This window comes from Nonomuraea fastidiosa (assembly GCF_042751225.1).
Taxonomy (GTDB): domain Bacteria; phylum Actinomycetota; class Actinomycetes; order Streptosporangiales; family Streptosporangiaceae; genus Nonomuraea; species Nonomuraea fastidiosa.
In genome coordinates this window covers 3,533,112-3,753,327 of the sequence record NZ_CP170570.1, presented here as the reverse complement: position 1 = coordinate 3,753,327, position 220,216 = coordinate 3,533,112, and the positions used below count along the sequence as shown (strand labels likewise).

General features: G+C 70.9%; 231 protein-coding genes, 4 tRNA genes, 3 pseudogenes and 1 riboswitch (2 of these 239 only partly in view). Of the genes and pseudogenes, 108 read left to right on the top strand and 130 right to left on the bottom strand.

Translation table 11 applies throughout. The features are described from left to right. A protein-coding gene (locus tag ACFMQL_RS17395; RefSeq protein WP_378786084.1) for an acyl-CoA dehydrogenase family protein crosses the window boundary here: on the top strand, window positions 1-893 show its 3' portion. 253 nt of this gene lie to the left of the window's left edge; the window shows 893 of its 1,146 coding nt (coding positions 254-1,146); the start codon falls outside the window, past its left edge; the stop codon is at window positions 891-893. Window positions 894-937: 44 nt separating this feature from the next. Continuing rightward, window positions 938-1,099 carry a hypothetical protein gene (locus tag ACFMQL_RS17390; protein ID WP_364068758.1) on the top strand — a complete coding sequence of 54 codons (162 nt, stop codon included), beginning with the start codon at window positions 938-940 and terminating at the stop codon, window positions 1,097-1,099. Here ACFMQL_RS17390 and ACFMQL_RS17385 read toward each other — a convergent pair. Both ACFMQL_RS17385 and ACFMQL_RS17380 read right to left on the bottom strand, forming a co-directional pair. Continuing rightward, on the bottom strand, window positions 1,096-1,884 hold the full coding sequence (locus tag ACFMQL_RS17385) for an alpha/beta fold hydrolase (RefSeq protein WP_378786083.1): 789 nt from the start codon (window positions 1,882-1,884) through the stop codon (window positions 1,096-1,098). The two genes, ACFMQL_RS17390 and ACFMQL_RS17385, sit on opposite strands and share 4 nt — an antisense overlap. A 16-nt stretch (window positions 1,885-1,900) precedes the next feature. After that, window positions 1,901-4,120 (bottom strand): SpoIIE family protein phosphatase, encoded by a 2,220-nt coding sequence (locus tag ACFMQL_RS17380; protein ID WP_378786082.1) that lies wholly within the window; start codon window positions 4,118-4,120, stop codon window positions 1,901-1,903. Between the two features lie 256 nt (window positions 4,121-4,376). Here ACFMQL_RS17380 and ACFMQL_RS17375 point away from each other — a divergent pair, with 256 nt between their 5' ends. Beyond that, a complete protein-coding gene (locus tag ACFMQL_RS17375) occupies window positions 4,377-5,513 on the top strand; it encodes an IS701 family transposase (RefSeq protein WP_364070935.1) in 1,137 nt (378 codons plus the stop codon). A gap of 240 nt (window positions 5,514-5,753) precedes the next feature. On the opposite strand, the gene ACFMQL_RS17370 is transcribed toward ACFMQL_RS17375, so the two are convergent. The 3 genes from ACFMQL_RS17370 to pdxH form a co-directional block, all read right to left on the bottom strand. Then, a complete protein-coding gene (locus ACFMQL_RS17370) occupies window positions 5,754-6,458 on the bottom strand; it encodes a metal-dependent transcriptional regulator (protein ID WP_364068764.1) in 705 nt (234 codons plus the stop codon). A 184-nt stretch (window positions 6,459-6,642) separates the two neighbouring features. Beyond that, entirely contained in the window at window positions 6,643-7,878 is a 1,236-nt protein-coding gene (locus ACFMQL_RS17365) for an MFS transporter (protein ID WP_364063210.1), read from the bottom strand. A gap of 10 nt (window positions 7,879-7,888) precedes the next feature. Continuing rightward, window positions 7,889-8,566, bottom strand: a complete 678-nt coding sequence (gene pdxH / locus ACFMQL_RS17360) for a pyridoxamine 5'-phosphate oxidase (RefSeq protein ID WP_364063207.1) — start codon at window positions 8,564-8,566, stop codon at window positions 7,889-7,891. Window positions 8,567-8,826: 260 nt separating this feature from the next. On the opposite strand from pdxH, the gene ACFMQL_RS17355 reads away from it, so the two are divergent. The 3 genes from ACFMQL_RS17355 to ACFMQL_RS17345 all read left to right on the top strand — a co-directional run bounded on the left by ACFMQL_RS17355 (window position 8,827) and on the right by ACFMQL_RS17345 (window position 11,916). After that, window positions 8,827-9,933 carry a citrate synthase 2 gene (locus tag ACFMQL_RS17355; RefSeq protein WP_364063204.1) on the top strand — a complete coding sequence of 369 codons (1,107 nt, stop codon included), beginning with the start codon at window positions 8,827-8,829 and terminating at the stop codon, window positions 9,931-9,933. Window positions 9,934-10,122: 189 nt separating this feature from the next. Beyond that, complete coding sequence (serC, locus tag ACFMQL_RS17350; RefSeq protein ID WP_364063201.1) at window positions 10,123-11,232, top strand: phosphoserine transaminase; 1,110 nt, start codon at window positions 10,123-10,125, stop codon at window positions 11,230-11,232. Window positions 11,233-11,334: 102 nt separating this feature from the next. Next, entirely contained in the window at window positions 11,335-11,916 is a 582-nt protein-coding gene (locus tag ACFMQL_RS17345) for a TIGR00645 family protein (protein WP_364063198.1), read from the top strand. On the opposite strand, the gene ACFMQL_RS17340 is transcribed toward ACFMQL_RS17345, so the two are convergent. From ACFMQL_RS17340 to ACFMQL_RS17305, 8 genes are all read right to left on the bottom strand, one after another. Then, the gene (locus ACFMQL_RS17340) at window positions 11,913-12,557 is read right to left on the bottom strand and encodes a rhomboid family intramembrane serine protease (RefSeq protein WP_364063195.1); all 645 of its coding nucleotides are present in this window, start codon (window positions 12,555-12,557) and stop codon (window positions 11,913-11,915) included. The two genes, ACFMQL_RS17345 and ACFMQL_RS17340, sit on opposite strands and share 4 nt — an antisense overlap. A 131-nt stretch (window positions 12,558-12,688) precedes the next feature. Further along, entirely contained in the window at window positions 12,689-13,453 is a 765-nt protein-coding gene (locus tag ACFMQL_RS17335) for a crotonase/enoyl-CoA hydratase family protein (RefSeq protein WP_364063192.1), read from the bottom strand. 6 nt (window positions 13,454-13,459) lie between these two features. Continuing rightward, window positions 13,460-14,233 (bottom strand): SDR family NAD(P)-dependent oxidoreductase, encoded by a 774-nt coding sequence (locus ACFMQL_RS17330; protein ID WP_364063189.1) that lies wholly within the window; start codon window positions 14,231-14,233, stop codon window positions 13,460-13,462. Between the two features lie 47 nt (window positions 14,234-14,280). After that, window positions 14,281-14,619: an STAS domain-containing protein gene (locus ACFMQL_RS17325; protein WP_043624827.1), complete on the bottom strand. Its 339-nt coding sequence runs from the start codon at window positions 14,617-14,619 to the stop codon at window positions 14,281-14,283. 292 nt (window positions 14,620-14,911) lie between these two features. Next, the gene (locus tag ACFMQL_RS17320) at window positions 14,912-15,649 is read right to left on the bottom strand and encodes an energy-coupling factor ABC transporter ATP-binding protein (RefSeq protein ID WP_378790171.1); all 738 of its coding nucleotides are present in this window, start codon (window positions 15,647-15,649) and stop codon (window positions 14,912-14,914) included. After that, a complete protein-coding gene (gene cbiQ, locus ACFMQL_RS17315) occupies window positions 15,643-16,398 on the bottom strand; it encodes a cobalt ECF transporter T component CbiQ (RefSeq protein WP_364063182.1) in 756 nt (251 codons plus the stop codon). The genes ACFMQL_RS17320 and cbiQ overlap by 7 nt, the downstream gene beginning before the upstream one ends. Window positions 16,399-16,402: 4 nt before the next feature. Continuing rightward, on the bottom strand, window positions 16,403-17,428 hold the full coding sequence (locus ACFMQL_RS17310; RefSeq protein WP_364063179.1) for an energy-coupling factor ABC transporter permease: 1,026 nt from the start codon (window positions 17,426-17,428) through the stop codon (window positions 16,403-16,405). 76 nt (window positions 17,429-17,504) lie between these two features. Continuing rightward, window positions 17,505-19,352, bottom strand: coding sequence for a glycosyltransferase family 2 protein (locus tag ACFMQL_RS17305; protein ID WP_364063176.1), 1,848 nt, complete (start codon window positions 19,350-19,352; stop codon window positions 17,505-17,507). Between the two features lie 291 nt (window positions 19,353-19,643). Here ACFMQL_RS17305 and ACFMQL_RS17300 point away from each other — a divergent pair, with 291 nt between their 5' ends. Together ACFMQL_RS17300 and ACFMQL_RS17295 are read left to right on the top strand one after the other, a co-directional pair. Beyond that, window positions 19,644-20,003: a hypothetical protein gene (locus tag ACFMQL_RS17300; protein WP_364063173.1), complete on the top strand. Its 360-nt coding sequence runs from the start codon at window positions 19,644-19,646 to the stop codon at window positions 20,001-20,003. A 312-nt stretch (window positions 20,004-20,315) separates the two neighbouring features. Further along, window positions 20,316-21,260 (top strand): D-2-hydroxyacid dehydrogenase family protein, encoded by a 945-nt coding sequence (locus ACFMQL_RS17295; protein WP_364063170.1) that lies wholly within the window; start codon window positions 20,316-20,318, stop codon window positions 21,258-21,260. Here ACFMQL_RS17295 and ACFMQL_RS17290 read toward each other — a convergent pair. Together ACFMQL_RS17290 and ACFMQL_RS17285 are read right to left on the bottom strand one after the other, a co-directional pair. Continuing rightward, window positions 21,253-21,771 carry a GNAT family N-acetyltransferase gene (locus tag ACFMQL_RS17290; protein ID WP_364063167.1) on the bottom strand — a complete coding sequence of 173 codons (519 nt, stop codon included), beginning with the start codon at window positions 21,769-21,771 and terminating at the stop codon, window positions 21,253-21,255. The genes ACFMQL_RS17295 and ACFMQL_RS17290 overlap by 8 nt on opposite strands. 1 nt (window position 21,772) lies before the next feature. Next, window positions 21,773-22,309 carry a CGNR zinc finger domain-containing protein gene (locus ACFMQL_RS17285; protein WP_378786081.1) on the bottom strand — a complete coding sequence of 179 codons (537 nt, stop codon included), beginning with the start codon at window positions 22,307-22,309 and terminating at the stop codon, window positions 21,773-21,775. Between the two features lie 102 nt (window positions 22,310-22,411). Here ACFMQL_RS17285 and ACFMQL_RS17280 point away from each other — a divergent pair, with 102 nt between their 5' ends. Further along, complete coding sequence (locus ACFMQL_RS17280; RefSeq protein ID WP_378786080.1) at window positions 22,412-23,167, top strand: class I SAM-dependent methyltransferase; 756 nt, start codon at window positions 22,412-22,414, stop codon at window positions 23,165-23,167. Window positions 23,168-23,262: 95 nt separating this feature from the next. Here ACFMQL_RS17280 and ACFMQL_RS17275 read toward each other — a convergent pair whose 3' ends face one another. Further along, on the bottom strand, window positions 23,263-24,183 hold the full coding sequence (locus ACFMQL_RS17275) for a class I SAM-dependent methyltransferase (RefSeq protein ID WP_364063158.1): 921 nt from the start codon (window positions 24,181-24,183) through the stop codon (window positions 23,263-23,265). A gap of 52 nt (window positions 24,184-24,235) precedes the next feature. Continuing rightward, the gene (locus tag ACFMQL_RS17270; RefSeq protein WP_378786079.1) at window positions 24,236-25,753 is read right to left on the bottom strand and encodes an OmpA family protein; all 1,518 of its coding nucleotides are present in this window, start codon (window positions 25,751-25,753) and stop codon (window positions 24,236-24,238) included. Window positions 25,754-25,878: 125 nt separating this feature from the next. Between ACFMQL_RS17270 and ACFMQL_RS17265 the strand changes: the two genes are divergently transcribed. Beyond that, window positions 25,879-26,703: a phosphotransferase family protein gene (locus tag ACFMQL_RS17265; RefSeq protein ID WP_378786078.1), complete on the top strand. Its 825-nt coding sequence runs from the start codon at window positions 25,879-25,881 to the stop codon at window positions 26,701-26,703. A 548-nt stretch (window positions 26,704-27,251) separates the two neighbouring features. After that, window positions 27,252-27,806, top strand: coding sequence for a histidine phosphatase family protein (locus tag ACFMQL_RS17260; protein ID WP_378786077.1), 555 nt, complete (start codon window positions 27,252-27,254; stop codon window positions 27,804-27,806). A gap of 244 nt (window positions 27,807-28,050) precedes the next feature. On the opposite strand, the gene ACFMQL_RS17255 is transcribed toward ACFMQL_RS17260, so the two are convergent. Further along, window positions 28,051-28,578, bottom strand: coding sequence for a nitroreductase/quinone reductase family protein (locus ACFMQL_RS17255; protein ID WP_364063146.1), 528 nt, complete (start codon window positions 28,576-28,578; stop codon window positions 28,051-28,053). 91 nt (window positions 28,579-28,669) lie between these two features. On the opposite strand from ACFMQL_RS17255, the gene ACFMQL_RS17250 reads away from it, so the two are divergent. Together ACFMQL_RS17250 and ACFMQL_RS17245 are read left to right on the top strand one after the other, a co-directional pair. Continuing rightward, entirely contained in the window at window positions 28,670-29,353 is a 684-nt protein-coding gene (locus tag ACFMQL_RS17250; RefSeq protein ID WP_364063143.1) for a helix-turn-helix domain-containing protein, read from the top strand. A gap of 158 nt (window positions 29,354-29,511) precedes the next feature. After that, entirely contained in the window at window positions 29,512-29,769 is a 258-nt protein-coding gene (locus ACFMQL_RS17245; protein WP_378786076.1) for a hypothetical protein, read from the top strand. Window positions 29,770-29,813: 44 nt separating this feature from the next. On the opposite strand, the gene ACFMQL_RS17240 is transcribed toward ACFMQL_RS17245, so the two are convergent. Beyond that, window positions 29,814-30,626: an SDR family NAD(P)-dependent oxidoreductase gene (locus tag ACFMQL_RS17240; RefSeq protein ID WP_378786075.1), complete on the bottom strand. Its 813-nt coding sequence runs from the start codon at window positions 30,624-30,626 to the stop codon at window positions 29,814-29,816. A gap of 130 nt (window positions 30,627-30,756) precedes the next feature. Between ACFMQL_RS17240 and ACFMQL_RS17235 the strand changes: the two genes are divergently transcribed. Further along, window positions 30,757-31,350: a TetR/AcrR family transcriptional regulator gene (locus ACFMQL_RS17235; RefSeq protein WP_364063137.1), complete on the top strand. Its 594-nt coding sequence runs from the start codon at window positions 30,757-30,759 to the stop codon at window positions 31,348-31,350. 186 nt (window positions 31,351-31,536) lie between these two features. Here the strand turns inward: ACFMQL_RS17235 and ACFMQL_RS17230 are convergent, their stop codons facing one another. The 8 genes from ACFMQL_RS17230 to ACFMQL_RS17195 all read right to left on the bottom strand — a co-directional run bounded on the left by ACFMQL_RS17230 (window position 31,537) and on the right by ACFMQL_RS17195 (window position 38,411). Further along, window positions 31,537-32,511, bottom strand: a complete 975-nt coding sequence (locus ACFMQL_RS17230) for a CU044_5270 family protein (RefSeq protein WP_378786074.1) — start codon at window positions 32,509-32,511, stop codon at window positions 31,537-31,539. After that, window positions 32,504-33,085, bottom strand: a complete 582-nt coding sequence (locus tag ACFMQL_RS17225; RefSeq protein ID WP_364063131.1) for an RNA polymerase sigma factor — start codon at window positions 33,083-33,085, stop codon at window positions 32,504-32,506. Before ACFMQL_RS17225 ends, ACFMQL_RS17230 begins: the two co-directional genes overlap by 8 nt. Window positions 33,086-33,171: 86 nt before the next feature. Further along, on the bottom strand, window positions 33,172-34,194 hold the full coding sequence (locus tag ACFMQL_RS17220) for a serine hydrolase domain-containing protein (RefSeq protein WP_364063128.1): 1,023 nt from the start codon (window positions 34,192-34,194) through the stop codon (window positions 33,172-33,174). Window positions 34,195-34,275: 81 nt separating this feature from the next. Continuing rightward, the gene (locus ACFMQL_RS17215) at window positions 34,276-35,820 is read right to left on the bottom strand and encodes a sensor histidine kinase (protein WP_378786073.1); all 1,545 of its coding nucleotides are present in this window, start codon (window positions 35,818-35,820) and stop codon (window positions 34,276-34,278) included. A 47-nt stretch (window positions 35,821-35,867) separates the two neighbouring features. Beyond that, entirely contained in the window at window positions 35,868-36,545 is a 678-nt protein-coding gene (locus tag ACFMQL_RS17210; protein WP_364063122.1) for a response regulator transcription factor, read from the bottom strand. Window positions 36,546-36,778: 233 nt separating this feature from the next. Next, entirely contained in the window at window positions 36,779-36,982 is a 204-nt protein-coding gene (locus tag ACFMQL_RS17205; RefSeq protein WP_378786072.1) for a hypothetical protein, read from the bottom strand. Window positions 36,983-37,501: 519 nt separating this feature from the next. Beyond that, on the bottom strand, window positions 37,502-37,978 hold the full coding sequence (locus ACFMQL_RS17200) for an NUDIX domain-containing protein (RefSeq protein ID WP_364063117.1): 477 nt from the start codon (window positions 37,976-37,978) through the stop codon (window positions 37,502-37,504). Window positions 37,979-38,207: 229 nt separating this feature from the next. Next, window positions 38,208-38,411, bottom strand: coding sequence for a hypothetical protein (locus tag ACFMQL_RS17195; RefSeq protein ID WP_364063114.1), 204 nt, complete (start codon window positions 38,409-38,411; stop codon window positions 38,208-38,210). A gap of 19 nt (window positions 38,412-38,430) precedes the next feature. Here ACFMQL_RS17195 and ACFMQL_RS17190 point away from each other — a divergent pair, with 19 nt between their 5' ends. From ACFMQL_RS17190 to ACFMQL_RS17175, 4 genes and pseudogenes are all read left to right on the top strand, one after another. Next, a complete protein-coding gene (locus tag ACFMQL_RS17190; protein WP_364063111.1) occupies window positions 38,431-38,700 on the top strand; it encodes a hypothetical protein in 270 nt (89 codons plus the stop codon). Between the two features lie 133 nt (window positions 38,701-38,833). Beyond that, window positions 38,834-39,211 (top strand): hypothetical protein, encoded by a 378-nt coding sequence (locus ACFMQL_RS17185; RefSeq protein ID WP_364063108.1) that lies wholly within the window; start codon window positions 38,834-38,836, stop codon window positions 39,209-39,211. A gap of 503 nt (window positions 39,212-39,714) precedes the next feature. After that, window positions 39,715-39,858 (top strand): integrase, encoded by a 144-nt coding sequence (locus ACFMQL_RS17180; RefSeq protein ID WP_364063105.1) that lies wholly within the window; start codon window positions 39,715-39,717, stop codon window positions 39,856-39,858. A 272-nt stretch (window positions 39,859-40,130) separates the two neighbouring features. Continuing rightward, window positions 40,131-40,394, top strand: a pseudogene (locus ACFMQL_RS17175) (tyrosine-type recombinase/integrase); the annotation flags it as partial. 61 nt (window positions 40,395-40,455) lie between these two features. On the opposite strand, the gene ACFMQL_RS17170 reads toward ACFMQL_RS17175, so the two are convergent. The 4 genes from ACFMQL_RS17170 to ACFMQL_RS17155 all read right to left on the bottom strand — a co-directional run bounded on the left by ACFMQL_RS17170 (window position 40,456) and on the right by ACFMQL_RS17155 (window position 43,487). Next, window positions 40,456-40,528: transfer RNA gene (locus ACFMQL_RS17170), tRNA-Thr, on the bottom strand. A 20-nt stretch (window positions 40,529-40,548) separates the two neighbouring features. After that, the gene (gene rlmB, locus ACFMQL_RS17165; RefSeq protein ID WP_364063102.1) at window positions 40,549-41,514 is read right to left on the bottom strand and encodes a 23S rRNA (guanosine(2251)-2'-O)-methyltransferase RlmB; all 966 of its coding nucleotides are present in this window, start codon (window positions 41,512-41,514) and stop codon (window positions 40,549-40,551) included. Window positions 41,515-41,665: 151 nt separating this feature from the next. Next, window positions 41,666-43,057, bottom strand: coding sequence for a cysteine--tRNA ligase (gene cysS, locus ACFMQL_RS17160; protein WP_364063099.1), 1,392 nt, complete (start codon window positions 43,055-43,057; stop codon window positions 41,666-41,668). A gap of 43 nt (window positions 43,058-43,100) precedes the next feature. Continuing rightward, complete coding sequence (locus ACFMQL_RS17155) at window positions 43,101-43,487, bottom strand: PPOX class F420-dependent oxidoreductase (protein WP_378786071.1); 387 nt, start codon at window positions 43,485-43,487, stop codon at window positions 43,101-43,103. A gap of 54 nt (window positions 43,488-43,541) precedes the next feature. On the opposite strand from ACFMQL_RS17155, the gene ACFMQL_RS17150 reads away from it, so the two are divergent. After that, a complete protein-coding gene (locus ACFMQL_RS17150; protein WP_378786070.1) occupies window positions 43,542-44,963 on the top strand; it encodes a hypothetical protein in 1,422 nt (473 codons plus the stop codon). Between the two features lie 144 nt (window positions 44,964-45,107). On the opposite strand, the gene ACFMQL_RS17145 is transcribed toward ACFMQL_RS17150, so the two are convergent. The 4 genes from ACFMQL_RS17145 to ACFMQL_RS17130 all read right to left on the bottom strand — a co-directional run bounded on the left by ACFMQL_RS17145 (window position 45,108) and on the right by ACFMQL_RS17130 (window position 47,217). After that, window positions 45,108-45,383 (bottom strand): GlsB/YeaQ/YmgE family stress response membrane protein, encoded by a 276-nt coding sequence (locus ACFMQL_RS17145; protein WP_364063093.1) that lies wholly within the window; start codon window positions 45,381-45,383, stop codon window positions 45,108-45,110. 97 nt (window positions 45,384-45,480) lie between these two features. Further along, a complete protein-coding gene (locus tag ACFMQL_RS17140) occupies window positions 45,481-45,768 on the bottom strand; it encodes a GlsB/YeaQ/YmgE family stress response membrane protein (RefSeq protein WP_364063090.1) in 288 nt (95 codons plus the stop codon). A 475-nt stretch (window positions 45,769-46,243) separates the two neighbouring features. Further along, window positions 46,244-46,717 carry a 2-C-methyl-D-erythritol 2,4-cyclodiphosphate synthase gene (gene ispF, locus ACFMQL_RS17135; protein WP_378786069.1) on the bottom strand — a complete coding sequence of 158 codons (474 nt, stop codon included), beginning with the start codon at window positions 46,715-46,717 and terminating at the stop codon, window positions 46,244-46,246. A 17-nt stretch (window positions 46,718-46,734) separates the two neighbouring features. After that, a complete protein-coding gene (locus ACFMQL_RS17130; RefSeq protein ID WP_020544658.1) occupies window positions 46,735-47,217 on the bottom strand; it encodes a CarD family transcriptional regulator in 483 nt (160 codons plus the stop codon). Between the two features lie 251 nt (window positions 47,218-47,468). Between ACFMQL_RS17130 and ACFMQL_RS17125 the strand changes: the two genes are divergently transcribed. Further along, complete coding sequence (locus tag ACFMQL_RS17125) at window positions 47,469-48,056, top strand: copper chaperone PCu(A)C (RefSeq protein ID WP_364063084.1); 588 nt, start codon at window positions 47,469-47,471, stop codon at window positions 48,054-48,056. 105 nt (window positions 48,057-48,161) lie between these two features. On the opposite strand, the gene ACFMQL_RS17120 is transcribed toward ACFMQL_RS17125, so the two are convergent. Next, window positions 48,162-48,854 carry a response regulator transcription factor gene (locus ACFMQL_RS17120; protein ID WP_364063081.1) on the bottom strand — a complete coding sequence of 231 codons (693 nt, stop codon included), beginning with the start codon at window positions 48,852-48,854 and terminating at the stop codon, window positions 48,162-48,164. A gap of 64 nt (window positions 48,855-48,918) precedes the next feature. Beyond that, window positions 48,919-50,088: a sensor histidine kinase gene (locus ACFMQL_RS17115; protein WP_378790170.1), complete on the bottom strand. Its 1,170-nt coding sequence runs from the start codon at window positions 50,086-50,088 to the stop codon at window positions 48,919-48,921. A gap of 133 nt (window positions 50,089-50,221) precedes the next feature. Here ACFMQL_RS17115 and phoU point away from each other — a divergent pair, with 133 nt between their 5' ends. Next, entirely contained in the window at window positions 50,222-50,866 is a 645-nt protein-coding gene (gene phoU / locus ACFMQL_RS17110; RefSeq protein ID WP_364063075.1) for a phosphate signaling complex protein PhoU, read from the top strand. 63 nt (window positions 50,867-50,929) lie between these two features. Here the strand turns inward: phoU and ACFMQL_RS17105 are convergent, their stop codons facing one another. The 3 genes from ACFMQL_RS17105 to mshA are packed head-to-tail and all read right to left on the bottom strand — an operon-like array spanning window position 50,930 to window position 53,471. Then, window positions 50,930-51,673: a phosphoglyceromutase gene (locus ACFMQL_RS17105; RefSeq protein WP_378786068.1), complete on the bottom strand. Its 744-nt coding sequence runs from the start codon at window positions 51,671-51,673 to the stop codon at window positions 50,930-50,932. 10 nt (window positions 51,674-51,683) lie between these two features. Then, a complete protein-coding gene (locus ACFMQL_RS17100) occupies window positions 51,684-52,181 on the bottom strand; it encodes a YbjN domain-containing protein (RefSeq protein WP_364063069.1) in 498 nt (165 codons plus the stop codon). 48 nt (window positions 52,182-52,229) lie between these two features. After that, entirely contained in the window at window positions 52,230-53,471 is a 1,242-nt protein-coding gene (mshA, locus tag ACFMQL_RS17095) for a D-inositol-3-phosphate glycosyltransferase (protein WP_378790169.1), read from the bottom strand. A 153-nt stretch (window positions 53,472-53,624) separates the two neighbouring features. On the opposite strand from mshA, the gene ACFMQL_RS17090 reads away from it, so the two are divergent. Next, a complete protein-coding gene (locus ACFMQL_RS17090; RefSeq protein WP_364063063.1) occupies window positions 53,625-54,368 on the top strand; it encodes an SDR family NAD(P)-dependent oxidoreductase in 744 nt (247 codons plus the stop codon). Next, window positions 54,361-55,161 (top strand): class I SAM-dependent methyltransferase, encoded by an 801-nt coding sequence (locus tag ACFMQL_RS17085; protein ID WP_378786067.1) that lies wholly within the window; start codon window positions 54,361-54,363, stop codon window positions 55,159-55,161. Before ACFMQL_RS17090 ends, ACFMQL_RS17085 begins: the two co-directional genes overlap by 8 nt. 36 nt (window positions 55,162-55,197) lie before the next feature. On the opposite strand, the gene ACFMQL_RS17080 is transcribed toward ACFMQL_RS17085, so the two are convergent. From ACFMQL_RS17080 to ACFMQL_RS17070, 3 genes are read right to left on the bottom strand one after another with little or no spacing between them, the layout of a single operon-like run. After that, window positions 55,198-55,701, bottom strand: a complete 504-nt coding sequence (locus ACFMQL_RS17080) for an O-acetyl-ADP-ribose deacetylase (protein WP_378786066.1) — start codon at window positions 55,699-55,701, stop codon at window positions 55,198-55,200. Window positions 55,702-55,749: 48 nt separating this feature from the next. Continuing rightward, window positions 55,750-56,763, bottom strand: coding sequence for a methyltransferase (locus ACFMQL_RS17075; RefSeq protein WP_378786065.1), 1,014 nt, complete (start codon window positions 56,761-56,763; stop codon window positions 55,750-55,752). Continuing rightward, window positions 56,756-57,406: a hypothetical protein gene (locus ACFMQL_RS17070; protein ID WP_364063051.1), complete on the bottom strand. Its 651-nt coding sequence runs from the start codon at window positions 57,404-57,406 to the stop codon at window positions 56,756-56,758. The genes ACFMQL_RS17075 and ACFMQL_RS17070 overlap by 8 nt, the downstream gene beginning before the upstream one ends. A 107-nt stretch (window positions 57,407-57,513) precedes the next feature. On the opposite strand from ACFMQL_RS17070, the gene ACFMQL_RS17065 reads away from it, so the two are divergent. The 5 genes from ACFMQL_RS17065 (at window position 57,514) to ACFMQL_RS17045 (ending at window position 60,256) form a co-directional block, all read left to right on the top strand. After that, entirely contained in the window at window positions 57,514-57,870 is a 357-nt protein-coding gene (locus tag ACFMQL_RS17065; RefSeq protein ID WP_364063048.1) for a BlaI/MecI/CopY family transcriptional regulator, read from the top strand. After that, window positions 57,867-58,772 (top strand): M56 family metallopeptidase, encoded by a 906-nt coding sequence (locus tag ACFMQL_RS17060; protein ID WP_378786064.1) that lies wholly within the window; start codon window positions 57,867-57,869, stop codon window positions 58,770-58,772. The genes ACFMQL_RS17065 and ACFMQL_RS17060 overlap by 4 nt, the downstream gene beginning before the upstream one ends. Before the next feature lie 60 nt (window positions 58,773-58,832). After that, window positions 58,833-59,324, top strand: a complete 492-nt coding sequence (locus ACFMQL_RS17055; protein WP_378786063.1) for a helix-turn-helix domain-containing protein — start codon at window positions 58,833-58,835, stop codon at window positions 59,322-59,324. A 3-nt stretch (window positions 59,325-59,327) separates the two neighbouring features. After that, a complete protein-coding gene (locus ACFMQL_RS17050; RefSeq protein ID WP_364063039.1) occupies window positions 59,328-59,765 on the top strand; it encodes a hypothetical protein in 438 nt (145 codons plus the stop codon). A gap of 125 nt (window positions 59,766-59,890) precedes the next feature. Beyond that, window positions 59,891-60,256 (top strand): DUF2516 family protein, encoded by a 366-nt coding sequence (locus ACFMQL_RS17045; RefSeq protein ID WP_364063036.1) that lies wholly within the window; start codon window positions 59,891-59,893, stop codon window positions 60,254-60,256. Here ACFMQL_RS17045 and ACFMQL_RS17040 read toward each other — a convergent pair. Beyond that, complete coding sequence (locus tag ACFMQL_RS17040) at window positions 60,241-60,906, bottom strand: SGNH/GDSL hydrolase family protein (protein ID WP_364063033.1); 666 nt, start codon at window positions 60,904-60,906, stop codon at window positions 60,241-60,243. The genes ACFMQL_RS17045 and ACFMQL_RS17040 overlap by 16 nt on opposite strands. A gap of 28 nt (window positions 60,907-60,934) precedes the next feature. On the opposite strand from ACFMQL_RS17040, the gene ACFMQL_RS17035 reads away from it, so the two are divergent. Continuing rightward, window positions 60,935-61,669, top strand: a complete 735-nt coding sequence (locus ACFMQL_RS17035; protein WP_364063030.1) for an alanyl-tRNA editing protein — start codon at window positions 60,935-60,937, stop codon at window positions 61,667-61,669. 4 nt (window positions 61,670-61,673) lie between these two features. Here the strand turns inward: ACFMQL_RS17035 and ACFMQL_RS17030 are convergent, their stop codons facing one another. Next, complete coding sequence (locus ACFMQL_RS17030; protein WP_378786062.1) at window positions 61,674-62,603, bottom strand: TetR/AcrR family transcriptional regulator C-terminal domain-containing protein; 930 nt, start codon at window positions 62,601-62,603, stop codon at window positions 61,674-61,676. A 107-nt stretch (window positions 62,604-62,710) separates the two neighbouring features. Between ACFMQL_RS17030 and ACFMQL_RS17025 the strand changes: the two genes are divergently transcribed. From ACFMQL_RS17025 to ACFMQL_RS17010, 4 genes are read left to right on the top strand one after another with little or no spacing between them, the layout of a single operon-like run. After that, complete coding sequence (locus ACFMQL_RS17025) at window positions 62,711-63,787, top strand: FAD-dependent monooxygenase (RefSeq protein WP_378786061.1); 1,077 nt, start codon at window positions 62,711-62,713, stop codon at window positions 63,785-63,787. 44 nt (window positions 63,788-63,831) lie between these two features. Continuing rightward, a complete protein-coding gene (locus ACFMQL_RS17020; protein ID WP_364063021.1) occupies window positions 63,832-64,227 on the top strand; it encodes a CU044_2847 family protein in 396 nt (131 codons plus the stop codon). Window positions 64,228-64,229: 2 nt separating this feature from the next. Further along, on the top strand, window positions 64,230-66,239 hold the full coding sequence (locus tag ACFMQL_RS17015; protein WP_378786060.1) for a tetratricopeptide repeat protein: 2,010 nt from the start codon (window positions 64,230-64,232) through the stop codon (window positions 66,237-66,239). Between the two features lie 38 nt (window positions 66,240-66,277). Next, window positions 66,278-67,885: a DUF2207 domain-containing protein gene (locus ACFMQL_RS17010; protein WP_378786059.1), complete on the top strand. Its 1,608-nt coding sequence runs from the start codon at window positions 66,278-66,280 to the stop codon at window positions 67,883-67,885. Here the strand turns inward: ACFMQL_RS17010 and ACFMQL_RS17005 are convergent. Continuing rightward, complete coding sequence (locus tag ACFMQL_RS17005; protein ID WP_378786058.1) at window positions 67,882-68,790, bottom strand: asparaginase; 909 nt, start codon at window positions 68,788-68,790, stop codon at window positions 67,882-67,884. The two genes, ACFMQL_RS17010 and ACFMQL_RS17005, sit on opposite strands and share 4 nt — an antisense overlap. Before the next feature lie 62 nt (window positions 68,791-68,852). Here ACFMQL_RS17005 and dtd point away from each other — a divergent pair, with 62 nt between their 5' ends. Continuing rightward, window positions 68,853-69,278 carry a D-aminoacyl-tRNA deacylase gene (gene dtd, locus ACFMQL_RS17000; protein ID WP_364063009.1) on the top strand — a complete coding sequence of 142 codons (426 nt, stop codon included), beginning with the start codon at window positions 68,853-68,855 and terminating at the stop codon, window positions 69,276-69,278. A gap of 22 nt (window positions 69,279-69,300) precedes the next feature. On the opposite strand, the gene ACFMQL_RS16995 is transcribed toward dtd, so the two are convergent. From ACFMQL_RS16995 to ACFMQL_RS16980, 4 genes are all read right to left on the bottom strand, one after another. Further along, a complete protein-coding gene (locus ACFMQL_RS16995) occupies window positions 69,301-70,239 on the bottom strand; it encodes a YgfZ/GcvT domain-containing protein (RefSeq protein ID WP_378786057.1) in 939 nt (312 codons plus the stop codon). A 126-nt stretch (window positions 70,240-70,365) separates the two neighbouring features. After that, window positions 70,366-70,779, bottom strand: coding sequence for a Fur family transcriptional regulator (locus ACFMQL_RS16990; protein ID WP_364063003.1), 414 nt, complete (start codon window positions 70,777-70,779; stop codon window positions 70,366-70,368). Between the two features lie 351 nt (window positions 70,780-71,130). Beyond that, entirely contained in the window at window positions 71,131-71,427 is a 297-nt protein-coding gene (locus tag ACFMQL_RS16985; protein WP_364063000.1) for a DUF2470 domain-containing protein, read from the bottom strand. A 1-nt stretch (window position 71,428) separates the two neighbouring features. After that, window positions 71,429-71,917 (bottom strand): FABP family protein, encoded by a 489-nt coding sequence (locus ACFMQL_RS16980; protein ID WP_364062997.1) that lies wholly within the window; start codon window positions 71,915-71,917, stop codon window positions 71,429-71,431. A 50-nt stretch (window positions 71,918-71,967) separates the two neighbouring features. On the opposite strand from ACFMQL_RS16980, the gene ACFMQL_RS16975 reads away from it, so the two are divergent. Then, on the top strand, window positions 71,968-72,330 hold the full coding sequence (locus tag ACFMQL_RS16975; RefSeq protein WP_364062994.1) for a DsrE family protein: 363 nt from the start codon (window positions 71,968-71,970) through the stop codon (window positions 72,328-72,330). 19 nt (window positions 72,331-72,349) lie between these two features. Here the strand turns inward: ACFMQL_RS16975 and ACFMQL_RS16970 are convergent, their stop codons facing one another. The 4 genes from ACFMQL_RS16970 to ACFMQL_RS16955 all read right to left on the bottom strand — a co-directional run bounded on the left by ACFMQL_RS16970 (window position 72,350) and on the right by ACFMQL_RS16955 (window position 78,293). After that, window positions 72,350-73,141 (bottom strand): metalloregulator ArsR/SmtB family transcription factor, encoded by a 792-nt coding sequence (locus ACFMQL_RS16970; protein ID WP_364062991.1) that lies wholly within the window; start codon window positions 73,139-73,141, stop codon window positions 72,350-72,352. 313 nt (window positions 73,142-73,454) lie between these two features. Further along, complete coding sequence (locus ACFMQL_RS16965; protein WP_364062988.1) at window positions 73,455-74,174, bottom strand: glutamine amidotransferase; 720 nt, start codon at window positions 74,172-74,174, stop codon at window positions 73,455-73,457. Further along, window positions 74,164-75,393 carry a MurT ligase domain-containing protein gene (locus ACFMQL_RS16960; protein WP_364062985.1) on the bottom strand — a complete coding sequence of 410 codons (1,230 nt, stop codon included), beginning with the start codon at window positions 75,391-75,393 and terminating at the stop codon, window positions 74,164-74,166. Before ACFMQL_RS16960 ends, ACFMQL_RS16965 begins: the two co-directional genes overlap by 11 nt. Before the next feature lie 176 nt (window positions 75,394-75,569). Then, window positions 75,570-78,293: an ATP-binding protein gene (locus tag ACFMQL_RS16955; RefSeq protein WP_364062982.1), complete on the bottom strand. Its 2,724-nt coding sequence runs from the start codon at window positions 78,291-78,293 to the stop codon at window positions 75,570-75,572. 60 nt (window positions 78,294-78,353) lie between these two features. Here ACFMQL_RS16955 and ACFMQL_RS16950 point away from each other — a divergent pair, with 60 nt between their 5' ends. After that, window positions 78,354-78,548, top strand: coding sequence for a hypothetical protein (locus ACFMQL_RS16950; RefSeq protein WP_364062979.1), 195 nt, complete (start codon window positions 78,354-78,356; stop codon window positions 78,546-78,548). Window positions 78,549-78,660: 112 nt separating this feature from the next. Here ACFMQL_RS16950 and ACFMQL_RS16945 read toward each other — a convergent pair whose 3' ends face one another. Continuing rightward, the gene (locus ACFMQL_RS16945; protein WP_364062976.1) at window positions 78,661-80,607 is read right to left on the bottom strand and encodes a hypothetical protein; all 1,947 of its coding nucleotides are present in this window, start codon (window positions 80,605-80,607) and stop codon (window positions 78,661-78,663) included. 170 nt (window positions 80,608-80,777) lie between these two features. Here ACFMQL_RS16945 and ACFMQL_RS16940 point away from each other — a divergent pair, with 170 nt between their 5' ends. Beyond that, window positions 80,778-81,443, top strand: a complete 666-nt coding sequence (locus tag ACFMQL_RS16940; RefSeq protein ID WP_364062973.1) for a hypothetical protein — start codon at window positions 80,778-80,780, stop codon at window positions 81,441-81,443. Then, window positions 81,440-82,090 (top strand): hypothetical protein, encoded by a 651-nt coding sequence (locus tag ACFMQL_RS16935; RefSeq protein WP_364062970.1) that lies wholly within the window; start codon window positions 81,440-81,442, stop codon window positions 82,088-82,090. Before ACFMQL_RS16940 ends, ACFMQL_RS16935 begins: the two co-directional genes overlap by 4 nt. A gap of 2,152 nt (window positions 82,091-84,242) precedes the next feature. Here the strand turns inward: ACFMQL_RS16935 and ACFMQL_RS16930 are convergent. Continuing rightward, the gene (locus ACFMQL_RS16930) at window positions 84,243-85,160 is read right to left on the bottom strand and encodes a hypothetical protein (RefSeq protein ID WP_378786056.1); all 918 of its coding nucleotides are present in this window, start codon (window positions 85,158-85,160) and stop codon (window positions 84,243-84,245) included. Between the two features lie 195 nt (window positions 85,161-85,355). Between ACFMQL_RS16930 and ACFMQL_RS16925 the strand changes: the two genes are divergently transcribed. Further along, complete coding sequence (locus tag ACFMQL_RS16925) at window positions 85,356-85,901, top strand: hypothetical protein (RefSeq protein WP_364062964.1); 546 nt, start codon at window positions 85,356-85,358, stop codon at window positions 85,899-85,901. 95 nt (window positions 85,902-85,996) lie between these two features. On the opposite strand, the gene ACFMQL_RS16920 is transcribed toward ACFMQL_RS16925, so the two are convergent. The 10 genes from ACFMQL_RS16920 to ACFMQL_RS16875 all read right to left on the bottom strand — a co-directional run bounded on the left by ACFMQL_RS16920 (window position 85,997) and on the right by ACFMQL_RS16875 (window position 92,202). After that, window positions 85,997-87,298, bottom strand: coding sequence for a hypothetical protein (locus ACFMQL_RS16920; RefSeq protein WP_378786055.1), 1,302 nt, complete (start codon window positions 87,296-87,298; stop codon window positions 85,997-85,999). Between the two features lie 162 nt (window positions 87,299-87,460). After that, window positions 87,461-87,760, bottom strand: a complete 300-nt coding sequence (locus tag ACFMQL_RS16915) for a DUF1416 domain-containing protein (protein WP_364062958.1) — start codon at window positions 87,758-87,760, stop codon at window positions 87,461-87,463. Next, window positions 87,760-88,599 carry a sulfurtransferase gene (locus ACFMQL_RS16910; RefSeq protein WP_364062955.1) on the bottom strand — a complete coding sequence of 280 codons (840 nt, stop codon included), beginning with the start codon at window positions 88,597-88,599 and terminating at the stop codon, window positions 87,760-87,762. Before ACFMQL_RS16910 ends, ACFMQL_RS16915 begins: the two co-directional genes overlap by 1 nt. Next, window positions 88,596-89,012, bottom strand: coding sequence for a DUF4395 family protein (locus ACFMQL_RS16905; protein ID WP_378786054.1), 417 nt, complete (start codon window positions 89,010-89,012; stop codon window positions 88,596-88,598). The genes ACFMQL_RS16910 and ACFMQL_RS16905 overlap by 4 nt, the downstream gene beginning before the upstream one ends. Before the next feature lie 60 nt (window positions 89,013-89,072). Beyond that, window positions 89,073-89,156 carry a putative leader peptide gene (locus ACFMQL_RS16900; protein WP_350668905.1) on the bottom strand — a complete coding sequence of 28 codons (84 nt, stop codon included), beginning with the start codon at window positions 89,154-89,156 and terminating at the stop codon, window positions 89,073-89,075. 72 nt (window positions 89,157-89,228) lie between these two features. Further along, window positions 89,229-89,606 (bottom strand): thioredoxin family protein, encoded by a 378-nt coding sequence (locus tag ACFMQL_RS16895; RefSeq protein WP_378790168.1) that lies wholly within the window; start codon window positions 89,604-89,606, stop codon window positions 89,229-89,231. Between the two features lie 127 nt (window positions 89,607-89,733). After that, window positions 89,734-90,651, bottom strand: coding sequence for a zf-HC2 domain-containing protein (locus tag ACFMQL_RS16890; protein ID WP_364063265.1), 918 nt, complete (start codon window positions 90,649-90,651; stop codon window positions 89,734-89,736). Continuing rightward, window positions 90,651-91,163 (bottom strand): sigma-70 family RNA polymerase sigma factor, encoded by a 513-nt coding sequence (locus ACFMQL_RS16885; protein ID WP_364062949.1) that lies wholly within the window; start codon window positions 91,161-91,163, stop codon window positions 90,651-90,653. The genes ACFMQL_RS16890 and ACFMQL_RS16885 overlap by 1 nt, the downstream gene beginning before the upstream one ends. A gap of 37 nt (window positions 91,164-91,200) precedes the next feature. Continuing rightward, window positions 91,201-91,866 carry a DUF2993 domain-containing protein gene (locus ACFMQL_RS16880; RefSeq protein WP_364062946.1) on the bottom strand — a complete coding sequence of 222 codons (666 nt, stop codon included), beginning with the start codon at window positions 91,864-91,866 and terminating at the stop codon, window positions 91,201-91,203. A gap of 84 nt (window positions 91,867-91,950) precedes the next feature. Next, window positions 91,951-92,202 carry a MoaD/ThiS family protein gene (locus ACFMQL_RS16875; protein ID WP_364062943.1) on the bottom strand — a complete coding sequence of 84 codons (252 nt, stop codon included), beginning with the start codon at window positions 92,200-92,202 and terminating at the stop codon, window positions 91,951-91,953. A gap of 175 nt (window positions 92,203-92,377) precedes the next feature. Here ACFMQL_RS16875 and ACFMQL_RS16870 point away from each other — a divergent pair, with 175 nt between their 5' ends. The 3 genes from ACFMQL_RS16870 (at window position 92,378) to ACFMQL_RS16860 (ending at window position 97,349) form a co-directional block, all read left to right on the top strand. Beyond that, window positions 92,378-93,085, top strand: coding sequence for a response regulator transcription factor (locus ACFMQL_RS16870; protein WP_364062940.1), 708 nt, complete (start codon window positions 92,378-92,380; stop codon window positions 93,083-93,085). A 122-nt stretch (window positions 93,086-93,207) separates the two neighbouring features. Further along, window positions 93,208-96,660, top strand: a complete 3,453-nt coding sequence (locus tag ACFMQL_RS16865) for a tetratricopeptide repeat protein (protein WP_378786053.1) — start codon at window positions 93,208-93,210, stop codon at window positions 96,658-96,660. Window positions 96,661-96,980: 320 nt separating this feature from the next. Further along, window positions 96,981-97,349, top strand: a complete 369-nt coding sequence (locus ACFMQL_RS16860) for a hypothetical protein (protein ID WP_364062931.1) — start codon at window positions 96,981-96,983, stop codon at window positions 97,347-97,349. A gap of 1 nt (window position 97,350) precedes the next feature. Here the strand turns inward: ACFMQL_RS16860 and ACFMQL_RS16855 are convergent, their stop codons facing one another. Next, the gene (locus tag ACFMQL_RS16855; protein WP_364062928.1) at window positions 97,351-98,016 is read right to left on the bottom strand and encodes a hypothetical protein; all 666 of its coding nucleotides are present in this window, start codon (window positions 98,014-98,016) and stop codon (window positions 97,351-97,353) included. 108 nt (window positions 98,017-98,124) lie between these two features. Here ACFMQL_RS16855 and ACFMQL_RS16850 point away from each other — a divergent pair, with 108 nt between their 5' ends. The 7 genes from ACFMQL_RS16850 (at window position 98,125) to ACFMQL_RS16820 (ending at window position 106,131) form a co-directional block, all read left to right on the top strand. Beyond that, window positions 98,125-98,736: a dienelactone hydrolase family protein gene (locus tag ACFMQL_RS16850; RefSeq protein ID WP_364062925.1), complete on the top strand. Its 612-nt coding sequence runs from the start codon at window positions 98,125-98,127 to the stop codon at window positions 98,734-98,736. A gap of 120 nt (window positions 98,737-98,856) precedes the next feature. Next, window positions 98,857-99,498: an ATP-binding cassette domain-containing protein gene (locus ACFMQL_RS16845; RefSeq protein ID WP_364062922.1), complete on the top strand. Its 642-nt coding sequence runs from the start codon at window positions 98,857-98,859 to the stop codon at window positions 99,496-99,498. Then, the gene (locus ACFMQL_RS16840; protein ID WP_364062919.1) at window positions 99,482-100,714 is read left to right on the top strand and encodes a hypothetical protein; all 1,233 of its coding nucleotides are present in this window, start codon (window positions 99,482-99,484) and stop codon (window positions 100,712-100,714) included. The genes ACFMQL_RS16845 and ACFMQL_RS16840 overlap by 17 nt, the downstream gene beginning before the upstream one ends. Window positions 100,715-100,781: 67 nt before the next feature. Beyond that, complete coding sequence (locus ACFMQL_RS16835; protein ID WP_364062916.1) at window positions 100,782-102,503, top strand: ABC transporter permease subunit; 1,722 nt, start codon at window positions 100,782-100,784, stop codon at window positions 102,501-102,503. Continuing rightward, window positions 102,500-104,974, top strand: a complete 2,475-nt coding sequence (locus tag ACFMQL_RS16830) for an NB-ARC domain-containing protein (protein WP_364062913.1) — start codon at window positions 102,500-102,502, stop codon at window positions 104,972-104,974. Before ACFMQL_RS16835 ends, ACFMQL_RS16830 begins: the two co-directional genes overlap by 4 nt. Window positions 104,975-105,192: 218 nt before the next feature. Continuing rightward, window positions 105,193-105,744, top strand: coding sequence for a TetR/AcrR family transcriptional regulator (locus ACFMQL_RS16825; RefSeq protein ID WP_378786052.1), 552 nt, complete (start codon window positions 105,193-105,195; stop codon window positions 105,742-105,744). 3 nt (window positions 105,745-105,747) lie between these two features. Then, entirely contained in the window at window positions 105,748-106,131 is a 384-nt protein-coding gene (locus ACFMQL_RS16820) for a DUF5360 family protein (RefSeq protein ID WP_364063262.1), read from the top strand. Here ACFMQL_RS16820 and ACFMQL_RS16815 read toward each other — a convergent pair. Then, window positions 106,115-106,813 carry a zf-HC2 domain-containing protein gene (locus ACFMQL_RS16815; protein ID WP_364062907.1) on the bottom strand — a complete coding sequence of 233 codons (699 nt, stop codon included), beginning with the start codon at window positions 106,811-106,813 and terminating at the stop codon, window positions 106,115-106,117. The genes ACFMQL_RS16820 and ACFMQL_RS16815 overlap by 17 nt on opposite strands. Before the next feature lie 34 nt (window positions 106,814-106,847). Next, window positions 106,848-107,345 carry a sigma-70 family RNA polymerase sigma factor gene (locus tag ACFMQL_RS16810; RefSeq protein ID WP_378790167.1) on the bottom strand — a complete coding sequence of 166 codons (498 nt, stop codon included), beginning with the start codon at window positions 107,343-107,345 and terminating at the stop codon, window positions 106,848-106,850. A gap of 461 nt (window positions 107,346-107,806) precedes the next feature. On the opposite strand from ACFMQL_RS16810, the gene ACFMQL_RS16805 reads away from it, so the two are divergent. From ACFMQL_RS16805 to ACFMQL_RS16790, 4 genes are all read left to right on the top strand, one after another. Further along, entirely contained in the window at window positions 107,807-108,214 is a 408-nt protein-coding gene (locus ACFMQL_RS16805) for an FHA domain-containing protein (RefSeq protein WP_378786051.1), read from the top strand. 288 nt (window positions 108,215-108,502) lie between these two features. Further along, complete coding sequence (locus ACFMQL_RS16800; protein ID WP_378786050.1) at window positions 108,503-108,751, top strand: hypothetical protein; 249 nt, start codon at window positions 108,503-108,505, stop codon at window positions 108,749-108,751. After that, window positions 108,742-108,882 carry a hypothetical protein gene (locus ACFMQL_RS16795; RefSeq protein ID WP_378786049.1) on the top strand — a complete coding sequence of 47 codons (141 nt, stop codon included), beginning with the start codon at window positions 108,742-108,744 and terminating at the stop codon, window positions 108,880-108,882. The genes ACFMQL_RS16800 and ACFMQL_RS16795 overlap by 10 nt, the downstream gene beginning before the upstream one ends. Window positions 108,883-108,948: 66 nt before the next feature. Further along, window positions 108,949-109,752 (top strand): hypothetical protein, encoded by an 804-nt coding sequence (locus tag ACFMQL_RS16790; RefSeq protein WP_378786048.1) that lies wholly within the window; start codon window positions 108,949-108,951, stop codon window positions 109,750-109,752. On the opposite strand, the gene ACFMQL_RS16785 is transcribed toward ACFMQL_RS16790, so the two are convergent. Together ACFMQL_RS16785 and ACFMQL_RS16780 are read right to left on the bottom strand one after the other, a co-directional pair. After that, the gene (locus ACFMQL_RS16785) at window positions 109,724-110,005 is read right to left on the bottom strand and encodes a hypothetical protein (RefSeq protein WP_378786047.1); all 282 of its coding nucleotides are present in this window, start codon (window positions 110,003-110,005) and stop codon (window positions 109,724-109,726) included. The two genes, ACFMQL_RS16790 and ACFMQL_RS16785, sit on opposite strands and share 29 nt — an antisense overlap. 153 nt (window positions 110,006-110,158) lie before the next feature. Continuing rightward, window positions 110,159-110,749 carry a hypothetical protein gene (locus ACFMQL_RS16780; RefSeq protein WP_364062889.1) on the bottom strand — a complete coding sequence of 197 codons (591 nt, stop codon included), beginning with the start codon at window positions 110,747-110,749 and terminating at the stop codon, window positions 110,159-110,161. A 186-nt stretch (window positions 110,750-110,935) separates the two neighbouring features. On the opposite strand from ACFMQL_RS16780, the gene ACFMQL_RS16775 reads away from it, so the two are divergent. Next, complete coding sequence (locus tag ACFMQL_RS16775) at window positions 110,936-111,541, top strand: hypothetical protein (protein WP_364062887.1); 606 nt, start codon at window positions 110,936-110,938, stop codon at window positions 111,539-111,541. Between the two features lie 68 nt (window positions 111,542-111,609). Here the strand turns inward: ACFMQL_RS16775 and ACFMQL_RS16770 are convergent, their stop codons facing one another. Continuing rightward, entirely contained in the window at window positions 111,610-112,551 is a 942-nt protein-coding gene (locus ACFMQL_RS16770; RefSeq protein WP_378786046.1) for a DNA polymerase domain-containing protein, read from the bottom strand. A 57-nt stretch (window positions 112,552-112,608) separates the two neighbouring features. Further along, a riboswitch (TPP riboswitch) is annotated at window positions 112,609-112,704 on the top strand. Here ACFMQL_RS16770 and thiD point away from each other — a divergent pair. After that, a complete protein-coding gene (thiD, locus tag ACFMQL_RS16765) occupies window positions 112,692-113,501 on the top strand; it encodes a bifunctional hydroxymethylpyrimidine kinase/phosphomethylpyrimidine kinase (protein ID WP_364062881.1) in 810 nt (269 codons plus the stop codon). (Overlaps the previous riboswitch by 13 nt.) A 37-nt stretch (window positions 113,502-113,538) precedes the next feature. After that, window positions 113,539-114,213 (top strand): thiaminase II, encoded by a 675-nt coding sequence (gene tenA / locus ACFMQL_RS16760; RefSeq protein ID WP_364062878.1) that lies wholly within the window; start codon window positions 113,539-113,541, stop codon window positions 114,211-114,213. 3 nt (window positions 114,214-114,216) lie between these two features. Here the strand turns inward: tenA and ACFMQL_RS16755 are convergent, their stop codons facing one another. Together ACFMQL_RS16755 and ACFMQL_RS16750 are read right to left on the bottom strand one after the other, a co-directional pair. Then, a complete protein-coding gene (locus ACFMQL_RS16755) occupies window positions 114,217-116,331 on the bottom strand; it encodes a carbon starvation CstA family protein (protein ID WP_364062875.1) in 2,115 nt (704 codons plus the stop codon). After that, entirely contained in the window at window positions 116,328-116,690 is a 363-nt protein-coding gene (locus ACFMQL_RS16750) for a hypothetical protein (RefSeq protein ID WP_364062872.1), read from the bottom strand. Before ACFMQL_RS16750 ends, ACFMQL_RS16755 begins: the two co-directional genes overlap by 4 nt. Window positions 116,691-116,928: 238 nt before the next feature. On the opposite strand from ACFMQL_RS16750, the gene ACFMQL_RS16745 reads away from it, so the two are divergent. Further along, window positions 116,929-118,947, top strand: coding sequence for a GxGYxYP domain-containing protein (locus ACFMQL_RS16745; protein ID WP_378786045.1), 2,019 nt, complete (start codon window positions 116,929-116,931; stop codon window positions 118,945-118,947). Window positions 118,948-119,041: 94 nt separating this feature from the next. Beyond that, a complete protein-coding gene (locus tag ACFMQL_RS16740; RefSeq protein ID WP_364062866.1) occupies window positions 119,042-119,773 on the top strand; it encodes a Clp protease N-terminal domain-containing protein in 732 nt (243 codons plus the stop codon). Between the two features lie 9 nt (window positions 119,774-119,782). Here the strand turns inward: ACFMQL_RS16740 and ACFMQL_RS16735 are convergent, their stop codons facing one another. Then, a complete protein-coding gene (locus ACFMQL_RS16735; RefSeq protein ID WP_378786044.1) occupies window positions 119,783-120,472 on the bottom strand; it encodes a hypothetical protein in 690 nt (229 codons plus the stop codon). Between the two features lie 148 nt (window positions 120,473-120,620). Between ACFMQL_RS16735 and ACFMQL_RS16730 the strand changes: the two genes are divergently transcribed. Together ACFMQL_RS16730 and ACFMQL_RS16725 are read left to right on the top strand one after the other, a co-directional pair. Then, a complete protein-coding gene (locus tag ACFMQL_RS16730) occupies window positions 120,621-121,088 on the top strand; it encodes a Clp protease N-terminal domain-containing protein (protein WP_364062860.1) in 468 nt (155 codons plus the stop codon). Between the two features lie 29 nt (window positions 121,089-121,117). Continuing rightward, on the top strand, window positions 121,118-121,723 hold the full coding sequence (locus ACFMQL_RS16725) for a hypothetical protein (RefSeq protein WP_364062857.1): 606 nt from the start codon (window positions 121,118-121,120) through the stop codon (window positions 121,721-121,723). Window positions 121,724-121,789: 66 nt separating this feature from the next. Here ACFMQL_RS16725 and ACFMQL_RS16720 read toward each other — a convergent pair whose 3' ends face one another. Continuing rightward, window positions 121,790-122,380: a WHG domain-containing protein gene (locus tag ACFMQL_RS16720; RefSeq protein ID WP_364062854.1), complete on the bottom strand. Its 591-nt coding sequence runs from the start codon at window positions 122,378-122,380 to the stop codon at window positions 121,790-121,792. Between the two features lie 76 nt (window positions 122,381-122,456). Here ACFMQL_RS16720 and ACFMQL_RS16715 point away from each other — a divergent pair, with 76 nt between their 5' ends. Beyond that, window positions 122,457-122,963, top strand: a complete 507-nt coding sequence (locus tag ACFMQL_RS16715) for an FBP domain-containing protein (RefSeq protein ID WP_364062851.1) — start codon at window positions 122,457-122,459, stop codon at window positions 122,961-122,963. Window positions 122,964-123,274: 311 nt separating this feature from the next. Here the strand turns inward: ACFMQL_RS16715 and ACFMQL_RS16710 are convergent, their stop codons facing one another. Next, window positions 123,275-124,078, bottom strand: coding sequence for an inositol monophosphatase (locus ACFMQL_RS16710; protein WP_364062848.1), 804 nt, complete (start codon window positions 124,076-124,078; stop codon window positions 123,275-123,277). Window positions 124,079-124,237: 159 nt separating this feature from the next. On the opposite strand from ACFMQL_RS16710, the gene ACFMQL_RS16705 reads away from it, so the two are divergent. After that, on the top strand, window positions 124,238-125,605 hold the full coding sequence (locus tag ACFMQL_RS16705; protein ID WP_364062845.1) for an MFS transporter: 1,368 nt from the start codon (window positions 124,238-124,240) through the stop codon (window positions 125,603-125,605). Here the strand turns inward: ACFMQL_RS16705 and ACFMQL_RS16700 are convergent. Then, window positions 125,574-125,702 carry a hypothetical protein gene (locus tag ACFMQL_RS16700; protein ID WP_364062842.1) on the bottom strand — a complete coding sequence of 43 codons (129 nt, stop codon included), beginning with the start codon at window positions 125,700-125,702 and terminating at the stop codon, window positions 125,574-125,576. The genes ACFMQL_RS16705 and ACFMQL_RS16700 overlap by 32 nt on opposite strands. A gap of 85 nt (window positions 125,703-125,787) precedes the next feature. Here ACFMQL_RS16700 and ACFMQL_RS16695 point away from each other — a divergent pair, with 85 nt between their 5' ends. Both ACFMQL_RS16695 and ACFMQL_RS16690 read left to right on the top strand, forming a co-directional pair. Next, window positions 125,788-126,045, top strand: coding sequence for a hypothetical protein (locus ACFMQL_RS16695; RefSeq protein WP_378786043.1), 258 nt, complete (start codon window positions 125,788-125,790; stop codon window positions 126,043-126,045). Between the two features lie 178 nt (window positions 126,046-126,223). Further along, the gene (locus ACFMQL_RS16690; RefSeq protein ID WP_378786042.1) at window positions 126,224-126,742 is read left to right on the top strand and encodes a GNAT family N-acetyltransferase; all 519 of its coding nucleotides are present in this window, start codon (window positions 126,224-126,226) and stop codon (window positions 126,740-126,742) included. Window positions 126,743-126,951: 209 nt separating this feature from the next. Here ACFMQL_RS16690 and ACFMQL_RS16685 read toward each other — a convergent pair whose 3' ends face one another. Beyond that, window positions 126,952-127,332 (bottom strand): VOC family protein, encoded by a 381-nt coding sequence (locus ACFMQL_RS16685; RefSeq protein WP_364062833.1) that lies wholly within the window; start codon window positions 127,330-127,332, stop codon window positions 126,952-126,954. 1,106 nt (window positions 127,333-128,438) lie between these two features. Between ACFMQL_RS16685 and ACFMQL_RS16680 the strand changes: the two genes are divergently transcribed. Continuing rightward, a complete protein-coding gene (locus ACFMQL_RS16680; protein ID WP_364062830.1) occupies window positions 128,439-128,648 on the top strand; it encodes a hypothetical protein in 210 nt (69 codons plus the stop codon). Between the two features lie 106 nt (window positions 128,649-128,754). Here the strand turns inward: ACFMQL_RS16680 and ACFMQL_RS16675 are convergent. Further along, a tRNA-Gly gene (locus ACFMQL_RS16675) sits at window positions 128,755-128,825 on the bottom strand. A 98-nt stretch (window positions 128,826-128,923) separates the two neighbouring features. Here ACFMQL_RS16675 and dcd point away from each other — a divergent pair. From dcd to ACFMQL_RS16660, 3 genes are all read left to right on the top strand, one after another. Continuing rightward, a complete protein-coding gene (gene dcd / locus ACFMQL_RS16670; RefSeq protein WP_364062827.1) occupies window positions 128,924-129,499 on the top strand; it encodes a dCTP deaminase in 576 nt (191 codons plus the stop codon). A 251-nt stretch (window positions 129,500-129,750) separates the two neighbouring features. Further along, the gene (locus ACFMQL_RS16665; RefSeq protein ID WP_043625094.1) at window positions 129,751-130,368 is read left to right on the top strand and encodes a DUF47 domain-containing protein; all 618 of its coding nucleotides are present in this window, start codon (window positions 129,751-129,753) and stop codon (window positions 130,366-130,368) included. An 8-nt stretch (window positions 130,369-130,376) separates the two neighbouring features. After that, the gene (locus ACFMQL_RS16660) at window positions 130,377-131,384 is read left to right on the top strand and encodes an inorganic phosphate transporter (RefSeq protein ID WP_364062824.1); all 1,008 of its coding nucleotides are present in this window, start codon (window positions 130,377-130,379) and stop codon (window positions 131,382-131,384) included. Between the two features lie 22 nt (window positions 131,385-131,406). On the opposite strand, the gene mshD is transcribed toward ACFMQL_RS16660, so the two are convergent. Beyond that, window positions 131,407-132,300, bottom strand: coding sequence for a mycothiol synthase (gene mshD / locus ACFMQL_RS16655; protein ID WP_378786041.1), 894 nt, complete (start codon window positions 132,298-132,300; stop codon window positions 131,407-131,409). Between the two features lie 108 nt (window positions 132,301-132,408). Here mshD and ACFMQL_RS16650 point away from each other — a divergent pair, with 108 nt between their 5' ends. Further along, window positions 132,409-134,196, top strand: a complete 1,788-nt coding sequence (locus tag ACFMQL_RS16650; RefSeq protein WP_364062818.1) for a bifunctional metallophosphatase/5'-nucleotidase — start codon at window positions 132,409-132,411, stop codon at window positions 134,194-134,196. Between the two features lie 49 nt (window positions 134,197-134,245). Here the strand turns inward: ACFMQL_RS16650 and ACFMQL_RS16645 are convergent, their stop codons facing one another. Further along, a complete protein-coding gene (locus ACFMQL_RS16645) occupies window positions 134,246-135,343 on the bottom strand; it encodes a sensor histidine kinase (protein ID WP_378786040.1) in 1,098 nt (365 codons plus the stop codon). Window positions 135,344-135,458: 115 nt separating this feature from the next. Continuing rightward, window positions 135,459-136,790, bottom strand: a complete 1,332-nt coding sequence (locus ACFMQL_RS16640) for an MFS transporter (protein WP_378786039.1) — start codon at window positions 136,788-136,790, stop codon at window positions 135,459-135,461. A 169-nt stretch (window positions 136,791-136,959) separates the two neighbouring features. On the opposite strand from ACFMQL_RS16640, the gene ACFMQL_RS16635 reads away from it, so the two are divergent. Both ACFMQL_RS16635 and ACFMQL_RS16630 read left to right on the top strand, forming a co-directional pair. Continuing rightward, window positions 136,960-138,375: a purine-cytosine permease family protein gene (locus tag ACFMQL_RS16635; RefSeq protein WP_378786038.1), complete on the top strand. Its 1,416-nt coding sequence runs from the start codon at window positions 136,960-136,962 to the stop codon at window positions 138,373-138,375. A gap of 21 nt (window positions 138,376-138,396) precedes the next feature. After that, window positions 138,397-138,882: a hypothetical protein gene (locus ACFMQL_RS16630; protein WP_378786037.1), complete on the top strand. Its 486-nt coding sequence runs from the start codon at window positions 138,397-138,399 to the stop codon at window positions 138,880-138,882. A gap of 109 nt (window positions 138,883-138,991) precedes the next feature. Here ACFMQL_RS16630 and ACFMQL_RS16625 read toward each other — a convergent pair whose 3' ends face one another. Then, on the bottom strand, window positions 138,992-140,794 hold the full coding sequence (locus ACFMQL_RS16625; RefSeq protein ID WP_378786036.1) for an alkyl/aryl-sulfatase: 1,803 nt from the start codon (window positions 140,792-140,794) through the stop codon (window positions 138,992-138,994). Window positions 140,795-140,890: 96 nt separating this feature from the next. On the opposite strand from ACFMQL_RS16625, the gene ACFMQL_RS16620 reads away from it, so the two are divergent. The 3 genes from ACFMQL_RS16620 (at window position 140,891) to ACFMQL_RS16610 (ending at window position 143,228) form a co-directional block, all read left to right on the top strand. After that, window positions 140,891-141,529, top strand: a complete 639-nt coding sequence (locus ACFMQL_RS16620; protein WP_364062800.1) for an HAD family phosphatase — start codon at window positions 140,891-140,893, stop codon at window positions 141,527-141,529. Between the two features lie 176 nt (window positions 141,530-141,705). Next, the gene (locus tag ACFMQL_RS16615) at window positions 141,706-142,212 is read left to right on the top strand and encodes a hypothetical protein (RefSeq protein ID WP_364062797.1); all 507 of its coding nucleotides are present in this window, start codon (window positions 141,706-141,708) and stop codon (window positions 142,210-142,212) included. A 74-nt stretch (window positions 142,213-142,286) separates the two neighbouring features. After that, window positions 142,287-143,228 carry a ribose-phosphate pyrophosphokinase gene (locus tag ACFMQL_RS16610; protein ID WP_364062794.1) on the top strand — a complete coding sequence of 314 codons (942 nt, stop codon included), beginning with the start codon at window positions 142,287-142,289 and terminating at the stop codon, window positions 143,226-143,228. 46 nt (window positions 143,229-143,274) lie between these two features. On the opposite strand, the gene ACFMQL_RS16605 is transcribed toward ACFMQL_RS16610, so the two are convergent. Together ACFMQL_RS16605 and ACFMQL_RS16600 are read right to left on the bottom strand one after the other, a co-directional pair. Beyond that, window positions 143,275-143,763, bottom strand: coding sequence for a hypothetical protein (locus tag ACFMQL_RS16605; RefSeq protein WP_378786035.1), 489 nt, complete (start codon window positions 143,761-143,763; stop codon window positions 143,275-143,277). Window positions 143,764-143,878: 115 nt separating this feature from the next. Next, on the bottom strand, window positions 143,879-144,694 hold the full coding sequence (locus ACFMQL_RS16600) for an SDR family oxidoreductase (RefSeq protein ID WP_364062788.1): 816 nt from the start codon (window positions 144,692-144,694) through the stop codon (window positions 143,879-143,881). Between the two features lie 10 nt (window positions 144,695-144,704). Here ACFMQL_RS16600 and ACFMQL_RS16595 point away from each other — a divergent pair, with 10 nt between their 5' ends. Beyond that, entirely contained in the window at window positions 144,705-145,433 is a 729-nt protein-coding gene (locus ACFMQL_RS16595) for a nucleotidyltransferase domain-containing protein (protein WP_378786034.1), read from the top strand. Window positions 145,434-145,529: 96 nt separating this feature from the next. Then, on the top strand, window positions 145,530-146,165 hold the full coding sequence (locus tag ACFMQL_RS16590; RefSeq protein ID WP_378786033.1) for a maleylpyruvate isomerase N-terminal domain-containing protein: 636 nt from the start codon (window positions 145,530-145,532) through the stop codon (window positions 146,163-146,165). Between the two features lie 13 nt (window positions 146,166-146,178). Here the strand turns inward: ACFMQL_RS16590 and ACFMQL_RS16585 are convergent, their stop codons facing one another. Further along, window positions 146,179-146,448, bottom strand: a complete 270-nt coding sequence (locus tag ACFMQL_RS16585; protein WP_378786032.1) for a hypothetical protein — start codon at window positions 146,446-146,448, stop codon at window positions 146,179-146,181. Window positions 146,449-146,485: 37 nt separating this feature from the next. Between ACFMQL_RS16585 and ACFMQL_RS16580 the strand changes: the two genes are divergently transcribed. Together ACFMQL_RS16580 and ACFMQL_RS16575 are read left to right on the top strand one after the other, a co-directional pair. Beyond that, the gene (locus ACFMQL_RS16580; protein WP_378786031.1) at window positions 146,486-146,995 is read left to right on the top strand and encodes a DNA-binding response regulator; all 510 of its coding nucleotides are present in this window, start codon (window positions 146,486-146,488) and stop codon (window positions 146,993-146,995) included. Between the two features lie 11 nt (window positions 146,996-147,006). After that, complete coding sequence (locus ACFMQL_RS16575) at window positions 147,007-147,099, top strand: hypothetical protein (RefSeq protein ID WP_378786030.1); 93 nt, start codon at window positions 147,007-147,009, stop codon at window positions 147,097-147,099. 83 nt (window positions 147,100-147,182) lie between these two features. Here ACFMQL_RS16575 and ACFMQL_RS16570 read toward each other — a convergent pair whose 3' ends face one another. The 6 genes from ACFMQL_RS16570 to ACFMQL_RS16545 all read right to left on the bottom strand — a co-directional run bounded on the left by ACFMQL_RS16570 (window position 147,183) and on the right by ACFMQL_RS16545 (window position 153,890). Continuing rightward, window positions 147,183-148,187 carry an ABC transporter ATP-binding protein gene (locus ACFMQL_RS16570; protein WP_378786029.1) on the bottom strand — a complete coding sequence of 335 codons (1,005 nt, stop codon included), beginning with the start codon at window positions 148,185-148,187 and terminating at the stop codon, window positions 147,183-147,185. Then, the gene (locus ACFMQL_RS16565; protein ID WP_364062773.1) at window positions 148,184-149,161 is read right to left on the bottom strand and encodes an ABC transporter ATP-binding protein; all 978 of its coding nucleotides are present in this window, start codon (window positions 149,159-149,161) and stop codon (window positions 148,184-148,186) included. Before ACFMQL_RS16565 ends, ACFMQL_RS16570 begins: the two co-directional genes overlap by 4 nt. Continuing rightward, window positions 149,158-150,039, bottom strand: a complete 882-nt coding sequence (locus tag ACFMQL_RS16560; protein ID WP_378786028.1) for an ABC transporter permease — start codon at window positions 150,037-150,039, stop codon at window positions 149,158-149,160. Before ACFMQL_RS16560 ends, ACFMQL_RS16565 begins: the two co-directional genes overlap by 4 nt. Next, on the bottom strand, window positions 150,036-151,088 hold the full coding sequence (locus tag ACFMQL_RS16555) for an ABC transporter permease (RefSeq protein WP_364062767.1): 1,053 nt from the start codon (window positions 151,086-151,088) through the stop codon (window positions 150,036-150,038). Before ACFMQL_RS16555 ends, ACFMQL_RS16560 begins: the two co-directional genes overlap by 4 nt. After that, a complete protein-coding gene (locus ACFMQL_RS16550; protein WP_378786027.1) occupies window positions 151,085-152,899 on the bottom strand; it encodes an ABC transporter substrate-binding protein in 1,815 nt (604 codons plus the stop codon). The genes ACFMQL_RS16555 and ACFMQL_RS16550 overlap by 4 nt, the downstream gene beginning before the upstream one ends. 151 nt (window positions 152,900-153,050) lie before the next feature. Further along, entirely contained in the window at window positions 153,051-153,890 is an 840-nt protein-coding gene (locus ACFMQL_RS16545; RefSeq protein ID WP_378786026.1) for a helix-turn-helix transcriptional regulator, read from the bottom strand. Between the two features lie 88 nt (window positions 153,891-153,978). On the opposite strand from ACFMQL_RS16545, the gene ACFMQL_RS16540 reads away from it, so the two are divergent. Beyond that, window positions 153,979-154,686, top strand: a complete 708-nt coding sequence (locus ACFMQL_RS16540; RefSeq protein ID WP_364062758.1) for an SDR family NAD(P)-dependent oxidoreductase — start codon at window positions 153,979-153,981, stop codon at window positions 154,684-154,686. Window positions 154,687-154,694: 8 nt separating this feature from the next. On the opposite strand, the gene ACFMQL_RS16535 is transcribed toward ACFMQL_RS16540, so the two are convergent. Next, the gene (locus tag ACFMQL_RS16535) at window positions 154,695-154,970 is read right to left on the bottom strand and encodes a heavy-metal-associated domain-containing protein (protein ID WP_364062755.1); all 276 of its coding nucleotides are present in this window, start codon (window positions 154,968-154,970) and stop codon (window positions 154,695-154,697) included. 119 nt (window positions 154,971-155,089) lie between these two features. Between ACFMQL_RS16535 and ACFMQL_RS16530 the strand changes: the two genes are divergently transcribed. Next, a complete protein-coding gene (locus ACFMQL_RS16530; RefSeq protein ID WP_378786025.1) occupies window positions 155,090-155,638 on the top strand; it encodes a type 1 glutamine amidotransferase domain-containing protein in 549 nt (182 codons plus the stop codon). Between the two features lie 141 nt (window positions 155,639-155,779). Continuing rightward, window positions 155,780-157,309, top strand: coding sequence for an amino acid permease (locus tag ACFMQL_RS16525; RefSeq protein WP_378786024.1), 1,530 nt, complete (start codon window positions 155,780-155,782; stop codon window positions 157,307-157,309). A gap of 69 nt (window positions 157,310-157,378) precedes the next feature. Here the strand turns inward: ACFMQL_RS16525 and ACFMQL_RS16520 are convergent, their stop codons facing one another. The 3 genes from ACFMQL_RS16520 to ACFMQL_RS16510 all read right to left on the bottom strand — a co-directional run bounded on the left by ACFMQL_RS16520 (window position 157,379) and on the right by ACFMQL_RS16510 (window position 160,301). Next, window positions 157,379-158,905, bottom strand: coding sequence for an alpha/beta fold hydrolase (locus tag ACFMQL_RS16520; protein ID WP_364062746.1), 1,527 nt, complete (start codon window positions 158,903-158,905; stop codon window positions 157,379-157,381). 121 nt (window positions 158,906-159,026) lie between these two features. After that, on the bottom strand, window positions 159,027-159,662 hold the full coding sequence (gene lipB, locus ACFMQL_RS16515) for a lipoyl(octanoyl) transferase LipB (RefSeq protein ID WP_378786023.1): 636 nt from the start codon (window positions 159,660-159,662) through the stop codon (window positions 159,027-159,029). A gap of 54 nt (window positions 159,663-159,716) precedes the next feature. Continuing rightward, window positions 159,717-160,301 carry a TetR/AcrR family transcriptional regulator gene (locus ACFMQL_RS16510; protein WP_364062740.1) on the bottom strand — a complete coding sequence of 195 codons (585 nt, stop codon included), beginning with the start codon at window positions 160,299-160,301 and terminating at the stop codon, window positions 159,717-159,719. An 84-nt stretch (window positions 160,302-160,385) separates the two neighbouring features. On the opposite strand from ACFMQL_RS16510, the gene ACFMQL_RS16505 reads away from it, so the two are divergent. Beyond that, window positions 160,386-161,606, top strand: a complete 1,221-nt coding sequence (locus ACFMQL_RS16505) for an MFS transporter (protein WP_378786022.1) — start codon at window positions 160,386-160,388, stop codon at window positions 161,604-161,606. On the opposite strand, the gene ACFMQL_RS16500 is transcribed toward ACFMQL_RS16505, so the two are convergent. The 3 genes from ACFMQL_RS16500 to ACFMQL_RS16490 are packed head-to-tail and all read right to left on the bottom strand — an operon-like array spanning window position 161,569 to window position 163,250. Continuing rightward, window positions 161,569-161,760, bottom strand: a complete 192-nt coding sequence (locus ACFMQL_RS16500; RefSeq protein ID WP_364062734.1) for a PspC domain-containing protein — start codon at window positions 161,758-161,760, stop codon at window positions 161,569-161,571. The two genes, ACFMQL_RS16505 and ACFMQL_RS16500, sit on opposite strands and share 38 nt — an antisense overlap. 57 nt (window positions 161,761-161,817) lie before the next feature. Continuing rightward, a complete protein-coding gene (locus ACFMQL_RS16495) occupies window positions 161,818-162,333 on the bottom strand; it encodes an HAD domain-containing protein (protein ID WP_364062731.1) in 516 nt (171 codons plus the stop codon). Next, window positions 162,330-163,250, bottom strand: a complete 921-nt coding sequence (locus ACFMQL_RS16490; protein ID WP_364062728.1) for an AraC family transcriptional regulator — start codon at window positions 163,248-163,250, stop codon at window positions 162,330-162,332. The genes ACFMQL_RS16495 and ACFMQL_RS16490 overlap by 4 nt, the downstream gene beginning before the upstream one ends. 362 nt (window positions 163,251-163,612) lie before the next feature. On the opposite strand from ACFMQL_RS16490, the gene ACFMQL_RS16485 reads away from it, so the two are divergent. Further along, window positions 163,613-164,443: an undecaprenyl-diphosphate phosphatase gene (locus ACFMQL_RS16485; RefSeq protein WP_364062725.1), complete on the top strand. Its 831-nt coding sequence runs from the start codon at window positions 163,613-163,615 to the stop codon at window positions 164,441-164,443. Here ACFMQL_RS16485 and ACFMQL_RS16480 read toward each other — a convergent pair. Next, window positions 164,412-165,557 (bottom strand): MFS transporter, encoded by a 1,146-nt coding sequence (locus tag ACFMQL_RS16480; RefSeq protein WP_364062722.1) that lies wholly within the window; start codon window positions 165,555-165,557, stop codon window positions 164,412-164,414. The genes ACFMQL_RS16485 and ACFMQL_RS16480 overlap by 32 nt on opposite strands. An 89-nt stretch (window positions 165,558-165,646) precedes the next feature. Between ACFMQL_RS16480 and ACFMQL_RS16475 the strand changes: the two genes are divergently transcribed. Genes ACFMQL_RS16475 through ACFMQL_RS16465 form a run of 3 tightly spaced genes read left to right on the top strand, consistent with a single transcriptional unit; the run spans window position 165,647 to window position 169,486 of the window. Further along, on the top strand, window positions 165,647-166,114 hold the full coding sequence (locus ACFMQL_RS16475; protein WP_378786021.1) for an ArsR/SmtB family transcription factor: 468 nt from the start codon (window positions 165,647-165,649) through the stop codon (window positions 166,112-166,114). 13 nt (window positions 166,115-166,127) lie between these two features. Further along, entirely contained in the window at window positions 166,128-168,776 is a 2,649-nt protein-coding gene (locus tag ACFMQL_RS16470) for an ATP-dependent RNA helicase (RefSeq protein WP_378786020.1), read from the top strand. Further along, window positions 168,728-169,486: a hypothetical protein gene (locus ACFMQL_RS16465; RefSeq protein ID WP_378786019.1), complete on the top strand. Its 759-nt coding sequence runs from the start codon at window positions 168,728-168,730 to the stop codon at window positions 169,484-169,486. The genes ACFMQL_RS16470 and ACFMQL_RS16465 overlap by 49 nt, the downstream gene beginning before the upstream one ends. Before the next feature lie 61 nt (window positions 169,487-169,547). Here ACFMQL_RS16465 and ACFMQL_RS16460 read toward each other — a convergent pair whose 3' ends face one another. After that, window positions 169,548-170,723: a pyridoxal-phosphate dependent enzyme gene (locus ACFMQL_RS16460; RefSeq protein ID WP_364062710.1), complete on the bottom strand. Its 1,176-nt coding sequence runs from the start codon at window positions 170,721-170,723 to the stop codon at window positions 169,548-169,550. A 56-nt stretch (window positions 170,724-170,779) separates the two neighbouring features. Between ACFMQL_RS16460 and ACFMQL_RS16455 the strand changes: the two genes are divergently transcribed. Next, window positions 170,780-172,222 (top strand): amidase, encoded by a 1,443-nt coding sequence (locus ACFMQL_RS16455; RefSeq protein WP_378786018.1) that lies wholly within the window; start codon window positions 170,780-170,782, stop codon window positions 172,220-172,222. Window positions 172,223-172,292: 70 nt separating this feature from the next. Here the strand turns inward: ACFMQL_RS16455 and ACFMQL_RS16450 are convergent, their stop codons facing one another. Genes ACFMQL_RS16450 through deoC form a run of 4 tightly spaced genes read right to left on the bottom strand, consistent with a single transcriptional unit; the run spans window position 172,293 to window position 175,675 of the window. Next, complete coding sequence (locus ACFMQL_RS16450) at window positions 172,293-173,138, bottom strand: aldehyde dehydrogenase family protein (RefSeq protein ID WP_364062703.1); 846 nt, start codon at window positions 173,136-173,138, stop codon at window positions 172,293-172,295. Further along, complete coding sequence (locus tag ACFMQL_RS16445; RefSeq protein ID WP_364062700.1) at window positions 173,131-173,328, bottom strand: hypothetical protein; 198 nt, start codon at window positions 173,326-173,328, stop codon at window positions 173,131-173,133. The genes ACFMQL_RS16450 and ACFMQL_RS16445 overlap by 8 nt, the downstream gene beginning before the upstream one ends. Continuing rightward, window positions 173,318-174,742 (bottom strand): aldehyde dehydrogenase family protein, encoded by a 1,425-nt coding sequence (locus ACFMQL_RS16440; RefSeq protein ID WP_364062697.1) that lies wholly within the window; start codon window positions 174,740-174,742, stop codon window positions 173,318-173,320. Before ACFMQL_RS16440 ends, ACFMQL_RS16445 begins: the two co-directional genes overlap by 11 nt. Before the next feature lie 3 nt (window positions 174,743-174,745). Then, the gene (deoC, locus tag ACFMQL_RS16435) at window positions 174,746-175,675 is read right to left on the bottom strand and encodes a deoxyribose-phosphate aldolase (protein WP_364062694.1); all 930 of its coding nucleotides are present in this window, start codon (window positions 175,673-175,675) and stop codon (window positions 174,746-174,748) included. 229 nt (window positions 175,676-175,904) lie between these two features. Here deoC and ACFMQL_RS16430 point away from each other — a divergent pair, with 229 nt between their 5' ends. Then, window positions 175,905-176,051, top strand: a complete 147-nt coding sequence (locus ACFMQL_RS16430) for a hypothetical protein (protein WP_364062691.1) — start codon at window positions 175,905-175,907, stop codon at window positions 176,049-176,051. A 145-nt stretch (window positions 176,052-176,196) separates the two neighbouring features. Continuing rightward, on the top strand, window positions 176,197-179,046 hold the full coding sequence (locus tag ACFMQL_RS16425; protein WP_364062688.1) for an AAA family ATPase: 2,850 nt from the start codon (window positions 176,197-176,199) through the stop codon (window positions 179,044-179,046). A 5-nt stretch (window positions 179,047-179,051) separates the two neighbouring features. Here the strand turns inward: ACFMQL_RS16425 and ACFMQL_RS16420 are convergent, their stop codons facing one another. The 12 genes from ACFMQL_RS16420 to ACFMQL_RS16365 form a co-directional block, all read right to left on the bottom strand. Continuing rightward, window positions 179,052-179,618 carry a TMEM165/GDT1 family protein gene (locus ACFMQL_RS16420; RefSeq protein WP_364062685.1) on the bottom strand — a complete coding sequence of 189 codons (567 nt, stop codon included), beginning with the start codon at window positions 179,616-179,618 and terminating at the stop codon, window positions 179,052-179,054. A 226-nt stretch (window positions 179,619-179,844) separates the two neighbouring features. Then, the gene (locus ACFMQL_RS16415; protein ID WP_364062682.1) at window positions 179,845-180,882 is read right to left on the bottom strand and encodes a UDP-N-acetylmuramate dehydrogenase; all 1,038 of its coding nucleotides are present in this window, start codon (window positions 180,880-180,882) and stop codon (window positions 179,845-179,847) included. An 11-nt stretch (window positions 180,883-180,893) separates the two neighbouring features. Beyond that, window positions 180,894-181,949: a hypothetical protein gene (locus ACFMQL_RS16410; protein ID WP_364062679.1), complete on the bottom strand. Its 1,056-nt coding sequence runs from the start codon at window positions 181,947-181,949 to the stop codon at window positions 180,894-180,896. Window positions 181,950-182,129: 180 nt separating this feature from the next. After that, window positions 182,130-182,558, bottom strand: a complete 429-nt coding sequence (locus tag ACFMQL_RS16405; RefSeq protein ID WP_364062676.1) for a MaoC family dehydratase — start codon at window positions 182,556-182,558, stop codon at window positions 182,130-182,132. Between the two features lies 1 nt (window position 182,559). Next, window positions 182,560-183,009, bottom strand: coding sequence for a MaoC family dehydratase N-terminal domain-containing protein (locus ACFMQL_RS16400; protein WP_364062673.1), 450 nt, complete (start codon window positions 183,007-183,009; stop codon window positions 182,560-182,562). Window positions 183,010-183,911: 902 nt separating this feature from the next. Then, window positions 183,912-184,076: a 50S ribosomal protein L33 gene (gene rpmG, locus ACFMQL_RS16395; RefSeq protein ID WP_101786011.1), complete on the bottom strand. Its 165-nt coding sequence runs from the start codon at window positions 184,074-184,076 to the stop codon at window positions 183,912-183,914. A gap of 71 nt (window positions 184,077-184,147) precedes the next feature. Continuing rightward, a tRNA-Met gene (locus ACFMQL_RS16390) sits at window positions 184,148-184,221 on the bottom strand. A 1,257-nt stretch (window positions 184,222-185,478) separates the two neighbouring features. Beyond that, a tRNA-Thr gene (locus ACFMQL_RS16385) sits at window positions 185,479-185,554 on the bottom strand. 39 nt (window positions 185,555-185,593) lie between these two features. Beyond that, entirely contained in the window at window positions 185,594-185,848 is a 255-nt protein-coding gene (locus tag ACFMQL_RS16380; RefSeq protein ID WP_364062670.1) for a transposase, read from the bottom strand. Window positions 185,849-185,942: 94 nt separating this feature from the next. After that, complete coding sequence (locus ACFMQL_RS16375; RefSeq protein WP_364062667.1) at window positions 185,943-186,452, bottom strand: NlpC/P60 family protein; 510 nt, start codon at window positions 186,450-186,452, stop codon at window positions 185,943-185,945. A gap of 36 nt (window positions 186,453-186,488) precedes the next feature. Further along, on the bottom strand, window positions 186,489-187,505 hold the full coding sequence (locus tag ACFMQL_RS16370; RefSeq protein WP_364062664.1) for a lysozyme: 1,017 nt from the start codon (window positions 187,503-187,505) through the stop codon (window positions 186,489-186,491). Further along, a complete protein-coding gene (locus ACFMQL_RS16365; RefSeq protein ID WP_364062661.1) occupies window positions 187,502-187,861 on the bottom strand; it encodes a hypothetical protein in 360 nt (119 codons plus the stop codon). The genes ACFMQL_RS16370 and ACFMQL_RS16365 overlap by 4 nt, the downstream gene beginning before the upstream one ends. 98 nt (window positions 187,862-187,959) lie before the next feature. Here ACFMQL_RS16365 and ACFMQL_RS16360 point away from each other — a divergent pair. Together ACFMQL_RS16360 and ACFMQL_RS16355 are read left to right on the top strand one after the other, a co-directional pair. Further along, a pseudogene (locus ACFMQL_RS16360) lies at window positions 187,960-188,631 on the top strand (ABC transporter permease); the annotation flags it as partial. Between the two features lie 42 nt (window positions 188,632-188,673). Continuing rightward, window positions 188,674-189,171: an NUDIX domain-containing protein gene (locus ACFMQL_RS16355; protein ID WP_364062658.1), complete on the top strand. Its 498-nt coding sequence runs from the start codon at window positions 188,674-188,676 to the stop codon at window positions 189,169-189,171. A gap of 11 nt (window positions 189,172-189,182) precedes the next feature. On the opposite strand, the gene ACFMQL_RS16350 is transcribed toward ACFMQL_RS16355, so the two are convergent. Continuing rightward, window positions 189,183-189,704 (bottom strand): flavin reductase, encoded by a 522-nt coding sequence (locus ACFMQL_RS16350; RefSeq protein ID WP_364062655.1) that lies wholly within the window; start codon window positions 189,702-189,704, stop codon window positions 189,183-189,185. Window positions 189,705-189,762: 58 nt separating this feature from the next. Continuing rightward, window positions 189,763-190,815 (bottom strand): serine hydrolase domain-containing protein, encoded by a 1,053-nt coding sequence (locus tag ACFMQL_RS16345; RefSeq protein WP_364062652.1) that lies wholly within the window; start codon window positions 190,813-190,815, stop codon window positions 189,763-189,765. 130 nt (window positions 190,816-190,945) lie between these two features. On the opposite strand from ACFMQL_RS16345, the pseudogene ACFMQL_RS16340 reads away from it, so the two are divergent. Further along, window positions 190,946-192,578: pseudogene (locus ACFMQL_RS16340) on the top strand (AMP-binding protein). A 126-nt stretch (window positions 192,579-192,704) separates the two neighbouring features. Here ACFMQL_RS16340 and ACFMQL_RS16335 read toward each other — a convergent pair. Beyond that, entirely contained in the window at window positions 192,705-193,259 is a 555-nt protein-coding gene (locus ACFMQL_RS16335; protein WP_364062649.1) for a dihydrofolate reductase family protein, read from the bottom strand. 203 nt (window positions 193,260-193,462) lie between these two features. Between ACFMQL_RS16335 and ACFMQL_RS16330 the strand changes: the two genes are divergently transcribed. The 3 genes from ACFMQL_RS16330 to ACFMQL_RS16320 all read left to right on the top strand — a co-directional run bounded on the left by ACFMQL_RS16330 (window position 193,463) and on the right by ACFMQL_RS16320 (window position 197,321). Further along, complete coding sequence (locus tag ACFMQL_RS16330; RefSeq protein WP_364062646.1) at window positions 193,463-194,179, top strand: hypothetical protein; 717 nt, start codon at window positions 193,463-193,465, stop codon at window positions 194,177-194,179. 213 nt (window positions 194,180-194,392) lie between these two features. Beyond that, window positions 194,393-195,058 carry a TetR/AcrR family transcriptional regulator gene (locus ACFMQL_RS16325; RefSeq protein ID WP_378786017.1) on the top strand — a complete coding sequence of 222 codons (666 nt, stop codon included), beginning with the start codon at window positions 194,393-194,395 and terminating at the stop codon, window positions 195,056-195,058. 352 nt (window positions 195,059-195,410) lie between these two features. Continuing rightward, entirely contained in the window at window positions 195,411-197,321 is a 1,911-nt protein-coding gene (locus ACFMQL_RS16320; protein ID WP_378786016.1) for a helix-turn-helix domain-containing protein, read from the top strand. Here ACFMQL_RS16320 and ACFMQL_RS16315 read toward each other — a convergent pair. From ACFMQL_RS16315 to ACFMQL_RS16295, 5 genes are read right to left on the bottom strand one after another with little or no spacing between them, the layout of a single operon-like run. Next, window positions 197,203-198,258 (bottom strand): branched-chain amino acid ABC transporter permease, encoded by a 1,056-nt coding sequence (locus ACFMQL_RS16315; protein WP_364063259.1) that lies wholly within the window; start codon window positions 198,256-198,258, stop codon window positions 197,203-197,205. The genes ACFMQL_RS16320 and ACFMQL_RS16315 overlap by 119 nt on opposite strands. Before the next feature lie 2 nt (window positions 198,259-198,260). Then, window positions 198,261-199,124 (bottom strand): branched-chain amino acid ABC transporter permease, encoded by an 864-nt coding sequence (locus tag ACFMQL_RS16310; protein WP_364062638.1) that lies wholly within the window; start codon window positions 199,122-199,124, stop codon window positions 198,261-198,263. Window positions 199,125-199,134: 10 nt separating this feature from the next. Beyond that, on the bottom strand, window positions 199,135-200,376 hold the full coding sequence (locus ACFMQL_RS16305) for an ABC transporter substrate-binding protein (RefSeq protein ID WP_378786015.1): 1,242 nt from the start codon (window positions 200,374-200,376) through the stop codon (window positions 199,135-199,137). 43 nt (window positions 200,377-200,419) lie between these two features. After that, window positions 200,420-201,148, bottom strand: coding sequence for an ABC transporter ATP-binding protein (locus tag ACFMQL_RS16300; protein ID WP_364062632.1), 729 nt, complete (start codon window positions 201,146-201,148; stop codon window positions 200,420-200,422). Further along, window positions 201,135-201,941, bottom strand: coding sequence for an ABC transporter ATP-binding protein (locus ACFMQL_RS16295; protein WP_364062629.1), 807 nt, complete (start codon window positions 201,939-201,941; stop codon window positions 201,135-201,137). The genes ACFMQL_RS16300 and ACFMQL_RS16295 overlap by 14 nt, the downstream gene beginning before the upstream one ends. 295 nt (window positions 201,942-202,236) lie before the next feature. Between ACFMQL_RS16295 and ACFMQL_RS16290 the strand changes: the two genes are divergently transcribed. Beyond that, on the top strand, window positions 202,237-203,691 hold the full coding sequence (locus ACFMQL_RS16290; protein ID WP_378786014.1) for a tannase/feruloyl esterase family alpha/beta hydrolase: 1,455 nt from the start codon (window positions 202,237-202,239) through the stop codon (window positions 203,689-203,691). Between the two features lie 163 nt (window positions 203,692-203,854). On the opposite strand, the gene ACFMQL_RS16285 is transcribed toward ACFMQL_RS16290, so the two are convergent. Beyond that, window positions 203,855-204,256, bottom strand: a complete 402-nt coding sequence (locus ACFMQL_RS16285; RefSeq protein ID WP_364062623.1) for a hypothetical protein — start codon at window positions 204,254-204,256, stop codon at window positions 203,855-203,857. Window positions 204,257-204,333: 77 nt separating this feature from the next. Here ACFMQL_RS16285 and ACFMQL_RS16280 point away from each other — a divergent pair, with 77 nt between their 5' ends. From ACFMQL_RS16280 to ACFMQL_RS16250, 7 genes are all read left to right on the top strand, one after another. Next, window positions 204,334-205,278, top strand: coding sequence for an acyltransferase domain-containing protein (locus tag ACFMQL_RS16280; RefSeq protein WP_364062620.1), 945 nt, complete (start codon window positions 204,334-204,336; stop codon window positions 205,276-205,278). A 145-nt stretch (window positions 205,279-205,423) separates the two neighbouring features. Then, window positions 205,424-205,996, top strand: coding sequence for a VOC family protein (locus ACFMQL_RS16275; protein ID WP_378786013.1), 573 nt, complete (start codon window positions 205,424-205,426; stop codon window positions 205,994-205,996). A 61-nt stretch (window positions 205,997-206,057) separates the two neighbouring features. Then, a complete protein-coding gene (locus tag ACFMQL_RS16270) occupies window positions 206,058-206,225 on the top strand; it encodes a hypothetical protein (protein WP_364062615.1) in 168 nt (55 codons plus the stop codon). A 31-nt stretch (window positions 206,226-206,256) separates the two neighbouring features. Next, entirely contained in the window at window positions 206,257-207,066 is an 810-nt protein-coding gene (locus tag ACFMQL_RS16265; protein ID WP_378786012.1) for a glucosamine-6-phosphate deaminase, read from the top strand. Next, window positions 207,063-207,479 (top strand): hypothetical protein, encoded by a 417-nt coding sequence (locus ACFMQL_RS16260; protein WP_378786011.1) that lies wholly within the window; start codon window positions 207,063-207,065, stop codon window positions 207,477-207,479. The genes ACFMQL_RS16265 and ACFMQL_RS16260 overlap by 4 nt, the downstream gene beginning before the upstream one ends. 29 nt (window positions 207,480-207,508) lie before the next feature. Further along, entirely contained in the window at window positions 207,509-207,835 is a 327-nt protein-coding gene (locus ACFMQL_RS16255) for a putative quinol monooxygenase (RefSeq protein ID WP_378786010.1), read from the top strand. Between the two features lie 131 nt (window positions 207,836-207,966). Then, window positions 207,967-209,172, top strand: a complete 1,206-nt coding sequence (locus ACFMQL_RS16250) for an NAD(P)/FAD-dependent oxidoreductase (protein WP_378786009.1) — start codon at window positions 207,967-207,969, stop codon at window positions 209,170-209,172. Window positions 209,173-209,550: 378 nt separating this feature from the next. Here the strand turns inward: ACFMQL_RS16250 and ACFMQL_RS16245 are convergent, their stop codons facing one another. After that, window positions 209,551-210,432: an RNA polymerase sigma-70 factor gene (locus tag ACFMQL_RS16245; RefSeq protein ID WP_364062600.1), complete on the bottom strand. Its 882-nt coding sequence runs from the start codon at window positions 210,430-210,432 to the stop codon at window positions 209,551-209,553. 406 nt (window positions 210,433-210,838) lie between these two features. Between ACFMQL_RS16245 and ACFMQL_RS16240 the strand changes: the two genes are divergently transcribed. Beyond that, window positions 210,839-215,617, top strand: a complete 4,779-nt coding sequence (locus ACFMQL_RS16240) for a hypothetical protein (RefSeq protein WP_378786008.1) — start codon at window positions 210,839-210,841, stop codon at window positions 215,615-215,617. Then, the gene (locus ACFMQL_RS16235; protein WP_378786007.1) at window positions 215,614-216,231 is read left to right on the top strand and encodes a hypothetical protein; all 618 of its coding nucleotides are present in this window, start codon (window positions 215,614-215,616) and stop codon (window positions 216,229-216,231) included. Before ACFMQL_RS16240 ends, ACFMQL_RS16235 begins: the two co-directional genes overlap by 4 nt. Window positions 216,232-216,513: 282 nt before the next feature. On the opposite strand, the gene ACFMQL_RS16230 is transcribed toward ACFMQL_RS16235, so the two are convergent. Both ACFMQL_RS16230 and ACFMQL_RS16225 read right to left on the bottom strand, forming a co-directional pair. After that, complete coding sequence (locus tag ACFMQL_RS16230) at window positions 216,514-217,074, bottom strand: hypothetical protein (protein ID WP_378786006.1); 561 nt, start codon at window positions 217,072-217,074, stop codon at window positions 216,514-216,516. A 338-nt stretch (window positions 217,075-217,412) separates the two neighbouring features. Beyond that, window positions 217,413-218,408: a transglycosylase SLT domain-containing protein gene (locus tag ACFMQL_RS16225; RefSeq protein WP_364062588.1), complete on the bottom strand. Its 996-nt coding sequence runs from the start codon at window positions 218,406-218,408 to the stop codon at window positions 217,413-217,415. Window positions 218,409-218,729: 321 nt separating this feature from the next. Here ACFMQL_RS16225 and ACFMQL_RS16220 point away from each other — a divergent pair, with 321 nt between their 5' ends. The 3 genes in view from ACFMQL_RS16220 to ACFMQL_RS16210 are tightly spaced (each overlapping or abutting the next) and all read left to right on the top strand, a layout consistent with a single transcriptional unit that may run on beyond the window. After that, on the top strand, window positions 218,730-219,011 hold the full coding sequence (locus ACFMQL_RS16220) for a hypothetical protein (protein ID WP_364062585.1): 282 nt from the start codon (window positions 218,730-218,732) through the stop codon (window positions 219,009-219,011). Continuing rightward, window positions 219,008-219,877, top strand: a complete 870-nt coding sequence (locus ACFMQL_RS16215; protein WP_378786005.1) for a hypothetical protein — start codon at window positions 219,008-219,010, stop codon at window positions 219,875-219,877. Before ACFMQL_RS16220 ends, ACFMQL_RS16215 begins: the two co-directional genes overlap by 4 nt. Further along, window positions 219,877-220,216: the 5' portion of a hypothetical protein gene (locus ACFMQL_RS16210; protein ID WP_378786004.1), read on the top strand. It continues 824 nt past the right edge of the window; the window shows 340 of its 1,164 coding nt (coding positions 1-340); it begins with the start codon at window positions 219,877-219,879; its stop codon lies beyond the right edge, outside the window. Before ACFMQL_RS16215 ends, ACFMQL_RS16210 begins: the two co-directional genes overlap by 1 nt.

Below are 220,216 nucleotides of genomic sequence, written 5' to 3'. Positions count from 1 at the left end.
GCCTCGGCTTCTCGCTGCACAACGACGTCATGGCCCCGTACGTCGTCGATCTGACGAATGACGAGCAGAAACAGCGCTGGCTGCCCGGCTTCGCGAGCGGCGAGCTGATCACCGCGATCGCCATGACCGAGCCGGGCGCGGGCAGCGACCTTCAGGGCATCAGGACCACGGCGGTCCGCGACGGCGACCACTACGTGCTCAACGGGCAGAAGACGTTCATCACGAACGGCATCAACGCCGACCTCGTCGTCGTGGTGGCCAAGACGGACCCGGAGGCGGGCGCGCGGGGCATCACGCTGCTCGTGGTGGAGCGGGGCATGGAGGGCTTCGAACGCGGCAGGAACCTGGACAAGGTCGGCATGAAAGCCCAGGACACGGCCGAGCTGTTCTTCGAGAACGTCCGCGTCCCCGTGGCCAACCGCCTCGGCCCCAAGGAGGGCGAGGGCTTCTTCCAGCTCATGAACAACCTGCCGCAGGAGCGCCTGTCGATCGCGGTGGCGGCGGTGGCCGCGGCGGAGGCGGTGCTTGAGCAGACGATCGAGTACTGCGGGACCCGCCAGGCGTTCGGCCGCAGCATCGGCTCGTTCCAGAACACCCGCTTCGTCCTGGCGGAGCTGGCCACCGAGACCGAGATCGCCCGCCACTACGTGGACAAGTGCGTCCTCGCGCTGAACGACGGCAAGCTGACGGCCGTGGACGCCGCCAAGGCCAAGTGGTGGACGACCGAGCTACAGAACAAGGTCGTCGACCGCTGCGTGCAGTTGCACGGCGGGTACGGCTACATGCTGGAGTACCCGGTCGCCAAGGCGTGGCTGGACAGCCGCGTGCAGACGATCTACGGCGGCACCACCGAGATCATGAAGGAGATCATCGGCCGATCCTTCCAATTCTGACGCCTTCAGCGCGGCAACCCCGATTCCGCCGCATACTGGACAGCATGGACAGCGGCCTGATCCTCCTGATCTTCCTGGCACTGCTGTTCGCCTGGGGCCTCAATCGCGTGCGCCGGGCGATCCGCCTCGGCCCCGTCGGCTACGCCGGTGTGATGATCGTGTTCATCCTGGTCATGCTGCTGCTCTGGGGCCAGACGAAGATCTAGCGCGCACCAGCCCCGCAGGATGACCCCAGGATGACCCCGGCCACCAGTTCAGGGTCGTCGCTCATCGGCACATGGCCGCAGCCCTTGAGCAGCTTCACCCGCTGACCCGACCAGCGCGCCGCGCGTACGGCCTGGCGGCGCAGCAGCAGCCGGTCGTGCTCGCCCCACGCGATCGTGACGGGCGACTTGGGCGGGGCGGGCGGCATCAGTCCGGCGAACGACTCCAGCGTCTCGTCGAACCCGGTCGAGCGCGCCAGCGCCTCGGTGGCCGCGGTCAGAGCGGCGGGGTCGAGGCGTCCGGGGCGGGCGACCATGACGCCGGCCGACACCGTACGCAGGTAGCGGCTCTCCGCCGTCCTGGCGAGCCGCTCCGCCGGCAGCGAGCGGGCCGTGGCGCGCAGCGCGCGCAGCACCGCCTGGCAGTAGAGCAGCTCGGAGCGGGACCAGAACCCGGCGGGAGACAGCGCGGTGGCCGAGCTCACGACGCCGCGCGAGGCCAGCTCGAGCGCGATGTAGCCGCCCAGCGAGTTGCCCGCGACGTGCGGCTCGCGTACGCCGAGCCGCGCACAGAACGACTCGACCGCGTCCGCCAGCGACTCGGCGGTGTAGGGGACGCCGTCGGGCAGGCCGGGCGACGCGCCGAACCCGGGCAGGTCGAGCGCGATCACCGTACGGGCGGCGGCCAGCCGGTCGAGCACCGGCAGCCAGCCCTGCCAGTGGTGGCCGATGCCGTGGATGAGGATCAGCGGCGCGCCGGAGCCCCGTCGTTCGAAGGCCAGGTCCATTGCGCCAGTAGAACACTCACCTGCCGCGCGTGGGAATCTCGAACCAGACGGCTTTGCCTTCCCTGGTAGGACGCGAGCCCCAACGCCTGGCGAGCTGATCCACCAGGTAAAGGCCGCGCCCGCCCTCGTCGTTCTCCCCCGCGCTGCGGATGCGGGGCAGCCGCAGGTCCTGGTCGAACACCTCGACCCAGACCGACTCCGCGCCCCTGCGCAGCCGCAGCGTGAACTCCTTGTCGCCGACCTCCTCCTCTTCGAGGCCGGGGACGTCCCACGACTCCTCGAACGGCAGCGGCGGCCCCTCGACGACCAGCTCCCTGCGCGGCACGCCCGCGGCGGCGGCGTGCAGCACCACGTTGGTCACGACCTCGGAGACCAGCAGGCAGGCCAGCTCGGCCCGCTCTTCAGGGACGTTCCAGCTCGCGAAGGCCTCCGCGGCCATGCGCCGCGCCTCGCCGACCATGATCGGCTGGGCGGGGAAGGTGCGGGACTCGACGTCGAGATCGACGTCGCTGGAGCGGACCACGAGGATCGCCATGTCGTCGTCGATCTCGCCGGGCACCGCGACCGTGGCGGCGTCGGCGATGCGCTCGACCTCGGCGCCGGACAGCTTGGAGAGCTTCTCGCACAGGATGCCGAGCGTCTCCTCCTCGCTCGGCGAGGTGCCGTCGCGGCTGGGCCGGCGATCGACCAGGCCGTCGGTGTAGAGCAGCAGCGCAGCGCCCGGCGGGAGCGTGCGGGTCTCCTCCTTGTAGACGAGGTCGGCGTGCAGGCCCTTGGCGCGCACGCCGAGCGGCTGGCCGACCTCCTCGATCTCCAGCTCGCGGCACTCGCCGTCGACAAGCAGCAGCGGCGGCGCGTGCCCGGCGTTGGCGAACGACAGCTGCCGCGACCAGGCGTCGTAGACCAGGTATTGGCAGGTGACGATCGGCGGGATGCTGACCTCGCCGCCCTTGTCGTCCTGCTCGGGGGTGGCGATGATGCGGGTCCACTCGTCGAGCCTGGCCAGGATGTCGGCCGGCGACTTGTCGTCCTGGGCGAACGCCCGCAGCGCGGCCCTGAGCTGGCCCATGATGGCCGCCGCCTTGGCGCCTCTGCCCTCGACGTCGCCGATCACGATGCCGACGCGGCCGGCCGACAGCGGGATGACGTCGTACCAGTCGCCGCCGACCTGGGTCTGGATGCCCTGGCCGTGGGAGGCGAGCGGGGCGGCCGGGTAGTAGCGCACCGCGATCTGCAGGCCGTCGAGCTGCGGCAGCGCGCGCGGCAGCAGGTATTTCTGGAACGACTCGGCGGTGTGGCGCTCCTCTTCGAAGAGCAGCGCGTTGTCGATCGCGAGCGCGACCCGGGTGGCGATGGCGCCCACGAAGTCGCGGTCGAAGGCGTCGTAGTGGGGGCTGCGGCGGTCGGTGAGGTTGGACAGCCCGAGGTACATCAGCCCGAGCGTCTCGCCCCGCACCAGCAGCGGCGCCACGATGGCCGAGGTCATGCCGATCTCGCCGCACAGCCGCGCGCTGCCCTCGTGGGGCGCGGGGTAGCGGCTGCGGGAGAAGTCTTCGACCAGGATCGTCTCCTGGCGGCGGAGCGCGGTGTCGGCGTAGTGGCCGGAGGGGTAGCGGATCTCCGCCCCCACCGGCTTCCATGTGCCCGACGGCGGCGTCCACCCCTGTACGTGCTGGGAGACCCGGCGGACCAGCCGGTCGCCCTCCATCAGCTCGATGAAGCAGTGGTCGGCGAACTGGGGGACCAGCATCTCGGCGACCCGCTTGAGCGTCTCCTCGACGTACAGCGAGCCGGCCAGCCGCTCGCCGATGCGCTCCAGCAGACCGAAGCGGTCCTTCTCCCGCTCGTTGCTGCGCAGCGCCTCCCTGGCCGTCAGGACGATGCCCGTCACCTGCCCCGAGGGGTGGCGCAGCGGCACCGCCTGCGCCCGGACGTAGACGATCGTGCCGTCGGCGCGCCGCACGTCGAACGTGCCCTCCCAGACGCCGCCGTTGAGCACGTGTTTGGCCAGCTCGACGGCGACCGGGTGGTCCTTCTCCAGGATCCCGAGGGACAGCGACGAGTCACGCGACGGCGACCTGTCCTGCGTGCCGAAGAGCTTTTCGGCGAACGGGTTCCAGTAGAGGAGATTGCTGAAACGGTCGGTGACGATGACCGCCATCTCGGCCTGGTCGAGCACGGCCCCGGCAGCCAGGTGATCGGCCGCTTCTTGTGACAGATCCCCCCAACGCTTCATCCGGAGACCACTCCTCGGGGTGGCGTGTCTGCACGACGGACCACGGGCACTCCTGCAACAGTCTTGGCCAGGGGAGAGTGGAGGGCCTCCCTAGTACTCCAGCCGCACTTCGAGATCTCGATCTGGTCGAGGCTGAGACGTGAGACGGCCACCGCAGTGATCATGTGGGTGTGTGGAATCCAGATGATCGGCGGTGGCCGTGGCAGCCACGGTAGCCGAAATCGACCCGCGTGTATGGGCCGATGCGTTCGATGACCTGTTCGCGCAGGTAGTGGCACCGTTCTTCGGCCGGCGTGAGCCGCGGATCAGAGCGCGTGGTTACCTGCTGGGCCTGCTGAGTTCGCTGGAACGCAAGAACGGCTGGTCCCTGGCCGAGTTCGCCGGAGACGCGACACCCGACGGGATGCAACGACTGCTCAACCACGCCCGCTGGGACGTCGATGCGGTCCGGGATGCACTGCGGGCCCAGGTCGCCGAGCGGCTCGGGTGCCTGGACGGGGTGCTGGTGGTCGACGACACCGGGTTCGAGAAGAAGGGCCGCCGCTCGGCCGGGGTGCAGCGCCAGTACACCGGCACGGCCGGAAAGATCACCAACTGTCAGGTCGGAGTGTTCGCCTCCTACCTGCACCCCGGCCGGCAACGGGTGCTGATCGACCGGGAACTGTATCTGCCCGCTTCCTGGTTCACCGCACCCGAGCGGCGCACCGACGCCGGCATCCCGGAGCAGGTGGAGTTCGCGACCAAACCGGAGCTGGCCTGGAGGATGATCGAGCGGGCCGCCGACGATCCGCTGCTCACCTTCGCCTGGCTCACCGCGGATGAGGGCTACGGCGACAACCCCGTGTTGCGTGAGCGGTGCCGCAGCCGGGGTTTGAGCTACGTGTTCGCTGTCTCCTGTGACCACCCGATCGTGCTGGCCGGCCGGAAGATGCGTGCCGATGAGGTCTTCGCCGCGCTGGAGGAGCAGGCGTGGCAGCGTTACTCCTGCGGCCAGGGTGCCAAGGGCCACCGCTACTACGACTGGGCGTGGATCCCGCTCGGCCCGGCCGAGTGGCTGCTGGCCCGCCGCTCCATCACTGATTCCGGCGAGCTGGCGTTCTACACCTGCTGGGCCACCGGCCCGGTCGCGCTGCCGGAGCTGGTGCGAGTGGCGGGATCGCGGTGGAGCGTGGAGGAATGCTTCCAGGCCACCAAGAACGAGGTCGGCCTGGACCATTACCAGGTCCGCAAGCACCTGGCCTGGTATCGGCACGTCACGTTGGCCATGGTCGCTCACGCTCACCTGGCTTTCCTCGCCGCCGGCCCACCCGGCGCAACGGGCGCTCAGCAGGGCGAGGCTTTCTCGGGCCTGGCCACACAGGGGGCCCTGCCGACAGGGACGATCACAGCTTGAGGGTGCGAACGGTGACGATTCCGGCGAGCTGATCCCGCTTACCGTCAACGAGATCCGGCGTCTGCATGCTCATCTTGCCCAGCCCCGGCACCCTGCCAGTCATCGAATCCGCTGGTCACAGTGGCGACGTCGGCATCAAGCCCGCGCCCGCCGCTGCCATTACCAGCGACAGCGACGAATCATCGATCACTAAATGCGGCTGGAGTACTAGAGGGATTCAACCAAGTAGCCGCGCGCGCGTCAGCGCTTGGAGACAAAAACGTGCGCGGCGATATCGCGGGGGAGTTCCGCAGGAGTTTCGTTCGCGTCACCGTCACCTGTCACCCGTACACCGTCGTCGCTCGCCGCGAGCGTCACCTCGCGTCCGGGTTGTATCCCAACTTGCTTGAGTTTAAGCATCGCAGCGGGATCGCTTTGCACTTGTTCGCTGATTCGGCGCACGACGACGGCCGTATCGCCGTTGGCGGCGAGCTCGCTCATCGTGGCGAGCGCGTCGTCGCCGGTCTCGGCGGGCTCGCGGGCACCCAGCTCCGCCAGGCCGGGGATCGGGTTGCCGTGCGGGCAGACGGTCGGGTTGTCGAGCAGCGTCACGAGCCGCGTCTCGACGGACTCGGACATGACGTGCTCCCAGCGGCACGCCTCGATGTGCACCTCTTCCCAGGGCAGGCCGATGACCTGGGTGAGCAGGCATTCCGCGAGGCGGTGCTTGCGCATCACGCGGGTGGCGAGCGTGCGCCCCAGCTCGGTCATCGCGAGGTGACGGTCACCTTCGACGCGGACCAACCCGTCGCGCTCCATGCGGGCGACGGTCTGGCTGACAGTGGGGCCACTTTGCTGAAGGCGCTCTGCGATGCGGGCCCGGAGGGGGACGATGCCCTCTTCTTCGAGCTCGTAAATCGTGCGGAGATACATCTCCGTGGTATCGATCAGGCCGTGTGCGGTCAAGGCTCCTCCCAACTGCATGGTACGCCGTTCGAGGTGGGGACTGAGCCCGTCGAACTCGGGCGCAGAAGTCACACGAACCCTATGGGGAGAACGGCCGGGGACGGTTAAGGAAGCAAACAATTGAGCGGCCGGGTTCGTTCCCGGCCGCCCGGCCGCCGCTCATTACGGAAACGGCGGCAATGCGCTAGCGGGCGCGGTATTCGCGGAAGCCGCGTACGGACAACCCGACGATGAGCACGGTGACGGCGCAGGCGAGCCCGCCGCCCACCCAGGCCCCGGTGAGCCCGAACGCGGTCGCCGTCGCGCCGGCCCGCAGCTCGCCGAGGCGCGGCCCGCCGGCCACCACGACGAGGAAGACGCCCTGGAGCCGCCCCCGCATCTCGTCGGGCGCGTAGAGCTGCAGGATCGACTGCCGCCACACCGAGGAGATGACGTCGGCGACGCCGCCGACGGCCATGAGCAGCACCACCAGCCACAGGTCGTGCGCGAGCCCCGCGCCCGCGACCGCGAGCCCCCAGACGGCGATGATGATCGACAGCGCCACCCCCTGCCGTTTGACGCGGCCGACCCAGCCGGAGAACAGCGCGCCGGCCACGGAGCCGATGCCCATGGCCGAGGTCATCCAGCCGAGCGCCAGCTCCGAGCCGCCGAAGCGCTCGGCGGTCAGCTCGGGGAACAGCGCCCTGGGCATGGCGAGGACCATCGCGATGATGTCCACGACGAACGACATCAGCAGCACGGGGCTCTTGGCGATGAAGCTGAAGCCGTCGATCACGGACTTGAGCCCCGGCCTGGTCACCTTCCCCAGCGGGGGCAGCGGGGGCAGCTTGAGCGACGCGTAAAGGCTGGCGGTGAAGAGCACGGCGTCGAGTGCGTACGCCGCCGCGAACCCGCCGCCGGTCATCGCGATCGCCCCGATCATCGGGCCGACGACCGCGCCCATGCTGTAGACGAGCGAGTTGAGCGCGTTCGCGGCCGGCACCAGCTCGGCGCCCAGGATGCGCGGGATGATCGCGCCCCTGGTCGGCCCGGTGATCGCGAAGCCGGTGGAGTTGACCGCGACCGCGAGGAGGATCAGCCAGACGTTGCCCAGGCCCAGCAGGGCCTGGACGAAGATGAACAGGGTGGCCGTCCAGGCGATGAGCGAGCCGGTGATGAGCAGCTTGCGCCGGTCGACGGCGTCGGCGATGGCTCCGCCCCACAGACCGAAGACGACCAGCGGGATCAGGTTGGCCATGCCGATCAGCCCCACGTAGAACGAGGACTGAGTCAGCTCGAAGACCTGCTGGCCGACCGCGATGACGGTGACGTGCACTCCGATGTTGGAGACGGTCTGGCCGGCCCAGATCCGCCGGTAGGCCGGGACGCCCAGCGGGCGCGTATCGACGAAATGACGCTTGACCAGATCCCCGATTTGCACTTAAGAGACACTAAGGGGCAAGTCTCTCCAGAACCCAACCGGGTCGTGTCCGCCGGTACCGGAGCCGGTCGTGCATCCTGTCGAGCTGCCCCTGCCAGAACTCCACCTCAAGGGGGTAGACGCGGAAGCCTCCCCAGAAGTCGGGCACCGGAGGGTTCTCCGGCCAGCGGGCCGCCAGCTCCTCGTAGCGGGCGTCCAGCTCCTCCCTCGACCGCACCACCGCCGACTGCCGCGAGGCCCACGCGCCGATGCGCGAGCCGTACGGGCGGGAGTTGAAGTATTCGGCGGACTCCTCCTGCGACATGCGCGTCACCGTGCCCTCCACGCGGACCTGGCGGCGCAGCGGATGCCAGGGGAAGAGCAGGGACGCGCGCGGGTTCTCCGCCAGGTCGCGGCCCTTGCGGGACTCGTAGTTGGTGTAGAAGACGAATCCGCGTTCGTCGTAGCCCTTGAGCAGGACCGTCCTGGCGCTCGGCCGGCCGCCCGCGGAGGCGGTGGCGAGCACCATCGCGTTGGGCTCGGGCAGCCCGGCGTCGAGCGCCTCCTGGAACCAGGCGGTGAACTGCGTGATCGGGTCGGCGGCGAGGTCCGATTCGAGCAGCGGCTCGCCCTCGTACGTACGGCGAAGCCCCGCCAGCATGGGCGGGCGCGGGGTGGCATCCACGAGACGGTATTCTTGCGCGCTCATGCGGCGGATCACATGATGGGTCCGCTTGCCAGCGGGTCGTCCCCCAAAGTCCGACCCAGCCTTCGACCAGGGGCTTTGCCCGAACGGCGGGTCCGGAGACCGACCACGACCTGGGAGGGGGTTAAATTGACCCGCCGGTATCTCGACATCAACATAGCGGGCCAGCACGAGGGGAGAACGACTGTGAGACCCCTGCGGCGGCCGCGACATGGCAGAGCATCGCGTTGCCGAAACATGGCAAGAAAGGGAGGCGGCCGAGAATGTCCGACTTCAAACCCGGCCTCGAAGGCGTCGTAGCTTTCGAGACCGAGATCGCGGAACCGGACAAAGAAGGGGGCGCCCTTCGATACCGGGGCGTCGACATCGAAGAGCTGGTCGGCCGTGTCCCATTCGGGCACGTTTGGGGCCTTCTGGTCGACAACGCGTTCCAGCCGGGCCTGCCCCCGGCGGAGCCGTACCCCATCCCTGTCCACTCCGGAGACATCCGCGTCGACGTGCAGAGCGCGCTGGCGATGCTGGCTCCGGCCTACGGCTTCAAGCCGCTGCTCGACATCAGCGACGAGGAGGCGCGCGACCAGCTCGCGCGCGCGTCGGTGATGGCCCTGTCCTTCGTCGCGCAGTCCGCGCGCGGCCTCGGCCTGCCGATGGTGCCGCAGAGCCGCGTGGACGAGGCCAAGACCATCGTCGAGCGTTTCATGATCCGCTGGCGCGGTGAGCCCGACCCCAAGCATGTCAAGGCCATCGACGCCTACTGGACCTCCGCCGCCGAGCACGGCATGAACGCCTCCACGTTCACCGCCCGCGTCATCGCCTCCACCGGCGCCGACGTGGCGGCCGCGCTGTCCGGCGCGGTCGGCGCGATGTCGGGCCCGCTGCACGGCGGCGCCCCCGCGCGCGTCCTGCACATGATCGAAGGCGTCGAGCAGCTCGGCGACGCCAAGAAGTACGTCCAGAGCGAGCTCGACAAGGGCAACCGCCTCATGGGCTTCGGCCACCGCGTCTACCGCGCGGAGGACCCGCGGGCCCGCGTGCTGCGGCGCACCGCCAAGGAGCTGGGCGCGCCCCGCTACGAGGTCGCCGCCGCCCTTGAGCAGGCCGCGCTGGAGGAGCTGCACGCCCGCAAGCCCGACCGGGTGCTGGCCACCAACGTGGAGTACTGGGCCGCCGTGGTCCTCGACTTCGCCGAGGTGCCCGCCCACATGTTCACCTCCATGTTCACCTGCGCCCGCACGGCCGGCTGGGCCGCGCACATCCTGGAGCAGAAGCGCACGGGCAGGCTGGTCCGCCCCAGCGCCAAGTACGTCGGCCCGGCCTCGCGCCCGCTGACCGACGTCCCAGGGGCCGACGAGGTCGTCGGCAAGTTCTGACTCGCACATCCCCCGCTGACGGCTACCGCGCGGCTCTCCGGCCCTGCGGTAGCCGTTCCTCGTTTCCTGAAGCCCTGGACGGCTCTGAGGGCTCTTCCGAACGGCCTCCGGGCGGCGGTGACGCGCCCGGGGGTCTCAGAATCCGGACCGCGTACGAGCCAGTCCACGCAGGTCGGTAGGCTCCGTTACGTGGCTGACATCGTGATTCCCGCTGACATCAAGCCCGCCGACGGCCGCTTCGGCTGCGGGCCTTCGAAGGTTCGCCCGGAGCAGCTGGCCGCGCTCGCCGAGTCCGGCGCGAGCGTCATGGGCACCTCGCACCGCCAGAAGCCGGTCAAGAACCTGGTCGGCCGCGTCCGGTCGGGCCTCGCCGACCTGTTCTCGCTGCCCGAGGGCTACCAGGTCGTGCTGGGCAACGGCGGCACCACCGCGTTCTGGGAGATCGCGGCCTTCGGGCTCATCCGCGAGAAGTCGCAGCACCTGTCGTTCGGCGAGTTCTCCTCCAAGTTCGCGGCGGTCACCAAGAAGGCGCCCTGGCTGGCCGAGCCGAGCGTGATCAAGTCCGAGGTCGGCACCCACCCCGAGGCGGTCGCCGAGGACGGCGTCGACGCCTACGCGCTGACCCACAACGAGACCTCGACCGGCGTGGCCATGCCGATCAAGCGGGTCGGCTCCGACGACTCGCTGGTGCTGGTCGACGCCACCTCCGGCGCGGGCGGCCTGCCCGTCGACCTCAACGAGGCCGACGTCTACTACTTCGCCCCGCAGAAGAGCTTCGCCTCCGACGGCGGTCTGTGGATCGCGATCATGTCGCCGCGCGCCCTGGCCAGGGTCGAGGAGATCGCCGCGACCGGCCGTTACGTGCCCGAGTTCTTCAGCCTGCCCGTCGCCATCGACAACAGCGCGAAGGACCAGACCTACAACACCCCGGCCGTGGCCACGCTGTTCCTGCTGGCCGACCAGCTCGACTGGATGAACGGCAACGGCGGCCTGGCCTGGACCACCGCCCGTACGGCCGACTCCGCCTCGCGCCTGTACACGTGGGCCGAGAAGTCGTCCTTCGCCACCCCGTTCGCGGCGCCCGAGTTCCGCTCGCAGGTGGTCGGCACGATCGACTTCAACGACGACGTCGACGCCGCGGCGGTGGCAAAGGTGCTGCGCGCCAACGGCATCGTCGACACCGAGCCCTACCGCAAGCTGGGCCGCAACCAGCTGCGCATCGCGATGTTCCCGGCCATCGACCCGGCCGACATCGAGGCTCTGACCACCTGCATCGACTACGTCGTCGAGCGCCTCTAGCGGCGTTTCAGCGCCCGATCCAAGGCCAGCACCGAATCCTCGGTGCTGGCCTCTTGCTACCCCTGTCCATCACTCCTCGACATTTCACGACTAGGAACGTCCTTGCCCGACAAGCCCTCGTTCGGCCAGGGGACCGCACGGCAGAAGAGCCTCGGTTACCTCATGTTCGCCAGCCGCTGGCTCCAGGTCCCCCTTTACGTCGGCCTCATCGTGGCCCAGGCGGTCTATGTCTGGCAGTTCGCGATCGAGCTGTGGCACCTCATCGAAGGCGTCTTCCTGCACGGCACGCAGCCGTCCGACGGCACTTCGCCGGAGGCCGTCGTCATGCTCACCGTGCTGGCGCTGATCGACGTCGTGATGATCTCCAACCTGCTCATCATGGTGATCATCGGCGGCTACGAGACGTTCGTCTCCCGCATCAACCTCGACGGCCACCCCGACGAGCCCGAGTGGCTCTCCCACGTCAACGCGAACGTGCTGAAGGTCAAGCTGGCCACCGCCATCGTCGGCATCTCGTCGGTGCACCTGCTGCAGACGTTCATCAGGGCGGGCGAGATGCCCAACGACAAGATCATGTGGCAGACGTTCATCCACCTGGCGTTCGTGGTCTCGGCGCTCGGCCTGGCCTGGATCGACCGTCTGCTGTCGTCATCGCCGGCAGAGCACACCCGCTCGCATATCTAGCCCAGGTACGGATACGACGTGGCGGGCGGCAGCTCGCGCTTGCGGCGCAACACCCAGGCCGCCACCACGCCGCCGATGAGGCCGAACAGGTGTCCCTGCCAGGAGATGCCCGGCTGGTTGGGCAGCACGCCCGCGAGGATGCCCCAGTAGGCCACACCGACGCCGATGGCGATCATGATGTCGAGCAGCCGGTGGTCGAAGACGCCGCGCGCCACGATGAACCCGAAGTATCCGAAGACCAGGCCGCTGGCCCCGACGGTGTAGGTCATCGGGTCGCTCAGCAGCCACGTGCCGATGCCGCCGATGAAGATGATCAGCACGCTGGCCCAGAGGAACTTACGGATGTCGCGCAGGCCCGCCAGGAAGCCCAGCACGAGCAGCGGCAGCGAGTTGGCCATCAGATGGCCGAATCCGACGTGCAGGAACGGCGCGAAGAGGATGCCGAGCAGGCCGTCGGCGTCCCAGCCCCTGATGCCGTACTCGTAGTCGAGGGTGCCGCCGAGGAAGAAGTCGACACCCTCCACGAGCCACATCACGGCCAGCATGGACACCATGACGATGAGCGCGCTCAGGGCACCCGACAGCAGGGCTCCGGCGCCGCGCTTGGCGGACTCGAACCTGGAACCCGAATAGTCGCTCATGCGCTCTCCCGGTGGGTCGTCTCCTCTCTCTTTACGGTATCCAGGCAGAGCCATGTGCGCGCTAAGGCGTTCCCCTCCCGTTTCGTGGCCGACCGGGAGGGGACGACGTGATCAGACGCGGTCGGACGCGGTCATTCGCCCTTCCACTGGGGCGCGCGCTTCTCGGCGAAGGCCGCCGCGCCCTCCATGGCGTCCTTGGAGGCGAAGACCGGATTCACGATCGCGGCCTGCTTCTTGAACATCTCGTCAAGCGACCAGTCCTGCGACTCGATGACGACCCGCTTGGTCGCTATGAGCGAGAGCGGCGCGTTCGCGGCGATCTTTTTCGCCAGCTCAAGCGCGCCGTCCAGCGCCGCGCCCGGCTCGGTGACGCGGTTGACCAGGCCCAGCTCGTACAGGCGGGATGCCGGGTAGTGGTCGCCGGTCAGCGCGATCTCCATGGCCACGTGGTACGGGATGCGCCGGGGCAGCCGCATGATGCCGCCCGCGCCCGCCACGAGCCCCCGCTTCGGCTCGGGCAGCCCGAACTTGGCCTCCGACGACGCCACGATGAGGTCGCACGACAGCGCCAGCTCGAACCCGCCCGCCAGGGCGTAGCCCTCGACGGCGGCCACCAGCGGCTTCTTCGGCGGCGCCTCGGTGATGCCGCCGAAGCCGCGGCCCTCGACCACGGGCATGTCACCGCTGAGGAAGCCCTTGAGGTCCATACCGGCGGAGAAGGTGCCGCCCGCCCCGGTCAGGACGTACGCGGAGATGTCAGGACGTGCGTCCAGGGCGTCCAGCGCCTCGGCCATGCCCCTGGCCACCGCCCCGTTGATCGCGTTACGCGACTTGGGGCGGTTGATGGTGATGATGGCCACATTGCCGGACTCTTCGACGAGCACTTCGTCAGACACGGGACCTCACTTGGGCTGGAAGCGGATGCCGCCGTCGAAGCGGATGACCTCGGCGTTCATGTAGTCGTTCTCGATGAGCGACCTGACCAGGTGGGCGAACTCGTCGGCGCGGCCCATGCGCTTGGGGAAGACCACCGGCGCGACCAGCTTGGCCTTGAACTCCTCGGCGTTCGGCGAGAAGCCGTAGATCGGGGTGTCGATGATGCCGGGGCAGATCGTGTTCACGCGTACGCCGATGGCCGACAGGTCGCGCGCCGCGGGCACGGTCATGCCCACGATGCCGCCCTTGGACGCCGAGTACGCGAGCTGCCCGGTCTGCCCTTCGAGCGCCGCCACCGAGGCGGTGTTGATGACCACGCCGCGCTGGCCGTCGGCGTCGGCCGGCTCGGTCTTGGCGATGGCCGCCGCGGCGATGCTCATGAGGTTGAACGTGCCGATCAGGTTGACCTCGATGACCTTGCGGTAGGAGGCCGGGTTGTGCGGGTTGCCCTCGCGGTTGACCGTGCGCTCCGCCCAGCCGATGCCGGCGCTGTTGACGACCACGCGCAGCGGCCTGCCGGTGGCCACGGCGGCGTCCACGGCCGCCTGCACCTGCTCGGTGTCGGAGACGTCGGTCTTGACGAAGACGCCGCCGATCTCGTCGGCGACGGCCTTGCCGCGTTCCTCGTTGAGGTCGGCGATGACCACGGTGGCGCCGGCACGGGCGAGCTCGCGGGCGGTCGCCTCGCCGAGGCCGCTGGCGCCGCCGGAGATGATTGCTGCAGATCCGTTCACGTCCATAACCGGGACCTTAACCGCAGACCGAATGAAGTTCTACTCAGGGGCGGCTAAATCTCGCCCACGGCGGTGTCGACGTCGGAGTAGACCTTGATCCGGCGGTCGAGGCCGGTCGTGCGCAGGATGCGGGCGACGGGGGCCTGGGGCGCGGCCAGGGAGACGCCGCCGCCCTCGCCCGTGGCCAGCCGCCATGCCTCGATGAGCACGGACAGGCCGCTCGAGTCCATGAACGACAGCTGCTGCAGGTCGAGCACGAGCCGCGCGCCGTCCTGTTTGATGGCGTCGCGTACCTCGTCGCGCAGGAACGGCGCGGTGAACAGGTCAAGCTCTCCCTCGACGGCCACCACCACGGCGTCACCCAGGGCGTGTCGCGCAAGCCGCAGCTTCATTGGGCCCCTCCTCGATGAGCCACTGTACTTCGACATCCCCGGATAGCGGGCATGCACAAACTACGAAAAGTCGGATGTTGGGGGACAAGGCGGGCCTAAACGCGCACCAAACGCCCCGTCAAGAACCACGCTCAGGGTTTTTACCCATCTCGGGCCGGTTGCTCCAACCCGAGCGCCAGCGGGGGCTCCAGGTACGTCTCCGGGCCGCAGGGACGGCTTCAGGCGGCGTCGCAGCCCGCCGGGACGGCTCAAGGCTCAGGCCGCGCCTCAGGCCGCAGGCACGGCTCAAGGCTCAGGCCGCCGGGATGGCGAACCCGTACGGCAGCTCCAGCCGGTGCCGCGCCAGCAGCTCGGCGTCGGCCAGCAGCTCCCGCGTGGGCCCGTCGGCGGCGATCACGCCCCCGGACAGGATGACCGAGCGCTCGCACAGCTCCAGCGCGTACGGCAGGTCGTGGGTGACCATGAGCACCGTCACGTCGAGCGAGCGCAGGATCTCCGCCAGCTCCCTGCGCGCGGCCGGGTCGAGGTTGGATGAGGGCTCGTCGAGCACCAGGATCTCCGGTGCCATCGCCAGCACCGTGGCCACCGCCACCCTGCGGCGCTGCCCGAACGACAGGTGGTGCGGCGGCCGGTCGGCGAACTCCAGCATGCCGACGCGCTCCAGCGCGTCTTTGACCACCCGGTCCAGCTCCTCGCCCCGCAGGCCCGCGTTGGCCGGGCCGAAGGCCACGTCGTCGCGTACGGTCGGCATGAAGAGCTGGTCGTCGGGATCCTGGAAGACCAGGCCGACGCGCTGCCTGATCTCTTTCAGCGTGTCCTTGCGGACGGGGGTGCCGGCCACGGTGACCGTGCCGTGCCCCGGGGTGAGGATGCCGTTGAGGTGCATGACGAGCGTGGTCTTGCCGGCGCCGTTGGGGCCGAGCAGGGCGACACGCTCGCCGCGGGCGATCGTCAGGTCCACGCCGAACAGCGCCTGCGTGCCGTCCGGGTAGGCGTAGGCGAGCTGCCGGACTTCGAGTGAGTTCACCAGGTGAGTCCCAACACTGCGAGTGCGATGGCGGGCAGGGCCAGCGCGAGGCCCCATTGGCGTACGGATGCCGTCATGTCATGAATTATCGGCATACTGCCCGCGTATCCCCTGCTCAGCATCGCCAGATGCACCCGCTCGCCCCGCTCGTACGAGCGGATGAACAGCGCGCCCGCCGACCGCGCGAGCACCGGGATCTGGCGGAAGTTCCGCGCCTCGAACCCCCGCGACTCCCTGGCCACCCGCATGCGCCGCATCTCGTCCACGATCACGTCGAGGTACCTGAGCATGAACATCGCGATCTGCACCAGCAGGCTCGGCAGCCGCAGCCGCTGCGCCCCCATGAGGATCGCGCGCGGCTCGGTCGTGGCCGCGAGCAGGATGGACGCCACCACGCCCAGCGTGGCCTTGGCGAGGATGTTCCAGGCCGCCCACAGGCCGGGCACGCTCAGCGAGAGCCCGAGCACCGTGGTGCGCTCCCCCATCCCGATGACCGGGATGAGGAAGGCGAACAGCACGAAGGGCACCTCGATCGCCATCCGCCGCAGCACATAGAGCGCCGGGACCCTGGCCGCCGCCGCGACGCCGGCCAGCAGCACGGCGTACGCGGCGAAGGCCCAGAAGCTTTCGCGCGGGGTGGCCACCACCACGAGGGCGAAGGCGAAGACCGCCAGCAGCTTGCACTGCGGCGGCAGCCGATGCACGACGGAATCGCCCGGCAGGTACAGCTGGTGGTGGTGCCCCGCGCTCAACGTCTCACGCCTTGATCTCGTCCCGGCTCTGGTCAGCGGACTCACCGCGGCCGCGCGCCGCGTAGGCGACGACCCCGGCGATCAGCAGCACGAGCCCCACGCCGATGATCCCGGCCACACCCACGGGGATGCCGCCCACATCACCGTAGTCGGCCAGCGCCCACGACCCGAACAGGTGGTCGGCGGCCTGGTCGCTGAAGCCCTTGTTCTCGGCCACCGCCTCCAGGCCGTCGGGGTCGGGCGAGGCGAAGAACGACACGACACCGGCCAGCACCAGCGTCACGCCGATACCGCCGAGCAGGAACGGCTTGAGCCCGCCGCGCGCCGGGGCCACGGGCTGCTGCCCGGCCACCGTGGTCTCGCCGTCCGCGCCGCGCAGGACCAGCGGCTTGGCCAGGCCGCGGGCGCCGTACACGAGGTCGGGCCGCACGGCCAGCACGGCACCGACGGTCAGGGCCGTGATGACCGCCTCGCCGATGCCGATCAGCACGTGCACGCCGCCCATCGCGGCGGCGACGGCGCCCACCTCGATCGGGGCGGTGCCGCCGATCCAGAACAGCAGCGTGAACACCAGCGCGGCGGCCGGCACCGAGACCAGCGCGCCCAGGAACGCGGCGATCACGACCTTGCCCTTGGCCAGGCCCGTGACCAGCTTGAAGACGCCCCAGCCGACGAGCACGGTGACCAGGCCCATGATCGTGACGTTGACGCCGAGCGCCGTCAACCCGCCGTCGGCGAAGAACACGCCTTGCACGAGCAGCACCACGGCCATGCACAACACGCCCGTGTACGGCCCCACGAGTATCGCCGCCAGCGCCCCGCCCATCAGGTGTCCGCTGGTGCCCGCCGCGACCGGGAAGTTCAGCATCTGCACGGCGAAGATGAACGCCGCGACCAGCCCGGCCATGGGTGCGGTCCGGTCGTCGAGCTCGCGCCGCGCGCCGCGCAGGCACACCGCGACACCGGCGGCGGCCACGACACCGGCGGAGACGGAGGTCACAGCGTTGAAGAAGCCATCGGGTACGTGCACCGCTGCCTCCAGTGAGCAGGTAGGACAAACCGTCCTAACTTTAGGACATCATCTTGCACCTGCACATAGGTGGCAATTAGCGCAGCAGTTTCTTCACCAGACTTTCGGCCGTCAGCCGCTTGACCACCGCGCTCAACCGCCCCTTGCCGGCCGTCGCGTACGGCCGCACGCTGCGCATCAGCGCCACCGTCCACCACCTGCTCGGAGCCGCCACCGTGCCGCCGCCCGTCTCGATCCTGAACCGCGCGGGCGGCCCGCCCAGATCGAGCTCCAGGTACGCATCCCACGTCCCCGGGTCCAGCCGCCCCACGGCGGGACGCGCCGTGAACCCGCCGCCCGGCAGCGGCACCACCCTCTCGGCCCGCTCGCAGCCGCTGCGCCGCTCCCGCCACACCAGCCGCTTGACGGCCGCCGCCTGCGGCGCGGTGCCCGCCACCGAGACCTCGCCGTCGATCAGCAGCCGCCGGCCGAGCGACCACCGCGTCCTGGTCAGCCTGGCCGTGCCCGGCACCGCCACCACGTGGCCGCCCACATCGATGCTGAGGTTGCCGTTGTCCCTGGTGAAGTAGGGCAGCACCACGACGCCGCCGATGAGCCGGGGGCGCGGCCTGCCGAGGTCGCTCTCGCGGTCGGCCCCGAGCCGCCCCAGCCGGATCACGCCCTCGATCTCGACCGCCACCCGCAGGTCCCAGACACCGGACGCGAGCGCGCCGACGTCCAGCCGCACGGTGAACTCGCCGCCCTTGCGCTCGACCGGCAGCACCAGCTCGGTACCGGGGTCGTGGCGGGCGCGCAGCACCACCGTCAGGCCGTCGTCCCTGGTGATGCCGTCGAGGCGGGCCGCGCCCGTCACCACCAGCCGGTCGCCCTCCCAGCGCAGCCCGGTCAGCCTGCGGCGCACGGTGGCGCTCTCGATGCGGGCCAGGCGTACCAGGCGGTCGATGTCGCCGAGCGCGTCGGCCCGCTGCCTGTCGATGGTGTTGAGCCGCTCGTGCACGCCCGGCGTGTACCACTCGTCGACGAGCGTGGCGACCTCGCGCGCGATCTCCTTCCTGCGCACGTCGTCGCTCTCCAGGAACGGGGTGCCGAGCTGGGTGAAGACGTCGAGCCTGAAGTGCCGGCGCAGCAGGTGGTCGCGCAGCGGCCCCGGCTCGACGTGCCGGGCCATCAGCCGGATCGGCTCCTTGATCATCGCCAGCCAGGCCAGCGGGTCCCTGCTGCCCGCCTGCTGCATGATGCTGCTGCCGTCGGGCCTGGACACCAGGTGGTAGCAGTCGTAGTCGGCCACGATGGAGATCGGCCCGGCGTGGCAGTAGGCGTGCACGCTGAAGAGGATGTCCTCCCCCACGAGCATGCCCTCGCCGAACCTGATGCGGTGACGTTCGAGCAGCTCTCTCCTGAAGAGCTTGAAGCAGCTCAGGCTGTTGTAGACGGGGCTGTCGCCGAGGCTCACCCGGTCGGCGCTCCGCTGGAACATCGAGACCGGCGCGCGCCTGCCGTGGCCGACGATGCGGCCGAGCACGATGTCGGAGGAGTTGGCGTCGGCCACGGAGACCATGCGCTCCAGCGCCTCGGGGCCGAGGTAGTCGTCGGCGTCGCAGAAGAAGACGTAGCGGCCGGTGGCGTGCTCGATGCCGACGTTGCGCGGGCGGCCGGCGCCGCCGCTGCTTTCGATGTGCACAACCTTGACGCAGCCGGGGTGGTAGGAGGCGTACAAATCGAGCAGCTCGGCGCTGCCGTCGGTGGAGCCGTCGTCCACCACCACGATCTCCTTCTTCACCCGCTGCACGAGCGCCGAGGTGAGGCACCGGTCGATGTAGGGCCGGCAGTTGTGCACGGGGATGACGACGCTGACGTCGACCGCGTCGTCATCGCTGCCTGTCCCCGGCATCGCCACCACTCCAGAGTCACGTCGCGTCGTCATCCCGATTCAGTATGTGACGCGTACGGGCATGCGCGAAGGCCGATCGCTCGTCTTCATCCCCATGCTTTTGCTAAGACCGGAGAATCGCGGCATTAAGCCGAAACGACCCCGCAAGGCCGCCAAATAGTTCATTCACGCAGCGCCGAATGGGTTTCAGGGATGGTGATTTCCCACCCGGGAGAAGGAATCCATCTCCGCCTGGTGCTTTCCCCCACCACGGCGGGCCTACGGTGATCCCGTCGAGAGCCTGACGCGTCTACAGTTAGGCGACCTGACTCGGAGGTGGCGGGAATGGGATCGGACCTGCGCGGTGACACCGCGAACGAATCGGCCGTGCACACGGCGGAGTTCATCGTGTCCTCGGCACGGCTGACGGAGCTGTACGAATGCGCCGTCCTGCTACGCCGTACACGGTTGCGCGCCGAGGAGATCGTGGACGAGGCACGGGCCCTGGTGGCCGAGGCGCGGCAGCACGGCGACACCGAGCGCGCCCTCTTGCTGGAGGACCAGCTCGAACAGGCGCACGCGCGATATCGCCAGGTGCTGAAGGCGTACCTGGTGTTGTGCCGCAGAATCAACGAGGAACGCCAGGAGATCCTGCGCGTGCACCTCGAACGTGACCGGCTCTCGGGTTTGTCGGGCGTCGCCTGAACGATATTCGGCATTCGGCGAAGGCCACCGCTCGCCGCCGCCACCGGAGCGCGACCCGCCGGGCGCGTGTTTCAGCAGCGAGCCGGGAAACCGCCGAGAATGCGATAAATTGGGGTGAACCGTTGTGGCGTTTGGGGCGTCTCATAGTCAAGGGAAGCCCGAATTGCACGCCTTGCACGGTCGCGCAGCAGCCTGCAGTGGCAGCGGCCGGAGCCGCTCCTGATCGTGGCGCCGCGCGCAACTGAAGCGGGCTCCAGCTCCCCGGGGGGCCGTCCCCGGGGAGCTGGGGCAGGGGGCGTAACATGGCTGATCATGTTGCGCTGCGCTGTACTCGATGACTACCAGGACGTCGCACTCGGCCTGGCCGACTGGTCCCGGGTGCAGGCCAGGAGCTATCGCGACCACTTCGCCACGGTCGACGACCTCGTCACCGCCGTCCACGACTGCGAGATCATCGTCGCGATGCGCGAGCGCACGCCGTTCACCGCCGAGGTGTTCGCCCGGCTGCCCAACCTGCGCCTGCTCGTCACCACCGGCAGGCGCAACGCCTCCATCGACCTCGCCGCCGCCCGCGAGCACGGCGTCACCGTCTGCGGCACCGGCAGCAGCTCCACCCCCACCGTCGAGCTGACCTGGGCGCTGATCCTCGGCCTCGCCCGCCACCTGCTCCCCGAGGCCACCGCCCTGCGCACCGGCGGCCCCTGGCAGCACACCCTCGGCACCGACCTGCACGGCCGCACGCTCGGCGTGCTCGGCCTCGGCCGCATCGGGTCGCGGGTGGCCGCCGTCGGCAAGGCGTTCGGCATGGACGTCGTGGCCTGGAGCCAGAACCTCACCAAGGAGCGCGCCGCCGAGTGCGGCGCCCGCCTGGCGCCCGACCTCGACGCGCTGCTCACCAGCTCCGACATCGTCACCATCCACCTCGTGCTCTCCGACCGCACCCGCGGCCTGCTCGGCGAGCGCGAGCTGGACCTGATGAAGCCGACCGCCTACCTCGTCAACACCTCGCGGGCGGCGATCGTCGACCAGGACGCGCTGGCCGACGCCCTCCGCGAGGGGCGCATCGCGGGCGCGGGCCTCGACGTCTACGACGTGGAGCCGCTGCCGGAGGGGCACCGGTTCCGTACGCTGCCCAACGTGCTGGCCACGCCGCACCTGGGGTACGTGACCGAGCTCAACTACGGCACCTTCTTCAGGGAGGCGGTCGAGGACATCGACGCCTTCATCGACGGCGACCCCATCCGCCAGCTCAGCTGAGCTCGCAGCGATATCGCAGCTCGCGGACCTCGCGCCCGCCTATCACGGCGTCCTTGACGGTGCCGTCCGGCCGCCAGCCCATCCGCTCGTAGAAGCGGATCGCCCGGTCGTTGCCCTCCAGCACCCATAGGGTGGCGGACGAGTAGCCCGCCTCTCTGAGCGTCCGCATCGCCTCCGTCATCAACCCGCGTCCGGCACCGCGCTTCCAGGCGGCCGGCAGCACGTAGATCGCGGCGAGTTCCCCCACCTTCGCGGGGTCGCGGTCGTCGTCCCGGGTGGGGCAGAGGTCGGCGAAGCCGATCAGGTCCCCCTCGTCCTCGGCGACCAGTGTGCCTTGGCGTGGCCATGCGGTCCGCTCGATGATCCGCTCCCACTGCGGCACGCGTTGCGCCGGTTGAAACCGGTCGAGCAGCGGTTGCGGCAACAGCCCCTGGTAGGCCCCTTTCCAGGTCAGAACGTGGACCTCGGCGATGCGCTCGACGTCGGCGGCAACCGCTCGGCGAACTCGCATGTCATCCCTTCGCCCGTGCTCTGAAAGCGGCCGTTTTCACGCGATTCTGGCAGGCGGTCGAGCAGAAGCGGCGGGTGCCGTTGCGGGAGACGTCCACGTACACGCGGTCGCAGTGCGGGGCCGTGCAGACGCCGAGCCGGTCGTGGAACTCGCCGCCCAGCACGACCGCGAGGCCCGTCGAGCAACCGGCCGCCCACTCGCCCGCCGTGGTGCCGCCGGGGCCGTGGAAGTGCAGGTGCCACGGCTCTCCGTCGTGGCGTTCGAGGTGGGGCCGCGCACCGGTCTCGGCCAGCAGCGCGTTCACCAGTTCGGCCGCGCGGTCGATGTCGTCGCCCGCGACGGCGGTGAAGACCGCGCGCAGCCGGCGCGCGACCTCGGCCAGCTCCGCGCCCTCCGCCGCGCTGACCTCCCGGAAGGACGGATAGACCGTGCGCAGGGCCGCCGTGGCGGCCGCGCCCAGGTCGGCGGGCTCGGGGAAGGCCCGGCCGCGCTGCTCTCCCGGGGTCAGCGCGTTGACGAGGGCCACCGCCACCCTCACCACAGCGTCTGTGTGACTGTTGAAATCCAATTGACCCGTTACACCTTCGTGCCGTACGTTGTAACTGCCTAAAGTCTAGATGACAGTTACAGGGGGCTTTCTGTGCTGACTCACGATGCCGCACTTCAGTGGATCGCGCGCTGGGACCGCCAGCAGGAGGGTTATCTGCCCGATCGGGAGGAGCGTTTCACCGCGCTGATCGACGCGGTGCAGGCGCTCGGCCGGCCCGACCCCGTGGTCATCGACCTCGGCTGCGGCCCCGGCTCCCTGTCCGCCCGGCTCCTCGACCGGCTGCCCGACGCCAAGGTGATCTCCGTGGACGCCGACCCGCTGCTCATCGGGCTGGGGCGGGCCGCGTACCCGCAGCTCACGTTCGTGACGGCGGACCTGCGTACGAGCGGGTGGACCGACCGGCTCGGCCTGGACGGCCCGGCCGACGCGGCGGTCAGCACCACCGCGCTGCACTGGATCTCCGAGCCCGAGCTCAAGGGCATGTACGCCGAACTGGCGAGCGTGCTGCGGCCCGGCGGGCTGCTGCTCAACGGCGACCACATGGACACCGACGACGCCACGCCCGCGCTCTCCCGCCTCGAACTGGCGATCCACGAGCTGCACACCGAGCGCGTCTTCGGAGCCGACCGCCCGGAGGACTGGCGCTCCTGGTGGGACGCCGTCGCCGCCGACCCCGACCTCGCCGAGCTCGACCGCGAGCGCACCACCGCGGGGGCCGGCCACCACGGCTCGGAGTCCCGCCTGCTGTCGCAGCACGTGGAGGCGCTGCGCGAGGCCGGGTTCACGGAGATCGGCACGCTCTGGCAGCGTGGGAACAACCGGCTGCTGTGCGCCGTACGGGGCTGACGGCGCCAGGGTGCCGGCCGGTGACGCGCTTTTGGAGCATCCCGCTCGGCGAGCTCGGCGACCTGTGATCAGCGTTCACGTGCGATCGTGACCGATCAACGTTTACGTGCGATCGTGACGCCGTCCCGTACGGGCAGCATCACGCAGTCGAGCCGGTCGTCGCGGGCTATCGCGTCGTTCACCCGGCGCATCGCCACGGCGCCCTCCCCCTGGCAGCCGGGGTCGAACACCTGGCCGCCGAGGAAGACGTTGTCGAGCACCAGCAGCCCGCCCGGCCGCAGCCTGGGGACGATCTCCTCGTAGTAGGCCGGGTAGCCGGGCTTGTCGGCGTCCACGAAGGCGAAGTCGAAGGCGGGCTCGGCGGGCAGCGCACGCAGCGTGCCGATCGCGGGGCCGATCCTGAGGTCGATGCGATCGGCCACGCCCGCCCGTTCCCAGAACGGCCGGGCGATGGAGGTCCACTCGGTGCTCACGTCGCAGGCGATGAGCCGACCGTCATCGGGCAGCGCGCGGGCGATGCACAGCGACGAGTACCCCGTGAACACCCCGACCTCGATCGCCTGCCGCGCGCCCGCCAGGCGTACCAGCATGCCGAGCAGCGCGCCCTCGTCGGCCGAGATCTGCATCCCGGCCGAGCGCCCGGTCAGCTCCCGCGTCGTGGCGGCGAGTTCGCGCAGCAGGTCGTCGGCGGGGGTGCAGTGGGCGAGCAGGTAGTCCTCGATGATCGGGGAGAGCGGCTCGACCTGATGTCCGCTCACGGGCTCGTCCCACACCACCGGCTCCTGGAGATGGCGCGTGATCTCATCCTGAACGCCGGCCAGGCCGTCCGCGTCGGCCGCGGCGGCGATCAGCAGCAGTTCCTTCCCCGCCGACAGCACCGTGCAGGTGCCGCCCGGCAGGGTCACCGCGCCCCTGCCGGGGCCGGTCAGCCGGGCGTCCGGCTTCAGCTCCTCGACCAGCCTTGCGAGGCGGCGGTCGGGGTGGTCGGTGGTGAGGCGGGCCGTGGACAGGGGCATGACTGATCCTCTTTTTCGGGATATGTCAGTACACGCCTAGTCTGCCGCTCTATCACCCGACGGAGAGGTCGAGACGGGGGAACGTGGCGATCTCCACCTGGAGGGTGGCGGCCTCATCGGGCAGCGCGAAGAGGTCCCAGAACGTACGGGTCTGGCCTGGAGCGTACTTCTCGGTGCTGCTGCGCACGCCGGAGAGGTCGGTGCAGGCGCAGTAAAGGTCCTTGCCCACCTGGAGCCGTCCCGGCAGGTAGCGGCGCCGACCGGCCGGGTCCGTCAGGCGGACGTTGCTCGCGGCCTGGTAGATGTAGCTCTCCCAGTCCTGCGCCTGGTGCAGGTCGTTGTACCAGGTCTCGGCCGAGCCCTCGTTCGTGATCGTGTACGTCAGCAGCCCGAGCCCGCCCGGCAGCCGCCGCAGCCCGGTGACCTTCATCGAGAACGGCTGCCCATCGCCCGCCTTGACCGCGGCGGGCTCGGACGTCTGCGCGGTGTCGGCGGCCGGTTCCTGCCGCTCCTGCGGCTTGGCGAAGGTGACCGTCACGCGCCGGTTGCGGCGCCTGCCCTCCTCGGTGCCGTTGTCGTAGAGGGGGCGGCGCGAGCCGTAGCCGCGGGCCTGGAAGCGTACGCCGTCGCGGGTCACCAGGCTCTCCAGCTCCCGCTGCACGGCCTGGGCGCGGCGCTCGGAGAGCGGGTCGTTGATGGCGTGGTTGCCGGTGGCGTCCGCGTGGCCCTCCACCCGCACCACGGCGGCCGGGGACGCGTCGATGAGCTTCGCCGTACGCGCGAGCACCGCCCTGGCCTTGCCGGTCAGCGTGGCCTTGTCGATGGCGAACAGCACGTCCGACGAGAGGTTGACCTGCAGGTCGGTGCCGTTGTCCGCGATCTCGTCCGCCTTGTCGAGCGACTCCGACGGCGTCACGATCCGCCGGACGATGGGCATGACGTGCTGGGCGTCGGGGTCGGGGAAGTCGCCGGCCGGGGGCTCGTCGCTGATCGGCACGTCCGGCATGGGCGGGGCGACCGGGGTGACGACGGTGGCCGTGGCCGGGTTGCCCGAGGGTGCGGGGACCACCGCGTACACGGTGATCGACTCTCCGGGCGGGATGGCGTACGGGAGGTCGCCGCGCTCCTGGTCGCTGCACAGGCACGGTGAGCCGTCCGGCCGATACGGCAGCAGCCAGGTGTGGGCCGCCGCGTCGAGCACCCCGATGCCGGACGCCCACCTGATCTGGCCGAGCGGACGGGTGTGGTCGCCCAGCTCGCCGGTCCACGGAAGGTCCTTCTTCCCGGTGTTGGAGAGGCGGAGCTGCACGACCAGGTGCTTGCCCTTGACGCGGTTGAGCCCGACGACCTCCAGTTTGAAGTCTTCCGTGAGCGTGCTGCGGGCCTCGGCGAGCGCGGGCCCGACATCCTGCGCCAGGGACCCGCTGCCGGTGGGAGTCGCCGATGACGGCGGCGGGGAGGAGCTTGCGGAGGTCGGGGGCGGCGGGGTCTCGCGCTGGGGCGGCATCCCGCAACCTGCCACGGCGAGCGCGAGCATCGCGGCGGCCATGGCATGGTTTCGGCTGAACATGCGGGCGATTGTCCCCATGACCGAAAAATCCCGCCAGTTGTTTTCGCCGCCCTGGTACGGTGCTCAGTCCGTATGGTCGGTCCCTACGGAGGGGCCGCCTGCGGAGGGACGGGGGAAGGGGCGGGATGCTGGAACCAGAGGTACGGCGCGCGACGGCCGCCGCGGCGGCGACCGCCTCCTCGCTCGGCCTGGCGGCCGACGACGCGATCGTCCTGCAGAACTCGAACAAGCTCATCCTGCGCCTGCTGCCCTGCGACGTCCTCGCCCGCGTGGCTCCCGCCGCCGCGCAGGTCGCCGGCCTCGAAGTGGACCTCGCCCGCCGGCTCACCGAACGCAGCGCTCCTCTCGCCGCCCTGGACCCCCGGGTGGAGCCACGCGCGTACGAGTACGACGGCTTCGTCCTCACCCTGTGGACGCACTACGAGCCGGCGGCCGCGGAGGTCACGCCGGCCGCCTACGCCGGCGCGCTGCATCGGCTGCACATCGGCATGCGCGGCCTCGACGTACCGGTGCCGCACTTCACCCACCGCGTCCAGCAGGCGCAGCGCCTCGTAGCGGACCTTGACCGCACTCCCGAGCTGACCGCCGCCGACCGCGACCTCCTGGCCCGCACGCTGGAGGACGCGACCCGTACGATCCTCGCCGCCGCCCGCCCCGACCAGCCGCTTCACGGCGAGCCGCACCCTGGCAACGTCCTGGCCACGTCGAAGGGCCCGCTGTTCATCGACTTCGAGACGTGCTGCAGGGGCCCGGTGGAGTTCGACCTCGCCCACGCCCCGGAAGACGTGGCCCGCCACTATCCGGGAGCGGACGAAAAGGTGCTCCGCCAGTGCCGCCTCCTCGTCCTCGCCATGATCACCACCTGGCGCTGGGACCGCGACGACCAGCTCCCCGACGGCCGCCGCCTGGGCGCGGAATGGCTCACCCGGCTCCGCACCGAGCTGCGGTAGGACGCCATGCGATCGACGATCCCCCTGGGCCGAACTCGGCGAGGCACTGGCCAGGCACGCCCACCTATGGGACGTCGTCCCGCTGCCGGAGCAGGAGGTGCGGCATCCGGAAGAGGTGCGCTACTCGTAAAGGTGGGCGGCGTGCACCTGCAAGGCGAGTGACTGCCAGGTGGGCGGATCGACGGCGTCCTTGAACGGGGCTCCTTCGCCGACGCAACCCCCTTGAGCCAGGCCGCCCACCTCCTGAGGAAGTCGCCGGCGTACACGCTGCTTCAGCGTCCCTCGGCGAACCGTTTCCCCTCGCGGATCTGCCGTTCGACGTCGGCGCGGTCCGCATCGAAGTCGTCCGCCATGGTCTCCAGGTAGGCGGCGAAGTCGTGTACGTCGTGAACGCGCGCGACGTCCGGGGAAGCTCAGGAGGTGCTGTCATGCGGACGAGCGTAAGCCCTCCGGCCGCAGCGCCTCCCCGCTCGACATCGCGCCTTTCGCGGCCGCGCCCCGGCGAATAGCCTCGGCCTGGGAGAGGGCCTGACGATCCAGGAGGGCGGATGGCGGTCGAGCTCATCTACGAGACCCACTCGATCAGCACCCACAACGAGGAGGGCATCGCCAGCGGCTGGCTGCCCGGCGAGCTGTCGGAGCGGGGCCGTGCTCTGGCCGCCGAGCTGGGCGAACGCCGCCGCGACGACGGGCTGGACGCGGTGTTCAGCTCCGACCTGCGGCGTGCCGTACAGACCGCGGAGATCGCGTTCGGCGACGCCGGCATCCCGCTGATCCAGGACCGCCGCCTGCGCGAGTGCCATTACGGCGAGCTGGACGGCGCGCCGCTGAGCCGCCTGGCGGGCCGGCGCGCCGAGCACATCGACCGGCCGTGGCCCGGCGGCCAGAGCTACCGGGACGTGGTGGAGCTGACCATAGACTTCCTGCGCGAGCCGGCCGAGAAGTGGAACGGCACGAAGGTGCTGCTCATCGCCCGCTCCGCCAACCGCTGGGCCCTGCAGCACCTCCTGGGCGGCGTACCTCTCGAAGACCTGGTGGTTGCGCCGTTCCACTGGCGGCCCGGCTGGACGTACACGCTGCCCACGGGTTGGAACGGGTCCTGAGGCCACGCTTCAGCGGGGTGACAGCCCCCGCCATCCTCACCCGCTTCGCCGCCTCGGGCGAGATCGGCCCGCGACGGGCAGAAGCGGGAATGCCGGGGCTGATTGGCCCACCAGGAGCACTGGCCGTCCTGCTGCTCCCACATCACAGGCAGGCCGTCATGAGCTCGGTGAGGGCGCCATTGTGGCAGCATGCACGCCGGAAGGGCCTGTCCAGCGCTGCCAGGCGGGCGTACGAGCCGCGGCGTCAGGCCGTACGCGATCCTTCGGCCCGCTCCAGCACCACGACGGGAATCTGCCGGCCCGCGGCCGCCTCGAACTCGGCGAACTTCGGGACGAGGGCCACCTGCCTCGACCAGATCCGCTCGCGTTCCTCCCCCTCCGCGAGCCGGGCCACGACCGGCACCCGCTCCGTCCCGACCTCGACGACGGTCCGCGGGTTCGCCATCAGGTTGTGGTACCAGACGGGGTGGCGCGGGCTGCCGCCGTACGTCGCGAAGACCGCCCAGCCACCGTCGACCTCCTGGAAGAACAGCGGGTTGATGCGCTCCCGCCCGCTCTTGGCGCCGATGTGGTGCACCAGGATGAGCCGCAGGCCACGCTCGTCGAACCCGGGCAGCGGCGGCGGTACGGGCCGCCCGGCCGCCAGCTCCTCGTCACTGCTCCAATGCACCCATCCGCCGTTGGCCCGGAACTCGGCGATGACGCGGTCGTTCCAGTCGTTGATGTCGGCGCCCCCGGCCTCGGTCACGGCGGTCATGGGCTCGTCGGACATGGCATCCCCCTTCACACCATCCGATCATGTGATTCGCAAAGTAGCACGAAGCGGAGCAAGCGCTCCGGATAAGGGAGATACGCTCGATCGCATGGCAGTGCCCGACCCGGCGAGCGCCACACACCCGCAACCGGCGAGCGCCACACGTCCCGACCCGGCGAGCGCCACACGTCCCCAACCCAAGGGCACCACGCGCCGCCGCGCACCGCGCGCGGACGCGCTCCGCAACCGGGAAGCGATCATCCAGGCCGCCGCCGAGGTGCTGGCCGAGCAGGGCACGGCGGTGGACGTACGCGAGATCGCCCGCCGCAGCGGCGTGGGCATGGGCACCCTCTACCGGCACTTCCCGAAGAAGGAAGACCTCGTGCACACGGTCCTGCTCAGGGACTTCTCGACCTGGGCGCGGGCGGCGCGCGCGACGGCGTGCGACGCCGAGGACCCGTGGACGGCGCTGACCGCCTTCTTCCAGCAGGCCCTGACCGGTTACGCCCGCCACCGCGCCATCATGGAGAACCTCGCACTGACCTGGGCCGGCCCCGACCTGGAGGGCGTCCGGCAGCTACGCCTGGTCATCGAGCACCTGTGCGACCGCGCCTGCGCCGCGGGCCTGCTGCGCCCCGGCGTGACCACCGACGACCTGCTGCTCCTGCTGGTCTCGCTGGGCCACGCCGTCCAGATCACCGACGAATGCCGCCCGGGGCAGTGGAACCGCCTGCTGTGCATCTCCCTCGACGGCCTCCGCGCCACCGGCCACCCACAACCACTCCCCGCCTGACGCCCACAACCGCAGAAGGGGTTTGAGACCTGGAGCGTCCGGTCGCAGTGCCATTACGGCAGCACATCCACGAAACACCGACACGCTGGAACCCCGCCCGGAGAGGAAGGGCTCGATGATGCGTATCGGCGTGACCGGCCACACGAACCTCACCCGGCGTGAAGCCGGATCACGCCGAGCAGTTCGACCGGCTCCTCGCAGCCGCGGCCACCGTCCGGATCACGGGCTTCGACCATGCAGGCGAAGCAGCGTACGAGGCCGCGAACTCGTCTGTGGACGAGATGGCGGCCGTGTGGGACGGCAAGCCCGGCACGGGCAGAGGCGGCACGGCCGAGGTGGTGGCCGAAGCCCGCAAACGGGGCATGAAGGTGACCGTGATCTGGCCGGAAGACGCGGCGCGCGAAGAGCGGCCCTGAGCGCGCCCGGTCTTCTTCCGGCTCTTCACAACCTGATCCGGCGCTCACCCGGGAGCCAGCCGGCTGAGCCGCTCCCATGCCTTGTACTGCTCGATGCGCCCCTGCTCCATCTGGAGCACCATGTCGTACGAGGCGCCGCCGACGATCAGCCGCACCGGCGGCTCCGGCAGGTCGATCAGCTCCATGACGGCGGGCACGGCGGTGCTCGGGTCGGGGCCGGCGTCGTCGCCCCACATCTCGGCGAGCTGGGCGCGCAGCTCCCCGTACAAGGGGTCGGGCTCGGTCATGGTGGTGCCCACCGTGAACAGGCCGGTGTCGTAGCCGCCCATCTGCAGGATGGTGACCTTGATGCCGAACGGCGCCACCTCCATGGCCAGCGCCTCGCTCACCGAGTTCAACGCCGACTTGCTCGCCGCGTACATGCCGGTCGAGGCGAAGCCGCCGCTCGCGCCCATCGAGGTCACCTGGAGGATGTGGCCGGAGCCCTGGGCTCGCAGGTGCGGCACGACGGCCTGGGTGACCCAGACGGCGCCGAAGAAGTTGACGTCGAACTGCTCTCTGAGCTGCTCTTCCGTGGCCTCCTCCACCATGCCGAGCAGCAGCCAGGCGTTGTTGAGCACGATGTCGAGCCGTCCGAACGCGGCCACGGCCTTCTCCACGCCGTCGAAGACGGCCTTGCGGTCGGACACGTCGAGCGGCAGCCGTACGAGGGCGCCGGGGTAGCGACCCTCCAGCTCGGCCAGCGGCTCCACGTTCCGCGAGGCGGCGACGACGCGGTCACCGGCGGCCAGCGCCGCCTCGGTGAAGGCCCGTCCGAGGCCGCGGGACGCACCGGTGATGAACCATACTCGGGTCAATTTGCTCTCCTCAGCGATTGAGTGAGACGAGACGGTCCGTCTCGCCTCAAGGCCCCTTCACTGTGACGCATCCATGGCGCCACTGTCAAGACGGACCGTCTCGTCTCGCGAAGGTGCTATGCTGCGGCGCATGTCCAAGCACCCAGACCCCTCACGCCGCAGCGAGCGCTCCCGCCAGGCCATCCTCGCCGCCGCCCGCGAGCTGGTCTCCGAGATCGGGTACGGCAAGGTCTCCATCGAGGCCATCGCCGCCCGGGCCGGCGTGGGCAAGCAGACGATCTACCGGTGGTGGCGTTCCAAGGGAGCGGTGATCTTCGACGCGTTCCTCGCGCTGAGCGAGGCGGAGGAGGGCGGCATGGCGCTGCCCGACACCGGCGACATCGAGGCCGACCTGAAGACCGTGATGCGGGCGACGGTGGCGGAGTTCGCCGACCCGGCGTTCGAGGAGCCGATCAGGGCGCTCAACACGGAGATCATCAACGACCCCGACCTCGCGGCGCAGTACCGCGAGCGGCTGGCCGCGCCGGTGGACGAGGCCAAGAAGGCGCGGCTGCGCAGCGCGCAGCAGGCCGGGCAGATCGCCGCCGACCTGGACCTCGACCTGGCCCTTGAGCTGCTGTACGCGCCGCTCTTCCAGCGCTGGCTGCACCGCTCGGGCCCGCTGACCCCCGAGTACGCCGACGCCCTGGTGGACCTCTTCCTCAAGGCCGCCCGCCCGGCCTGAACCCAGCGGGGCTCCGTCCAGATGCACCAGGGGCCGGAGAAGCGCTTGTAGAAGCCCGTCGCGTCGATGTCCGGCGCGCCGTCCTGGCTCCACGCAGCCGCTGCGCTCCAGGAAACCCGTGGCCACGATCGCGAAGGCGAACGCCTCGCGCGATCGTAGCCACCCCGCCGAGCCTGTGAGCGCGTCCTAGCCGCGCTCCCCCGGACGGTCGACGATGACCGAATCCAGCAGGGCGATGGCCCATACCGAGCCCTTGCGGAAGGCGGGCTCCGGGTTGCCGCCCACGCGCTCGTCCTGGAGCCAGACGGTCCGTTCGCCCAGGTAGCGATAGGTGTCCGGGTCGAGGATGTGGTACCTCCTGTGGATCTCGTCGCGTCCCTCCCGGTAGACGCCCAGCCCGGTGCGGCCCGCGGCATCGGTCACGCCCGATTCGACCCGTACGCCGGGGATCAGCGCCAGGGCCTCGAACATGGCCGACTCCAGCCGCGGCGGCATCCTGCCGTACCTGCTCAGATAGAGCATGATCACCCGAAACGCCCGGTCGGCGTCCGGTTCCGCGCTCTTCGGGACGCCCTCCTCGCGCGGGTAGTCGATCCAGTGGCGGTCCTTGGTGACCTTGGCCAGCAGCTTCTTCGGGTCGGTCGGCAGCGCGCGGAGCTTGGCGTCGTACTGCTGCGGCGACAGGTCGTCGTCGCCCGGATCCGGAGGCACGTCCTGGACCCGCAGCCTGCCGTTCTCGTCGTAGCCGGCGGTCTGCTTGCCGTCGTAGCGGGTCCAGCTCTCACGGGTCTCGGCCTCGTCCGAGTTGGGCTGCTTGTCCAGAACGCGGGTGTACTGCCACTGGGTCGGCTCCGGCACGGAGGTGGCGCCGCGCCCGCCGGCCACCTCGGCGGCCTTGGCGAGCACCATCCCGGAGTCCAGGGGCACGGTCGTCGAAGGGACGGCCACGGGCTCGGTCCCGGAGGGGCCGCCGGGCAGGACGACCACGGCGATCGCGGTGGCCGCCGCCCCCGCCGCCGCGACGGCGACCAGACGGAGTGCGAGGCTCCGCCGGCGGCGCCGCATCCGGTCGAGCAGGCGGCGGCGCTGCGGGACGAGCCACTGCCCGTCCGGTTCCGGGACCTCGGCGCGCCACTCGCGCAGCGTACGCAGGTCATCCATCGAAAGCCTCCTCTCGCGTCGCCACCAGCGCCTGCCGGGTCCTGGCCCGAGCCCGGTGCAGGCGGGATCTGACCGTGCCGATCGGGATGTCCAGCGCGCGGGCCACGTCCTCGTACGTCATGTCGGCCCAGGCCACGAGCAGCAGCACCTCCCGGTCGCCCGGCGACAGCTCGGCCAGGGCCCGCGCCAGCCCGGCCTGCTGCGCCGCGACCCTGGCGTCGACGTGGTCGGCGTACGGCTCGATGACCTCGTCGACGCCGGTGCGGACCAGCGCGCGGTAGAACCGGAGCTCCACCCGGCGGTGCCGTTTGATGAGCCGGGCGGCGATGCCGTACAGCCACGGGCGGGCGTCCGGCTGGCTCGAGTCGTAGCGGTGGCGGCGCCGGAAGGCCGCCAGGAAGGTGTCGGAGACCACGTCGTCGGCCAGGGACGGGCCCAGCCGCCGAGCGACGTAGCGGCGGAGCGCGGGCGCGTGCCGGTCGAAGAGGTCGGCGAAGACCTCCGGCTCGCGTTCCGAGCGCCGTATCAGGGCCGCGTCATCGGCCCTGACGGGTTCTACGGCGATCACACTCATTGCTCCCGTCCTGCGCGGTTGCTTTCGACGGCTTTCGCCCGTACGGCCGTCGAAAGTTCGCGGTACGGGATGTGATCAGGATCACACTAGCCGGAGACGGCGGCGGCGACAGCCTTGAAGGCGGCCAGCACCTCCTCCTGGTCGTGCGCGCCGGTCGAGGTGGTCGACTTGACGATCACCACGTTGTGCTCGGGAGAGACGTAGATGTACTGCCCGCCGAAGCCCGCCGCCATGAAGTCCTTGCCGCCGCCGAGCCACCAGTGCAGCCCGTAACGCGGGTTGACCCCGGACGGGCTGGTGGACGCCTTGACCCACGACGCCGGCACCACCTGCTTGCCGTTCGCCTTGCCCTGGCGCAGGAAGAGCAGGCCGAAGCGGGCGTAGTCGCGGTCGGTGGCGTGGAAGCAGCAGTAGCCGAGGCTGTTACCGTCGCCGTCGGCGTCGATCCGGGCGGTACCCGCCATGCCCGCGGGACGCCAGATCTTCTTCTCGACGTAGCGGTGGTACGGGGTGCCGGTCGCCTCGGTGAGGACCCTGGCCAGGACGTACGAGTTCATGCTGTTGTACTCGAACTGCGTCCCCGGCTCCCAGTCGGAGCCCCGCTTGGTGACCATGGGCGTGAGCGGCAGGCCCTTGGCGGCGGCGGCCTGCATCTTGGGGACGTCCTTGGCCTCGTCCCATTCGACGCCCGACGACATCCGCAGCAGGTTCTTGATCGACACGCCGTCGTAGCCGGAGCCGCGCAGCTCGGGCACGTACCGGGTGACCGGGTCGTCGAGCGAGCGGATGTGCCCCTCCTTCAGCGCGACGCCGATCGCCGCCGAGGTGAACGACTTGGCCATGGACCACGACTGGAACCGGGTCGTCCGGTTCGCGCCGGTGTACCGCTCGTGCACGATCTTCTGTCCGCGCAGGACGAGGAAGCCGTTGGTCTTCGTACGGGTGAGGAAGTCGTCGAGCGTGTGCTGCTCGCCCTTGTAGGTGTACGTGACCGAGAGCGGGCGGCTGGCGTTGACCAGCGGGACCGGGTCGGCCGACGGCCTGATGACGTCGGCGGGCGGTGCCGTATGGGCGGTGGCCAGGGTGAGCGCGATGAGGATGCTGCGCACGTCGCCTCCTGTAGTCGACTGAATCGGACAGGGGGCGATCGTGGACCGTTTTTCTGGCAAATCTCTGGCAGTTCACTCCGCTCACTCCAGCCACGAGCGTGGCCTGCCGGTACCGCCGGCGGTGGGCAGCCGGATCTCGAAGCGGGCGCCGGTCACGGTGGCGGTGCCGCCGTGCAGCTCGGCCTGCTGGCGTACGAGGGTCAGGCCGAGGCCCGAACCGGGGCTGTCCCGCCTGCGGTGGAACCGGGTGAACACCGTCTCCCGGTCGCCGTCCGGGACGCCTGGGCCGCTGTCGGTGACGGTGAGGACGGCGGTTCGCCCGGTGCGGGCGCTCCTCCCGCCGGACGCGGTCTCCTCGGCGGAAGCGGTCTCCCCGCCGAAGGCGCCCCGCCCACCCGACACGGCAGCCCCGCCGAAGGCACCCCGCCCACCCGACACGGCCACCCCATCGAAGGAGGGCTCCCCATCGAAAGCGGGCTCCCCGTCGAAGGCGAGTGCCACGGTGATGGGCGGCTTGCCGTGTGTGGCGGCGTTGTCGATCAGGTTGTCGGCGATGAGCCGGAGCCCTTCCGCCCAGCCGCGCACGGTCACGCCGTCTGCCACCGCCTCGGTGATCGTCAGGCCGGGGTGGCGGCGGCGGGCTGCGGCGACGGCCTCGCGCACGATGCCGCTCAGGTCGGCGGGCGCGGCGGTCGCGGGGTCGAGCAGCTCACCGGCGGACAGCTGGCGGAGCACGGTGACGAGCCGCTGGACGCGGGCCTGCTCGGCGGTCAGGTCGGCGACGATCTCGGCGCGGTCGTCCGGGGTGAGGCCGGGGTGGCCGAGCAGGGAGAGGTTGGCGGCCATGCTGGTGAGCGGGGTGCGCAGCTCGTGCGCGGCGGTGGCGGCGAACGCGCGGGCGGTCTCCAGCGCGGCGTCGCGCCGGTCGAGCAGGTCGTTGAGCACCCCGGCCAGGTGGTCGATCTCGGTGACGCGGGAGTCGGTGTCGAGCCGGGCGTCCGGGGCCGTGGCCTGGCGGCTGAGCCGGGTGAGCGGCCGTACCGCGTACCGGCCCACAACGGGTCCCGCCACAGCGCCCGCGACCGCGCCGATCAGCGTGACCGTGAGCACCCGGCGGCGCAGCAGCGCGAGCTGCCCGTCGAGCCGCTCCTTCGGCTCGAACAGCAGCAGCCGGTGGCCACGGCGCCCCAGGTCGGTGGCCACGTACCGCCAGCGGCCGTGGTCGGCCGGCCCGTCACCGGCGGGCGGGCGATCCGGCACGTCGCCGATCAACAGCGGCTCGCCGCCCACGACGTGCACGTACACGCCGGGTCCCGCCGCCGCGGCCAGCCGCCGTTCCATGAAGTCCGCCGGAACGGCGGGCACGAAGCTCGCCCGCCAGGCGTACGAGGCGGCGGCCGGTCGCAGCGCGCGCAACCGCGCCAGCAGCCGCTCGTCGCGTTCGGCGCGCAGGTCGGCGGAGACCAGGGCGAGCACGAGCAGCCCGGCCAGCGCCACCATGAGCGCGACCAGCGCGGCCATGCAGAGCGCGAAGCGGGTCGAGAGCTTGACGCCGCCGGCCCTCGGCTCGGTGGCGGCGGCTCTCACCTTCGCGGCGGCGGCCTTCAGCTTCGCGGCACCGGCCATCGGGTTCCCGGCGGAGGTTGGCCGCTTCACGGCCGGGGTTCGCCGCTTCATGGCGGGGGTTCGCGCAGCACGTAGCCGACCCCGCGTACGGTGTGCACCATGCGCGGCTCGCCGAGCTTGCGCCGCAGGTAGCTGACGAACGTGTCGACGGCGTTCTCGGTGACGTCGAAGTCGTACCCCCAGACCCGCTCGAGCAGCACCTCACGGGACAGGACCAGACCGGCGTTGAGCGCCAGCACCTCAAGCAGGTCGAATTCGCGCCGGGTCAGCTCGACCTCGCGCCCGTGCATCGTCGCCCGGCGCGCCTCCGGCTCCACCACCAGCGGCCCGACCCGTACGGCGGCACCGGGCACGCGCCCGGCCCGGCGCAGCAGCGCACGCAGCCGCAGCACCAGCTCGCCCAGGTCGAACGGCTTGACCACGTAATCGTCGGCGCCGGCGGCGAGCCCGGCGACCCGGTCGGCCACCTCGTCCATGGCCGACAGCATGAGCAGCGGCACGTCGGTCCCCTCAGCGCGCAGCCGCGAGCACACCTCGATGCCGGACATGCCGGGCATGGAAACGTCGAGCACGACCGCGTCCGGCCTGCGGACCGTGACGAGCTCAAGCGCGCGCTCCCCCGACTCGGCGGTGTCGACGCCGAACCCTTCCAGCCGCAGCCCGCGCTGCAGCGCCCGCAGGATGGCCGGGTCGTCGTCGACGGCGAGGATCTGGTGACCGGCCAACGACACCTCCCTCGGTACGTCGGCCAACGATCCTACGTCGCGGAAACGGCAGTGCGGTCAGAGCCTGAAGAGCGTGATGACGTCGACGGAGAGCGGCATCGGGTGGTTCCTCCGTCGCTTGGCGAGGGCTCAAGCGGGGGTGCTCGTCACGCGGATGGGGTTGCCCGAGCTGAGGCACCGCCCGCGCTGCCGCCGATCCTGCCGCGAGACGAGACGATCCCGCGCACGGGGAGTCACCGGCGTACGGGACAGCGCAGGTGAAGCACCCGATCGCCCTGAACAACCACGTCGGGATCCTCGAGCAGGTGCTGCGCGTCGACCGACCCGAAGAAGCGCTTGCCCGACCCGAACACGACGGGCACGACGTCCATACGCACCTCGTCGGCCAGGCCCGCGGCGAGCACCTGCCCACCGATGTCACCGGCGGCCACCTCCACCAGGCGGCCACCCGCGAGCTCCCGCGCCTTCGCCGCGGCCGCCTCGATGCCGCCGACGAAGTGGAACGGCGCCCCCGGGCGCGTCGTTCTCGTCCGCGATGAAGCCGTCCACCGACACCGCGCCGTACATGACCACTTTGCCTTGCGGCGCCCCAAGTTGGCGTGTCGTGAGCCGCCGGCGTCAGCGGCGACCGCACCCCGTCGATCGGCTCGGCGGGGTCGATGGCGAACACGGTGGAGGAGAAACGATAGGTACGGCCCACCCGCCGCCGGCCGCTCCCGCAACCCGTCAACGACCGACCTGCCCCAGACCTGCTCGACCGCCACCGGCCGGTCACACAGCTCAACCGCGGGCCCAGCCCCCAAGGCTTGAAGTGAACCTTGACGGACCGGGTCTGCGGCGGATACCCGAACTCACAGGCTCGGGTGGGCATGGTGACCACGCACCCGTCGGCGTACTCGCCCATCGAAACGGCGCACCGAGGTTGAGAATGAGCAGGGCCGTAGGGGCCGGCGGCGCTAGCCGACGTACGGAAGACCGGCACCGGCCAAATAGTGCTCGATCCGCATCCGCATCGACCGGTCCATCGGCAGTGACAGAACCTCATCCCGGGGCACCCACCGAACTTCACGCGACTCGTCACTCGGCGTCGGCTCACCCGCCACAACCCGGCCGGTCAAGACGATGGAGAATTCCTGCCGGGCCTCGCCGTCAGAGGTGTAGAGAATTATGTGGCGCGGATCGCTGTACGTACCGACCAGCCCGGTGATCTCGCACCTGACCCCGGTCTCCTCCAGCGTCTCCCGGACAGCGGCGGCCGGGATGGACTCCCCCAAGTCGATGGCCCCGCCCGGCACAGCCCAGTTGTCGTTATCGCTGCGCCTGATCATCAGTAGATGGCCGGCCGCGTTGGTGACGATGACGTTCACGGACGGCACGAGGCTGTTGGGCTCAGGCGCAGCGGGATCGTCGTAGTAATCGATGCGCCTGCCCACGAATCACGCCTCCACGGGGACGGCCCCTTCGAAACCCTCAGCGTACGTGCGACCATCTTTCCACCGGCCACCCTGCGCAGATGCAGAACGGGAAGGCCGGCGACCCGGCTGCCGTACACGTACACATCGAGTTGGTCAGGAAGCCTGATCGACGTCCGCGAGAAGCGACCGGACCGGCCGCCATGGCGACCACGCTCGGCCACCGGGACGACCTGCCGAGCCCTGACGGCTAGTGCGAGATCTTGATGACGGCCTTCTTCCCCTTGACGGCCACCACCTCGAAGCTGACCTCGTTGACAGTGCTGGGCCCTCCTTGATCCGGCGTCTGCTTCGCCATGGTGAGCCGCATGCCGGACGGGGTGTACGCGTGGAAGGTGACCGAGCCGTCCTCGACGGTCACGTCGATCGGCAGCAGCCCCCACTTGTCGGCCAACCTGATCCTCTGCCCGTCCTTGACGAGCACTTCGCACTTCGCGTCCCGGCACGCCCGGAGGTCGGTGCCGTTCCTGGCCTTGGGGAGCGGCGTCGCCGTCGGCGAAGGGGACGGCGACGCCGAGGGAGAAGACGAGGGCGACGGTGAGGAGGGGGAAGCCGAGGGCGGCGGCGAGGAGGCGACCGAGGACGACGGCGCGCTTTCCGGCGCGGCCGCCTCCTGCGGCGCGGAGCCGCATCCGGCGAGCAGCACGGCCGCCGTGACCAGCAGAGCCGCCCTTCCGCTGTGAATTGCCGACATCTTCACTCCCATGCTCGCTCGTAGGCCGCCCAGCGCCACTATCCCCCCGCCGTCCCGGGACCCCTCCCGACCGGCACGCGCTAAAAAGGATCTCGCCCGTGGAACGGATCAAAGGTAGGCCCATGCACAGGAAAACCCTCTCCGCCTTAACGCTCGCGTGCGCCATGGTCGTGACGCCCGCCGTGGCCGCCACCCCCGCCGCCGCCTCGGCCAAGCCCAGCTACCGCAGCTGCTACGACGGCAAGTGCAAGTTCACGTTCACGAAGTCCGTAAGCTTCCGCATCTCCAAGAAGCGCTACGGCTTCTCCAGGGTGTACGTCTCCAAGGAGTACGTCGGCGGCATCTTCGACCAGGACATGGTCGTGGTGCGGGCGCCGGGCTCGACGGTGTCCCTGGGCGAAGGCGCCGAGGGCGAAATCCGCATCAACCGCAAGAACGCGCTGTCGTTCCGCGTGCTGGCCATCACCAGCCAGGGCGCCACCATCCGCTTCACGGGATGACGTCCTGACGATCCGGCGGCCGCGTCACGCCCGGCGACACGGCCGCCGGGGCCGGGGCACGTACGACGGGGGCACGCCCAGCCGAGGGTGCGGCACCGCGAACCGACGTGCAAGGAACGACTACACGCACAACATCAGGGCCCCCGACCACGCGCGTCCCCCGTCCCAGCGCCGCTCGTCCAGTGAAAGGCCAGCCTCCAGCAGCCCGTACAGCTCCGCGACACTCCCGACCACGGAACCGAGCTCGCGCCGCTTCCTCGAGCTCGTTTTTGATCTCGCGTACGCACCCGCCCGGGCAGCGGACCGTACACATGTACGCAATGCACCGCACACCGCGCGTGGTGCTCATCCCCTGACCGATGCCGATCACCACGCAGGTCTGACGGCCCTCGCACGAGCGCCGCCAGCGCGCCCCTACCGCCGAACGCGATCCCAACTCACGATCGCCGCTCCCCCACACCCGCCTCCACGACCCGCACCACATCCACGCGACAACGCTCGTCATGGCCGGCACTCCCGTGCACGTGATGGCGGCCCGCCCCGGCCACGCCGACCCGGCGATCACCCTTCGCGTGTACGCCCACGTGATCCGCGAACAGGCCGCGACCACCGCCGAGGTCTTCGCCCAGGCAGTGGCGTCCCGTTAGCAAGGGTGTTAGCAAGATCGCGACTTTGTCACGACAAAGACGAGGCCCCTGAACCGGAACCGCCAGTTCAGGGGCCTTCTGTAGCTGAGCCGACGTGGGGAATCGAACCCCAAACCAAGGGCAGGGCAGAAGCCCTGTTGATGCGCTGCTGGCCTGCCCAAGTGGTGATCGTCAACGGTCGAGATGCGGTCCGGTGAGACAGCGTTGCTGTACGCGCTGCTGTACAGCAGGAGGGAAGCGTCTGTCCCAAACATTTCTGCTTCTCTCGCCTCGCCAAGAAGGCTGGGCTCGGCCACTGGCATCCGCACGAGCTTCGGCACTCGGGGGCGTCGCTCATGCTCGCCCAGGGCACTCCCCTTCACGTCGTGTCCGAAGTCCTCGGCCACGCCAGCATCGCGATCACGAAGGACATCTACGGCCATCTGCTGGAGGGCGACCGGCGAGCGGCGACCGAAGCCATCTCCAGCGCTCTTCTGGGGGAACAGCTCCCGGTGGCTCCCAAGGTGGCTCCCGAGGGCGCTGAAGACACCGGTTGAAGCCCGGCAAGCGAAAGGCCCCTGACGGCGTATCGCCTGCTCAGGGGCCTTTTCTGTTGCGAGCCGACGTGGGGAATCGAACCCCAAACCTTCTGTTTACAAGACAGATGCTCTGCCGATTGAGCTACGTCGGCACGGCCTACCAGTGTAGACGCTACCGCCGCCTGTGACGAGCGGCCTCGTACAGCGCCACTCCCGCCGCCACTCCCGCGTTGAGGGATTCGGCGGCGGCGCGCATCGGGATGCGCGCGAGCACGTCGCACTGCTCGCGGACGAGCCGCGACAGCCCCTTGCCCTCCGAGCCTACGACGATGACCAGCGGCTCGGTCAGCAGCTCGACGTCTTCGATGTCCGTCGAACCGCTGCCGTCGAGGCCAACGATGAAGAGGCCGGCCTCGCGGTATTCGCGCAGGGCGGCGGTGAGGTTGGAGGCGCGGGCGACGCGCAGGTTGGCGAGCGTGCCCGCGGACGTCTTCCACGCGCCGCTCGTCACGCCGGCGGAGCGGCGGGACGGGATGAGCAGGCCGTGGGAGCCGAACGCGGTGGCCGAACGGGCGATGGCGCCCAGGTTGCGCGGGTCGGTGACGGAGTCGAGGGCGACGATCAGCGGCACCTCGGCGGCGTCTTGGGCGATCTCGATGAGCTCGGACGGGTGCGCGTAGTCGTAGGCGGGGATCTGCAGGGCGATGCCCTGGTGCACGCCGCCTTCGGTCAGGCGGTCGAGCTTGTCGCGGGTGGTCTCGAGCAGCGCGATGCCGCGCTCGGCCGCGATCTTGATGGAGTCGCGTACGCGGTCGTCGTTGTCGATGCGCTGGGCCACGTAGAGCGCGCTGCACGGCACCCCGGCCTGCAGCGCCTCCAGGACCGGGTTGCGCCCGCCGATGTACTCGGGCGCGTCCTCGGAACGCCGCTGCGGCCGCGCCGGGGTGGCGCGACGGACGCCCGTGCGCTCCTCCCGCGCGATGCGCTCGGCGCGCGCCTTCTCCTTGTACCAGTGCCGCATCTCGGCAGGCGGCGTCGCGCCCTTGCCTCGAAGCGCACGGCGGCCCTGCCCACCGGTGCCCTTGGCCGGGCCCTTCTTCTTCGCGGGCTTGCCCGATGCCCTACCGCCTGCTGCCATGCGTTCAAGGGTACTCGGGCCGCCGCCCTCCTCAGCCCACACGAGGCCCGCACGAGGCCCACACGAGGCCCGCACGAGAGGGGCCCCGCGCTGTTCACATGGCCGGCGGCCGCCCTGGACGCCACGACCGAGGCGGCCTGACCATCGATGACTACCGGCGCAGCTCCCAGCGCGGCCCGTGCGGGGTGTCCTCGACGGTGATGCCCGCCGCCGCGAGACTGTCCCTGATCGCGTCGGCCGCCTCGTAGTCCTTGCGCTTGCGCGCCGCCTGGCGCTGCTCCAGCGCCACCGCGACCAGCGCGTCCACGACCGGCGTCAGGTCGGAGCCGGTGCCCCGCCACTGCGGCGAACGCGGGTCGAGGCCGAGCACGTCGAGCATGTTCTGGGTCTCGGCGAGCAGCCGCGCCACGGCCTCCTTGTCGCCGCGCGACAGCGCCACGTTGCCCTCGCGCACCACCTCGTGCACGACCGCGAGCGCCTGCGGCGTGCCGAGGTCGTCGTTGAGCGCGTCGACGAACGCCTGCGGCAGCGGCGCGTCGGCGTCCACGTCGTGGATCACCTCGGCGGCCCGTGTCACGAACCCCTCGATCCGCTGGTACGCCGCCGCCGCCTCGAGCAGCGCCTCCTCGGAGTATTCGATCGAGGAACGGTAGTGCGGCGCCGCGAGGTAGTAGCGCAGCTCGACCGGACGCACCTTCTGCACCATCTCGGGGATCAGCAGCGAGTTGCCGAGCGACTTGCTCATCTTCTCGGTGCCGATCTTGAGCAGGCCGTTGTGCATCCAGTAGCGGGCGAACCCGTCGCCGGCCGCCTGGGACTGCGCGATCTCGTTCTCGTGGTGCGGGAAGACCAGGTCGATGCCGCCGCCGTGGATGTCGAACGTCGGCCCCAGGTACTTCGTCGCCATCGCCGAGCACTCCAGGTGCCAGCCCGGCCGGCCGGGACCCCACGGGGTGGGCCAGGTGGGCTCGCCGGGCTTGGCGCCCTTCCACAGCGCGAAGTCGCGCGGGTCGCGCTTGCACGAGTCGTCGTCGGTGTCGCCCGCCTCCCGCATGTTCTCCAGCTTCTGGTTGGACAGCGAGCCGTAGCGGTCGGCGTAGGAGCGTACGTCGAAGTAGACGTCGCCGCCGGAGGCGTAGGCGTGACCGCGCTCGATGAGCCGCTCCATGAGCTGGATCATCTCCGGCACGTGGCCGGTGGCGCGCGGCTCGACGGTCGGCGGCAGGCACCCGAGCGTCTCGTACGCCCAGGTGAAGGCCCGATGGTTGCGCTCGGCCACGACGAACCAGGGCACGCCCTCCTCGGCGGCCACCCTGATGATCTTGTCGTCGATGTCGGTGACGTTGCGGCAGAACGTCACCTCGTACCCCGAACGCATCAGCCACCGCCGCAGCACGTCGAAATTGACGCCCGAGCGGATGTGCCCGATATGCGGAGGAGCCTGCACGGTGGCCCCACACAGGTAAATGGACGCCCGGCCGGCTTCGACCGGAACGAATTCACGGATGGTGCGCGTGCTGGTGTCGTAGATGTGCAGGCTCACGAAGGCAAGGCTAACGCCTCGGCGGCGTCGTCACGCCGAGAAATCAGCCCCGTACGTACACCCGGTCAGGAGAAATTCGGACGATGAGCCGTTCGGTGCCCGGCTTGTCCTCCCATGGGCGTCCTTGGTACTTCTGCGACAGCTCCTGGATCAGCGCGCCCTCGGGGTCCGGCGTCAGCGTCGCCCGGCCGCGCACCTCGACGTACCGGTAGGGGTTGTCCGGGTCGATGACCAGGAGGCTGACGCGCGGGTCCCGCTCGAAGTTGCGCGCCTTGACGCGGCCCTTCACGGTCGAGAAGAGCACGTCGTCGCCGTCCGTACGCACCCAGACCACGGACGAGTGCGGCCCCCCGTCAGGGTTCAGACTGGTCACCGTCGCATAATTCGGCGCGTCCAGGAGTTTGCGCGCTTCTTCCGACATCTTTGCCATGTGTTCTCCCGTGATCGGTCGTGATCGCCATTCTTCTGTAGTCTCGAAGACGCCATGGACGTGACTCCCCCCTCTCTGCTCCGCCGCCTGGGCCTCGCCCTGGCCGGGCTCGCCGTCGCCGCACTGACCGGGGCCGCGTGCGCGCTCTCCTTCGACGATCTGCGCGCGCTCGCCGTCACCGGTGAGGCCAGGCAGGACCTCGCCTTCCTCTATCCGGCCGCCTTCGACGCGCTGCTGGTGGTCGCGCTGGTGGGCGTCCTGCTGCTGCGCTCGGCCAGGATGCTGGTACGCGTGCAGGCGGCGTTCGTGCTGATCCTGCTGATCGCGGCGGCCGCCGCGGCCGACGTGGCCACGGCGGTGCGCGTCACCTTCGACATCCGGCAGACCGCCATCGGCGTGGCGCTGGCCCCGTGGGTGATGCTGGCGGTGGCGCTGTGGCTGTGGCTGCTGCTGATCAAGCACGTGCGGGCGCACCGGGCGACGGCGTACAAGGGGGACGAGGAGCAGCAGGACCTGGTGCCCTTCCAGGGCTCCCGTACGTCTCCGCCGGACACCGAGCCGTCCGCGCCTGAGCCCGCCGCCGAGGCACCCGCGCCCGAGCCGCGCCCCGAGCCGGCGACCGACCCGACCGCTCCCTCCAAGACCCCGCCGGTGTCGGAACGCGTGACCGAGTGGCCGGCCCAGGACGGCGGCGCCCCGGCGCCCCGGCCCGAGCCCGAGACCCGTCCCGTACGGGCGCCCAGCCCGGACCCGGAGCCCGCACCGCAGCCGTCTGCGGCGGCGCGCGAAGAGACGCGCCACGAGGTGGCCGAGAACGCGGGTCACGAGGCGGACGACGAGCCGACCCGCAACGTACGCGCGGCGGCCCGCGAGGCCGCGCACGGCCAGGCGCACGAGGACGCCGACGCGACTCGTGAGGACGTACGGGACGAGCCCCGCCGGGAGACGTGGAGCCAGGCCCGCGAGGACGTCGGCGACACGCCCGACGACGCCCACGGCGAAGCCCGCGAGGAGCCCCGGACCGAGGCTCACGAGGAAGCGTGGGAGGCGACGCCGGCCCAGGCGCGCGAGGAGGCCCGGAGCGAAGCACGCGAGGCGGTGCAGAGCGAGGCGCGAGAAGAAGCACGGAGTGCGGTGCCAAGCCAGACGCGTGAAGAAGCGCGGAGCGAGCCCGCGGAGGAGCCGCGGACCCGGCCGGTCCGCTGGGGCGACCGTGTCAGGCCGACCGACGTCCTCGTCCACCCGCGCCCTTCGCGCGAGTCGACCGGCCGGGACGCCGACACCCAGCCTCACCCGGTGGTCGCGGACGACGCTCCCGGCCGGAGCCCGGACCCCGACCACGGCCCCGAGCTGGCCGACGAGGAGGAGCGTCGCCGCGCGGAGCTGGAGGACACCGCCCCGCACCGCGTGGTCCTCGACGGCTCCCCCGCCCCAGCCGAACGCCTCCGCAGCACCCCACGCCCGCCCGAGGACTGACAGCGCGGCGGGACCAGCCGGCCGAATCGATGAGAGCGCGAAGAGGGCCCGCCCGGGAGCGATCCCTGGCGGGCCCTTCTCACGCCTTCTCCCGCCGGTACGCAAGGCTCAGCCGCTGAGCGAGCCGGTACGCACGGCGCAGGGTCAGATGCTTCGGCCGCTGCCGCGTCGCAGGCCGGCGACCAGGCCCACACCGACCATCGCGAGCACGACCTGCATCACCAGTTCGATCCAGTCGATGCCCGGTGTGGTCTCCACGCCCAGCACCTGCGCGAGCAGCGTGCCCACGAGGGCGGCGACGATGCCGACGACGATGGTGAGGATCCACCCGATGGCCTGCCTGCCGGGAAGCAGGAGGCGACCGATGGCGCCGATCACAGCGCCGATGACGATGGCGCCGAGGATGGATTCGATGGTCATGGTATGAAACCTCCCCGTGAGGGTGAGCGGTTCACTCTCACGGGTTGGTCGCTACCCGATCTACGGCGATTATGCGCCGTCTTTACGAAAGTGCAGGTCAGGTGGTTGTTCGACCACTTCGACCGCTACGCCCCATGCCGAACTTGGTCACGAGGAGAACTCCGACCACGGCCAGGACGAGCTGCAGGATGTGTTCGATCCAGTCGATGCCTCTGGTGTCGGCCCAGCCGAACGCCTGGGCGATCAGAGTGCCGATCAGGGCGGCCACGATGCCGACGATGAGGGTCAGGCCGATGGACATGTTCTGCCTGCCGGGCACCAGCAGTCTGGCCAGCGCACCGACGATGGCGCCGATGACTACTGCGCTGATTATCGCGCCGATCATGTGGAGCTCCCCCGAAGACGTTCACATGTCTTGGCGGGACACATACCCCCTGAACAGGCGAACTACCCCCTGAGGGGAAGGCGGCGGTCCGTACCGCGCCAGTGACGAACCGCCGCCTCCGCTTTTTCGGCGGGCTGGCGACGACCCGCCAGGACACCCTCACGTATCCCGCAATAAGGACGCACGGGACACGGCATGGGTTGACGGCGAGCCACCACGAAACGTCTCGGAATCGCCCATCAGCGACGACTCCGGCGGCTGCCATCACCCCCTGGCACACCGGCGAGCCACACGAAGGCCGCGACGCCGTCTGCGGCCATAGCCCCTCCCCCTGCACACCGGCCAGGCTGCGTCGGCCGCTGGGGGCGACCGCGCCGTTGACGCCACAGGCCGTCCCCGCACGCGCCGGCCAGGACCACACCCGATCGTGCGCACACCTGCCAGGACAGCGCTCAGAAGCCGGCCGGCGCCGGGCTCACGCGGAAACGGCGACCACCAGCGCGGTCGCGACGGCCGCCACGCCCTCGCCACGCCCCGTCAGCCCGAGGCCGTCGGTGGTGGTGGCGGAGACGCTCACAGGCGCCCCCAGAGCGGCGCTGAGCGCCTTCTCGGCCTCGGCCCTGCGCGGCGCGAGCTTCGGCCGGTTGCCGATCACCTGGACGGCCACGTTGCCGATCTCGAAGCCCGCGGCGCGCACCTGGCGCGCGGTCTCCTCCAGCAGAGCCGCGCCCGAGGCGCCCGACCAGCGCGGGTCGGCGGTGCCGAACAGCCCGCCGAGGTCGCCGAGCCCGGCCGCCGACAGCAGGGCGTCGCAGGCCGCGTGGGCGGCGGCGTCGCCGTCGGAGTGGCCTTCGAGGCCGAGCTCGCCCGGCCAGTGCAGGCCCGCGAGGTTGAGCTCGCGCACGGAGTCAGGTGATGCGAACGGGTGGACGTCGACTCCGACGCCCACCCGTGGAAGATTCGTGTTCAGGAGTTGAGTACCTCGTCGAGAAGGGCCTCTGCCTTGTCCTCATTGGTCTTCTCGGCCAGGGCCAGCTCACTGACCAGGATCTGGCGCGCCTTGGCGAGCATGCGCTTCTCGCCGGCGGACAGACCACGCTCGCGGTCTCTCCGCCACAGGTCCCGAACCACCTCGGCGACCTTGTTCACATCGCCGGAAGCGAGCTTCTCAAGGTTGGCCTTGTAGCGACGGGACCAGTTGGTCGGCTCTTCAGTGTGCGGCATGCGAAGGACATCGAAAACCCGTTCAAGGCCTTCCTGACCGACAACATCGCGCACACCGACGAGTTCTGCGTTTTCAGCTGGCACCTGGACGGTAAGGTCGCCCTTGTCGACCTTGAGCACCAGGTAGGTCTTTTCCTCACCCTTGATGGATCGCGTCGTGATTGCTTCGATCCGAGCAGCCCCATGGTGGGGGTAGACGACAGTGTCGCCGACCTGGAAAGTCATGTGACAAGTACCCCTTCCGCTGTACTCCAGGGTACCACGCATCCACAGCCTCCCGGAACAGTGAAATCCTCATAACTGCAGGTCAAGGCCGCATATTGGGGCTTGACAAGCGCTCAACTCTATGAATCGCATTTCCGGACATAGCGAATGACCTGCAGGGGTGTGGATATGACCTTGCATTGGGGTGGATATGGTGGGCGCTGCACAACACGCACGCGCGACACCTGCGCTGAACCAAGGAGAACCCGCCCGTGACCAGCCGTCGCTGGATTGTCGTAGCCGCCGCGTTCTTGGCAGCCCCCGTGCTGGCGGGCTGCGGGGCAGGATTCGACGCCACCACCAACAAGCCGTACGCGCCCAACGAGGCACAGGTGTTGATCGAGAACGGTCGTTACGGCTCGAAGAGCGGCATTCACATCCCGCAGGCGTTCATCCTCGGCCCCGACTCGGGAGCCCAGCTCCCGTGGCGCGGCTCCGCTCCGATCTACCTGAACATCCTGAACACGTCGGGCACCCCCGACACGCTCCAGGCGGTCAACGCCGGGGACATGGGTCAGGTGAAGGTCGCCACCCCCATCCAGCTGCCGAGCAACCAGCTCGTCAACACCGGCAAGCCGAACCCTCAGCTGATGCTCGAGGCGATCCCCAAGAGCCTCAGGGGCGGCGAGACGGTCAAGCTGGACCTCCAGTTCGCCAACGCCGGCACCATCTCCCTGAACGTCCCCGTGGTGACGCGTAGCCGCGAGTTCGCGACGTACCCGCCGGCGCCGGGCGCGACCCCGGCGGCGACGCCCACGCCGACGCCGAGCCCCACCGGTGAGGCCGAGGAGGAGCACTAAGGAGGGAGGCCCGCTGGAAGGGCTCCAGAAGGCTCTGAAGACCGTCGGAGATCGCCCAGAGGGCATGAGAAGACCCCGGTACCGGAGGACGGGTACCGGGGTCTGTCATTCCTCCACGGCGTCGAACTTGTAGCCGAGCCCGCGCACGGTGAGGATGCAGCGCGGGTTGGACGGATCGGACTCGATCTTGGCCCGCAGGCGCTTGACGTGGACGTCGAGCGTCTTGGTGTCGCCCACGTAGTCGGCGCCCCAGACGCGATCGATGAGCTGGCCTCTGGTGAGCACCCGCCCGGCGTTGCGCAGCAGCACCTCGAGCAGCTCGAACTCCTTCAGCGGCAGCTGCACGGGCTCGCCCCGGACGGCGACGACGTGGCGGTCCACGTCCATGCGCACGGGCCCCACGGCCAGTACGGCGCTCTCCATCTCGTCGGAGGTGTCGCCCCGGCGGCGCAGCACGGCGCGGATGCGGGCGACCAGCTCGCGGGACGAGAACGGCTTGGTGACGTAGTCGTCGGCGCCGAGCTCCAGGCCCACGACCTTGTCGATCTCGCTGTCCTTGGCGGTCAGCATGATGACGGGGACCTTGGAACGCTGCCGCAGCGACCTGCACACCTCGGTGCCGGGCAGCCCCGGCAGCATCAGGTCGAGCAGCACCAGATCGGCGCCGTTGCGGTCGAAGGTGTCGAGCGCCTCGGGGCCGGTCGCGGCGACCGACACCTCGAAGCCCTCCTTGCGCAGCATGTAGGACAGGGCGTCGGAGAACGACTCCTCATCCTCCACGACGAGTACGCGGGTCATGCGCATGCCCCTGTACGCCTCATGACGCGGCCGGCGCGTCCGACGGTGGTTTCGCTTCGCTCGGTCACGAGGCTGCCTCCATGGGGATCGAAGGTGGTACTGCCACCGCCTGGCCGCCGAAGGCGGGCAGGCGGAGGGTGAAGGTGGAGCCGGAGCCTTCCTTGCTCCAGACGGACACCTCGCCGGCGTGTGCGGCGGCGACGTGCTTGACGATGGCCAGGCCGAGCCCGGTGCCGCCGGTGGCGCGCGAGCGGGCGGCGTCGACGCGGAAGAAGCGCTCGAAGATGCGTTCCAAGGCGTCTTCGGGGATGCCGATGCCCTGGTCGCTGACGCTGATCTCGACGGAGTCGCCCGCGGGCCGCACGCTGACCACGACCCGCGTGTGCTCGGGGCTGTAGACGATGGCGTTGTCGATCAGGTTGCGCAGGGCGGTGACGAGCAGCTCGGCGTCGCCCCAGACGCGCAGGCCCTCGGTGCCGCCGGAGACCAGCGTGATGTCCTTGGCGACGGCCTTGGTGTTGCAGTGGTCGATGGCGTCGCTGACGGCCTCGTCGATGGAGACCTGGCCGGGCGTGGGGATGGGCTCGGCGCCCTGGATCCTGCTGAGCGTGATCAGGTCCTGGATGAGGTAGTTGAGCCGGGCGGTCTCGTGCTGCATGCGCCCGGCGAAGCGGCTGACCGCCTCGGGGTCGTCGGCGGCGTCCTGGATGGTCTCGGCCAGCAGGCTCAGCGCCCCGACCGGGGTCTTCAGCTCGTGGCTGACGTTGGCGACGAAGTCGCGGCGCACGGCCTCGACCCTGCGCCGCTCGGTCTGGTCCTCGGCCAGCACCAGCACCTGGCCGTAGGTGCCGAGCGGCGCCACGCGTACGGCGAAGCTGGTGGTCTCCTGGCCGAACTTGTGCCCGGCGACGTCGATCTCGCTCTCGCGGATCTCGCCGTCGCGGCGTACCTGGCGGGCCAGGGCGAGCAGCTCGGCGGCCATCAGCCGGTCGCCCTTGACCAGCCCGAACGCGCGCGCCGCCGAGCTGGCCCGCAGCACCCGGTCGTGGGCGTCGAGCACCACGGCCGACGAGGGCAGCACGGCCAGCACGGACGCCACGCCCTGCGGCAGCGCCGTGCCGGTCGCCACGCCGTCGGGGGTCGTGCGGCTGGGGGCCTCGATCTGATGGCGGTAGAACAGCACCGCCAGCGCGCCCACCACGAACCCGGCCAGGGCCGCGAAGCTCATGGCCATCTCACTCATGTCTCCGATGGTAGGTGGCGCTTCCCCAGGGACAGACCCCCTCATCCGTGGATGAACACCCCTTTCCCGGAAAGTTCACTCTGCGGTCGGAGTTCGTTCATCGACCCGCACGTACGGTGACGGCATGCGCGACGCGTACCACGAAGAACTCGACTCGCTGACCGACAAGCTGGTGGAGATGACCCGGCTGACTCGCTCGGCCATCTCCCGCGCCACGACGGCCCTCCTCGACGCCGACCTGCAGCTCGCCGAGAGCGTGATCTCCCGTGACGAGGAGGTGAACGCGACCTTCGCGGACCTGGAGGCGTCGATCTTCGAGCTGATGGCCAGGCAGCAGCCGGTCGCGGTGGACCTGCGCATGGTCATCACGGCGCTGCGCATGGGCACCGACCTCGAACGCATGGGCGACCTCGCCGTGCACGTGGCCAAGGTGGCGCGGCTGCGGCACCCCGAGTCGGCCATCCCGCCGGAGCTGCGCTCGACGATCCTGGAGATGGGGCAGGTCGCCGAGAACCTGGTCACCAAGGCGGGCAGCTGCGTGGCGTCGCGCGATGCCGAATCGGCCATGGAGCTGGACGCCGACGACGACGCGATGGACCGGCTGCACCGCAAGCTGTTCAGGGACATCCTGGCCAAGGACTGGGCGCACGGGGTGGAGCCGGCGATCGACATCACGCTGGTGGGCCGCTACTACGAGCGGTACGCCGATCACGCGGTGCGTGTGGCGCAGGCCGTCGTCTACCTGGTCACGGGTTCGCGACCGAACTGACGGTAGTGGCGGCACGACGCGCAAGGGGTGCGGGACTCCCGCACCCCTTGCGCACGTGTGAGGTCAGCGGCCCTGGTTGGCGACGGCCTCGATGGCGGCCTTGGCGGCCTCGGGGTCGAGGTAGCGGCCGCCCTTGACGGTCGGGCGGAAGTCGGCGTCGAGCTCGTAGACCAGGGGGATGCCGGTCGGGATGTTGAGCCCGGCGATCTCGTCGTCGCCGATGCCGTCGAGGTGCTTGACCAGCGCGCGCAGCGAGTTGCCGTGGGCGGCGACCAGCACGGTGCGGCCGGCCGCGAGGTCGGGGACGATCTCGTCGTACCAGTACGGCAGCATGCGGCCGACGACATCCTTCAGGCACTCCGTGCGGGGCATGAGCTCCGGCGGCAGCAGGGCGTAGCGGGGGTCGCCGGACTGGGAGAACTCGTCGTCGTCCGCGATGGGCGGCGGGGGCACGTCGTAGGAGCGCCGCCACAGCATGAACTGCTCGTCGCCGAACTCCTCGCGGGTCTGCGCCTTGTTCTTGCCCTGGAGCGCGCCGTAGTGGCGCTCGTTGAGCCGCCAGCTCCGCTTGACCGGCAGCCACAGCAGGCCGGCCTTCGACAGCGCGAGGTGGGCCGTCTGGATGGCCCTGGTCAGAAGGCTCGTGTGGACGACGTCCGGGCGCAGCCCGGCCTCCTGGAGCAGCTTGCCGCCGCGACAGGCCTCCTCCTCGCCCTTGGCGGACAGGCTGACGTCCACCCAGCCGGTGAACAGGCCCTTCGCGTTCCAGTCACTCTCGCCATGCCTCAGCAGCACCAAAGTCGCCATGCGGCCCATCCTATGGTTCGCCCGCCGGGCGGCGTTCGGGGTCCGCGAAGCGCGCGAACGCCCGCAGGTTGGCCAGTGACTCGCCGCGCTTGGCCCGCCACTCCCACTCGCGCCTGATCGAGGAGGCGAAGCCCAGCTCCAGCGCCCGGTCGAACCACTCGTCCGAGTACGTCAGCACGCAGCCGAGCAACCGGTCCACCTCCTCCTCCGTGACGGCGGCCAGCGGGATCCTGCCGACCAGGTAGACGTCGCCCACGGGGTCGAGGGAGAAGTGCACGCCGTACATGGAGCCGTTCTTGCCGAGCAGCCAGCGGTAGAACTCGGCGTGGTTCTCGTCCGGCCGGCGGCAGAAGAACGCCTCGACGTGCAGCACCTGCTCGCCGACGATGAGCCAGGTCATGGTGGCGAGCTTGTGCTGTCCGGGCAGCTTGGCGAGGAACGCCCCCGGCCGCGGCTCCTCGTAGGTGACCTCCGCGGCCTTCAGCGCCGCTTCGACGACTTCGCGCATGCCTACCACCCTAGAAGGGACCATGGACGGTACTAGAACAACGTACGGTCAGGCGTTCGGCAGCGCGACCGGCACCTTGTGCAGATGGGCGACGGCGCCGGCGTAGACCTCCATGAGGCGGGCGGCGGTGGCCTGCCAGCCGAAGGCGGCGGCGTGCTCGCGGGCTCCCGCCGCGAGCCGGGCGCGGCGGCGCGGCGCGGCGAGCAGGCGGCGCAGCGCCAGGGCCCAGTCGGCGGGGTCGTGGCCGTTCACGAGCAGGCCGGAGACGCCGTCGCGGACGGCCGTCCGCAGCCCGCCGACGGCCGCGGCGGCCACCGGGGTGCCGCACGCCTGCGACTCCAGCGCGACCAGCCCGAACGACTCGCTGTACGACGGCACGACGGTGACCGTGGCCGCCCGGTACCAGTCGGCGAGCTCCTCCTGGGGAGCGGGCGGCACGAGGCGTACGACGTCGGCGATGCCCAGCTCGGCGGCCAGGTCGGTGAGGAACGACGGACGGGCCAGGCCGTTGCCCGACGGGCCGCCGACGCACGCGACCACCAGCCGCTCGCGCAGCGCGGGCTCGTCGATGAGCATCCTGGAGGCGGCGCGCAGCAGCACGTCGGGGGCCTTGAGCGGCTGGATGCGGCCGACGAACAGCAGCACGTGGGCGTCCTGCGGCAGGCCGAGCCGGCGGCGGGCGGCGCCCTGGGAGGCGGGCCTGAAGACGCTGAGGTTGACGCCTGGGCTCACGACGGCGACCCGGCCGGGGTCGGCGCCGTACAGGCCGATCAGCTCGTCGGCCTCGTCGCCGGTGTTGGCCACCAGGCGGTCGGCGACGTCCACGACCTGCTGCTCGCCGATGACGCGCGCGGCGGGCTCCGGCTTGTCGCCGCGGGCGAGCAAGAGGTTCTTGACCTTGGCCATGGTGTGCATGGTGTGCACGAGCGGCACGCCCCAGCGCTCCTTGGCCAGCCAGCCGACCTGGCCGGACAGCCAGTAGTGGGAGTGGATGACGTCGTAGCGGCCGGCGTCGTACATGGCCTCGGTGCGCAGCACCTCGGACAGGAAGGCGCAGAGCTGGCCGGGCAGGTCGGCGCGGTCCATCTCCTCGTACGGGCCCGCGGTGAGGTGGCGGACGAGGACGCCGGGCGCGATCTCGGCGACGGGAGGCAGGTCGCGGGCGGTGGCGCGGGTGAAGATCTCGACCTCGACGCCGAGGCGGGCCAGGCGCTTGGCGGATTCGACGATGTAGACGTTCATCCCGCCGGCGTCGCCCGTGCCGGGCTGGTCCAGCGGCGACGTGTGCATGCTGATGGTCGCGACCCGCCTGACCCGTCGTCGCCTCACTCGACACCACCTCCAGACGAAATACAACTGTCCCAACATTTCTGACATTCCCGACAGATGGTCATATGCGGGGGTACAAAGTCGTGCCTCCCGGCTCCTGGCAGGATGGAGGGCATGCGCAGAACAGCTGTGGTGACCGGTGCGAGCAGCGGCATCGGTGAGGCGACCGCGCGCCGGCTCGCCGCCGAGGGTTACGACGTGGTGGCGGGCGCACGGCGCCGCGACCGGCTGGAGAAGCTGGCCGCGGACGTGCCCGCGATCAGGCCGGTGACGCTGGACGTGACCTCGCAGGAGTCGGTGGACGAGCTGGTCGCCGGGCTTGAGCGCTGCGACGTGCTCGTCAACAACGCGGGCGGGGCGCTCGGACTCGAGCCGGTCGCCGAGGCCAGGCTCGACGACTGGCAGCGGATGTACGACGTGAACGTGCTCGGCACCCTGCGCATGACCCAGGCGCTGATCCCCAAACTCATCGAATCCGGCGACGGCGTGCTGGTGCTGCTCACCTCGACGGCCGGGCACGTCGCGTACGAGGGCGGCGGCGGTTACGTCGCGGCCAAGCACGCCCAGCGCACCATGGCCGAGACCCTGCGCCTTGAGCTGGTCGGTCAGCCGGTGCGGATCGTCGAGATCGCACCCGGCATGGTCAAGACCGAGGGCTTCGCGGTCACCAGGTTCCGCGGCGACGAGGCGGCCGCCGCCCGCGTCTACGAAGGCGTGCCCGACCCGCTGACCTCCGACGACGTGGCCGACGCCATCGCCTGGTGCGTCACCCGCCCCGCCCACGTCAACATCGACCGCCTGGTCATCCGCCCGCGCGCCCAGGCCGCGCAGCACAAGGTCCACCGCGTCAGTGGCTAGACCGGCCAAGCCGGTCGGCACGATCACCCGGGGCACGACGGGCCACAACCGGCTGCGGCGCGGGGACCGCTGGATCGCCGCCGTGCACGGCCGGCTGCTGCGGGCGGCCGAGCGGCCCCTGGTGGTGGACCTCGGCTACGGCGCCTCCCACACCACGACGCTCGAGCTGTTCACCCGGCTGCGCCGGGTGGCGCCGGGCGTCGAGGTGATGGGCATCGAGATCGACCCGGAGCGAGTGGCGCTGGCCCGGCCGTACGAGCGGGAGGGCCTGAGCTTCCGGCTCGGCGGGTTCGAGCTGCCGGTGCCGCGCCCGCCCACGCTCGTACGCGCCTTCAACGTGCTACGGCAATACGCCGAGGACGAGGCGTGGCACTACTGGGACGTGCTGCGCGGTCGTCTCGCGCCGGACGGCGTGCTCGTGGAGGGCACCTCGTCGGAGAACGGGCGGCGGGCGGTCTGGGTGGGACTGACCGCGCAGGGCCCGCAGACCGTCACGTTCTCCGCCCGTTTCGCGGACTTCGAACGGCCGTCCGACCTGGCCGACCGGCTGCCCAAGACGCTCATCCACCGCAACGTCCCCGGCGAGCGGATCCACGCGTTCCTCAGCGACTTCGACCGGGCGTGGGCGGTCAGCGCGCCCTACGGTGCGCACGGGCGGCGGCAGCGCTGGCTCGCGGCCATCGGCGAGCTGTCGCGCACCTGGCCGGTGCCCGCGCACCCGCCGCTGGGCGGCGTCGCCCGCTGGCGACTCGGCGAGCTGACCCTGCCGTGGTCAGCGGTCGCCCCCCGCTGAGCGGCGACGGAAGATCCCGCAGGGCGCCGTGACCCGCTAGAGGCACGCCTCGAAGGCGGCGTACGCGGCGGCGTCGAACAGCACGAACCGCACCTCGCGCACCGACGTGTCCGCCGCCCGCACCGCGTCGAGCGCGATGCGGGCGGCGTCGTCGACCGGCCAGCCGTACAGGCCGGTCGAGATCGCGGGGAAGGCCACCGACGCCGCCCCCAGCTCGTCGGCCACCCGCAGCGACTCGACGTGGCAGGAGGCCAGCAGCTCGGAACGGTCCTCAGAGCGCGAGTAGACGGGCCCGACGGTGTGGATGACCCAGCGCGCGGGCAGCCGGCAGGCCGTGGTGGCCACGGCCCGGCCGGTCGGCAGGCCCCCGCCGTACTGTCCGGCCCTGAGCCTCCTGCACTCCTGGAGGATCTCGGGGCCGCCCCTGCGGTGGATCGCGCCGTCCACGCCGCCGCCGCCCATGAGCGAGGAGTTGGCGGCGTTGACGATCGCGTCCACCTGCTGCTCGGTGATGTCGCCTCGGATCAGCGTGAGTTCCATGGCACCGAGCCTGCCAAATCCGCGCCTGCCGAACCCGCGCCTGCCGAATCAGCCGCGCGCCACGAGCACGTTGACGTCGAGCGGCAGCGCCCGCACGTCCTCCAGCGTGAACCCGGCGCCGGCGAGCAGGTGCTCGTACTCGGCGCGGGTACGCTCGCGGCCCGCGCCGTTGTTCACCAGCATGTGCACGTCCCACGCGATGGCGAGCGCGCCGGGCGCGTCGTGCGGCCGGTCGGGGACGAGCCGCTCGATCACCAGCAGCCGCCCGCCGTCGGGCACGGCCCTGCGGCAGCCGGCCAGCACGCGCGCGGCGGGCTCGTCGTCCCAGTCGTGCAGGATCCGCGAGAGCAGGTAGACGTCGCCGCCGGGCGGCACGTGCTCGAAGAAGTCGCCCGCCACGAAGTCGCAGCGTTCGGCCAGGCCGGCCTCGGTGAGGGCGGCGCGGCCGCGCTCGACCGCCCCCTGGCTGTCGAACAGCGTGCCGCGCAGCCCCTCGGCCTGGGACAGGACGGCGGCCAGCAGCGCGCCGCGGCCGCCGCCGACGTCCACCACGTGGCGGTGCCGGGTGAAGTCGTAGACCTGCGGCACCTGCGTGAAGAACGACGTGCCGCAGGCCATGGCCCGGTCGAAGGCCGCGCCCATGTCGGGGTGCTCGGCGGTGTGGTCGAAGAACGGCTTGCCGTAGACGTGCTCGAAGCCCGGCCTGCCGGTTCGCACCGCGTACGCGAGCGCGCCCCACGAGGCGTAGAACGGGCCCGCGTAGAACAGCGCGAGGTCGGCCAGCGATTCGGGGTGGCGGCGCGACAGCAGCGCGCCGGTGGGCGTCAGCGCGTACGCGCCGCCCATGCCCTGCTCGACCAGGTCGTGGCTCTCCAGCAGGCGCAGCAGCCGGTAGAGCGCGCCCGCGTGCACGCCGCACTCGCGGGCCAGCTCGCCGCAGGTCAGCCGCCGCTCGTACAGGCGGTCGGCCACGCCCAGCTCGGCCATCGCGGCCACCGCCTGGGTGAGCCAGGCGCCGGTGAGCCTGCTCAGCACCGCGCGCTGCGCCCCGTCGTCAGCCATCGGCCACCAGCTCAGGCGTGCGCGCCAGGTGTGAGCGCAGGACGTGGGGATAGTGGCCGGCGCAGGCCAGCTCGACCCGGCCGGGCCAGGCGGTCGGCCGGCTGAAGTACAGCACGGTGCGGCCGCCCCTGGCCTCGTCCTCGTACGGGTTGAACCCGCCGCCGTCGGGTGCGAACCCGAGCACCGAGGTGAGCAGCCTGCCGAGGCCGCGCACCACGATCTCGTCGGGTGCGAGCACTTCGAGCGCGAGGTGCGTCTCCTCGTTGCGCTCGCGTTCGCGGGCCGCGACGCGCGCGAGCCCCGGGCCGGGTTCGGGGACGAACACCTCCAGCGCGGGGCCGCCCGCGGCGCGGACGGCGTAGACGATGGCGATGGGCAGGTCGAGGTCGTAGCGCTCGGCCAGCCGCCGCCGCACGACGGTGCTGGGGCAGGTGCGCAGGATCTCGAAGCCGCGCGCCCGCAGTGACGCGCGCAAATCGTCGATCGTGCTGGGGAACAGCAGGATCGCGGCGTGGTCGATCCGGCAGTGCCGCTCGAGCGCGGCCTGCATGGAGGGGGTGACGCCCGGCTCGCGGGCGAAGACCGCCCACGTCTGCAGCCGCCACATGAGCTGGTCGAGCCGCCGCTCGTCTACCAGGTCCACGCTCGGCGCACTCTCTTGTCGATTACGGATGGTGACACCGAAGCAACGTTAGGGAGTCTCAAGCCCCGGATGCCAGCTCGACACGTTGTAGAGCTAATCTGAAAGACGTGAAGGGTCTTGGCGAGCTTGAACGCAGCATCATGGACATCCTCTGGGCGGAGAGCAAGGCGCTGACCGCCCGCGAGGTCGGCAAGCTGATTGCCGATCGCGACCTCGCACCCACGACGGTCATGACCGTTCTCGACCGCCTCACCCGCAAGGGCTTCCTCCAGCGCACCCGCGACGGGCGGGCGTGGAGATATCAGCCGGCCGAAAGCCGTGACGCATACATCGCCGAGCTTATGCTGGAGGCGTTGGACATGACGGGCGACCGATCGGCCGCCCTGACCCGCTTCGCCCAGGCCGTGTCGGGCCCGGAGGCGGAGATCCTGCGCAAAGCCCTTGAGGAGCTGGAGGAAGAGTGATCACGGCAGTGGTGCTGGCGGCGCTCGCCACGGCGTGCGCGGTCGGCTCCTGGCGTTTCACCACGGCTCGATGGACCTCCCGGGCCCCCAGGCTGGCCATCATCGTCTGGCAGTCACTCGGCCTCGCCTGGGGGCTCGCCACCACGGGCGCCATGCTCGCCTTCGCGGTCCAGCCCTATGGCACCGGCGTCATCCCGGGGCTCGCCGCGTTCGCGCGGGGCGAGACCCCTCCGCAGGCGTGGGACCCGCTCCACGTGCTCGCGCTGATCGCCGGGCTCACCGCGCTCGCGGTGCTGGTCGCGGTGCTGATCACCGCGGGCGTGCAGGCGCTGCGGGCCCGCCGCAGGCACCGCATGCTGCTCGCGCTGACCTCGCACGACGACCCGGGCGTGCCGGGCGTGCGGGTGCTCGCCCATCCCAGCGCCGCCGCCTACTGCGTGCCGGGCCTGCGCTCGCAGGTCGTGGTGAGCGAGGGCGCGCTCAAGCTGCTGTCGGAGGACGAGCTGGCCGCCGTGCTCGCTCACGAGGCGGCCCACGTACGCGAGCGCCACGACCTCGTGTTGCTGCCGTTCGCCGCGCTGCGCAGGGCGCTGCCCTGGTCGAAGGTCGTCGCCGACGCGCAGGCCCAGGTCGAGCTGCTGGTCGAGATGGCCGCCGACGACCGGGCGCGCCGCTACTGCTCGCCGCGCCGGCTGGCGACGGCGTTGCTGCGCTTCGGCACGGCGGGCGCGATGCCGACGCCGCAGGGCATGCTCGGCGTCCACGCGAGCCATGTCATGGCCAGGGTGGATCGCCTGGTCAAGCCGCTTCCCGAGCTGGCGGCACACGTACGGTACGGGTACATCGCGCTGTCTGTGACGTTGGTCACCAGCGCCCCGCTTCTCTGGTTCCTGCAGCTCTGACGCTTGCAGGTGTTAACCGCCGTGTTTGCAATTGCAAGCACGGCGAGGCAGACTGTGGGTATGGCACTACCCAAAGTCGGCTCGATCGGTGAATACATCCGCGAGCAGCGGCAGCAGGCGAAGATCTCGCTGCGCCAGCTCGCCGCGGCGGCCGGGGTCTCCAACCCCTACCTGAGCCAGATCGAGCGCGGCCTGCGCAAGCCGAGCGCGGAGATCCTCAACCAGATCGCCAAAGGTCTGCGGATCTCCTCGCAGGCGCTCTACGTGCAGGCGGGCCTCATCGAGGACCGTGAGCCGCCCAGCGACGTGCTCACCGCGATCAGGGCCGACCCGCATCTCACCGAACGCCAGCGTCAGGTGCTGATCGACATCTACGAGTCGTTCCGCAAGGAGCAGCAGGCCGGGGACGAGCAGACCTCCCAGAATGCCCGTCCCCAGCGCGACTCCCGGTCGGACGACGAGCCGCTGCCCGAGGAGTATCGCGCCGCTCTTGAGCCCTATGCGGCGCCCTCGCGCGACGACAACGTCACCCAGGAAACCAAGGAAGGTTAACCCATGACGCTCGCCACCGAAGTCAAGAAGCTCACCGAGTCCAAGCCGTTCTACGCCGTCGCCGGCGTCGGCGACTACGCCGTGGAGAAGCTGCGCGAGCTGCCCGAGCACCTGCAGAAGCTCCAGTCCCGCCGCTTCGAGCTGGCCAAGGAGCTGCCGGTCAAGGCCCGCGAGTACGCCGACAAGGCCGAGGGCATCGCCAGGGAGCTGCCCGGAAAGGCCCGCACGTACGCCGACCAGCTCACCCACAAGGCGAGCGAGGTCTACGAGGAGTTCGCCACCCGTGGCCGCCGCGTGGTCAGCAAGACCACCGGTGAGGCCGCGCTGGAGCTGGAAGAGGTGTCCGTGGCCGCCGAGCCGCCGGTCGCCGAGCCGGTCAAGCCGGCCAGGAAGCCGCGTTCTTCGAGCACGGCGGGCACGACGGGCAAGGCGAAGGCCTGACCCGCTGTTCCCGGCCCGTCTCCCTTCGGAGACGGGCCACTTTCCGCTTACGGGGGTGCCCGCGCGCGCAGGGCGCCTATTAGGCTGAAGCCGTTTGCATCGAGGCGTTGGGCGGAGACGACTACATGAACATGATCTACGGGGTCTTCAACCTCCTCTTCCTGGTGCTGGCCATTGCCATCTTCTGCATGTCGGCCTACGCGCTCGTGCACGCCATGAGGGTGCCCGCCAACGCCTTCATCGCGGCGGGCAAGCTGCAGAAGAACCTGTGGCTGCTGATCCTCGCCCTGGCCGCGCTGTTCTCCGCCGGCAGCGCGCTGAGCTACTTCCAGGCCTTCATGGCCGTCGGCAGCGCCGCGTTCATCGGCATCGGGCTCGGCATCTTCTCGATCGCCGCGGTCATCGCGGCGACCGTCTACATCGTCGATGTGAAGCCTGCCGTCAAGGGCATGGGCGGCCGGGGCAACAGCGGCCCCTACGGCCCCTGGTAAAGGCCCTGATCCTGGCGGCGGGCCTTGAGCTCGCCGGCCAGCCAGGCGGCGAGCCGCTCGTGCCCGGCGCGCGTCGGGTGGATGCCGTCGGGCAGCACCGCTTCGGGCGGCCATGTCATGTGCAGGGGGTCGAGGAAGGGCACCTTCTGGGCGGCGGCGGCCTGGGCGAGCGCGTCGCGCACGCCGTACGCCTTGCGCGGCGGGTCCTCCATCCAGATGGGCCCCACCATGACCGTCTCGGTGCCGGGCCAGTGGGCGCGGACTTTGGTGAGCAGCGCGGCGGCGGCGCCGCGCACCTCGTCGGGGCTCCAGCGGCGGTCGTTGTGTCCGCCGGAGATGACGAGCAGGTCGGGGGCGGGCCGCCAGGACAGCTCCAGCTCGTACGAGCGCTCGAACGTCCGCCCCGCCCGCCCGGCGTTGCAGAACCCGGTGCCGCCGGCCCCCGCGATGATCGGCTGCCAGCCCATCAGCCTGCCGGTGTGCGCGGCGTAGGTCTCCCAGCGCGGCACCGGCCCGGAGCCCACGGTGAAGCTGTCGCCCACGAACATCAGCACGGGCGCGGACTGCCCGGCCCCGCGCGCCGGACCGGCACCGCAGGCCGGCAGGGCGAGCAGCGCGAGCACCGCGGCGTATCGCGTAAGCCTCCGCATGACCACCCCAGGGGACTAGGCTGCCGATATGAGCACCGATCTCCACGGACGTACGCAACGACTGGAGTTGTCCGACCAGAATCTGCGTGACTTCGAGGCCGTCGTCCTGGACGCCACACCCGAGGGCATCGTGCTGAGCAGGTCGGCATTCTATCCAGGTGGGGGCGGCCAGCCGGCGGATCACGGCGTTCTGATCTGGCAGGGTGTCGAGACGCGCATCGTGGGAGCTCGCAAAGGCGACGATCTCTACCTGATTCCGGCAGAGGGCGATCCGATCCCGCCGGTCGGCACGGTCGTCAAGGGCGCGGTGGCCGACGAGCGGCGCTCGGCCCTCATGCGTACGCACTCCGGGCTCCACGTGTTGTGCGGCGTGGTGTTCAGGGACTACGGCTGCCTGGTCACCGGCGGCAACATGGAGCCGCTCACCGCGCGCATGGACTTCAACCTGCCGGAGGTGCCGCCCGGCTTCAAGGAGACCGTCGAGGCGGCCTGCAACGCCGAGATCGCCGCCGACCGGCGCATCGACGTGCGGGTGCTGCCCCGGGCGGAGGCGTTCGCCATCCCCGACATCGTCCGCACCGCCACCAACCTCGTGCCGGAGAGCGTGCAGGACGTGCGCATCGTCGACATCGTGGGCCTCGACACGCAGGCCGACGGCGGCACCCACGTGGCCTCCACCAAGCAGATCGGCCGCATCGAGGTGACCAAGGTCGAGAGCAAGGGGAAGGGCTTCCGCCGCCTGCGCATCCGCATCGCCGACTAGCCGATCACCGCGAGCCGATCACTGTGGCCAGGCCGTCCAGCAACGGCTGGAGGCCGAACTCGAAGAGCCGGTCGAGGTCGAGGTCGAAGTCGTCGCCGAGCTCACGGATGAGCGTGCCGAAGGCCGGATGGTCGCCCGACTCGGCGAACCCGCGCAGGATCGGCTGCTGGGCGTCCATCCACTCGTCTGCGCTCATGCCGGTGCTGGCGCGGGCCCGGCGTTCGCGCTCCAGGTTGACCGCGATGCCCTGCACGTAGCTGAAGAGCAGGGTGTGCACGTACATCTTGGTCACCGGGTCGAGGCCGGTGCCTTCCAGGGCGCGCATGGCCCATTCGGTGTGCTCCAGCAGGGACGGCGAGGGCATCGGCCGGGTCAGCGAGGTCGTGTGGGCCAGCCAGGGGTGCGCGCGGTAGGCGGCCCACTGCGTCCTCGCGGAGATCTCCAGCCCGGCGCGCCAGCTCTCCGGCCGCCCGCCGGGCAGCGGGAAGTCCTCGATCACCGCCCCGACCATGAGCATGACCAGCTCGTCCTTGCCGCCCACGTGACGGTAGAGGGACATGGTGGCCACGCCGAGCCGGGTGGCCAGGCCCCGCATGGTCAGCTCATCAAGACCCTCCTCGTCGGCGATCTCGACGGCCGCGCGCACGATGCGCTCGCGGGTCAGGTCGTCATCCGACAACGCGCGCGGCACCTTGCGGGTGCGGCTCTCCGCCACGACCGTGCCCACCCGGGGCTCGGCGACCACGACGCCCTCCCTGGCCAGCAGCGTGAGCGCCTTCGCGGCGGTGGCCAGCGCGACGTTCCAGTCTCTGGCGAGCTGCCTGGTCGAGGGCACCCGCTCACCGGGTCGGAGCCTGCCGTCGGCGATGCGCCGCTTGATGTCGGCGGCGATGCGGGCGTGCGGCGGGACGCTCTCGCCTGAGCCTGTCGCCATCTAACCTCCTGTACTAGTACAGATCTTCCCCACTATAGCTTGCTACCTGCTGTATGTACTTCGTACATTCAGTTCTGCGTACAACGTCAACAGCAAGGAGCGTGACGGTGAAGATTCTGGTTTCCGGCTCGGGCGTGGCGGGTGCGGTGCTCGCGCACTTCCTGGGGCGCGCGGGCGCCGACGTGACGGTCGTCGAGCGGGCCCCGGGCCTGCGCACGGGCGGGCAGCCCATCGACATCAGGGGCGCGGCGCTCACCGTGGCGGAGAGCATGGGCGTGCTGGAGGAGGTCAGAGCGCTGCGTACGACGCCGCGCGGCATGTCCATGGTGGACCGCGACGGCAACGAGCTGATGCGCGACACCGAGGCGACGATCAGCGGCGGCCGGATCGACGGCCCCGACATCGAGATCATGCGCGGCGACCTGGTCTCCGTGCTCGCCACCGCGAGCCCGGCCCGCCGGGTCTACGGCGACTCGATCGCCACCCTGACAGAGGACGGCGAAGTGACCTTCGAAGGCGGCGGGCGCGACCGCTACGACTACATCATCGGCGCCGACGGCCTGCACTCGCGGGTGCGCGCGCTGGCCTTCGGCCCCGAGCCGCGCTACATCCACCACCTCGGCCAGTACATCTCCGTCTTCACCACCGACAACTTCCTCGGCCTCGACCACTGGCAGACCTGGTTCAACGAGGGCGACGCGGGCGGCGTCGCCTTCAGCGACCGCGACCGCGCCAAGATGATCGTCAACCTGGGCTTCGAGAGCGCGCCCATCGCCTACGACCACCGCGACGTCGAGCAGCAGAAGCGGCTGATCGAAGAGCGCTGCGGACGGCTGTGGGAGGCCCCCAGGCTGATCGAGGCGATGTGGAAGGCCGACGACTTCTCCTTCGGCCCCATCGCCCAGGTCAGGATGGACCGCTGGAGCACGGGCCGGGTGGCGCTGGTCGGCGACGCCGGCTACTGCGCCTCGCCGCTGTCCGGGCAGGGCACCAGCCTGGCCATGGTGGGGGCGTACGTGCTGGCCGAGGAGCTGCTGGCGGGACCCGAGGGCGCGGGCGAGCGTTACGAGCGGCGCATGCGGCCGTTCGTGGCGGCGAACCAGGCGCTCGCCACGGAGAACCCGGGCGGACCCGCCCCGATGGAGAGCGTGCAGCGGGCGGCGAACGCGATCTCGCTCGGCTGAGCCGTTCCCGTCGCGATCCGGTCATGCGGAGGTAGATTCATGGCGTGACCGAGCTCGTGCGGTGGGAACTCGAAGACGGCGGCTCCGTACTGATCGAGACCGGCTCCGACGAAGAGCCGGGAGGAGGGTGGGAGTCCGCCGGCATCGGCGCAGGCACCATCCGCCAGGCCAAGCTGCGGCTGGAGGAATCGCTCTCCGACGTGCGGGACGCCGCGGCGGCGGCGCTGAGGACGTTCCGCGAGCTGCCGATCGGGCCCGACGAGGTCGAGCTGGAGTTCGGGGTGAAGCTCCAGGGCGAGGTCGGGGCGGTGGTCGCCAAGGGCAAGGCGGAGGGCCAGCTCGTCGTCAGGCTCCGCTGGCAGGCCCCCGGCAGGAACGACGGGGCGGCCTCCGACCGGAGCGACCGGCAGGCCCCCGGCCGTACCGACCAGAGCGGCTGAGCGTGAAAGGGGCGTGGCGCGCCCGCGTCCACGGGCCGGACCGCACCCTGGGCGCCGGATTCCTGGTCGCACCCGACCTGGTGCTCACCTGCGCCCACGTGGTGCTCGAAGAGACCGCACCGTTGGTGTCCTTCCCCCAGGCGGGCAGGGGCGACCTGCTCGGGCTGCGGGCGACCGTCCACATGATGGGCCCCTGGCGGGCTCAGGACGACCTCGGCGACGTCGCCGTGCTGAGGCTCGAACGCGCCGTGGACATCGGCCCGGCCAAGCTGGTGACGCATGCGAGTCCGCAGGGCGGTTACGTGGCTCACGGCTTCCTGCGGCCGGGCGATCACACCGGCGCCCCGCTGGAACTCGTGCTCACCACCACCGACCTGTTCGGCGAGTGGCAGCACGTCCGCGCCGCCACCGCCCACGCCGAGATCCCCGACAAGGGCTTCAGCGGCGCGGCCGTCTACGACCACGAGACCGGCGACGTGATCGGCATGTTCACCGACAAGGCCACGTCCGCGACGAGGCTCACCGGCCGGATGCTGCCCGTCTCGTCCATCCGCCGCCACTGGGAGGAGCTGGACGACGTCCTCGACCTGCCCTGGCTGTCGCAGGACGAGCGGCGCGAGCTGCGCCGGATCGTGGCGGCGGCCGGGGCCGGCACGGACCTGCGCGAGCTGGTGCAACGGGTCTTCCCCGGCAGCGGCGCCCACCCCGACTTCCGCTCGGTGTGGGACGCGATCCGGCACGTCGCCGAAGAGCTGCCCGGGGAGGACCGGCTGCGCCGGTTCCTGTACGAGCTGGTCAAGACGCTCACCCCGGAGCCGGCCTGCGACGACCTTCGCCGGTGGATCCGCGAACACCTCGACACGGCCGACATCCTGCGTGCCCAGAGCGAGCTGGCCGAGCGTCTGGAGGCCCTGGGCAAGTTCGACGAGGCCAGGGAGCGGTGCGAGGAGGTGCTGCGCCGCTACAAGGGCTCGGAGACCGCGTACGGCGCCGAGTACCTGCTGCTCCTGCACCGCTTCGCGATGGTCCTGGCCCGCCTCGGCGACTACCCGCAGGCCCTGGAACTGACGCGGCGCACCATGGAGTACTTCCGCGAGCACGGCGACGAGCGCGTGCTGCTGCGCGTCGCCACCGACCGGGCCCGCGTCCTGCACGACGCGGGCGAGCTGCGGGCCGCGCAGTCCCTCATGGACGAGGCGCTGGAACGCTGGACGGCGGCGGCCGACCCGCTCGACGTGCTGGCCGCCCGCACCGTACGCCTGTCGGCGCGCAACAAGCTCGGCCACTTCCTGGAGACGAGGAAAGAGGCCGCGAAGATCGTCGAGGACTACCGGGCACTCGGCCACGAGCTGCACCCGGGGTGCCTCGACGCCATGATGGTGCAGGCCACGGCGCTGATCATCCTCGACTACCCGTCACGCGAGGTGCCGCAGAACGAGGCCAAGGCCATCGAGCTCATGGAGCACGTCCACCGGGTCCGCGAGGCCGAGCTCGGCCGCGACAACCCGCACACGCTCGCGGCGGCGGCGATGTACGGCCGCACCCTGATCAGGGCCAAGCGCGAAAGCGCGGGCCTTGCGATCCTGAAGGAGACGGCGGCCCGGCTGGAGCGGCGGCTGGGCGCCGAGCATCCCGTCCTGCTCGAAGCCCGCCACTGGTACGCCCAGGGCCTGCTCGCCGACAACCAGTTCAAAAGGGCCGCCACGGTCTTCTCCGACGTGCTCGAAGGCCGTCGCCGCATCCTCGGCGACGACCACATCGACACCCTGGTCACCCAGTGCCGGCTGGCGGCCTCGACAGCGCTGCAGGGCCGCATGGCGATGTTCCGCGCGATACCGCTCGCCTACCAGGCGCTCACCACGGCGCTCAAAGGCGGCTACCGGCACCGGCTCGACCTGGTCGGCGACGGCCTGTCCTCGCTGCTCCTCACCACCGTCTTCGCGCCGATCCTGCAGCTTTTCAGCATCGTGGAGCCCCGCGCGCACCCGCCGACGTGGCCGGAGGACAACTGACGGTGACAAACTAAGACGAACCGATACGATGTCCCGCCATGACGGGTTTCAGACTCACGATGGCCGCCCTTACGGCCACCGCTCTGACGTTGACCACCGCCCCGGCCGCCGCGGCGGCTCAGGCAGGGATCACGGATGAGGTGACGCTGACCCTAGGCAAGAACGGCACCCTGCACGTGGTCGAGAAGATCGGCGGGGCGTCGGGAGAGCTCAAGCGCACGTTCATCACCAGGACGCGCTACGACGACACCAGCGACCGCCTCTACCAGATCTCGAACGTCAAGGGCGGCACCCTGTCGGGCGACGTGCTCACCGTGACGGGCGAGACCGTCGAGTACGACGTCAAGGGCGCGGTGACGCCGACGGGCGGCATCGAGGAGCTGCGCTGGTTCGCGGTCGGCGGCTGGAATCAGCCGGTCACCAAGGCCACCGTGCACGTCAAGGGCCCAGGCCAGGTGCAGAACCTGTCGTGCTTCGCCGGTGCGCTGACCTCGGCCATCGGCTGCACCTCCGCCTCGATGGACCACGAGGCCATCCAGGCCGACTTCGAGCAGGAGAACCTCGCCCCCGGCGAGGCGCTGACCGTCGTCGTCGGCTACCCCAAGGGCGCCACCGGCGCCCAGCCCATCCTGGACCGGCGGTTCTCGCTGTCGGCCGCCTTCACGCTCAACGCCGTCACCGGCGGCGCCCTGGCCGCCCTGCTGGTGCTGCTGCTCGGCGGCGTGGCGCTGCTCTACTGGACGCGCGGGCGCGATGCCAGGGCCGCGGGCCACGAGGGCGCGGTCAACCCCGTGCAGAACGGCCAGTTCACCCCGCCCGAAGGGGTGCGGCCCGGCCAGATCGGCACGCTGGTGGACGAGCAGGCCGACGTCATCGACGTCACCGCCACCATCGTGGACCTCGCCGTCCGCGGCTATTTGCGCATCGACGAGCAGCCGCGGCAGACGTACGACGCGCCGGACTGGATGCTCGTCAAGCTGCACCACGCGCCGGTCGACGCGCTCCTGCCGTACGAGCGGGCGCTCTATGACGCCATCTTCGAGGGCCGCGACGCGGTGCTGCTGTCGCAGCTTTCCGGCACGTTCGCGAGCCATCTGGGCAAGGTGCGCGACGCGCTCTACGCCGACGTGGTCAAGCAGGGCTGGTTCGCCCGCAGGCCCGACACCGAGCGCACCCGCTGGACCACGATCGGCGTGGTGCTCATCGTCGTCGGGCTGCTGGCCACCGCCGCGCTGGCCTGGTTCACCACGTACGGGCTGCTCGGCCTGGCCGTCATCATCGCGGGCGGCGCGCTGGCGGTCGGCGGGCAGTACATGCCGGCCAAGACCGCCAAGGGCTCGGCCGCGCTCGCGCAGACCATGCGCTTCCGCGAGTACCTGTTCTCCGGTGAGCTGGGCAATGTGCCCGAGCAGCACCGGGTGGAGCTGTTCTCCCGCTACCTGCCGTACGCCGTGATCTTCGACGGGGTCGAGCACTGGTCGCGGGTGGTGGCCTCCGTCACCGGGAACGGGCAGCAGGCGGACAACCTGTACTGGTATCACGGGCCGGCGGAGTGGGACCTGTCGAAGTTCGCCGGGTCGATGCGTACGTTCACCACGACGACGTCGGGCGCCATCTCCGCCACCCGCCAGTTCCGCAGCCTCTAGCGCACCCTCAGCTCGCCGACGGGACGGCCGCCGCCCAGCACGGCGGGCGCGCCCAGCTCGGCCAGCTCGGGCGCGTCCAGGCCCACCGAGCGCAGCGCGGCCACGGTGACCGGGGTGCGGGCGCGCCCGTACCCGTCCTCCACCTTGATCGCGCCGGCCCGGCCGTCCTCGAACGCGAACGCCTCGAACGCCTCCGCCCCGGCCTTCACCATCAGGCCGGGCAGGGCACGCATGAGCTTGGCCTCGGGCCGGTCGGTGCCCGAGGTCCACTCCGGGTAGGTGCGCATGGCGTCGAAGATCTTGCGCTCGTACGAGTCGGGCGACGACAGCGGGAACGCGCGGAACGCCTTGACCACCCCGAGCATCGAGACGAAGAACAGCGGCGCCCCGCACCCGTCCACACCCGACGCGGCGACCCGCTCGCCGGTCAGCTCCTCCACGGTCTCCCTGATCGCGCGCTGCAGCGGGTGCGCGGGCTCCCGGTACGTCTCCAGCGGCCAGTCGTTGACGGCGCAGGTGGCCAGCATGGCCGCGTGCTTGCCCGAGCAGTTCATGTAGACCCGCCCGCGCTCGGTCACCGCCCGGTCGAACGGGTAGTCCTCAGGGCACTGCAGCGCCGACTCGTCGAGCCCCGCGTCCGACAGGATCTTCCTGACGCCCTCCACGTGGAAGGGCTCGCCCGAGTGGGAGGCGCAGGCCAGCGCCAGCAGTTCGTCCTCCAGGCGCAGCCCGGCACGCAGCATGCCGAGCGCCTGAAGCGGCTTCATCGACGACCGTGGCGAGGCCGGCACGTGCACCGCACCTCTGGTCTCGACCGGGCGCGCCTGGGCGTCCACGGTCAGCACGCGGGCCAGATGCGTGGACTCCACGAACCCGGACCGGACGACTTCCACAATCATCGACATGTTCACAACCCCTTTCGACACGAGTGTATGGAGGGGTTTGTCCTGGTCCAGAATGGGTGCCCATGCGAGCAGTCGTACAGAGAGTCAGGTCGGCCTCGGTCGAGGTCGAGGGGCGCACGGTCGGAGCCATCACGGAGCCCGGCCTGCTGGTGCTGGTCGGGGTCACGCACACCGACACGCGGGCCGAGGCCGCCAAGCTCGCCGCCAAGCTGTGGGGGCTGCGCATCCTGCACGGCGAGAAGTCCTGCTCCGACGTGTCGGCGCCGCTGCTGGTGATCAGCCAGTTCACGCTGTACGGCGACGCCCGCAAGGGCCGCAGGCCCACCTGGCAGGCCGCGGCCCCCGGCCCGGTCGCCGAGCCGCTGGTCGACGCCGTGGTGGAGGAGCTGCGGGCGCTGGGCGCCCACGTGGAGACGGGCAAGTTCGGGGCCGACATGCAGGTGTCCCTGGTCAATGACGGCCCCATCACGGTCATCCTGGAGATGTGACCCCTTCATGGGGCGTTGAGGTCTAGCGGATGCGGCGGCGCAGCGCCGGGTCGATGCTGACGTTGCGCCCTGCGTCCGGCGGCACCACGACCTCCTGGGCGGCGGCCACCCCGCCGGCCAGGAGCTGCGCGTCGACCGGCACCGTACGCTTGATCACCGCCAGCGCGATCGGCCCCAGCTCGTGGTGGCGGGCCGACGAGCCCACCACACCGACCTCCTGGCTCTCGAAGATCACCGGAGCGCCGTGCGGCGGCAGCGTGTCGACGCTGCCGTCGAGGTGGAGGAAGACCAGGCGGCGCGGCGGATGCCCGAGGTTGTGCACCCGCGCCACCGTCTCCTGGCCGCGGTAGCAGCCCTTGCTGAGGTGGACGGCCGTGCCGATCCAGCCCACCTCGTGGGGGATCGTCTTGTGGTCGGTCTCGAAGCCGAGCCGCGGCCGGTGCGCCTCGATCCGCAGCGCCTCGTACGCCCACAGACCGGCCAGCGGCCGCCCCATGTGCTCACCCAGCTCGGACCTGGGCACCAGGAAGTCCTCATTCGCCGTGGAGAGCACCGCGAGGTCGTCGGCCCGCGACACCTCCACCCGCAGCATGAACCGCATGCGGTCGAGGTAGTCGATCAGGCTCTGCGCGGTGCCGGGCTCGACGTGGGCGAGCACGCTCTCGCCGTCGTCCACCAGCGTCAAGTGGTGCTGCACGCGGCCCTGCAGGTCGAGGTCGAGCGTCTGCGTCCACTCGCCGGGCTGCAGCGTGTCGAGCTTTTGCGAGGTCAGGTCGTTGAGCCATTTCAGCCGGTCGGCGCCGGAGATGCGGACCACCTCGCGGTTGCTGCGGTCGACGATCGCCTCCCCCTTGGCCAGCGCGCGCTGCTCGGCGAACAGGTCGCCGTAGTGGGCGGCTACGTCGGAGTCCGGCGCGTCCGCCGGGACCGCGCCGGGGAGATCGAGCAGAGGGCTACGCATGCCTTCCAGGCTATCCGCACCGGAGATCGTGCCGTCGCCGCCCCGGCCGGGTCGTCCATGCGGCGGCCCGGATCAGTGGAAGCCGCTGCGCCGGCCCCGTCGGCGAGGGCCGACGCGCCGGCTTGGTCAGCGGCAGTCGCGGCAGCGGCCGAACACCGTCAGGTGGCGGACGTCGGCCACGAATCCCATCTCCTTGTCGAGCCCCTCCACCAGCCCGTCGGCCAGCTCAGGACGTACCTCGAACACCTGCTCACACCCCCGGCACACCAGGTGGACGTGGTCCGCCTCGGCCGCGAGGTGGTAGGTGGGCGCGCCATGGCCGAGATGGGTGTGGGTCACCAGGCCGAGCTCTTCGAGCAGCTCCAGCGTGCGGTAGACGGTCGAGATGTTCACGCCGCGCGCGGTCTCGCGCACCTTGACGCAGATCTCCTCCGGTGTGGCGTGCTCCAGCGCCTTGATGGCCTCGAGGACGAGCTGACGCTGCGGGGTGACCCGGTAGCCCTTGGCACGGAGTTCTTCGTGCCACTGCGTCTCCGTCATGACCCGAGTCTATGCCGCGACGATATTCGCTTGCCCCTTTCGCGCAGGACCGCATAGCTTCTGGGGTACGCGGAAAGGAGGTGGTCCGAATAATGAGTAGTCATAATCGGGCTAGCGAGGTGGTTGTCCGCTGACATCGCGGACTGTTGTCTCGTGACGTCAGCGAATACGAGGCAATCACCGGGGCCCCTGGCAGCCGGAGGGCGGGACGTCGTTCCCGTCCGTAGCCCAGCCGGCCCGCCTGCACGGCAGGCGGATAGTTGCCCGGGGCCCTTTTTCATGCCCGCACCGGCTGAGAGACGGCTCAGTGCTCGCCGCGGGCGCGAACGCCGAGCTTGGCTGAAAGACGGCTCAGTGCTCGCCGCGGGCGGGGAGGCCGAGCTTGGCGCACGCCTCGCGGTAGAGACGTACGACGGCCTTGCGCACCTGGGCGCGCTCGGTCAGCGTCTCCCCCCACGGCACCCGCACCCGCTCCCCGCCGTCGATCGTGAACGTGATCGCCTCGGCGTCCACGTCGGTCGTGACGGCGCTGGCGGCCTCGGGCCTGCCCCCCAGCGCGCGCACGATGAGCAGGCCGTCCTCGGCGTGGTCGTCGTTCATGTGGCGTTTGATCGCCTCGACCGCGTCGGGGGTGAACGGCGAGCTCATCTCAGGCGACCTTCTTCAGCTCGGCCGACATGTGGTCGCTGAGCGGCTGGCCCATGGCCGCCATCTCGTACGCCCACATGAGGTTGCCGTTGACCAGGCCGTAGAGACGGTGGCCCGCCGTGTACTCCTTGGCGGACACCGTACGGGCGACCACGTCGGTGCGCAGCTCGATCTTGTGGAAGACGACCTCGCCGATGTAGATCTCGACGATGCCCGTCGGATGGGAGAGCACCACCTCGATCTGCCGGTCGGGCTGGGGCCGCCAGTAGCCCGACTCCGTGGCCAGCGGCTTGACGCGGTTGCCGGCGTCGTCGAGCAGCCAGGTGCGGCTCACGTAGGTCAGGAACGGCTTGCCGTTGTGGCCGAACTCGATCTCCTGGCCGAAGTTGAAGCTCTCGATCGTGGGGTAGCCGCCGACGCCCGCGCCTTCCCACCGCCCCAGCAGGAACGCGATCGGCTCCAGGTCGGGGTGCACCTCAGGTTCTTCCATGGTTTCCAAGACTAGTGGCGGTGGAGGACCGGGGCGTTAGGGTGGCGAGCATGGCACGATCACTGGTGATCAAGGTGACCGCCGGGGCCGACGCCCCCGAGCGCTGCAACCAGGCGTTCACGGTCGCGACGGCGGCGCTCGCGAGCGGCGTGGACGTCTCGCTCTGGCTGACCGGCGAGTCGGCGTGGTTCGCGCTGCCCGGCCGGGCCAAGGAGTTCAGCCTGCCGCACGCCGCGCCGCTCACCGACCTGCTCGACGCCCTCCTCGCGGGCGGGCGGGTGACGCTCTGCACGCAGTGCGCCGCCCGCAGGAACATCACGGCCGACGACGTCATCGACGGCATCCGCATCGCGGGCGCGCCGGCGTTCGTCGAGGAAGTGACCGCGGAGGGCGTGCAGGCGCTCGTCTACTGAGCCGTCTCACTGGGCCGTCTCACTGGGCGCCCGACGGCAGCGGCTGGCCGGTCTCCAGCAGGGTCTTGAGACTGGAGACGATCTCCGGCCAGCCCTGGCCGACGCCTTCCCTGATCGTGCTGCCCGGCTCGAACCCGCCGTGCACGACGGTCAGCTTGACCATCTCGCCGGCCTCCTCGATCTCGAACGTCACCGTCGAGCGCGGCTCCTTGGCCATCTCCTCCCGCCCCTCGGGGGTCAGCCCGACGATCTCGGCGAACTCCGGCGTGATCGTGTGCCAGGTGTACGCCAGCCGCCGGTACGGCTCCGACGCCACCACGACCTGCTCGGGGTCGGCCATCCTGACGCCCTCGTACGTCCAGGTGACCGCCGAGCCCACCTGCCAGTCCGACTCCAGCTCCACCCCCCAGTAGCGCCGGGTCCATGCGGGGTCGGTGAGCGCCTGCCAGAGGCGTTCCGGGGTGGTGCGGATGTAGGTGGTGTAGACGACGTCCTGCTCCATGGGACGTACCTCCAAGGCCGTCTTGAGGTCCGCCAGGGCGGCTGCCCGGTGGCGGTCGTAGCGGTTGATCCAGCGGTCGGCGATGGCGTTGATCGGTACGGCGTTGAGGAAGTGCAGCTTCTCCCGCCCCCGCCGCACCGTGGTGACCAGGTTGGCCTCCTCCAGCACGGCGAGATGCTTGCTGACCGACTGCCTGGCCATGTCGAGCCCCGCACACAGCTCGCGCAGCGTCTGCCCGTCACGGGCGTTGAGGCTGTCGAGCAACCTGCGGCGGCTGGGGTCGGCCAGCGCTCTGAAGACGTCGTCCATTTTTCGCCATCCTGACATGCAGCCGTCCGGCTGCCTTTCGCACGATATGCAGCCGTGCGGCTGCATGTCAACGATGGGCACCCGAGGGCACGGCCTGGAAGGGGAGCTGCCCTGTAAGGCGGGGCAAGGGCCCGGGCGGACGCACCTCGCGGCCCGCACGGAAGCGCCCGATGCCGCCTCAGGCGACCGGCCGGCGCCTCCTGGGCGGCACCTGCTTGGCAGCGCCCGGCGCCGCCTCGGCGGACGTACTGGAGCGCGCGGTGCCGTCGCGAGCCGCCCGGCCGGGAGCGGCGGCCAGGGCGCGAGCCGTACGTCAGCGCTGCTGTTCGAGGACCGTGGTGAGGCGCTCCTGGCGGAGGGCTTCGTAGCGGGAGTCGTCGAGCGGGGGCAGGTCCCCTACCCGCCACGACAGCAGCAGGTCGGCCAGCGCGGGGTTGCGGGCCAGGGCGGGGCCGTGCAGGTACGTGCCGACGACGTGGCCGGCGTAGCAGCCTTCGAAGCCGTCGCCGTTGCCCACGCCCACGACCGTCTTCGACAGCGGCTTGACGCCGGGGCCCAGGTGGGTGACGCCCATGTGGTTCTCGAAGCCGGTCAGCGTGGGGATGTTGAGCGCGGCGTCGACCTCGGCGACCAGCTCGCCCACGGCGCGGGCGGGGCCGCGCGAGCTGGTGATGTCGAGCAGGCCGATGCCCTCGACCGGCTGCCCTTCCTCGCCGCCGAACGTGCTGCCCATGATCTGGTAGCCGGCGCAGACCGCGAGCACCGACGCTCCGCGCGCGACCGCGCGGTGCAGGCCGCCGTCCTTGCGCAGGCGCCCGGCGGCCAGGATCTGCGGGCGGTCCTCGCCGCCGCCGATGAGGTAAATGTCGCCGGTCTCGGGCACCGGGTCGGCCGAGCGTACGTGGATCGTCTCGGTCTCGATGCCGCGCCGCCGCGCCCGCGCTTCGAGGACCAGGACGTTGCCCTGATCGCCGTACGTGCTCAGCAGGTCGGGATAGATCCAGACGATGCGAAGGGCGCTGTCAGACGGCACGGCCGAACTCCGATCGGATGTGCTGGAAGGCGGTGTAGTTGGCGATCACATCGACCCGGCCGGGCGGCTGCATCGCCAGGGCCTCGTTGAACGTGTCGCACAGCGTGAACGCCACCTCGGCGACGTCGAGCCGCAGCGCCAGGTCGAGACGGCGCTCGCCGGTGACGAACACCGGACGCCCGCGCAGGATGCGGTAGTCGACGTCCCACAGCCACGAGGTGTCGCGGCCGTCGGGGCCCTGGGCATTGACCGACAGGATGACCGGAAGCTGCGGGTCGGCGACGTCGAACGCCTCGAGCCAGCCGGCGGGGTTCTTCGCCAGCAGCAGGCGGGCGTGGCGGCCGTCGCGCTCGACGGTGGTGTAGCGGCCGGCCACCGAGGTGACCTCGCGCAGGCGGGGCAGCGCCCGGTCGACCGTCACCCCGAACGCCTCGGCCACGGCCAGCGCCATCACCGCGTTGGAGCGGTTGGCCTGGCCGGGAAGCTGGATGTCGAGCAGCCACCGCTGCCCCCGCGGGTCGATCGCGGAGTCGCCGTCGACCGCCCACTGCGGCTCGGGGCGGTGGAAGGTGCACTCGCGGCAGGCCCAGTCGGCGTCTTTGCGGTCGAGCGGGCCGCCGCACTCGGGGCAGCACCAGGAGTCCTCTTTCCACCGCTGGCCGCCGGCCACCCAGGTGACCTTGGCGGCGGTGGAGGCGGCCCAGGTGACGAGCGGGTCGTCGCAGTTGGCGATGACGTGGGTGGGCCTGCCGGACAGCGCCTTGCGCCACTTCTGGGCGAGCAGCCAGATCTCGGCCGCGCGGTCCATCTGGTCGCGGCTGAGGTTCATCAGGCAGACGACGCCCGCGCCCGTCGTGTCGAGCACCTGCGGCAGGTATTTCTCGTCCACCTCCAGCACGCCGTAGGGTGCGCGCTTGTGCTGGGCGAGCGCCGAGACGTGGCCGGCCGGCATGTTGGCGCCGAAGGCGTTGGTGGCGACCTCGCCGAGCTCGAGGAGGGCCGAGGTGATCAGCCGGGTCGTGGTGGTCTTGCCGTTCGTCGCACTGACCAGAGCCAGCTTGCGGTCACGGGCCAGCTGGCGCAGCAGGTCCGGTTCGAGCAGCAGACCGATTCGCCCGCCGATCACCGATCCGTCACCGCGCCCGGTCATCCTGGACAGCGTGGCGGCGCTGCGTCCCAGGGCGCTGGCGAGCTGGGCCCGCAAAGGAAGCTGGGTCATGAGCATGGATCCTAGTCGGGGTTGCCGCCTGCTTCGGAGGAGCACGCGGAAACGCCGTCCGGTTTGCTACCCGGTGCGAACCTTCACGTGGGCCGATCCCTGATGTGCCACGAGCGAACGCCCAGCCGCCACGTCCCGGCGCCCCGGCCGGGCCGCCCGCATCGCCCAGGCCGCCCTTACGTGGCCGGGGTGCTGTAGACGGGCGCGGCGTTCACGGGCGCCGCCGCCGGCTCGGCGAACGCGATCTCCGGCGCTCCGCCCTGCTCGAACGGCAGCACGAACCGGCGCGGCCACGACAGCACGCCCTCCAGCCAGCCCGCCCCCATCGTCTGCCCCACGTGCCGGATCCTGGCCGCCGCCTCGACCCCGATGGCCACGGTGAGGATGTCGCGCTGCACGCTCTCGCTCTCGTCGTCGCCGAGTATGACCCGCCAGGCCAGCTCCCTGTTGTGCTCCACCTCCATGGACAGCGGGTGGTGGCGCAGCGCCTTGGCGCGGTGGCCGAGCAGCTCGGTGTGCCCCAGGTCGCCGGTGGTGCCCGGGGACTGGCGGAACAGGGCGTACTCCATGGGCGGGGCGGGGCTGCGCGGGTTCGGGGCGGGGTGACCGTACGGGAAGAGTCTTTCCACCTCGTGCAGCCAGCGCACCTGCGGGATCACCCACGACGCCCCCGGACGCTCGCCACCGCTGTCGAGGCCGGCGAGCAGGCGGGTGGCGGTCTCCGCGGCCTTCTCGGTCAGCAGCGACGGGTCGAACCACGTGCGCAGCGACCACGCGCGCCGCTGCACGCAGCGCTCGATGAGGGTGGCGAGCAGGCACTCCCTGCGCCGGGCCGGCAGCTCGTTCCACGCGGCCGACAGCGCGCGCGGGACGCCGGGCAGCGGACGGTTGGTGACGAAGGCGAGCACGACCGTGTCGCACCAGATGCGCAGCCAGGCCCACTCCTGCGCCCCTGCGAGCACGTCGGCCTCGCGCAGCTCGACCAGCGTGCACGCCTGCCCGGTACGGCACTGCGCCCCGCACGCGGCCGACCTGCGCCCCCTGATGGGCGGCGGCGGCCCGGGCAGCACCTTCTCCCGCGACTCCCCCAGCGGCACGCGGACCCGCAGCGGCCGGTCCATGCCGTCGGCGAACACCGCCGCCGCGCCCGGCTGGAGCGAGACCACGTGGCGGGACTGCTCGTCGCTGAGGTTCATGGCGGCGCCGACGAGCCTCCTGTCGTCCTCGGCGGGCAGCCGGTGCACGACCTTCAGCGCGGTGTTCTTGACCACGTCGGTGACGAGCTTGGTGGGGATCTGCTCGGCCACCACGATGCCCTCGCCGTACGCCCTGATCTCGGCGAGCAGCCCGGCCAGCAGCTCAACGGCGTGGGTGGAGGCCCGGCCGTGTCCGCGGTCGCGCAGCAGCCGGTGCGCCTCCTCGATGACGATGACGTGCCGCAGCCCGGTCGAGCGCTCGCGGCGGGCGCGCATGCGCAGGTGCTCGACGATGCGGATGATCAGCGTGCCCATGAGGAACGCCTTGTCCTCGTCGTTGGCGACGTCCTCGATGGCCAGCACGACGTTGCGTTCGAGCAGGCCGCCGATGTCGGCGGGGTGCCCGCCCTCGAAGAAGCGCCCGGCCGAGCCGACGCGCAGCGAGCGCAGCCGCAGCGAGATGAAGCCCTCGACGTCGGCCTGCACCTCGCGGCCGTAGCCGATCTCCTTGATGACGTCCATGGCGTGCTGCTGGAGCTGTTCGAGCGTGGGCACGCTGGGCGGGACGTCGGAGCCGGGCACGGCGCCGCCGGTGACGACGTCCCAGCCGGTGGCCTCGTAGACGCGCTGCAGGGCCAGCGACATGATCTGCGGGAACGGCTCCTCGGCGTCGAACGCCGCCATGAACAGCGCCCTGACCATGTCGATATGGGCCTGGACGGGGTAGCCGGGCTCGGGTTCGAGCGGGTTGACGCTGAACGGCACGCCGTCGGGGGCCGACGGGTTGATCACGGTGACCGGCTCGGTGACGCGGCCGGCCATGGCGGCGTACTCGGACTTCGCAGGCTCGATCGCGAGCCACGGGATGCGGGCCCTGCTGAGCTGCTCCAGCATGTGCCGCACGGTCTGCGACTTGCCCGAGCCGGTCGCGCCGGTGACGAACGCGTGCCTGTTGAGCGTGGCCAGCGGCACGCGGAACGAGCCGACGCCGCGGTCCTGGCCGTCGAGTATCTCGCCGAGCAGCAGCTCGCCGCCCTCGCCCGCGGCGTTCCCCGCGCCGTCGGACTCGGACGTCACGTCGAAGAAGCCCGAGTCGAGCACCCGTACGCCGGGCACCTCGCGGCGGGGCAGCCCGGCCAGCGCGGCGAGCGCCCCCGCCGTGGCGGCGAAGGGCGCGGCGGCGCCGTCGGCGGGGTCCTGCATGGTGATGGCCAGCGCCTCGGTCAGCGCGTACGCGGCCCCGTGCGAGCTGCGCAGCCGGTACGGGTGATGGCTCATCTCGACCGACCCGACGAGCACGGGGGCGATCTGCCGCAGCTCCTCGGCGGTGGCGCCGCCGGCCAGCACGCGCACGTTCCACAGACCGGCCTCACGGAAGGCGTCCAGCTCCTGCATGCGGCGCTCGGCCCGCTCGGCGTCGAAGCGGGAACGCTCGGAGGCGTCGCCGTACTGCCGCAGCACATTGAGCTGAGTACGCAGGTGCGCCACCTCGGCGTCGAGCAGGTCGGTCGGCTCGGCCACCACCAGCCAGCCGAACGGCCGCGACATGAGCGTCACCAGCGTCGACTCGAAGAGCGTCGGCCGCTTGAGCTCGTCGGGGTCGAACTCGCGCCCCTTGCTGCCCAGCGGCGGCGCCTGACGTCCCGGGCACGGCGTCCACACCAGGTCGGCCAGGTCGGCCAGATACTCCTCATCCAGCCGCACACCACGCGCTCCCCGGGGAACAGCAGCGGCTGAGGGCCGCTCGGATGGTCGGGCAGGTCGGTGGACCTGCGCGGCTGGCGCGGCGGCGACAACGGCCCGGCATTGGTGATCAGTTCAAGAGGCGCTCCCGATCCGCGCGACAACCAGCCGATCACGAACGGCCGATCGCGCTGCGCCGCCGACAACACCGCGGGAAGCACGGTGACGAAATCCCATTCCGCCGACGAGCTTCGCGAGGGTGCTGCGATCGACTGAATTCGATACCAGGGCCCGCTCAACGAGACGCTCGGCTGCATTTCAATCCCCCACAGACGGTTCTTTGTTAAATTCCGCCAACCGTCAGCTCGTCACCTTGACATTGACCATGTCATTGCCTGCCCTTGCGCCAGTCCAGGCGCGGCGGTGGCGGCCCGAGGTTCGGCGGCGGCTCGCCGTCTGCGCCGCCCGCTCTGGGGTCGAGCGCCAGCACCGCGTCCTTGACCTCCTCGAACTCGCCGAGCGTCGTCTTGGGGAAGGTGAGGATGGCCGGGTTCGCGTCCGCCAGGCGGACCCGACGCCCCTGCGCGGTGGCGTCCGTGACGATCACGGACGTGGTGGGAAGCTGCTGGAGCTGGTGCGGCTCGACGAGGAACTCGCGCGAGCGCTGCAGCACCCGTTCCTTTTCGGAGATCTTGTCGGCGGTGCGCCCCCATTCCGTGGACTCGGTGATGTCGCCCTTCAGGTCGGGCGAGTGCTCGTCGTGGGCTTGCGCGCCGTCCTCGACCTGCGCGATCGTCGAGGTGTAGCCGCCGTCCAGGCCCGGTAGCGACTCGCTGATCGTCTCGGTGAGCTGGGCCAGCTCAAGGCGGTGCTCGGTGCCGACGTGCTCGCTCGCCACCCTGGCGTCCTCGGCGTTGCCGAGCCGCATGAACGCCACCGCCGCGTGCCCTCGGCCGAGCCGCTCCCTGACCGTGGGGGTGAGCGACCGGTAGGTGAGGACGAGTCCCGTACGCGAGGTCTCGCAGGCGTCCATCAGCCGGTCGAGCACGTCGCCCCTCAGCTTCTCCGCGCCTGCCACGATGATCGTGTGGTACCAGGGCCGGTCGGATGCGGGCGACTGCCGCAGGATGTGGGTCAGGGCGGTGGCCACGTACGTGCCGAGCACCCGGTTGCCGAACACGCCCGCCTGCCGGTCCATGCTCACCACCCGCAGCCTGGCGGGCGGCAGCCGCACGGCCTCCGTGCCCAGCGACTCCAGCTTGCGCAGCTGCGACTCCAGCGCCCAGGCCCGCTCGATCACCACCCGGTCGCTGACCCCGCGGCCGAACAGCGTGCCGATGCGTTCGAGCTGGGTGGCGGTGATCAGGCCGAACCGCAGGTCGTCGCGCGGGTCGCCCACCTGCGCCAGGGCCCGCAGCGCCGCGGTCACCTGCCTGATCGTGGCGTTCTCGCCGAGCACCTCCAGCACCCGCTCCAGGATCGCGTTGTCGAAGCTGAGGTCCCGGGTGGTGCGGTGCTCCTCGCTGACGCTCACCACGTGCGCCAGCACGTCGGCGAACGCCTCGGGCTTGAGCGTGGCGCCCAGGTCCAGCCTGGGCAGATCGACCGGCAGCACCCACACCAGCGGGTCGTCGCCGCCCTTGCGCGCCAGCTCGATCAGGTCCTTGGCGATCGCGCCCTCCGACAGGTCGAGCACGGTCAGATGGCCGCCACTGTAGAGCCGGGTCGCCCCGATCAGCGTGATCAGCGCCGACCAGCCGGGTAAGGTGCCGCCCGCCACGTCGATGCGGTCGATCTCGTCGGGCACCGACACCGCGTACCAGGTGAGCTGCTTGTCGTGGCGCTCCTTCGACTCCTGCCACTCGCGGTAGCGCTGCGCGTGCTCCTCCTGCGCGCGGAACAGCTCCTTGTCACGTTCCTGCCGTCGCCGCTCGTCGCGGGCCTGCTGCTCCATCACCCGGTACCTGACCGCGCGGTCGCCCTGGAACAGCGCGTAGCTGCAGATGCCCGCCACGCCGCCGGCCGCGATCAGCCCCAGCACCGCGAACGACCAGGCGAGGTAGCCGGTCAGCGCGGCGCCCACGATCAGCACCGACAGCACCAGCATGGCCATGCGGACGTGGCGTACCGGCCGGTTGAGCATGTCCTCGAGCTGGCGCTCCCGGCGCAGCAGATCGGACGTGGCGGGATCGGGCTGCTCCTGCGCGGACGGCTCCTCGACCGGCGAGGGACGCTTGGGCGGCGGTCCCGGGTCGGGATGGAGCAGGATGTACTGCCAGCCCAGGTAGATGCGGTCCGCCTGGAGCTGGGCATGCTCGGGATGCACGTCCGCCACGTGACCCTCCGGCCGCCGATATGTCATTAGGTGTAGGGCTCAGCCCATTCCCGCTCCGTGACAGCGTATGAGCTAGAACCACCGTAGCGGCAGGGTTCTCGGCAATTTGACCAGTCCGATGGGAGCATTGCGGCAGATGGGACAAGCGATAGCTATTACCATCCTTACCCATGACGGAACCCTCCGGCGACCGCAGTAACAAGCCGAGACGCCCGGTAGTGGTGCCCGCAATCGCCCTGACGGCCCTCACCGTCATCGGCATCACCGCCCTGCTCGGCGGCCTCAACGAGGCTCCCGACGAGGTCGAGCCGCTCGGCCAGGGCGCCGTGCTCGACCAGGGGCTGTACGACACCAAGTTCGTCGAGTCGCGCGTACGGGTCGAGCGCGCCCAGAACGACTTCGACGAGGACAAGCGCTTCCTCGAAGTCGTCTTCGACGTCACCAACAAGGGCGACGAGACGCTGCCCGTCGGCCTGCCGCCTGAAAAGCTCGAACACGCCTTCACCTCGACCACCTTCGCCGGGTCCCTGGTCAAGATCACGCCCGCGTTCGACAGGGACTCGGGGCCGTTCGCGTTCGCCCTCAGCAAGGGCGACGAGACCCGGCAGCTCCACCCCGGCGTGCCCAGCCAGGTCATCCTCCGCTACCGGCTCAAGGACGGCCAGCAGCCGCCTGACAAGGTCACCCTCGACGTGGCCTCCTTCGAACTGACCGAAGGCTTCAACAACGCCGAACTCGAATGGGGCATGGTCGCCGAAGAGGCGGGCGAGCGATCGTACCTGCCCGTCATCAAGGCTCGTGTCACCCTGCCGGTGAAGAAGGGCGGCACGTCATGACCGTCACCGAACAACGCTCCGAGATCGCCCCCGCCCGCCGGCCGCGCCGGGGCAACCGCCGCAGAAGCGCCGGGACCGGCGTCACCGGCGTCATCGCCGGGCTCGCCATGCTCGCCGCCGCCGTTCTGCTGCAGACCAAGGCGCTCGGCGAAGGGGCGATGAGCGACCCGCTCAGTTACACCGGGACCAAAGGCGAGGCCGTCGACGCCCGCCGGTTCACCGTACGTCTCGACTCCTTCACCACGGCCAAGAAGATCCAGACCTCCGACACCGAGACCATCGAGACCGGCAACCTCTTCCTCATCGTCAGGGCGTCGGCCAAGTCCAGCATGAAGCCGTACCACCTGGGGCAGCCCGTCCTGCTGACCGACGACGGCAAGCGCTTCGCCGCCACCGACCGGGTGGACAGCCAGCAGACCCTGGCCAACAAATGGGTACAGCCCGACATCTGGGTCGGCGGCCTGTCCTTTTTCGAGATCCCGCCCAGCGCGCTGCCCGGGGCGCGGGTGGTGTTCAAGCTGCCGCCGCAGGCGGGGCCGCAGGAGCCGTACCGGCCTGAGGTCGAGATCGATCTCGGCCTGGACGAGGCGGGGGCGCGCAAGCTCGCCGACTCGCCGCAGGACGTCTACTCGATCGTTAAGAAGTGATCTCAGGATGAGCACGAACGAGCGTGACTGGTTCTCGCCACGCGTCAACCCGACACCTGGTCCTGAGACCGAGCCTGAGCCCGGCTCCGGTGCCCGGGGCGGCGCCGGGGCCGGTACCGAGTTCGGCCCCGGCGTGAATGCCAGGGCCGGTACCGAGTTCGGCCCCGGCGTGAATGCCAGGGCCGGTACCGAGTTCGGCGCCAGCCTGAATGCCAGGGCCAGGACCGAGTTCGGCGTCGATGCCGATGCCGATGCCGAGATCGAGGCGCCGCCGCAGTCCGCCCACGAGCAAGTGCCCGGCAAGGGTCTCCCGCCGGGGCCCGGGATGCGCGGCGGCCTGCCCGGCCGCCCGCCCGCTCACAGCGCCACCTCCGAGTACGACTGGTCCCCGTCCGAACACGACTGGACCCCCACGGACGCTCCGCCTCCCACGCCGGGCCTCGGCCGCGTCCCGGGATCGGGCATGACGTCGCCCACCGGCCGCACCTCGGGACCAGGCACACCCTCGACCCCTGGCCGACCCTCGGGACCGAACGCGGCCTCGGCCCCGGGGCGGACCTCAGGACCGAACGCGGCCTCGGCCCCGGGCGGGCGGACCTCGGACCACGGCCGGGCCTCGGACTATGGCCGGGCTTCAGACCACGGCCGGGGCTCTGACCACGGCCGTCCTTCCGACGACTTCGGCCACCGCTTCGGCGGCCCCGCCCCGCAGAGCGGCGCGGCACACCCCGGCGTCCCGACAGGGGTGGGCGCCCCCGCGGAGGCAAGCCACCACACGGACGCGAGCCACCGCACGGACGCGAGCCACCGCACGGACGCGAGCCACCGCACGGACACAGACCACCGCACAGAAGCGAGCCGCCACACAGAAGCGGGCCACCGCATGGAGGCGGGCTGGGCTGGCGAGCAGCCGGGCGAGGAGACGCCGCACGCCTGGCCGGCCGTCTCAGGCGGGCACTCTGAGCAGGGCTCCTCGCCTCTGCCTCGGCGCCGCCACGCGGCCCCGGCCCCGGCCCCGGACGCCGCACCTTACGGCTCGTCCGACACCTACCGCCCAAGCCTCGGCCGCACCACCGACCCCACCCAGCAGCGTGGTTGGGACGCAGGCTCCCAGCCGGGCCGAGACGCCGACCCGCAGCAGGGCTGGGGTGCCGGTCGCGAACCCGGTCCGCCTCCGGCCTGGGGCAGGGCCCACGAGCCTGCCGGCGACACCTACGACTACCCGCGCAGCCCTGAGCAAGGCAACAGCGGCCCACACGCCGCCGGTGGCCACAGCTACACCCCTGAGCGCGACCGCAGCGGCCCGCAAACTACCGGTGGCCACAGCTACGCCCCCGAGCGCGAGCACAACGGCCCGCAAGCTACGGGCGGCCACAGCTACACCCCCGAGCAAAGCCACAGCGGCCCACGCACCGCCGGTGGCCACAGCTACGCGCCCGAGCGCGACCGCAGCGGCCCGCAGGTTGCCGGTGGCCCTGGCTACGCCCCCGAGCAAGGGCACAGCGGCCCGCACAGCGTCATGAGCCGCTACGGCTCTGAGGGCGGCCACAGCGGCCCTCACGCCACCACCGGCGATCATGCCTTCGGACCTGAGCACGGTCCGGGGCAAGCCGGCGACCCACGGTTCGGGGATGGGACGGCACGCAGGCAGGCTCCGGAGGGGTGGTCCGGAGCCGGGCACGGGCAGGCGCAGGCTGACAGGCGCGGGCAGGCGCAGGCTGACAGGCGCGGGCAGGCGCAGGCTGAGGGGTCCCCGCTCGGGGCCGGAGCCGGCTCGGGCAGGCACTCGGACGAGCCCGCTCACAGCGGTGAGCAGGGGCACAGCCGGGTGCTGGGCGCCGACGGCGTGTCCCGTGGCGGTGCCATGCCGGAGCCCGGCAGTGCTCCGGGCGAGCGTGCTATGCCGGACATAGGCGGTGTCCCGGGCGGGCACACCGTGCCGGATGCAGGCCGTATCCCAGACGGGCACACCGTGCCGGATGCAGGCCGTATCCCAGACGGGCACACCGTGCCGGACGCAGGCCGTATCCCAGGCGGGCACACCGTGCCAGAAACAGGCGGTGTCCCCAGCGGGCGTCCCGCGCCGGACGGCGGCGATGTTCTCGGTGGCGAGGCCATCTCCGGCGGCGGTGCCTTCTCAGGTGGTGCAACGTCAGCGGGCGGTGCCACGCCGGGCAGTGGGAGCCTGGCGGGCGGTGAGGCCGCCTTCGGTGCCGCGCGTGGCGGCAGGCACTCGAGCGGTCCCGCTTACGACGAGCAAGCTCCGACGGCGGCCTTCGGGTCCGTCCCTGGGCCGGGAGCCGGCGATGCCTCCGGACAGCGCGGCCAACGCGCCGGCCTCGGACGGGCCGGCGACGGCTACAGCCCCGCGCAGCCCGGCGTCGCCCACGGTTACGGGCAGCCCGGCGGAGGCTTCGAGCCTGGGCCGGGAGTCGACGCCACCCCCGGACAAGCCGACGAAAACGCCGGCCCCGGACGAGGTACGGACGCTTACGGCGCTGGGCCACAGCCCGCTGTAGGCCGCGGTTTCGGACAGCCTGGCGAAGGCAGGGCTTTCGGACAGCCTGGCGAAGGCGGTGCTCTCGGGCAGCCTGGCGAAGGCGGTGCTCTCGGGCAGCCTGGCGAAGGCGGTGCTGTCGGGCAGGTCGGCGGAGGCCGTGGCCCTGGGCAGGGTGCCGGTGAGGGCCGTGGTGCTCGGCATGGGGCCGAGGGGCGGGCGCGGCCGGTCGTTACCGATCAGCAGGTGTGGCCGCCCGCACCCAAGGAGCCGGTCGGTGGTGCCACGCAGCCCATGCCCGCCGTCAGGGCGGGTGGCCCGCCGCCTCCCTACCGGCCAAGTGGCGCGGGGCAGGGCGGCGACCCGATGCGGCCCGGTGACCCGGCACAGCCCGGTGACCCAGGCACGCACGGCCCCTCGGCGCAGCCCGGTGGCCCAGGCGCGCACGGCCCCTCGGCGCAGCCCGGTGGCCCAGGCGCGCACGGCCCCTCGGCGCAGCCCGGTGGCCCAGGCGCGTACGATCTCTCGGCGCAGCCCGGTGGCCCGAACCCGCACGGCTTCGCGGCCTCGCACGCGCATGATCCCTCGGCGCCGTACGGCGGCCCCGGCCCGTACGGCCTCCCTGGGCAGGAGCCCGGGCCCGGACAGTACGGGCAATTCCGCGCGGACGGGCCGGGTGAGTCCCTGGGCAGGTCCGGGGGCCAGGATGGGCCGCCCTCCGGTGAGGCGGGCAGCGGCGGAGGCAGGTCGAAGCGTCGTACGGCGCTGGTGGCCGCCGCGGCCGCGCTGGCGTGCCTGCTGACAACGGCCGCGCACACCTACGACGGCCACCTCTTCTATGAGAAGGTCGCCGAGGAGGAGACCAAGGAGACGGTCGTCCCCGCGGGCCAGGCGGGCAAGGTGAACGGCATCGAGTGGCGGGCCGCCATGGAGCGCACGAAGCCGCCCGCCGGCAACACGCACGGCCCCGAGGTGACCTGGCTGAAGGTGGACATCACCAGGAAGGCCGTGGACGAGAAGAGCGCCACGATGGTGGCCGAGCCGCATGACGTCCAGGTGCAGGACCGCTCGGGCCGGATCTGGACGGTGCCGATCGAGCCGGTGGGCGACCGGCCGACCGACAAGCTGGTGGTCGGCAGGGAGTACAAGATCCAGGGCCTGGCGATCGTGCCGACGGCGGTCGCGGACGAGGTGGAGCTGTCGTTCCGGCCGAGCAACTACCGCTCGGACACCCCGATCGACGACCTGTTCACCCGCGAGGGCGCCGCGAAGCTGGTGCCGGACGTGGACGTGCTCCGCTTCAAGCGCCGCTGAACGCCGCCGCCCATACGGCCGGCAGCCCATGCCCGCTCATACGGGAGTCACGCCGGCCGCGCGGGAGCCGAGCCCAAGGCCGGCCTGGCGGCCGGTCAGATCTCGTCGAGGGGGCGGCCGGCGCGGCGGGCCCGGGTGGCGGCGATGTCGTACGTGGCCGCGAGCAGCGCCATGGTGAGCACGGTCACCACCATCTCGCGCACGAACGCGACCGGCTGGACCTGGTAGATGCCGACCCACTCGTCACGGGTGCCGATGAGCATCATGATCCCGCGCTGGGCGTACTGGCCGCCGACGGCGAGCACCGAGTAGCACAGGCACATCATGCCGAAGAGCGGCAGCCCACCATTGAAGATCATCCGGAGGGAGTTGGCGAGCGGCACCCAGCGGTCGCGGAAGCCGCCGGTGAGCCGGTCGAACGACTTCTGTGTGAGGTCGTGGCTGCTCTCCAGCTTGTCGAGGCCGCGCTCCAGGCGGGTGCCCCGCAGGAGGGTGCGGGTCTCGTCGGAGTAGACGCCGAAGACCAGCATGGCGACGGTGAGCCAGGCGAGCGGCACGGCCACGCCCTCGAGGACGAGCGGCCACACCTCGCCGAACCAATCGGTGATGTCCGCCCACAGCGGCACGCCCTCCTTGGCCTGGGTGAGCAGTTCCTCGGTGCCGGCGACGGCTCTGCGGTGCTGGATCCACTCCGAGCGGGCGTCGCCGAAGGCGACGGTGGCGTTCAGGCCGTAGAAGACGAAGGCGAACTCGGAGAAGGCGGCGAGGAAGCCGTAGAACCTGCCTCGGCCCTGTTCGACGAACTTGGCGAAGAGCCACTTGAGCCCGAACATGACGGCCATGGCGCCGAGCGAGACCCGCCAGTCGAGGTCGACGAGCCCGCGCCCGACGTCGCTCTCCTCGCCGAACCAGGACGCCTCGGTCTGCTCGAAGTAGTGATGGAAGATGTCCATCTGGTAGACGTCTCTGGCGTCCTCGGTCTGGAAGCCCCAGGCCAGGTAGAGCACCGCGAAGGTGGGGGCGACGCGGTCGAGGGTGCGGAAGAGCGGTTCGTCGCGTACGCCTTCGTCGGCCCTGGCGCGCATCTCCCACAGGGCGCCGCGCAGCGCGTGCAGCATGCCGGTCGTGACGGTCATCGCGGCGAGCACGATGAGCGTGAGCAGGGTCATGACGCCGACGTAGCGCAGCTGCTTGAAGTCTCCGTACGGGACCTCGCTGGCCGCGTAGAGCAGCACGAACCGGAGGAGCTCGCCCGCGGCGAACCAGAGGATCAGCGGCAGCGCGCACTTGCCCGTCAGGCGAAGGGCGTGCAGGGGCAGTGAGTACGGCGACGGCATCTCCTGAGCCGGCGTGGGCCCTGGTTGCGGGGGCGCCGTCACACCTGTCGAACCGGACATCTGTGGAATCGTAGCGTTCTGTCCCTTGTGACGCAGCCGCAACCCTCGAAAGCGCTCCGCAATCAAGCACCAGGTGAACGGCCACTTTGCCGCGAAGGGACCCAGGGCATGCGAAAGGGCCCGCGTCCGGAGAGCCGGACGCGGGCCCTGACGTGTCGCCTGTCAGACGGCCACGGCGAGCTGGGCGACCTCGCCCAGCTTGGCCTGGACCTTGACGTCGCGGGTGACGCCACCGCCCGCGATGATGCGGACGGTCCAGTCGCCCGGCGCGGCGAAGAAGCGGAAGATGCCGTCGTCGGAGACCACGACCTCGCCGGTGAACTCACCGGTGTGGTCGAGCAGCCGCGCGTACGCGGTGCCGGCGCCGGTCACGACGCCCTGGATGACGGCCTGGTTGGACAGATCGATACCAGCGGGCAGCGTCACGGTCTGCTCCGGCGCCCCGCAACCCTGTGCGGTCATCAGCGGGCCTCCCCCAACTCGATCGGCACGCCCACGAGCGAGCCGTACTCGGTCCACGAACCGTCGTAGTTCTTGACGTTGGGCTGCTCGAGCAGCTCGTGCAGCACGAACCAGGTGTGCGCCGACCGCTCGCCGATGCGGCAGTAGGCGATGGTGTCCTTGCCGAAGTCGACCCCGGCCTCCTGGTAGAGGGCGCGCAGCTCCTCGTCGGACTTGAAGGTGCCGTCGTCGTTGGCCGCCTTGGACCACGGGATGTTGCGGGCGGTCGGCACGTGGCCGGCGCGCTGCGCCTGCTCCTGCGGCAGGTGGGCCGGGGCGAGCAGCTTGCCGGTGAACTCGTCGGGCGAGCGCACGTCGACGAGGTTGAGCTTGCCGATCGCCGCCACGACGTCGTCGCGGAAGGCGCGGATGTTGGTGTCCTGCTCCTTGGCGACGTACTGCGTCTTGGGCCGCTGCGGCACCTCGGTCACCAGCTCGCGGGAGTCGAGCTCCCACTTCTTGCGGCCGCCGTCGAGCAGCTTGACGTTCTCGTGGCCGTAGAGCTTGAAGTACCAGTAGGCGTAGGCGGCGAACCAGTTGTTGTTGCCGCCGTAGAGGACGACGGTGTCGTCGTTGGAGATGCCCCGGTCGGACAGCAGCGCCTCGAACCCCGTCTTGTCGACGAAGTCGCGGCGCACCGGGTCCTGCAGATCGTTGCGCCAGTCGACCTTGACCGCGCCACGGATGTGGCCCTTGTCGTAGGCGCTGACGTCTTCGTCGACCTCGACGATGACGACCCCGGGCGTGTCGAGGTTGGCTTCGACCCAGTCGGCGTCCACCAGGGCGGCGGAGCGGCTCATTGAGATACCTCCATGTTGGCGGCGGGCAGTAGTCGGCGAATGAGCAGGTACATCGCGCAGCCAAGGCAGATACCGAAGGCTGCGATGAGGAAAGCGGCGAGGAGAGCCGCAGCCGTGGCCGTGTGGGCCATCGGCATGATTCCGGAGGCGGATCCGGCCACGCCCGCGACCGCGACGACAGGCCCGATCTCCGGCGAGAGCCGGGGCGAGCCTTGCGTCTTGCGGTCTTTCCGCTCCTTCAGCGCACTAGCGGCGAGCGCCGAGCCGAGCATCGCGTACGGCCTGCGCGAGAACGCGCCCAGCATGCGGTCGAGCACCCGGACGGCGAGCAGCCGGCGGCTCTCGGTGACCGGGTGGGGGACGACCAGGGTGGTTGCCGCGCCGGGGCGCAGCGCTCTGGGATAGGCACGCATCGCGGGATGCTCCCTGAAGGGTCGATTTGGGGCGGATGGTGGATCCGCGCGAGATCGTCCTCAGGCAGCGCGACAGAGCGCGGTGGCGACGCGGCAGAAGTCGACCGCGCGCCGCTTCGTGAGCAGCTCTGTCGATGGGTTCATGAGCAAGACACTACTCGGCGTCTCGTCATCTGTCACATCTCGTCCGGTTAGTGAGACAGCGTGTGAGACGCCTCACGTTCCCGGGTCGGGTACGGCCAGCGCGAGCGCGGCCAGCACCTCGTGCTTTCGCGGCAGGCCGGACGCCCTTTTGACCACTGCTCCCTCCGGGTCGAGCACCAGCACCGTGGGGGTGCCGGTGATCTCAAGACGGCGTACGAGATCGAGCCGCGACTCGGCGTCCACCTCGATGTGACGCACGCCCGGCACCAGCGCGCTGACGTCGGCGAGGACCCGCCTGGTGGCCCGGCACGGCTGGCAGAACGCCGTCGAGAAGTGCACCAGCGTCGCCCGCTCGCCCAGGCTCTCCGCCCCCAGCTCCCCCGCCGACAGCCGCTCCTGCTCAGACCTGTGCTCCGCGCCGGCGTGGCGGCTGCGGTCGTCGCGGCGCAGGTGGATCACCTCGTTTCAGCGTGCCCGGCGCCGGTGCCCCGCCGGCGCCGCCCATCCGGTCGTCCACCCCGGTGCAACCGCGCACGCCCGCGTTTCCTTCCCCACCCGAAGACGCGGGCGTGCGCGATCACTTCCTCACCGGGACTTCGACCAGCACCGTGCCCGCCTCGTCCACGATCTCGAACCGGGCGATCTCCTCCATCGTCATCGACGTCCGCCGCGGGAAGACGGTCTTGTCACGGTAGGTGTCGGGGCCGATCGTCCAGCTCTCTGTGGCCTCGCGCCGCCCGTCGTCGCCGACCGCGACCAGGGAGCAGGTGGTGCCGACCGGGATGCCGGTGACGCGCACGCCCAGCTCGGTGCCGCCGTCGCCGGGCAGGGCCTGGACCGTGGCGCCGTAGCCGCCGGCCCTGTTGGAGCCGCTGAACTCGCGGCCCTCCATGGCCTTGCGCTGCTCAGCCGGTGACGACGCGCTCTCCTCGGCCCGCTCGGGTGCCGGCGTGGCGGCCTGCCCGTACGGCTGCGCGGGCTCGGGGGAGCGCGAAGGGCTGGGCCGTACGGGAGCCTGCTCGGCCGAACTCGGCATGCGGGAGTCGCGTTCGGCGGCCCCTGACTCGGGCGCGCCCTGGTCGGCGAGTACCCGCGGCGCGGCGTCATCGGGCCCGGCGGACCGCTCGGACTGCGCCACCGGGTGGGCGGCGGTCGTCTCGGCCGCCTGGCGGGTCTGGATCGCCGTCCAGACCGTGCCGCCCACCACCAGCACCGCCGCGCACGCCGCGACCGCGGTCAGGATCCGGCCGCGGCGCGACCGCTTGGCGCGGTCGTTCAGCAGCCGGTCGAGCACTTGACGCGGGGGGCTGCTCACCACCTCCACGTCGCGCTCGGACACCTTACCGAGGAACGTCGTCACCCCCGCGAGCTCCTCCAGCTCGGCGCCGCACGCCTCGCAGGTGGCCAGGTGGTGGTCGATCTCCAGCGCTTCCTCCGGATCGAGCGCGCCCAGGGCGTGCGCGCCGAGCGCGATCCGGACCTCCTCGCAGGTCATCACGGTGCGAGCCCCCGTTCTTCGAGCGCCAGCTTCAGGGCGCGCAACGCGTAGTACGTACGGGACTTGACCGTGCCCGGCGGAATGCCCAGCGTCGCCGACGCCTCCTTCACCGATCGCCCCCGGTAGTAGACCTCCAGCAGCACGTCGCGGTGCTCGGGCCGCAGCGCGGCGAGCGCCTCGGCCACCGCCCACGACTCGACCGCGCGCTCGAGCTCGTCGTCGGCCGGCAGGACAGAAAGCGCCTCGTCGCCGGTCTCCGGCGGCCTGGCCTTCCTGGCGCGGTGCTGGTCCACGACGAGGTTACGGGCCACCGTGAACAGCCACGCCCTGATCGGCCGGCCGGACATGGCCTCGGGATGTCGCCAGGCCCGTAGCAGGGTCTCCTGGACGACGTCCTCGGCCCTGCCGGAGTCGCCGGTCAAACGCAGGACGTACCCGTAGAGCGGCCCAGCGTGCTCGTCGAAGAGGGTCCTCACGAGTTCCTCGTCGGCGGTGTCCGCTGCTGTCACGTCCTCATCACGTACGCGAGGACGCGACGGTTCACGCTCATCCACGGATCGGCACGTTCGTCGCTTCCGCCGAGAGCCTGAGCCCGCCCGGCACGCTCTCGACCTCGGTCACCTTCACGTCGAAGGGCAGCTTTCCTTTGAACGGGATCGTGTAGGAGACCATGCGGGCGACCTCGTCGGGCACGCCCTCGATCTTCTCCGCCTGGACCCTGATGCCTCCGTCCGCCAGCTCGACTCGCATCTCGGCGTTGAACTTCACCTTGTTGACCCCCACCGTCACCTCGCCCGACGCGGTGAGCCTGCCGCCGTTGCCGCCGATCTTGACGCCCTGGGGCGCGAACTTGTCGATGGTCGCCCTGCTGATCGTGCCGGTGACGGCGACGCGCCCGGCCCTGATGTCGGGGCGGTTCTGCAGGATCTCGGCCAGCGGGGCCGTCACGTCGTACGCCGCCCCGTGCAGATTTCTGATCGGCACCCCGCCGTAGGTGAACGTGCCGAGATCGAACTCGACTTCGGGATAGTGGCCCGAGAACGCCTGGGTGAGAAAGGGGATGCCCTTAATGGTCACCGTAGGGGTGCCGGACAGATCGGCGGAGGCGGCGATCCTGTTGGCGAGGTCGCGCTCGACTCCGGCAACCGCGACCCTGTCGGCTGCGACAAGGAGAATGATGAGCACGATCAGTGAAACGATCAGCTTGCGCATGGGGCTCCTTGTCGTGAGCGGGGGTCAAGAGCCTACCGATCCGGTTTGACTCATTCCCGGGACGAGCACGCGTTCACCTGCGGATCAGCCGCCGGCGAAGGGCGGCAGCACCTCGACGGTCGCACCCTCGGCGAGTATCACCTGATCGTGGGCGCGCTTGCCCACGGGAGAGCCGTCCACCAGGAAAGAGCAGCGGCGGACCACGCGCGCCAGTTCGGCACGATTCTGTGTGATTTTCGTCATCAGTTCACCAAGAGTGGCCGCGTCGAACGGCTCTTCCGCGACGCCCGCGGCATCCTTGGCCGCCGCCCAATAACGTATCTTTCCTGTGGCCATGCCTGCCTCACAATCGTTTCAGCCTTATTGTGCGTCACCCTTAACAAGCTTGTTTCAGGAGACGCGCTGTTCACCTGCTGGACGCGCAATGGACGCGACTTAGTCGTGGGATATCCTCACCTACAGGACTCGGGCGACGTAGCCCCCGGGTCCTTGTGTGTTTGAGGAGGCCGTAATGAGCAACCTGCTCCTGCTGACCAACGCCCTCGAGCCGTCCTCCGAGGTGCTTCCGGCGCTGGGGTTGCTGCTCCACTCGGTTCGCGTCGCGCCCGCCGAGGCCTCCGCGCTCATCGACACGCCGCCGGCGGACGCCGTTCTCGTGGACGCCCGCAAGGAGCTCGTGCAGGCCAAGAGCCTGTGCCGGCTGATCCGCACCACCGGCATCGACTGCCCGCTCCTGGTCGTCGTCACCGAAGGCGGGCTGGCCGCGATGACCGCCGAATGGGGCGTTGACGACGTGCTGCTCGACAGCGCGGGCCCGGCCGAGGTGGAGGCGCGGCTGCGCATGGCCACCGGCCGCATCTCGCAGCAGGCGGCCGAGGAGGTGCCCGACGAGATCCGCAGCGGCGACCTGTCGATCGACGAGGCCACCTACACCGCGCGGCTGCGCGGGCGCGTGCTCGACCTCACGTTCAAGGAGTTCGAGCTGCTGAAATACCTCGCCCAGCACCCCGGCAGGGTCTTCACCCGCGCCCAGCTGCTGCAGGAGGTGTGGGGCTACGACTACTTCGGCGGCACCAGGACGGTCGACGTCCACGTCCGGCGGCTGCGTGCCAAGCTGGGCACCGAGTACGAGTCGCTCATCGGAACGGTCCGCAACGTCGGCTACCGCTTCGTGCCCGACCGCGCCGAGAACGACAAGGCCGAATCCGCCAGCGTCTGATCCCCGACGACCCGATTGACAGCGGCAGCGTGCTGTCGTCAACTGATGTGACTGGTCGTCGCGCAGGCTGTTGATGCCTGTCATGTCGGGGACACCGCCGTCCCACCCGGGGTGGTGTCACGGTGGTTCTGTTCAAGGCGCTGGTCGACGAGGGTGCCCGCCCGCATGTCTTCCACCGTAACGAGACGATGTGCTCGCCGTTGCGGCCCGCCCACTGCGTTTACCTGATCGATTACGGCTACGCCCGCGAGTACATCCCGGCCGGCGAGCGCGAGGTCGTCCACGACCTGCGCGGCGACGGCGATCTCGTCGGCGAGCTGGCCTTCTGGAGCCCCGCCGACCGGGTCAAGGTGGATGCGCTCACCGAGGTCCGCGCCTGGCCCATCGACCTGCGCCGGCTGCGCGATCAGGCCGCGGCGGCCCCTGCCGTGGCGACCGCGCTGGTGGAGGAGCTGTTCGCGCGGAATCTCGCCGCCCGCAGGCACGAGGCGCTGGCCCGCGCGCCGGTCGCCGCCCGGCTCGCCGTCTGGCTGCTGCACCTGGACGAGCGCTACGGGCTCGCATCGGAGTCCGCGCCGCCGCTGTCCATGGAGACGCTCGCCGACCTGGTGGGCAGCTCGCCCGACGTGGTGCAGCGCCAGCTCACCCAGTGGGTGCAGCGGGGCTGGCTGGTCAGGCCCGGCTACCGGCGTCTGCACATCGCCGACCCGGTCGCGCTGCGGGCCGCCGCGGGCAGCTGGGAGCACCTGTCGGCGTCCTGGCAGGGGCGGGTGACGCCGTTCCTCACCCGGCCGGGCGGTCCGGAGCCGGGCAGTCAGATCCCCGTACGCGAGATGCCCAAGCCGCGCCAGCTCCCCGCCGACGTGCCCGACTTCACCGGCCGCCAGCAGAGCCTCGACCTGCTGACCGAATGGCTCGACCGGCCCCGGCGCCCCAACACGATGGTCGTGCAGGGCCTGCCGGGCGTCGGCAAGACCGCGCTGGTGACCCGCTGGGCGCACCTGCACGCCGACCGGTTCCCCGACGGGCAGATCTTCATCGACCTGCGCGGTCAGTCGCCGAGCCAGCCGCCGATGACCGTCGCCGAGGCGCTCGGGCAGATCCTGCGCTCGCTCGGCGTCGGCGAGCACATGCCGGCGTCGGACGAGGCAGAGCTGATGCTGCTGTATCGCAGCAGGATCGCCGGGCGGCGGCTGCTGCTCGTCCTCGACAACGCCGCCGACGCCGCCCAGGTGCGCGCGCTGCTGCCGGGCAGCAAGGACTGTGTGGTGCTGGTGACCAGCAGGACGCGGATGGGGCCGCTGCGCGCCACCGGCCACGCCGACCTGCTGGACCTGCAGGTGCTCGACCCCGGCAACGCGGTGGCGCTGCTGGTCGCGGTGCTGGGCGAGGACTCGCCCCAGGCGGCCGACAGGGACGCGCTGGCCGAGCTGGCGCGGGTGTGCTTCTACCATCCGTTCGCGCTGCGGATCTCGGCCGCCAAGCTCGCCGAGAACCCCGGGCTGAGCGTGCGCGGGCGGGTCGAGGAGCTGCGCAGGCCCGACCGGCTGCTGGTGGGCGACCCGGAGGAGGCGTTCAGGTCGGCGCTCGACCTCGCGTACGAGTCGCTGAGCCCGGCGCAGCGGCGCGCCTTCCGCCACGTGGGGCTGCTGCCAGGACGCGACTTCACGCCCGAGGTGCTGGCGGCGGCGCTCGGCGTACCGGTGGAGGAGGCGGTCGCCGCGCTGGCGGGGCTGCACCGGGCGTACCTGGTCGAGCCGCTGCCCGGGTCGCGCTACCGGGTGCACGACCTGGTCAAGCGGCTTGCGAGGGAGCTGGGCAGGCACGCCGAGGCGGGCGTACGCGAGGCCAGGGCGCGGCTGCTCGACCACTACCTGGCGGTGGCCTCCGACCCGGAGACGCCCGGCGAGTGGTTCGAGGCCGAGCGGCGCTCGCTGGTCTCGGCCGTGCGGATGGCCGGGGAGAGCGGCGCGCACGGCATGGCGTGGCGGCTGGCGGCGGCGGTGTTCGAGCCGTTCAGGCGGCTGCGCTACTACGAGAACAACCTGGAGGTGCAGCAGGGCGGGCTGGCCTCGGCCATGCAGGTGAGCAACCGCCGGGCGATCGCGCTCATGCGCGGCAACCTCGGCTCCATCCACCGCGACATCGGGCCGTCCACGCTGGCCGCCAGGTTCATCGGGGAGGCGCTGGCCGACCACGTCGCGCTCGGCGACCGCGAGGGCCAGGCGCGGGCGCTCAACGAGCTGGCCGAGGTGCACGGCATCGCCGGCAACAGCGAGCAGGCGCTGCGCCACGCCGCCGAAGCGCTCGCCCTGTACGAGGAGATCGGCGACCGGTCGGGGGTGGCGAAGTGCCTGCACACGCTCTCCCGGCTGCACCTGTCGCAGGAGCGCTACGAGCCGGCGCTCCAGTACGCGGGGGAGGCCCTCGACGTACGCGAGGAGCTGGGCGACCGGCGCGGCACCGCGCAGAGCCTGATCATCCTGGCGACCGTGCAGCGCAACCTGGGCGAGCCGAACGCCGCCCTGTCTGAGGGCCTGGAGGCGCTGTCGATCTGCCACGACTTGGGCGACGAACACGCCGAAGCCGAGACGCTGCTGTGCCTGGCCGAGATCTACGACCTGCTGCGGCTGCCGCACGACGCCAGGCGCGACGCCGAACGCGCCCTGGCCGGTTACACGGCGACCGGCGACCAGTACGGCTGCGGCCGCGCCCTGTGCGCGCTCGGCCGCATCGCACGCAACGGCTCACGCTACGACGAGGCGCTGTCCTACTACGAGCAGGCCCTGGCCGTGCAGATCGAGCTGCACCACGAGCAGGGCAGGGCCGAGACGCTCGGCGACATCGGGCTCGTCCACTGGCGGCTCGCCGACTACCGGCGCGCCGACGACTACCTCAACCAGGCGCTGGCCATCAGCAGGATGATCAGGGACGAGCCGGTCGAGGCGCGCATGCTCAACCGTCTCGCGCGGGTGCGGCGGCGGCAGGGCAGGCCGCAGGTGGCGTTCACGTACGCGCTGGAGGCCCTCGACATCGTGCAGGGCAAGGGCATCCGGCGGGCCGAGGCCGACGTGCAGGAGACACTCGCGTACACCTATCTGTCGCTGGGGCTGCACCGGTACGCGCTGCGCGCGGCCAAGTCGGCGCTGGCGATCAGGGAGGAGCTGCGCGACAACCGGGCGAGCGCGCTGCTGTCGGTGGCGCAGGCGCTGCACGCGGCCGGGCGGCCCGCCGCTGCGCTCAGCCCGGCGCGGGAGGCCGTCGAGTTGCAGCACGAGAGCGGTACGCGCGACCGCTGGGCGGCGGCACTGACCACGCTCGCCATGATCCTGCTCGACCTCGACCGGGTGGAGGAGGCGCTGCCGTACGCCCGCCAGGCCAGGGACGTGCACCAGGAGTGCGGCACGCGGCGCGACCTGGGCTGCGCGGCGCGGGCGCTCGGCCTCATCGCCGCCCGGATGGGGCGGCGGGAGGAGGCGGTCAGGCATCTGAAGGAGGCCGTGCACACGCTCGAAGAGGTGGGCGACCTGGTGGAGGCGCGGCAAGCCGCTGAGGAGCTCCGGCTGTACGCGTGACACGCCTCGTGCCCTGCGCCTCCGGCGACTCGGGTTCGGCGACTCGGGTTCTGCGCCTCCACCACCTCAGACCCGGCGCCCCCGCAGCCTCAGGGCCCAGCGCCTGTGACGGCTCCGGCTTCACCCGAGGCCGCTCGGGATGCGGGCAGAAGTCGGTGGGCTTCGGCCGCGGGAATGTCCGGCTTCGGCCGGGAATTGCTCAGGCTTTAACCCGAAACGCCGACAAAAGTCGGGAAATCTCAGGATCGAGGTCGCAGATCTTTCTCTGAGCTTTTCGTTACCTGGACTCACCGGCCGATTCACACACGGAGGTGATCCGGATGCTCAAGAACCATCTGCGGCGAGACCTTCAGTGGCTCAAGCGACAGGCACGTAAGGACCGGCGGATCACCGTCGCGATACTCGGCGGCCTGCTCGCGGCCTGGACGCACCAGCTCTCCGGCGGGCCGGGAGCGTCGCCGTCGCCGCTGCTGCTCGCGCTGTCGGCCGCGCTCGTCGTGGGGTCGGGGGGTGCGTGGCTCGTCTCGGCGTACTTCGTCACGAGGAGCCTGCGGGCGCGCCGGGAGCCGGCCGAGGAGCTGCGCTGGGTCGCGCGCATCAGGCTGGGCAAGGAGTGGGCGTTCGCCTCGCTCAGCGCGTACGTGGCCTGGCACCTGCTCCACTTCGTCACCGAGCTGGTGATGGGGTGAGTCAGGCGGACAGAGGAGCGAGCTCCAGGCGATCGCCCCTGATCGCCGAGCCGGTGTGGACGTATTGGACGATCTCCGCCGCCGGCAGCTCGACGAGGCCGAAGTCGGCGTCCGCGTGGGCGTCGCACCAGGCGACGATCTCCTCGGCGTTCGTCAGGGGCGCGGCGAAGTGGACCAGGCTGACGTACCAGCGGTCGCGGACCCGGCCGTACTCCAGGTCGCGTACGCCCCTCGACTGCAGGTTCCCGGCGAAGCGCTTGCGCAGCGTCTCCAGCGTCTCGTCCACCGGGTGCGCGCCCACCAGGACGCCGCCCCGGTGCGGCGCGACGCCCGCGAGGTAGACCCAGGCGGACGGCAGCCCGTCTGCGGCCTCGGCCAGCGCCTCGCCGTACGCGCGGCGCAGCGGGTCGTCCTGCGGGATCACGCTGCGGTACGGCTCCAGCGTCCTGAGCGTGACGTGCAGGGCCGGGCCGCCGTGCACCCAGTGACCGGGGGCGTGCACGGTGGCCGCCAGCTCCGTCAGCCGCTGGACGACCTCGCCGGCGGGCCGCAGCACGGCCGCCGCGCCCCAGCGCGGGTGGCCTTCCGTCATGGGCACGTCATGAGTGGCCTCACCGGCCAGCAGAGCGGTCCTCCCCCGCTCCCGGAACTCCGCGAAATCGGACATCCGAGCAGTATCCCAGTGCACATGCGCGCCTGAAGGGTGATCGGCCCGGGTGGGATAGAGGAGGGCGTCACCGGGTAGCGGCAGGTCGCGGTGAGGGGAGTGTGAGCGATGACGGGGGATCTGGTCGTTCCTGGCGCCGCCCTTGGCCTGGTGGTCTTCGTGCACGGCAGCGGTAGCAGCCGGCACAGCCCGCGCAACCGGTACGTGGCCGGGGCGCTCAACGAGGGCGGCCTCGGCACGCTGCTGTTCGACCTGCTGACTCCGGAGGAGGAGTTCGACCGGGCGAACGTGTTCGACATCGAGCTGCTGGCGGGGCGGCTGCTGGAGCGTACGGCGTGGGTGCGCGAGCAGCCGGAGACGGCGGGACTGCCGATCGGCTACTTCGGCGCGAGCACGGGAGCGGCGGCGGCGCTGTGGGCGGCGGCCGAGCCGGACAATGAGATCGCCGCGATCGTCTCGCGCGGCGGGCGGCCTGACCTGGCCGGCGACCGCCTCGCCGCGGTACGCGCCCCGACCCTGCTCATCGTGGGCGGCCGTGACCCGGTGGTGGTGGGGCTGAACGAGGAGGCGCAGCGGCGGCTGCGCGCGGACAGCAAGATCGTGGTGGTGCCGGGGGCCACCCACCTGTTCGAGGAGCCGGGCGCGCTGGATGCGGTGGCCGAGCATGCTCGCGAGTGGTTCGGCACGCACTTTCGCGCTTTCCGGCCCGCCAACAAATGAAAGATTTCCGGCCTTCAATAGCAAACACGCGCAGAAGCCGCGTTCGTTCGTTGAAGTAGATCGTTGTTTATGCGAACGTCAGGTGCGGATCACTTTCCGACGTGACGAACGGTTACAGACGTGCCGCTGCTGGAGATCAACGGTCTCATCTGGGAGGCCCACGGAGTCCGGCGACGCCTGTCACCCGATCCGCTGACGCTCGGCGAGAACAAAGTGGCGGTCGTGGTGGCCCGCGACTTCGCGGTAGGCGAGGCGTTCACCGACGTCCTGCTCGGGCTGGCCCAGCCGGTCGCCGGCCAGATCTTGCTCGACGGCAAGGACATCACCGGCATGCCTACGGCCGAGCGCGAGATCGGGCTGGTGCCCGCAGGCGGCGGTCTCTTACCGCATCTGACGGTCAGGCGCAACCTGGAGCTGGCCGCGCACGCAAGCAACGGCTTTGCGCCGGTGTCGCCCGGCTACATCGGCCACGTCACCAAGCGGCTGCACATCGAGGGCCGTATGGGCGACAAGCCGCACGAGCTCGGTCACGAAGAGCGGCTGACGGTCGCGCTCGCGCGGGTTCTGTGCCGGCCGGTGACGACGAAAGCGGTGGTGGTCGAGGACCGTAAGGGATGGGAGTCCTGCGACGGCGCGGTGAAGCGGGCGATGGACGAAGACCACAAACTGACCGTGCTCATCGTCACCGACGACAACACCACAGTGGCCAACTACGCCTCGTCCTCGGACTTGTTGGAGATCACCGATGTCGATAAGTCGTAGGGCGTTCCTGCTGGCCGTGCCGGCCGTGGCCGCCGCGGGCTGCGCCGGACAGCCGCCGCTGCGGGTCGCGGTGGTGTGGAGCGGTGAGGAGTTACAGCGCTTCCTGCGCGTGGTGGACGCCTACGTCGCGCACTCCCGCCGGCCCGTGAGCGTCTACTCGGCGGGCGACAACATCAGCGCGCTGCTGCGCGGCCCCGCCGAGAACGTCATCCCCGACGTGGCCGTCATCCCCCGGCTCGGCCTGCTCTTCGACCCCGTCGTACGTAAGCGCATCCAGCCCAGGGAGAGCGGGCACGTCCAGCCGGAATTCTGGCGGCGGCTGGTGACCCCCGAGGAGGGCGGGCCCGAGCTGGGCGCCTGGTTCAAGCTCGCCTACAAGTCGCTCGTGTGGCACCGCAAAGGCGAGCGGCACGCCCCCGCGAGCCTGACCGCCTGGCAGCCTCGGCCCGGATCGGTGGCCATCGGCGCGGCCGACGGGTGGGTGCTCAGCGACTGGTTCGAGAACGTCCTGCTCTCCATGGCCCCCGAGGCGTACGACGGCCTCTTCGCCTCGGCGACACGCGGCGACCCCGAGTGGTGGGCGAGGGGCGAGGTGTCCGAGGCGCTCGAAAGGCTGGCCTCGCTCTGGCGCGACGCGTTCACCCCGGAGCAGGGCAGGCGCGCGCTGACCCTGCAGTTCCACGACTCGATACTCGATGTCTTCCGCTACCGCACGGCCGACGTCGTGGCCGCGCCCGACTTCGCGCTGCCCGTCATCCAGCGCTACGCCGGCGCCGACGTGGCCGGCCATTTCCGCTTCCCCGGCGACGCGGGCGGGCCGCCGCCCCTGGTGGTCGGCGGCGACGTCGCGGTGGCGATGAAGCGCGGCGGTAGCGACGCGCTCGACTTCGTGGAGTGGCTGACCAGGCCGCGCGGTAACACGAACGACGCGCTGACCGAATGGGTGGACGAGGGCGGCTTCCTGACCCCGTACCGCGACCCGACACAACCGCTGCTGCGCGAGCCCGCGCTGGCGCTGCGGCGCAGCGAAGGTCTGCGCTACGACCTGTCCGACCGGCTGATCGGCCGCCTGGAGGGCGGCGACGGGCGCGGGTTGTGGCGGGTGCTCACCGAGCTGTTCAGCGACGTCGCCGCGAGCACCGTCACACCGCGAAGCGCGGCTCTGGCCGCCCGCGAGAAGATCGTGACGAGCCTCGCGAAGGGCGCCGCCCGATGAGCCCGCGTTTCCCACGTGCCCGTGTGATGAGTGAACGCAACACCTTTCCGTCCGGGGTGAGCGCGCGATGAGTGGTAGCGACCGAGGCAACTACGGACCGAACACCTTCCTGTTCGAGGTGGCCCCGCACCCCGACGCCGGGGTACCGGTGAAGCCACAAGGCATCAGCCGCTGGCGTGCGGCGTTCTACCTGCTGCTTGCGGTGCTGCTGTCGGCGGGCGTGACATTGGTCCCGCTCCTCGCGACCGTGATCATCAGCTTCTCAGAGCCCGGCGCGTGGCAGGAGGTGCTGACCGACGCGGGCGCCTGGCAGGCGATCGGCAACATGCTGATCTGGTGGCTGCTCGTCGTGGTGGTGTGCGCGGTGGGGCTCGGCCTGGCCTGGCTGGTCAGGAACGCGGGCCCCGCGCTCGGCCTGGTCATGCGGATCATCCTGGTGCTGCCCGCCGTCGTCTCGCCCCTCACCACGGGAGCCGTTTTCCGCCTGCTGTTCGACACCAGCCAAGAGCGCGGCATGGCCTCCGCTCTGCTCGGCCGCGACACCCCCTTCCTCGGGCCCGGCTGGATCTGGCTGGTGCTCGGCTCGGCCTTCGTCTGGCAGTACGCCGGGATCGCCTTCCTCGTCTTCCACGAGGCCCTGGCCAGGCTGCCCGCTGACCTGCTGCGCACGACCAGGGCGTTCGGCGTGGACCGGCGGGGACGGCTGTGGAGCGTGATACTGCCCGCGCTGGCGCGCCCGGCGGCGCTCGCGTACCTGTTCGCGCTGGTCTTCGCGGCTCGCGTGTTCGATCTGGTGCTCATGGGCGTACCAGGGTCGATGCAGGCGCTCGTCGAAGGCGGCGGGCTCTACTGGTGGCGGCACAACGACGACCTGGGCTATGCCGGGGCCGCCGCGTTGGCGGTGTTGATGTCCCTGCTGGTCGCCGCGCTCGCCGCGCCTGCCCTGCTCGGCCTGCACGGGCGGGTGACCTGGGCCGGCTCCGCCCCGTCCACCCGGCCGCGCACCGACCGCGCCCGGTGGCTGTGGCCGCTCGGCGGGGCGGTGTCGGTGCTGTGGCTGCTGCCGTTCGCGGCGCTGCTCATCACCTCGTTGCGCGACCCGGTCGCGGCCGCGCAGACCGGGTGGTGGAACGGCGAGCCGTGGACCTTCGGCTCGTACACGGAGGCGCTGACCGACAGTGCTTTCATCAGCGCGCTCGCCACCACGTTCCTGCGGGCCGTCACAGTGGTCGCCGTGGTGCTGCTCGCGGCGGTGCCGGCGGCGTACGTGCTGGCGCACGAGCACCTGCTGCCCCGCCGCACCTGGCAGATGGTGCTGCTGGTCGCGGTGGCGCTGGCGGCGCTGCCGCCGCAGGCGTTCGCCGTGCCGCTTCAGCAGGTGCTGAGCCCGATCGGCACGGCCCCGGCGCTGATCATCGTGCACGCCGCGCTGGTGCTGCCGCTGGCGGTGCTGGTGCTGCACAACGCGTTCGTCCGGGTGTCCGCGCCCATGCTGGTGCGCGGTCGTCGCGAGCTGTTCCACTACGTCCGGGAGGCCCGCCCCGCCGTGGTGCTGGCCGGGGCCGTGGTGTTCGTCCTGGTCTGGAACGACGCGGTCGTCGGACTGTTGCTCAACTGGCCGTCGGGGGACCACCTGCCGCTGATCCTGCTGGAGCAGGCCCGCCACTTCATGAGCGCGGCAAGCCCGCTGGCGGCCCAGGCGGTGCTGGCCATGGTGGTGCCGGTGCTGGTCGTGGCGTTGACCGCGCGCCTGCTGTACCAGGGCCTGACGGGAGGGGTGCGGCGATGACGGAGCTCTCGCGCAGGGGCCGCATTCGCAACTGGATCGATGAGGTCCGCGTGCAGACCACCGCGCACAGGGCCGAGCTGGGCGTCGGCGGGGCGCTGACGGTGAGCGGCACGATTCTGATCCTCCAGGAGGAGTTGCTCAGACAGCTCCTCGGCGGGCTGCCGATCTGGGTGCTGATAGCGCTGATCGTCGTGTCCGTGGTCGTGCCGCCGGTCGCCATCGGGGCGATCAAGCATGTGATGCGCCGTACCCGCGCCAAGGCGGCACAGCACCAGATTTCGGCGCGGCACCTGGACCCAGCAGAGAAGCTGGTGGGCAGGGACGCGGAGATCGCGCGGATCAAAAGGAGACTGAAGAGGAGAAGTGTCCTCGCCATACGTGGCCCCGTTGGGAGGGGCACGTCCGTCATCGCCCGCAAGGTCGCCTCGGACCTGGTGGGAGAGAACACCGATCAGTTGCTCTACGTCGACGTGCGCGGTGCCAGCAAGGACCACCCCGAGAGTGCGTTGAGCGTGGCCAAGCGGGTGCTGCGCACGCTGGGCCTCCAGATCAGCGAGATCCGACGGGCCGAGGACGCCGGCGACAAAGTGGGCGCAGCACTCAAAGAGCAGCATTACGTGCTGCTGCTGGACAACGTCAGCTCATGGAGCCAGGTCGACTGGCTGCCGGACGGGGTGCAGGAGGCGCACGTCATCATCGCGGGCACGCTCACGGGCATTCCGTCCGACGGCAGCGTCGCGCACATCGAGCTCGCATCGCTGGACGAGCAGGCCCGGCAGGACCTGCTGGCCCAGCACATCGGTGATGAACGGGCCAGCAGCGAGCCGGAGGCGCTGAAACAGCTCGCCGACGCTTGCATGGGCAACCCGCGCGAGCTGGTCAGGGTCGGCGCCTGGCTGGCCCGCAACCCCCGTATATCCCTACAGACCATGGTGAATGACTTGCAGGGGACGGACACAGCGAAGACTCTGCAATTCGTGCTCGAACGCAGCTTCGCCCAGCTCAAGCCGACCGCCAGAAAGTTGTTCACCTTGCTGGCCGAGCTCCCGATCGCCGAGCTGGACTCAAAGGCCGCCGCCGCACTGCTCGGCATGCCGTCCGCCGACGACGCGATATACGAACTGATCGACATGGGCCTTGTCGAGCGGGTGCGGAACCAGCGCATACGCGTGCCGAAGACGTTTCGCGACAGCGGCGTGACGGAGGCTGCGGGGCGCTCGCGGAGGCAAGTGGCGGCATGGCGTCGACTGGTGGAGCACTTCGCGGCACAGGCCGCCGAACACGCCCGGCGGTTGTCCGGTGCCGAAGAAGAAGGGAAGGCGGCCGAAGACTGGTTCGCGATGGAGGACCAGGTGCTGCAGCAGGTGCTGGAATCAGCACCGGACCCCAGAACCGGTCGCGCACTGGCTGCGATCGGGGACGCGCTGGACACCTGGTACCGGTTCGAAGGACGCGACGAGGACCGGTTGAACACGGCGGCCCTCCTGGCCAAGGCCGCTGAGGCACTCAAGGACGAGCAGTTGCAGGCGACGGCAGAGCTCCGCCAGTGCTCTCTCTTACTCGCCGTCAGCGAAGTCCGCGAGGCGCATCAGCACTTCAACAAGGCGGCGCAACTATACGGCGGGGTCGAACAGGGGCCCGCCGAACAGCACCTGGCATACGCGACACTGCTGCTGGCGGCAGGCGACGACTACAAGACCGTCGAGCAAAAGCTCGTCCAATACGGCCAGGCTCTGGGCCGCAACGACGTCCTGGGGCAGGCCGTCCAGCTGACCAACGTGGCGGCGCTGCTCATGCGGAAGGGCCAGGCGCTGTTCATGCCGGGCGATGAGAAGGCAGGAGACGAAGCCGCGCATGCCGACGGTGACGTCCCGGAGCCGGTCGATCGCGAGACCGGACAGGCCAGCCGCGAGGAGGCCGCCGCCGAGGCGCGGCGCCTGTACACCAACGCCAGGATCGTGCTGTACCAAGCGCTCGACCTGGCGGAGCAGGCGCGCGACAAGGCGACGCAGGCGCACGCCCACGAACTGCTCGGGCTGGCCCACCACTTCCTCGGCCAGCGTCACGACGCCGACCAGCACCTGGTGCAGGCCGAGACGCTCTACGGGAAGCCCGAGGCTAGGAAGCCCGACAAGACCGCACCCACCCCCGAGGAGCAGGACCATAAGGTGGACAGGACCGGGCTCGGGCGCTGCAAGGTGCACCGGGCCGGGTTCCTGCTTGAGGACCCGAAGCACCAACCGGCCGAGGTGGCGGCGCTGCTCGTCGAGGCGCTGAAGGACCTGCCGCCGACCGGGGTGAGCAGGGCGCTGGCGCACCTGCACCTGAGCAGGTTGCAGCCGGAGCAGGCCGGCGAACACCGCGAGAAGGGGGCGCAGGCCCTGGCGCCCTGGCAGGGGACCGCGGAGCCCCAGCAGGTCAAGGTGCTGCGCGAGCTGCTCGAAGCCAGGGAGGCCGCGGAGAGCCCGTGACCGGCCGCCTGCCGGCTCGCCCCGGGCCTCCGATCGCACCGAACCCCGGCTGATCGCCTCCGCTTGCCGATCAAGCCGGTTCCCTGGTGATCACCTCACGCTCCGATTGACCAAGCCTCTGCCTATCCGCCCCGAGCCGGTCATCAGACCGTGCCGTCCTCCCCCCGTACCCGCACCTGCCACTGAAACTGTACCGGCTGACCGGTATAGTTTCGGGCATGCCACGACCGAGCGCGAAGGACCGTCTCCTCGACGCCGCCGCCGACGTGCTGCTGTCGCAGGGGGCAGAGTCGCTCACCCTCGAAGCCGTCGCCAAGCGGGCCGGGGTCTCCAAGGGCGGGCTGTTCTACCACTTCCCCACGAAGCAGGCCCTGGTCGCCGCCATGGTCGAGCGGCTCACCAAGTCTTTCGACGACACACTCGCACGGGCGGGCGACCGGCCCGGCGACTTTCTGCGCGCCTACGTCGAGGCGACCATCCCCGAGCGGCACACCACCGCCACGGCCCCTGCCGACCGCGTCACCGCCGCGCTGCTCGCCGTCGTGCTGGTCGACCCGGCGCAGCTTCAGCCGTTGCGCGAGCGGTTCGCCGCCTGGCAGGCCAGGCTCGCCGATGACGGTATCGACCCGGCGGTGGCGACGGCCATACGGCTGGCTGCGGACGGCTGGCGGGCGGCCAGACTGCTCGGGCTCGGCTCACCCGGACCCGACCTGCACGAGAAGACCCGTCGCCACCTGTTGGAGGCCATCGACCGTGCTGCGCGCGACTAAGGGATTAATGCTCGTCACGGATGTCGGTTCGTCGTCTATTTCGCCGTCGCCGGTCTCGGGCTGATCCCGCTGGAGTGGGCGTTCGCCGACTACACGAACCCGCTGATGGTGGACTGGAACTGGTCCTTCCTCTGGATCGACCTGCCGGCCAGCGCCACCGGGCTGGCCGGCCTGCGTCTCATGCGCCTCGGCCGGGCGAGCGGTCCGCCGCTGATGCTGGTCTCGCTGGCGCTGACCATGGCCTCGGGGCTCATGGCCATCGCGTTCTGGACGTTGCGGGGCGACTTCTCGCTCGCCTGGTGGATACCGAACCTCTACCTCATGCTCTTCCCCATGCCCGCCATCGTGTGCCTGACGCGGGGCATGAGCGTCAGACCGGCACCGTAGCCAGCGTCCTGCCGTCGAAGGTCTGGATGGTGAAGTGGTTGATGTCGTCCTGCGGCAGGCTGGTGGCGCCGTGCAGGAGCAGCGGGTCGGGCGCGCCGGGCACGCCGTACCCCTTATCCGGAACGCCCCAGCTCGCCACCACCTCTGAGCGGCCGTCGTCGCCCACCGCCATGAGCCGGCACTGCAGCGGTCCTTTGACGCCCTTCAGCTCCAGCGCGACGTGGGTGCCCCAGCCCTTGTCCTCCAGGCCGACGACCCCGGAGACGCCGGTGGCCGGGTCGGTGACGGAGTACGTCTTGCCGGTCATGAGCAGCGCGCGGGCCGGGCTGTGGATGCTGTCGGGATCGGGGCCGCTGCCCACCGTGGCGTTGAAGCCGAGATAGACGCCGGCCGCGACGAGCACGCAGGCGGCGGCGGTCATGAACGTGCGGTGCAGGCTCCGGCGGCGCCGCTCGGCGGCGGCGCGGCGGACGAGGAGCGATTCGACCTGCGGGTCCGGCGGTTGCGGCAGCAGGTCGTCCGGATGTACCCCCTTGATGAGCTCCCCCATGGCGGCGAACGAGTCCACCTCGGCAGAACAGATCCGGCAGCCGAGCAGATGGCGTTCGAAGGCGTCCCGCTCTTCCCCTTCGAGCAGGCCCAGCGCGTACGCGGCCACATCCTCGTGATGTACCTCAGTCATGGCGCCACCCCCCTGACATCGTGACGCACCTTGGTCACGGCAGCGTCACCCCCCTTTCCTCCAGCGCGACCCGTAAGGCGCGCATGGCGTAGTACACGCGGGACTTCACCGTGCCGACGGGCACGCCGATCGTCTCCGCCGCCTCCTGGAGCGAGCGGTCCAGGAGGAACGTCTCGGTGAGGACCTGCCGGTGCGCCGGGGAGAGCGACATCATCGCGTCGGTGATCACGATCTCTCTCAGCAGCTGCTCGTCCTCGGCGGCCACGGGCTGGGCGCGATCGGAGATGTCCTCGACGGTGTCGAGGGGGCGGGCGTTGTTGCGGCGCCGGTCGTCGATGACGACGCGCCGTGCGACGGTCGCGAGCCAGGGCATCAGCGAACCGGATTCCGTACGCAGATCGTGGAGGTTGCGCCAGGCCCGTACGAGCGTCTCCTGGACGACGTCCTCGGCCCAGCGGCGATCGCCGCCCGTCAGCCTGATGGCGAACGCCATGAGGGGGGCGCCGTATTCGCGGTAGAGGGCTCGGACCATGGCCTCGTCCGTTACGCGGTGATTCACCACGGGCGGGCTCCTAGCGCTGCGGATATCACGAAATACCGCACTCGGTACGCTGATATTGGGAAATATCACTCTAGCGACGGAGTGGCGCCCGGGTCAGGTAAATTGCAAACCTCGCTGCTTAACTAGATTAATCCGCTAAATCGCGCTTCAGTCCCCTGCGGAGGGGATTACGATCATTCGGTTGACGAGCCGCGAGCCGCGAGCCGCGAGCCGCGAGCCGGATCCGCGAGCCGCGAGCCGCGAGCCGGCGGCCGTCACCGCCGCCGACGTCGAGGTCGATGTCAAGGTCGAGTCGACGTCGAGTCGACGTCGAGTCGAGGTCGAGGTGACGGCGAGTCGAGGTCGAGGTCGAGGTGACGGCGGAGCCCGAGACCCCCATCTGATCACTGCTGCGGGCGGGACCCTTTCCGATCAACCGCCGGCCCTGCTACGTGGGCAGCGGCGAGCTCGACCCCGACGCCGCCGTCGCCGACAGCCCGCTCGTGCCGGAGGCCGCGATCAGCGTGGGCGAGCCCGAGCGTACGCAGCCGTGGCGGCCCCTGCCGGCGACGGGCGCGATCCACGTCTTCGCCGGCCCCGACGCGGAACGGAAGGTCTTGCCGACCCCGGGCAGCCACCTGGTCGGCCGCGAGCACAGCGACATCAACCTGCCGTGCGACGCCAAGGTGTCCAAGCGGCACGCCTGCATCGACGTGTCGTGGACCGGCGAGGCCACCGTCGTCGATCTCGGCTCGCGCAACGGCACGCGGGCGGACGAGGCAGGCGCACCCGGCCCGGTCGTGCCGCGCCCCAACGGGGAGGCGTACCCGGCCCCATCGCGCTGCGCCCCGACGAGGTGACGTACGCAGCCCGGCCACGTCGCACCCCAACAGGGAGGCGTACACGGCCCCGTCACGCTGCGCCCCGACGAGGTGACGTACGCAGCCCGGCCACGTCGCACCCCAACAGGGAGGCGTACCCGGCCCCCATCGCGTCGCGACCCGACGGGGTGGTCAGGTGGGTGACGACCGGCTGCGCTGGGTGCCGCTGCCGCCCGCCCGGCTGCGCACCACCCGGGCCAGGGACGGCCGCATCGACTTCGACCGGGCCGTCTCCCCGGCCCCGCCGTGCCGGCCGCGCGCATCACGATGCCGAGCAACAAGGTGCCGGAGCGCAATATCGCGGTGCCGCTGCATTCCTCGCTGCTGCCACTGCTGCCGCTGCCACTGCCACTGCCGTTTTCCGGCGCGATGGCCATCCTGTTGCAGAGCCCGTATTTTCGGCTCTTCGGAATTCTGCCGCCGATCACGTTCTTCGCCACCCGGCGGGTGGAGGGCAGCAGCGCAGAAAGAAAGAGCGCGAGTTCGACCAGCGTAAACGCCACACGATGGAGCTGATCAGGCGGCACGTCGTACGCAAGCAGTGGCTGCGTCATGAGGTCGCCCCCGACGAGGTGGAGCTGACGTTCGCCGCCACCCACGAGGGCCCTGGGCTGTGGCCGCGCAACGCCGGCTCCCCGACGGGCTGACGCTGCGCGTGGGGGTGGCCGAGGAGCCCGCCACGATCGCGTTCGAGGCCGGACTTCGTCCCGCCGGTGCTGCGCGGCGTGCCGGTGACGGCGGACCTGCGGGAGATCGGCGTGCTCGGCGTGATCGGCCCGCCCGAGCCGGTGGACGCGCTGCTGCGCCGGCTGCCGTACCTGAACGTGGACGGTCCCGTGTCCTGCCTGGCGGGCATCACCCCGCAGACCAGGACGGAACGTGTCGAAGAGCTGAGGGACCTGGTCACCGAGCGGCTCAAGGCGAGGGGGCGCCGCTTCGCCGAGGAGGTCGTGGTGATCCTCGACGGCGCGCGGGCGTTGCGCCGAGTGGGCCCCGTCCGGCTCGCCGCGTTCCCGCACCCGTCACGCGCTATTTCCCGACACAATCAGGAAACGCAGATTTTTGCGCGGCATTCTGTCACGTCGGGGGATTTTCTGTTATCAAGGGGGAAGCGAAGGGAATCATACCGTCGCCCCCGCTGTTTCCCCGATCCGCCCGGTAAGGAGTGCCATGAACAACGCCCCTGCCCCACAGATTCAGCAGGACCGGAAATCCGCCGGCACGATCACCGTCCGCCGCCTGACCAGTGCCGAGACCCCGCAGGTCATGTACCCCAGCCACGGCAACTCCAACTGATCACCCAGGCCGCAGAATTTGCGGCCTGGAACTTTTTCGGGGTGACCATTGGTGATCGGGCAACTGACGCTTTTCTTTCGCCGCCCTCCCCTTGTCCGAAACCGAAATTCGGCGCGGTTCCAACGCTCGCTCCGCCGCTCAATGAAGCGTCGAGTTCGGGGTGCGTGGCGATGGCCGTCTTGAAGAACTCGATCATGCCCTCCAAGCCCCGCATGACCTGACGGGCGCCATTGTTCGGTCGTAATCCTGCTGGAATTCCCCTGAGGCGCGATCGGTGACGAAGTCGCTGCTCACGAGCTGGTCGATCATGGCCTTGAGGTGGGTCAGCCGGGTCTGGATGTCCTCCTTCTCCTTGTTGAGGCGGTTCGCGCCGCTCTCCACCTGCGGGAAGCTGAGGTGACGGGTGCCTGCCGCCATGGCGAGTTCACTCTCCTTCGGGTTCCGACCGGGTGCGGCCGCGATCCTGGCGTCCACCAGCCCGGGCCAGGTCGCCGGTACGCCCGGCGCGCCCGGCGTCGAACGCGTGCCAGGAGTTCGGGCACGCGGACGCCGAACCCGTACGGCAGGTCAGCCATGGGCCCGCTCCGAGAGCGCGCCCCGCCAGCGAGCCGTCCAGCACGCCGATCGTCAGCCCGGCCCGTACGGGTGCCTGCGCCACAGCGGTGGCGGGGGCGGCGATGGCGGCTCATGCCCGTCCTGCTCGTACGGCGCCGTCCGCCGCTCGGCCTCCATCAGCAGCTCGTGCACCGACCCACCGCGACCAGGGCCGGTGCGCCCGAGCAGGATGCGCACCAGGTCCACCGCCGTCGGACGGGCGCCGAGGTCGGGGCGGCGGCACGCGTCGATCACCGCGCGCAGCTGGGGCAGCAGCCGGTCGAGGTCGGCGCCCGCGTCCGGCATCATCCCCGTCGCCGCGAACACCACCACGTCCGCCCAGTCGCCCACGTCATGCGCGGGGAACAGACAGTCCCGAGGTCCCGGCGCGAAGAGCGCCTGACCTTGCGGCGAGATGAGCACGTTCGCCGGGCTGAGCCGCAGCCCCGCGATGCCGCCGAGGTGCAGCCTGGCCAGCGTGGCGGCGGTGCCGAGGGCGAACAGGTGCAGCCGTTCGCCGGTGAGCGGGCCGGTCGTCCTGACGACGGCGGCCAGCGGCTCGCCCGTCCCCAGGTAATCGCGCGGCCGCAGAGCCAGGCCGCCGCTCCATGCCTGAAAGTCCATCGCCGTCCCCGTAGTGGCCGATCAGCGCGGGCGGCACCGCCGGTGGTCCGGCCCCGGTGCCGCAGGTCCGACAGGGGGTACGCCGGGGTCGCGGGCCGCGTTCAACCCATACCGATCGGGTCTTGACCTTGACGCGACGTCAACGTGTCCCATGAGCGGTGAAGCCGCCGGGAGGAAGGAACGCGCATGGTCAGAGCCGCGCTGCGCATCGTCGGATTCGAGCTCAAGGGCCTCGCCGCCATCGCGGCGTGGATCGTGCGGCGGCGGCACGGGGTGCCGGACGGAGCGACGACGCTCGCGTACGGCAAGGAGCAGTCGTTCATGATGGGCCTGATGGCGTTCGCCATGGCGGTCGAGACCGTGGTCGTGGACCTGCTGCTCGCCGCCCTCGACGTGCCCGGCTGGCTGCGTTACGGGGTGCTGATCGCCGACCTGTACGGCCTGCTGTACGTCCTCATGGTGGTCGCCGCCTGCGCGACCAGGCCGCACGTCGTCACCGCGGACGAGCTGCGTATCCGGTACGGCGTCTACCTTGACCTGCGGGTGCCCCGCGAGCTGGTGACGGCGGTGCGGACCGGGCGGACATACCACCAGGGCGGCATGATCACCGTCGATGAGGGCCGGTTGACCGTGGCGGTCTCCTCGCAGACGAACGTGACGGTCGAGCTGGCCGAGCCGGTCACCGTGGTACGCCCGCTTGGCCGCCGCGCCGAGGTCACCTCGGTCAGGTTCTTCGCCCATCATCCCGAAGCCGCGGCGGCCGCGCTCAGGGAGGGCGTCACCACCGGCTGAGCACTACTCCCCACCGGCTGAGCGCTACTCCCCGCGGAGGGCGTGAGCGCACCGCTTGCCCTCGCGCGTCACTCCCCGCGGCGGGCGCGAGCGCGCCGCTTGCCCTCGTGCATCGCCTGGACCCGCGCCACCGGGATCGTGTGCCCCTCCTCGACGAGGTCGGCGGGCAGCGGCTGCGGCGGCGGCATGTGCTCGGCCCATGGGTCGGCCCCGCCCAGCCGTTCGATCGCGCTGTGGACGGTGAAGTCGCCGGGACGTACGCCGTCGAGGTCGTCCCACGCCACCGGGTACGAGACGGGCACGCCGGGGCGGATGCGCGGGCTGTAGGCGGCGGCCACCGTGGCGCCGCCCGCCCGCGTGGAGTCGATGAACACCTTGCCCGCGCGGTCCTCCCTGATGAACGCGGTGGTGGCGAGCGCCGGGTCCAGCCGCTCGGCGCGGGCGGCCAGCGCGCGGGTGGCGGCGGCCAGGTCGTCCATCGCGGTGCCCGGCGCGACGGGCACGAAGACGTGCACGCCCTTGGCCCCGCTCGTCTTCACCGCCCCGGCCAGCCCGGAGTCGGCCAGCGCCTGCCTGACCAGGTGCGCGCCCCGCACCGCCAGGGCGAAGGAGTCCTCGGGCGGGTCGAGGTCGAGCACCATGTGCGTGGGATGATCGCCGGCGTACAGAGCCGGGTGGTATTCGACGGCCCGCTGGTTGGCGAACCACAGCAGCGTCCTGCGGTCGTCGCACAGCGCGTACGTGACCTGCCGCTGCGAGGAGTCCGCCCACACCCGCACCGAGCGCACCCAGTCCGGGGCGTACTTGGGCAGGTTCTTCTGCATGAACGGCTGCTGCCCCGGGCGTACCCGCATGACGGAGAGCGGGCGGCCGCGCAGCACCGGGATGATGCGGCCGGAGACGGCGTCGAGGTAGTCGACCAGGTCGCGCTTGGTTGCGCCCGCGCCGTCGAAGAGCGGCTGGTCGAGGTTCGTCAGGGAGACGCCGTCGCGCGTCTCGTCAGCGGCCACCCGTCCCACGATGCCGATACTCGAACGTGTGGTCAACGACCCGGCCTGTTAGAGTGAACGTTTGACGCGGGGTGCCCGAAATGCCGGGCTGAGATCACACCCGTCGAACCTGATCTAGTTCGCACTAGCGAAGGGACGTCATGGCCGCTGACGCCGTACCCAAAGTTCTGACCATCGCGGGCACCGATCCGAGCGGCGGCGCCGGCATCCAAGCCGACCTCAAGGCCTTCTCCGCGCTCGGCGCGTACGGCATGACGGTCATCACCGCGCTGGTGGCGCAGACGACCACGGGCGTGACCGGCATCCACGAGGTGCCCGCCGAGTTCGTGACCCAGCAGCTCGACACGCTGCTCACCGACGTGCCCGCCGACGCCGTGAAGATCGGCATGCTGGGCGACGCCGACCTGATCAAGGCGGTGGCGGCGGCGCTCGACACCTACCGCCCCAAGTACGTCGTGCTCGACCCCGTCATGGTCGCCAAGAGCGGCGACCGGCTGCTGCCCGCCGACGCGGTGAGCGAGCTGCGCCGCACGCTGCTGCCGCGCGCCGACCTCATCACCCCCAACCTGCCCGAGGCGGCCGACCTGCTGGAGGAGCCGCAGGCGAGCGGCCTGGCCGAGATGCACGAGCAGGCGGCCAGGCTGCGCGCGCTCGGCGCCCGCCAGGTGCTGCTCAAGGGCGGCCACCTCGACGGCGACACCTGCGTCGACGTGCTGGCCACCCCCGAGGGCACGATCGAGCTGTCCGCCCCGCGCGTGCACACCAAGAACACCCACGGCACGGGCTGCACGCTCTCCTCGGCGATCGCCGCGCTGCGGCCCCGGCACGACGACTGGCCGAGCGCGGTGCGAGCGGCGAAGGACTACCTCACGGAGGCGCTGCGCGCCGCCGACTCGCTGGGCGTCGGCCACGGCCACGGCCCCGTGCACCACTTCCACAACATCTGGTAACGGCCCCCGCCGGGCAGACCCCTCCGAAAGAGACGCGATGTTCTGCGATGACATCTGGCAGCGCACGTCCGACCTGATGCGCGCCATCCACGAGCACCCCTTCGTCACGGCACTCGGCGACGGCTCACTCGACCGCGACACCTTCGTCTTCTACATGGTGCAGGACGCCCGCTACCTGGAGGCGTTCGCGAAGGCGCTGGCCGCCGCCTCCGTGCGCGCCGGCGACTCCGCCGATGCGGCCTTCTGGGCGCAGAGCGCGCACACCGCGCTGGTCGCCGAGCGCGAGCTGCACTCCGGCTACATCGACGAGCTGGGCGATGCCGCCAAGGGCATCGCGACGTCGCCGACGTGCCTGGCGTACTCGTCGTTCCTGCAGGCCACGGCGCTGTCGGAGCCGTATCCGGTGATCGCGGCGGCGGTGCTGCCGTGCTTCTGGATCTACCAGGACGTCGGTACGGCGCTGCTCGCCAAGGCCGGCGACGACCCCGCGCACCCGTACGCGAAGTGGATCTCCACCTACTCCGACCCGGAGTTCGCCGCCTCCGTCGAGCGGGCCAAGGCGATCACCGACCGGCTGGCCGCCGCCGCGTCCCCGGACACCCGCGAGGCGATGGCGCAGGCGTACGGGCGGGCGGCGGCCTACGAGTGGATGTTCTGGGACAGCGCGTGGCGGCGCGAGGGCTGGCCCACCGCCGAGTGGCTGGCACCCTGACACCTAGCCTGATTTCGCCATCAGCTCCTTCTCCTCGCGGGTGGCGATGAGCCCCGACGGCGCGACGATCTTCGACTCCTCGAACGGCGCCTCCGTGGTGGGCAGCGGCTCGGGCGAGCGGATCGCGGTGATCCAGATGCGCGCGGCGTCCAGGATGACCACGATGATCAGCACGGCGAAGAGCGCGGCCAGTACGCCGTCCACGGTCGAGTTGACGACGATCTGCCGCATCGCGTCCATCGACTTGGCGGGCGCGAGGAGCTGGCCCTGGTCGAGGGCCTGCTGGTAGCGGTCGCGCTGGGCGAAGAAGCCGAGCGTGGGGTCGGACGAGAACACCTTCTGCCAGCTCGCGGTGAGCGTGACGGCCGCGTCCCAGGCCAGCGGGACGGCCGTCACCCAGGCCCACTTGAGCCGCCCGCTCTTGATCAGCAGCGTGGTGGCGACGGTGAGCGCGACGGCGGCGAGGAGCTGGTTGGCGATGCCGAACAGCGGGAAGAGCTGGTTGATGCCGCCGAGCGGGTCGTTGACGCCCTGGTAGAGGAAGTAGCCCCAGGCCGCGACGACGACGGCGCTGGTCGCGACCAGGCCGGGCCACCAGCTCACCCGGGAGATCGGCTGCCACAGGTTGCCGAGCGTGTCCTGGAGCATGAACCGCCCGACACGCGTGCCGGCGTCCACGGTGGTGAGGATGAACAGCGCCTCGAACATGATCGCGAAGTGGTACCAGAACGCCTGGAACCCCTCGCCGCCGAGGAAGCCGGAGAAGATCTGCGAGATGCCCACGGCCAGGGTGGGCGCGCCGCCCGTCCTGGCGATCAGCGTCTCCTCCTGCACGGCCTCCGCCGCCGCCTGCAGCTGCTCGGGCGTGATGACGAAGCCCATGGTCGAGACGGCCTCTGCGGCGCTCTGCACGGTGGCGCCGACGACGCCGGCCGGTGAGTTCATCGCGAAGTAGAGCCCGGGGCTGAGGACGCAGGCCGCCGTGATCGCCATGACCGCCACGAACGACTCCATGAGCATGGAGCCGTAGCCGATCATCCTGACCTGCGTCTCCTTCTGGATCATCTTGGGCGTGGTGCCGGACGAGATCAGCGCGTGGAAGCCGGACAGCGCGCCGCAGGCGATGATGATGAACACGAACGGGAACAGCGACCCGGCGAAGACCGGGCCCTCGCCGTTGAAGGCGAAGTCGGTGAACGCGGTCGTCCGCAGCGGCGGCATGGTGACCGCGATGCCCACCGCGATCAGCACGATGGTGCCGATCTTCATGAACGTCGACAGGTAGTCGCGCGGCGCGAGCAGCATCCAGACGGGCAGCACGGCCGCGATGAACCCGTACGCGATGAGCCACAGCGCCAGCGCCGACGGGCTCAGCGTGAAGTACGGCGCCCAGCTCGACTCCTGCACCCAGCCGCCGGCCACGATGGCGAGGATCAGCAGCGCGACCCCGATGGCGGTGGTCTCGACGACCCGGCCCGGCCGGACCACCCGCAGGTAGAAGCCCATGAACAGGGCGATCGGGATGGTCATCGCGATGGAGAAGACGCCCCACGGCGACTGCGCGAGCGCGTTCACCACGACCAGCGCCAGCACCGCGAGCAAGATGATCATGATGGCGAAGACCGCGATGAGCGCCGCCGCCCCGCCGATCGGGCCGATCTCCTCGCGGGCCATCTGCCCGAGGCTCCTGCCGTTGCGCCGCATGGAGAAGAAGAGCACCACCATGTCCTGCACGGCCCCGGCGAAGATCACGCCGGCGATGATCCAGATCGTGCCGGGCAGGTAGCCCATCTGCGCGGCCAGCACCGGCCCGACCAGCGGCCCGGCCCCGGCGATCGCGGCGAAGTGGTGGCCGAACAGGATGCGCCGGTCGGTCGGGTGGTAGTCGATGCCGTTGTCCAGCCGCTCCGCCGGTGTGGCCCTGCGGTCGTCGGCACGCAGCACCTTGCGGACGATGAAGCGGGCGTAGAAGCGGTAGGCGATCGCGTACGAGCCGAGCGCGGCGCACAGGAGCCAGACCGCGTTGACGTTCTCACCCCTCGACAGGGCGAGCACCGCCCATCCCACGGCACCGACGATGGCCACCGCCGTCCAGATGATGATGGAACGCAGCTTCACCGGTTACCTCCCATGTGTCTCTGGCGAGGGGACTGGTCGTGAACCGGGCGCCCCAGACAGCAGCGCAGGCCGGCGTCAGGAAGCAGATCGGTGGTGAAGCGCCGCCACCGCCACAGCGGGCGGACGTCGATGGTGACGGGCAGCTCGGCGAGATGCACCCAGGCGGTGGGGTGGGCGTACACCAGGTCGGTGGGGCCGAGCCGGCGGGCGCGGCGCGGCAGCCGCGAACGGCGCAGCGGCCTGACCGAGAACTCGCCCGCGTCGGCGCAGCACAGGCCGGTGACGTGCCAGTCGAAGAAGACCACTTCGTCGCCGCGCAGGGCGTCTCGGGCGGCGGGGGTGAGCGTGACACGGGACATCCGTGGCTCCTGGAAGGAGGCAGCTCAAAATTAACGTCGGGCTTACCCGGATGTTTCAGCGGCGAAACCCGTTCGTGCATGCACAAAACGAGGGCGGGTCGGCCCGCCGGCCGCCGTTCCGGAAATCTCGCCCCATTTACACCATAGACAACAAACCTTCACATTGTTACGTTGCCTACCGACGCGATGACAACGCTGTCATTCCTGGTCTCCCCCCGACGAGGAGCAGTGAACGCCGATGGTGTCCCGACGTGAATTCCTCCTGGCGAACGGCACGGTGCTCGCGGCCGGCGCGCTGGGACTCAGCTTTCCCGCCGCCCCCGCCTCCGCATCCGCGCCCGCTACGGCCCCACTCCTGCCCGGCTTCGGCCGCCCGACCCGTCTCGACTACGCCGACATCGCCACCCTGCACGGCAACGACCAGCTGCTTCTGACCACGCTCCAGGGCGTCGTCAACCGCCGCCGCCCGCGCCTGTACTTCAACTACAACAAGGAGGGCTTCGACGAGCGCTGGCTGTCCAGCACCGGCGCCGCCGTCACCCGCCACGAACGGCCCCTCGACCTCGTCGCCCGCTACCGCGGCGAGGTGCGCGGCGCCATCCTGATCGACCCCGACGTCCCCGACTCGGTGAACGTCGCCACCACCCTGGCCGGCCTGGAGAACGCCGTCGCCGCCACCGCCGAACAGGCCGAGGAGTACCGGCTGAAGGTCATCACCGACCTGCGCGGCCGCTTCGACCCCGACGACGTGCTCGCCACCTACCGCTGGCAGCTCGACGAGCTCTTCCCCCGCTGCACCAAGGCCCTGCTCAGCGGCCTGCCCCCGACCAGGACCGTCTCCGTCGAGGGCGTCCAGTGGCGGGAGATCGCCAGGGAGACCGAGCGCATCAGGGACACCTCCAACCGGGCGGTGCGCACGTTCGACCTCAGCCAGGAGCTGTCCGGCGAGGAGGGCGTCTTCCTGCGCTTCCAGGACTCGCTCGGCGACGACGGCTGGGGCGCGTCCGTCGGCTCCGTGGTCGTGAAGGCGGACGGCGTCCAGATCGCCTCCTTCACCCCCGGCACCGACGCCGAGGCGCCCTTCCTCTTCGACGGCGTCAACTCGGCCATCGGCGGCGAGTCCAACCGCTTCGCCGACGGCGGCGGCTACTTCATCTACCGCTTCACCCCACCCGCCGGCACCCGCGAGCTGCTCGTCGACGTGGACCTGTGGAACCAGTACCTGGTCACCGCCACCACCACCGCCCCCACCCGCGTCGAGCCGTTCCCCTACTTCCGCGACTACACCGTGGCCAGCCGCGCCATGGTCTTCTGGCTGCCGCCGGCCGGCGAGACCGGCAAGCTGCTCGACGAGATCTTCAGCAAGGTCAAGCCGACGACGCCGTACGCGGGATGGTTCTCCAACGACGTGGCCGGCGAGTGGGGCGGCGTCGACCGCGCCTCGCAGCACGCGGTGGAGGTCGTGCCCGCCGACTACTACATGAACGGCACCGTGCACGCCAGCGTGCCCGCCAAGGTCTCCGACCGCGTACGCCCGCGCCCCCGCGCCACCCTCCGCAACCGCGTCTACCTCACGCTCACCGTCGGCGAGGGCGACAACATCCAGTACTGCCAGCGCCGCATGCGGCAGATCTGGGACGACCCGGCGCGCGGCCGCGTCCCCACCAACTGGACGGTCAGCCCGCTGCTCGCCGACATCGGGCCCGCGCTGCTGTCCTACTACCAGCGCACCGCCACCGACAACGACCTGCTCATCGCCGGCCCGTCCGGCGCCGGATACACCTACCCGGGCTCCTGGCCGGAGGACGCCCTGGACGCGTACACCAAGCTCACCGGCCGCTACATGCGCCGCACCGGCATGGACCTGGTCTACGCCTACAACCACCGCAACGCCGAGGACAATGGCTGGGTCGCCTACGACGAGCGGATCGCCTCCTCGTACCGGAGACACACCCCGGTGCGCGGCATCATCCAGTCGTGGGAGACCGGCGACCTCCAGGCCCATGTGGGCGGGCTGCCGCTCATCGGCAACCTCTACCCGCAGGGCAAGGCGCAGGAGTACCGCGACGGGCTGCTCAGGCACATCGAGGGGTGGGACGGCTCGACGCCGCTGTTCATCGCCGGCGCCGTGAACGCGTGGAACTGGACGCCGTCCGACATCGCCGAGCTGGGCGAGCTGCTGGACGAGCCGTTCGAGATCGTCCGGGGTGACGTGTTCTTCCACCTGCTCAACGAGCACCTGACGAAGGAGCAGTGAGGATCCGCTCCCGCCTTGGCCGCCCCGGCACTCGGGGCGGCCTTTTCGTCAACCGGCGGTTGACCAGGAAGAGGCGTCAACCTATGGTTGACGCATGAGCACGAGCCCCGTCCGCCTGGACGACCTCATCACCACGATCAAGAATCGTCACCCCGACGGCGACCCTCTGGGCCAGCTCTCCGACGCCGTCGCGCTCGCCGAGCACATCGGCGAGGTCGCAGACCACCTCATAGGCCACTTCGTCGACCAGGCCCGACGCTCCGGGGCGTCGTGGACGGAGATCGGGCGCAGCATGGGCGTCACCAAACAGGCCGCGCAGAAGCGGTTCGTCCCCAAGGAAGGCAGCAGCCCCAGGTCGATGGCCCAGGACCTGCGGACGTTCGCCCGTTACACCGACCGCGCCCGCGTCGTCGTGGTCAAGTCGCAGGAAGAGGCCCGTGCCACGGGGCACGCGCAGATCGAACCCGGCCACCTGGTGCTGGGCCTCCTGCACCAGCCCGACACCCTGGCCCCGACCACGATGGCCGCGCTCGGCGCGCCCGTGGAGACGGTCAGGAACGCGATGACGGCGGCACTCGGCACCGGCCCCGGCAGCGGCGAGCCGGTCCTGCCGTTCGCGGCGCAGAGCACGAAGGCCCTCGACCTGGCCGCCCGCGAGTCGCTGCGCCTCGGCCACGACTGGATCGGCACCGAGCACCTCCTGCTCGGCATCCTGTCCCTGGACGACGCTCCGGTGGTGGGCGTGCTCTCCGGCCTCGGCGTCACCAAGGACCCGGCCGAGCAGCACATCCTGCGGACGATCGACGCGATCCGCAGCCAGTCCTGACCGCTTCGATCAGCAGGGCGAGCAGCCGCCTCTGGCGTCGCGTACCGGGTGGCCGCTGCGCTGCATGAGGCCGAAGGCCGCCGCGAGGCCGGCGGCCAGCGCCTCGGCGTCCCGCGAGCCGTCCACGTCCACGACGGGCAGGCCGGTCTCGCGGGCCTGGCGGCGAACCTCGGCGTCCCACAGCTCGTCCCGCGCCACCCGCACGGCCAGCGCCGCAGCCGGGTCCACGTCCCCCCAGGTGGCGCGGGCCCGGCCAGGGTCGGCGTAGCGGGCCTCGAGCACCCTGCGCCGGAACCCGGGCGCCGGCAGCAGGAACACCGCCTGCTCCGGCCGCACCAGCAGCGGCGCCAGCTCGCGGGGCAGCGGGCGGAAGTCGTCCACCAGCACCGGCCGGTCGGCCGGCAGCGCCAGCAGGTCCTCGACCACGAACCCGAACGTCTCGCCGTGCAGGCTCGGCATCGCGCGGAACACCTCTTCCGGCGCGCGGCCGGCGTACCGCTCCTCGACGGGTGTCCGCAGCAGGGCGCACATGTACGGGTGCCGCTCGGGCGTGCAGCGTGCCGCGTACCCGGCCTCGGCGCGGTCGCCGTCGTAGACGGTCAGCCCGTGGCGCTCGGCCAGGATCCGGGCGACCGTGCTCTTCCCGGCCCCGGTCCCGCCCGCGATCCACCGGACGTGCGCCAGCTCGGCAACTCCCACGACGCCCCCTCACGACCGCCCCCTTTATGACGCTGCCCGCCCCACCCTCTCACGATCTCCCTTGGACGTCGCGGGTCAAGATCGGGCGTAGCATGGGCGGCACCGAACAACGGTTCGCATATCCGAGGAAGGCAGCGAGACCAGACCGATGGCCCAGGACCTGGGGACGTTCGCCCGTTACACCAAAGGCGCCCGCATCGTCGTCGTCAAGTCGCAGGAGGAGGCTCGTGCCACGGGGCACGGCCAGATCGAGCCCGGCCACCTGGTGCTGGGCCTGCTGCACCAGCCCGACCTGCTCGGCGCCACCACCATGGCCGCGCTCGGCGCGCCGGCCGAGACGGTCAGGCGCGTCATCACGGCGGCGCTCGGCACGGGTCCGGGCAGCAGCGAGCAATTCCTTGCGTACGCGCCTCAGACCGCGAAGGCCCTCGACCTGGCCGCCCAGACGGCGCAGCGCCTCGGCCACGACTGGATCGGCGCCGAGCACCTCCTGCTCGGCGTCCTGTCCCTGGACGACGTCGTCACGGTGGGCGTGCTCTCCGGCCTCGGCGTCACGAGGGCGGCGGCCGAACAGTACATTGTGAGCAGGATCGACGCGATCCGCAACGGCGGCTGACCCCGCCCTGGCCCATGACGGAGGGGCCCGTGTTGTTCAGCAGGGCGATCGTCGAGGCGAGCAGCCGCGTCTATGCGGGTCTGCGCAGCGGTGACCTCGACTACGAGACGCTGCTCGACCTCGCGATCGTCCTGGACGACCACGGCGTGAGCACCCCCGCGGTCCGGGAGCTCCTGACGTCCGACCCCGCCGACCTGACCCGGGTGGCGGAGGCGGTCCTGCGCGAGACGTCGTTCGAGCCGACGTTCGAGCTCGAACCCGGCTGGTGGCGGGCTCTGGAAGACGCGCTCGCCATCGTGGAACGCGACGCCCGCGCCACCGGCGTCACCGGCCCGCTGCGGCTCGCCGTCCCCGAGTGGGACGAGAGCGGGCAGGCGTGGGTGGAGTTCCGCGGCGCCTTCCAGGGCAACGGCATGCCTCCCTCGACCGGCCGCGACCCCGGCCGTGCGCTCGCCGCCGTCGCCGATGCCGCCCAGGAGGTCATCGTGGAGATGATCTGGCGGGCCTGGCCGGTCTGCACCGAGCACGACCGCGGGCTGCGAGCCGCGATCCTGGGCGAGACACCGGTCTGGCTCTGCTCGGCCGCCGGCACGCACCGGGTCGCCGCGATCGGCGAACTCCCCGCGGCCACCTGAACGCCTGCGAGCCCGATACCTCTCGCCCAGCCTCGGGGCCGTAACCGCCGAACCTCTGCGGCAGAGCTACCCGTCGGACGCGCCACCGGACTGGTGGGGCCAGTTGCGGAGTACGGCGTCGAGCGCGTCGAGCGTCCGCTCCCATGACTCCTCGACCGAGCGCGGCGTGTGCCGGAACCCGCCCGACATCTCCAGGCTGACGTACCCGTGGAAGGTGCTGTGCAGCATCCGTACGGCGTCGGTCTGGGCCGGGTCGGGCAGGTCGTAGCCGCGCAGGATCGCCCGCGTCATCTCCGAGTGCCGCGCGGCCGCGCTGTCCACGGCCGTCTCGTAGTCGAGTTCGAGCTGCGCGGCGGCGTACCGGCCCGGATGCTTCTTGGCGTAGGCACGGTACGCGTTGGCGAACGCCACCAGCGCGTCCTTGCCCGACCGCCCGGCGAGGGCGGTGGCGGCCCGTTCTGCGAGCTCGGCCAGGGCCAGCTTGGCCACCCTGATCCGAAGATCCTGGATGTCCTTGACGTGTGAGTACAGGGCCGCCGGCTTCACGCCGAACGCGCGCGCGAGCGCCGAGATGGTGACGTTCTGAAAACCGATCTCGTCGGCCAGCTCCGCCGCCGCCTGGGTGAGGCGTTCCGCGGTCACTCCCGCACGTGCCATGCGCTGCCTTTCATCCTCTTGCTACGCTATTTAATCAGTTGCTTACAACCTTTAAGAAGGACTAGCGTCCCCGCCCATGCGACCGCTCACCGAACACGACATCCGTACATCTTTCATCAACTGCTCCAAGGGTGAGGCCAAGCGGCTCGGCATCCCCAAGGATCTCGCCGACCTTCCGTGGGACGACCTCGACTTCCTCGGCTGGCGCGACCCGGGCGCGCCCGACCGCGCGTACCTCGTCGTCGATCGCGACGGCGCGCCCACCGGCGTCGCCCTGCGCGTGACGTCGGGGGCGTCGGCGTCGCGTACGTTCACCTCCCGGAGCATGTGCTCGTTCTGCCTCACCACGCACACGAGCGGCGGCGTCGCGCTGATGACCGCCCGCCGCACCGGCGAGGCCGGCCGCCAGGGCAACACCGTCGGCCAGTACGTCTGCACGGACCTCGCCTGCTCCCTCTACACCCGGGGCAGGAAGCAGGCGCCGGGCGACGGCGCGCTCATGGACGAGTCGCTGACCGTGGACGAGAAGATCGCCCGCGTGCGGGCCAACCTGGAGGCGTTCCTGGCGAAGGTGACCGCCTGATCAGCGGCACGCGCCCAGGAGTCCGGCGACGCTTTCGCCAGGCGCGGCCTCCTCGGTGTGCAGGACTGTCGTGGCGAGCGCCCTGGTGCCCGGTCGCGCACCCCCTTCATCCGGGGTGCCGGACACCTGCCCGACGCCGCCGACAGGCACCGGCCCAGATCTTGACGCCCTCACGACGGCGTGGCCCTCGTCCGACTGGCCTCGTCCGGCGGGCGACGAGCCCGTTCGCGGTCGGAGTCAAGGTCTTCGACCAGCCGCGTGATCGCGTCGCTCATAAGGGCCTCCAGCCTGCTCGGTCACGGGGAACGGTCCTACGCCTCCGGGGCGTGGGCCGCGGCGATCAGCTCCATGAGGTCGGGGATGAGCTTGGGGCCCGCGGCGATGGTGGCCTGGGCGGTCATGGTGTGCGGGCTGCCGTCGAGGTCGATCACCGTCGCCCCTGCCTCCCGGGCGATGATGACGCCCGCCGCGGTGTCCCACGGGTTGTTGCTCAGCATGATCATGGCATCGACCCTGCCGTGCGCCACCCAGGTGAGGTCGATCGCGGCCGAGCCGAACATCCGTACCCGCTGGACACGAGCGGCGAGCTCTCGGGTCAGGGCGAGCCGCGGCCGGTTGCGCTCCTCGGCGTCCTCCCCCACGGCGTAGTCGCCGAACGCCACGATCGCATCCTGCAGCCCGCCGGCCTCGCTCACCCGGATCGCGGACCCGTTGGCGACCGCGCCGCCCCCTTCCGCCGCCGCGTACCGGAGGTCGAGGAACGGGAAGTCGATCACGCCGAGCGTGGGCACGTTCCGCTCGACCAGGCCCAGGGAGACGCCGCAGAGCGGGATGCCGTGCAGGAAGTTGGCCGTCCCGTCCACAGGGTCCAGCACCCACATCGGGCCGTCGCCCAGGCGCGTGCCGCCCTCCTCCTCACCGAGAAAGCCGATCTCGGGCGTCTCGCGGGTCAGGAACTCCCGTACGGCATGCTCGACGGCGTAGTCGACCTCCGTCGCCATGTCCCGGTCGCCCTTGGCCGTGACGGCGCCGGGCGCCTTCGTACGGACGATCTCACCGGCGATCGACACGGCGCGCTCAGCGATGGGGAGAAGGGTCTGGGCATCGATCGTCATACAGGCTCACTCCGCTTTGTGGTCAATGGTGGAGAACGTGCGGTGTTCTCCTTCGACGGCCACGGTAGGCGAAGCGGCATCGCGCGCCCGGTCCGGGGTGGCGGTTCCCAGGTCACGCTTCGACCTGGGCTGAAACGTCCCGGCTCGAAGATCGGGGACATGGCTCAGAGTCCCTCCAGGCTGCCGCTGACTCTGGCGCTGTGCAGCGGCTACTTCCTCGTCCTGCTCGACGTGACCGTCGTCAACGTCCCACTCCCCCAGATCGGCGTGGAGCTGCATGCGGGAAGCGGCGGGCTGGCGTGGACGGTGGACGCGTACGCGGTGCCCATGGCGGCGCTGCTGCTGGCCTCCGGGGCGATCGGTGACCTCGTCGGGCATCGCAGGGTCGTTCTGTTCGGTCTCGCCGGGTTCGGTGGGGCGTCCGTGCTGTGTGCTTCGGCGCCGGGCATCGGGGTGCTCGTGGCGGGCCGTGCGGTGCAGGGCGTTGCGGCGGCTCTCGTGCTGCCGGGCACGCTCGCGCTTCTCGTGGACAGCACCCCGGACGATGCCGCCCGCAACAGGCTCGTCGGGGCGTGGGCGGCGATCGGCGGGGCGGCGCTCCCGGCGGGTCCCGTCATCGGCGGGCTGCTGGTTCAGGTCGCCGGGTGGCGGGCGGTGTTCTGGCTGAGCGTTCCGGTCGTCGCGCTCGCGCTCGTCCCGGTCGTACGGCTGCCTCAAGCCCTGGCACGGCAGCGATCCGCGCGCGACGTGAACTGGGTAGGCGCGGCGCTGCTCGTGGCCGCGCTGGGCTGCTTCGTCACCGCGATCATCGAGGCTCCCGCCGTGCCGTGGGAGGCGGTGCTGTTCGGGGCGATCGCGGTCTGTGCGCTGCTCGGCTTCCTCGTGGTCGAACGCCGGGTGCCGCGGCCGCTGCTGCCGGTGCCGCGCGAGGCCCGGCGCCCGCTGGGGCTGGCGTGCCTGGTGGCCGGGCTCATGAACCTGTGCGCGCTCGGCGGATTGTTCGTGCTGACGCAGGTCTTCCAGACCGTGCACCGGCTGGATCCGCTGGCCGCGGGCATGCTGACGCTGCCCGCGATGCTGCCGCTTCCGCTTCTCGGAGCGCCGGCGGGGCGGCTCGCGACGCGCATCGGCGTGTGGCGTACGGCCGCCGTCGGCCTGCTCATCGCCGCCGCGGGAATGGCCGGGATCGCCGCCACCCTCACCACCGCCGGCCCCATCGTCGTGGCCCTCCTGCTCTGGGGCACCGGCATCGGCGTTCTCACCCCGGCGGTCGTCGCGGCGGCGCTGCGGGCCACCCCCGATGCGCCCGGCCTCGCCTCCGGCGCGAGCAACACCGCCCGGCAGACCGGCGGGGCGCTCGGCATCGCGGTGTTCGCCGCCGTCGCCGGGCCCGCGGCCGCGCCCGGCTTCATCGCGAACGCGACCGCGCTGTTCACCGGTGCGGCGGCGGCCTTCGTACTCACCGGCCTGCTCTGTCTCACCGGCGTACGAACCGTCACGCGAGATACGCCCTGGCCTGCAGGGTGAACAGCTCGTGGTAGAGACCGCCCGTGGCCAGCAGCTCTTCGTGGGTGCCGGCCTCGACGATGCCGCCGGAGGACATCACCACGATCAGATCCGCCATCCGTACGGTGGAGAAGCGATGCGAACGCGGCCGACTCCAGGTGGGTGATCCGCACCGGGCGGAGGAGAGCATCGGCGATACGCCCATGCGTCAGCGGTTCGAGGTCGTAGACGATCCGCCGCGTCGTCAGCTCTGTGACCAGCGGCATGGCCCGGTCGAGGGCGAAGACGGCGATGAGCGCCCCGCACAGGACGAGGAACCCGCCGGACGGCCCCTGCTCCACCGTCGGGGCGACCGCGCCGACCAGCTCACCGATCAGCAGCGTGAGCGCCAGACCGGCCGCGACCTGCGCGGCCACCGCGAGCAGCAGGAACGGCGTGGACCCGCTGTGGCGGAGCGGTAGCGCAACAGCTGCTGCATCACGAGATCGCATTGGACCACGGACGGGTACCGTCCGCCCATCGAATAAAACCCAGCGCTTGACGCGCGCGGGCGCCGTTGGGCGATCATGGCACGTGCCTCGCGTCCTCTCGACACCGCCCGTCATTCCTCCCGGCACTCTGTCCCGCTCCCCGCAGCCCGTGCTGGCCGCATCCGGGGGCCTGCTGCTGCGCCCCTGGGAACGGACGGACGCGGCGGCGTTCCTGGCCGCGTACCAGGACGAGGAGATCAGGCGCTGGCACACACGCCGTCCATCGACCCTCGACCAGGTCCTGGAGTGGTTCGACACCTACCGCCAGGAGTGGCTGCGAGAGCAGGGCGGCTCCTGGGCGATCACCGGCGACGGCGGCGAGGTGCTCGGCCGGATCGCGCTGCGCGACATCGACTTCGACGACGGCGTGGCGGAGGTCTCGTACTGGGTGCTTCCTTCAGCCCGGGACGCCGGCGTTGCCACCCGCGCTCTCACAGCGCTGACCGCGTGGGCTCTCGGCGAGATCGGCTTCCACCGGCTGGAGCTGGAGCACTCGACGCGCAACACGGCATCCTGCAGGGTCGCCACGAAGTGCGGCTACCTTCTGGAGGGAACGAAGCGGAGCGCCGCCGTCCACGACGACGGCCGGCACGACATGCACCTGCACGCCCGCGTCAAGCTCGAATGATGAGCGACCAGTATTTCCCCGTTCCGCAGGCCGCGTCGAGAACCTCACCCGTTCTGGTGCTCAAACGCTCTTCCACGCAGGCGCGGTGGGTAGGGTCGATGGCGGCGCCCCACTTGTCGTCGTAAACGGGCGAATGGAGCTCGTCGAATCGCCGCCGGCAGAAAGGCTCCGATGACACGCCCGCATGAACCGGCGAGAAAAACCCCGGCTCAGCGCATGAAAAGGCAGAACGGGTGTCCGGCGGGATCGAAGTAAACCCGCACATGTTCCTGGGGCTGGTGGCCCGCGAGCGTCGCCCCTGCCGCGACCGCATGCGCTCCGGCGGCGTCCAGATCGTCCACCTCGATGTCCAGGTGCATCATCATCTGCTGATCCCCGGGCCCGGCGGGCCAGGCCGGCCTGACATGATGCGGTTCGGTCTGGAACGACAGCCCGGCCCCTCCACCGGGCGGGCGCAGCATCACCCAGTCGGGCTCGTCGTGCGTCACCGTCCAGCCGAGCAGCCGCTGGTAGAAGGCCGCCAGCGCGCGGGCGTCCGGCGCACCCAGCACCGTCGCCGACAATGCCATCCGCGGTGATTCGTCGTCCACGCTCTCTCCCTGCACCGGACCGTACGGGAAGCAAGGCGTACCCGGCCCGGCCCCCGCACACCCTTGAACCTACCGAAATACGAGTGTGGACACAGCCGCAGTCATCATCCTCCTGGGACGACGACGGCGACCGCATGACACACATCGTCGAAATCCAGGACAACGGCCACGGCGGCGCTTTCTGGGACACCCGCTGCTGGTGAACGCTGCGGCGAGGCGCCGGAAAGTGGCACGGAACAACCACCGGGCACGGCAGGACCACGACCCGGCACCGCTGGCGGCCTACGCACCGCTCCCGAGGGGAGAACCTCCCGGCTTTTCCGCAGGCCCTTGACGGGTGACCTGCGATGGCAACCTCAGCGTTTCAGCAGGCCGTATCCGATTCCGCCTCGATGCGCTGCCTGCCGTTACCTGCTCCCGCTCAGAGAGCTTCCACTCATTCGCGTTCCCCGCCGCCACCGCGAGTTCCCGTCAGCCATGCCGTACGGAAAGCCGACAAGTTGATCACCGAGGCGATCGACGAGCGCCTCGTCGCGCGCGAACAGGCATGGTACGGCTACGAGAACGACCCGCCTGGCGTGCTCGTCCCCGCCAGTGATCACCAGCCTCTGATAACAGGACGATCAGTCCGCCATCGTCCCACCCGAAGAGACGCGGGCCGATCGATCTCTGCCGCCGGCTGCCCGAGAAGCACATCACGCCGTATCTCGCATGACCGGCGGTTCCGATCGCTGATGCTGCCGGCGACCGTCGCCAATCTGCGGTTGGGTGAGGTGACCGCCCTTCGCCGTAGTGACCTCGACCTGGACGCCGGGACCGTGCGTGTTCGGGCGGCTTACGTCGAACGCTCCACCGGGGGGTTGTTTCTCGGGCCGCCCCAGTCCAGGACCGGCGGCGGACCGTGGGCCTCCCGCAAACGATCGTCCCCACGCTGCGCGAGCACCTTGCTACTCACGTGCAGGACGATCCGGGGGCACTCCTGTTCCTGGCGCCAAGGGCGGCCCGCTGCGGCGCAGCGGCTTCAACACCCGTACGCGCTGGGTGGACGTGGTCAAGGAGATGGGCTTGCCCGGTCTCCATCTCATGATCTTCGCCACACAGGGAACATGATCGCGGCGGACTCGGGCGCGGGCCTCAAGGACCTCATGGCACGGATGGGGCACGACAACGTCCGGGCCGCGATGATCTATCAGCACGCCGTACGGGGAGCCGACAAGCTGATCACCGAGGCGATCGACAAGCGCCTAAAGGGCCACGAACGGGCACGGGACGGCGGCGAGAACGACCCGCCTGGCGTCCTCGTCCCCACCGGATGATCGCCAGCCCTAATGGCACGCTAATGGCACGCGGAGATCAACAAGCCCGGACAAGATGAAAGCCCAGGTGCCGGAGTCACCGGCCCACCTGGGCTTTCATGCTGAGAGCGGGTGACGGGAATCGAACCCGCGCTGTCAGCTTGGGAAGCTGATGTTCTGCCATTGAACTACACCCGCGTACGACCGAAGGTCGCGCCCCTACTCTAGCGGAAACTTGGGCCACAACAGCAATCCCCGAGCCCGGACTTCCATCCTGGACCGGTAAGTTGCTCACCGTGCTGCTATCTGACCGTGACATCCTGGCGGAGATCGAGGCCGGGCGGTTGTCGCTGGATCCGTTCGATCCGGAGATGCTACAGCCGTCGAGCATCGATGTCCGGCTTGACCGTTTCTTCCGGGTGTTCGAGAACCATCGCTATCCGCACATCGATCCTTCGGTCGAGCAGCCGGATCTGACGCGGATGGTGGAGCCCAAGGGGGACGAGCCGTTCATCCTCCATCCCGGGGAGTTCGTGCTCGCCTCCACGTACGAGGTTGTCACGCTGCCGGACGACCTGGCGTCGCGGCTGGAGGGGAAGAGTTCGCTGGGCCGGCTGGGGTTGCTGACGCATTCGACGGCGGGGTTCATCGATCCGGGGTTCAGCGGGCATGTGACGCTGGAGCTGTCGAACGTGGCGACGTTGCCGATCAAGTTGTGGCCGGGCATGAAGATCGGGCAGTTGTGCGTGTTCCGGCTGAGCTCGCCGGCGGAGTATCCGTACGGATCGAGCAAGTACGGATCCCGCTACCAGGGCCAGCGGGGCCCGACCCCATCACGGTCATTCCAGAACTTTCACCGCACCAAGATCTGAACTTAGGTGAACAACAGATGAACATCTAAGGAACAGGTAGGTGAACGGGACGGGTCGAGCGGCCATCATGAAGGCGTTCTGAGCGGTTGCCACGCCGGTCCGAGCTGCACGAATGCCCCCACAACCAGCGGCTTCGCCGGTGTCGGCATACGAACAGCGGGTAGCCATTAGGCGAAGGGGACATGAAGTTCGCATTTCGCCTGGTAAGCCATACTCTTCCACGGACCATCCCCGCACATCTGGAGAACGACGTGCGCCTGCGTCTCACGCCACGTGAGGACAGCTACTACGACCTGTTCGCCGACTCGGCGAACAACCTGGTCACGGCATCCCGTCTGCTGGTGGAGATCATCAGCGATGGCTCGGACAGGGAGGCCCTGGCCGAGAAGATGCGCGCCTGCGAGCACGCCGGTGACGAACGCACCCACGCGATCATGAACCGGCTCAACGAGAGCTTCATCACTCCGTTCGACCGCGAGGACATCTACCGGCTGGCCTCGAACCTCGACGACGTGATGGACGCCATGGAAGCGGCCTCCGACCTCATCGTGCTGTACCAGCTCGACCACCTCCCCAAGGACGTCGTACGCCAGGTCGAGGTGCTGGAGCGGGCGGCCGAGCTGACGGCGGAGGCCATGCCGCGCCTGCGCTCGATGAAGAACCTCAACGAGTACTGGATCGAGGTCAACCGCCTGGAGAACCAGGGTGACCAGGTCTACCGGAGGTTGCTGGCCAAGCTGTTCAGCGGCGAGTACGACGCCCTGACCGTGATGAAGATGAAGGAGGTCGTCGACGCCTTGGAGGAGGCCGCCGACGCCTTCGAGCACGTGGCCAACACCGTCGAGTCGATCGCGGTCAAGGAAAGCTAGGCCCGGCAGTGGACCTTACGCTTGGCCTCGTCATCGGCGTGGTCGTCATCGCGTTGGCCTTCGACTACACCAACGGCTTCCACGACGCGGCTAACGCGATCGCGACCTCCGTCTCGACCCGGGCCCTGACCCCCAGGGCCGCGCTGTTCATGGCGGCGGCGATGAACTTCATCGGCGCCCACCTCGGCACTCAGGTGGCCCAGACCGTCGGCAAGGGCATCATCGACGCGCCCGACGGCTCACACGGCCTGGTCATCGTGACGGCCGCGCTGATAGGCGCGATCGTCTGGAACCTCATCACCTGGTATTTCGGCCTGCCGTCCTCCTCCAGTCACGCCCTCATCGGCGGTTTGGTGGGCTCGGCGCTGGCCTCCAGCAGCGTCGTGCACTGGGACGGCGTCGTCGAGAAGGTCGTCATCCCGATGGTGCTGTCGCCGGTGATCGGGTTCACCCTGGCCGCCGCGATCATGATCGCAATCTACTGGATCTTCCGCAACAGCCAGCCCGGGAAGACCAACCGGGGCTTCCGGTACGCGCAGACCGTCTCGGCCGCGGCGATGGCGCTGGGCCACGGCCTGCAGGACGCGCAGAAGACCATGGGCGTCATCTTCCTGGCGCTCACGGTCGGCGGGTTCGCCCAGCCGACGGATCCGATCCCGCAGTGGGTCATCCTCGCCGCCGCGGGGGCGATCTCGCTGGGCACGTACGCGGGCGGCTGGCGCATCATGCGGACGCTGGGACGGCGCATCATCGCGCTGGACCCGCCGCAGGGGTTCGCGGCGGAGTCGGCGGCGGCGACCGTCCTGTACGGGGCCGCCATCGGGTTCGGCGCGCCCATCTCCACCACCCACACCATCACTACGGCGATCATGGGCGTGGGCGCCACCAAGCGGCTCAGCGCCGTGCGGTGGGGCGTCGCGGGCAACATCGTGACCGCGTGGGTCCTCACCATCCCGGCCGCGGCCATCGTGGCGTCCCTGTCCTACCTCGTCCTCCACGCCGTCGTGGAAGGCTGATCCCCCGCAGCGCCCCCGTACGTCACTGCGGGGGCGCGTACATCACGTCCACGTCGTACCGGGTGAATCCCAGCCCCTGATACAGCCGGACAGCCGCCGTGTTGGCCTCGTCCACGTACAGCATCGCCTGGCCGATGCCGCGCGAGCGCAGGTGGTCGAGCCCGGCGAGGGTGAGCGCCTTGCCGAGACCGGTGCCCTGCTGTGAGGGGTCGACGCCGACGACGTAGACCTCCCCCAGCGCCTCGTCGGAGGCGCCGTGCACCTTCGTCCAGTGGAAGCCGACGACGCGGTCACCCCGTACGGCGAGGAAGAAGCCGGAAGGGTCGAACCAGGGCTCCTGCTCGCGCCGCAGCAGGTCGTCCATCGTCCACGCGCCCTGCTCGGGGTGGTGGGCGAAGGCGGCGGCGTTGACCTTGAGCCACGCCTCCTCGTCCTGCCCGGGGACGAACGTACGCAGGCTCACCCCTTCGGGCAGCCGGACGGCGGGCAGCGGCTCGGCCAGGGGGCGGCGCATCTGCCAGAGCGAGCGGACGCGTTCGAGCCCGAAGCGGGCGGCGAGCGCGGCCACCCCGGCATGGTCGCCGTGCGCCCACAGGCGGGGCCTGCTGCTGGCCGCGTCGATGACGGCGCGCAGCAGCCGGGCGCCGTGGCCCTCGCGGCGGTGTGCGGGGTGGACGACCAGCTCGGCGCTCGGGCCCTCGTCGCCGGGATCGACGTGGGCGTATCCGGCGAGCTCGTCGCCGGCGTAGAGCAGGAGGAGACTGGCCCCGGGTTCGCCGCCGTAGCGGAGCTGGAGCATGGCCTGCTCGTTGAGCGGGCGGACGCCGTCGGCCTCCGCCGCCGCCTCCACTACGCCGAGCACGTCGGTGATTTCCTGGTCAGAGAGCCGTTGCCGGTTTTCCACGCGCACGTTCACAGAACGAACTCTAGGCGTCCGACTGGCAAATAACGCCATCCACCACCCCGGCAAATCGTTACCTTTGCGACATTGGTCGCATAGCCAACCGCCGTAACGTCTTGGGCCATGACGTCTGGTTCTCTCCTCCGGCTGGCACTCGCCGGAGCGCTCGCCTCGGGCGCGGTGCTCACCGCCGCGATCCCGGCGAACGCCGGCAAGGCGCCCAGGACGGTCCCCGTCCGCCTCCTGGCGCTGAACGACTTCCACGGCAACCTCGAACCCCCGTCCGGCTCCTCAGGGCGCATGGTGGACGAGCAGGGCAACACGGTCGAGGCCGGCGGCGCGGCCTACATCGCCACCCACATGAAGGCCCTGCGCGACAAGAACACGATCGCCGTCGCCCAGGGCGACCTCATCGGGGCGACGCCGCTGATCTCGGCGGCCTACCACGACGAGCCGTCGGTCGAGTTCATGGGCAAACTCGGGCTCAAGGTGGCCGCGGTCGGCAACCACGAGTTCGACGAGGGCTACCAGGAGCTGCGCCGCATCATGAAGGGCGGCTGCCACCCGGTGGACGGCTGCTCGCCCGCGGGCAAGTGGAAGGGCGCCTCGTACGACTACGTCGGCGCGAACGTGCTGTTCAAGAACCGGAACGAGAAGACCGACGCGCTGGCCGCGCTCGGCGGCGGGAACAGCCCCAAGATCAAGAAGCTGCTGTCCGACTGGGGCGTGCCCGCGCTGCCGCCGGTCAGCATCAAGATCATGAACGGCGTGCCGATCGGCTTCATCGGCCTCGTCACGCAGACCACCCCGAACATCGTCACCACCGAGGGCATCAAGGACCTCAAGTTCGTGGACGAGGTCAAGGCCGCGAACGTCGCCTCCAAGCTGCTCAAACTGGTCGGCGTGAAGGCCCAGGTCGTGCTGGTGCACGAGGGCGACCAGGTGGAGGCGGACCAGTCGCCGGACGCGTGCAGCGCGGTCCCCGGCGCGGGCAACCGCATCGCCACCCAGGTGGACCCCGAGATCGACATCGTGCTGAGCGGCCACTCCCACCAGGCGTACGTGTGCAAGGTGAAGGACCCGGCGGGCAGGGACCGGCTCTTCTCGCAGGGCGGCTCGTTCGGGCGGGTCATCACGCAGGTGGACATGAAGGTGGACGTGCGGACGCGCGACATCGACCGCGCCTCCGTCGTGGCCGACAACCACGTGGTGACGCGTACGGTGACGCCGGACCCGGAGATCTCGGCGTTCGTGCAGACGTGGAAGGACCGCGTGGCCCCGGTCGCGAACCGCGCGGTCGGCACGATCAGCGCCGACATCCCGAACACCGCCGCGCCGTCCGGTGAGACGCCGCTCGGCAACCTCATCGCCGACGCCCAGCTCGCCGCCACCAAGGAGGGCGGCAACGCGCAGATCGCGCTGATGAATCCGGGCGGTGTGCGGGCGCCGCTGTCGTACGCGAGCTCGGAGGCCGGCGAGGGCGACGGTGTGGTGACGTACGGCGAGGCGTTCACCGTGCAGCCGTTCAACAACCTCATGCAGGTCGTCACGCTGACCGGCGCCCAGCTCAAGACGATCCTTGAGCAGCAGTTCACCGGCGGGCCCAACAACCAGGCGTTCACCAAGATCCTGCAGCCGTCGTCGAACTTCACCTACACCTACAGCCAGAGCGCCCCGTGGGGCTCGAAGGTGTCGGACATGAAGATCGACGGCCAGCCGGTGACGGACACGCAGACGATCCGGGTCGCCGCGAACAACTTCCTCGTGGGCGGCGGCGACGCGTTCCTCGGCTTCACCGAGGGCACGGACCTGTGGAGCGGGCCGCTGGACATCGACGCCTTCGTCGACTACCTCGGCCAGAACAACCCGATCGCGCCTCCGGCCACCGACCGCATCACGGTGGTGCCCTAGCGGCGCTCAGCACGGGCCCGTCCGCAAATCGGCGCGGGCCCGCCTCACCTCAGCGCGGGCCCGCCTCGCGGGGCGGGCCCGCGTGCAGGGGCAGGACGGCGACGAGCCGCGCCCCTGGACGGTGGTCGGCGGCGGTCAGCGAGCCGCCGTGCGCCACGGCGATCTCCCTGGACAGCGGCAGGCCGAGCCCGCTGCCGCCGCTGTCCTTGGCCCGCGCGCTCTCCAGCCGGGTGAACCGCTCGAAGACCCGCTCCCTGTCCTGCGGCGGGATGCCGTCGCCGTCGTCGGTCACGGTCACCACCACCTCGTTCCCGCGTACGGCCACGGTCAGGTCGATGCGGGTGGCGGCGTGCCTGGTGGCGTTGTCGAGCAGGTTGGTCAGCAGGCGGTCGAGCTGCACCGGCGAGCCGAACACCGGGGCGGGGCCGTCGAGCCGCAGGTGCACGGGCACCCTGGCGCCCTCGCGGCGGCGTACCTGCTCCTCGGCGAGCCCGCACATGTCCACCACGCGCCGCCGCGTGACCGCGCCCGCGTCGAGCTTGGCCAGCATGAGCAGCTCGTCGATGATGCAGGTCAGCCGGTCGGCGGCGGCCAGGGCACGGGCGGAGGTGACCGCCCAGTCGGTCTCGGCGGGGTAGCTGCAGGCCACCTCCAGTTGCGCGCGCAGCGCGGAGATGGGGCTGCGCAGCTCGTGGGAGGCGTCGGCGACGAAGCGGCGCTGGGTCTCGGCCGAGCGTTCGAGCCGGTCGAGCGTGCGGTTGGTGGTGATCGCCAGCCCGGCGATCTCATCAAGACCGTCCGGTACGGTCACCCGCCGGCTCAGGTCCTGACCGGTGATCTCGGCCAGCTCGGCGCGGATGCGTTCGATCGGGCGCAGCGCGGACCTGGCGGCGCTCCAGGTGACCCACCCGGCGGCGGGCAGCACGAGCGGCAGGGCCAGGGCCGCCCACAGCAGCGCCCGGCGCTCGTCGGCAGGCGAGCCGGGAACGGCGGCGAGCGTCAGCATGGCCCCTGCGGCGAAGACGGCGGCCGCGACCAGCGTCGCCACCGTGGTCAGCCGCGCCCTGATCGAGCGCGGCAGCAGCCGCACCGAGAACGCGCCCATCCGGATCGAGCGCGGAACCAGCGGAACCAGCCGAACCGCCATCCCATCCCACCCCTCCACGTTCACTGTCAGTGACTTTACCCTCCGTTGACGTTAGCCCTAACCTGGCGTCTCATCTGCGTGGATGAGGAGATCCGGGCAGCGCCGACGAATACCGTCAGTGAGCGCGGTGGGTGCCGATCAGGTCGAGCAGCGCGGCGAGCAGCGCGATGCCGACCGACGACGCCACGACGATCAGGCCGTGGCGGAACGCGATGGCCCAGCCGTCGCCGAGCGAGCCGAAGAAGGTGGAGCCCGCCGCCGCGATGCCGATGGCCGAGCCGAGCCGCTGCCCGGTCTGCAGCACTCCCGCGGCGCTGCCGCCGCCCGCCACCGGCACCTCCGAGAGCGTGATGGCCTGGTTGGGCGAGATGGTCAGGCCGCTGCCCAGGCCGGCGAGCAGCAGCGGCAGCGCGGTCGCGAGGCCGGTGTGCCGCCCGGGGACGAGCGTGACGGCGACCATCGTGGCGAGCAGCCCGGCGAGCACCATGCACAGCCCGACGGCCACCACCCGCCGTCCCTTGTGGGAGACGAGGTAACCGCCGAGCACGGCGGCCGATGCCGAGCCCAGCGCGAACGGCGTGATCGCAAGGCCGGCCAGCAGCGGGCTGTAACCGTGTCCCGCCTGGAGGTAGAGGGTGAAGATGAAGAAGATGCCGGTGAACCCGGCGAAGTAGAACAGCGCGATGGCCGTGCCCAGCCGGTACGACCGCTTGCGGAAGAGCGACAGGTCCACCAGCGGCTCGCGGGGGTAGCGGCGTTCCCAGGCCACGAACGCGGCGAGCAGGGCCAGCGCGGTAACGACGAGCAGCCACGTGGTGGGCCCCTCCCACCGGTGCCGCTGGATGGCGGGCACCAGCAGCCCCGCGACGCCGAGCCCGAGCAGCAGCACGCCGACCGGGTCCATGCTCTCGCGCCGGCGACGGACGACCTCGGGGCGCGGCAGCACCCGCCAGGCCAGCGGCAGTAGCGCGATCCCGATCGGCACGTTGACCAGGAACACCCACCGCCAGCCCAGCTCGGGCCCGAAGGCCGTCACCAGCGCGCCGCCGATGAGCGGTCCCGCGGCCGTGGAGACGCCGATGGTGGCCCCGAGCGCGCCGAAGGCCCGGCCCCGTCCCGCGCCCTGGAACATCTGCTGGATCAGCCCGGACACCTGCGGGTTCAGCAGACCGGCCGCGAGGCCCTGGACGAGCCTCGCCACGATGAGCACGGGCATCTGCCAGGCGAGCCCGCAACACGCGCTGGAGATCGTGAACAGCGCGACGCCCCACAGGAAGACCGTGCGGCGGCTCCTCGCGTCACCGAGCCGTCCCGCCGGGATGAGGAGCAGGCCGAAGGTGAGCGCGTAGCCGGAGACCGTCCACTGCAGCGCGTCGTCACCGGCGTGCAGGGCCTGGCGAATCGACGGCAGCGCCACGTTGACGATGCTCACGTCGAGCCCCGTCATGAACGCGGAGGTCAGGCATACGGCAAGGGCGCGCCGTCGCACGTCGGAGCCGAACGCGCCGATCACCCCCTCCGCCGGACCGAGCTGAATGATTCCCCGAAGAATGGGAGATATCGCTCAACAGGATTTATCTTTGCCCATACCACCTCCCGACGAGTACCGTCCGATCATGAGCACGATGGCGGTCGAGCAGAACGGCATCAACGCCGTTCCCGAGAACGAGCGGCGCGGCCGGCCGCGCGACCTGTTCTGGCCCTGGGCGGGCTCGAACCTGTCGCTGTTCGGAGTGGCGTTCGGCGTCTACATCGTGGGGCTGCAGCTCGGCGTGGTGCCCGCGATCATCACCGGCGCGGTGGGGTACGTGCTGTCGTTCCTGCTGGTCGGGCTGGTCGCGGTGGGCGGGGCGCGCTCCGGCGTGCCGACGATGACGCTCGGACGGGCGCCGTTCGGCTACCACGGCAACAAGCTGCCCACCCTGTTCTCCTACATCTCGAACGTCGGCTGGGAGATCGTGCTGGTCACGCTCTCCGCGCAGAGCGGCGCGGAGATCACCGGCCGCCTCGCGCCCGGCGTCTCCACCACGACCACCACCGCCGCCTGCTTCGCCGTCGCCGCCCTCGCGGTGATCGCGGTCGGCGTGTACGGCCACGCGATGATCATGGTGGTGCAACGCCACCTCACGTACGTGTTCGTCGTGCTCACCGTCGTCTACATGGTGCTCATGGCCCCCAACCTCGGCGTCTCGCTGGAGACCACGGCGGGCCCAGGCGGCTGGGCCGGCGGCGTCATCTTCGCCATGACGCTGCTCGGCCTCGGCTGGGTCAACTGCGGCGCCGACTACTCCCGCTACCTGCCCGCCACCTCGTCCGCGCGCGCGGTGACCCTGTGGACGACGCTCGGCGGCGCGCTGCCGCCGATGGTGCTGCTGGTGTTCGGCGTGCTACTGGCCGGCGGAGACCCGAAGCTGGCCGAGGAGGCGGGGGCCAACCCGGTGGCGGCGCTCGCGGCGGCGCTGCCGACCTGGTTCCTGCTGCCGTACCTGCTGACCGCGATCGGCGGCTTCCTCGCCGGCGCGATCATGGACATCTACTCGTCCGGGCTGTCGATGCTGGCGCTCGGCGTGCCCATCAGGCGGCACTGGGCGGTGCTCATCGACGGGCTGCTCATGGTGCTCGGCGGCTACTACCTGCTGTTCGTCTCCACCAGCTTCCTGGCCACCTTCCAGGCGTTCCTCGCCATCGTGGGCGTCGTGATGGCCTCGTGGGCGGCGATCTTCCTGGTCGACATGTGGCGGCTGCGCGGCGGCGGCCGTTCGTACGACGAGCGGCTGCTGCGGGCCGGCGCGCCCGCGCTCAACTGGGCGGGGCTGCTGTCGCTGATCGTCGCGTCCTTCGTGGGGATCGGGCTGATCACCTCGGCGGACCCGTACATCGCGAACGTCGTCGGGTTCCTCATGAGCGACGAGCTGGAGGGCGGCACGTTCGGCTCGGCGAACATCGGGGTCGTGATCGCGCTGGTGCTGGCCGGGATCCTGTACTTCGCGCTCTCCTCGGTGCCTCGTCTGCGCACTCACGTACGGAACTGAGCCAGGAGTTACGCTGAGTGCGTGAATGTTGACATTCCGTACCGTCTGCTGAGCTGGGCGGTGCACGCGACGGGGCTCGGCGTGCTGGCGGTCGCCGTGGCCGGCACCTGGCAGGAGGACCGGCCGGCGGTCGCGTCCGGAGGGGTGCTGCTCGGCCTGCTGTACGCCGTCGCGCCCGCGGCCCCCGGCGCCGGCAGGGCGGCGTGGCTGGGGCTGGTGACCGCGGGGTGGGCGGCGCTCGCCTGGGCGGCGCCCGCGTTCGTGTGGCTGGCGTTTCCGCTGCTGTTCGCGTACCTGCACGCGCTGCCGCTGTGGGCGGCCATGTTCGGCGTGTCGGTGCTGACCTCCGCGGCGATCCTGGCCGCCGCCTGGCACGCCGGCGAGCTGACGCTGCCACTGCTGGTCGGGCCGTGGGTGGCGGCGGCCTTTGTGACGCTGCTCGCGCTCGCCTGCAAGGCGCTCCGCGCCGAGCTGAGCGAGCGCGAGGCCGGGCTCGGCGAGCGTTAGGCCGATGGCTGGGCCGAACGGGCGTTAGGCCGATGGCTGGGCCGAACGGGCGTTAGGCCGATGGCTGGGCCGAACGGGCGTTAGGCCGATGGCGGGACCGGCCGCAACGTCAGGCCGTCACGATGGCGAAGTCCGGCACCGGATGGTCGAGCACGGCGACCAGCCGGCGCAGCGCGTTGATGTCGCCCTCACGCTCGACGCCCTCCACGCCCTTGCCCGACAGCAGGCCGATGAGCTGGGCGCGGGTCAGCCGCAGGGTCAGGTCGGCCGCGTCGTCGTCGCGCGGGTCGGGCTGCTGGACGAGCACGCCGTTCGACAGCGTCGTACGGTGCCGCAGCCCCAGGTCGGTCAGGTGCCAGTCGATGGTCAGCCGCTCGTTCCACGCGCGCGGACCGTCCACCCTGATGGCGATCGAGTCGAAGATCTGCTCCAAGGTGAGCGCGGCGAAGAAGTCGGGCGACGGCCGGTCCGGCCCGGCGGGGACGATGCCGTCGGCCAGCTCCAGCGCGCCCATGAGGTAGCAGTTGCGCCAGGTGGCGTTCTCCGCGCCGTGGCCGAGCCGCGTGTAGACCTCGGCGAGCAGGTCGCGGGCCTCCTTGTTGCCCTCGTCGGCGAAGACCGCGTGGTTGAGGAGCTGGGCGGCGAAGCGCAGGTCGTTCTCGTCGATGTAGCGGCGGGCGAAGGCGACCACGGCCGCGCCGCCGCCCAGGCACTCGACGTACCGGATCGCGCTCTCCTTCGGCGGGTGCTCCCACAGGTGGGCCGGGTTACCGTCGAACCAGCCGAGATAGCGCTGGTAGACGGCTTTGACGTTGTGGCTGACGCTGCCGTAGAAGCCGTGCGTGTGCCAGGACTGCTCCAGCTCGGGCGGCAGCTGCATGACCTCGGCGATCTCGGCCGCCGTCAGGCCCTTGTTCATCAGGCGCAGGGTCTGGTCGTGCAGGTAGGCGTACATGTCGCGCTGCTGGGTGAGGAAGCGCTCGATGCGCTCGCGGCCCCAGGTCGGCCAGTGGTGCGAGGCGAAGGCCACGTCGGTGTCGTCGAGGAAGAGCGCGATGGCCTCGGTGAGGTAGCGGGCCCAGGCGCGCGCGTCGCGGACGATCGCGCCGCGCAGCGGCAGGATGTTGTGCTGGTTGTGGGTGGCGTTCTCGGCCAGGCACAGCGCGCGGTGGCCGGGGAAGTGCACGTTCATCTCGGCGGGGGCCTCGGCGCCCGGCGTGAGCTGGAAGACCATTCGTACGCCGTCCACGACCTCCTCCTGGCCGGTACGCGTGATCTCCAGCGTCGGCGGGATGAGCGACATCGTGCCGGTCGAGACCGTCATGCCGAGGCCGGAGCCGATCTGACCCTCCGGGGAGCGGGGCAGGGCGGGGCCGTACATGTAGACGGCGCGGCGGGCCATGGCGGGGCCCGCGTAGACGTTCTCGGTGACCGCGTGCTCCATGAACCCCGCCGGGGCGAGGATCGGCACGCCGCCGCTCGTGACCCCGCGCACGCCGCCGAAGTGGTCCACGTGGGCGTGGGTGTAGACGACGCCGGTGACCGGGCGATCGCCCCGGTGGGCGCGGTACAGCTTGAGCGCGGCGGCGGCGCACTCGGTGGACAGCAACGGGTCGATGACGACGACGCCGCGCTCGCCCTCGGCCAGCGTCATGTTCGACAGGTCGAGACCGCGTACCTGGTAGATGCCTTCTGTGACCTCGTACAGGCCCTGGCGGGAGCAGAGTTCGCCCTGCCGCCACAGGCCGGGATGGGCGGTGCTCGGGCAGTCTCCCTGGAGGAAACCGTAGGAGTCGTTGTCCCACACGACGTCGCCGTCCACGGATTTGATGACGCCGGGGGTGAGTGCGGCGATGAAGCCCCGGTCGGCATCCTCGAAGTCACCACGGTCGTGAAATGGAAGGTCTGCCATGGAAAGCCGAATGCCCAATGAATCAGACATATAGCTCAATAGATGGACTAAAGAGGATGAACCTCCGGCAAGCCGGGATGTGATTGGCTGGTTCGCGTGGAAGCCTGTGTTTTCGATCTCGACGGTGTGCTGGTGGACTCCGAGCCGGTGTGGGAGGAGGTGCGGCGGGCGTACGTCGCAGGCCACGGCGGCACCTGGCAGTCCGACACGCAGACCAGGCTCATGGGCATGAGCACCGGCGAGTGGGCGGCCTACCTGCACGAGCTGGGCGTCCAGCAGACCCCCGACGAGATCGCGCGCGGCGTGATCGACGAGATGGCCGCCCGCTACCGCGACGGCGTGCCGCTCATGCCGAAGGCCGTCGAGACCGTCCGCCGCCTGTCGGAGACGGTCACGCTGGGCCTGGCCAGCTCGTCGCCGCGGCGGCTGATCGACGTCGTGCTCGACACTGCCGGGCTGAAGGAGTGCTTCGCGGCCACCGTCTCCACGGAGGAGGTCGAGCGGGGCAAGCCCGCCCCCGACGGGTACCTGGAGGCGGCGCGGCGGCTGGGCGCCGACCCGCGTGGCTGCGTGGCGGTCGAGGACTCCAGCAACGGGCTGCGCTCGGCGTACGCGGCCGGCATGCACGTGATCGCCGTCCCGCACCCCCGCTACCCGCCCGCCCCAGACGCGCTCGCCCTCGCCTGGCGCGTCCTCCCCTCCCTCGACGCCCTCACTCCCGAACTGCTGCGCTGACCCGTGCGTGGCTCGGCACCCTCACCCCCACTACTGCGCCGACCCACGCCTGCACCCGACACCCCACCCCCCAACTGCTACGCCGGACCCACGCCTGCGCCCAACGCCCTCACCCCTCAACTGCTGCGGCGCTGACCCGTGCGCGCGCTCGACGCGGGGCGGATAGGGTGATCGGCATGGTCGTCCGGCTGATCGGGGCCAACCCCGGCCTCACCCTGTCCCTCGGCGGCGAGCGGGTCGCCTTCGCATCCGTGTGGCGGGTCGACTGGTCAGAGCGCGGCAAGGGGAACGCCCTGGTGCTGTGGCACCGCGGCACGACCAGGGTCGTCGCGGAGGACCTTGAGCTGGGTGCGTGGCTGGCGGGCGACTTCACCCGGCACTTCCCCGAGGTGCGCGGCCTGGCCTGGCCAGCGCCCGAGCTCACCGAGGCGCCCGTCGACATGGAGCTCGACCTGGACAAGGGGCTGCGGGCCACGGCCGCCGACGTGACGGTCGAGATCCCCGGGCCGCCCCGCGAGCGGCGGGCCGTACGGGTGCCGGAGTTCGACCTCGGCGGCCGTCCCCATCTGCTCACCAACGTGTTCATGCCGTGCGAGACCGGCACCGTGACCATCGGCGGCACGCCGGTCGCCGCCGACTCGGCCACCGCGTTCCTGGCCGACGCCGAGGTGTGGAGCGCCTGACCGGGGCCGACGGCTCGCCCCGCGCGGGGGCGGTGCCGGGGAATGTCACAGCCGGTGGCTACGATCTGTGAAACGTGCGAGACATCACGGTCTTCAGTGGCAGTGCTCACCCCGAGTTGGCCGAGGAGATATGCGCCCACCTGGGCACTCCGCTCCACCCGGTCCGGATCAACCGCTTCGCCAACGACGTCCTCGAAGTCCAGCTCCAGGCCAACTGCCGCGAGCGCGACGTGTTCCTCATCCAGCCGCTCGTCCCACCGGTGCAGGAGCACCTCGTGGAGCTGCTGCTCATGCTCGACGCCGCCCGTGGCGCCTCCGCCGCGCGGACGACCGTGGTGCTCCCTCACTATGCGTACGCACGCAGTGACAAGAAGGATGCGCCGCGCATCTCGATCGGCGCCCGCCTGGTCGCGGACCTGATGGTGGCCGCGGGCGCGAGCAGGGTGCTCGCGATGACCCTGCACTCGCCGCAGGTTCACGGTTTCTTCAGCGTGCCCGTCGACCACCTTCACGCGCTGCGCGAGCTGGCCGCGCACTTCCGCCGCTACGACCTGTCCGACACCGTCGTCGTCTCCCCCGACCTGGGCAACGCCAAGGAGGCCGCGCAGTTCGCGCGTCTGCTCGGCACCGGCGTCGCCATGGGCGCCAAGCAGCGCTTCCCCGACGACCGCGTGGTGATCAGCTCGGTGATCGGCGACGTGGCCGGCAAAGACGTGATCATTCTCGACGACGAGATCGCCAAGGGCAGCACGGTCATCGAGCTGCTCGACCGGCTGCGCGAGCAGAAGGTCAGATCCGTACGCGTGGCCTGCACCCACGGCCTGTTCGCCGACGGCGCGATCGAGCGGCTCAGCGCGCTGCCCGAGGTCGAGGAGATCGTCTGCACCAACACCGTGCCCCCGCCCGCCAAGGCCGGCGACAAGCTGACCGTCCTGTCGATCGCACCCGCACTGGCCGAAGCCATGCGCCGCATCCACGACGGCGAGTCGGTCAGCGCACTCTTCGGCACATCCTGATGACCTGCCCCGCCACCCTGCGCCCCTGGTGCGAGGCGATGACAGGTCAGCGGTCGGCTCCGGCCTTCGACAGGTCTCCGACGGAGTCGGCGTAGTAGGCCGAGCCGGCCACGTGGAACGCGATCTGCCGGAACGTCCAGCCCTCACCGGGCGAGCGGTCGAGCTGGTCCGGAGTGAGCGCGGTCAGCCGGTCGGCCCAGATCCGGCCGAGCCGGGTGAGCCGGCACCTGGCCTCGTTCAGGTCTTCGTCGGTGAAAGGCGCCAGATCAGCAGGAGTCGTGCTGGCCGACGCATGCCAGCGATCAGGGATCGTGGGGTTGCCGGCCAGCCGTGCCTCCACCTCAGCGAGGTGATCGATGAGGTGGTCGGTGACCCGGCGGATCGCCTTGTGCGGGGTGTAGACCCGCTCATCGACGCGCACCGGGCGACCGTCCCACAGTGTCCAGGTCGCCGCCAGGTCGAGTACGTGGTCGATCATCGACGTGACGACCAGCGCCGGATCGCGGTCGTCGGTGGTCGGAGTCTCACGGGACATCCACAGCCTCCAGTTCAGTGCACCGGCCCCACCCGGTGGTGACCGGCAACGGCTCAGGAAGGGAACCTAGGCTCCGGATGTCTCGACGGCCGTCGAAGCATGAACGAACGGCCGTTCAGTACATCTTGATGACCTGCCCCGTCACTCTGCGCCCCTGGTGCGAGGCCAGGAACGTGATCACCTCGGCCACGTCGTCCGGCTGCGCCACCTCGGGCAGCACGCCGTTGGCGGCCTGGGCGATCGCGACCTTCTCATTGATCCAGCCGGTGTCGGTGACGGGCGGGTGGACCATGTTGGCCGTGATGCCGTGGCGGCCCAGCTCGCGCGCGGCCGACATGGTGTAGTTCTCCTGGGCGGCCTTCGCCGCGCCGTAGCTGACCTCGGTGGGGAAGCCGTCGGGGCCGCCCGAGGTGAGGCCGATGATGCGGCCCCAGGTCGCGCCGCGCTCCAGGTGGCGGCGGGAGAACTCCGAGATCAGCAGCGCGGGCGCGCGTACGTCGATGGCGAACAGCCGCTCGTAGGTCTCGGCGTCCACGCGGCGCAGCGAGCGGCCGAAGGAGTCGCGCTCGGCGGCGGCGAAGGTGTCGCTGAGCCAGCCGCTGGCGTTGTTGACCAGGATCTCCACCGGGCCGAACGCCTTCTCGGCCGCGTCGAACAGCCTCTTGGGCGTCTCGGGGTCGGCGAGGTCGGCCTCCAGCGCCTCGGCCGTGCCGCCCGCCTCACGGATGCGGGCCACCACGCCGGAGGCGTCGCCGGCGCGTGCCTGGTCGTAGGCCGCGGGGTAGACCGGATCGTTGAGCGGCGGCAGCCGTTTGTACGTCAGGAAGACCGCGACGCCCTCCGCCGCCAGCGCGCGGGCGATCGCCGCCCCGATGCCGTGATTGGCGCCGGTGATCAGCGCGACCTTTCCAGACAGCCGGGTATCGATCATAGTTGCCATCATGGACGCAGCGACGGAACGCCTGCTAAAGGTTTTTCTCGAGGGTGTCGAGCCGGCCGTTCCCCTGGTCGCGCTCTGGGCCCACGGCTCGCTCGCGGCCGGCGACTACCAGCCGGGACACAGCGACCTCGACCTGGTCGCGGTCCTCGACGCCACCCCGACCATGGATCACTGGCGGCGGATCAAGGCGGTGCATCGGCGGTTACGCCTGCCGCTTGCGGAGCGGCTGCACTGCTCGTACATGGCCAGGCAGGAGCTCGACGACCTCAGCGCCGAGCACATCACGTGGGCGCACCAGCGCATCTTCCGCCGCCCGGTGACGGCGGTGACGCGGCGCGAGCTGCACGAGGGCGGCAAGGTCCTGTACGGCCCGCCGCCGGCCGAGGTGCTGCCGCCGGTGTCGGACGAGGAGCTGGCCCGTTTCATCCGCTCCGACCTGCGCGACTTCTGGCTCGTCAGGGCGCAGGGGCGGCGGCGCTGGCTGCAGGACGTATGGGTGGACCTCGGCATGGTGACGGTCGCCCGGGCCACGGTCACCCTGCGGGATGGCCGGCTCATCACCAAGCGAGAGGCCCTTGAGGTGCTGCACGAGATGGGTGCGCCCGGCGTGCTGATCGCCGACATCCGCGCCCGCCGCTACGGCACCGAGCGGCCGGTGCTCAGCCGGTACAGGAGAGGCCGGCTGGCCCGCGCGTTCGTCAGGACGGCCATCGGCCGCGCACTGGCCTGACCCGGGGATGTCATCGGGCGGGATGGCAACGTGACGGGCGGTTGTTAGTGGTGTGTGTCAACGCTGCAACCACCTGAATCCGGGAGAGAGCGACCTATGGGCGAGACCAGGCAGTCCTACCTGCTGGCGGCGGAGTCGGCGGTGAGGCTCCTCGGCCACCCGGCCGTGGCGGCGTCATGGGACAAGCCGAGCGCGCTGGTGGAGTTCAGCGTCGCGGGGCTCGCAGGACACCTCGCGCACCAGCTCGTCAGGGTCGGCGAGGCGCTGTCACCGAACGGCCCCGTCCAAGAGCCGATCTCGCTCCTCGAGCACTACATGCGTTCGCCGTGGGTCCAGGCGGGGCTCGATCACGAGAGCAACCTGAGCATCCGCAGGGGCGGCGAGGCCGCGGCCGCCGCCGGGCCCGCCCTGCTGCTCGAACGGAGCCAGGCGCTGCTCGACATGCAGCGCGCCGCGCTGGCCTCCGAGCTGGCCGACCGGGTCGTGATCACCCCGGCCGGCTGGTCGCTGAAGCTCGACGATTTTCTGCTGACCCGGCTCGTGGAGCTGGTCGTCCACTGCGACGACCTGGCCGCGAGCGTCGGCGTGGACACGCCCGCGCTGCCGTCGTCGGTGATCGACCCGGTGGTCGAGCTGCTGGCCAGGCTGGCCGTCCACCGCCACGGCCCCACGGCCGTCATCCGCGCGCTGAGCCGCGCCGAGCGCGCTCCAGCCACCATCAGCGCCTTCTGACCCGGGTACGGCGTCACCGGCTCTTCTGCGGCTTCGTACGGGAGTGGTCGGTGACCTCCGGATAGTCCTCGACCGGGGTACGCCTGCCCAGCAGGTGCCGGTCCACGAACGCCGTCAGGTGCGCCCGGGTGATCTCCCATGCCCGGGCGCCGTCGAGCGGTTGTGCGGGAAGACCCAGGGGCTTCCTGAGCACCGCGTAGTCCACGAACGCCGACGCCCTGCGGCCCCAGCCCACGCTCGGCGGCCTCGACCGGCTGCTCGACCAGTCCAGGGCCCTCGGCATCGCGGTCACCAGGCGCGAGGAGGGCGAGCCGAGGCCGGTGCACGAGACGGTCGAGCGCGCCGCGTACCGGGTGATCCAGGAGGCGCTCACCAACGTGCACAAGCACGCGGCCGGGGCCGGCGCCGACGTGCTGATCCGCTACGGCGAGGACGAGCTGCGCGTGGAGGTCCGCAACGAGGCTCCCCGAACGTCAGGCGCGAACGGCGGCAAGGGCCGCCCCCCGAACCCGCCCAAGCTGATCATGCTGACCACGTTCGATCTGGACGAGTACGTGCACGAGGCGCTGCGCCTCGGCGCCGTCGGGTTCCTGCTGAAGGACACCCCGCCGCGCGAGCTGGCCGCCGCCGTGCGCACGGTGGCGGCCGGTCAGGCGATGCTCGCGCCCTCGGTCACCAAGCACCTCATCGCCTCCTACGCACGCCGGACCCCCTCCCGGGCCGAGATCGCCCGCAGGCGGCTCGCCGCGCTGACCGGCCGGGAGGAGGACGTGATCAGGGCGCTGCCCGCGGCCTGTCCGACGCGGAGATCGGCCGCGAGCTGCGCCTGAGCGAGGCCACGGTGAAGGCGCACGTCCGCAGCGTGCTGGCCAAGCTGGGCCTGGCCGACCGCGTGCAGGCCGCCATCCTGGTGCACGACGCCGACCTCACATGAAGACCGGCGCCGAGCCCTCAGGTGAGGTCCGGCGCCGGCGTCGGAAGACCGTCTTCGGCCCGATGGCGGGCCGGCCGGGCGGATCAGGTGACCGTCTCGGCGTAGTGGCAGGCCGCCTGGGCGTCCGGCACGGCGGGCAGGATGTCCAGGAGCTGGGTACGGCAGCGCTCGGCCACCCCGGCCTCGGCCGCCTTGCCCGACGCCAGCACATGGCAGCGGGCGTGGAAGCGGCAGCCCGCGGGGATGCGGGTCGGGTCGGGCGGCTCGCCGGTCAGCACGATCCGCTCGGGCGACTCGGGCAGCACCGACAGCAGCGCCTGCGTGTACGGGTGGCGCGGCGCGGTCAGCACCTGCTCGACGGGCCCCGACTCGACGATCCTGCCGAGGTACATCACGGCCACCCGGTCGGCGATGTTCCAGGCCAGGCCGAGGTCGTGGGTGACGACCAGGGCCGACAGGCCCAGCTCCTCGCGCAGCCTGAGCAGCAGCGCGAGGATCTCGCCGCGTACGGAGGCGTCCAGGGAGGCCACCGGCTCGTCGGCGACGAGCACCTTCGGGTTCAGCGCCAGCGCGCCCGCGATGACGACGCGCTGCCGCTGGCCGCCGGAGAGCTCGTGCGGGTAGCGCTGGAAGAAGCGCTCGGGCGGCCGCAGCCCGGCCCTGGACAGGGCGGTGGCCACGATGTCGCGCTCGTCGGGCAGGCCGTGGATGCGCGGGCCCTCCGCGACCGCCTCGTACACGGTGTGGCGGGGGTTGAGCGAGCCGGTCGGGTCCTGCAGGACGAGCTGCACCTGCCTGCGGTAGGCGCGCAGCGCCTTGGTGGTGTAGGCGAGGCTCGCGCCGTCGTAGCGGACCTCGCCCGAGGTGGGGCGTTCGAGGCCGAGCAGGGTGCGGGCGAGCGTGGTCTTGCCGCAGCCGGACTCGCCGACGAGCGCGACGATCTCGCCCTGCCCGATGGCCAGGTTCACGCCGTCCACGGCGCGGGCCTTGCGGCCCCTGGAGGCGAACTCCACGTGCAGGTCACGGGCCTCCAGCAGGGTGGCGCCCGTGGTGCCGGTCTGTTCGGTGGCGGTGCTCGTCTCGGTCATGAGCCGACCTCCTCCTCGGCCCGGGCGTGCACGCACGCCGCCGTACGTCCTGGACCGGCCGGCCACAACCGCACGTCGAGCTCGGCGCACGTGTCGCGCGCGACCGGGCAGCGCGGGTGGAAGGCGCAGCCGCTCGGCAGGTCCATCGGGTCGGGCGGGTCGCCGCCCAGGCCCTTGGGCGCCATGCGCGAGACCGGGTCGCCGACGGTCGGGAAAGCCGCCGCCAGCGCCCGGCTGTAGGGGTGCTTGGCGTCGTGGAACACCTCATGGGACGGGCCGTGTTCGACGACGCGGCCCGCGTACATGACCGCGAGCTGGTCGCACACGTCGGCGAGCACCGACAGGTCGTGCGAGATCATGATCAGCGAGATGCCGCGCTCGGCCACCAGGTCCTTGATCAGGCTGAGTACCTGGGCCTGCACCATCACGTCGAGCGCGGTGGTCGGCTCGTCGGCGATGATCAGGCGCGGCGAGCAGGCCAGCGCCATCGCGATCATGACGCGCTGCCGCTGGCCGCCCGACAGCTCGTGCGGGTAGCTGCGGGCCCGCCAGGCGGGCAGGCCCACCGCGTCGAGCAGCTCGGCGACGCGTTCGCGGGCGGCGTCGGGCTTGGCCAGGTTGTGCACGAGCAGCGGCTCGGCGATCTGGTCGCCGATCCTGCGTACGGGGTTGAGCCCGTGCTGCGCGCCCTGGAAGACGATGGACGCCTCCGCCCAGCGCACGGCGCGCATGCGCCCCCACTTCATGGTGAGGACGTCCTCGCCGTCGAGCAGGATGCGGCCGCCGATCTTCGCGTCCTTGGGCAGCAGCCGCAGCAGCGCCATGGCCAGCGTCGACTTGCCGGACCCCGACTCGCCGGCGACGCCGAGCGCCGCACCGGCCTCGAGCTTCAGCGACACCCCGCGTACGGCGGGCACCTCGCCCGAGGCGATGCGGTAGGTCACGGAGACGTCGTCGAGTTCGAGCAGGCTCATGCGGCCCTCCTCAGCCTCGGGTTGAGCACGGCCTCCAGGGCCCTTCCGACCAGCGTGAACGCCATGACCACGATGAGGATGGCGAGGCCGGGGATGAGGATGTACCACCAGGCGCCCTGGGTGGCGGCGCCCCAGTCGTAGGAGGCACGGAGCATGGTGCCCCAGGAGGTGCGGTTGGAGCTGACGCCGAGGAAGGCCAGCGTGGACTCGGTGACGATGGCGCTGGCCACCTCCAGGGTGGTGCTGGCCAGCAGCAGCGGCGCCACGTTCGGCAGCACGTGCCGGGTGGTGATGTGCCAGTGTCCGGCGCCGAGCGCCTTGGAGCGCTCGATGTACGGCCTGGCCTCGACGGCGAGCGTCTGCGCCCGGATGAGCCGGGCGGTGGACGGCCAGGTGGTGATGCCGATCGCGGCGATGATCGTGAACGTGCTGCCGCCGAGGATGGCGGCGAGGACGAGCGCGGTCACCAGCGAGGGCAGCACCAGGAACCAGTCGGTGACACGCATGAGCGCGGCGCCGACCCAGCCGCGGAAGTGGCCCGCGGTGATGCCGACGACCAGGCCGATCACGATGCTGAGCAGCGCGGCGAGGAACCCGATGAACAGCGAGGTGCGCGAGCCCCACCAGACCATGAGCAGGATGGACCGGCCTGACTCGTCGGTGCCGAACGGCTCGGACAGGCTCGGCGCGGCCCACCGCTGCCCGGTGTTCTGGATGACGCTGGTGACCGACTCGTCGATGAACAAGGGCGCGATGAGTGCGAGCACGACCGCGATCGCGAGGACGGCCAGCCCGGCGACGCCGCCGCGGTGCGTGCGGAACCCGGCCCAGAAGCGGATCAGCGCCTGCTTCCTGCGGGCCGTGGCGACAGCCGTCATGCGGACCTCACCCTCGGGTCGAGCACGTGGTAGACCACGTCGGCCAGCGTGTTCATGACGATGACCGCGACGGTGATCAGCATGAACGTTCCCTGCATGAGCGTGAAGTCGGGCACCCTGACCGCCTCGTAGAACAGCTGTCCGAGCCCCGGCCAGGTGTAGATGGTCTCCACGGTGACGGCGCCGCCGACGACGAAGCCGATGCGCATGAACACCAGCGTGACCGTGGGCAGCAGCGCGTTGGGCACGGCGTGCTTGCGGCGCACGTCGTCGTCGCGCAGGCCCTTGGCCCTGGCCACGGTGACGTAGTCCTGGCCGACCTCCTCAAGGAGCGAGGAGCGCATGATCAGCAGGTACTGGGCGTACACCACGGCGACCAGCGTCAGGCAGGGCAGCACCATGTGGGAGGCGACGTCCAGCACGTACGCGAACCCGTCGGGCGCGTCCACGCTCTCGATGCCGCGGAACGGGAACAGCCCGGGGATCGGCCCGATGCCGACGCCGAAGACCATCATCAGCAGCAGCCCGAGCCAGAACGTCGGCACCGACCACAGCAGCAGCGACAGGCCGGTGGAGAAGCGGTCGAAGCCGCTGCCGTGCCGCCAGCCCGCTCTGGTGCCCTGCCAGACGCCCAGGCTGACCGCGATGACCAGGCCGGTCCCCGCGAGCAGCAGCGTCGGGCCGATGCGCTCGCCGATGAGGTCGATGACCGGCCGCTTGTACTCGTAGGAGGTGCCGAGGTCGAGCCTGAGCGTGTCGCCCACGAACTGGAAGAACTGGTCGATGAGCGGCTTGTCGAGGCCGAGCCTGCGGCGTTCGAGGTCGAGCTGGGCCGGGGTCATGTTCCGGCCCTGGGCCAGGTTGCGTACGGGGTCGCCGGGGAGCAGCCGGAACACGAAGAAGGTTCCGACGATCACCATGGCGATACTGAACAGCGCCCCACCGGCCTTGGCCAGCGCGTACTGCAGCGTGCCGCGGCGGGTGGGGCGCTCGTCACCAGGGCCCGCCGCCTGGGCGGCGGGCTCTGCTGCTTCGAGCGGTGTCGTCATTCGCGTTCGTCAGCGGTGCTCTTGCGCCGCCTGCTCAGGAGGAAGCCCGCCAGGGCGATGACCACCACACCGCCCACGACTCCCACGATGACGCCGGTGTTGGAGCCGCCTTCGGCGCTCGAACCGGACGCCGCGGCCTCCTTGGCCTCCACGGTGTAGAACGGCCAGTAGCTGCTGCCGCCGTAGAGGATGCCGTTGTCCTCGGGGATCGGGGTGATGCTGGCGATCCGGTCCTTGCGGTAACCCTCAAGGTCGTTGGTGTAGTAGATCGCGATGATCGGGGCGTCGGTGTAGAGACGCTCCTGCATCTTCTTGATGATCTCGGCGCGCTTGGCCCGGTCGAGCTCCTTCTGCTGCTCCTTGTAGAGCTTCTCGAAGGTCTCGTCGCAGTAGAAGGACTCGGTGCCGCCGCCCTCACCGGTCGGGCTGGGCCGCCGGCTGCACAGGTGGGTGGCGAGGACCTCCTCGGGGTCGGGGTTGACCGACCAGTTGCTGATCGCGATGTCGAACAGGCCGGTGACGCCGGTCTCCTCGGTGAACTTGCTGGAGTCGAGCTTCTTGGTGGTCAGCGAGATGCCGATCTCCTTGAAGAAGCCCGTCAGGTACTCGGCGAGCTTGTCCTCGATCGGGGTGTCGGTGTGGATGCTGAAGCGGAACTCCAGCTTGCGCTTGCCGTCGGGCATCGTACGGATGCCGTCGGGGCCCTTCTTGTAGCCCGCGTCGTCGAGGATCTGGTTGGCCTTGGCCGGGTCGTAGGTGACCTTGGTGTCGCCGGTGGCCTCCCAGAAGAAGTCCTGGTACATCGGCGGGACGATCGAGCCGTCGGCGGGCTTGGCCAGGCCGTTCTGCACCTCGTCGACCAGCTTCTGCTTGTCGATGGCGTAGTGGAGCGCCTGGCGGACCTTCTGGTCCTTCAGCGCCGGGTGGCCGTCACCGACGGGCTTGCCGTCGCTGGTGGTGGCGCCGTGGTTGATCTGCAGGTACGCCGAGCGGCGGCCCTGCTGGTTCCAGGCGACGATGTTCGGGTCGTTCTGGATGGCCTCGAACTCCGGCGGGGACATCCGGCCGAGCAGGTCGATGTCGCCGTTCTTCAGGCCCGCGATGGCGGCCTGCGGGTTGTCGTAGAAGATGACCTGCAGCTCGTCGATCTTGGGCTTGCCGCGCCAGTAGTTCGGGTTGGCCTGCAGCTTGACGTACTGGTCCTTCTTGTGCTCGACCGCGAAGTACGGGCCGCTGCTGACCGTCGGGTACACCTCGGCGTCGTAGTTGGCCATGTCGGTGACCTTCTCCCAGACATGCTTGGGCATGATCGGGACCGGGTTGTCCAGCATGCTGGCCTGCGGCGCCTTGAGCTTGATGATCAGGTCCTGGCCGTTGGCGGTGACGCTCTCGAAGTTCTCCACCGCCGGACCGTTGGCGGTCTTGGCGGCGTCGTCGGTCATCATCTTGTTGAACGTCCAGGCGGCGTCCTCGGCCGTGATCGGCTGGCCGTCGGACCACTTCGCCTGGCGGATCTTGAACGTCCAGGTGAGCCCGTCCTCGGACGTGCTCCACGACTCGGCCAGGTCAGGGCTCGGCGCGAGCGTCTTGGAGTCGGGGACCGTGAGGAACCCGTACATCCAGCGGTGGATCGACGTCGAGATCAGACGGACCGCGAGGAACGGGTTCATCGAGTCCATCGACTGCGTCGCGCCGACGCGTATGATCTTCTTCCCCGCCGCGGGCTCCTGTGCGAGGGCAGCCGTCGTGCCCTGACCGGCCACTAATAGCGCGACGCCCAGCGCTGCCAGGCGTGCGAACCATTTCCTCATACGTGCCTCACCTTCAGGCGGGGGGTTCTCTGTGTAGAAGAAGGCACACCATATGGAGACCGCATGTCAACGAGTGACGGAAAATTGTTTCATCTTCGTTTCCAACAGCGGTGTAAATTTTCAGTGGTCCTGGCAGCGCCGTGAGCTGGCGTCACGTCTCCGCGGGCGCCATCGACCGCCGGGCGAGCCGGGCGAACCGCTCGGCGTCGGGAGTGCCGGGCTCGGCGGTGTAGACGATGATCCGGAGATCGCTGCCGGCCACGCTGAGAATGTCGCAGTCGAGCGTCATCGACCCCACCTCGGGATGGTCGAACGTCTTGCGCCCGCCCACCTGACGGTCGACCGTGCCCGAGTCCCACAACTCGGCGAAGCGCGGGCTGCCCGCCCGCAGCTCGGCGATCAGCTCCTTCAGCGCGCGGTCGGCGGGGTAGCGGCCCGCCGTGGTGCGCAGGTCGCCGGCCAGCGCCTCTTCGAAGTCGGCCTGCTCTTCGGGCGAGCGCCTGACCAGGGTGGAGCCCGTGCCCATGAAGACGCGCCACACGGCGTTGCGCTCGCGCCCGCGCCACTGCGCCGCATCGGGGACGAGTGCGGTGTACAGGGGGTTGGCCAGCAGCAGCGTCCAGGCCGCGTCGTGGACGGCGACAGCGGCGCCGTCGAGCCGGTCGATCATCCGCAGCACGTTGGGCGGGATCCTGACGGGCACCATGTCGGGCCCGGGCGGGGCGAGGCCCGCGGACTCGTACAGGTAGGCGCGCTCCTCGTCCGACAGGTGCAGCGCCCGCGCCAGCGCCTCGACGATCTGCGGCGAGGGGTTGGTGGCGTGGCCCTGCTCCAGGCGGACGACATAATCGACGGAGATGCCCGCGAGCGTCGCGAGCTCCTCGCGGCGCAACCCCGCGGTGCGGCGGTGACCTGTCGCGGGCAGCCCCACCGCCTCCGGTCGTATCCGCTCCCGCCAGCGGCGCACCGCCTGCCCGAACTCCTTCGCCATGGTGTCCAGTCTGCCCCTTCCTGGTACCGCGAGTCCCAGGAAAATGAGGGCTCTGGCTGCTCAGGAGCCGCGGACGCAGACTGTGAACATGACAACGACACTGATCACAGGAGCCAACAAGGGTCTCGGTTACGAGACCGCCCGCCGCCTCATCGAGGCCGGCCACACCGTCTACGTCGGCGCCAGGAACGCCGAGCGGGGCCGCCAGGCCGCCGAGCGGCTCGGCGCCCGGTTCGTGCAGATCGACGTGACCGACGACGACTCCGTCGCCAAGGCCGCCGCCGCCATCGAGGCCGACGGCGGGCTCGACGTGCTCGTCAACAACGCGGGCGTCGAGGAGCGCAAGCCGGACGCCGGCATCTACACGGCGGCCGAGGTGACCGGCGACCTGATGTACCAGACGTTCAACACCAACGTCTTCGGCGTCGTGCGCGTGCTGCACCACTTCGTGCCGCTGCTGCGCCGCTCGCAGGCCCCCGTCGTGGTGAACGTCAGCAGCGGCCTGGCCTCGCTGACCACCGTCACCACCCCGGGGACGCCGGTGTACGACTACCCCGGCGTGGCGTACCCGGCGTCGAAGGCCGCGGTCAACATGATCACGGTTCAGTTCGCCAAGGCGTTCCCCGAGATGCGGATCAACGCGGTCGAGCCCGGCTACACCAAGACCGACCTCAACCACAACACCGGCATCCAGACCGTCGAGGAGGGCGCCGAGATCATCGTGCGGATGGCGCAGGTGGGCCCCGACGGCCCGACCGGCGGCTACTTCAGCGCCAAGGGCCCTCTGCCCTGGTGACCCTCGGGTCAGCCGCAGGCGCAGGCGCCACCACCGCAGCACCCGCCGGCCATCGGCAGCAGCTCGACGGGCGCGGCCCTGCCCACCAGCTCGTAGCCGGCCTCCGTCACGGCGGCGCCGATCAGCGCGTCGTCGACGGGGGCCTGGCTGGTGACGGTCACCGCGCCCGAGGCGACGTCGACCTCGACCGCGCTCACCCCGGCGATGGCGCTCACCTCCTCGGTCACGGCACTGGCACAATGACCGCAGGTCATGCCCTTGACCTGGTACGTGGCCACGGTCATGCGAACACTCCTTCCTCATCGGCTCCGATGACGGCACTCTATACCCCCTAGGGGTAAAGACGCATACATGGGTCCCCCACGGAAAGAGGGGTGGAAACACGCCGCACAAGGGGGTTCTCATGCTGGACGGCAAGACCATCGCCTTTCTGGTGGCACCCGAGGGAGTCGAGCAGGTGGAGCTCACCGAGCCGTGGAAGGCGGTCGAACAGGCCGGCGGCACGCCCAGGCTGGTCTCCACCTCCCCCGGCCGGATCCAGGCGTTCAACCACCTGGACAAGGCCGACCACTTCGCCGTCGACGACACCGTCACGGACGCCGACCCGGCCGCGTACGACGGCCTGGTGCTGCCCGGCGGCGTCGCCAACCCGGACTTCCTGCGCATGTCGTCCGACGCCGTGGGCTTCGTCCGGGCCTTCTTCGAGGCGGGCAAGCCGGTGGCGGCCATCTGTCACGCGCCGTGGACGCTGATCGAGGCCGACGTCGTACGCGGGCGCACGCTCACCTCGTGGCCGAGCCTGCGAACCGACCTGCGCAACGCCGGGGCGACCTGGGTGGACAAGGAGGTCGTGGTCGACACCGAGGGCCCCGGTCCGCTGGTGACCAGCCGCAAGCCGGACGACCTCAAAGCGTTCTGCCAGACCGTCACCGACGTGCTCGGCGAGGGCTGACGCCTTCCGGGGTGGCCTTTCCCGTACGAGAGGGCCACCCCCGGGCGAGGTCGAAACGAGCTCGTAACGCCTTGTCCCCTGGGGAGAAATGGTCTAGACGTAGACCATAAGGAGCGTCCTCCGCCCCCCAGGGAGACCTCAATGACAACAGAAGAGGATTCCAGGCGGCTGGCCGAGCTCGGCTACAAGCAGGAGCTGGCACGCACCTGGAGCGGTTTCTCGAACTTCGCGATCTCCTTCTCAATCATCTCGATCCTGGCCGGCTGCTTCACGACCTTCGGACAAGCCTGGAACAACGGCGGCCCCATCGCCATCTCCTGGGGCTGGCCGCTGATCTCCCTGTTCATCCTCATCATCGGCTTGTGCATGTCGGAGCTGGTCTCGGCGTACCCCACGGCGGGCGGCATCTACTGGTGGGCCGCCAAGCTGGGCGGGCCGATCCACGGCTGGTTCACCGGCTGGCTCAACCTCATCGGCCTCATCGCGGTCACCGCGTCGGTGGACTACGGCTGCGCCACGTTCCTCAACATCACGCTCAACCGGCTGACCGGCGGCGCGTGGGAGGGCACTCTCCCCCAGGCGTTCCTGCTGTTCGTGATCGTCCTGGCGCTGCACGCGCTGATCAACATCTTCAGCCACAAGCTGATCTCGCTGCTGCAGAACATCTCCGTCTGGTGGCACGTGGCCGGCGCCGCGATCGTCGTCGCCATCCTCGTCTTCGCGCCCAGCGAGCACCAGTCGGCGGGCTTCGTCTTCTTCGGCACCAACAACACCTCGGGCTTCGGCTCCGGCTCCGACGGCCTGACCTTCTGGCTGTACGTGCTGCCGCTCGGCTTCCTGCTCACCCAGTACACGATCACCGGGTTCGACGCCTGCGCCCACGTGTCGGAGGAGACGCAGGGCGCGGCCAGGACCGCCGCGCGCGGCCTGTGGCAGTCGATCTTCTACTCGGCGATCGGCGGCTGGATCCTGCTGCTCGCGTTCCTGTTCGCCGCCACCGACGTGGACGAACTGAACGCCCAGTCCGGGTTCGTCGGCGCCATCTTCGAGACCGCGCTGTCGTCCCCGCTGGCCACCGCGATCTTCGCGATCTCCACCATCGGGCAGTTCTTCTGCGGGATGAGCTGCGTGACCTCGATGTCGCGCATGACGTACGCGTTCGCCCGCGACGGCGCCGTGCCCGGCTGGCGGCTGTGGTCGAAGGTGGACCGCAACCGCACCCCGGTCAACGCCATCGTGGCCGGCTGCACCGTCGCCGCCCTCATCACGCTGCCCGCGCTCTACGCACCTCCCGGGCTGACCACGCCCGTCGCGTTCTACGCCGTCGTCTCGATCGCGGTCATCGGCCTCTACCTGGCCTTCCTCATCCCGATCTGGCTGCGGCTGCGCATGGGTGAGGCGTTCCAGCCGGGGCCGTGGACGCTGGGCCGCGCGTACAAGCCGCTGTGCTGGATCGCCTGCGTCGAGATCGTGATCGTGTCGGTCTACTTCATCATGCCGTTCTCGCCCGAAGGGGTGCCTGGCAACCCCGAGTTCACCTGGACCTCGGTCAACTACGCGCCCGTCGCGGTGGGCATCGTGCTCATCGGGATCGCGCTGTGGTGGGCGCTGTCGGCCCGGCACTGGTTCACCGGGCCGCGCCGCACGGTGGACGAGAACCTCGTGTCCTGACACGGAAACGCCCGGGGGCCTCGCGGGTCCCCCGGGCGTTGCTGTCGGATGCGGCTCAGCCGGCCCAGCTCAGCCGGCCCAGCTCAGCCGATCCGTCGGCCACAGGCGCGTGTCCGCCTGGCGCTTGAGCACGTTCTCCTCAGGCGTGCCCACCGCGCAGCGGGTGCCGTGCGGCGGCACCTTCAGCGAGATCAGGTACTCGTCGAAGATGTCCGTCTGGCACTTGTCCTTGCCGTAGATGCGGTGGCCCCACCCCTCGTACGTGAGCAGCACCGCCTTCGGGCCGAGCTGGCGGGCCGCGTTGGCCGACCAGATCCACGGCGTGGCGGGGTCGTGCAGCGAGTTGCCGAGCAGCAGCGGCGCGTCACCCGTGTACCGCAGCTCGTGCGGCGGGTTGGTCGTCTTGTAGTTCATGCAGATCGGCAGGTCGTCGATCGGGTACGGGTGGTACCGCGTGTCGGGCGCCAGCGCGTTGGAGACCTTCATCAGCGCGGCGTACTCGGCGTAGTTGCGCACCCGGAGGTCGTAGTCCTGGCACAGGATCGTGGTCGGCAGCTCGGCCACGTCGCCCTCCACCGGCCCCCGGCCGGGCAGCGGCGGCACCCAGTCGGGCTCGGGCCCGCCGTTCAGCCAGTTGATGGTCTGGCTGAGCGTCACCCAGTCGGGCCCCTCGTTGCCCAGCGCGGCGTTGTAGATGACCTGCAGCTCCGTCATCTTCGTGCCGGTGCTCGGGTAGATCAGCTCGCCCCGCTGAGCCTTCTCCCGCAGGTTCTTCCAGATCGCCCGGATGTCCTGGCCGTGCAGGACGCAGCTCGGCTCCTGCTCGCACCAGCCGACGAACTGGTCGAAGGCGTCCTCGACGGCGACGGCCTCCGTCGCCAGGAAGCCCGCCACGTCGAGGCTGTGGTCCATGTTGCTGTCCAGCCCCAGCGCGCGGACGCGGTCAGGGAACAGCTCGGCGTACATCTGGCCGATCAGCGTGCCGTAGGAGATGCCGTAGTAGGTGAGCTTCTCCTCGCCGAGCGCCTCGCGCAGGGCGTCCATGTCGCGGGCGACGTCCGTGGAGTCGACGTGGTCGTACAGCGGGCCGGTGCGCTCACGGCAGTCCTGGTGCAGGCGCTTGGTGAAGGCGTCCCACGCCTCGAATTCGGCCTGGCTCTTGATGACCGTGTGCGGCATCTGGTTGTAGACCGACGCCGAGCAGATCACCGGGTGGCTGCGGCCCACGCCCCGGGGGTCGAAGCCGACGATGTCGAAGTGGCGCTGGAGCTCCTCGGTGTAGGAGCCGGGGGCGCCGTACACGGCCTCGACGCCCGAGCCGCCGGGGCCGCCGGGGTTGATGACCAGCGAGCCGATCCTGGCGTCGGGGTCGGTGGCCTTGCGGCGGGCGACCGCGATGTCGACGGTCGGGCCGTCCGGCTGCGACCAGTCGATGGGCACGGTCAGCGTGCCGCACTCGGCAGACGGCTCCTCCTCGCACGGAGCCCAGGTGATGGTGCGCGCCGGCTGCGTCACCTCGGCACTGGCGGCCGGGACGGGCGACAGCGTCGCCACCGCCACTAAGGCGGCGGCGAGCAGGGTGAACCTTCTTCGCACGATGCTCCAATCTTCGATCGATCCCCCGTTGGGGCGTGCGACGAAGATGGATCATCGCGTATTTGGCGTTATGTGCGCGACGAAATTACCGAAGTTCCCTACTTCGTAATGACTTATCGCGTCAAGAGGCTTCGAATGCCTCCGCCACCACCTTGCGGACCTCGTCCATGTCCGCGCTGCCCATCTCGCGCTTGAGCGAGGTCATGTCGACGTCGGGCATCCCGCACGCGACCGCCCAGCTCCACGGCGTCAGGTCGCCGTCGACGTTGAGCGCGAACCCGTGGCTGGTGACGCCCCGGCTCTGGCGCATGCCGATCGAGATGATCTTGCGTCCGGTCTCCACCGTCCACACGCCGGTCAGCAGCTCGGAGCCCGGCGGCGTGTCGCGGCGCTCGGCCGGCAGCCCCAGCTTGCCCAGCGCCTCCACCAGCCGGAGCTCCACCTCGCGAACGTAGTCGACGATGCCCTCGCCCTCGTCCAGCTTGACGATGAGGTAGCCGACGAGCTGGCCGGGCCCGTGATAGGTGAGCTGGCCGCCGCGACCGGTCTCGACCACGGGGATGCCGTGGGAAGGGTCGGGCAGGTGCTCGGCCGGGGTGCGTCGCCCGATCGTGTAGACGGAGGGATGGCTCAGCAGCCAGAGCGTGTCCGGCCGCTCCTCCCGTTGGCGCTGCCCGACGAGGTCGGTCATGCGCTCCATAGCCTGGTCGTATTCGACGAGCTCATCCTGGATGAGCGTCAGCGGCCTTGCCCTCATGTTTCTGAGGATATGCCCGGCCCTTGACTGGCGACGCCGCAGGTAGGCCCGCTTTTACCCGCTGTGGGCCGCCACCCACTCGTCCACCAGCTCGCAGAGCCGGTCCAGCGCCTCTTCCACCCGCTCGCGCTCGCCCGTGGTGAGGAAGTCGATCTGCAGCCCGGTGTACGCCGAGTTCGCCAGCGTCGAGATCCGCGTCGCCTCCGGCTCCGGCACGCCGCGATCGCGCAGCAGCCCGGCCACGAACTCCGACCGGTCGGCCAGCAGCCTCGGCACGTGCCCGCGCAGCTTGCCTGCCGCCGCGAGCCCTTCGATCTCGTGGATGAGCCGGGCGATCGGCACGTTCTCCTCGCGGGACTGCCAGTCCCACGTACGGCGGATGATCGTGCCCACGCTCTCGGAGCCCGACCAGCCCGGCAGACCGCGCAGCCAGGCGCGGTGGCGCTCGTCGAGGCGCTCCATGGTGGCCGACAGCAGCTCTTCCTTGTCGGCGAAGTGGTGGGTGAGCACGCGGGTGGACTTGCCCAGGTGCTGGGCCAGCGGGCGCATGGACAGCGTCGAGAGGCCGTGGTCGGCCAGGTAGTCGATGATCTGGTCGAGCAGCTCGCCGCGGCGGTGCGGATCGGCGGTCCTGGCCATGGCTGTTTTCCCTTTGACGCCATTGAGGTGACGACTGTTACCCTACCGGGGAAACGACTGTTACCTTTATTTCAGGGGATACCCATGTCCATCGACGTACGCCGGCGTGCCCGCCTGCCCGCCTGGCTGCTCGCGCTGACCTTCACCACCTTCACGTTCGCCACCGACGACTACGTGATCGCCGGGGTGCTGCCCGCGCTCTCCGCCGACCTCGGAGTCAGCGAGGCCATGGGCGGGCAGCTCGTCACGGCCTTCTCGCTGGCGTTCGCGCTGGCCGCACCCGTGGCCTCGGTGGTGACCGCCACCTGGTCGAGGCGGGCGCTGCTGGCGTGCGCGCTGGGGTTGTTCGTCGCGGCCAACGCGGCCGCCGCCTTCACCGGTTCGTACGCGGTGCTGCTCGGCCTGCGCGTGCTGGCCGCCGTGGCCGCCGCCGCCGTCGTCCCCGCCGCGTACGCCATCGCCACCTCCGCGGCCCCCGAGGGGCGGCAGGGGAGCTACCTGGCGCTGGTGATGGGCGGGCTGACCGGTTCGCTGACGTTCGGCGTGCCGCTCGGCACGTGGGTGGGCGGCGCCTTCGGCTGGCAGGCCACGTTCGGGCTGGGCGCGGCGCTGGGGCTCGTCGCGCTGGCGGCTGTCATGGTCACGCTGCCCGGCCTGCCGCCGCAGCCCGCCATGCCGATCAGGGAGCGTCTCGCCCCGCTGGCCCGGCCCCAGGTGCTGCTCGGTCTGCTCGGGATCGTCGCGATCGTGCTGGGCAGCATGATGGTGCTGAGCTATCTCGCCCCGTTTCTGCGCGACCTGGCCGGCGCCGGGCCGGTGGAGCTGGGCTGGGTGTTCGTGCTCGCCGGTCTCGCCGGGCTCGCCGGCGGCCAGCTCGGCGGCAGGGCGGCCGACCGGTGGGGCGCGAGCCGGGCGATGACCGCGGGCGTGGCCGCGTTCGCGGCGGTGATGGCCGCCCTCACCTTCTGCCAGATCCTGCGGCCGGTCCCGCTGCTCGCCCTGCTGCCGCTGCTGCTGCTCTGGGCGGGCGCGTCGTGGTGGATCCCGCCGCCCGCGCAGGCCCGCATGATCGCCCTCGCCGGCCCGGCGGCGCCGCAGGCGCTCGCGCTCAACAGCAGCGCCGTCTACGTGGGCGTGTCGTGCGGTGCCGCGCTCGGCGGGCTCGTGCTGGAGACGTACGGCAGCGGCTGGTTGCCGGCCGCCGCGGTCTGCGTGGAACTGGTCGCGCTCGCGCTCTTCCGCGCGGCGGACCGTGGGCGCGCCGGCGCTATGCCGCCCGGTAACCCTTCGGCTCCTCAGGGATGAGGATCCACATGGCGACGTAGACGACCCAGAGCGGGCCGGGGATGAGCGACAGCAACAGCCAGAGAATGCGGACGAGCGTCGGCGGCAGGCCCAGCTTGTCGGCGATGCCGCCGCAGACGCCGGCCAGGATCCTGTGCTCTCGTGAGCGGTACATGCTGTGTTCCTTCGTTGTGGTGTGTCGTCCTACGTGAGAAACGGACGGCAACGCGGATCAGATCCTCTCAGGACCCTGAGAAAACCCTGATAGGGTCAGCCACTTCTGTGCCATGCCCAGATGACGGCTGGTCAGACCCTCCGCCGGGTCCACATGAACAAGGAGGAAATTCTCCAGACCCTGATGGACCCTGAGGTACTCCTCGTCCTCCGCCCACACCTGATCGTCGAACCAGACGAACGGCCGCCGGCCGACGTACCCCGCCACATGCGGCGTCTTGAACATCTCCCCGTGCTCGCTCGGCGCGCCGGGGCTCATCGGGATCACCGGGAGCGTGGGCAGCCCGATGCGCGGCGCGATCCAGTCGTTGGCGTGGTGCTCCCACGTGGTGGCCCAGACCAGCTCGGACCCGGTGTTCAGGGCCAGCTCCAGCAGGCGGCGGCCGTGGGCCGGGTTGAGGTGCACGGTGTAGACCTCGGCGCCGATCGTGCACCGGTAGCGCCGGTAACCGGCGGCGGGCGGGCCCATGGGGTTCAGCACGCCGTCCACGTCGAGCAGCAGCAGCGGCTTCACGGCGCCGCTCCGGCCCTGTGCTGCTGGGGGCTGACCCCGCGTACGCGCTTGAAAGCCGCGCTGAGCGCGAACGGGCTGCCGTACCCGACCTTCCTGGCCACCGAGCCGATCGTCGCGCCGGGCTCGCGCAGCAGGTCGGCGGCCAGCGCCAGCCGCCAGTCGGTGAGGAACGCCATCGGCGGCTCGCCCACCAGCTCGGTGAAGCGCCGCGCCAGCGAGGCCCGCGACACCCCCACCTCGGCGGCCAGCGAGGCGACCGTCCACGGGCGGGCCGGGTCGTTGTGCAGCAGGCGCATGGCCTTGCCGACGACGGGGTCGCTCATCGCGCGGTACCACCCCGGCGCCTCGTTCGCGGCGAAGTGGGCTCGCAGCACCGCGATGAGCAGCAGGTCGAGCAGCCGGTCGAGGACGGCCTCCTGGCCCGGCTCGTCCTTGACGATCTCAGCGCTCATCAGCGTGGTGAGCGGGCCGCCCGGCTGCACGATCAGCCGGGGCAGCGCGTCGAGCAGCCGCCTGCTGACCTCGCCCTCCATCGTGTAGGTGCCGGTGAGCAGCACGGTCTCGCCGTCGCGGTCGTTGCCCCACGTGCGCACGCCGAGGTCCATGGACTGGTAGAGGGACTCACCGTCGACGGTGGTGCAGCGCTGGCCGGGGTGGATGACGATCTGCGGCGCCGTCGCCGGGTCGTCGGCCACCGTGTACGGCTCAGGCCCCCGTACGACCGCCACCTGCCCGGCCTGGACGCGTACGGGCTCGGCGTCGTCGAACGTGATCCACGACTCGCCCCGCACCTGCGTGACCACCGACAGCGGAGCCTCGTCCTGGATGCGCAGCGACCACGGCGGGTCGAGGATCGAGCGCAGGAGGAAGGCGCCGCGAGCTCTGGGGCCGTCGAGCAGCGCCGCGAGCTGATCCATGAGTCAGACGATGGCACAAGCGTTTGTGCCTGCTCAACCAAGGGGACGACGGTCGGCATGGCGGCCCTGCCCGCGGCTTTCGGCGGGGCTGTGAGGGCCGGACCGCTGATGACGCGCGGGACCGCGAGAAGCCGGGCCGCCGGTGAAGCGCGAGACGGTGAGGGGCCGGGCCTGCCCCGAGACGCGGGGCGACGACCGGGCCCGGCCGAGGCGAACATATGGCCAATTCTTCGTGAACAGCGCGTATCACCCCCGCTGCGACGTGCGATCCCAGCAGGTCAGGGCCTCGCGAGAGCGATCGCGCGGCCCCCGATTCCGCTAGCCTCACCCTCACACTCGCAGCGTCCACGGAAGGTGTCGTCGTGATCGGCTGGCTAGAAGCGGTGGTTCTGGGGCTGGTCCAGGGGCTCACGGAGTTCCTGCCGATCTCCTCCAGCGCCCACGTCCGCGTGGTCTCCGCTTTCGCCCAGTGGCCTGACCCGGGGGCGGCGTTCACGGCGGTCATCCAGCTCGGCACGGAGGCGGCCGTGCTCATCTACTTCCGCCAGGAGATCTGGGAGATCATCTCCACCTGGACGCGTTCGCTGTTCGTCAAAGACCTGCGCGGGCACTGGGCGGCCCGCATGGGCTGGTACGTCATCGCCGGCACCATCCCCATCGCCGTGCTCGGCCTGACGCTCAAGGACCAGATCGAGACCACGTTCCGGGACCTGCGGCTGGTCGGCACCACGCTCATCGTCTTCGCGATCATCCTGTGGTTCGCCGACCACACCGCGCGCAACAAGCTGACGCTGGAGAAGCACCTCAACGTCACCCACGCGGTCATCTACGGCTTCGCCCAGTCGCTCGCCCTGGTCCCCGGCGTCTCGCGCTCCGGCGGCACCGTGACCGCCGGTCTGCTGCTCGACTACCGCCGCGAGGACGCGGCGAAATACTCGTTCCTGCTGGCCATCCCCGCCGTGCTGGCCTCGGGGGCGCTTGAGCTGACCGAGATCGGCGAGGGCCCGGCCCCCGACTGGGGGCCGACCATCCTGGCCACGCTCATCTCGTTCGGCGTCGGCTACGCGGCGGTCGCCTGGTTCCTGCGCTACATCAGCACCCACCGCTTCACCGGCTTCGTGATCTACCGCATCGTGCTCGGCTTCTTCGTCATCCTGGCCGTCACGCTGGGATGGATTCCCGCTCAGGGCTGAGCGCCGGACGGTAGGTGGCCAGCGTGAACACCAGCGCGACCACGCCGATGGCGACCGCCAGCACGACCACGCCGATCCGCCCGTACGCCTCCAGCGCCACGCCGCCGGCCAGTCCCGCCACCACCAGCCCGAGGTACTGCGCCGACGCCAGCAGGCCGAGGCCGATCGAGACGTTGCCCGGCACCGCCGCGACCGTCCTGAACTGCTGGGCGGGCGCCACCATCCAGCCGCTCGCGCCCCACAGGAAGCCCCACACGAGGGCGACGGGCAGTGCGAGGTTCGCGACGGGGATCAGGGCCATGAACACCAGGACGGCGGTCATGCCCGTGAAGACCATCCGGCGCGGGCCGTAGGCGTCGGTGAGCCGCCCGCCGAGCATGTTGCCCGCGACGCCGCCCAGCCCCCACGCCCACAGCACCGCGGGCAGCGGCAGGTCGAGCAGCGAGCCGATGTAGGTGTAGGCGGTGAACCCGGTGGCGAACACCAGGAGCTGCGTCACCAGCACCGCCACGACCCGCCGGTCGCGCAGCGGCTGCAACCGCTCGCTCAGCCGTCTCGACGCCGCGATCCGCACGTCGGGCACCAGCGCCGCCACGCCGATGAGGCCGAGCACGCCGAGCCCGGCGACCGCCCACAGCGTGGCCCGCCAGCTCACCGCGTCGCCCAGCCACGTGCCGAGCGGCACGCCCAGGGCGGACGACACGGTCAGCCCGCCCATCACCAGCGCAAGCGCGCGGCCGCGCCGCTCAGGGGAGCTGAGCGCGCTGGCGACGGCCGACGAGGTCGGCGTGAACATCGCCGCGCCCGCCGCGGCCACCACCCTGGTCAGCAGGACCAGCGGGTACGTCGGGGCCAGCGCGGCCAGCGCGCTGCCCGCCGTGAAGACCGCCATGGCCAGCAGCAGGAGCGTCCGGCGCGACATGTTCGCGGTGAGGGCGGCCAGCACGGGGGACAGCACGGCGTACGCGAGGGCGAAGACCGTCATGAGCTGCCCTGCCGCCGATCGGGACACCCCGAGGTCGGCGGAAATGGACGCGAGCAGACCGGCGGTGACGAACATGCCGGTCCCGATGGCGAAGTTTCCGGCGGCCAGTGCATAGAGCCGCGAACGCATAGGGCCTCCCCGTACGAAAGTTGGATGCCCATCAAACTGACCTATAGTTGGATTGTTGTCAAACCATGCGACGGAGGTAGGGTTTTCCCATGCGCCTGCTTCCTCAGCCCGCCACGGAGAACATCCAGCTCACCGAGGTGCTGCGGGCGCTCAGCGACCCCGTACGTCTGGAGATCGCCGCCCGCCTGGCCGTCGCCGGACGCATGAGCTGCACCGTCGCCGGAGAGTCCCTCGGGGTGCACAAGTCGACCGCCTCGCACCACTTCCGCACGCTGCGCGAGGCCGGGGTGATCAGCACGGAGCGCGACGGTCGGCAGAAGGTCATGAGCCTGCGCTGGGACGACCTGGAGGCCCGCTTCCCCGGCCTCCTCCCCGCCATCCTCACCGCCGCCTCACTGGAAACCCGCGCCGCCGCCTCCGCCGACTCCGGACCTCGCGAACCCGCCAACTCCGCCAACTCCGCCGACTCGGGACCGCGCGAACCCGCCGACTCGGGACCGCGCGAACCCGCCGCCTCCGCCCAGTCCGGATTGCGCGAACCCGCCGCCTCCCGCTGACGAGCCACCGCACATGCCCGAGCACAACCCGCACACGCCCACTTCCAGCGAGACCATGAGGGACCTGCCGATCAACAGCGTGCTGCCCGAGCTGCTGAGCGTGCTCGACCGGCACGGCAGCGCGGTGCTGACCGCACCGCCCGGCACCGGTAAGACCACGGTGGTGCCGCTGGCGCTGGCGGAAGCGGGCCTGCGGGTCGTGGTGGCCGAGCCGCGCAGGCTCGCCGTACGCGCCGCCGCCCGCCGCATGGGCGTGAGCTACACGATCAGGGGCGAACGCCACAAAGGCGCCAACCCCATGGTCGAGGTCGTCACCACCGGTGTCCTGCTCCAGCGCCTCCAGCGGGACCAGGAGCTGGCCGGCGTGGACGCGGTCGTCCTCGACGAGTGTCACGAACGCCACCTCGACGCCGACACCGCGCTCGCGTTCCTCCTCGACGTACGCGACACGCTCCGGCCCGACCTGCGGCTGCTGGCGACGTCCGCGACCGCCGACGCCGAGCCGTGGGCGCGGCTGATCGGCGGCCCCGTCGTCGCGGCCACCGGCGCCGCCCACCCCGTGGAGACGATCTGGGCCCCGCCGCCGCGCCCGGTCGCCCCGCCGCACGGCCTGCGCGTCGATCCCGCGCTGCTCGCCCACGTGGCCTCCGTGGTCCGCAGGGCGCTTGCGGAACGCGACGGCGACGTGCTGTGCTTCCTGCCCGGCGTGGCCGAGATCGCCAAGGTGGCCGGGATGCTGGCGGGCGACGCGGAGCAGGTGCTTCAGGTGCACGGCCAGGCGCCCGCCCACGTCCAGGACGCCGTCCTGTCCCCGGGCACCGGCCGCCGGGTGGTGCTGGCCACGTCGGTGGCCGAGTCGAGCCTGACCGTCCCCGGGGTGCGCGTGGTAGTGGACTCCGGGCTGGCCCGCGAACCCCGTACGGACCATGCTCGCGGCCTCGGCTCGCTGACCACGGTCAGGGTCTCGAAGGCGGCGGCCACCCAGCGAGCTGGACGCGCCGGCCGCGAGGCCCCCGGCACCGTCTACCGCTGCTGGAGCGAGGCCGACCACGCCCGTCTCGCCGACCACCCGCGCCCCGAGATCGCCCTCGCCGACCTCACCGGCTTCGCGCTCCAGGCCGCCTGCTGGGGCGACCCCGACGCTTCGGGCCTCGCCCTCCTCGACCCGCCACCGCCCGCCGCGATGTCCGCCGCCGCCCAGGTCCTCCACTCCCTCGGCGCCCTCGAACCCGCAACCCCCACCACCGGCTCCTGCAACGGCGAGCCCCCGGCCGGCGGGTCCGCCGCCGACGCGCAGTCCGACGCGTCCGGCTCTGACGCGCAGTCCGACGCGTCCGGCTCTGACGCGCAGACGAGGGGGACAGCCCCAGCCCCGCGGTCGGGCGGGGCAGTGTCTGGGAAGGCCGCTTTGCGGGTGACCGAGCGGGGGCGGCGGATGGCGTTGGCCGGGGTGCATCCTCGGCTGGCCCGCGTTCTGCTCGATCTCGGCCCCGACGCCGCCGAAGTGGTGGCCCTGCTCTCGGAGCAGCTTCCCCGCGACGCCTCTGACGACCTGGTGGACGTCTGGCGGGCGGCCCGGCGCGGCGGCACCGGCTTCGCCGCCCGCTGGCGTCAGGAGGCCCGCCGCCTCCACCGCACCGCCGCCGAGGCCCAGCACGCTGTCCCCCAGACCGGCGGGGGCTCCGGCGACCGGACCGGTCACGAGGCCAAGGGCCGGTCCGAGGACGAGGTGGCCGGGCTGGCGGTGGCGCTGGCGTTCCCTGAGCGGGTGGCGCGGCGGAGGGGCGGCGGGTACCTCATGGTGTCGGGGACGCAGGCGCAGCTCCCCGAAGGCTCAAGGCTGCAGAGCGCGGAGTGGCTGGCGATCGCGGTGGCCGACCGCCCGACCGGCTCGGCGTCGGCGCGCATCAGGCAGGCCGTGGCGATCGACGAGACCATCGCCCGCCTGGCCGTGGGCACGACGGTCGAGGACGAGGTCACCTGGCGCGTCCCGCCGGGCGAGCGGCGCGGCGACGTGTCGGCCCGCCGGGTGGAGCGGATGGGCGCGATCGAGCTGTCCGCCGCTCCGCTCCAGGACGCCGACGTACGCGAGGCCATCCTGTACGGCCTGCGCACCGAAGACGTTCTCACCTGGACAAAAGCCGCCAAAGACCTCAGAGACCGCCTGACCTTCTGCCACCGGGCGATCGGCGCCCCCTGGCCACCGACCGGCTCCATGCAGGACCTCATCGACCTGGCCGACCAGTGGCTGGAGCCGGAGCTGTCCCGCGCCCGCCGCCGCGACGACCTGGAGCGCATCGACGTGGCCGGCGCGCTCGAACGCCTGATCCCGTGGAGCGAGCGCCTGGACCAGGTCGCCCCCGAACGCATCGAGGTGCCCAGCGGTTCGAAGATCCGCGTGGACTACTCGGGCGAGCAGCCGGTGCTGGCGGTGAAGCTGCAGGAGCTGTTCGGCTGGCAGGAGACGCCGCGGATCGCGGGCGTGCCGGTGCTCGTGCACCTGCTCTCCCCCGCGGGTCGCCCGCTGGCGGTGACGGCGGACCTGGCGTCGTTCTGGCGCGAGGGGTATCGGCACGTACGTGCGGAAATGCGCGGCCGATACCCTAAGCACCCGTGGCCGGAAGACCCCCTCACAGCCCAGCCGACGCGCCGTACGAAGTGATCGCGGCGGTCCGCGACAACGCCGCCTGGTGCGATCTGATGTGCCGGGCGCACGGCAGGCCCGGCACGTTCGCGGAAAGGGCGTGGACCAACCCCGCGCGCACGCCGCTCTACTACCCCGACGCGGTCACGCTCTCCCCGCTCGCCACGGCCGCCGACGTGCTGCCGCACATCGACGCCGGGTCCGGCGCGTCGGTCAAGGACAGCTTCGCCACGCTCGACCTGCCGGGCTTCGAGGTGCTGTTCGAGGCCCAGTGGATCCATCGGGCCGCGCCCGAGCCGGCCGAAACGTCCTGGCAGGTGGTCGAGGACGCCGCCACGCTCGCCGCCTGGGCGGCCGCCTGCGGCCTGCCCGACCTGTTCCCTCCGGCCCTCCTGACGCCCGCTGCGACCGACGCTGCGACCGGCGCTGAGACCGGCTCCGGGACCGGCTCCGGGACTGGTGCTGCGACCGGCTCCGGGACGACGACCACCATCGTGTACGGCCGCACCGGCGGCGCCATCACCGAGGGCGCGGTGCTCACCTCGACCGGCGACGTCGTCGGCGTCTCCAACGTGTTCGGCCCCGCCTCGGCCTGGGCGGGCGTGACGGCCATGGCCGCCCGCCTCTTCCCCGGCCGCCCGCTGGTCGGCTACGAGAGCGACCCCTCAGACGCCCTCGCCCACGGCTTCACCACGACGGGCCCTCTCCGCATCCTCCTCAAGCCCTGAGGCCGACCGGCCGACCCGGCCGCCTCACGCCCGTGGCAGCGGGCCGGCGTAGCGCGGCGGCTCAGGGCAGAAGGTCGTCGAGGGTCGGGTCGGTGAGGACGTCGTACCGTTCGCCGCCCACCCCCACGTCCTTGAACCCGCTGGACGTGGCGATGCACACCACGGGCCCGTCGAAGTCGCGCCGCAGCCGCCGCCGTCCGGCCAGCCCGGCGGCGCCGGACAGCTCCTGCCACAGCCCGGCCCGCGCCAGGTCGCGCTGGGCCTTACGCAGGTCCTCGTCGGTGACGAGCACGGCCTCGCCGCCGCTGTCGCGTACGGCCACCACGCCCCGGTGCCCGCCGACCGGACAGGCCACCCCGTACGCGTCGGTGGGCCCGATCTCGACGATGGCGGCGGGCAGCCCGGCAGCCAGCGCCTTGGCGTGCGGCCCGCCCGCGGCGGTCTCGCAGGAGAACATGCGCGGCGTCCGGTCCGTCACCCCGAGCAGCCGCAGCTCGGCGAAGCCCTTCCACACGCCGTACAGCAGCTCGGCGTAGCCGGTGGGCGAGAAGACGGCCGCGGGCACGGTGCCGAGCTGCAGGAACAGCTCGTACGCGATGGTCTTGTAGCCCTCGGGCCCGAACGGGTGCCCGGTGTGCGTCACGGTCTGGTTGCTGACGGGGTGGTAGCCGAGCTCGTCCACCACCTGCCGCAGCAGCGGCCAGCGCTTGTCGACGGGCACGGAGACGACTTTGGCGCCGTACGACCGCACGAACTCCTGCACGGCGGGCGGCGCGTCGCCGGTCAGCACGATGGCGGGCAGCCCGGCTCTGGCGGCGTAGGCGGCGGCGGACGCGCCGTGGTTGCCGGAGGAGGCGACGACCACGCCGGGCGCGCCGCAGGCGACGGCGGCGCTGACGGTGACCCGGTTGAGCCGGTCTTTGTGCGACCAGGTGGGGTTGCGTGATTCGTCCTTGATGTAGACGTCACCGAACTCGATCAGCGGCGTGCCGCCCTCGCCCAGGGTGGGCGCGTCGAGCGGCGGCAGCAGCGGCGACCAGCGTGCGATGTCCGGGCCCGGCTGCTGTTCGAAGAGGGTCCTGTCCACCTTCGCGTAGTCGTAGTCGACCTCCACCGGGTAGGCCAGCTCGGCGGTGCTGGTCTTGGGGCACCCGCGGGTCAGCGGCGGGAAGAGCGGGAATTCGGCGGAGGGGTCGCCCAGGGAGCGCTGGCGGAGGGCAAGCGAAGGTCCGTTCACGGGCAAGGACCCTACCGAGCCTCGCAACGATCAGTGAAAAGCTGCACACTCTAGTCATGGTGTGGGCAGGAAGGTCCGCCACCGAGATCGCGGCGGCCGTCAGAAACGGTGACGTCAAGGCCACGACCGTGGTGGAGGAGCACCTCCACGTCATTTCGGCGCGCGACCCCGGCATCGGGGCGTTCCGGCTGGTCAGGGAGCAGGCCGTGGACGAGGCGCGCGCCCTGCAGAAGCGCCGGGACCTGGCCGGGCTGCCGCTGGCGGGCGTGCCGGTGGCGGTCAAGGACAACCTGGAGGTGGCGGGCGAGGCCACGCGAAACGGCTCGACGGCGACGCCCGACGCCCCCGCCCCGCACGATCACGAGACGGTGGCGCGGCTGCGCGCGGCGGGCGCGCTGATCGTCGGGCTGACGAACCTGCCGGAGCTGGGGCTGGTGGCGCTGGGCGACAGCGCGTACGGCGTCGTCCGCAACCCCTGGAACCCCGCGCGCACGGCGGGCGGCTCGTCGTCCGGCAGCGCGGCGGCGGTGTCGGCCGGCATGGTGCCGATCGCGCTCGGCAACGACGGCATGGGCTCCTTACGCATCCCCGCGGCCTGCTGCGGCGTGCTGGCGATCAAGCCGGGCCACGGCCTGGTGCCGCCGCCCGCGAACGACTGGGACGGCCTGACCGAGAACGGCCCGCTGGCCAGGACCGCAGCCGACCTGGCGCTCGCGCTGTCCGTGCTGGCCGGCGACCCGGCGCTCGCCGAGTCGTGGCGCTCCGGCCGCCGCGTCGAGCCGCCGCCGCGCATGCTGCGCTCGGTCTGGGCGGACGACGACGCGGTGTGGGAGCCGCAGCCGCCGCCGGACAGCCCGGAGCCGTTCGATCTGCGGGTGGCGTACGCGCCGCAGCCGCTGCCGCCGGGGATGCGGGTGGACGGCGAGTTCAAGGCCGCGGTACGCGCCGCCGCCGAGACGTTGCGGGTGGCCGGGCACACGGTGGTCGAGCACGAGCGGTCGCTGCCGTTCTGGCTGGGCCCTTCGACGATCGCGACCTGGCTGGTCAGGGCCGCCGAGTCGGCCGAGGGCCTGGACCGGCACCGGCTCGAACCGCGTACGAGGGCGCTGGCCAGGGCGGGCCGGGTGCTGGCCGCGCTCAAGCTGGACGGCGTCAAGGGGCGGGAGCGCTGGAGCGGCTACGGCGCCGACCAGTGGTTCGGCCGCGCGGACGCGCTCATCACACCCGCGCTGGCCTCGATCCCGCCCAAGGCCGACCGCTGGGGCGAGCGCGGCTTCCTGCGCAACGCCGTCACCAACGTCACCTACGCGCCCGCGGCGGGGCCGTGGAACATGTGCGGCTGGCCCGCCGTCGCCGTGCCGCTCGCCACCCACTCCAGCGGGCTGCCGGTCGCCGTGCAGATCGTCGCCCCGCCGGGCGGCGAGCCACACCTGCTGGGGCTGGCCGCCCAGCTCCAGGCTGCGCACCCGCCGCTGCGCCCGCCGGGCTACGCGTTCTGACCGCGCATTTCGACCGGGCGTTTTGACCGGGCCTTTTGACCGGGCGTTTTGACCGGGTGCTTAGGACACCTCAGATGCCGATGGGGTGCCAGACGGTCTTGGTCTCCAGGAACCTGGTCATCCGCCCGATCCCCGGGTCGGCCGTCCAGTCCTCCTGCACCGGCCGCGCGACCCGCTTGAGGTTTTCGGCCGCCGCCTGCTCGGCGCTCAGCGCCAGATCGGCGTCGGTGACCCCGGTGAGGTCGATGCCGTTGACGTCCATGTGGGCCGCCAGCGGCGGGACCAGCTCGGCGCGCCGCCCGGTGAGGATGTTGACCACGCCGCCGGGCAGGTCGGAGGTGGCCAGCACCTCGGCCAGGGTGATCGCGGGCAGCGGCGCCGGCTCGGAGGCCACGACGACGCAGGTGTTGCCGGTGACGATCACCGGCGCGATCACCGACACCAGCCCGAGCAGCGGATCGTCGGGCGCGACCACGGCGACCACACCGGTCGGCTCGGGCGTGGACAGGTTGAAGTACGGCCCGGCGACCGGGTTGGCACCGCCGTGCACGGAGGCGATCTTGTCGGACCAGCCCGCGTACCAGACCAGCCGGTCGATGGCGGCGTCGACCTGGTCGAGCGCTCCCCTGCGCGCGCCGCCCAGCTCGTCGGCGAACTGCGCGCGCCGCCCCTCCAGCATCTCGGCGACGCGGTAAAGGATCTGCCCCCTGTTGTACGCGGTCGCCCCCGACCAGCCGGGGAACGCCTTGCGCGCGGCCACGACGGCGTCGCGGGCGTCCTTGCGCGAGGCCAGCGACGCGTTGGCGAGGAACTCTCCCTTGGCCGAGGTCACCGGGTAGGACCTCCCACTCTCGGAGCGCGGGAAGGCCCCGCCGATGTACAGCTTGTAGGTCTTTCTGACGGACAACCTACTCATCGCCGCGACCCCTCCACGTGGACTCCTGCGACATCTGGACGGGCACGAAGACCTGGCCGCACCTGCTGACGCCGCAGCGGTGGGCGTACCAGCCGGTGCGCACGGGACGCCCGGCCCTGGCGTAGGCGTGCCCCCTGGTGGCCTGCGCGCGCAGCTTCCTGCGGCGGGACCTGCGGTGCTCACACGTCAAGGTAGGCCTCCAGCCCGTGGCGCCCGCCCTCGCGGCCGTAGCCCGACTCCTTGTAGCCGCCGAAGGGCGAGGTGGGGTCGAACCTGTTGAACGTGTTGGCCCACACCACGCCGGCGCGCAGCCGGTCGGCCAGCCAGAGGATGCGCGAGCCCTTCTCGGTCCACACGCCGGCCGACAACCCGTACGGGGTGTTGTTGGCCTTCTCGACCGCCTCGGCCGGGGTGCGGAAGGTCAGCACGGACAGCACCGGGCCGAAGATCTCCTCCCTGGCGATGCTGTGGGACTGCGCGACGCCGGTGAAGACCGTGGGCGGGAACCAGTAGCCGCGGTCGGGCAGCTCGCAGGCGGGCGACCAGCGCTCGGCGCCCTCGGCCTCGCCCAGGTCGCTGAGCCTGCGGATCTTGGCGAGCTGGTCGGCGGAGTTGATCGCGCCGATGTCGGTGTTCTTGTCGAGCGGGTCGCCGAGCCGCAGCGTGCCGAGCCGGCGCTTGAGCGCGGCCAGCAGCTCGTCCTGGATCGACTCCTGCACCAGCAGCCGGGACCCGGCGCAGCAGACGTGGCCCTGGTTGAAGAAGATGCCGTTGACGATGCCCTCGACGGCCTGGTCGATGGCGGCGTCGTCGAAGACGATGTTGGCGGCCTTGCCGCCCAGCTCCAGCGTGAGCTTCTTGCCGGTGCCCGCGACGGTGCGCGCGATGATCCGGCCGACCTCGGTGGAGCCGGTGAAGGCGACCTTGTCGACGTCGGGGTGGGCGACCACGGCGGCGCCGGTCTCGCCCGCGCCGGTGACGATGTTCACCACACCGGGCGGCAGGTCGGCCTGGCGGCAGATGTCGGCGAACGCCAGCGCCGTCAGCGGCGTGGTCTCGGCCGGCTTGAGCACGACCGTGTTGCCGCAGGCCAGCGCCGGGGCGATCTTCCAGGCCAGCATGAGCAGCGGGAAGTTCCAGGGGATGACCTGGCCGGCCACGCCGAGCGGCTTGGGCGCGGGGCCGAACCCGGCGTACTCCAGCTTGTCGGCCCAGCCCGCGTAGTAGAAGAAGTGCGCCGCGACCAGCGGCAGGTCCACGTCGCGCGACTCGCGGATGGGCTTGCCGTTGTCGAGCGTCTCCAGCACGGCCAGCTCCCTGGCCCGCTCCTGGATGATCCGCGCGATGCGGAAGAGGTATTTGGCCCGCTCGGTGCCGGGCAGTGCGCTCCAGACGCCGAACGCCTTGCGCGCCGCCTGCACGGCGCGGTCGACGTCGTCGGAGGTGGCGGTGGCGACCTCCGCGAGCGTCTCCTCGGTGGCGGGATTGACGGTCTTGAACGAGGGGCCCGAGCCGTCGACGAACTCACCGTTGATGAACAGCCCGTAGGAGGACTTCAGGTCAACGATGTCGCGCGACTCGGGTGCCGGTGCGTATTCGAACATCGTCTAGTCCAGGGTGAAGTAGTCGGGGCCCGCGTAACGGCCGGTGGCCAGCTTCTCGCGCTGCATGAGCAGGTCGTTGAGCAGCGAGGAGGCGCCGATCCTGAACCAGTCGGGGGTCAGCCAGTCGTCTCCGGCGGTCTCGTTGACCAGCACCAGGTTTTTGATCGCGTCCTTCGCCGTACGGATGCCGCCCGCCGGCTTCACGCCCACCTGGCGGCCGGTCGCGTCGCGGAAGTCGCGTACGGCCTCCAGCATGATGAGCGTCACCGGCGGCGTGGCGGCCGGCGACACCTTGCCCGTGGAGGTCTTGATGAAGTCGGCGCCGGCCAGCATCGCCAGCCAGGACGCCCGGCGCACGTTGTCGTAGGTGGACAGCTCGCCGGTCTCCAGGATCACCTTGAGGTGGGCGGTGCCGCAGGCCTCCTTCACCGCGGCGATCTGCTCGTAGACCTTCATGTACTGCCCGGACAGGAACGCGCCGCGGTCGATCACCATGTCGATCTCGTCGGCCCCCGCGGCGACGGCGAGCTTGGTGTCGCTCACCTTCACCTCCAGCGAGGAGCGCCCGCTGGGGAACGCGGTGGCGACGGAGGCGACCTTGACGCCGGTGCCCTTGAGCGCCTCGGCCGCGACGCCGACGAGGTCGGGGTAGACGCAGACGGCCGCGACGGAGGGCGCGTCGCCTCCGGGGCGGACGGCCTTGGTGCACAGCGCGCGCACCTTCCCGGCCGTGTCGGCCCCCTCGAGGGTGGTCAGGTCGACCATGGAGATGGCCAGGTCGATGGCCTGCGCCTTGGCCGTGGTCTTGATCGATCGGGTGCCGAGCATCGCCGCGCGCTGGTCGGCGCCGACCCGGTCGACGCCGGGCAGGCCGTGCAGGAATGCTCGCAGCGCCGCGTCGGACGAGGCGACGTCGGCAAGCGAGGTAGTCACAGTTGACACCTAGACAGCATCGCCGACCAGGGCCGCCACCTCCAAACCGGGCCGCCTCAGGCCGCGCGGGGCCTGGTCCTAGGTATGCCTGAGGCGGCGGGGCGGGCGACATAGGTATCCCGGGCGCTGCTAAGCGCCGGAGATAAGGCATCCACCCGATGTGGGGGGCCGGGCCTTAGGAGGAGTCTTGAACATGTCAGCGAAAAGCCCGACTTTCAGGAGATTCTCCATGCATCCCGAGATCGAGTTCGAGCTCATGAAGAGCCACGCGAACGAGCTGCGCAGGGCCGCCGACGACCACCGGTGGGTACGCGAGGCCGAGCGCCACAACAAGGCCGAGCGCCGCTCGGTCTTCGGCCGCCGCCGCTCGTCATGACCGCCGCACGAGAGCCCGGCCGCCCCCTCCCACGCGGCCGGGCCTTCGTCCCCATTTGAGGACATCCGTCCTCTTCCCGAGGACATGCCCGATACCCGACTAAAGACGTCGAAAACACCGGATGTGGCGTGACATGCTGGACGACATGCGGGGACGATCGGTCAGTCCCGTCTTCGTCGGGCGGGAAGAGGAGCTGGCAACTCTTTCTGAAAGCCTCGACGACGCAAGGAAAGGCACGGTGACCGCCGTCCTGCTCGGCGGCGAGGCCGGGGTCGGCAAGACCCGGCTCGTGCACCGCTTCGCCGAGCAGTGCGCCGCCGACGGTGCCCACGTGCTCTTCGGCGGCTGCGTCGAGCTGTCGACCGAGGGCCTTGCGTACGCGCCGTTCACCGCCGCGCTGCGCCAGCTCGTCAGGGAGCACGGGCCCGCCGCCGTGACCGGGCTGCTGCCCGACGGCGCCGAACGCGACCTCGCCCGCCTGCTGCCCGAGTTCGGCGAGCCCAGCGGCGACGGCGAGACCGAGACCGGCCGGGCCCGGCTGTTCGAGCAGTTCCTCACCCTCCTCGAACGCCTCGCGGAGAACCGCCCCACGGTCCTCGTCATCGAGGACATCCACTGGGCCGACCGGTCCAGCCGCGACCTCATCGCGTTCCTCAGCCGCAACCTGCACACCACGCAGGTGCTGATGGTGATGACCTACCGCTCCGACGACCTGCACCGCCAGCATCCGCTCAGGCCCGTGCTGGCCGAGCTGGGCCGCGTCCAGGGCGTGCTCCGCCTGGAACTGCCCCGCCTGTCGAGGGACGAGGTCGCCCAGCAGATGACCGCCATCCTCGGCGCCACCCCCGACTACGCCAGGATCGAGAACGTCTACGAGCGCAGCGAGGGCATCCCGCTGTTCGTCGAGGCCCTGCTGGAGAACGGCGAGTGCTCGTTCCCCGACTCCATGCAGGACCTCATCCTCGCCTCCGTCGAACGCCTGCCTGAGGAGACCCAGCGGGTGCTGCGCGTCGCCGCCGCCGGCGGCAACCGGGTCGGCCACGCGCTGCTCGCCGCCGTCAGCGGGCTGTCGGACGTCGAGCTCGAGGCCGCGCTGCGCCCCGCCATCGCGCGCAACGTGCTGCAGATCGCCGACGGCCGCGCCTACGCCTTCCGCCACTCGCTCATCCGCGAGGCCGTGCACGACGAGCTGCTGCCCGGCGAGCACCAGCGGCTGCACGCCAGGTACGCCGAGGAGATCTCCAAGGACCGCACGCTGGTGCCGCCCGGCAGGGCCGCGGTCGAGCTGGCACACCACTGGTACGGCGCCCGCGACGACCGCTGGGCACTGCTGTCGGCCTGGGAGGCGGCGCAGGAGTCGTTCAAGACCTTCGCCTACACCGAGGCCGTGCCGCTGCTCGAACGCGTGCTCATGCTCTGGGACCGGGTGCCGGAGGCGGCCGAGCTGATCGGCGCCGACCACACCGCCGTGCTGGAGCGCGCCTCTGAGGCCGCCAACGCCGGCGGCGACGTGGACAGGGGCGTCAAGTTCGTCAAGGCCGCGCTCGCCGAGCTGGACGAGACCCGCGAGCCCGCCAGGGTGTCGCAGCTCATCGTGCGCAGGGCGGCGTTCAAGAACTCCAAGGGCCAGCTCGGCGTCATCGACGACCTCAGGCACGCGCTGCGGCTCGTCCCGGAGAACACCCCCGAATGGGCCGAGGTCGTCACCCCGCTCAGCCGCCAGCTCATGCTGCGCGGCGAGATCGAGGAGGCCGACCGGCTCCTCGCCGAGGGCCTGCGCTGGGTCAGGGAGCACGACGACCGCTGCCTCGAAGCCGAGCTGCTGATGAACCAGGCGCTCGGCCACTCGCTGCGCGGCCACCTGGCGGCCACGCTCGCACTCAACGAGCGGGCGCTGGCGATCGGGCACGAGGCGGGCAACGTCCGCGTCATCGCCCGCGCCCTCGGCAACAACATGGACACGCTCATCGACATGGGCCGCGCCGACGAGGCGCTGCGCCTGGGCGAAGAGGGCTGGCGCCTCACCAAGAAGTACGGGCGGACGCGCGGCAACGGCCTGTTCATCCTCAACAACCGCGCCGAGGCGCTGGAGTCGCTGGGCCGCTGGGACGAGGCCATCGAGACCGTCGAGACGGCGCTCAGCCTCGGCCCGGTGCTGCGCACCCGCTACGCCCTGCTGCGCGTCCGCGCCGACATCGCGCTGGCCAGGGGCGAGATGCAGCTCGTCGAGAGCCTGCTGTCGGAGATCGGGCTGTTCTCGGCGCGTACGGAGGAGTTCGTCCAGGACGTCATCAGCAACGCCCGCCTGCTCATCGGCTGGCACCTCACCCGGGGCGAACCCGCCGCCGCGCTGGCCGCCGCCGAGCGGATCCTCACCCAGCCCAAGCGGTCGAGCAAGGCCATGCTGAGCTGGCGGCTGCTGTCGCTGCTGCGCACGGTGTGCGACGCGGCCCAGGAGACCGAGCCCGAGCGGACGGCCGCCGTGCGCCGGCAGGCCGCCGAGGTGGCCGCGGAGCTGACCGTGGACGGGCCGGTCGTGGAGGCGTACCGGCTGTCGTACCTGGGGGACTTCGACGCCGCGGCGGACGCGTGGGAGCGGCTGCACCGCCCGCACAACCAGGCCAAGGCCCTGCTCAAGGCCGCCGCGGTGGCCGCGCGCGACGGCGACAGGGAGGGTGCGGCGACCCGGCTCAAGGCTGCGCTGCCGCTGGCCGAGGCGCTGCGCGCCACCCCGCTGGTGGAGGAGATCGAGACGCTGTGCCGCCGCGTGGGCGGCCTCGACCTGGCACAGGAGCCGTCGGACCTGCTGACGCCGCGCGAGCTGGAGGTGCTGCGCCTGGTCACGCAGGGCCGTACGAACCGGGACATCGCCGCCGAGCTGTTCATCTCGGCGAAGACGGTGAGCGTGCACGTGTCGAACATCCTCGCCAAGCTCGGCGTCACCACCAGGGGCGAGGCGGCCGCCGCTGCGCACCGCCTCTCCCTGCTGTCGTAGCCGTTCTAGAGGAGTGCCTCGCCGATCATCACCAGGCCGAAGATCGCGAACGCGGCGGCGGCGCCGTACTTGATGATCCGCTCGGGCAGGTGCTTGCCCAGCATCCGGCCGACCACGATGGCCAGGGCGTCGGCGGCGACCATGCCGACCGTCGAGCCGATCCACGTGCCCAGCCAGTCGTGCTTGGTGGCGAGCGTGATCGTGGCCAGCATCGTCTTGTCACCCAGCTCGCTGAGGAAGAACGCCACGGTCACCGCGATCAGGGCGTTTCTGGTGGTGCGGCGGGCCTTGCTCGCCTCCTCCTCGGTCAGCTCGTCGCCGCGCAGCGTCCACAGCGCGAAGCCGAGGAACGCGATCCCCGCCACGATCGAGATGGCCGTGGTGGGCAGCGCGGTGCCGATCAGCCCGCCCAGGGCGACACTGGCGAGGTGGACGGCGGTGGTGGCGATGGTGATGCCGGCCAGCACGGGCCAGATCTTGAACCGGGTGGCGAACGTCATGGCCATCAGCTGGCTCTTGTCGCCCAGCTCGGCGATGAAGATCGCACCGAGACTGATCCAGAACGCTTCCAAAGGGGGTCCCCTTCCGCGCGACCGGACCGGAAGCGCGGCACCCAGGGGATTTCGGGCACGACTTCGGCCCGGCAGCGCCTCGTCGAACATGGCTGCCAGGCCGAAGGTCTCGTCCGCCCGCTTGTGGCCCGCGTGACCGGGCGTCACAGGACGCCAGTGTGTCGATCACGCGATTGGGACTACTCCCCTTCGGTAACTCACCGACACCTTAACAGGCCAGGCGTGGCTATTCCCCGAGGGCGCAGCCCACCATCACCGGCTCGTTGACCAGCGTGACCCCGAACTTCTCGCGCACGCCGTCACGCACCTCCCTGGCCAGCTCCAGCAGGTCGCGCGTGGTGGCGGCCGCGGCGGGGTTGGTGAGCGCGAGTGTGTGCTTGGTGGAGATGCGTACGGGGCCGCGCTCGTACCCCTTGGGGAAGCCCGCCTGCTCGATCAGCCACGCCGCCGGCACCTTGATCAGCCCGCCCGGTACCTCCCAGCGCGGATACCCGGGAGCCCTGACCTCCAGCTCCTGCGCCTGCTCGGCGGTGAGTATCGGGTTGGTGAAGAACGAGCCCGCGCTGCGCGTGTCGGGGTCGTCGGGGTCGAGCACCATGCCCTTGCCCCTGCGCAGCGCCAGAACGGCCTCACGGGCCTGCCCCAGCGGCACCCGGCCGCCCGCCTCGGTGCCGAGCCTGCGTGCCAGCTCCTCGTACGCGAGCGGCGCCGACAGCGCGGACACGTCGAGCGCGTACGTCACCGCGAGCACCACATAACGCCCCGGCTCCCGCTTGAAGACGCTGTCGCGGTAGGAGAACCCGCACTGCCGGGCCTCGAGGTCCACCACCTGCCGGGTGCGGCGGTCGTAGGCGCGCACGCACCGGATCGTGTGGGCGACCTCCTGGCCGTACGCCCCCACGTTCTGGATCGGCGTCGAGCCGACCTGACCCGGCACGCCCGACATGCACTCGATGCCCGCCCAGCCCTCGCTCACGGCGCGCGACACCAGCGCGTCCCAGTCCTCGCCCGCCTCGGCGGTCACGACCACCTGCTCGCCGTCGCGCGAGACCGTCACGCCCTCGGTGGCCACCTTGATGACCAGGCCGTCGAAGCCCTCGTCGGCCACCACGAGGTTGCTGCCTCCGCCGAGCACCAGCGTGGGGGTCGAGGTCCGGTCCGCCTCCGCGACCAACGACACGAGCTGCTCCGCCGTGGTGGCCTCGGCGAAGTCGCGGGCGGGACCGCCCAGGCGCAGGGTGGTGTACGGCGCGAGCATCTCCATGACCGACAAGCTTATGAGGCGTGCAGCCCGCGCAGCACCTCCTCGTAGTTGCGGCGCGACTCCCGATCCGCGTAGTCGCCGGGCACGTCATGCGGGTGCAGCGGCAGCACCGGCGCGTGCCCATGGGGGACGACCAGGTCGCCCGGCAGTGCCAGGGAGAGCCGCAGGTCGGCGTGGCGGCCGTAGGCGGCGTCCGCGGGCAGCGCGGCCAGCGCCTGCGCCCTGCGTACGGCGATGATCCCGCCTGTGAGCGCCCGCACCTTGCCGGGGCCCGCCTCCACCCACGTTCGCCCGTCGGCGGACGGCTCCGCGCCCCGCCACCCGGCCGCGACCGCACCTTCGTTGACCGCCGCCACGAGCGGGGTCAGCGCGTCGCCGCGCAGCTCCAACCAGGTCTCCATGAGGACATGCACCTCTGACTCGTCCAGGTGCAGCAGCTTGGCGCGGCTCTCGCCCCAGGTGGCCGTGCCGCCCCGCCAGTGCGGCGCCTCCCCTACATGCCAGACCGCGATCCGCTCCGGATGCCGCTCCGCCAGCTCCGCCAGCACGTCGCCGGCCCCGCTCACGTTGCCCAGGTCGATGGCCAGCACCCGGGCACCGGTGTGCTCGATCACCGACTCCACGCACCGCCTGACGTCCTCCGGCCAGCCGTCCACCAGCAGCCCGACGCACGCCGTCACGTCCCGCGTCTCCACGCGCTGCCGCTCGGTGTTCACGCCGAGGTCGTCCAGCCTGTTGGTGGCCAGCGTGGCGTCCCAGGTGCGCTGGGCGTGCAGCATGTCGTCGCCCGGGTCGCCGTGCTGGCCGGGGTCGCCGGAGAAGCCCAGCTCGGCGGCGGGGTTCATGCGGGCGTGGGCGCCGCGCGGGCGGGCTCCCGCCGTACCGATGCCGGACGCTCCCCTGGTGCCGGTGTGCTCACCGCCCGCCGTGTCGCGCCCGGTGCCGCTGACGCCCGCGACCTGCTCGATCCGTGCGGCCCTGAGATGGCCCGGCGGTTTTGCGTCGGTGACGGCGGAGACGGGGATCGATCGGACGGTGGGCCAGACGTGTCGCGCTGCTGTGGTCATAACCCAACCCGCTACCCAAGACCCACCCGCCCTATCACGCCCACCGAACCCCCGGCCGCCCTATGACGCCCACCGGACACCCACCCGCCCCATCACGCCCACCGGAACACCCGGCCGACCGGAAACGCTCTCCAGCCAGGAGCGCACCTGGCGAGGGGACGTCAGGGGTGGGGGACGAGGTCAGGAGAGCTGGACGACGGCCCTTGCCTTGGACAGCACCTTGGTGCCGCCCGCCATGGCGGTGAGCCCGATGACCACCCGCTTGTCGTCCAGCTTGTCCTCGATGACCCCACTGACAGTGATCGTCGCACCCCTGTCGTCGTCGGGCACGACCACCATCGACGAGAACCGCACCCCGAAGTCCACGACCGCACCGGGATCGCCCACCCAGTCGGTGACGAACCGCCCGGCCTGCGCCATCGTGTACATGCCGTGCGCGATCACGTCGGGCAGCCCGACCTTCTTGGCGAAGCGCTCGTTCCAGTGGATCTGGTTGAAGTCCCCGGACGCGCCCGCGTACATCACCAGGTCCAGCCGTCGCACCCGGTAGTCCACGGCCGGGATCTCCTGCCCGACCTCGACCTCGTCGTACTTCACCGTCGCGCCCATCTCAGCCCGCCCCTCCGCGCTCGATGATCGTGTTGTAGGTGACGCAGACCGGCTCGCCGTCCACCGTGCGCACGTCGCTCCTGACGGTCAGCAACTCGTTGCGCCCGGCGGTGCGGATGTCGGTGATGGTGGAGGTCATGACGAGCTCGTCGCCGGCGTGGATGGGGCGTACGTACTCGAAGCGCTGCTCGCCGTGGACGACCATGGCGAGGTTCAGCCCGAGGTCGGGATCGACCAGCGCCTCGCCGCCGCTCTGGAGGCTGAAGACGATGGGGAACGTGGGCGGCGCGATGACGTCGGGATAGCCGGCGGCCCTGGCGGCCTCGCGGTCGCGGTAGAGCGGGTTGTGGTCACCGATGGCGGCCGCGAACTCCTTGATCTTCACCCGGCTGACCTCGTACGGGGCACTGGGCGGGTACGTTCTGCCCACGAAGTCACGATTCAAGGCCATCGTTGCTCCCTCGGATGTCTCCGTACCGGCGTCGATGAGCGAGACGCTAACAGAACAACGTTCTGCTGTCCCTGCGATGAAACCCTTTTTGCCGAGCGGCCGAGACGCGCGGCGCAGGGCCCGGAAACGCAGGGACACAGGCCGATTGAGCGTACGCCAGAGACCTCGTTCACAAGGGCCGCAGCAACAAGAACCCATCGTCCAGGGAAGGGTCCACCGCCCGGACACACCGCACCAAACCCACAACAACCCACCCGCCACGCCCTGGGGCCCCGCACCGGCGCTCCGGCCGAACCGGCGCGCGGGGCGACGGACCGCCGGCAACGCACAACAGCCCAACGCCCTGCCAACAGGACACCGACCGAGAACGACGCCCGCCGACCGCGACGGGACACCCGCGAACAGCGGCGGCAGGACAACCGCCCAAACGCAACAAGCCGGCGCCCGCTATGGGACACCGGTTAGAACACAACGCACCGCCACCCGCAACGCGATGGTTCACACGGGACGGCCTGAGTCACGAGATGACCTAGAACACGGGACAGCCCGGAACACGGGGTGGCGGACGGCCTAGAACACGAGACGGCCCGAAGCACGGGACCACGGACGACCCAAGACACGAGACGACCCGAAGCACGGGACCACGGACGACCCAAGACACGAGACGGCCCGAAGCACGGGACCACGGACAGCCCAAGACACGAGACGGCCCGAAGCACGGGACCACGGACGACCCAAGACACGAGACGACCCGAAGCACGGGACCACGGACAGCCCAAGACACGAGACGACCCGAAGCACGGGATGACAAATGGCCTAAGACACGACAAACCGGCGCCCTACAGCGGGACGCCGGCTGTGCGTTATTGGAGATATTGAGACAGAAGCCCTGCCCGGAGAACCTATCGGGTCTCGCGGTGCGCGCGGTGGGTGCGGCAGTTGGGGCAGTACTTCTTCAGCTCAAGCCGATCCGGGTCGTTGCGCCGGTTCTTCCGCGTGATGTAGTTGCGGTGCTTGCACTCCTGGCAGGCCAGCGTGATCTTCGGCCTAACGTCGGTGGCAGCCACTTGGGAGTGCCTTTCTACGTTCGGGACATGGACACGCCCATACCCAGGTCGGTGGACCTGGGCTTGAGCAGTAGCGGAGGCCGGACTTGAACCGGCGACACAACGATTATGAGCCGTTTGCTCTGCCTGACTGAGCTACTCCGCCTTTGAGCCGGAACAACCCGGCCCGTAGAGGATACCCGAAGCGGCGAGCACGTGAGTAACTCACCCGATCGGGTGGGGTGCTTCCAGTATGCCTCAGGAACCCCCGTCAACGAAAATCGTTAAGCGGCATCCCCCGGCCGCTCCACGCGAGGGTGATCAGCGTAGCAGTGCCCCCCGTTCACAGCGAACCCCACCAGCCACCCCACCCGTAGAACCCACCCGGCGGCTGCCCGTAAGCCCGCCCCAAGCGCCCGTCCGTAAGCCCGCCGCAGCGCGGCTCCTCAGCCCACCTCAGCGCCGCCGCGAACCCGCTCCGGCGCCTGCCGGCGAACCCGCCCCGCCGCTCGCCTGTGCCTGTCGCCGGACTTAACTGATCCGCTTGGCCGCCGTAGCCCACGCCCGCACTCGCCCATCGCCGTAGATCGCGCCCGACGTCGCACGCAGGTCCCGTGAGCGCGCCCAGTCTCGCCTACCGCCGTAGCTCTACGCGCGGCCCGTACACCGGGCCGTAGGACCGCTCCTAGCGCGCCCTCTCGGTCGATCACACGCCGTCGTGAGGCGTCCTCCGGGGCAACCCCTCCCGCCCTCACTGTCCCTGGCTCGTGCTCGGCCCCGCACCGTCGCGGGCTCGTGCCACCCCGGGCTCGTGCCGCCTCTGCATCGTCCCGAGCTCGTGCCGCCTCCGCACCGTCCCGAGCTCGTGCCGCCTCCGCACCGTCCCGAGCTCGTGCCGTCCTGGGCTCGTGCCGTCTCCGCACCGTCCCGAGCTCGTGCCCGGACCACGTTCGGCCGCCGTGAGTGCGTGTGCTCGGCTTCGGTGAGCCGCCGGGCTTTCGCGCCGGGCGTCACCGACCCGGCCAACCCGGCCCGCCTGTCGTCCGTGCCTGTCGCCGGGCTGTGCCGTACCGGCTCTCCGTCCGTGCCGTCGCCGGGTCGCGCCGGACCGGCTCGGCGGCCGAGATCCCGCTCCCGGCCTCGCCAGGCTGCGGCGAACCCCTGCCACGGCTGCGGGCCGTCCCCCGCTGCGGGCCGGTCCCCGGCCACGGCCGTTCCCGGCCACGGCCGTCGCCGCGCATCGCATCAAGCTTGGGTTCGCCCTGGCCCGGTCGGTCGTCCTGCACCCCGGCTCTACCCCGGCCGGGCGGTGCGGGCCTCAGCTTCGCTTCTTGAGGCCGCGTTTCTGGGACGAAGGACGGCCCGGGGCAAACGAAAAACGCCCGGCTCCGGGACCCGGAGCGGGCGTTGACTCGGTTTCGAGTGGAGCCCCCAAACGGAATCGAACCGTTGACCTTCTCCTTACCATGGAGACGCTCTGCCGACTGAGCTATAGGGGCCTGTCCGGCGCTGCGGACAGGTGTAACCATACACGGCACTCACCGATGATGCGAACTCGTTCGCGTCCTCTCGCCGGAGTCCGCCGCCGAAGCCCCGGTGACGGCCGCGGAACGGCGGGCGGGGAACTCGATGACCTCGCACAGATCGGCCAGATCGACCAGCGCGGCGACCTCGGCCACGGACGTGCAGTCGGCGACCACCCACCCGTTTCTGCGCACGCGAAGCACCTGGCGCCCCCCGCGTACGGCCCCGACGACCTCCCAGCCGTCGAGCCCGACCCAGCGCCTTGCCATAGGCCTGTCCATAGCGGCTCAGATTAGCCGTGGGGTCTCTCAATTTTCGTCGCGCACCACGCGTTACCGGCATACCGGATCGGCACGGAAGCGCTCAGTAGCGGTAGAAGCCGGCGAAGTCCTTCTTGGCGGCGATGGAGTCGACGCGCACGACGGCCCCGGTCTCCGGGGCGTTCATCATCCGGTCGCCACCGAGATAGATGCCGACGTGGTGGGTCTTGATCCGCTTCTTACCGATCTTGCCGAAGAAGACCAGGTCACCGGGGCGGGGCTGCTTGACGCGGCGCATCTTGCGTACGTGCGCGTCGGTGTTGCCGGGGCCCAGCACGTCGCGGCCGTACGCGAGCGCGTAGACCCAGCGGGTGAAGCCCGAGCAGTCGAGGCCGCGCGTCCTGGCGGCCGGGCAGGGCTTGATCGCGCCCCGGTAGCCCAGGCAGGTCCCCTTGGACGGCCCTGGGGTGGGTCCGTGGCCGCCGCCCCAGGAGTAGGGGATGCCGCGCTGCTCGATCTCGTACGCGATCCGCACGGTCAGCGGCGGCAGCGACAGGCCCTGGGGCATCGACGCCGTGGCGGTGAGCAGGAGCAGGGAAGCCGCCACGGCCACCCGCCGCCGCCTCATTCCGCCCCCCTAAAAGCCGATTTATCGGGCTTTAAGGGTAAGTTTCACCGATCCCACGGTCACGTACATCCCGACCGTGCCCTTCGCCTTCCGCGGCTTGGTCGTGAACGTGAACGTCGCCTTACGCCCCCGCGGCAGCTCACCGACCACGCACCGCACGGCGGTCCCGCTGAACTTGCAGCCCGGCGCCTTCACCACGCGCTGCCCGCCGAAGGCGCGCCCCGACAGCTTCACGTTCGTGACCGGGTGCGGCCCGGTGTTGGAGATCGTGACCGAGTACGACGTCCGCCCCTTGGCCCGGCCCGACACCCGCACCTCGGCCGGCGGGTTGGCCAGCTCCTTCAGCGCGGACTCCGAGCCGTTGAACGCGTTCTGGCCGCCCACCAGCGGCCCCTTCTCCGCCGACTGCCAGAACGTGTAATTCTTCCAGCTCTTCGGCAGCTCGCCGGGCTCGCTCCCCCAGCGCGCCAGCCAGAGCGGGTTGGCGGCGAACTTCTTGGAGTCGCCCGTGCACGTACGCCACCAGCTCGTAGTCGTGTAGATGATCGCCCGCCGCCCGGTGGCCTCGTAGTACTTCGCCGTGAAGTCCTTGATCCAGGCGACCATGTCCTGCACGGACAGGCCGTAACAGGTGTTCTTGCCGTTTCTCTCCTTGTACGGGTTGTCCTCCAAATCGAGAACACCCGGAAGCGTCAGCCCATCGCTTACCCAGTTACCGCCGTTCTGCAGGAAATAGTCGGCCTGCGCTCTCCCATCGGATTCGTGCGGTTGCGCGAAGTGATATGCGCCGCGGATGAGACCCGCAGCGGCGGCGCCGCCGTACTGGGAGTCGAAAAGCGGATTTCGATAGTTCGTACCCTCGGTGGCCTGCACGAACGCGAACTTTCCGCCACCGGCGGCCACGGCCGGCCAGTCGATTTCGCCCGTCCAGTTACTGACGTCCACACCGGGCACGCCGTCGGCCGCGTGGGCGACCCCGGTCATGCCGACCGACGCGATCGCCGCGAATAACAAGAGACGTTTCACGCCGGTGATCATTCCGGAGCCGTACACCATTTCGCAAGCTCGGAAATATCAACTTCTCGGGTGGTATCGACGCGGCGGACCGGCCCCAGTCCCAGCGGCCGCGCACCGGCCGCCCACTCCGCCCACCGCTCGTCGCCGACCTCGCCGTCATGGTGCACGGGATGCCGTACGCGGCTCTCGTACCGCTGCCTGGCCACCGTGAGCGGCACGTCGCACCAGACCTCGCGCACGCGCGGGCCCGGCTCGACGCCCGCCCGCCGCAGCCCCGCGAGCACGACCGGCCGCAGCGGCGCGAGCCAGGGGCTCTCCAGCACCGCGCCGGGCCCGGCGGTGGCGAGCAGCGTCCACATGCTCTCGCCGGCGGCCATGCCCAGGTGCCTGCTCCACGCGCGCGGCTCCACGCCGGCGGGGCGCGGGATCGTGTCGGCGAGCGCCTCCTTGATCGGGTCCTTGCCGAAGACCGGCCGGGCTGCTGTTCGACATGCGCCAGCCGCTGCTGTTCTTGTTCCTTTTCGGGTCGTTGCTGAGCGGGGCCGTCGGGTCGTCGTGGCAGTGGTTCGTGCCGGGCATCCTGGTGATGATGTGCCTGACCGGGCCGATGAGCGCCGGTTACACGCTGCTGGTCGAGCTGATCGGCGGCGCCATGGAACGCATGACGGTGACGCCGCTGAACCGCACCGCGCCGCTGGTCGGCAAGAGCGCGAAGGCTGTGCTCACGCTGGCCGTGCAGGCCGTGTTGATCGTCGCGCTGGCGCTGCCGCTCGGGTTCGAGCCGCACGCGGCCGGGGTGCCGGCCGGGCTGGCGCAGCTCGCGATCTTCGGGGTGGGGCTGGGTGCGCTGTCCTTCGTGCTGGCGATCACGTCGGTGCCGAGCGGCACGCTGTTCTACGTCGTCACCCAGTCGGTGCTGTTCCCGCTGCTGCTGCTCTCGGGGGTGCTGCTGCCGCTGGAGACCGCGCCGGGCTGGCTGCGGACGCTGGGGCAGATCAACCCGGTCACGTACATCGTGGACGCCCAGCGCGCGCTCTTCGCCGGCGACCTGGCCGCGCCCAGCGTGCTGTACGGCACCGCCGCCGCCTGCGCCGTCGCCGCGATCGGCCTCTACCTGGGCAACCGTGCCATGCGCCAGGGGCTGTGAGCCGTTTTGACAGCGTCGCGCGGCCGGGACCACAGTGAGCCGGTGACTTCCGTGCTGGCCACTTTGACCGTTCCATGGATCCCGGTCGCGCATCGGCTCGAGGTGATCGAGACCGCGAGCCTGCCGCCCGACGGGCGGGTGACGTCGGCGTTCGCGTTCGTCTCCGACGCGGACGGCCGCACGCTCATGACGTGCGTCGACCGCGAGGGGCGCGGCTGGGACATCCCCGGCGGTCACCTGGAGCCGGGCGAGGATCCCGTCGAGGCGGCGGCCAGGGAGCTGTACGAGGAGACCGGGCTGCGCCTGCCGCCGTCCGCCCTGTCGGTCTTCGCCTGGCAGCGCATCGAGCTGCTGGAGCCGCCGCCCGCCGGCTACCGCTATCCGGCGCTGGCGTACATGGTGATGTGCCGGGCCGCGCTGCCGGGGCCCGGCGTGTCCACCAGCCCGCCCGCCGGGTCGGAGAGCACGCGGGCGGCGTGGCTCACCAAGGACGAGATCGACCGCCTCTGCGGGCCCCAGACCTGGTCGATGCTGCTCTAGGCGGTGTTGCTTCAGGCGGTCCGCGCGCGCTCCAGGTCGGCGTCCGGCCGGTAGAGACGCTCGGGGATGGTGGCCAGCGTGGAACGGTGGACCTGAGGTCCGAGGCCGTACAGGTGCTGGAAGCTCATGATGAGCGGCCGCCAGGCGTCCGGGTCGATGCGGTCGGCGGTGCCGGTCATGCGGATGTCCTCGTGCACCCAGACGCGCTGCACCCGCACCTCGAACGCGAGCACGCCGCCGTCATCGACGGGGTGGTGGCGCTCCAGCACGGCCTCCATGGCGACCGGGCATTCGGCCGCGCGGGGCGGCGCCACCGTCTCCGACTCGACCGGCGTGAGCCCGGCCCGGCCGAACTTGTCGCGGACGGTCCGGTAGCCCCGCCGCCGCTTGCCCTCCGGCACGGGGTCGGAGCCGGTGGTGAGCGCCAGCCGGTCCACCGCGCCCGCGAGCGCGTCCGACGGCAGGTTCAGCAGGCACTCGCGGGTCCGCAGCAGGTTCTCCGCCGTCTTGGCGCGCCTGCCCAGGCCGAGCACGTGCTCGCGCCACGCGCTGGCGGCGATCGGACCTCGCGTCAGGAGCCGCCGCAGAGGGTCAGCCGCAGAACGTCTTGACGGCGATGCCCATGACCTCCTCCGTCGTCGGGTTGCGGGTCGAGGGGTTGAGCGCCATGGTGAGCGACTTGCCGGAGTCCGAGCGGAACGCGAACGTCAGGTAGCCGATCAGCTCGCCGCTGTGCCCCCACACGGTGCCGCACGGCAGCCGGTACGCCTGCAGCCCGAGCCCGTAGCCGAACCCGGCCCCCGTCTCGACGGTCGTGCGCATGGCGCGCAGCGACTCGGCGCTGGTCAGCTTGCCGCCGAGCAGCGCCGCCAGGAACCGCTCCAGGTCGGCCGCGGTCGAGATCATCTCGCCGGCCGCCCAGTCGAGCGAGGGGTTCATGCGGGTCGCGTCCACCAGCGTGCCGTTCACCGGCTCGTACCCCTTGGCGTGCGGCGACGGCAGGCCCGCGCGGTCACCCGGCACCAGCGTGTGCCGCAGGCCCAGCGGGCGCAGGATGCGGCGCTCGATCTCCTTGCCGTACGGGCGTCCGGTCAGCTTCTCCACCAGCAGGCCGAGCACTACGTAGTTGGTGTTGGAGTAGTGCCACGTGCCGTCGTCCGGCAGCTTCTTCGCGAAGGCCACCTTCAGCAGCTCCTTCGGCTTGTACGAGCGGAACCTGGCCGCGCCGCGCCACCGGTTGGTGGAGTAGCCGGGCTCGCTCATGTAGTCGTACAGGTGGCTCGTGTGGTCGAGCAGCGCGCGGACGGTGATCTTCTTCCCGCCGGGCACCAGGCCGGGCAGGTGGTCGTCGATGGGGTCGTCCAGGCGTACTTTGCCCTCGTCCACGAGCTGGAGCACCACGGTGGCCACGAAGGTCTTGGTCACGCTGCCGATCCGGAAATGGCCGTTCGGCGACACCTTGCCGCCGCGCCGCAGGTCGCGCACGCCTGCGGCGCCCGTCCAGGTCTTGCCGCCGGCCGTGACGCGGGCCAGCGCGGCCGTCGCGCCCTTGCCCTCGACGATCTTCTCCAGGTCGGCGCCCACCCCCGGGCTCGCCGTCGCCACGGTCGCCGCCACCAGCACGTTCATCAGCGTCTGCATCATGGGCCCCAACGCTAGGGACGGCCGGCTTGCGGCAGAATGCGGTGCGCCGTCCACTTCCCCTGCGGAAAACCGCAGGACGTGCCGCCGTCAGGGGCTGGCGCGGCCGCCCCCGCTGACGGATGCTTCGGGCATGGGTGACTCACTGCTCTCGTACGCGTCCGGCGTCTCCGACGTGCCCCTGCTGGGCGAGACGATCGGGGCGAACCTGGAACGCACGGTGGCCCGGCATCCCGATAGGGAGGCGCTGGTGGAGATGGCCACCGGGCGGCGGTGGACGTACGCGGAGTTCGACGCCGCCGTGAACGAGGTGGCGCTCGGCCTGCTGGCGCGCGGCATCGCCAAGGGCGACCGGGTCGGCATCTGGGCGCCGAACTGCGCCGAGTGGGTGCTCACGCAGTACGCCACCGCCAAGATCGGCGCCATCCTGGTCAACGTCAACCCGGCGTACCGCGGCCACGAGCTGGACTACGTGGTCCGCCAGTCCGGCCTGCGGCTGATGATCAGCGCCGTTTCCCACAAGAGCAGCGACTACCGGGCGATGCTGGCCGAGATCGGGTTCGAGCCGGTGGTGTTCATCGGCGAACCCGGCTGGGACGAGCTGGTGGAGACGGGCCGCCGCGCCGATCCGGCCGCCCTGCGCGAGCGCGCCGCCACGCTGTCGTTCGACGACCCGATCAACATCCAGTACACCTCGGGCACGACCGGCTTCCCCAAGGGCGCGACGCTGTCGCACCACAACATCCTCAACAACGGCTACTTCGTCGGCGAGGGCGTCGGCTACACCGAGGCCGACCGGGTGTGCCTGCCGGTGCCGCTCTACCACTGCTTCGGCATGGTCATGGGCAACCTGGGCGCCACCTCGCACGGCGCCTGCGTGGTGCTGCCCTCCGCCGGCTTCGACCCGGAGGCGACGCTGCGGGCGGTGCAGGACGAGCGGTGCACCCTCCCTGTACGGCGTGCCGACCATGTTCATCGCCGAGCTGGGCCACCCGCGCTTCGCCGAGTACGACCTGTCGTCGCTGCGCACCGGCATCATGGCGGGCTCGCCGTGCCCGGTCGAGGTGATGAAGCGGGTGATCGGCGAGATGCACATGAGCGAGGTGGCGATCTGCTACGGCATGACCGAGACCTCCCCGGTGTCCACGATGACCCGGCGGGACGACGGGCTGGCCCGGCGTACCGAGACGGTCGGGCAGGTCATGCCACACCTGGAGGTCAAGATCGTGCATCCGGAGACGGGCCTCGCGGTGCCCCGGGGCGAGCCCGGCGAGCTGTGCACCCGCGGCTACTCGGTCATGCTCGGCTACTGGGACGAGCCGGACAAGACCACCGAGGCCATCGACTCCGCCCGCTGGATGCACACCGGCGACCTCGCCACCATGGACGAGGAGGGCTACGTCAACATCGTCGGCCGCATCAAGGACATGGTGATCCGCGGCGGCGAGAACATCTACCCGCGCGAGGTCGAGGAGTACCTCTACACGCATCCGGACATCGAGGACGTCCAGGTGATCGGGGTGCCGGACGACAAGTACGGCGAGGAGCTGATGGCCTGGATCGTGCTGCGCCCCGGCGCGCCGCCGCTCACCGCCGAGGCGGTCAGGGAGTACTGCGCCGGGCGGCTCGCGCACTTCAAGATCCCCCGGTACGTGCACCTCGTGGACTCCTTCCCGATGACCGTCACCGGGAAGATCCGCAAGGTGGAGATGCGGGAGCAGGCGGTGAAGCTCCTCGGCCTGAACGACGGCCACGATTCTCGCTGACCCTCGGCCCGCCCGGACGCCCCGCCCCGCCGCTCCCGCCGGGCCCTGCCCGCTTCCGCCGGCACGTCCCCCCTCGCTTCCACCGGACCCGCCCCCGCTCGCCGGGCCGGTTTCCGTCCGGCGCTCTCAGGCGGCGGTGTCCGTGTCGGGGGCGTAGCTGGTGAGGACGACGCCCGACGGCCAGACCTCAGACCTGATCAGCTTGAGCGGGTGCGTCGGCGTGTCCTCGAACAGCCGCTGCCCCCGCCCGACCACGATCGGGTGGACGAGCAGATGCAGCTCGTCCAGCAGGCCGTTGGCGAGCAGCCACCGCACGGTCGTCGCCGACCCCGACATCTGCAGGTCGCCCTCGGTCTGCTCCTTGAGCTCGCGCAGCCGGGCGGCGACGTCGCCGGAGATGATCGTCGTGCCTGCCCAGTCGGCCTTCTCCAGGGAGTTGGAGACGACGTACTTGCGCGCCGAGTTGAAGATCTCGGCGATCTCCTTGTCGGTGTCGGTGGTCGTCCAGTAGCTCGACCACTCGTCGTACAGCTTGCGGCCCATCAGGAACCCGGCCGCACTCTCCATCCCGGCCTGTACGAACGCGCCCATCTCATCGCTCCAGTACGGGAAGTGCCACTGGTCCGGCGACTCGACCACGCCGTCCACCGAGATGAAGAAGCTCGACACGATCTTGCCCATGGTTACGCCTCACTTCTGGTCAATGGGAATCCGTCGGTCACGACGTACGAGGAGGCTAGGCGCTCCCGACCTGCCCGGTCTTGTACAGAAACGACAGCATCGAGAGCCCCAGGTTCTCACGCGTGCGGACGGCACTTGACAGGAGTCCACCTCTTATGGCTTGATCAACTCGAACACAAGTTCGATTCATGCGAAGGGATTCCATGCGTTCCTCATCGTCGCGATTAATCCGGCTCGCCGCCCTGCCCTGCCTGGTCGCGGCCGTCGTGCTCGGGCTGCTCGCGCCGGCCGCCACGGCGGCCGCGAAGGCCAAGTCCACGATCAGATGGACGCTCCCCGCGAGCCCCACCGCGCTCGACGCCTTCACGCTGACCGGCCGCCTCAACCTGCCGGGCCTGGAGACGACCGGCCCGCGCCAGATCGTTATCTCGCGGGGGCTGCCCGGCGGCGAGCAGACGCCGATCGCCGAAGTCACCACCGCCGACGACGGCACGTTCAGCGTCACCGACGCGCCGCCGGTCGGCGGCTTCCTCTTCTACAGCGCGCGCTGGGCCGGGGACGACCTCTTCTTCGGTAGCGCGCGGACGATCGAGGTGCCGGTCTACCACCGCCGATCGGGATTCGTCTTCTCCGGCCCCGCCCAGGCCGTCGCCGGGCAGCCGTTCGAGATCTCCGTACGGCTGGACGGCTCGGGCCACGTGCCCACGTCGAACCCCACGGTGTGGGTGTACCGCGCCATCGACGACCTGCCGGTGACCTCGCTCGGGACCGTGACGGTGGCGGACGACGGGACGTTCGCCATCACGGACACGCCCGAGATCGCCGGGCAGTACTCGTACCGGCTCAAATGGGGCGGAGACGCGACCTTCTCCGCCGCGATCGGCTCGCACGCGGTGACCGTGACGGAGCCGGCGGGCTGACCTCTGGCCGGGGCGGAACCGCCGTCACCACGACCACCGCGCTCGTGCGCGGTGGTCGTGCATGTGCCGGGGGCGCGGGTGGTGACTAAGCGCATAGTCACCTCGTAGACTGCTCGTACGAGAACACTCGCGGCAGGGCCACCCGACCAGGTGGCCGGCGGGCACCGCGGGCGGCATCGATACCACGCACTCGGAGGGGGGCGAGGGTCGCGGATGGCCCGACGGCAGGCCCGATTCACCGCGCAGGACTTGGCCGACGATCCCCGGCTGCGCGACCACTCTCCCGAGCTGTGGCGGCCGGACCTCGGGGAGGTGCAGCGCGGCCTGCTGTCGTCGGCGGTGCGCTGCTTCGCCGCCAACGGCTTCCACGCCACGACCACCCGCGACATCGCCGAGTGCGTGGGCCTCAGCCCGGCCGCGCTCTACGTGCACTTCCCATCGAAGGAGCTGGTGCTCTTCGAGGTGATCAGGGCGGGGCACGAGCGGGTGCTGGAGCACATCAGGGACCCGGCGATCATGGAGATCGAGGGTTCGGCCGAGCGGCTGCGGGCGATCGTGTCGGCGTACACGGTGTGGCATGCCCGCCACCACGTGACGGCGCGGGTGTGCCAGATGGAGCTGAACCACCTGACGCCCGAGCACTACGGCGAGATCGTGGAGCTGCGCCACCAGACCAACGGCTACTTCAGGGGCGCGGTGGCGCGCGGCGTGGCGGACGGATCGTTCGCGAAGGTGGACGTCAAGCGGGTCACGCGGGCGATGCTGTCGCTGACCATCGACCTCGTGCGCTGGTACCGGCTCGACGGGCCCGACTCGCCTGAGCAGCTCGGCGAGTTCTATGCCGACCTCGCGCTCAAGCTGCTCGCCCCCGAAGGCTGAAGCCGCCCAGCGCCGAACGCCGCCCCGTCCCAGGGCGCTGAGGCCGCCGGACGCCGAGGCCGGATCACCTCGTATCGCGAATAGTCCGGACACCGGTTGACAAGCGGCCGTTCACGGACTGACTATGCGCTTAGTAACCTGGCGGACTCCGATCAACCCCCTGCCCGTCGTGCTCTGGAGGCCCCATTGCATGCCCTGTCGCAGGACCTGACCATCCCTTCGAGCAGACGAACCGCCGACCGGCATGCGTGACCATGCCGTGCCCCCGCCCCGGTCCGCGTCTCAAGCCGCACCCCGACCAGCGGCGCGGATCACGTCAGGGCCGACCCACCGCACCTGGACGGACGCACCGATGACCGTGCACACCCCCCTCGCATCGTGCAACGTCTTCCTCGACCTGCTGGCCAGGGAGGCCGCGCCGGTCGAGTTCGAGGAGCCGGTGGCCTCGGCCCGCGCCGCGGGCGCGGACCCCGAGACGCTGGCGCAACTGGAGGCGGCCAAGCTGACGGCGCTGCGGGTGAGCGCCGGCATGCGCAGGCAGGCGCGCCGCGAGGCCGAGCTGACCGCGCTGTTCGACCTGGCCGGCGACCTGGCCGGGCTGCGCGACCTGGACGCGATCCTGGAGGCGATCGTGCGCCGCGCCAGGCGGCTGCTGAGCGCCGACATCGCGTACGTGTCGCTGAACGACGACCAGCGCGGCGAGACCCGCATCCGCATGACGGACGGCTCGATCTCGGCGGCGTTCCGCCGGCTGCGGATCCCGCTGGGCGACGGGCTCGGCGGGCTGGTGGCGCAGACGGCGATGCCGTACAGCACCGATCACTATCTGCGCGACCCGCAGTTCCGGCACCACGCGCACATCGACGCGGCGGTGGCCGAGGAGGCGCTGGTGGCGATCCTGGGCGTGCCGATGCGGGTGGGCAGCCGGGTGATCGGCGTGCTGTACGCGGCCAACCGCACCGAGCGGCCGTTCGCGCCCGAGCAGGCGGTGCTGCTGGGCTCGCTGGCGGCGCACGCGGCGCTGGCCATCGACAACGCGCGGCTGCTGGCGGAGACCAGGGCCACGGTGGAGGAGCTGAACGCGGTCAACGCCCGGCTCAAGGCGCGCGGCGCGGCGATCGAGCGGGCGGCGCAGGCGCACGACCGGATGACAGCGCTGGTCGTCAAGGGCGGTGACGCGGCGGACGTGGCGGCGGTGGTCACGGAGGTGCTGGGCGGCACCCTGTACGTGCTGGACCCGGCCGGCCGCTGCCTGGCGACGTCGGGCGATCCGGACGGCGCGCCGCTGCCGGAGGACGAGCTGGCCGCCGTCACCGGCGCGGCGCAGCCGAGGGGCGGTACGACGCGGCACGGCGACCTGTGGGTCACCCCGATCTCGACGCCCGGCGAGGCGCTGGGCACGCTGGTGCTGCGCAGCGGGGCGGAGCTGGACGACGCCGACCGGCGCATCCTGGAGCGCGCCGCGCTGGTGACCGCGCTGCTGATGCTGCTGCGCAGGAGCCCGGCGGAGGCGCAGGCGCGGGCACAGGGCGAGCTGCTCGACGACCTGCTGGACGGCAAGGCGGCAGGCGCCGTCGGTGACAGGGCGGCGCTTGAGGCGCGGATGCGCCGCGCGGGCCTGGAGCGGAACGTGCCGTACGTGGTGCTGTCGGCCCGCTGCGCCTCGTCTCGGTCTCGCGGACGCGCCGCGTTCTGGGCGGCCTCGTACGCGGCGGCGGCCCGCGGGCTGGCGGCGGCGCGCGGCGAGGAGGTCGTGCTGCTGCTGCCCGGCGACGCGCCTGGCGAGATCGCGCGCCGGGTCGCCAAGGAGCTGGGCGCGGCGCTGGCGGCTCCGGTGACGGTCGGCGGCGCGGGCCCGGTGCGCGAGCTGTCCGGAGTGCCCGCCGCGCACCGGGAGGCCAGGCGCTGCGCGGACACGCTGCTCGCGCTCGACCGCATGGACGACGGGGCCGACGCCGGTGAGCTGGGCTTCGTCGGCCTGCTGATCGGCGCGCACCGCGACGCCCGCGGCTTCCTGGAGGCGACGCTCGGTCCGGTGCTGGACTACGACGCGCGGCGCGGCACGTCGCTGGTCAGGACGCTGGAGACGTACTTCGGCTGCAGATGCGCGCTGTCGCGGACGGCCGAGCGGCTGCACGTCCACATCAACACCGTTCACCAGCGGCTGCATCGGGTGAGCCGCCTGCTGGGCGAGGACTGGCAGGAGCCGGAGCGGGCTCTGGAGATCCAGCTCGCGCTCCGCCTGCACCGGCTGCGGAGCTGACCCGCGCGGCGATGAGGTGGCGGGCGGTCCCCCAGATGCCGCGCCGGAACAGCAGCACGATCACGATGAAGATGGTGCCGGTGACGATGCCGATGCCCTCGAAGCCGGAGGTGGCGAGGAAGTCCTGGAGCTGGACGACGATGGCCGCGCCGATGGCCCCGCCCCACAGCGTGCCGATGCCGCCGAGGATGACCATCATCACGACCTGCCCTGAGGTGGTCCAGTAGAGGCCGTCGAGCGAGGCGAAGCCGTGCCCGATGGCGAAGACGCCGCCCGCCACGCCGGACAGCGCCGCCGACAGCACGAACGCGAGCAGCCGGTAGCGCTCGACGGGGTAGCCGAGCGCGCGGGCGCGCGAGGGGTTGTCCCTGATGGAGACCAGCACCCGGCCGAACGGCGAGCGTACGATCCGCCAGGCGGCCGCGAGGCCGGCCAGCACGAACGGCAGGCCCGCGTAGTAGAAGGAGAACGGGTCGTACAGGTCGAGGCCGAACAGCTCGCGCGGGATGCCCTGCAGGCCGTTCTCGCCGCCGGTGACGTCGCGCCACTGGTTGGCCAGGAAGTACAGCATCTGGGCGAAGGCCAGGGTGACCATGGCGAAGTAGATGCCGGTCAGGCGTACCGACAGATAGCCGATCGGGAGCGCGAGCAGCGCCGCGAAGGCCGCGCCGCCGAGGATCGCCACCGGAAAGGGCAGCCCGCCGTGCAGCACGAGCAGCCCCGTGCAGTACGCCGACCCGCCCCAGAACGCGGCGTGCCCGAACGACAGCAGCCCGGTGAAGCCGAGCAGCAGATCCACGGCCGCGGCGAACAGCGCCCAGCAGGCGATGTCCAGCGCGACCGGCGGGTAGATCAGCCACGGCAGGACGAGCGCGGCGACGAGCCCGAGCGCCAGGAGCACGATCCCGCCCCGGTCCGAGCGGGCCAGCCTGGACATGATCACCGGTACGCCTCCTCGCGTCCGAACAGCCCGGCGGGCCGCCACAGCAGCACGGCGGCCATGAGGATGAAGACGAGGATCTGGGAGAGCGCGGGCACGTACAGGTTGCCCAGCGCCGACACCAGCCCCACGGCGAACCCGGCGGCGACCGAGCCGAACACCGAGCCGAGCCCGCCGATCACGACGACGGCGAAGACCGTGATGATGAGGTCGGCGCCCATGAGCGGGTTGACGGCGCGCATGGGCGCGGCCAGCACCCCGGCGAACGCGGCCAGCGCGATGCCGAAGCCGAAGACCGGCGTCACCCAGCGGCCGACGTCGATGCCGAGCGCCCTGGTCAGCTCGGGCCGCTCGGTCGCGGCCCTGACGATCATCCCGACGCGGGTCCTGGTGAGCACCACCCACACGACGAGGCACATCAGGACCGAGACGCCGAGCACGAACACCTGGTAGGCCGGGTAGGTGAACAGCCCCAGGTCGACGGTGCCCTCCAGGGCGGGCGGCCGGGGGTAGGGCTGGGAGTTGACGCCGTACTCGCGGCGTACGAGGTCCTGGAGGATGAGCGCGAGCCCGAACGTGAACAGGAAGTTGTAGAGCGGGTCGAGCGGCGCGAGCCGCCGGATGAACAGCCGTTCCAGCACCGCGCCGGCCACGCCGAGCAGCAGCGGCACCAGCGCGAGCGCCACCCAGAAGGTCAGCCCGAACGAGTCGAGCGCGATGAACGCGCCGAACGCGCCGAGCATGTAGAACGCGCCGTGCGCGAGGTTGACCACGCCGAGCATGCCGAAGATGACGGCGAGGCCGAGGGCGAGCAGGGCGTAGAACGACCCGCCCACCAGCCCGTTGAACGCCTGCTGGAGCACGCCGGCCGCCTTACAGCTTGCAGGCCGGGTCGGGCTGCGGCTGGAACGCCTCCGCGGCCGGGATGGTCTTGAGCACCTTCTCGTAGTCGTACGGCTCCTTGACCTCGCTCGCCGCTTTGACCTCGGTCAGGTACGCGTCGTGCAGCAGCAGGTGGTCCTGGGCGCGGATGGTGCCGTTGCGGACGAACACGTCCTCCATGGAGTGGCCTTCGAGCTGCGCGACCACCTTGTCGGAGTTGTCGGTGCCGGCGCGCTGCACGGCCTCCAGGTACTGCAGGGCGGCCGAGTAGTTGGCGGCCATGTTGGAGGTGGGCCGCTTGCCGGTCTTGGCCTGGAACTTGTCGGCCCAGGCGCGGGTCTTGTCGTCGTAGGTCCAGGTCCACATGGTGGTGTAGCGGGTGCCGGCCAGGGCGTCGGGGCCGAGCGAGTGGATGTCGCTCATGGACAGCAGGCCGAGCGCGAGCCGCACGCCCTTGTCGCGCAGCTTGTACTCGTTGTACTGCTTGACGAGGTTGATCAGATCGCCGCCGGCGTGCATGGTGCCGAGGACCTGCGGCTTCGGGTCGAGTTCTGGGGCTTTGAGCAGGAACGTGGAGAAGTTGTCGTTGGGGAACGGCGTCGGGTCGGCCTGCACGACGGTGCCGCCGGCGGCCTGGATGGCGGAGCCGAACGTCTTGTTCATGTCCTGCCCGAAGGCGTAGTCGGGGTAGACGATGTACCAGTTCTCGCCGCCGTCCTTGGTCACCTCGCTGCCGGTGCCGTGGGCCAGCATGTAGCTGTTGTAGCCGTAGTGGAAGGTGTACTTGTTGCACGCCTTGCCCTCCAGCTCGGTGCTGGCGGCGCCGACGTCGATGAAGACCTTCCGCTTGTTCTTGGCGACGGTGGCGACGGCGAGCGCGGCCGACGAGGTGGGCACGTCGAGGATGACGTCGGCGTGCTCGCGGTCGTAGAGCTCCTGTGCCTTGGAGTTGGCGATCTCGGGCTTGTTCTGGTGGTCGGCGGCCACCACCTCGACCTTCTTGGCCACGGCCTGGTCGCCGTACTTGGCGCGGTAGTCGTCCACCGCCATCTTGACGGCCTCGACCGTGCTGCGGCCCGAGGTGTCGGCGTAGATGCCCGACTGGTCGTTCAGCACGGCGAGCACCACCCCGCCGTCGCTGATCGCGCCGCCGCCACCGCCGGGCCCGCCCCCGCAGCCGGCCAGCACCAGCGTCGCGGCGGCCAGCCCGCCGCTCCAGCCCGTGATTTTCATGTGCGGCATCTCCCGTTCTGTCTCGCTCAGGGGTGGCGGGTCGTCAGATTCCGAGGTATTCGAGGAGCTGGTGCTCGCGTTCGCGTACCTGGTCGCGGTCGAGCGCTTCGACGATCCGCCCTTCCGCGAGCAGGTAGTGGCGGTCGGCGACGGACGCGGCGAAGTGCACGTTCTGCTCGACCAGCAGCACCGTGGTGCCCGCCGCCCGCACCTCGCGCAGGATCTCGCCGATGCGCTGCACGAACAGTGGCGACAGGCCCTCGGTCGGCTCGTCGCAGAGCAGCAGCCTGGCGCCGGTGCGCAGCACCCTGGCGAGCACGAGCATCTGCTGCTCGCCGCCCGACAGCGTGGTGCCGGGCGCGCGGCGGCGCTCCTTCAGGTGCGGGAACGTCTCGTAGATCCGATCGAGCGGCCAGGGCCTGGGGCCGCCCCTTTTCACCTTGGCACTGCCCTTGACCAAGGGGGCGAGCAGCAGGTTCTCCTCCACCGACAGGGTCGCGTAGATGCCGCGGTCGTCGGGGACGTAGCCGAGGCCGCGCCGGGCCCTGAGGTGCGCGGGCAGCGCGGTGATGTCCTCGCCGTCCAGCGTGATCGTGCCGGACGTCCTGCCGTACGTGCCGTGCAGGCCCATCAGGCAGCGCAGCAGCGTGGTCTTGCCCGCGCCGTTGCGGCCGACCAGGGTGACGATCTCGCCCTCGTCCACGCGCAGCGACGCCTCGCGCAGCGCCTGCGCCTCGCCGTACCAGGCGGACAGCCCGTCAACGCGCAGCATCGGAGTCTCCGAGGTAGGCGGTGATGACGCGGGGGTCGTGGCGGATCTCGGCGTACGCCCCTTCGACCAGCACCTTGCCGTGCTGCAGCACGGTCACCCGGTCGGCGAGGCTGGCGACCACGTTCATGTTGTGCTCCACCATGACGACGGTGCGGCCGGCGCGGATCGTGCGGATGAGCTCGATGGTGCGGTCCACGTCCTCGACGCCCATGCCGGCGGTGGGCTCGTCGAGCAGCAGCACCTTGGGGTCCATGGCGAGCGCGAGCGCGAGCTCCAGGGCTCTTTTGCGGCCGTACGACAGCGAGCCGGCCGGGACGCCGGCGTGACCGGCGAGCCCGACCCGGTCCAGCAGCTCGGCGGCGGGAGCGGCGAAGCGGGCCAGCGCGCGGTCCGAGCGCCAGAACCGCCAGCCGAGCCCGGTCGGGCCGGCCAGCGCCAGCTCCACGTGCTGCTGCGGGGTGAGGTCGGGGAACAGGCTGGTGATCTGGAACGAGCGGGCCACACCGAGCCGGCTGATCGCCTCGGGGCTGCGGCCGACCAGCTCCCTGTGCCCGTCGATGACGACGCTGCCCGCGGTCGGCTTGAGGAAGCCGGTGAGCAGGTTGAACAGGGTGGTCTTGCCGGCGCCGTTGGGCCCCACCAGGGCGTGCACGCTGCCCTCTGCCACGTCGAGGTCCACGCCGTCCACCGCGCGGAAGCCGCGGAACTCCCTGACCAGGCCGCGCGCCCGCAGGACGGGGACGGCGGGCGGGCTCTCCGCCTGCGCCGCGGAACCCGTGGGGCCTGCTTCCATGCGCCCTCCTCACGCGTCACAACGCGACTGCGGACACCGTGAACGCTAGGTCGCGCCCGCGACGGCGGACCAGGTGAGACACCCACACATTCGGACCGCCCGCCTTGCGGTGACCCACACCGTTTCGCGGCTTCCACGGCCTTAAGCGGCTTTCGGGGCGTCCGATCCGGCTCTCATCGGGGTCACCGGTGGACATCACCTCCACAGGTCGCCGCCGAACAGTGGTGACGACGTACGTCGCCGCGCCGGGAACGCTGGATCAGCATGGCGTCCGTCCGACCGATGGGAGCCGCACATGCCTTCGTCCCCGCGTCCGTCATTTCGCCTGATCTCCCGCAGATCCGCCGCGCTTTCGGCGCTCCTCGCGGCGGTGGTGGCGATCCCCCTGACGCCGGCGGCCTCCGCCGCCTCCTCCGCCTCCGCCGCCTCCGCCGCCTCTGCCTCCGCCGCGGACGCCCGTTGCGCCGGGATGCACCGGCTCCGCGTGCCCGGCGCGCAGCACCAGGTCGCCGCCTGCCTGGACGACCTGACCACGGCGGGCACGGTCGCCTCAGGCCACACCAACCCCGCCGACTGGCAGGGCCTGCACGCGGCGGCCACCCGCAACCCGAGCGGCGTGCCCGGCATCCAGATCGACGGCTACTTCCACGACACCTCCACCTTCAACCCCACCCACGGCTGGAACCACGACGCCCAGTTCGTCATCCGGCTGCCCGAGAAGTGGAACGGCGGGCTGGTCGTCGCGGGCGCGCCGGGCAACCGCCGCCAGTACGCCAACGACTTCACGATCTCGGACTACGTGCTGGCCAAGGGCTACGCCTACGCCTCCACCGACAAGGGCAACGTGGACGCCGGCTTCTACCACGACGGCAAGCGGCCGGGAGACGCCATCCTGGAGTGGTACCGCAGGATGACCGAGGTGACCGTCGCCGCCAAGGCCACCGTGGCCCGCCGCTACGGCAGGCAGCCGCGCAGGACGTACGCGATGGGCATCTCCAACGGCGGCCAGCTCGTCCGCTGGGCGCTGGAGAACCACCCCGAGCTGTACGACGGCGGCGTGGACTCCGAGGGCACCTACTGGCCGCCGGGCAAGCGGCGCAACGCGCTGACGTACCTGCCGGTGGCGCTGCGCGAGTACCCCAAGTACCGGGCAGGCGGCGACGAGCGGGCCCACGCGGCGATGCTGAAGGCGGGCTTCGCCCCCGGCTCGGAGTTCCTGTGGGAGTTCAACTACACCGTCCTGTGGGACGGCACCCAGCGCCGCTACCGCGAGGAGGTGGACCCGGGCTTCGACGGCGACCTCGACGCGGGCATCCCGTACTGCGCGAGCGGCACCCCCGGCTGCGACGCCGACTACGACTACTTCGCCAGGCCGAAGAGCGTGCACGACGCGGTGACGCGGGCCTCGCACTCAGGACGCATCGGCAAGCCGCTGCTCACCGTGCAGGGCACGCTCGACACGCTGCTGCCGATCGAGGTGCACGGCGACGCGTACGCCGACGCGGTGCGGGGGCAGGGTCGTGGCGCTCTGCACCGCTACTACCGCATCGAGGGCGCCTCCCACCTCGACCTGGAGTACGACATGTTCCCCGACCGCATGCGGCCGCTGCTGCCGTGCATGCGGAGCGCGTTCGAGGCCCTGGAGCGCTGGGTGGACGGGCACCGGCAGCCGCCGCGCAGCGCCACCATCCCCCGCCAGACCACCGGCGACGTGGTCAACACCTGCTCGCTCAGCCGACCGTCAACTTGACGGTCCCGTGCCGACATGGCCTGCTCGACCACGGACACCGGGCTCCCGCCGGTCGGTGGCGTCGGCAGCCACAGCCGCGCCTTGCGGTGATCGACGAGCAGGAGCCGCCCGTCCGGGGCGGGCTGCCGCGCCAGCCGGTCCCGGTGGCCTTCCGTCACGATGCTTACCTCCGCGCCAGGCCGAATAGGCGGTCGAGCTGGTCGGGGTCGATCTCCCCGGCCCGCAGGGCGGCGGTCAGCCGTTTGGTGAGGAAGTCCTCCAGCGCGCCGGGCAGGGTGAGACCGGCCGCGGCGAGCGCGGGGTCGGTGAGCGCGGCGGTGTAGTACGCGGTCCACGCCAGCGAGTCGAGGCGGCTCTGCTCGTCGGACGGCACGATCGTGGCCGGCACGGCGGTGATCCAGGCGCCGACGTCGGCCCCGCTGGTGAGCGGGCGGCGCTGGATCGTGCGGCCCGGCTCGCCGATCGGGTCCACGGCGAGGACCGGGCGGGTGCGGGCCGGCGGCGCGATGGCGTAGTACCTGTCGCGGGCGGAGCCGCTGGTGAAGGCGGACGGCTGGTCGGGCACGCGACCCCCTTGGTTTGAATACAGTCGCATCCAAACCCCCTGCGGCCGCCTCCGCGCGGCCGAGTAGAGTCGGCCACGTGGATCTTGACGACACCGCCTCCCGGCTCGGGGTCCCACTCGCGGACGTCGAGCGCGTGCACCGTCTCGCCGCCGACCTCCCATCGGCGCCGCTGCCCGACAAGGCAGACGCGCCCGCGATCCTCGAACGCCTCGCCGTACGTCCCGACGACGCCGCCGAAATCATGGAGGGCTGGCCCGACCCCGGCTCCCCGCTGTGGACCCCGGAGCTGCGCTGGCTGCTCGACCGCTCGATCGCCCTGGTGCGCGCCGACCTCGGCGGCTACGGCTGGCTCGTGCCCGGCCCCGAGCTGCCCCGAGATCGCGGGCCCGCCTGGCGGCACCTGTACGTCTACGCCTACCTCGCCCTGGTCGGCGTCGTCCTCGACTACCACCGCGACCACGGCGTCCCCGAGCAGGTGTCCTGGACGACACTCGCCGACCTGGGCCGCAACCTCGCCATCGACCGGCGCATGAACCGCGAGGGCTGGCCGGTCATGCAGGCATGGCTGACCCTCCACGTACGCGGCGGCATCTACGAGCTCGGCCGGTTGCAGTTCCACCGCGGCGACGGCGCCATCAACCTGCACATCCCCGAGTCGGGGCCGCTGACGCCCGAGGCGGTCGCCGCCTCGCTCGACGAGGCCCGGGCGTTCTTCCCGCGCCACTTCCCGGACGAGCACTACACGTCCTTCACCTGCGGCTCGTGGCTGCTCGACCCGCAGCTACGCGAGTACCTTCCCGAGGACTCCAACATCGTGCGGTTCCAGAGCATGTTCGAGCTGGAGCCGTACAAGGAGCCCGAGGGGCTGGACGCCGACGTGGAGGTGCTGCGGTTCGTGTTCCGCACGCTGAGCACGCCGCTCGACCAGTTGCCGCGCCGCACGGCGCTGCAGCGCGCCGTCATCGACCACCTCAAGGCCGGCCGCCACTGGCAGTGGCGCACCGGCGGCTTCCCGATCTGAGACCGGGGCGCGTTCACGAGCGATCCGAGTTTGCGGTCGATTGAGGCCATCAAGTGGCCGCACCCCTGGAGAGCATGCGTGCATCCCTTCATCAGGGCCGGCCCTTCCGTCGAAGGGCCGGCCCGTCGCGTGGAAAGGACGCACCATGACCGCGATGCCCGACGTGCCTGCCTGCGCGAACACCGTGAACCCGTTCATCATCACCGACGACGCCGCCACCGTGATCGACTTCATCGTCGACGTGTTCGGGGCGAAGGACGTACCCGAGGCCCGCACGCTCGACACGGACGGGCTCATCCTGCACTCCGAGCTCCGCCTGGGCGACTCGCTGCTGATGGTGGCCGACCGCAAGCCCGGCTGGCCGTTCACGCCGGCGTTCACCCGCGTGTACGCAGACGACGTCGAGGCCACCCTGGCCAGGGCGCAGGCGCGGGGAGCGCGCATCGTGACCCGCCCGACCGGCTTCTTCGGCGAGACGCTCTCCCGCTTCCAGGACCCCTCGGGGAACCTGTGGTGGGTGTACCGCCACGACCCGTCGGCCGCCGCCACCTCCTCCGGCTGGTCCGATGAGTCCGGCGGGGAGGGCTCGTGGTCCGAGGAGCCCGGCGACGGCGGCGGCGCGGAGGACTGGTCGAGCTTCAGCACGCCGGAGCTGGAGTACATCCACCAGACGCTGATCGACACCATGAGCTCACTCCGCGATCCCAAGACCCGCTAGGCGCGCCCGGAGTAGGGTGCAAGTGCCGAAGATCGGCCGATTCGCCTAAGAGGAGGACATCATGAACATCGGACTCCCCGAGCTGATCATGATGCTGGTGTGGTGGGTCATTCCGGGGGTGATCGGCCTCATCCTCGTCTACTGGACGGTCAGGATGGCGATCAGGCACGAGCGGCGCGCGATGCAGCGCGAGGTGGCGCAGCAGCCGCCACTGGATCGCCGCATGTAGCCGGGCGTACCCTCCTCTCGAGGAGGATCACGTGCCCACGCCAGTCGCCCGGTTCACGGCGGAGAGCCTGCCCGTCGAGGTGTACGCCGGCGAAGCGGACCTCGGAGCCGCCGCAGCGGAGCGCGCCGCCGCGACGATCCGGGACGCGGTGGACCGGCGCGGCGCCGCCCGCGTCGTCTTCGCCACGGGCAACTCCCAGTACGCGTTCACCGACGCGCTGCGCGAACAGAAGATCCCCTGGGACCGGGTGACGGTCTTCCACATGGACGAGTACGTCGGCATCGCCGCCGATCACCCGGCCTCGTTCCGGCGCTGGATCAAGGAGCGCATCGCGGCCCCGTTCGCGCCCGCCGCCGTCCACTACATCGACGGCGACGCCGCCGGCCCCGAGGCCGAGTGCGCCCGCTACGAGGCCGAGCTGCGCGCGCTCCCGCTCGACCTGGTCTGCATGGGCGTCGGCGAGAACGGCCACCTCGCCTTCAACGAGCCCCATCAGGCGCGCTTCGACGACGACCGCTGGGCCCGGGTGATCACGCTGGACCTGCGTTCTCGCGAGCAGCAGGTCGGCGAGGGCCACTTCGCCACCGTCGATGAGGTGCCCGCCACCGCGATCTCGCTCACCGTCCCGGCGCTGCTGGCCGCCGGCGCGGTGCAGGTGTGCGTACCCGAGCGGCGCAAGGCCGCGGCGATCGCCGCCACGCTCAACGACCCGGTCTCACCCGCCTGCCCCGCCACGATCCTGCGCCGCACCCCGCACGCCACGCTCTTGCTCGACACGGACTCCGCCGGCGCGATCGACCTGCCGCGGATCGACCTGCCGCGGATCGACCTGCCACGGTGATCCTCACCGGCGGACGGGTGCCGCTGCCCGAAGGCGTACGCGACGGCGATGACGTCTCCGCCACCGAGGTGTCGTCCATCCGCCGCACCCTGCACGCGCTCACCGAGCCCGAGGAGGTCCTCCGGCAGGTCGCCGACCCCGAGGTCCGGGTGATCACACTGACGATCACCGAGAAGGCGTACGAGTCCACCGCGCCGGAGAGCCCGATCGGCCTGCTGGCCGCCGGACTGTCGCGCCGGGCGGCCGCCGGCGCTGGCCCGGTCGCGGTGGTGAGCTGCGACAACCTGCTGTCCAACGGCGCCCGGCTGCGCGGGCCGTGTTGCGGGCGGGGGCGCGGTTCGTCGCGGACGTGGAGCCTACGAGCGGGCCAAGCCGCCGCCCACGGCGTACGGGAGGCCCTGGCCCGCGCGTGATCGCCGCGCGAAACGTAGGCTCGGCGGTCATGACGAGAATCGCGCGATACGGAAAGTTCGTCGCCCACGACGGGCGGGCCCAGGAACTGGCCGAGATTCTGCTCGACGCCGCCGCCAAGCTCGACGCCGACCCCGGATGCGAGCTGTACCTGATCAACCGGCAGGCCGACGCGCCCGACGTCATCTGGGTGACGGAGATCTGGCGCAGCGAGGCCGACCTCAAGGCCTCGCTGCGGCAGGTGTCCGGCAGCCCGGAGGCCGCCGCGGCGATGCGGCTCGTCCGCTCGGCCGAGATGATCGAGCTGGACCTCCTGGGCGGCTCCGGCCTCCCCGCCCCAGGCCCTGCCACTCCCTGACCGCCGCAGCGCCTGAGCCGCCGTTGTCACCGCGCTCCTCCGTGTGATCGACCTCACACGCGTCCGGGCTCACGCTCGGCGCCGGGCCTCCCGTCCGTGACGGTGTTAGCGCCCGCACAAGGGAGGACGAGATGGCATCCACGAATCAGACGATCGTCGTGCTCGGTGGCGGATACACCGGCGTCATGTGTGCGATACGGCTGGCCAGGCGCACTCGCCGTACCGGCGCCCGGGTGGTGCTGGTCAATCCGACGGATCGGTTCACCGAGCGGCTGCGGTTGCATCAGCTCGCCACCGGGCAGGAGCCGGCCGACCATCGCATCCCGGCGCTGCTGCGCGGCACCGAGGTCGAGTTCGTACGCGGCCGGGCGGTCCACATCGCTCCCGACGAGCGCGAGGTGCGCATAGCGGACGGAGAAGGCGAGCGGACGCTGGGCTACCACTACCTGGTGTACGCGATCGGCGGCGTCACCGACACCAGCGTGCCGGGGGTGGACGGGCACGCGTACACGCTGGACACCGCCGAAACGGCGAGCAGGTTCGCCGAGCGGCTGGCCGAGCTGGACCGACGGGGCGGCGGCACGGTCGCGGTCGCCGGCTCCGGGCTGACCGGCGTCGAGTCGGCGGCCGAGATCGCGGAGAGCCACCCGAAGCTCCAGGTGGTGCTGCTCGGACGCGACGAGCCGGGCTCCATGATGGGGCCGAAGGCGCGGGGCTACCTGCGGCAGGCGCTGGACCGGCTCGGCGTGCAAGTGCGTACCGGGGTCAAGGTGACGAAGGCGCTGCCGGAGGCGGTGGAGCTGGACGGCGGCGAGCTGCTGCCGGTGGACGCGCTGCTGTGGACCGCCGGTGTGGTGGGCGCGCCGCTGGCGCGCGAGTCCGGCCTGGAGGTGGACGACAGGGGCCGGGTGGTGGTGGACGCGACCCTCGCCTCGGTCTCGCACCCGTCGGTGTACGCCGTCGGCGACGCCGCCGCGGTCCGCCAGTCGTGGGGCGAGCTGCACGGCACCTGCCAGAGCGGCATCCCCACGGCCGTGCACGCCGCCGACGCCATCGCCCGCAGGCTGCGCGGCAGGAAGCCGGGGGTGTTCCGGTTCGGGTACGTTCATCAGCCCACCAGCCTGGGCCGCCGCGACGCGGTCATCCAGTTCACCCGCCCGGACGACTCGCCGGGCCGGTGGTACCTGACGGGACGGCTGGCGGTGGCGTACAAGGAGGCGGTGACGAGCAGCCCCGCCAAGATCTACCGCCTGTCGCGCCGGCTCACCATCCCGGCGCGGACGATGTCGCGTACGGGCGGGCGGGCCAACCGGCCGGTCGGGCACCGGGGCCGCTGACGAACGTGAAGGGCGCGCACAGCCCCACCGGCGACCATGCGCGGGCGCCTTGCCGCCCCTTCGCGCCTACAGCGCCATCCAGTCGTATTGAGGTGTCCGCTTTTCGTCGACCACGCCGTCGCGCACCTCCCAGCTCAGCGTCTGCCCCCGCTCCTTCGAGATCATGAAGAGGCCCATTGGCCGGTGCTCCCCTGCCGAGGACAGTTCCGCGAGCTGTTCGACCTTCTCCCGGACCTTAAAGAGCAGGCCCTCCCTGACGTCGGCCCCGTAGAACAGAAAGGTCGTCCAGTTGACCTGCCTCGTCGGCCAGAACCAGCCGCCGGCGTAGAAGTCGTTGGGCGGAGATCGCAGGGATGACGGTCTCGGTCTGGCCGCCTGTCAGCTTCCAGGGACCAGCCCGCCGAGCTTGTCCGGGTTGCTGATGAGGTGGATCGTGTGCACGGCCCCGCCGACCAGGTGGAGGGTGACCGCGGCGACCGGGGTCGTGCCCGAGTAGATGACGATGCCGGGCCCGCCGTTGACGTCCACGATCTCCGAACGCGGGTCGGGCGGCATGCGGCCCGCGAACGTCACCAGCGCACGCGCCACCAGCTCCAGGCCCACGATGGCCTTGCGCGGCGCGGGCGCCTTGCCGCCGCCGTCGCTGACCAGCGTCACCTCGGGCGCGAGCACGGCCATGAGCCCGGCCAGGTCGCCGCCCGCCGCCGCGGCGATGAACCGCTGGGTCACCTCGACCATCCTGGCCCGGTCGGTGTCGTATTTGACGCGCCGCTGCTCGACGTGCTCGCGGGCGCGGCGGGCGGTCTGGCGTACGGACGCCTCGCTGCGCCCGACCATCTCGGCGATCTCCGTGTACGGGTACCCGAACGCCTCGTGCAGCACGAACACCGCCCGCTCCAGCGGCGACAGCGATTCCAGCAGCACCAGCACGGCCGTCGAGACGGTGTCGTCGAAGGCGACCTTCTCGGAGACGTCGGGCGTGGTGAGCACGGGCTCGGGCAGCCAGGGCCCGACGTACTCCTCACGCCTGGCCTGGGCGCTGCGCAGCCGGTCGATCGCCACGCGGGTCACCACCCGCACGAGGTACGCCTCGGGGTCGGCCACCTCGCCTGGGTCCACGGCCGACCAGCGCAGCCAGGCGTCCTGTACGACGTCCTCGGCGTCGCCGACCCGGCCCAGCATGCGGTAGGCGATCGCGAACAGCCGGCCGCGATGCTCACCGAAGACCCGGCCCGCCTCGGACAGGTCGGCCTCCGTCACCTCAGACGCCTCCGCTCACCAGAGCCGGACATGTCGATCGACCTCTCCTGCCGCCTGCGCGATCGGAGCCCGATGGTAGTCCATGCGCACGTCACGAGCGCACCAAGCCCGGGTGCGTATCTCAGCCAAGGTAAGAGCTGCGTATCACGACGCGAACTTCTGGGTCACGCACTGCGATCTTCGGCGGGTCGGGTGGGGTGCGAAGATCCCTCCCCATACCCTGACCAGGCAGCATCGCCGGGTGTGGCCGGAAGGTCTCGGGGGCGGCCGCGTAGCGGGCGGTGCACGCGGTCATTTCCCCCTGGCCGGACCTCTTCACGATCCCCCGGGGGACAGACCACTCAGTGGTCATTCGGTTGGAGGATGCTTGAACGCGCCGTACACCGATTTCATACCGCTCCTAGTATTGGCCGTCGTCGTGGCGGCCTTCCTCACCCGCAAATCCCGCCAGAAGACCTGGCCGATCAGGGTGCTCCTGGTCACCGCGGCCGCGCTGTGGATGGCCGTGGCCGGCGGGTCGATGTGGATGATGAGCGAGGCCATCGCCCAGCGATTGCCCGAAGTCCAGCAACCGACCCGGCATCCGTGCGCGGGGAAGAAGTGGAGGACGTTCGACGTCTCGCTGATCAACCTGCCGCTGTTCCTCAACCGGTTCGGCGACGTGGTGCCCGAGGGACGCATGTACGTCCTCGACAAGAACATCGACGAGGTGCGCCGGACGTACACGCAGGCGGCGAACCCGATGCAGGGCGGGCTGCGCGATCTCATCGAGCCGCTGGTCCTGCGGGCGAACCAGGGCGACTGCATCAAGGTGAACTTCACCAACCGGCTCAACGAGCCGGCGCCGCCGCTGAACAAGGAGATCCGCAACAACGCGATCTTCACGCTGCCGGGCGAGCGGCTGCTGCCTCCCGGCACGGTGACGCCGAAGCCGCGTGAGTTCGCCCCGGCGCTGAGCGTGCCGGAGATCGACTTCGACCCGGCCAAGGCCCCGAACGCCTCGATGCACTTCGACGGCCTCGACTACGACGTCAAGCGCGCGGACGGCACCGTGGTGGGCAACAACCCGGACTCCACGGCGCGTCCCGGCGAGACGATCACGTACCGGCTGCACGCCGCCATCCAGGGTGAGTTCCAGTTCAAGGACGGCGCCGACTGGACCTCGGTGTCGACCCGCCCGATCGACCGCAACGGCGACGTACGCTTCATCGGCTCGCACGCGTTCGGCGCGTTCGGCGCGTTCATCATCGAGGAGCCTGGGGCGACCTGGGTGGACTCGCGCACCGGCGAGCCGCTGGAGTCCGGCACGCAGGCCGTCATCATCCGGCGGCAGGGCAAGGACTTCCGCGAGCACGTGCTGTTCATGCACGACGAGGTGCAGGCGGAGCCCGGCATCCTCACGCGGTTCTGCCGCGACGACGAGGAGGAGGGTGACACGCAGCCGTCCGAGGGCAGGTCGTGCATCGAGCCCAACAGGCAGCAGCTCAGGCTGCTGACCGCGGGCACGCTGCCCGGTCTCGGCGGTGGCGACGCCGACGCGCTGGTGCAGGGCAAGATCCCGGTCACGGTCGAGTGGTTCGCCTTCAACTACCGCTCCGAGCCCGGCTTCAACCGCGAGGAGGTCGGCTGCCCGGCCGCCAGGCGCGAGGAGCAGGGGTTCGACGCCGAGCGCTGCATCGGTGAGGAGACCTCGCTCTCCTCGTGGACGTTCGGCGACCCCGGCGGCGGCGACCTGGTGATCGGCAACTACCGCGGCGAGCCGACGCAGGTCCGGCTGCTGGCACCCGGCGAGGAGGAGACCCACACCTTCCACTGGCACGTCAACCGCTGGATGTTCGACCCGAACGACGAGGGCGGCATCGACAACATCAGCGATCCCGCCAACGTGACGAGGAAGACCAACCTCCTCGATGTGCAGGCGGTCTCGCCGGGCGCCCACTACCCGCTCATCATCCAGGGCGGCGCGGGGTCGGCGAGCTCCGGCAAGCCGGCGTCGTTCGGCGACATCATCTTCCACTGCCACCTGTATCCGCACTTCGCGGACGGCATGTGGGGGCTCAACCGCACGCTGGAGACGCTGTCGGACGGTACGCGCAGGCAGCCGGACGGCACGCCCACGCTGCGGCTGTTCCCATTGCCCGACCACGACTACCAGCCCAATGTCCCTGGCGTGAACCCGCCACCGGAGCCGACGCCGGAACGGCCGGGCTTCCCGTTCTTCATTCCCGGCGTTTTCGGCTTCAAGGCGCCCAAGCCGCCGCTCGGAGTCGCCTCGCGGACGGAGGACGGCGTCTTCCCGCCGACCCCGCTTGAGCGGGCGGCGGCCGACCCGGGCGGGCTCAAGCCGGGCGCGTTCTTCCAGGACCCGTGCCCTGTGGGCATAGGGGTGAACAAGGTCTACAAGCTCTCGGCCATCCAGCTCAGGCAGGTGTACAACCCCAAGCTGAAATGGACGATCCCACAATCACGGATCTACGTCCTGAATCGCGACAAACGGGCGGTGCTGAACGGTAAGAAACCCGAGCCGTTCGCGCCCATCCTCAACGTGGGCGACTGCGTGGAATACCGGCTGACCAACGAGTTGCCCAGAATATTCGGCGGCAACGTCTTCGACAGGAAGCAGGAGACCAACGAGGTCGGCATTCACCAGCACATGGTGCACTTCGACGTGCTGACCTCCGACGGCACCGCCAACGGGTGGAACTACGACCAGGGCGCCGACCCCGGTGACACGATCATCTACCGGACCTTCGTGCAGGAGAACACGAAGACGAACTCGTTCCACGATCACTTCTTCCCGAACGTGCATCAGAAGAACGGGCTCTTCGGCGGCTCGACCATCCACCCGGCGGGCTGCGTGCCCGATGTGCCGGGCGCCAGGACCCGCGCGGTCGTGGGCACGATCTTCGACGTGCACTGCGAGCCGACCGTCGACTACAACGGCATGCCGACGGACGGCGTCGACTACCGCAACGTCGCGCTGTTCATCGAGGACCACGTCCCGCTGTTCCAGCCGAACGACCCGCGCAGGCGGGACGACGACAAGTTCGAGACCCCGGACGGGGTGCCGATCTTCCCTGCCAAGTTCCCGTCGAGCCACGACGACCAAGGCGGCATGGGGATCAACTACCGGCTCGAACCGTTCGAGGCCCGCAGAAACCGGGATCCGTCACTGCTGTTCAACTCCAAGGTGCACGGTGATCCGTTCACACCGCTGATCAAGGCGTACCGCGGCGATCCGGTGAAGATCCGGCTCTTCCAGCTCTCGCAAGAGGAGTCACACGGATTCAACCTCGACCATTTCCGATGGCGGCGCGAACCACAAGATCCCGGATCGAACGTCATCAGCGCCCAGCACATCAGCATGCTCGAATACTTCGATCTCGATCTGTCGCAAGATCCGCCACCACCGCCGACACCCGATCTGGAGGTGGACGACTACGTCTACGCCTACGCGGGCGCGGACGACTGGTTCCTCGGCGACTGGGGACTGTTCCGCCTGTTCTCGTGCTCCAACCCGCGCAACGGCAAGGCGCCGATTCCAGAACTTCCGGACTTCCCGCGCGACACCTGTACGCATGACAAGCACCATCGCCACACCGAGCTGGCGATCGACGAGGACGAGGCCCGCGCCGGAATGTTCGGGTCCGGCGCCAGTGCGGGAGCCGGTGCAGGCGTGGGCGCCGGTGCAGGCGTGGGGGCCGGCAGGCTGCAGAGCCGCCCGGTGACGCCGTGCCGGACCGGCCAGAACCGCACGTTCAACGTCATCGCCATGAACAGGGACATCGTCTACAACAAGAACGGCGATCACGATCCGAACGGCCTCATGTACGCGCTCGCGGAGGACGAGCGGGCGATACGCGAAGGGAGGAAACAGCCAGAACCCCTCGTGATCAGGGCGAACGCCGGTGACTGCGTGACGGTGAACCTCACCAACAAGCTCGACCCACGCAAGATGCGGCCGCATTGCCATGAGGCGATCGAGCCGGGACAGCTCGGCTTCAGGGAGAACGTGCTGCGCTTCCCGCAGTGCCTGCAGATCCCGCCCAGGAACGAGCAGAACGTTCCCGGCTTCAGGCCGTTCCCGGTGAGCTCCAAGGTATCGATCAGCGCGCAGCTCATCCCAGGGAAGCCGCCCAAATCGGTGGGGCCAGGAAAGACCATCCAGTACCACTGGAACCTGCCCAGGGACCTGACCGGCATGGCGATCCTGCGCGACTTCGCCGACGTGCAGAACCACCTGCACCACGGCCTCTACGGTGCGCTGATCATCGAGGAGCCCGGATCCGAGTACCTCGACCCGAAGACCGGCCTGCCGCTCGCCAGCGGCACCAGCGCCGTGATCACGCATCCCGAGAAGCCGGACTTCCGGGAGAACATCGTGCTGATGAACAGCGACCTTTCGCTGTTCCGCAGGAACGGCCAGCCCGTGCCGGACAACCTCGACCTCGTGCTCCAGCCGAGCAGGCAGGCCGACGACCCGGAGGATCAAGGAGAGTTCTCGATCAACTACACCAACGAGCCCTGGGTCTGGCGCTACCTCAGGAACCAGGACATCACGAAGATCTTCAGCTCGCGGGTGCACGGCGACCCGGCGACGCCGATCTTCGAGGCGTACGCCGGTGACCGGACGGTCTTCCGAGTCGGACAGGCCGTGGGCGACCCGCGCTCCACGAGCTTCGCCCTGCACGGCCACGTCTGGCGCCGGTCGCCCAACGATCCGGAGTCGGAGATCACGGCCTCGCAAGGGAAGTTCAACCCGGGCAGCGTCTACAACGTCGTACCCGGCGTGGTGGGCGACTTCTACGTCGACCCGAGCAGCACCGGCGGTGCCGGCGGGTTCCGCCACCGTCCCGGCGACTACCTGTACCGCTCCGGCGTGCTGGTCCGCCATCTCAACCAAGGTCAGTGGGGCATCTTCCGGGTGCACGGCAAGCTCCGGCCGGACCTGATGCCGCTGCCCGACGGGCCGATGGGCGACAGGTTCCGCGCGCCGGGACAGGATGAGCGGGCGCCCGTACTGGACGAGCGTGTGCCCGTCCGGGACGAGCGCACGCCCCTACTGGACGAGCGCGAGCCCGTCCGGGATGGGGACGAGCGTCCCATCGAGTCGCCGGTGCCGTACGCGTGGTTCGGCGCGGCCGGCCAGAGCGGGCGGTCCAGCCACGGAAGGCGGTCGCGATGAGCCTGCTCAGCAAGCTCAGGCCGGCCCAGACCGACCGGCAGCCCGCCGGGGTGCCGCAGGTTCCCGGCCCGCGCCGGGCTCCGGGCCGGCCCGGGAAGGCGCGTAAGCCCGAGGGGCTGACGCCGTTCCGGCAGGGCCTGGTGATCGGTGGATGCGTCGGGATGACGCTCGCCCTGAGCATCGGGGTGATCGGCTTCCTCATCACGCGGCCGACCATCCCGGCTCCAGCAGCAGGCGGTCATGCGGCCGGCGCTCACCCGTCTCACCAGACGCCCGGCCCGGCGAGCGGCGGGCATCCGCAGGCGGCGATCGACATCACCGCCGAGCACGTCGGCAACCTCCAGGTACGGATCATGGCCCGGGTGAGCGCGCCCGGCAGCTACGACCCGATCACCAGAGCGGAGGTCGTCGCCTATACCGACATGGTGTCCATGCCGATGTCGCATCGGCAGGGTCCCATCGTGATGACCGAGGTGCCGGGGCAGCGCGGGACGTACCAGGCGGTCGCGCAGGTGGCGATGGTCGGTGAGTACAACATCACCGTCGAGACGCGCCGGCCGATGGCGTCCAAGGCCGACAAGCGGCTGGAGGTCAAGGAGGTGAGCAAGGGCTAGGGCCCGCACGCCAGACGACGCCGTGGCCGGTTCCGCGAGGAGCCGGCCACGGCACTTTTATGCCGGTACGTTTCCACGGCTTTGTGCCTGTACGTTTCCACGGCCTGCGCGCCTTCGCGACCGAGCGCGCCTTCGCGGCCAAGGGCGGCTCTGCGGCCCTCACGTCGTCTCGGCCTGGACGCCTTTGCCGAGCGCGCCTTCGCGGCCCTGGCGTCGTCTCGGTCTGGACGCCCTTCTTGGCCGGGGCGTCTTCTTTCCGAGTGCGGAGCCCCGTGGCCCGGGTCAGCGCAGGGTGACGGAGGTGACGCGCCAGGGCGCGCCGCTCCCCCGCCGCTGCAGGCTGACGAACGCGGTCATGACGAGCGGCCGCCCGCGCCAGCCGTCCGCGCCGATGGGGGTGACGGTGAGCTGCCACTGCCGGTCGGCGTGGGTCGCGGTGTCGGGCGGGCGCGTGTCGCTGCCCTCGGTCAGCGTCGGGCGGGTGCGCGCGCGGTGGGCGGCCCACGTGGTCCAGGCGGCGTCCGTACCGGGCTGCGGGCCGTCCCTGAGCTCGGCGAGGTATTCCGGGCTCAGCCATCCGGCGGCGCGCAGCGCGGCGTCCCGCTGGTCCCGGTCGACGGTGGTGTCGACGGTCCACATGGTCGTCAGTACGGCGGTGCCGACGGCGTCCGCGTCGCGCTGGTCGATGGATCCCGGCTTGGGGGTGGGCAGGGGCGAGGCGGTGGTCGCAGGCGTGGCCGAGGGCCGCGCGGGCGTCCCGTCCGGTACCGGCCCATCGGTCGAAGGAGCGGAGGGTGCGGGCCCGAACATCACGGCCCCGCCGGACGGCTGCCCCGGCGCCACCGGTTCGGCCCCTGCCGGTGGGCGGCCGGAACCCGCCGGTCCCGGCGTGGCGGTCCCGGTCTCCCCAGATGCCGCGCCCTGACCCGCCGTCGCCGCCGTGCCTCCACCCGCGGTCGGCACCGCGCCCCCACCAACCGTCGCCGCCGCACCTCCATCCGTCATCGGCGCCGCGCCCGCACCCGCCGTCGGCGCCGCACCCCCATCTGGCGCCGGGGTCCCGGATGTCACGGATTCGGCGGGCGACGGGCCCATGGCGGAGCACCCCGCGAGCGCGACGACGGTGACGGCGCAGCCCGCGAGCGTGAGGGCGGTGGCGAGGGTCGCCGGGGGTCGTGGGCTCATGCGTACCTCCGGATGGTCCAGGCGGCCGAGGAGAAGCGGGTCAGCGGGGAGATGCGGACGACGTCGCCGGTCTGTGGCGCGTGGACGACCTGGCCGCGTCCGATGTAGATGACGATGTGGCTGATGCCGCGCCCGTCGCGGTGGTCGATGCCGATGACGTCGCCGGGCAGCAGCCGGTCGCGGGGCACCGGGGTGCCGTACTCCGTCACCTGGGTGGCGGCGAGGTGCGGGAGCTGGACGCGTCCGCCCGAGGCGGCCCAGACGGCGTGCAGCACGAGGCCGCTGCAGTCGAAGCCGACGACGTCCGCCGCCCTGCCGATGCCGGGGGTGGGGCCGCTGGGGCCGCCGCCGCCCCAGGCGTACGGGGTGCCGAGCCAGCGCAGCGCGGTGGCCACCACGGCGCCGCCGAAGCTGGTGGCGCCGAACGCCGTGACCGACGTGTCGGTGTAGTGGGCGACACGGGCGAGGACACGGCGTACGTACTCCTGAGTCTCCGGGTACGGCGGGACGCCCTTGTGCCGCTCCACCGCGCCGGGCCCGGCGTTGTACGCGGCGAGCATGTTGGACGTCGTGTCCCCGGGCAACCGGGCGAGCCTGCGGGCCAGGGAACAGTCGTAGCGCGCCATGGCCATGATCGCGTCTTCGGGGTCGTCGGGGCTGGTGACGCCATCGCCGTCGGCGTCCCGGCCGTAGCTCGCCCAGGTGGCGGGCATGAACTGGGCCATGCCCTGCGCCCCCACGCTGGAGCGCGCCTTGGGCCGCCAGCCGCTCTCGGCCTCCACCTGCGCGGCGATGAGCGGCGGGCTGACGTGCGGGCACATCTGCCCCGCCCGGCTGAGCCACGCCTGGTAGGCGGCCGGGGCGCTGCCGGGACGGAGGGAGATCACCGGCCCCGCCCCAGGCGGCCGGCCGCTCACCAGCAGCACCAGTCCGATCACAAGAGCCAGAAATGTGGCCGTCGCCACCATGACCAGCTTTCCACCCTTATTCATGACGAACGCGCCCCAACGCCTCTCTTGTCGCCGCCATTTACCTTTGTCGAAGCCGGGATCATCGATACTCGTTCGCCGCCCGCGGCCATTGCGGGAACCGCACCGAGAAAGGTGTCGTTAGTGGCCGCGCGCGATTCCGCACAGTAAGGTTTTACCTGGTCAACGGCCGATGCTGCGAGATATTCGGATGGCGTCAGCCGCACAAATATCTGTTCCCGAGAAATAAGGCGGTCCTTGTCATTTCCTTTACCGGAAGATGCCCCGGCGCATTGTCACGGGGCCGGCGATCTACTCAGCGACTGATCACACCGGAGGACCCACATGACGCGTTTGCTGGCTGATGTGCTCGTGCTCGCCGGCGTCCCCGACCCTGGCATGGGGACGCCGCCGCCCGGTTCGGAGAAGCTGCTGACCGCGCTGGGCTGGGCGACGTGGATCGTCACGGGATTGTGCGTGGCCGGGGTGATGGGCGTGGCCGCCCGCATGGCGCTGATCCATCACCGTGGCGAGGGCGGCAGGCACGCGATCGGGCTGGCCTGGGTGATGGCCGCCTGCGTGCTGCTCGGTTCGGCCTCCGGCCTGGTGAGCGCCCTGCTGTCATGACGTCGACCAGCCGGCGATCCGCCGAGCCGCCCGATCTGTCCGCCCCGCCGCCTCCGAGCGAGCCGGCCGCGCCACGGACCTCGCGCGGCACGGCGTTCTGGGCGGCCGCCGTCTTCGTCGCGCTGACGGCGGCGCTGGCCGTGGCGGTGCTCGTACGCACTGAACGGCATCCCGCCGCCGACCGGCCGCCGCCCCGCGCGCCCGTTCCGTCACCGCCGCCGGCTCCGGCGGCCGCACCACCGACACCCTCCCTGCCTTCAACGCCCTCAACACCCCAGATGTCCTCCACCCCGTCCTCGCCGCAGTCCGCCGCAGGGCCTGGCCGGTGCCCCGCCACGCCCGGGACGGCCTCCCAGGAGCTGCCCGCGCAGCCGCCCGCCGACGTCACGTGGACGGTCTTCCACGGCGTCGCCGAGCCCGTCTCACGCGAGCACGGCCCGCACCGCGAGGAGGCCGACGTGCACCGCTGCTACGCCCACACGCCGACCGGCGCGCTGATCGCCGCCTGGCAGATCGCCACCCGGTTCGTCCTCGCCGACGACTGGCGCGGCGTCGTCGAGTCGCAGGTGCTGCCGGGTCCCGGCAGGGACGCCTACGTGGCCCAGCGCCGGCAGGTGCGCACCGGGCTCGACACCGGCGGCAAGGGCCAGCTCGCCGCGTACGCGATCGCCTCGTACACGCCCGAGGTGGCCACCGTCCAGCTCGTCTCCCGCTTCGCCGCCACCGGGCGGCTCCAGGTGAGCACCGTCACCGTGGTGTGGAGCGACGGCGACTGGCGGCTGCGGCTGCAGCCCGACGGGTCGGTCAGCCCGAGCGTGCAGGCGGTGACCTCGCTGGCGGGGTTCGTGCCGTGGAGCGGGGTGTGATGAGGACCGTACGAATGCTGTCACCAGAACCCGGGACGAGCCTGTGCGACCTGCCCGGATCCGACGTGGTCTGCGCGGGCACCGGCGGCGCCGCCGACGGCGCGGCGGGCGGCGGGGTGATCCACGAGCTGGCCGATGCGCTGCAGGAGGCCCAGGTCAAGGTCCTGAGCATGATGGCCGAGTTCTCGGGGAGCAGCGCCGCCGCGCCCGTGCTGTCCGACAGCGTCGGCCCCGTGGCCTGGCTGCAGGAGCGTACGCACTGGTACGTCGGCCTGCTCGCGGTGCTCGGCCTGGTCATCGCCGCCGGGCGGCTGGCACTGCGGCGGCGGGCCGAGCCGG

Bases quoted from the DNA above. Each gene is read 5' to 3' on its own strand.
- ACFMQL_RS16540 (WP_364062758.1), top strand. From the start codon at position 153,979: ATGACAACGACACTGATCACAGGAGCCAACAAGGGTCTCGGTTACGAG.
- ACFMQL_RS16225 (WP_364062588.1), bottom strand. From the start codon at position 218,408: ATGAATAAGGGTGGAAAGCTGGTCATGGTGGCGACGGCCACATTTCTG.
- ACFMQL_RS16855 (WP_364062928.1), bottom strand. From the start codon at position 98,016: ATGTCCGATTTCGCGGAGTTCCGGGAGCGGGGGAGGACCGCTCTGCTG.
- ACFMQL_RS16715 (WP_364062851.1), top strand. From the start codon at position 122,457: ATGCGACCGCTCACCGAACACGACATCCGTACATCTTTCATCAACTGC.
- ACFMQL_RS16475 (WP_378786021.1), top strand. From the start codon at position 165,647: ATGCGCCTGCTTCCTCAGCCCGCCACGGAGAACATCCAGCTCACCGAG.
- ACFMQL_RS16625 (WP_378786036.1), bottom strand. From the start codon at position 140,794: ATGGCAGACCTTCCATTTCACGACCGTGGTGACTTCGAGGATGCCGAC.
- ACFMQL_RS16645 (WP_378786040.1), bottom strand. From the start codon at position 135,343: ATGGCGGTTCGGCTGGTTCCGCTGGTTCCGCGCTCGATCCGGATGGGC.
- ACFMQL_RS16730 (WP_364062860.1), top strand. From the start codon at position 120,621: ATGGCCCAGGACCTGGGGACGTTCGCCCGTTACACCAAAGGCGCCCGC.
- ACFMQL_RS17030 (WP_378786062.1), bottom strand. From the start codon at position 62,603: ATGGCGACAGGCTCAGGCGAGAGCGTCCCGCCGCACGCCCGCATCGCC.
- ACFMQL_RS16480 (WP_364062722.1), bottom strand. From the start codon at position 165,557: ATGCGTTCGCGGCTCTATGCACTGGCCGCCGGAAACTTCGCCATCGGG.
- ACFMQL_RS16890 (WP_364063265.1), bottom strand. From the start codon at position 90,651: ATGACCTGCGAGGAGGTCCGGATCGCGCTCGGCGCGCACGCCCTGGGC.
- ACFMQL_RS17045 (WP_364063036.1), top strand. From the start codon at position 59,891: ATGAACATGATCTACGGGGTCTTCAACCTCCTCTTCCTGGTGCTGGCC.
- ACFMQL_RS16605 (WP_378786035.1), bottom strand. From the start codon at position 143,763: ATGTCCCGTGAGACTCCGACCACCGACGACCGCGATCCGGCGCTGGTC.
- ACFMQL_RS16590 (WP_378786033.1), top strand. From the start codon at position 145,530: ATGGGCGAGACCAGGCAGTCCTACCTGCTGGCGGCGGAGTCGGCGGTG.
- ACFMQL_RS16295 (WP_364062629.1), bottom strand. From the start codon at position 201,941: ATGGAAGCAGGCCCCACGGGTTCCGCGGCGCAGGCGGAGAGCCCGCCC.
- ACFMQL_RS16680 (WP_364062830.1), top strand. From the start codon at position 128,439: ATGATCGCGGCGGACTCGGGCGCGGGCCTCAAGGACCTCATGGCACGG.
- ACFMQL_RS16570 (WP_378786029.1), bottom strand. From the start codon at position 148,187: ATGACCGAGACGAGCACCGCCACCGAACAGACCGGCACCACGGGCGCC.
- ACFMQL_RS17090 (WP_364063063.1), top strand. From the start codon at position 53,625: ATGCGCAGAACAGCTGTGGTGACCGGTGCGAGCAGCGGCATCGGTGAG.
- ACFMQL_RS16305 (WP_378786015.1), bottom strand. From the start codon at position 200,376: ATGAAAATCACGGGCTGGAGCGGCGGGCTGGCCGCCGCGACGCTGGTG.
- ACFMQL_RS16710 (WP_364062848.1), bottom strand. From the start codon at position 124,078: ATGACGATCGATGCCCAGACCCTTCTCCCCATCGCTGAGCGCGCCGTG.
- ACFMQL_RS16470 (WP_378786020.1), top strand. From the start codon at position 166,128: ATGCCCGAGCACAACCCGCACACGCCCACTTCCAGCGAGACCATGAGG.
- ACFMQL_RS17040 (WP_364063033.1), bottom strand. From the start codon at position 60,906: ATGCGGAGGCTTACGCGATACGCCGCGGTGCTCGCGCTGCTCGCCCTG.
- ACFMQL_RS17355 (WP_364063204.1), top strand. From the start codon at position 8,827: ATGTCCGACTTCAAACCCGGCCTCGAAGGCGTCGTAGCTTTCGAGACC.
- ACFMQL_RS16335 (WP_364062649.1), bottom strand. From the start codon at position 193,259: ATGGGCAAGATCGTGTCGAGCTTCTTCATCTCGGTGGACGGCGTGGTC.
- ACFMQL_RS17035 (WP_364063030.1), top strand. From the start codon at position 60,935: ATGAGCACCGATCTCCACGGACGTACGCAACGACTGGAGTTGTCCGAC.
- ACFMQL_RS16875 (WP_364062943.1), bottom strand. From the start codon at position 92,202: ATGGCCACAGGAAAGATACGTTATTGGGCGGCGGCCAAGGATGCCGCG.
- ACFMQL_RS16595 (WP_378786034.1), top strand. From the start codon at position 144,705: ATGGACGCAGCGACGGAACGCCTGCTAAAGGTTTTTCTCGAGGGTGTC.
- thiD (WP_364062881.1), top strand. From the start codon at position 112,692: ATGGCCGCTGACGCCGTACCCAAAGTTCTGACCATCGCGGGCACCGAT.
- ACFMQL_RS16745 (WP_378786045.1), top strand. From the start codon at position 116,929: ATGGTGTCCCGACGTGAATTCCTCCTGGCGAACGGCACGGTGCTCGCG.
- ACFMQL_RS17390 (WP_364068758.1), top strand. From the start codon at position 938: ATGGACAGCGGCCTGATCCTCCTGATCTTCCTGGCACTGCTGTTCGCC.
- ACFMQL_RS16990 (WP_364063003.1), bottom strand. From the start codon at position 70,779: ATGACGGAGACGCAGTGGCACGAAGAACTCCGTGCCAAGGGCTACCGG.
- ACFMQL_RS16995 (WP_378786057.1), bottom strand. From the start codon at position 70,239: ATGCGTAGCCCTCTGCTCGATCTCCCCGGCGCGGTCCCGGCGGACGCG.
- ACFMQL_RS16320 (WP_378786016.1), top strand. From the start codon at position 195,411: ATGACCGTGCACACCCCCCTCGCATCGTGCAACGTCTTCCTCGACCTG.
- ACFMQL_RS17185 (WP_364063108.1), top strand. From the start codon at position 38,834: ATGCACAGGAAAACCCTCTCCGCCTTAACGCTCGCGTGCGCCATGGTC.
- ACFMQL_RS16980 (WP_364062997.1), bottom strand. From the start codon at position 71,917: ATGGAAGAACCTGAGGTGCACCCCGACCTGGAGCCGATCGCGTTCCTG.
- ACFMQL_RS16700 (WP_364062842.1), bottom strand. From the start codon at position 125,702: ATGGCGGATCTGATCGTGGTGATGTCCTCCGGCGGCATCGTCGAGGCC.
- ACFMQL_RS16330 (WP_364062646.1), top strand. From the start codon at position 193,463: ATGCGTTCCTCATCGTCGCGATTAATCCGGCTCGCCGCCCTGCCCTGC.
- ACFMQL_RS16550 (WP_378786027.1), bottom strand. From the start codon at position 152,899: ATGAGGAAATGGTTCGCACGCCTGGCAGCGCTGGGCGTCGCGCTATTA.
- ACFMQL_RS16425 (WP_364062688.1), top strand. From the start codon at position 176,197: ATGCGGGGACGATCGGTCAGTCCCGTCTTCGTCGGGCGGGAAGAGGAG.
- ACFMQL_RS16835 (WP_364062916.1), top strand. From the start codon at position 100,782: ATGAGTGGTAGCGACCGAGGCAACTACGGACCGAACACCTTCCTGTTC.
- ACFMQL_RS17270 (WP_378786079.1), bottom strand. From the start codon at position 25,753: ATGTTCAGCCGAAACCATGCCATGGCCGCCGCGATGCTCGCGCTCGCC.
- ACFMQL_RS16705 (WP_364062845.1), top strand. From the start codon at position 124,238: ATGGCTCAGAGTCCCTCCAGGCTGCCGCTGACTCTGGCGCTGTGCAGC.
- ACFMQL_RS17180 (WP_364063105.1), top strand. From the start codon at position 39,715: ATGGCCGGCACTCCCGTGCACGTGATGGCGGCCCGCCCCGGCCACGCC.
- ACFMQL_RS16560 (WP_378786028.1), bottom strand. From the start codon at position 150,039: ATGACGGCTGTCGCCACGGCCCGCAGGAAGCAGGCGCTGATCCGCTTC.
- mshA (WP_378790169.1), bottom strand. From the start codon at position 53,471: ATGCACACGTCGCCGCTGGACCAGCCCGGCACGGGCGACGCCGGCGGG.
- ACFMQL_RS16960 (WP_364062985.1), bottom strand. From the start codon at position 75,393: ATGACCCAGCTTCCTTTGCGGGCCCAGCTCGCCAGCGCCCTGGGACGC.
- ACFMQL_RS16740 (WP_364062866.1), top strand. From the start codon at position 119,042: ATGAGCACGAGCCCCGTCCGCCTGGACGACCTCATCACCACGATCAAG.
- dtd (WP_364063009.1), top strand. From the start codon at position 68,853: ATGCGAGCAGTCGTACAGAGAGTCAGGTCGGCCTCGGTCGAGGTCGAG.
- ACFMQL_RS16880 (WP_364062946.1), bottom strand. From the start codon at position 91,866: ATGCGCAAGCTGATCGTTTCACTGATCGTGCTCATCATTCTCCTTGTC.
- tenA (WP_364062878.1), top strand. From the start codon at position 113,539: ATGTTCTGCGATGACATCTGGCAGCGCACGTCCGACCTGATGCGCGCC.
- ACFMQL_RS16615 (WP_364062797.1), top strand. From the start codon at position 141,706: ATGGTCGTCCGGCTGATCGGGGCCAACCCCGGCCTCACCCTGTCCCTC.
- phoU (WP_364063075.1), top strand. From the start codon at position 50,222: ATGCGCGACGCGTACCACGAAGAACTCGACTCGCTGACCGACAAGCTG.
- ACFMQL_RS16850 (WP_364062925.1), top strand. From the start codon at position 98,125: ATGACGGGGGATCTGGTCGTTCCTGGCGCCGCCCTTGGCCTGGTGGTC.
- ACFMQL_RS16415 (WP_364062682.1), bottom strand. From the start codon at position 180,882: ATGGAGATGCTCGCGCCGTACACCACCCTGCGCCTGGGCGGTCCCGCC.
- ACFMQL_RS17145 (WP_364063093.1), bottom strand. From the start codon at position 45,383: ATGACCATCGAATCCATCCTCGGCGCCATCGTCATCGGCGCTGTGATC.
- ACFMQL_RS16600 (WP_364062788.1), bottom strand. From the start codon at position 144,694: ATGATCGATACCCGGCTGTCTGGAAAGGTCGCGCTGATCACCGGCGCC.
- ACFMQL_RS16300 (WP_364062632.1), bottom strand. From the start codon at position 201,148: ATGCTGCGCGTTGACGGGCTGTCCGCCTGGTACGGCGAGGCGCAGGCG.
- ACFMQL_RS16915 (WP_364062958.1), bottom strand. From the start codon at position 87,760: ATGACCGCACAGGGTTGCGGGGCGCCGGAGCAGACCGTGACGCTGCCC.
- ACFMQL_RS16975 (WP_364062994.1), top strand. From the start codon at position 71,968: ATGGCACGATCACTGGTGATCAAGGTGACCGCCGGGGCCGACGCCCCC.
- ACFMQL_RS16535 (WP_364062755.1), bottom strand. From the start codon at position 154,970: ATGACCGTGGCCACGTACCAGGTCAAGGGCATGACCTGCGGTCATTGT.
- ACFMQL_RS17120 (WP_364063081.1), bottom strand. From the start codon at position 48,854: ATGACCCGCGTACTCGTCGTGGAGGATGAGGAGTCGTTCTCCGACGCC.
- ACFMQL_RS16640 (WP_378786039.1), bottom strand. From the start codon at position 136,790: ATGACGGGGCTCGACGTGAGCATCGTCAACGTGGCGCTGCCGTCGATT.
- ACFMQL_RS16505 (WP_378786022.1), top strand. From the start codon at position 160,386: ATGTCCATCGACGTACGCCGGCGTGCCCGCCTGCCCGCCTGGCTGCTC.
- ACFMQL_RS17005 (WP_378786058.1), bottom strand. From the start codon at position 68,790: ATGTCGATGATTGTGGAAGTCGTCCGGTCCGGGTTCGTGGAGTCCACG.
- ACFMQL_RS16275 (WP_378786013.1), top strand. From the start codon at position 205,424: ATGACCGCGATGCCCGACGTGCCTGCCTGCGCGAACACCGTGAACCCG.
- ACFMQL_RS16270 (WP_364062615.1), top strand. From the start codon at position 206,058: ATGAACATCGGACTCCCCGAGCTGATCATGATGCTGGTGTGGTGGGTC.
- ACFMQL_RS17105 (WP_378786068.1), bottom strand. From the start codon at position 51,673: ATGGCGACTTTGGTGCTGCTGAGGCATGGCGAGAGTGACTGGAACGCG.
- ACFMQL_RS16860 (WP_364062931.1), top strand. From the start codon at position 96,981: ATGCTCAAGAACCATCTGCGGCGAGACCTTCAGTGGCTCAAGCGACAG.
- ACFMQL_RS16695 (WP_378786043.1), top strand. From the start codon at position 125,788: ATGCGTCAGCGGTTCGAGGTCGTAGACGATCCGCCGCGTCGTCAGCTC.
- ACFMQL_RS17075 (WP_378786065.1), bottom strand. From the start codon at position 56,763: ATGGCTGACGACGGGGCGCAGCGCGCGGTGCTGAGCAGGCTCACCGGC.
- ACFMQL_RS17130 (WP_020544658.1), bottom strand. From the start codon at position 47,217: ATGACTTTCCAGGTCGGCGACACTGTCGTCTACCCCCACCATGGGGCT.
- ACFMQL_RS16940 (WP_364062973.1), top strand. From the start codon at position 80,778: ATGACGGAACCCTCCGGCGACCGCAGTAACAAGCCGAGACGCCCGGTA.
- ACFMQL_RS16870 (WP_364062940.1), top strand. From the start codon at position 92,378: ATGAGCAACCTGCTCCTGCTGACCAACGCCCTCGAGCCGTCCTCCGAG.
- ACFMQL_RS16780 (WP_364062889.1), bottom strand. From the start codon at position 110,749: ATGGACTTTCAGGCATGGAGCGGCGGCCTGGCTCTGCGGCCGCGCGAT.
- ACFMQL_RS17290 (WP_364063167.1), bottom strand. From the start codon at position 21,771: ATGCGAGTTCGCCGAGCGGTTGCCGCCGACGTCGAGCGCATCGCCGAG.
- ACFMQL_RS17255 (WP_364063146.1), bottom strand. From the start codon at position 28,578: ATGTCCGACGAGCCCATGACCGCCGTGACCGAGGCCGGGGGCGCCGAC.
- ACFMQL_RS16825 (WP_378786052.1), top strand. From the start codon at position 105,193: ATGCCACGACCGAGCGCGAAGGACCGTCTCCTCGACGCCGCCGCCGAC.
- ACFMQL_RS16720 (WP_364062854.1), bottom strand. From the start codon at position 122,380: ATGGCACGTGCGGGAGTGACCGCGGAACGCCTCACCCAGGCGGCGGCG.
- ACFMQL_RS16255 (WP_378786010.1), top strand. From the start codon at position 207,509: ATGACGAGAATCGCGCGATACGGAAAGTTCGTCGCCCACGACGGGCGG.
- ACFMQL_RS16235 (WP_378786007.1), top strand. From the start codon at position 215,614: ATGAGCCTGCTCAGCAAGCTCAGGCCGGCCCAGACCGACCGGCAGCCC.
- ACFMQL_RS16405 (WP_364062676.1), bottom strand. From the start codon at position 182,558: ATGGGCGCGACGGTGAAGTACGACGAGGTCGAGGTCGGGCAGGAGATC.
- ACFMQL_RS17305 (WP_364063176.1), bottom strand. From the start codon at position 19,352: ATGACGACGCGACGTGACTCTGGAGTGGTGGCGATGCCGGGGACAGGC.
- ACFMQL_RS17080 (WP_378786066.1), bottom strand. From the start codon at position 55,701: ATGGAACTCACGCTGATCCGAGGCGACATCACCGAGCAGCAGGTGGAC.
- ACFMQL_RS17150 (WP_378786070.1), top strand. From the start codon at position 43,542: ATGGACGTGACTCCCCCCTCTCTGCTCCGCCGCCTGGGCCTCGCCCTG.
- ACFMQL_RS16810 (WP_378790167.1), bottom strand. From the start codon at position 107,345: ATGGTCCGAGCCCTCTACCGCGAATACGGCGCCCCCCTCATGGCGTTC.
- ACFMQL_RS17155 (WP_378786071.1), bottom strand. From the start codon at position 43,487: ATGGCAAAGATGTCGGAAGAAGCGCGCAAACTCCTGGACGCGCCGAAT.
- ACFMQL_RS16920 (WP_378786055.1), bottom strand. From the start codon at position 87,298: ATGTCCGGTTCGACAGGTGTGACGGCGCCCCCGCAACCAGGGCCCACG.
- ACFMQL_RS16455 (WP_378786018.1), top strand. From the start codon at position 170,780: ATGGTGTGGGCAGGAAGGTCCGCCACCGAGATCGCGGCGGCCGTCAGA.
- ACFMQL_RS16380 (WP_364062670.1), bottom strand. From the start codon at position 185,848: ATGGCAAGGCGCTGGGTCGGGCTCGACGGCTGGGAGGTCGTCGGGGCC.
- ACFMQL_RS17250 (WP_364063143.1), top strand. From the start codon at position 28,670: ATGGCAGTGCCCGACCCGGCGAGCGCCACACACCCGCAACCGGCGAGC.
- ACFMQL_RS16910 (WP_364062955.1), bottom strand. From the start codon at position 88,599: ATGAGCCGCTCCGCCGCCCTGGTGGACGCCGACTGGGTCGAAGCCAAC.
- ACFMQL_RS16525 (WP_378786024.1), top strand. From the start codon at position 155,780: ATGACAACAGAAGAGGATTCCAGGCGGCTGGCCGAGCTCGGCTACAAG.
- ACFMQL_RS17230 (WP_378786074.1), bottom strand. From the start codon at position 32,511: ATGGATGACCTGCGTACGCTGCGCGAGTGGCGCGCCGAGGTCCCGGAA.
- ACFMQL_RS17340 (WP_364063195.1), bottom strand. From the start codon at position 12,557: ATGAGCGACTATTCGGGTTCCAGGTTCGAGTCCGCCAAGCGCGGCGCC.
- ACFMQL_RS16325 (WP_378786017.1), top strand. From the start codon at position 194,393: ATGGCCCGACGGCAGGCCCGATTCACCGCGCAGGACTTGGCCGACGAT.
- ACFMQL_RS17235 (WP_364063137.1), top strand. From the start codon at position 30,757: ATGTCCAAGCACCCAGACCCCTCACGCCGCAGCGAGCGCTCCCGCCAG.
- ACFMQL_RS16840 (WP_364062919.1), top strand. From the start codon at position 99,482: ATGTCGATAAGTCGTAGGGCGTTCCTGCTGGCCGTGCCGGCCGTGGCC.
- pdxH (WP_364063207.1), bottom strand. From the start codon at position 8,566: ATGAGCGCGCAAGAATACCGTCTCGTGGATGCCACCCCGCGCCCGCCC.
- ACFMQL_RS16365 (WP_364062661.1), bottom strand. From the start codon at position 187,861: ATGGCCGCCGGCGAGAGCATGTGGACGCTGCTCGCCACCGCCGGGCCC.
- ACFMQL_RS16800 (WP_378786050.1), top strand. From the start codon at position 108,503: ATGCCGAGCAACAAGGTGCCGGAGCGCAATATCGCGGTGCCGCTGCAT.
- ACFMQL_RS17260 (WP_378786077.1), top strand. From the start codon at position 27,252: ATGGCGGTCGAGCTCATCTACGAGACCCACTCGATCAGCACCCACAAC.
- ACFMQL_RS16315 (WP_364063259.1), bottom strand. From the start codon at position 198,258: ATGTCCAGGCTGGCCCGCTCGGACCGGGGCGGGATCGTGCTCCTGGCG.
- ACFMQL_RS17055 (WP_378786063.1), top strand. From the start codon at position 58,833: ATGGCACTACCCAAAGTCGGCTCGATCGGTGAATACATCCGCGAGCAG.
- ACFMQL_RS16450 (WP_364062703.1), bottom strand. From the start codon at position 173,138: ATGAGTAGGTTGTCCGTCAGAAAGACCTACAAGCTGTACATCGGCGGG.
- ACFMQL_RS17050 (WP_364063039.1), top strand. From the start codon at position 59,328: ATGACGCTCGCCACCGAAGTCAAGAAGCTCACCGAGTCCAAGCCGTTC.
- ACFMQL_RS16900 (WP_350668905.1), bottom strand. From the start codon at position 89,156: ATGAACCCATCGACAGAGCTGCTCACGAAGCGGCGCGCGGTCGACTTC.
- ACFMQL_RS16650 (WP_364062818.1), top strand. From the start codon at position 132,409: ATGACGTCTGGTTCTCTCCTCCGGCTGGCACTCGCCGGAGCGCTCGCC.
- ACFMQL_RS17140 (WP_364063090.1), bottom strand. From the start codon at position 45,768: ATGATCGGCGCGATAATCAGCGCAGTAGTCATCGGCGCCATCGTCGGT.
- ACFMQL_RS17225 (WP_364063131.1), bottom strand. From the start codon at position 33,085: ATGAGTGTGATCGCCGTAGAACCCGTCAGGGCCGATGACGCGGCCCTG.
- ACFMQL_RS16985 (WP_364063000.1), bottom strand. From the start codon at position 71,427: ATGAGCTCGCCGTTCACCCCCGACGCGGTCGAGGCGATCAAACGCCAC.
- ACFMQL_RS17330 (WP_364063189.1), bottom strand. From the start codon at position 14,233: ATGGACGTGAACGGATCTGCAGCAATCATCTCCGGCGGCGCCAGCGGC.
- ACFMQL_RS16970 (WP_364062991.1), bottom strand. From the start codon at position 73,141: ATGGACGACGTCTTCAGAGCGCTGGCCGACCCCAGCCGCCGCAGGTTG.
- ACFMQL_RS16815 (WP_364062907.1), bottom strand. From the start codon at position 106,813: ATGACTGAGGTACATCACGAGGATGTGGCCGCGTACGCGCTGGGCCTG.
- ACFMQL_RS16750 (WP_364062872.1), bottom strand. From the start codon at position 116,690: ATGTCCCGTGTCACGCTCACCCCCGCCGCCCGAGACGCCCTGCGCGGC.
- ACFMQL_RS16565 (WP_364062773.1), bottom strand. From the start codon at position 149,161: ATGAGCCTGCTCGAACTCGACGACGTCTCCGTGACCTACCGCATCGCC.
- ACFMQL_RS17385 (WP_378786083.1), bottom strand. From the start codon at position 1,884: ATGGACCTGGCCTTCGAACGACGGGGCTCCGGCGCGCCGCTGATCCTC.
- ACFMQL_RS16220 (WP_364062585.1), top strand. From the start codon at position 218,730: ATGACGCGTTTGCTGGCTGATGTGCTCGTGCTCGCCGGCGTCCCCGAC.
- ACFMQL_RS17295 (WP_364063170.1), top strand. From the start codon at position 20,316: ATGTTGCGCTGCGCTGTACTCGATGACTACCAGGACGTCGCACTCGGC.
- ACFMQL_RS17275 (WP_364063158.1), bottom strand. From the start codon at position 24,183: ATGCCCCTGTCCACGGCCCGCCTCACCACCGACCACCCCGACCGCCGC.
- ACFMQL_RS17300 (WP_364063173.1), top strand. From the start codon at position 19,644: ATGGGATCGGACCTGCGCGGTGACACCGCGAACGAATCGGCCGTGCAC.
- ACFMQL_RS16775 (WP_364062887.1), top strand. From the start codon at position 110,936: ATGGTCAGAGCCGCGCTGCGCATCGTCGGATTCGAGCTCAAGGGCCTC.
- ACFMQL_RS16430 (WP_364062691.1), top strand. From the start codon at position 175,905: ATGCATCCCGAGATCGAGTTCGAGCTCATGAAGAGCCACGCGAACGAG.
- ACFMQL_RS16635 (WP_378786038.1), top strand. From the start codon at position 136,960: ATGAGCACGATGGCGGTCGAGCAGAACGGCATCAACGCCGTTCCCGAG.
- ACFMQL_RS16935 (WP_364062970.1), top strand. From the start codon at position 81,440: ATGACCGTCACCGAACAACGCTCCGAGATCGCCCCCGCCCGCCGGCCG.
- ACFMQL_RS16370 (WP_364062664.1), bottom strand. From the start codon at position 187,505: ATGATCACCGGCGTGAAACGTCTCTTGTTATTCGCGGCGATCGCGTCG.
- ACFMQL_RS16585 (WP_378786032.1), bottom strand. From the start codon at position 146,448: ATGCCGAGGGCCCTGGACTGGTCGAGCAGCCGGTCGAGGCCGCCGAGC.
- ACFMQL_RS16410 (WP_364062679.1), bottom strand. From the start codon at position 181,949: ATGACCACAGCAGCGCGACACGTCTGGCCCACCGTCCGATCGATCCCC.
- ACFMQL_RS16510 (WP_364062740.1), bottom strand. From the start codon at position 160,301: ATGGCCAGGACCGCCGATCCGCACCGCCGCGGCGAGCTGCTCGACCAG.
- ACFMQL_RS17380 (WP_378786082.1), bottom strand. From the start codon at position 4,120: ATGAAGCGTTGGGGGGATCTGTCACAAGAAGCGGCCGATCACCTGGCT.
- ACFMQL_RS16555 (WP_364062767.1), bottom strand. From the start codon at position 151,088: ATGACGACACCGCTCGAAGCAGCAGAGCCCGCCGCCCAGGCGGCGGGC.
- ACFMQL_RS16500 (WP_364062734.1), bottom strand. From the start codon at position 161,760: ATGTACCGCTCACGAGAGCACAGGATCCTGGCCGGCGTCTGCGGCGGC.
- lipB (WP_378786023.1), bottom strand. From the start codon at position 159,662: ATGAGGGCAAGGCCGCTGACGCTCATCCAGGATGAGCTCGTCGAATAC.
- rlmB (WP_364063102.1), bottom strand. From the start codon at position 41,514: ATGGCAGCAGGCGGTAGGGCATCGGGCAAGCCCGCGAAGAAGAAGGGC.
- ACFMQL_RS16545 (WP_378786026.1), bottom strand. From the start codon at position 153,890: ATGGCGAAGGAGTTCGGGCAGGCGGTGCGCCGCTGGCGGGAGCGGATA.
- ACFMQL_RS16345 (WP_364062652.1), bottom strand. From the start codon at position 190,815: ATGATGCAGACGCTGATGAACGTGCTGGTGGCGGCGACCGTGGCGACG.
- ACFMQL_RS16795 (WP_378786049.1), top strand. From the start codon at position 108,742: ATGGAGCTGATCAGGCGGCACGTCGTACGCAAGCAGTGGCTGCGTCAT.
- ACFMQL_RS17010 (WP_378786059.1), top strand. From the start codon at position 66,278: ATGACGGGTTTCAGACTCACGATGGCCGCCCTTACGGCCACCGCTCTG.
- ACFMQL_RS16830 (WP_364062913.1), top strand. From the start codon at position 102,500: ATGACGGAGCTCTCGCGCAGGGGCCGCATTCGCAACTGGATCGATGAG.
- ACFMQL_RS16250 (WP_378786009.1), top strand. From the start codon at position 207,967: ATGGCATCCACGAATCAGACGATCGTCGTGCTCGGTGGCGGATACACC.
- ACFMQL_RS16530 (WP_378786025.1), top strand. From the start codon at position 155,090: ATGCTGGACGGCAAGACCATCGCCTTTCTGGTGGCACCCGAGGGAGTC.
- ACFMQL_RS16440 (WP_364062697.1), bottom strand. From the start codon at position 174,742: ATGTTCGAATACGCACCGGCACCCGAGTCGCGCGACATCGTTGACCTG.
- ACFMQL_RS17215 (WP_378786073.1), bottom strand. From the start codon at position 35,820: ATGGCCGGTGCCGCGAAGCTGAAGGCCGCCGCCGCGAAGGTGAGAGCC.
- ACFMQL_RS17115 (WP_378790170.1), bottom strand. From the start codon at position 50,088: ATGGCCATGAGCTTCGCGGCCCTGGCCGGGTTCGTGGTGGGCGCGCTG.
- ACFMQL_RS16905 (WP_378786054.1), bottom strand. From the start codon at position 89,012: ATGCGTGCCTATCCCAGAGCGCTGCGCCCCGGCGCGGCAACCACCCTG.
- ACFMQL_RS17325 (WP_043624827.1), bottom strand. From the start codon at position 14,619: ATGAAGCTGCGGCTTGCGCGACACGCCCTGGGTGACGCCGTGGTGGTG.
- ACFMQL_RS16215 (WP_378786005.1), top strand. From the start codon at position 219,008: ATGACGTCGACCAGCCGGCGATCCGCCGAGCCGCCCGATCTGTCCGCC.
- ACFMQL_RS16400 (WP_364062673.1), bottom strand. From the start codon at position 183,009: ATGGCCTTGAATCGTGACTTCGTGGGCAGAACGTACCCGCCCAGTGCC.
- ACFMQL_RS17265 (WP_378786078.1), top strand. From the start codon at position 25,879: ATGCTGGAACCAGAGGTACGGCGCGCGACGGCCGCCGCGGCGGCGACC.
- ACFMQL_RS16290 (WP_378786014.1), top strand. From the start codon at position 202,237: ATGCCTTCGTCCCCGCGTCCGTCATTTCGCCTGATCTCCCGCAGATCC.
- ACFMQL_RS16490 (WP_364062728.1), bottom strand. From the start codon at position 163,250: ATGGATCAGCTCGCGGCGCTGCTCGACGGCCCCAGAGCTCGCGGCGCC.
- ACFMQL_RS17100 (WP_364063069.1), bottom strand. From the start codon at position 52,181: ATGCGCGAAGTCGTCGAAGCGGCGCTGAAGGCCGCGGAGGTCACCTAC.